We start from the raw sequence: 227554 nt of genomic DNA on the forward strand, positions 1-227554 counted from the left end.
TCCGGTGCAGGCGACGGTCGACCGGATCGGCGTCAAGCCGACCTTCGCCTCCGCCGACGGGCTGCAGCAAGGCAGCGAGGCCGGCTTCGACATCATCGCCGTCGGGCCGGACGGCAAGACCGTCGACAAGGCCGGGATCGAATGGCGCCTGTCGCGGGTCGAGACCAACTACCAGTGGTACCGCGACAACGGCGCCTGGAAGTGGGAAGGCGTGACGACGACGCGCGAGGTCGCCAACGGCACCGTCGACGCGACGGCCGTGGCGCCGGTCGAGGTCTCGGCGGCGGTCGACTGGGGCCAGTACCGGCTCGAGGTGTCGAGCACGGGCGAGGGCGCCACATCGACGACCTATGAGTTCTATGCCGGCTACTATTATCCGGAAGCGGGTTCGGACACGCCGGACACGCTCAAGGTGGCGCTGGACAAGAAGGCCTATCACTCGGGCGAGACGGCGGTGCTGAAGCTCGATCCGCAGTTCGCCGGCACGGCGCTGGTGATGGTGGTCGACGACCGCATCATCGACATGAAGGCGGTCGAGGTGCCGGAAGGCGGTACCTCGGTCGAGCTGCCGGTGACCGACGACTGGGGCCCCGGCGCCTATGTGACGGCGATGCTGTATCGTCCGGCGAGCGCGGAAGCCAAGCGCATGCCGGCGCGCGCGCTCGGCCTTGCCTATGCCGACGTCGACCCGGGTGACCTCGAGTTCGACGTGTCGATCGACGCGCCGAAGGAGGCGCTGCCGCGGCAGCCGCTCAAGAGCACGGTGAAGCTTGCCAATGCCAGGCCGGGCGACAGGGCCTATGTGGCCGTGGCGGCGGTGGACCTGGGCATCCTCAACCTCACCAAGTTCCAGGTGCCGGATCCGGATGGCTGGTTCTTCGGCCAGCGCCAGCTCGGCATGGAGTTCCGCGATCTCTACGGCCAGCTGATCGACCCGACCCAGGGCACGCCGGGCGCACTGCGCTCGGGCGGTGACGGGGGCGCATCGCGCCTCGGCACGCCGCCGGCGACTTCGGTGCTCGTGGCGATGCATTCCGGCATCGTCGAAGTGGCGCCGGACGGAACGGCCGAGGTGAGCTTCGACATGCCCGACTTCAACGGCACGGTGCGGCTGATGGCGATGGCCTGGTCGGCCGGTGCCATCGGGCACGCCTCGGCGGACGTGGTCGTGCATGACCCGGTGGTGGTGAACCTGAGCCCGCCGCGGTTCCTGAGGCTCAACGACACGTCGCGGCTCCTGGTCGAGGTCAACAATATCTCGGGCGAGGCCGGCACCTACAAGGTCGCGCTCGAAACCGAGGACGGGCTCGCGACCGACGCGGCCGAAACCAGCGTCGAGCTCAATGTCGGCGACCGGACCGGGCTCGATCTCAAGCTGACGGGCACCGGCATCGGCGACCACAAGCTCAAGGTCACCGTCACCGCCCCCAACGGCGATGTACAGGTGAAGGAGCTGACGCTGGGCGTGCGCGCGGCGAGTGCGCCGGTGACGACCAGCAAGCTGCTTCCGCTCGGGATCGGCGAGACGGTGACGCTGGACAAGAGCCTGTTCGACGGCATGGTGCCGCATACCGGCGAGGCGACGCTGGCGATCGGTGCGATCGCGCGGCTCGACGTGCCCGGGCTGCTGCTGTCGCTCGATCGTTATCCCTATGGCTGCGCCGAGCAGATCTCGAGCCGGGCCCTGCCGCTGCTCTACCTCAACGAGGTGGCGGCAATGGTCGGGATCGGCACGGATGCCGAGATCGACCAGCGGATCAAGGATGCGATCAAGAACCTGTTGAGCAAGCAGACGTCGTCCGGTGGGTTCGGCCTCTGGGATCCCTACTCGACGACCGACCTGTGGCTCGACAGCTACGTGACCGAGTTCCTGCTGCGCGCCAAGGCGGCCGGATACGAGGTGCCGGAGCTGGCGATGACGCGGGCGCTCGACAACCTGGGCAACCAGGTGTCGTACGCCACCGACTTCACGCTGGGCGGCGAGGACGTGGCGTTCGCGCTCTACGATCTCGCCCGTGCCGGCCGGGCCGCCATCGGCGACCTGCGCTACTATCTCGAGGCACGGCTGTCCAACTTCGGCTCGCCGCTGGCCAAGGCCCAGCTCGGGGCGGCGCTCGCCCTCTATGGCGACAAGACCCGGGCGGCCACGGCCTTCCAGGCGGCGGTCGAGGACCTGAAGGCGCGCGAGGAGAAGAACAAGTACCGCATCGACTATGGCAGCCAGCTCCGCGACACGGCGGGCGTGCTGGCCCTGGCGGCCGAGTTCAAGCCTGCCGGCGTCGATATCGCGGCGCTGACGAGCAGGCTCGGGACGCTCCGCGACCAGGCCCGCTGGACCTCGACGCAGGAAGACGCCTGGACGCTGGTCGCCGCCTCGGCCCTGGGCCAGTCGGCCGCCGACGGCACGGTGTCGATCGACGGCGAGAAGCTGACGGGTTCGCCGTACCGGCGCTACGACCAGGAGCATTTCGACGGGCTCAGCGTCGAGGTGACCAACAACGGCAACCAGCCGACCGAGATGAAGGTGACGAGCACCGCCATCCCGGCCGAGCCCCCGGGACCAAGCGAGAACGGCTTCACCCTGCAGCGCGACTACTACACCGTCACGGGCGAAGTGGCCGACTTCAGCAACGTGAAGCAGAACGACCGCTTCGTCGTGGTGCTGACGGCGCAGCCGACGCAGCTCGGCTCGGGCCAGTACGTGATCGCCGATCCGCTGCCGGCCGGGTTCGAGATCGAGAATCCCGACCTGCTGCAGGGCTCGGGCGTCGCCGACCTCAGCTGGCTGACGCTGGACACGCCGAGCCACGTGGAGTCGCGGACCGACCAGTTCGTCGCCGCCTTCCGCTTCACCTCGGACACGTCGAGCGTGACGACCGCCTACATGGTCCGTGCCGTCTCCCCGGGCTCGTTCGTGATGCCGGGGGCGACGGTGGAAGACATGTATCGGCCGGAGCTGCGCGCCAATACCGACGCAGGCTCGATCGAGGTCGGCGCGACCGGGCCATGAGCGGGGGTGGTCGCAAGGCTGGTGCGGGGGGAGACTTCCCCTCACCCCAACCCTCTCCCCGGAGGGGAGAGGGGGCGCTAGACCGCGGACAGATCCACAACGTCCCCTCTCCCCGCCGGGGAGAGGGTCAGGGTGAGGGGCGCCAAGCACGCAGGCTTATCCCAGGACTTTTCACTGCCGCGGCAGTGCTGGTCGCCTGGGGCGGGATGATGGCCTCGCTCTATGGGCTCGCGGTCCTGCGCGATATTCGCGCGACGGTGCCGCCGGCGCCGGCGGTGGCGACGCTGCCGGTGTCGACGGCGGTGGTCGACAAGGCGGGGCTGCTGCTCAGGCCGTTCACCACCGATGGCGGGCGCTGGCGGCTGCCGGTGACGATTGCCGAGGTCGACCGGCGCTTCATCGACATGCTGCTGGCCTATGAGGACAAGGATTTCGCCAGCCACCACGGCATCGAGTGGAGCTCGATGCTGCGCGCGGCGGCGCAGTATGCGGCGGCGGGGCATATCGTTTCGGGCGGCTCGACGCTGACCATGCAGGTGGCGCGGCTGCTCGAGCGCAAGCCGACGCGCAACCTTGCCGGCAAGATCCTGCAGATGGTGCATGCCGACGCGCTGGAGCGGGAACTGAGCAAGGACGAGATCCTGACGCTCTACCTGACGCTCGCACCCTATGGCGGCAATATCGAAGGCATCCGGGCGGCGAGCCTCGCCTATTTCGGCAAGGAGCCGAGCCGGCTGACGACGGCGGAAAGCGCACTGCTGGTGGCGCTGCCGCAATCGCCCGAGGCGCGGCGGCCCGATCGCGACCCGGCGGCGGCGCTGGCGGCGCGGGATCGCGTGCTGGACCGGATGGTTGCCGAGGGGGTGATCGACGCCGAGGAGGCCGCGACATCGAAGCGCGAGCCGATCCCCAGGGCGCGACGCGATTTCCCGATGCTGGCAGCGCACCTCGCCGAGGCGGCGGTGAAGGCGCGCCCCAATGCGCGGCAGATCGAACTGACCATCGACCGACGGCTGCAGGCGGCGCTCGAAAAGCTCGGCGCCGACCGCGCGGCGCAGATGGGTAACCGGCTGTCGGTGGCGATCGTGGTGGCCGACCAGGCGACGGGCAACGTGCTGGCCTCGGTCGGGTCGGCCGGGCTCTTCAATGCCGAGAGCAACGGCTATGTCGACATGACCGAGGCGGTGCGCTCGCCCGGCTCGACGCTGAAGCCGCTGATCTACGGGCTGGCGTTCGAACTCGGGCTCGCGCATCCCGAGAGCCTGATCGAGGACCGGCCGACCGCGTTCAACGGCTATGTGCCGGTCAATTTCGACGGCTTCAACCGCGGCACGGTGACGATAAGGCAGGCGCTGACGGAGTCGCTGAACATTCCGGCCATCGTGGTGCTCGATGCGGTCGGGCCGGCCCGGCTGGTGGCGCGGATGAAGCGGGCGCATGCCAATCCGCGGCTTCCGGTGGATACGGCGCCAAGCCTGGCGGTGGGGCTGGGCGGCGTCGGCGTGACGCTGCGCGATCTCGTCTCGATCTACGCGGCAATCGGGCGGGGCGGCTCGCCGGTCGTGCTGCAGGACGGGGTGAAGCAGCCGCCCAGGGATGACGCGACCCCGGCGCCGGTGCTCGGTCCGGTGGCGGCCTGGTACGTGGCCAATATCCTCGCCGACGTGCCGCCGCCGCTCAACGGGTCGCCGGGGCGGATCGCGTACAAGACGGGCACGTCGTATGGCTATCGCGACGCCTGGGCGATCGGCTTCGATGGCAAGACGGTGGTGGGGGTGTGGGTGGGGCGTCCGGACAATTCGGCGGTCCCCGGGATCACCGGCATCGGTTCGGCGGCACCGATCCTGTTCGAGAGTTTCGACCGACTGGCCAAGACCACCGTGCCGTTGCGCGATGCGCCGCCGGGGGTGGTGTTCGCTTCGAACGCCGAGCTGCCGGCGCCGCTCAAGCGGTTCCGGCATCCGGACGAGCAGAAGGTGAAGCGCGACGCGGCGCCCGAGATCGCCTATCCGCAGGATGGTGTGGACGTCGACCTGGGTATTGCGTCGGGGGACAGTGCGCCGCTGATCGTCAAGGTCCGCAACGGGGTGCCGCCGTTCACCTTCTTTGCCAATGGCGCGCCGATCGGGCGGAGCGCGTTTGCGCGGCAGGAGAGCTGGCTGCCGGACGGCCCGGGCTTCGTGACGCTGTCGGTGGTCGATGCCGAGGGGCGGTCGGACAGCGTCAAGGTGTTTTTGGACTAGTCGACTCGCGCAACGGTTGAATTGCGTGTGGTCTGCCCCTCACCCTGACCCTCTCCCCGGAGGGGAGAGGGGATGCTGCGGCACTGTCCGTTTTCTCGTCGCCCCCTGCCGGGATGAGGGGCAGGTACGGCGGTTGCGCGTCAAATTAGATGAGACTCGGTGCGATCGGCTTCATCAAGCCGGAAGGCGGGGCGGCGATAGTGATCGGGCCTCACTGGAGCCGTCCGGAAGCCCATGCGCCCGGACGGCTCCATTCTTTTGGCCGCTATTTGGCGATGACCATCGATGCCAGCGCCGCCGGGTCGGCGGGTAGTTCCTTGTCGCCGGCCTTGAGGCTGTTGACCTGCAGGATGTAGGCGACGAGGTCGGCATAGGTCTGGTCGCCGAGCTGGCCGGCGCGGGACGGCGGCATGCGGTCATGGACGTGGTTGTAAAGCGCCGCCGCGCTCTGGCCGACCCACTTGCCCTCGAAGTAGCTGCCGGCCAGCGGCGGGCCGTAGTTGGCGCTGACCAGGTCGGGGCCATGGCAGGAGACGCAGTTCGCATCGTAGGCGGTCTTGCCGCGGGCGGCCTGCTCGGCGGTGAAGGTCACCGGCTCGCCTGCCGCGGCGGCGGTGGCGGGCGCCTTGTCGGCTGCTGGCTTGCCGGTCGTTGCAGCCGCCGCGCCGTTGCCCTCGCCGGTGTAGGTGTAGACGAGGATGGCGCCGGGGTTTTGGAGCGTCGTGCCGGCGCCGCCGTCCATGGTGCCGACGAGGCCGCTGACATCGGTGGCGATGTAAAGGGTCTTCATGTCGGGGCTGAGCGCCATGTCACGCAGGCGGTTCTCGGACTGGAAATAGCGCTCGATCGGGCCGGCGACGGTCTTGCCGTCAGCCGAGAGGGGAACCCGATAGATGGAGCCGCGCTTGAGCGTGGTGACGAGGAGCGAGTGCTCCCAGCCGGGGATGCCTTCGCCGGCCTTGGGGAAATAGGCCTGGATGGAGGAGGCGGCGACGGTGGGCCAGCAGATGAAGTCGATGCCCTTGCAGGCCGGATCCTGGAAGTTCCAGTCGCTCGGGACGGTGAAGAGGGTGGCGATCGGATCCTGCATCGGCTCGGTCCAGCTCGTCTCCTTCTCGGTCGGGACCGACGGCGGGATGGTGATGTCGCTGAAGGTCAACTGGTCGCAGGGCGGGTTGGTCGAGTCGGCCCAGCGGGCATAGACATAGGCCTTGTCGTCGCGGAAGCCGGCGACGTGCGGCCAGCCATAGTTACCGCCGGGCACGAGGATGTTCACCTCGTCGTCGGTCTTGGGGCCCTGCTCTGAGGCGTAGAGCGTGCCGTCCGGGCCGAAATCGATGCCCTGCATGTTGCGGTGGCCGTAGGTGAAGACGTGGCTCTTCACCCCGTCGAGGACCGGGTTGTCGTCCGGGATCGAGCCGTCGAGGTTCAGCCGCAGCGACTTGCCCTGGTAGGCGATCCAGTTCTTGCCGGCCATTTCGTCGGCGGTGGGCAGGCGTTGCGCCTCGATGGGGATGCACCAGTTGCCGAGCTGGTCCTTACCGCCGTCGCCGATGGTGTAGTAGAGCTTGCCTTCCGGGCCGAACTTGAGGCGACCCGAGTTGTGGTCGTTCTTGCCGGGCATGCCGGAAATGAGGTCGACCGGGTCGGAAAGGGTGCCGCTCGCCTTGTCGTAGGTGAGCCGGACGATCTTCACCCACAGGTCGTGATAGGGGCTGGCCGGGTCCTTCACCCAGGGGATGCCGCCGAGCGATTTGTCGACATAGGTGTAGGAGGCATAGACGTAGTCGTGCCCGGTGCCCTGGAGCAGGCCGGGGTCCAGCGCCATGCCGAGCAGGCCATCCTGGCCGCCGGGGGCGGAGACCTCATCGATCTTGATGGCGACCTGCTTGCTGCCGTCGGCCGGGTTGACGCGGGTGATCTTGCCGCCGGTGCGCTCGGTGACCCAGAGCCAGTTGTCCGGCCCCCAGGTGACCTCCCACGGGCTGTCGAGGCCGTCGGCCAGCACCTTCATCTCGAACTGCTTGGTGCCTGCGACCGCGGAGTCGGGGGTGCCCTGGGCGAGAACGGGGGCGGTTGCGAGCACCGCGAGAGCGAAGGCAAACGTTGCAGCAAATCTCATGGCGTCCCTCCAATCATGAACAAGGATCAACCCCGGACGGGCCGTTCGGTTCCCGGCGGGCGAACAGGCAGGGGAGGGCGACGCGAGGCGGGCGCAGCGTCGCCCGCCTCACCCGAGGCTAGAGGTCGTGCTTCCAGCCGAGCATGCGCTCGGCCTTGGAGGAGTTGAAGAAGGCCTTGCGGCCGCTCAGGTCGCCCTTGATCGGAATGCCCGGGAAGTACCTTGCAGCCGCCTCGAGGCTGGGGATGTCGATGGTGGTGTCGGGCGCCACGATGTAGAAGGCCTCGTGGCCCTTGAACCTGCCCTCGAGGCTGAGGAGGCAGGCGCGCGCCGCCGCGTCGAAGCGGGTATAGGCGAAGAGGTGCTTCTTGGGCTCGGGCGCGTCCGGGGTGAAGTTGCGCGCCGCAAGCTCGCGCTCGGGCACGACCCAGTGGAAGCGCATCGAGGCGATGGAGATGTCGTCCCAGCGGCGGGCGAAGGCGTCGGCCTGGGCCTCGCAGATCCACTTTGAGAGACTGTAGGGCTCCTCGGAGTAGTTGGCATGCTCCTCGTCGATCGGCAGGTAGTCGTAGTGCGGGTCGCGGCTGTAGGAATGGCCGATGGCGTTGACGCTCGAGGCCTGGCAGATGCGCATGATGCCGTTGTCGACGGCGGCCTGGAGCGCGTTGTAGCTGCCCACGACGTTGTTGTTGTGGACGACGTGATCCGGATGCCGGCCGGGCGAAGGGATGGCCGCCATGTGAATGACGGCGTCGCAGCCGGCGAAGGCGGCGACGAGCTTGTCGAATTCATCCATGTCGGCCTGGATGAAATGCAGGTCCCTGGTCTCCTCGGTCTCGGGCGCGGCGACGCGGTCGATGCAGACGAGATCGTGGCCCTGCTTGCGGGCTTCCTTGATGATGGCGCGGCCGATGCCGCCGGATGAACCGGTGAGTGCGATCTTCATGACGATGTCTCAGTTCGAATAGACGGCTTCGTGGAGGCCGCGGATGTAGCCGATGGCGTAGAGGCGGCCGAAGGCGGAGTAGCCGGCGTTCTCGTTGCTGTCGCCTTCGACGGTGGGGACGTGGTCGGGGCGCAGCACGCCGTCGAAGCCGATGTCCCTGTACGCCTTCATGGTGGCGAGCATGTCGGTCTTGCCGGCGTCGTGCCAGGTCTCCTGGAAGTTGGTCGGCACGCCCTTGACGTCGCGGAAGTGCACGAAGCTGATCTTCTTGCCGAACTTGCGGATCTCGCGCGGCAGGTCGTCGGTCATCAGGGTGAAGTTGCCCTGGCAGAGCGTGATGGTGTTGTAGTCGGACGGCAGCATGTCGACGAGGCGCTGGTAGTTCGGGATGGTGCGCATGATGCGCGACACGCCCTTGATCGGGGTGATCGGCGGATCATCGGGGTGCATCGAGAGCTTGACGCCGGCCTTCTCGGCAACGGGCAGCACGCGGCGCAGGAAGTATTCCAGCGTCTCCCAGAGCTTTTCCTCGCTGATCGGTGGGTTGGAGGTGATGTCGTCGGGCACGTCGTCGACGTTGAAGCTCGTGACCACCGAGCCGCCACGGCTGGGGGTCGCCATATTGGTGCGCACCCAGTTGAAGTCGGTCATCCACTCATAACACCAGACCGGGATGCCGAGCTTGCCCATGTTGGTGATCAGTTCGCAGACGACGTCGATCTCCTCGTCGCGCCCCTCGAGGCCGCGCTTGGCCTTGTTGAGCGGGGGGCGGGACTCGATGACGCGGATCTCGAAGCCGCCGTCGGCATAGGTGTCCTTCATGCGCTGCAGTGCCGAGAGCGAACTGACGCGCTCGCCGGCCTGCAGGGTATCGAAGGGAAGGCCGGCGACGGCCAGGTCGACGCCCGCCTGCTTGGCCAGCTTCCACAGCGGCTGCGGCTTGGGGGGAATGAACTCGGCGATTTCAAGCATCTTCGTATCCTAATGCGACGAGGCCAAGCCGCGGCGAGGCGGCTGGCGAATGAGGCCCGGGCGCTGGACCGGGCCAGAACGGGGAGAGCGGCGGAGCGCCTAGGGCGTGGGCGCCTCCGCACGGAACTGGTCCTGCGACTCCTGCGACCGGATCGAGTGCTGGCCCCATTTCTGGTCGAGATTGGGCCACGGGATCGAGTCGACGAGCAGGCGCGTATAGGCGTGCTGCGGGTTGCGGATGACGCTCTCGACGTCGCCCTTCTCGACCACGTCGCCCCGGTAGAGGACGGTGATGGAGTCGGCGACGTGGTAGGCGGTGGTCAGGTCATGGGTGATGTAGATGATGGTCACGCCGTGGTCGCGGTGCATGTTCTTGAGCGACTCGAGGATGTTGGCGCGCAGCGAGGCATCCACCATCGACACCGGTTCGTCGGCGATCAGCAGACGGGGCTTGAGCAGCAGCGCGCGTGCGACATTGATGCGCTGGCGCTGGCCGCCCGAGAGCTGGTGCGGGAAGCGCCCGAGCACGTCCTCGGGGCGCAGGCCCACGGCCGTCAGGGCCTCGTGCATCTTGTCGCGGGCGTCCTTGCCGGACTTGGCGAGCTTGAACTGCTTGATCGGCACGGTGAGCAGGTGATCGACCGTGTAGAACGGGTTGAACACCGCGAACGGATCCTGGAACACGGCCTGCACCTCGCGGCGGTAGGCGATGCGATCGGGACCGCGCAGGGTGGTGATGTTCTGGCCTCGGTAGAGGATCTCGCCGGTGGTCGGCGCGATGAAGCCGAGCAGCAGCATGGCGAGCGTGGTCTTGCCCGAGCCGGACTCGCCGGCGACGGTCAGGATGGTCGGCTCGTCTTCCTTCAGCGTCAGCGAGAAGTCCTTGAGCGCGATCTTGGCGTGCGAGGACAGCAGGCCGCGCTGGTAGACCTTGGTAACGTTCCTGATTTCCAGCAGGTTAGCCATTGGTCACAGCCTCCCCTTCGTAGAGGTGGCAGGCGACCAGGCGGCCGCCGGGAAGGGTGTGCACTTTGGGCTTTTCCGTCCTCGATCGCTCTGACGCGAACGGGCAGCGCGGGTGGAAGGCGCAACCGGAGGGGAGGCGGAGCAGCGAGGGCGCGAGGCCCGGGATGCCCTTGAATTCGCCGCGGTTGTCGAGCGTCGGCAGGCTCGAGATCAGCGCCTGCGAGTAGGGGTGCTTGGGATCGGTGAACATGTCGCGGACCGTTGCGACCTCGACGAGCCGGCCGGCATACATCACCGCCACCTGGTCCATGGTCTGGGCCATCAGGCCCATGTCGTGGCCGATCAGGATGACGGCAGCGCCGATGTCGTCCTGGACCTTGTCGATGGTTTCCATCACCTGGCGCTGGGTCACGACGTCGAGCGCGCTGGTCGGCTCGTCGGCGATGATGACTTCGGGCCTGAGCAGGATGCCGATGGCGATGCAGACGCGCTGCTTCATGCCGCCGGAAAGCTCATGCGGATACATGCGGGCAACGCTGGGGTCGAGATCGACCGAGCGGAGCGCATGGGCGCAGCGATCCTCGATCGAGGACCGGCTCTCGCCCCGCACGTGCGACTTGATGGCGTCGACCATCTGCGCCCCGATCCGCATTACCGGGTTCAGCGAGTTCATCGCCCCCTGCGGGATGTAGGCGATCTTGCTCAGCCGGGCCTTGCGCATGCCCTCGTCGTTGAGCGACTGCAGGTCGGTGCCGCCGACCCAGACGTGACCGCCTTCGATCCGCCCGGGTGGCTTGATCATGCGCATCATGGCGAGGGCGAGGGTGGACTTGCCCGAGCCGGACTCGCCGACCATTCCCATCTTCTGGCCGGCCGCGAGCGTGAAGCTCACGTTGTCGAGGGCGCGGGCACGGCCGAGGTCGGTGTAGTAGGTGACGACGAGATCGTCGACGCGGAGGACGGGTTCGGCCTTGGCCGGCCGGACGTCGCGGCCGGCGGCGGATTCCGTGGTTGCGAGAGTCATAGTCATTACTCCGTCCGCCGCACGCGCGGATTGGCCAGTTCGTCGAGGCCCATGTTGATGAGGGCGAGCGAGCCGAGGATCAGGATCATCGCGACCGAAGGCGCGATCGGCCACCACCACCAGCCGTTGAAGAAGGCGCCCTGCAGCTGCGCGGCCCAGATGATGTTGCCGAGCAGGGGCTCGCGCAGCGGGCCGAGGCCGAGCACGGCGAGGTAGAAGGACGCGAACACGGCGGAGAACACCTGGCCCACGAACGCCGCTGCGATGAACGGCAGCAGGTTGGGCAGGATCTCCTTGAAGATGATCGACAGGTCCCCGACGCCGCTGAGCTTGGCGACGGCGACGAACTGGCGCTCCTTCATGGTGAGCACCTGGGCGCGGATGACGAGCGTCGGCCCCATCCAGGCGAGCATCACGACGATCAGCGCCATGGTGATGATGGTGACGTCGCGCTTGTCGAGCGAGCCGGCGACGACGACCTGGATCAGCAGCACGGGGATCGGGGTCAGGATCTGGCAGACGGTGCGGATGGTCGAATCCACCCAGCCGCCGAAATAGGCCGAGATGAAGCCGAGCACGACGCCGATGAAGGTGCCGAGGCCGCCGGCGATGACGCCGATCACCGCCGTCTGCCACATGCCCACCACCATGGCGGCGAGCAGGTTGCGCCCGAAGAAATCGGTGCCGAACGGGTATTGCAGGCTCGGCGGCTTCTTGGTCGCGACGGACAGCGGATAGGCCTGCTTGGGATTGATCACCATCATGCCGATGACGGTGAACAGGATCAGCGCGATCAGGATGGCGAGGCCGATGGCCAGGCCCCGGTTGCGGTTGAAGTAGCGCAGCAGGAGCGTGAGGCGGCCGGGCTGCCGGACGTCTGCTTCAGGGGCCGCAGTTGCAACGATCGTGGTCAATTGTCCGGGCTCCTACTGATTGTTGCGCACGCGCGGGTCGAGCAGCGGGTAGATGAACTCGAGCACGGCCATGAGCACGGCGATGGCGATCGTGATGAACAGCACGATGCCGTAGATGGTTGGGAAGTCATTCGACTTGATGGCGTTCTGCAGCACCGTGCCGAGACCGGGCAGACCAAAGATGCCTTCGACGATGATGGCGGAGGTGACGACCGTGCCGAGCGCGAGCGCGAGGCCCGTCACCTGCGGCAGCAGGGTGTTGCGCAGGTAGTAGTCGCGGAAGATGCGACCGCCGGTCAGGCCCTTGTGCTCGGCAAAGTTGACGTAGTCCTCGCCCTGGATGGTGACGCCCATGCCGCGCATCGACAGCACCCAGCCGCCGACGGAACCGAGGATGAGCGCCAGCGCCGGCAGCATCTGGTGCTTGAGCAGGTCGAGGGCGAATTCCCACGACCAGTTCGGCACGGTGCCGATCGAGTAGGCGCCGCCAAGCGGCAGGAGTTTCAAGCGGAAGCCGATGAAGAACAGCAGCAGCACGCCCATGATGACGGGGGGCACGCCGGTCAGCAGCACGAAGGGCGTGGCGATCGAGCGCAGCCAGCGCGGCGCCTTCGGCCAGGCCGAGACGGCGCCGAGCAGGTTGCCGATGATGAAGCTGAGGATCGTGGTGACGAGCAGCAGGAAGAATGTCCAGGGCAGGGCCTGGGCGATGATGTCGGTGACGGTCGACGGATAGCGGTTCAGCGAGTAGCCGAAATCCATGCGGACGATGTTGCCGAGATAGCTCCAGTACTGCTCCAGCAGCGGCTTATCGAGGCCGAACTGCTGGTTCATGTTGGCGATGATCTTCTCGAGGTCGCCCGGCGAGAAGCCGCCGGAGCGCGCCAGCTCGGCGAAGCGCTCACGGATGGCGTTACGGGGCGAGAGGCGAGGGATGAAGAATACGATCGTCGATGCGGCCCAAATGACCAGAACCAGGAAGGAAAGGCGCTTTGCGATCAGCTTGAAGTTCACTTGGGCAACTCCGGCACCAGAAAGTGGGGGAGTGCGCGCGGACGCGCACTCCGATGTCGTTTCGTTGCTTACTGCGCGCCGGTCGGCTGCAGCGAGGTGATGACCAGGGTACCGGTCTGGGCCCAGAAGGCGCCGTTCGTGCCCATCGCCGGGTTGGCCTGGGTCGGCCAGTTTTTCCAGTAGTGCTGGTTGTAGGCGATGCGGTGCAGCCACTGGATGATCGGAACGTCAATCTGGTCACGCCAGTAGATGCCCAGGGCCTTGGCAGCGCCTTCCTGGAACTTCGGATCGTCGGACGAGAGCGGGGCGATCGAGTCGAGGATCTGGTCGAACTCCGGGTTCTTGTAGCGCGAGAACCGGTTGTTGCCGGCCGAAGTGCCGATGGCGTTGCTGTACTTGCCGTGGAAGAGGTTCAGGGCCTCGAACGGGTCGTAGAGCGAAGCGCCGTGGCCGAACATGTAGAAGCCGGCCTTGCCGTCGGCCATGTTCTGGTAGGCGTCAGGACCGAAGTTGATGGCGGCATCGAAGCCACCCTGGCGGAGCATTTCGACCAGGATCGGGACGATATCGCTATGGATGCCTTCGAAGCCCTGGATGGTGCCGTCGATGGTCTTGCCGTCCTTCTCCCACAGGCCGTCGCCGTTCATGGTGAAGCCGGCTTCCTCCATGAGCTTCTTGCTCTCTTCGGGATCGAACTTGCCGGGCTGGTACTGCTCCTCGAGCGCCTTGACGGCGGGCGAGTCGGCGAAGGCCTGCAGGTTCGGGTAGAGCGGGAACGGGTAGATGGTCGCGATCTTGGCGCCGTCATAGAGGACGTCGTTGATCTGGTCGCGGTTGATCACCAGGCTGATGGCCCGACGGACCCGCGGGTCGTTGTAGGGCTCGAGCTGGGTGTTCATCCACAGCGAGTTCGGCCACCAGTCGAGATAGCCGTAGGGCGACTCGCTGCCGGTATGCGTCGTGATCTCGGGGTTCTGGGCAAGGATGTTGCCGATCACCGAGGAACGCATGTCGAGCGCGGAGTCGAACTCGTTGTTCACGACGCGCTGGGCGACCGTGTCCATCGAGACGCCGGTGATGTTGGCGATGACGATGCGCTTGACGGCAGGCTCGGCGATACGGCCGGCCGCGACCGCCCACCAGTCGGGACGGTAGTCGAAGATCTTCTGGTTGGCGTTCCACGCCTTCAGGTCATACGGACCCGAGTGCGGGATATCGACGCTGCCGGGCGCCATGTTGACGTCGGGCTGCTGGCTCAGCCAGTGCTCCGGAACGATCGGAATACCGGTGTCGAACTTCTCGGTCAGCACTTCGAACTTGAAGCGCGGCGCCGGGACCTTGAACGTCACCTTGACCGTCTGGTCGTCGACGATGTCGGTCGACTGCACGAACTGGTCGAAGTGCGCGTGGTAGGGCAGCTTGTCATTGTTGAGCTGGCCGTCGAACGTGTACTTCACGTCCTTGGCCGTGACCGGCTGGCCGTCGCTCCACTTGGCACCCGGGTTCAGCTTGATCTCGAGCGCGGTGAAGGTGTTGTCGGTGTATTCCATGCTGTCGGCCAGCCACGGAATGTACTCGCCCTTGAAGATGGCGAAGTACATCAGCGGCTCCCACATGAAGACGTTGCCTTCCTGGTGGGTGTAGCCGGGCAGGGCCCAGGGGTTGGTCACGCCGATCGGCGAGGATGCAGCAACGCCCCAGCCGAGCACGACGGTCTGGTTGCGCGGCACATCCGGAAGCGGCGTGGCCGGAACGATTTCCTTGGGCGCAGTCGCGGCGAGGCCGGTGGCCTCCTGCGCGCTGGCCGCCATCGGCGCGGCCAGCGTCATCGCTGCCAGCGCTGCGGCTGTTAGTAGTTTCAGTTTGACCATGTGACAGATTCTCCCTTGACTGTCAGAGGAAAGCATCGGCCACCCACGGCGGGTGGCTTGTATTTGATGAAGCGGCCTGTATGGCCTTTGTGTTCTCCTCACCTCCAAGATAGACTGGCCATCTTGTTTCTGCGGTGCGGGAAAACCGGCCAATGCGAGCCTCAGGGCTCGCGAACACCATGCGCCGTCATCCGCGGCCCCGTTCGGGGCCGTTCTCGGGGCCGTGCGAGCAGCGTGCAGGCGGCGCGGGCCCGATCGGGCGCGGCGCGCATCGCCCTGCCTGACGGGGTCAGGCAGCGGTCAGAGCGGACCTGCTGTTGCTGGCACTGCCCATGGGACAGCTAGATGGTACCCTGCGGCATTGGCTTGGCGTCTCCCCCACCATCGGCCTCCGCTCCCTCCAGAGCGGCCTGGCCATTTCCTCCAATATTCTCAAGCGTTAAACGGCGGATTCAGGTGAGTCAACAGCTGGAATGGTAGATGGTGATGCCGACCTCGGCCGCGTGCGCCGTCCCCCGGCGGAAGCGCTTTGAAACTATGAGGTTTTTTCGATCGGTGGCCGGATTGTATCAGATTCACAAAATAATGTGCGAAATGACCGCAAGGCGTGAATGGGCCGAAATCGATTGCGTTGAGCCCCGAGCAGAGCGCCCGCGCGCCCTTTCCCCACGGCGACCGGACAAAAAGGGCGCCGGAGGCAATCCGGCGCCCGGGGTGCCTGCGGGGGCGGAGTTCAGCCCTTGATGCCGGCCGACAGCATGATGGCCTCGGTCACGCGGCGCTGGAAGATGAGGTAGACGATCGCCACGGGCAGGCCGGCGAGGATGGCGCTGCCGAGGTCGCGGGCATACTTCACCCCGAAGGCGTCGGTGACCTGCGTGATGCCGACCGTCACGTTCATCATCTGCTCGTCGGTGACGGCAAGGAACGGCCACAGGAACTGGTTCCAGGCGCCGATGAAGGTGATGATGGCCAGCGCGGTGGTGATGCCCCAGTTCATCGGCAGGTAGAGCCGGAAGAACATCTGGAACTCGTTGGCGTTGTCGATCGTGGCGGCCTCGCGCAGCTCCTTGGGCACGCTGTCGAAGAACTGCTTGTAGATGATGACGGTCACCGGGCCGTAGACCAGCTGCGGCAGGATCACGCCCAGCCAGGTGTTGAACAGCTTGAACTGGCTGATCAGCACGAAGTGGTTCACGATCAGGGCCGGAATGGGGATCATGAAGCTGGCGAGGATGATCCACCACAGGATGCGGCGGCCGGGGAACCTCAGCTGGCTGATGGCGTAGCCGGCGAGGGCCGAGATCATCACCACGAGCACCGTCACGGACACGGCGGTGACGAGCGAGTTGATGTACCAGGTGCCGATCTTGGTGTTGAACAGCACGTGCGTATAGGCGTCGAGCGTGAAGCGCTGCGGCCAGAGCTGGATGCCCGGCTGGACGATGTCGTTCTCGACCTTGAGGGTGGTCACCACCGCCCAGTAGAGCGGGAAGGCCCAGAAGATGGCGCCCAGCACGGTGATGACCGTGGCGATGAGGCCGCCGATGTTCAGCGCATTGATGAGCTTGCGCCGGCGCGGGCTGAGGCCCGCGATCTCGCCGGCGGCGGGGGTGGAAGCGACCGAGCTCATTTGTTGTCGCCTCCCCGGGCGCGAAGAAGCTGGAATTGCAGGACCGAGAACACGACGATGACGAGGAACAGCACGACCGCGACGGTGGCGCCGTAGCCGCCGTTGTTCTTCTGGAAGGCGCTGCGGTAGATCAGCTGCACCAGGCCCATCGTGGCGTCCGAGCGGCCGCCGTTGCCGAACAGGTAGACCTGGTCGAAGATCTTGAACTGGGCGATGAGCTGGATGGTCAGCACCAGCACTGTCACCGGCCAGATGAGCGGCCAGGTGATGCGGGCGAACTGGCGCCACTTGCTGGTGCCGTCGATCGAGGCGGCCTCGTAGATCTCGGGCGAGATGTTCCTGAGGCCGGCGATGAAGAGCAGGATGTTGAAGCCGATCGTCCACCAGATGGTGATGAAGGCGACGGTCGGCATGAACAGCGGTAGGGTGCGGAAGACCGGCACGTTGCCGCCGGCGACCAGCGCGATGAGCGGCTGCAGGATGCCGAACTGGCTGTCGAACATCCAGCCCCAGACGCGGAACACCACCGACACCGGCAGGATGTAGGGGATGAAGAAGCAGGCGAGGATCAGCGACTGCACCCAGCCCTTGAGCCGGTTGATGCCGATGGCAATGGCCAGCGCCAGAAGGGTGGAGGGGACCGCCGTCAGGGCGACGAAGTAGACGGTGTTCCAGAAGGCCACGCCGAACAGCTTGTCCTTGAACAGCTTGGCGTAGTTGTCGAAACCGACCCAGGTCCCGGCGCCGATCAGCGGAGCCTTCTGGAAGCTCAAGAGGATCATCTGGATGGTCGGGTAGATGAACAGGACGGCGTAGACCAGCACGAAGGGCAGGACGAAGACCAGCGCCGCAAGCACTTCCCTGGTGTTGAAGCGTCGCTTGCGTGCCTTGCTCGGCACGTCGCTGGCGATATCGGCTGCTGACATTGGTACTGGCCCTCCCCTGCCGGTCTCAGATCGGTGCGGCCGGCACCGCGAGGGCGCCGGCCGACCGGGTCTTGCTGAAGCTTACTCGACCTGCCCCTGCAGATCGTCGCGCATCTGCTCCATGGCGGACTGCGCGTCGAGTTCGCCGTTGATGGCGGGCATCAGGTAGTTGCCGGCCGCGTCGTAGACGGGCGAGGCCACGCCGGCGAGGACCGACGACGGGTCGAACACGGCCGTCTGGGCCAGCACCGAGTAGGTGGCGTTCGGCTGCTTGGTCTTGAACTCCTCGCTATCGCGGACCGGCGAGTAGGCCGGGATGTGGCCGGCGTCAGCCCAGGCGAGCGAGTTCTTGTTCATCCAGGCGATGACCTGCATGACCGCGGCGCGCTTTTCGGCCGAGACCGGATTACCGACGCGGTTCGGGATCGCGAAGGAGTGCGAGTCGGCCCAGGTGGCGGGGTGGTCGAAGAAGGTCGGGAGCGCGATGGCACCCCAATCGAACAGCTCGCCCTTGGCCTTGAGGTCGGTCATGGTCGGGACTTCCCACACGCCATTGATGTGCATGGCCGCCTTGCCGCCGGTGAACAGCGCGATCGAGGCCGGGTACTCGGTCGAGGCCGGAGCCAGGCCCGACTTCACCCAATCCTGCACGACGTTGACGGCCTTGACCGCCTTGTCGAGGTTGTCGCCCGCCAGGAACTGGCCCTGGTCGTCGAGGAACTTGCCGTCCTGCTGGCCGAGCAGCGAGTAGAAGATGCGCCACTGGCTGTCGCCGGCGGCCGAGTGGATCGACACGCCGTACTCGGCGCCACCGTCCTTGAGCTTCTGCAGCGCGGCCTTGAAGTTGTCGACGCCGTCGAGGCCCTTGGGCAGGCCATCGTCGCCGAGCAGGCCGGCGGCCTTCAGCATGTCCTTGTTGTAGTAGAGAATGATCGAGTGGATATCGAACGGGATGGCGTACTGCTTGCCATCGACCTGGGCGGCCTTCCAGTTCGAGTCAGCGTAGTCCGACGCGGAGAGGCCGGCAGCGGCGATCTCGTCGGCGGTGATTTCGCTAAGCGCTCCGGACTGCACGCCGAGCGGCAGGCGCGACAGGTGATAGGTCATCACGTCCGGGCCCTCGCCGATGGCGGCCGAGGTCTGGACCTTGGTGTAGAAGGGGGTGCCCCACTCGAGCGTGGTGGCCTGGATCTCGATCTTGCCCTTGTTCTCTTCGTTGAACTTCTCGATCAGCGCCTTCATGCGGACGCCGTCGCCGCCGCCGAGGAAGTCCCACCAGGTCACGACTTCCTGGGCATGCACGAGGCCGGTGGTCGACAGCAGGGCTGCCGACATCATGGCTACTTTCAGGAACGACTTCATCACTTGTTTTCCTCCCAAAGGATGAGCTCCATGCGTCGTTTCACCTCGACCGGCCCCGCCGGTCTGTCCCGCCCGGCCACGCATTGAGCAGTAGCGGCCATTCAGGACGTATCACTGACCTATCTTCCGATATGGATCAGGAACTTTGATAGATAAGGGCGTATCTCTCCCCCTCACCGATGCACTTGCTCAGGCGGCGCTGTAGGCGACGTCCCGGGCGTCGAACAGGTGCGCCGACGCACCGTCGATATCGAGGCGTACCTGGTCGCCCACGTTCAGATTCGACTGGCCCTCATCCTCGGCGATGAGCACCGAATTGTCGGCGAGCCGGACATAGGCCAGCGTGCGCTCGCCAAGGCGCTCAACCACGTCGGCCTTGCCGGAAATCGCACCGGTGGCCGAAACCTTCACCGACTCCGGCCGGATGCCGAAGGTCACTTTGCCGTCGTCGGGAACGCGAGACGAGACGATGTTGGTCTGGATCTCGGAGTTGTCGGGGAGCCTGACCAGGACCTTGCCGTCGCGATCGGAAATCTGCTGCACGGGGAGGAAGTTCATCGACGGGGAACCGACGAAGGCGGCGACGAAGCGCGAGGCCGGGCGGTTGTAGATCTCCATCGGCGTGCCGATCTGCTCGATCTTGCGATTGTTCATGACCACGATGCGGTCGGCGAGCGTCATGGCCTCGATCTGGTCGTGCGTCACGAAGATCATGGTGGTCTTCATGCGCTGGTGCAGCTGGGCGAACTCGATGCGGGTGCGGACGCGCAGGCCGGCATCGAGGTTCGAAAGCGGTTCGTCGAAGAGGAAGGCCTTGGGGTCGCGGACGATGGCGCGCCCGATGGCGACGCGCTGGCGCTGGCCACCCGAGAGCTGGCCCGGCTTGCGGTCGATCAGGTGCTCGAGCTCGAGCGTCTTGGCTGCGGCAGCGACGCGGCGCGCGATCTCGTCCCTGGGCATGCGAATGTTCTGCAGGCCGAACGACATGTTCTCGCGCACGCTCATGTGCGGGTAGAGCGCATAGTTCTGGAACACCATCGCGATTTCACGCTCGGACGGCGGCAAGGCGTCGACGCGCCTGTCGCCGATATGGATTTCGCCGCCGTCGATCTCCTCGAGCCCGGCGATCATGCGGAGCAGGGTAGACTTGCCGCACCCCGACGGCCCGAGGAAAACCATGAACTCGCCGGACCCGATGGTCATCGTGACGTTCTCGATGACGCGAACGCTGCCGAATTGCTTGCTGACGTTTACGAGCCTGATGTCGGCCAAGTCGTGTCCCTCCCCGGTAGTCCCCGGCCCGTGCGTCCATTGAGGATCTGCTGGGCCGGAGCCGATGCTATTGCGGCTGACAATATTGTCAATCCTGTATCAAAAGGAAGAATAAAATTCAGCTGAAATTTCAGGTGCTTAGCCTCAAACCACATCCGCTTTTACGCGAATTGGCACGTTTCTAACCCGAAAAGCTGATTCAGTTCTGCCCTCAGTCGACCTCCAGGTTTGCCGTAGTCGTCACCAGCCCGTCGAACAGGGTGGCGGCTACCGGATCGATGCCCGGCGCGTCGTTGAGGAGGCGGAAAGTGGTCGCCACGAGGCCGCCCTTGCCGACGCGGCGGCGGGCGATGGTGGCGGCGGGCTTGTTGACCCAGCCGATGACCACGCCGGCGTCGACCAGCCCGTCATATTCCCACGAACGGAAGCCGGTCAGCACATGGTGCGGCACGACGCGATCGAACGAAACGTCGAGCAGCGGCCCGCCCGGCAGGCCGGCGAAGGCGCCGGAGCGCCTGATCCAGGAGAAGTTGGCGATCCAGTCGCCGCGCCACAGCGTGCCGTCCCGCAGCACCAGGTTGATGTTGGGCAACTGCGTTTCCGAGCCGAGGTGGCGGGCGCGTTCCTTGCTCTGTGGCATGGTCGGCGGTTCGGCGCGGGGCGGGTCGATGCGCAGGTTGCGGTGCGTCTCGACCGAGCCGTCGGCGAGGACCAGGTAGCGGGCGCCCTGGCGCATGGCGTCGATATCGGCCTCGCCCAGCGCGTGGGTGAGGATGAGGTCGGCCGAGGCCGCATCGGTGACCCTGTAGCCGAGGCCGCTGGCGAAAGCCGCGAGGGTCGCGTCCGCAGCGGCGATCCTGGCGGGGCCGGCGCTGCGCTTCGCGTACACCGAGACCTCGATCTGGTTCCTGCTGAGCAGCTTGCCGCCGGCCTCGAGCCGGAGCGCGATGGAGACGACGCGGGTCGCGCCGTCGAGTCTGACTTGTGCCGTGCCGAGGTCGACCACGGCCAGGCCACCGGTCGCCGGCACGTCGAGCCTGCCGCTCTGGCCCTCGGCCGACCAGGTCAGCGTCGCGCCGGCCGGCACGGACCGGCCGCCGGTGGCGACCTTGAGCCTGAGGGCAACGCTGTCCCCCGACCACACCGCGTGGCGGTCGATCTGGGGCACGATGACCAGGTCGTTGTTGATCTCGGCGAAGCGATCGTGGAAGGCGCGCGGGTTGCGGTTGATGTCGAGCAGGCCGTTGGCCTCCCAGTGCACGTCGGTCATCTCGGTGATGACGTAGCCCTGGATCGGCGCGTGGGCGCGCATCGACTCGATCTCGTACTTGAGATTGGCGAACTGGTACCACTGCACGCTGTCGATGAAGCCATCGAGCGAGCCGAAGACCTTGTCGAGGTGGTAGGTCTTGAAGCGGTTCTGGATGCCGTGCGGGTAGGCGGCGCCGTCGCCCCAGTTGCTGCCGGTCTCGGCCCACCACGGCTCCTCGCCGGCGGCGTTCCTGACCTCAGCGGGGTGGGGCAGGCCCCATACGCCGAACTCGGAGACGACCAGCGGCTCGTCTCCGCGCCGTTCACCGTCGCCGAAGGGCGTCCAGGTCCAGTCGGCGGCGTCGGCAAATTCCTGCGTCAGCTTTTCCCACTCGGCGCGGCGTTCGGGCACCGAGCGGTAGTAGTGGTAGTCGTTGATGTCGGTCTTGACGTGGAAGTTCGGGATGCAGGCCGAGTTGTCGACGACGAGGCGGCGCGGATCCCGGGCTTTCAGCCAGTCATAGGTGTCCTTGAGCCATTGGCGGTGATCGGCATTCTCGATCAGCCGGGTGCCCCAGTCCTCGTTGATGATCGTCCAGGTGACGATGGAGGGGTGGTTGCCGTCGCGGGCGAGGATGCCTTCCATCGTGTCGCGCATGCGCTGGGCCGCGGCGGCGGTGAAGTACTGCACGTTGGGGATCTCGGTCCAGACGAGCAGGCCGAGGCGATCGGCGACCTCGTAGTAGCGCGGGTCCGCCACCTTGATGTGGCAGCGCAGCATGTTGAGGCCGAGGTGCTTGGCCTTCCGGGCCTGGTCCTCGAGGAAGGCAAGCGAAGGCGGGGTGCAAATGCCCTCGGGGTAGTAGTCCTGGTCGAGGGCGCCGCGCAGGTAGAGCGGCTCGCCGTTGAGGTAGAACTTGCCGTCGCGGGTCTCGATCCGGCGGAAGCCGAAGGTGTGGGTGGTGCTGTCCACGACCTCGCCGCCGGCCAGCAGCTCGATCCTCGCCGTGTAGAGGTTGGGGTGCTCGGGCGACCAGAGGCTTGGCGAATCCAGCTTGAGTGTCAGGCTGTTGCCGGTGGTTTCGGCGGTGACGCCGTCGACGGTGGCGCGGATGGTGGCGCCGGCAGCAGCGGCTGAACGCTGGACGGCGAAGGTCACTTCGCCGCTGATGTCGGCGTCGATCGCCACGTGCGCGAGGTGACGCCTGTCGCGGGCGATGAGCCTGACCGACTGCCAGAGGCCGCCGAGCGGGCCGTACCAGCTCTGCTTGCCGTGCGGGATCTCGCCGAACGGGAAGTCCGGGTATTCCACCGCATCTCCGCTGGGCAGAGTGACGTGGACTTCCAGTGCACTTTCGGCAGGAGTGCCCTCGGGAACGATGAACTCGAACGGCAGGTAGCCGCCCTCGTGCGTGCCGAGCACCGTGCCGTTCAGGCGCACCTCGGCGAAGTAGTTGACGGCGCCGAAATGGATGGCGATCTCGCGCCCCTTCCAGCCGGCCGGGAGCGACAGTTGACGGGCGTAGACGGCCTTGCCGGTGGAGTGGCGCAGGTCGGCGAACTCGGCCTGCCAGGGACCCGGAACGGTCGCCGTGCGCCAGTCGCCATGGCCTTCCAGCCTGAACCGCCAGGCGCCGTCGAGCGAGATTTCGTCGCGTGCGCTCGTGTCGGCCCCCGAGGCCGTCGTCTCGCCGATCATGCAGTCCTCCCTTGGAGCTAATATTTATTAGCAATTGGCCAATGGCTAGCGTCTTTTCGTAGGACGCACAAGCCCTGCCGACGCTAATGAGTTTAGCAACCGGGTTGCGTCACCGGCTCTCCGGGGATAGTGCTGACGCTGGAGGAGCTTGGAGGACCCGTTGGCAAAACGGCCGACCATGATCGACATCGGCGAACGGGCCGGTGTCTCGCAGGCGACGGTGTCGCTGGTGCTCAACCGCGTGCCGAACGCGCGGGTGGCCGAGGCGACGCGCCAGCGCGTGCTCGAGGCGGCCGACGCCCTGGGCTACCGCAAGGGTGCGCAGCACCATGTGCCGGAGAACAGGACCCGGGTCATCGGCCTCTTGATCGACGAGGTGACGACGACGCCGTTCGCGACAGCCTTCATCGAGGGCGCGCGCGAGGAGGCGGCGCTGCAGGACGTGGTGGTGGCGACATTCTGCACGCGAGGCGACCCCAAGCTCGAAGCGCTGGCGCTCGACATGCTGCTGCAGCACCAGAGCATCGGCGTGCTGTACACCAGCCTCATCACCCGGCCGGCCGAACCGCCCGAGCGGCTGCGCGACGTGCCGACGGTGATGGTCAACTGCTACGACGGCAAGCGGCTCTATCCCTCGGTCGTGCCGGCGGACGTCACCGGCGGATACGCGGCGACCGAGGCCCTGCTCAAGGCCGGGCACCGGCGCATCGCCCACCTGGCGGGCGAAAACTGGATCGAAGCATCGCAGGCCCGCGAGCGCGGATACCGGCAGGCCCTGGCGTCGTGGGACGTGCCGGTGGACGAAACGCTGATCATGCCGGGCGGCTGGACGATCCCCGGCGGCCGGGAGCTGACGCGCAAGCTGCTTCAGCGGCCCGACCCGCCGACCGCGATCTTCGCCTTCAACGATCGCATGGCGGTCGGCGCCTATGACGCGCTGCGCCAGAAGGGACTGCGGGTGCCCGAGGATATGTCGATCGTCGGCTTCGACGACGAGGACACCAGCGCCTACCTCGATCCGCCCCTGACTACGGTGGTGCTGCCGCATGAGGAGATGGCGCGCTGGGCCGTCGGCGCGCTGCTCGACGAGCAGTTGCCGGCTGCCTCGCCGCGGCGGATCAAGATCGAGTGCCCGCTGATCGAGCGGGCCTCCATCGGGCCAGGGCCGGCCCGGGCCGAGCAGGACTGATCTCCGCGTTCGGCCTGCGACTCGCCCCGACCCGCGCGCCGGGAGGGGGCGCTAGACCGCGGCAACGGCCTCGGTGCGCCGACGTGGCTTGCGCAGCAGCTCCCATGCATACCAGCCGGCGGTCAGGACGATCAGCACGCCGAGCGTCACCACGACATCCATGAGGGTGTTGCGCAGCGGCTGGCGCAGGAAGAAGCGGGTGGTGAAGAAGGCGACATTGCTGAGAACGAGGAAGCTCAGCACGTGCCGGCCGGGGATCAGCAGCATCCCGGGGATGCGGACGCGGGCGGCGATCCAGCGGCTGAGCGCCAGGTAGGCGAGCAGGATGGCGGCCGGCCCGACGATCCAGAGGATCGTGGGCGGGAAGCGCTGCGGGAAGCCGCCGGTCCGCATCGTGAACCAGAAGCAGTAGGCGGTGATGGCGAAGGCGGGCAGGAAGTGCCAGAGCCGCACCGGCTTGCCGCCGTACCAGATGCCGAGCAGGAACCAGGGCAGGTAGGGCAGGAGCGGGAAATTGGCCATGCCGGTGTGGCCGACGAGGGTCGGCAGCAGCGGGACGATCGCATCGGTGGTGACGTAGGTGGTCAAGAGGCAGAGGACGCTGACGCCGACAAGCAGCCACGGGTTTCGGCCGATGGCGAGCAGCGCGGGTCGAGCAACGAGCTGGACCGCGGCGAGCACGAAGAACGTGGCGAGGAATTCGCTCCAGCCGAACAGGCGGCGCATGGTCAACACATCGAGCGCCAGCTCGAGGCTGAACGGCTTGCGGTCGACGAGCAGGGCGAAGGCGAAGGACGAGACGTAGACGGCGAGCAGCAGGAGCAGCACCGGGCGCAGCCGCTGCGGCCAGCTGCGGCTGCGGCCTTGCGGCTTGGGCAGGCCGAGGCCGATGCCGAAGGCGAACATGAAGCCGGAAAAGCTCACGAGGTTCGCATATTCGGCGAACATCGCCGCCTCGGGCTTGGGGCGGAAGGTGATGAGCTGGATCACGTGCGCGCCGATCATGCCGACGACGAGCAGGGTCTTGAGCAGGTCGAGGTCCTCGGCGCGATCAGGGTGGTCCACGATTTGTCCGTTCCTCTTCGGTGTCATTTCTGCGAAGGCAGGGATCCATTTCTCCACCCGTGCCGGCTGCGCGTTGGGTCCCAGCTTTCGCTGGGATGACAGGCGGTGGTGATGGTGACTCCCCCCATGACTCGCTAGGGCAGGGGGTCGAGTTCGGGCCAGCCATCCGGGGTCCATCCGAGGGGCGAGAGCTGCAGCTTGGACACGCCCAGGTCGTCGCCGTCGTAGTAGTGGTAGGCGAGCATGTCGCCCCCGGTGGTGTGGATTGCTTCCTGGCCGCCCGGGCCGATGAAGCGACCGGTGCTGCCCTGCAGCAGCGTGCCGCCGCCCGCGAGCATCGGGGTGCCGTCCCGGTCGAGGTAGGGGCCGGTCACCGCGTCGGCGCGGCCGACGCGCATGTTGTAGGTGCTGTCGACGCCCTTGCAGCACTGATCGAATGAGACGAACAGGTAGAACCTGCCTTCGTGCTCTATGATGCTGGTCGCCTCGATGCCGGCGCCCTGGCGCGAAGCGAGGTCGAAGGTCGGCGTATCCTCGGCGATGAGCTTGCCCGTCGCCGGATCGAGTTCGCGCATCTTGATGCCGTCCCAGAACGAGCCGTAGGCGAGGAAGGCGCGGCCGTCGCCGAGGTCGATGCGCCAGGGATCGATGGCGTTCCAGTTGTCCTTGCCGTTGGACTTCAGCACGAGGCCCCGGTCGACCCAGCCCTCGCCCGGCTTGTCAGGATCGAGCGCGGTGCTGGTCATCAGCCCGATGGCGCTGGTGTTGATGCCGAAGGATGAGACCGAATAGTAGAGGTTCCAGGTGTCGCCGTGCCGGCTGACGCTCGGGGCCCAGATGTTCAGCGACTGGTAGCCGAGTTCCTTGCGCTGCCATTTGGGCACGCCCTTGCCGATCGAGCCGGCATCGGTCCAGGCGATGCCGTCGGGCGAGGTCTTGACGCGGATGGCGCCGCGAAAGACGCCGCCTTCCTGCCCGGTCTGGAACGCCACGAACCGGCCGTCGACCTCGATGACGCTGGGGTCATGGATGCGGGTGTCGCCGGTCAGCGTCGGCTGAACATCGGCGGCAAGGCCAGTCGTGGCGAACACGGCAAGCGTCGCGGCAAGCGCGATCCGGGCCAGCACCATCGCTCTCCTCCAGCGCGATGAACGGGGCGGCAGGGATCACAGAGTTGGGTGGGTGATGTCAACAGCGACCGGCCCACCTCCCGGTCATCCCGGCGCAGCCGGAAGGCCATGGCCTACGCCGCCCGGTTGGGCCTGCCGGTTAAGGCACGCTGTCGCCGATCATTTCCTTGGCCGAGAACGGCCTCCCCGCCGGCAGAATTTCGCCAAGCCAAACAATGAGGTACGTGCACGGCCGTTCTACCATCCCCTGCCCGAAAGTCGTATCTCGCGCCGGTTGACTCCTTCACCCCGAACGCGCTCACTATTGGAACGCCACATTCCACCTGTGGAACAACAGGGGGTGCGGCGGAGGAGTTCGAGGGAGGCCGAATCGTGCGGATCACCGCGCATTTCGGGCATCTGCGGGGCGTGTCGGCCCGCGGGGCCAATGGTGTTGCCTTGTCCGGAAACCGGCGAGGCTGACCCGGCATGTCCAGCATCCGGCGCACCATCCAGGTTCTCGATCTGCTCGCCCGCAAGGGTGCGATGACGGCGCGCGGCGTGTCGCAGCAGCTGACCCTGCCGGTCGGCTCGGTACACCGCATGCTGGTCGATCTCGCCGACGAGCAGGTGGTCGAGCGCAACGCCACCGGTGCCTGGCAGCTTTCCTACCGCCTGCTCGAGATTACCGACCTGCAGCTCGACGGCGTGAAGCTGCCGCGGCTGACGCGCCCGTTCTGCGAAGCCATCGCGGAGCAGACCCGCGAGACCGTCAACGTCAACGTGCTGAGCGCCGATGGCTGTGTGTGCATCGACAAGGTGCGCGGCAACGAAGGCATGCAGCTCGACTGGCGCATCGGCTCGCGCGGGCCGCTTTACTGTGGCGGCAGCGCCAAGGCGATCCTCGCTTTCATGCCCGAGGCCGAGCGCGAGCGCATCATCGCGCAGCCGCGCGAAACCTACACCCTCAACACCATCGTCGATGCGGACGACCTGCGCGCCGAGCTCGCCCGCACCCGCCGGCGCGGCTACTCGATCGACAACCAGGAAGTGGTGATGGGCGTGTTTTGCGTCGGCGTGCCGATCGTCGACCGCACCGGCCGCCCGGTCGGCGCGATCAGCATCTCGGGCACTTCGCCCAAGGCCCCGGGCCCCGACGTCCAGCCCCTCGTCGACCTGCTCGATGAGGCCGCAGTCAGCGTCAGCCGGCGCCTCGGCTATACCGGTTCATGGCCACCGCAACCGCTTGGCGAGCGCGTGGCACTCCAGGCAACTCACTGAAGGACAACAACAATGCGTTCCGCATGGGTCATGAAGCTCAAGCCCGGCCAGGAAGCCGAGTACAAGCGCAAGCACGACGAGATCTGGCCCGAAATGGTCGCGCTGCTGAAAAGCCAGGGCGTCTCCAACTACACCATCTACCGCTACGAACTGCTGCTCTTCGCCTATCTCGAAAAGCCCGACAACGCGCCGAGCCAGACCGAAGGCGTCGATCCGGTCGTGCTCAAGTGGTGGAAGTGGATGGAGCCGCACATGGAGACCCATGAGGATGCCCGGCCCAAGGCCTGGCCGGTCGAAGAAATGTTCCGGCTCGACTGAGGGCAGCACCGATGGCCAGGCTCCAGATCGTCGATCCGCACATCCACCTGTGGGACCTGTGGACCCGCATCTACCCGCATTTCGAGACCCCGTCTGCCGACGGGAGCAACGCCGCGATCTGCCGCAGCTACCTCATCGAGGAATATCTGCGCGAGGGCGGGGACGAGTTCGAGATCGTCGGCGCCGTGCATGTCGAGGCCTTCCCCACCGATCCGATCAAGGAAACCGAGACGCTGCAGAAGGTCGCCGACGCCAACCCGCTGCCGCTGGTCATCGTCGGCAATGGCGACCTTACCGCGCCTGACTTCCCGGCGCTGCTCGACCGGCACCAGCAGTTCTCCATCTTCCGCGGCATCCGGCAGGTGGTGAACATGCATCCCGACCCCCGGCGCAGCTACGTGTCGCGCGACCTGATGGCCGAGCCGGGCTTCCTCGCCGGGCTGCGCGAACTGGGCCGCCGCGGCCTGAGCTTCGACCTGCAGCTCTATCCGCACCAGATGGAGACCGCCGCCGCGCTCGCCGCCAAGGCGCCGGACACCCGCATCATCCTCAACCACGCCGGCATGTGGGCCGACCGCGATCTTGGGGGCTGGAAGCAGTACAAGGCCGGCCTGCGCGCGCTCGCGGCGCAGTCCAACATCGTCGCCAAGATCTCCGGCCTCGGCATGCTCGACAACCACTGGACCACCGAGAGCATCCGCCCGCTGGTGCTGGAGAGCATCGAGGTCTTCGGGACGGAGCGCGCCATGTTCGCCTCCAACTTCCCGGTCGACAAGCTCTACACCGACTTCCGCACCGTCTGGCGCGCCTTCAGCGACATCACCCGGGACCTCCCCGAGGCCGAACGCACGCGCCTGTTCCGCGACAACGCGAGGAAATTCTACCGCATTCCGGCCTGAACGGCCGGCGCTGGCGGAGCAGCCAGCCAAGACGTTTTCGAGGAGAGTATTCGTTGAAGATCAAGTCCATCGAAGCCTTTGCGATCACCAATCCGATTGCCGGGGGCACCTACGAGGAGGCCAAGCAGAAGGGCACGGCGCGCCGTCCGCCCTGGACCAAGGATGCCGAGGTCGCCAACCCGATGTCCCGCTATCCGCGCTACAAGGCGCTGCGCGCCAGCTGGCTCTCCAGTTTCCCCGCCGTCGGGGTGATCGTCACCGCCGATGACGGCTCGTGGGGCTTCGGCACCACCGGCTACGGCCAGCCCACCATCAGCCTCATCAACGACCATATCGGCCCGCTGCTCGAAGGCGAGAACGCACTCGCCACCGAAAAGCTCTACGACATGATGATGCGCATCACCTCGCCCTACTCTCCGTCGGGCCTGGGCTCCTACGCCATCAGCGGCATCGACCTGGCGCTGTGGGACCTGAAGGGCAAGGTGCTGAAGCTGCCCGTCTACGAGCTCGCCGGCGGCGCCGCGCGCGACAGCCAGTTCTGCTACGCCACCGGCAACGATACCGACTGGCACATGGAGCTCGGCTTCAAGGCCACCAAGCTCGCCTGCCCGTACGGCACGGCGGACGGCCTCGAGGCGCTGGACAAGAACGAGGCGTTCGTCGGCAAGGCGCGGGAGCTGATCGGCCCGCATGTCGAGCTGATGCTCGACTGCTGGATGGCCTTCGACGTCGAGTTCGCCGTCCGCCTTGCCCACCGCCTGCGCCCGTTCAACCTCAAGTGGATGGAAGACTGCCTGATCCCCGAGGATCACACCTCGCACAAGGCCCTTCGGGAGCGCCTGCCGTGGCAGACCATCGCCACCGGCGAGCATTGGTACACGCCGTACACTTTCTTCGAGGCCGCCAAGGATCGCGTCGCCGACATATTCCAGCCCGACATCCACTGGGTCGGCGGCTTCACTGCCTGCCAGAAGATCGCGGCCATCGCCGAGTATGCCGGCATCGACATGTACTGCCACGCCGGCATGAACACACCGTACGGCCAGCATTTTACCATCGCTTCGACGGCGTCGAAGTGGGGCGAGTTCTTCGTCGGCGGCGCCCCCGGCCAGCCGCTCAAGGAGACCAACAACTACCCCGGCATGGCCGTCCCGGTGAACGGTCAGGTCGTGGTGAGCGACGAGCCCGGCTTCGGCCATGGCCTGTCGAAGCAGGCCATCGAGGCAATGGCGCTCTAGGATGGGAGGGCGGCCGGGCGGGGGAGGCTCGATGGCCCCACCCGCGAAATCGGCGACCTTCGTTTTCTGGCGGGCCGTACCATCGCAAACGGAAATCCCCGCTATCGCGGGGATGACCCGGAGCAGGACGGCGAACAACCGGGCGGCAGCGGGACCCTCGTTCCGCTCCCCCACAGGATAACGACAGGCCGGAACCGGCCAAAGGAGGAGGACTAATGAAACGTGCAACCATGATTGGCAGTGCCGTCCTGGCGCTGCTGACCCTGCCGCTGATGGCGTCGACCGCCATGGCGCAGGTCGCCGACGTGCCGCGCAACGAGACCCTGGTGCTCACCCCCTGGGGTGACCAGCCGGCCCAGTTCGCCAACGTCGACAACTGGAACCCCTACCTGACTTCGGTCACGCACCAGCGCGACGCGATGCAGTTCACCGTCAACGAGATGCTGTTCTACACCAATCTCAACGACGGCAAGCTGATCCCGTGGCAGGCCGAGAGCTTCGAATACGCTCCCGATTTCACCAGCGCCACGATCAAGCTGCGCGACGGCGTCGAGTGGTCGGACGGCCAGAAGTTCACCGCCGACGACGTGAAATTCACGCTCGAGGCCCTGCGCGATGCCCCGCCGGAAATCAACGGCTCGGCCTCGTTCAAGGAATGGGTGAAGGACGTCGAGGTTACCGATCCGCTCAACCTCAAGATCAACTTCAACAAGGCGGCCCCGCGCTTCGTGCGCGATTTCCTCGCGCTCGGCCACGAGAACCACTATCCGACCCTGCCCAAGCACATCTGGGAAGGCCAGGATATCGCGACCTTCACCAACTACGATCTGGCCAAGGGCTGGCCGGTCGGCACCGGCGCCTACAAGCTGGTCTCCTCGACCAACCAGCAGGAGATCTTCGATCGCCGCGACGACTGGTGGGGCGCCAAGACCGGCTTCGAGGACCTGCCGGCGCCCAAGCGCATCACGCTCGTGCCGGTCTCGTCCGACGACGCCATGGGCCAGCTCCACATCGCCAACCAGATCGACGGCGGCCGCCAGCTGCTGATCGGCACGTTCGAAGCCGCCAGGGCGCAGAACGACAAGCTGAGCTCCTGGAACGCCGAAGGCCCGAACTGGGGCGCTCCCGACGGCTGCGACTACTCGCTGGTGTTCAACCAGATGCGGGAGCCGTGGAACGACGTCAACGTCCGCTACGCGATGAACTATGCCATCGACCGGTCGGCCATCAACGAAATCGGCTACGAAGGCGGCCAGAAGCCGGTGACCTTCGCCTTCTCCAACTACATGGCCGGCACCTGGCTGACCGAGGGCAGCCCGCTCAAGGCGGTTCTCGACAAGTACAACCTCGACAATCCCGATCCGGCCAAGGTCGAGGAGTACATGGCCAAGTCCGGCTACGCCAAGGACGCCAACGGGCTCTGGGCCAAGGACGGCAAGCCGCTCGCCGTGACGGTGCGCACCCCGGCCTTCATCCAGCCTACGCTGGCCCCGCTGACCCAGCAGCTCAAGAACGCCGGCTTCGACGCGGTGCAGGCCCCGGTGGACGACACCTGGCTGCCCGACATCCAGTCCGGCAACTTCGACACGATGATCTTCGTGCACTGCGGCAGCCTCTCCGAGCCGCTCGAGACCTTGCAGCACTATCACAGCAAGTTCGCCCGTCCGCTCGGCGAGAATATCCCGAACGCCGTGGCCGCCTCGCGCTACATGAATCCGGAATACGACAAGCTGATCGACGCCATGGACGCCGTCCCGGCCAGCACTGATCCGAACTCGGACTACATGAAGAACGCCGTGGCCGCCCTCGACATCGCGCTGCGCGACCTGCCGCAGATCGACCTGCTCGAGGAGTACCATGTGGTGACCTTCAACAACACGTACTGGACCGGCTGGCCGTCGGCTGCCGACCCGTATGTGGCCCCCTACACCCCGTGGGAGGCGTTCAACCTGGTCATCCACCACCTCAAGCCCTCGGGCGCACAGTAACGGTCCTCCCGACCGGCGGATGGCGGCACCTGACGGCTGCCATCCGCAACTTCTTTGACGAGTTGCTTGGAGACTGAGGCGTGCCACACCCCAGGGATGACATCGGGTTCGACCCACCCCATGCAGCGACACCGGAACAGCTGAGATGAGCCGCGAACTCGCCCGCTATCTCGCCACGCGCTTCGGTCAGCTGCTGCTGATCGTGTTCGTGGCGGTCAGCATCAACTTCATCATCCCGCGCCTCTTGCCCGGCGACCCGGTGCAGACGGCGCTGGCGCGCCTGCAAGCCACCGGCGGCGCCCAGAACGTCGACATCCAGGCCGTCTCGGCCGCCTATCGCGCCAAATACGGGCTCGATGCGCCGATCCTAGAGCAGTACATCAACTACTGGTTCGACCTGTTCCGGCTCGATCTCGGCGTCTCGTTCGCGAACTTCCCCGAAAAAGTCTCGACCATGATCGGCAACGCGCTGCCCTGGTCGGTGACCCTGCTGGCCGTCGCGACGCTGATCGCCTTCGCCACCGGATCGCTGCTCGGCGCGCGGCTCGCGTGGCCCACCGCCGGTCGCGGCATCAAGGCCTTCGTGCCGCTGATGATGATCCTGACCTCGATCCCGTTCTACCTGCTGGCGATCATCCTGATCTATTTCTTCGCCGTGGTGCTGAAGTGGTTCCCGCCCGCCGGCGGCGTCGACACCACGCGCATCATGCGCCTCGACTGGGCCACTACCGAAGACATCCTGCGCCACGCCTTCCTGCCCTGTCTCGCCATCGTGCTCGGCAATGTCGGCTTCTGGGCGCTCGGCATGCGCAGCCAGATGGTGTCGGTGCTCGGCGAGGACTACATCACCTTCGCCGAGGCCAAGGGGCTGCCCCCGCGCCGCATCTTCGTCTGGTACGGCATGCGCAACGCGCTGCTGGCACAGGTCACCGCCCTTGCCCTCTCGCTCGGCTCGGTCGTCTCGGGCGCGGTGCTCGTCGAGGTGATCTTCAACTATCCCGGCCTCGGCTCGCTGCTCTACGTCGCCATCCGCGGGCAGGACTACTTCGTCATCCAGGGCGTCGTGCTGATGCTGATCGTCTCGCTGGCGGTCCTGCTTTTCCTCGTCGACCTCATCTACCCGCTGCTAGACCCCAGGATCCGGCGATGACCCATTTCTTTGCCTCGCTTCGCCGCAACTACGAGCAGGGCCGCATCAGCGGCGTGCTGCTCCTCGGGCTTGCGATCCTCCTCGCCATCGTCCTGTTCGGCCTCATCGGCCCGCTGTTCGTCGATGCCACCAACGCGCAGGTCGGCGCCGTCCGGCCGCGCAAGCCGCCGGGGGCGGACTATTTCCTCGGCACGGATTCGCAGGGCCGCGACATGTGGACCCTGCTGATCTACGCTACCCCCAACACGCTGAAGATGGGCCTTATCGCCGGCTTCATCGGCGTCGGCGTCGGCACCGTGCTCGGCCTCGTGGCCGGCCAGTTCGGCGGCTGGATCGATGCGATCATCCGTGTCATCTCCGATGCGCTGCTGACCGTGCCCGCCATCGCCATCCTCGTCATCATCGCCGGCAATATCGACCGCATGAGCACCTGGGTCATGGCGCTGGTGGTCGCCTCGCTGGGCTGGATGTTCACCACCCGCACCGTGCGCGCCCAGGTCCTCACCATCCGCGAGAAATCCTACATCGAGGTCGCGCGCGTGAACGGCGAGGGGCCCTGGGAAATCCTCTTCACCGAGGTCATGCCCAACCTGATGCCCTACATCGTGGCGAGCTTCGTCGGCACCGTCTCGGGCTCGATCCTCGCCGTCATCGGCCTCGAGGCCCTCGGGCTCGGCGCGCTTGAAGAAATGACGCTCGGCAATACCATCTACTGGAGCCAGCAGTCGGCCGCCGTGCTGCGTGGCTACTGGTGGTGGTGGGGTCCGCCCATCGTTGTCATCGCACTGATCTTCATCGGCCTCTTCCTCACTTCGGTCGGCTTCGACCGCTTCGCCAACCCCAAGCTGGCGAGGCGCTGATGACCGTGACCGATACCGACAAGCCCATTCTCGTCGTCGAGGGCCTCAACGTCCACTACGACACCGGCAAGGGTCCGGCCAAGGCGGTGAACGACGTGTCGTTCTCCCTGAAGGCCGGCGAACGGCTCGGCCTCATCGGCGAGTCCGGCTCGGGCAAGACCACCATGGCGACGGCGCTGATGCGCCTGACCCGCGCTCCCGGCCGCATCGCCGGCGGCAAGGTGCTGCTCGACGGTCAGGACATCCTCAAGATGAGCCCGCGCGAGCTGCGCGAGACGCGGCTGCGCGACATCGCGCTCATCCCGCAGGGCGCGATGAGCTCGCTCAACCCGGTCATGAAGCTCGACGAGCAGATGATCGACGCCATCGTGGCGCACAAGCCCGGCATGAGCCGCGCCGCCCTCGATGCCCGCGTCGCCGAACTGCTCAGGAGCGTCGGGCTCGACCCATCCGTCGCCAAGCGCTACCCGCACGAGCTTTCCGGCGGCATGAAGCAGCGCGCCGCCATGGCCATCGCGACCTCGCTGTCGCCTAAGGTCATCGTCGCCGACGAGCCGACCAGCGCCCTCGACGTCGTCGTGCAGCGCCAGGTCATGCAGACGCTCGGCCGCCTGCAGGATGGGCTCGGCGCCGCCGTCGTCCTCATCGGCCACGACATGGGCCTCATCGCCCAGTTCGCCGATATCGTCGGCGTCATGTACGCCGGCAAGCTCGTCGACATCGGCCCGGTCCGGCAGATGATAGAGACCCCGCGCCACCCCTACACCAAGCTGCTGGTCGAGAGCCTCCCCGGTATCGAGGTCAAGCAGGCGCTGACTGGCATTCCCGGCCTGCCCCCGCCGCTCGTCGACCTGCCGCCCGGCTGTAGTTTCAACCCGCGCTGCCCCTTCGCCTTCGAACGCTGCCGCACCGAGACGCCGCTGCTGCAGGACGTGGCGCCCGGCCAGCAGGCGGCCTGCCACCTCTATCCCGAACACCAGGTCCTGCCGCCGCTCCCGGCCATGGCCCAATCCCACAACGGGGAGGCCCGCCCGTGAGCGCGCTCATCGAACTGAGGGGCGTCAGCAAGACCTACGGCGCCTTCACCGCCCTCGACGACGTCACCCTGTCGCTGTCCGACAGCAGCCCATCGATGACCGCCATCGCCGGCGAGAGCGGTAGCGGCAAGACCACGCTGGCCCGCATTCTGCTCGGCTTCATCAACCCCTCGGCCGGCCACGTCTTCTACCGCGGCAAGGACATCGCCCTGATGTCCCCGTCCGAGCAGCGCCAGTTCCGCCGCGAGGTGCAGCCGGTGTTCCAGGACCCGTTCGAGGTCTTCAACCCGTTCTACCGCATCGACCACGTGCTCGAGACGCCGGTGAAGCGCTACGGCCTTGCCGATACCGACGCCAAGCGCCGCGCGCTGATCGAGGATGCCCTCAAGCGCGTCGGCCTTCGTCCGCAGGACACGCTCGGCCGCTTCCCGCACGAGCTGTCGGGCGGCCAGCGCCAGCGCATCATGGTCGCCCGCGCCGTCCTGCTCCGGCCGCGCATGATCGTTGCCGACGAGCCGGTGTCGATGGTCGATGCCTCGCTGCGAGCCACCATCCTCGACGAGTTGAAGACGCTGAACCGCGAGCTCGGCATCTCGATCGTCTACATCACGCACGACCTGACCACGGCCTTCCAGATCTGCGACAACATCATGATCCTCTACCGCGGCAACGTCGCGGAGGCCGGATCGGTCGAGCGCGTCATCGGCGCGCCGAAGCACCCATACTCGCAGCTGCTGGTCTCCTCGATCCCGCTGCCCGACCTCGACAAGGCGTGGGGCGCCGACGAAATTCCGGTCTCCGAAGCCTCCGCCGCCCGCTCCAACGCCGGCTGCAGGTTCGCGCCGCGCTGCCCGCATGTCATGGAACAGTGCTGGGACAATGTCCCGCCCAAGTACACCCCGGACAGCCAGCGCCTCGCCACCTGCTTCCTCTACCGCGACGCCCCTGTCGCCCCGGGCGACGACATCGCCGCGGTCTTCCGCGCCCCCGAGCCGCGTACACCCGTTCCTTCAGCCTGAGTTCCAGAAGCACAGACATGACCACCAAGCTCAGCCACCGCCGCCAGGCCGGCGCCACCAGCCTCCGCCTTCCCCCCATGGGCTTTGGCGCCGCCCATCTGGGCGGCATGTACAACCGCGTCTCGGGCGAGACCGCCCATGCCACGCTCAAGGCCGCCTGGGACAACGGCATCCGCTTCTTCGATACCGCCCCGTATTACGGCCGCGGCCTCAGCGAGCACCGCGTCGGCGATTTCCTGATCGACAAGCCCCGCGACGAGTTCGTGATCACCACCAAGGTCGGCCGCTACTTCAAGCGCCCCGCCGACCCGCGCAACTTCGACCGCACCCCCTGGGGGGGCGGGCTCAACATGGAGATCGTCTGGGACTACTCCTATGACGGCATCCTGCGCGCCTATGAGCAGAGCCTGCTGCGCCTCGGCCTCGACACCGTCGATGCCCTTCTCATCCACGATCCGGAAGCCGCAGCCGATCCGAACGGGCCGAAGCTCGAAGACCTGACCGCGAGCGGCTACAAAGCCCTCGAGGAGCTGAAGCGCTCCGGCCAGATCAAGGCCATCGGCATGGGCCTCAACGCTGCGCCCTCGCTCGCCACCATCGCCCCGCTGGTGCCGCTCGATTTCTGCATCGTCGCCATGCCCTACACCCTGCTCGACCAGACGGCCCTGACCACCGGGCTCAAGCGCTGTGTCGACGAGAACATCTCGGTCATCATCGGCGCTCCCTACGCCTCGGGCATCCTCGCCACCGGCCCCGGCCCCAATGCCCGCTACCGCTACGGCATCGCCGAGCCCGACATCCAGGACAAGACCCGCCGCATCCAGGCCGTCTGCGCCCGCCACGGCGTTTCGCTGCAGGCCGCCGCGCTGCAGTTTCCCCTCGCCCATCCCGCTGTGGTGTCCGTCATCCCCGGCGGCGCGAGGCCCGAGGAGGTCACCGCCAATATCGGCTTCATCGAGGAGACCATCCCGGCCGCGCTGTGGTCGGACCTGCGCAACGAAGGCCTCATCGACCCCGAGGCCCCGACGCCGGGCTGAGCCCGCCGCCCGGCGACACCCATCCCCAGGTAAGCCTTGTACTGCGAAACGGTCTAGCTCAGCGCCCGCAGCAGGTTGCCGGAGACGTGGCCGTCGGCCAAGAGCCCGGAGCGGGCCTGCCAGTCGATCACCGCGGCTCGCGTCTTCGGTCCGATCACCCCGTCCGGCGTGCCGATGTCATAGCCCTTGCGCAGCAGCATGGCCTGCACCTGCTCGCGATCGGCCCTGGTCAGCGCCGTATCCGCCGGCCAGCTGGCGACGAATCCCTTGCTGCCCAGAATCCGGTCGGCCAGGTGGCCCACCGCCAGGGCATAGCTGTCGGAGCTGTTGTAGCGCTTGATCACGTCGAAGTTCGGCAGCACCGCGAACACCGGTCCGTTGCCGCCCATCGGCATGTAGAGGCGCGCCGTGTCGCTGGCGCGCGGGAACGGCTTGCCACTCGCCCGCAGGACGCCCACCCCGCTCCAGTCGCCCAGCGTCGCGTTGATCCCGCTCCAGACGTTCTGGTAGTTGAAGTCGCCCGGCAGCCGTACCTCGTAGCCCCATGTTTCGCCTGCACGCCAGCCGAAGGACTTGAGGTAGTTGCCGATCGAGGCGAGCGCGTCGGGGACGGAGCCCCAGATGTCCTTGTGCCCGTCGCCCTTGAAGTCCACGGCGTACTTCATGAAGCTCGACGGCATGAACTGGGGTTGCCCCATGGCGCCGGCCCATGAGCCCACCATGTTCTTGAAGCGCACGTGGCCGCCCTCGAGGATCTCGAGCGCGGTGATCAGTTCGCTGCCGAAATAGTCGGCCCGGTAGCCGCTATAGGCGAGTGTCGCCAGCGCGTGCACGGTGTTGGTGCCGCCCATGTAGCCGCCGTAATTGGTCTCGATGCCCCAGATGGCGAGGAGGATTTCCGGCTGCACACCGTAGCGCGAACTGACCGCAGCAAGGGTCTGCTTCCATTCCCCGCGCATGTCCTGGCCCTTGCCGGCCTGCCCGTCGGTGACGCGCTTGCCGATATAGTCGGCGACGGTGCTGACGAACTCGGGTTGCTTCTTCGAAAGGTCGACGACCTTGCTCTGTGGCGTGAACCCGCCCATCGCCACGTCGAACACGTGCCTTGAGACGCCGCGCGCCCTGGCGCGCTTCCAGACGCCATCGATGAAGGTGTCGACGCCGGCGAACGCCGGGGAGATGACGGACGAAGCCGCGAGCGCGGCAGCGCCAAGCCCGAAGGAACGACGCGAAGGTGAGAACGGTACGCGGGACATCACAGCCTCGATACGCAGAGGACACACATCGGCCGGGCGAGACTCCGCCCGGCATTTGAGAGGGATTCTCCGGATCGGAATTAAGATCGCGTTAAGGGTGCGTTCGCGTTCGCGTGATCGGGGTCCGCGCGCCGCGACCTGCCACGCGAACGCGTGTCACCCCGCGAACACGTGTGCGGCGATCGAGGCGGGCTTCATCTCGATCGAGAACCCCGGCTGCCGGGGCGGCATGTAGGCGGCGTTTCGGATCACGCAGGGGTCGAGGAAGTGCTCGTGCAGGTGATCGACATACTCGATCACGCGGCCGTCCTTGCTGCCCGACACGACGAGATAGTCGATCATCGACAGGTGCTGCACGTATTCGCAGAGGCCCACGCCGCCGGCGTGCGGCCAGACGGGCAGGCCGTACTTGGCGGCCATGAGCAGCACCGACAGGACCTCGTTGAGGCCGCCGATGCGGCAGGCGTCGATCTGGACGATGTCGATGGCGCCGCGGGTGATGAACTGCTTGAACAGGATGCGGTTCTGGCACATCTCGCCGGTCGCGACCTTCACCGGGGCGATGGCCTCGCGGATCTTGCGGTGGCCTTCGACGTCATCGGGGCTGGTCGGTTCTTCGATGAAGTATGGCTTGAAGCGGCTCAGTTCCTTCACCCAGTCGATCGCCTGGCCGACCTCCCAGACCTGATTGGCGTCGATCATCAGGTAGCGGTCCGGTCCTATGATGGAGCGGACGATCTCGAGGCGGCGGATATCGTCGGCAAGGTCGCGACCGACCTTCATCTTGATGTGGTTGAAGCCGGCCGCGATGGCCTCGGTGGCGAGGCGGGTCAGCTTCTCGTTGGAGTAGCCGAGCCAGCCGGCCGAGGTGGTGTAGCAGGGGTAGCCATTGCGCTCGAGTTCCGCGATGCGGGCGGCTTTGCCGGCCTCGGCCTTCCTGAAGATGGCGAGCGCTTCGTCGGGCGTGATGGCGTCGGTCAGGTAGCGGAAGTCGATGATCGAGACGAGCTGCTCGGGGCTCATGTCGGCGACGTAGCGCCAGACCGGCTTGCCGGCGCGCTTGGCGAGCAGGTCCCAGACGGCGTTGACGACGGCGCCGGTGGCGAGGTGCATGGCGCCCTTGTCGGGGCCGATCCAGCGCAGCTGGCTGTCGCCGGTGACGTGGCGCCAGAAGCGACCCGGGTTCTCCTCGATCCAGTCGAGCTCGAGGCCGGAGACGCGGGCGGTCAGCGCCTCGATGGCCTTGCAGACGATGTCGTTGCCGCGGCCGATGGTGAAGGTGAGGCCGTGGCCTTCGAGCGCGCCGTCGGTGCCGAGCACGACATAGGCGGCCGAGTAGTCCGGATCGGGGTTCATCGCGTCCGACCCGTCGAGCGAGGCGGAGGTGGGGAAGCGAAGGTCGTAGGTGCGAAGGGTGGTGATCCGGGTCATGGGCGGGCCTGGTCTTTGTGTGGTCGCGCTTTCGAAGCGGAAGAGTCTGCAACTCTTCCTGGAAGCGCTCCTAGAGCTTGACGGGCAATCCGGTGCGCACGCTCTCGTCTGCCGCAAGGCAGACGCGCAGCGACTGGACCGCATCGGTCATGTGGCGGGTGAGGTCGATGTCCTCAATGATGGCGCGATAGACGAAAGCCTGCTCGCGCTCGCATAGCTCCTGGTGGCCCGGTTCGCCCTGCATGGAGAGGAGGGTGTCCGGCCTCGTGAAGCTGCCGTCGGCGCCGAGTTCGGCGCGGTGCACGCGGATGCGGGCGGTGCGGGTGTGGGTGTCGAGGTCGGCCGACCTGGCATCCTCGTCCATGACGATGGAGACGGCGCCCTTGGGGGACATCACATCCTTCACGAAGAAGGCGGCCTCGGACATCATCGGGCCCCAGCCGGCCTCGTACCAGCCGACCGAACCATCCTCGAACAGCACCTGCATGTGGCCGTAGTTGTACATGTCGGGGGCGACTTCGTTGGAGAGGCGCAGGCCCATGCCGCGCACTTCGACGGGCCTGGCGTCGGTGATCTGGCACCAGACGTCGACATAGTGGACGCCGCAATCGACGATGGGGGAGGTGGTCTGCATCAGCTGCTTGTGGACGCCCCAGGCCGCACCGCTCGATTGCTGGTTGAGGTTCATGCGGAAGACGTAGGGACCGCCCAGCCCGCGCGCTTCCTCGATCAGGCGCATCCACGAGGGGTGGTGGCGCAGGATGTAGCCGACGATGAGCTTGCGATTGCCCGCTTTTGCCGCCGCGACGACGCGCTCGGCGTCGGCGACGGTCATGGCGAGCGGCTTTTCGACGAAGACATGCGCGCCCTGCTCGAGGGCCATGACGGCGTAGTCGACATGCGTGTCGGTGTAGGTGCTGATCGAGACTAGGTCGGGCCTGAGGGCGCGCAGTGCCTCGGGGAACGAGGGGTCGATGCGGTAGCCGGAGAGCTCCGGGGGGAGATTGCGCGGGGTGGAGCGGTTGACGAGGCCGACGAGGTCGAAGCCCGGATGGCGGTGGTAGGCGAGGGCGTGGCTGCGGCCCATGTTGCCGAGGCCGGCGGCAAGTACGCGAATGGTCATCTGGTCGTTCCCCTCATTGACGCGCGGCAGCATATCCGCCGCGACGGCGCGGTGGGAAGCAGGCACGGCAAAGCGAGCTGTCCTTCCCCTCACCCTGACCCTCTCCCCAGTGGGGAGAGGGGACGCATCTTGCGCGGACAGTGCCACTTCGCCCCCTCTCCCCTCTGGGGAGAGGGCCGGGGTGAGGGGAAGTTGCCGTTGGAAGCCGCCGTCATGCGAACCGCTCCAGCACCTCGCGGAACTCTGCGACCACAGCGGGGTCCGTCTGCCGGCGCGTCGGATCGGCGAAGCCGAGGCGGACGGCGTCGGCGCCGCGCGTTGTCATGGCCGTGGCGCAGGAGGAGTGGACTTCGTCGACCGGCACGGCATCGAGCAGCGTGCCGACATTGGCGGGGGTGAGGCCGGAGCCAGCCATGACCTTGATGCGGCCGCGGGCCGTATCGTGGATGGTGCGGATGGCCCGGGTGCCGTCGATGGCAGCGCGCGCGCCGCCGGAGGTGAGGATGCGCTCGAAGCCGAGGTCGGCGGCGATCTCGGTGGCGGCGGCGAAATCGGGGACGAGGTCGATCGCGCGATGCAGCGTCGTCCCGAGCGGGCCGGCGGCATCCTTGAGGCGGCGGAGGAGGGAGGCGTCGAGCGTGCCGTCGGGCCGGGAGGCGCCGATGACGATGCCGTCGAGGCCGGCGGCGCGGATGGCGTCGATGTCGGCAAGGAGGGCGTCGATATCCCGGCCATCATAGACGAAATCGCCGGTGCGGGGGCGCACCAGGGCATGGACCCTGAGCGGCGCGGCGGCGGCGAGCCGCATCAGGCCGGGCGATGCCGTCAGGCCGCCGAGCTCGAGGCCGGAGCAGAGTTCGATGCGCTCGGCACCGCCAATGACGGCAGCGGCAAGGCTTTCGGCGTCGGGGACGCAGACCTCGAGCAGGGGGGCGGTCATGCTGTGATCTCCGAAAAGCCGAGGCTGGCGGCGCCGATCAGGCCGGGCTCGAGGCTGAGTTGGGTGGGGACGACCAGCGGCGTGTCGAGCTTGCGCAGGATGCGCCGGCGCACCGCCTGGTCGAGCAGCGCGATAAATTGAGGCACCTTGCCGAGGCCGCCGCCGACCGGGACGATGTCAGGGCCGACAATGTTGACGACGAGAGCCAGTGGCCCAGCGAGGAGGTCGATCTGGACCTCGATGGTGCGGGCGGCCTTGTCGTCGCCGGCGAGCCAGGCCTCGACGATGGCGGTCGAGGGCAGGTCGAGGCCGTGCAGGTGCTTGTGCAGGCGCTCCATGCCACGGGCGGCGCCGATGGTATCGACGCAGCCGACCTGGCCGCAGCCGCAGGGGAAGCGCGGGATGGCGACGGGCGGATCGCCGGCGCTGGTGGCGGCGACCGGGCCGTGGCCCCATTCGCCGGCAAAGCCGCCGGCGCCGGTGATGATCCGGCCGTCGATGACGATGCCGCCACCGACGCCGGTGCCGAGGATGGCGCCGAAGACGATGCGCCGGCCGCGACCGGCCCCCTGCACGGCTTCGGCGAGGGCAAAGCAATCGGCATCGTTGGCGACCAGCACGCGGCGGCCGAGTTGGGCCCCGAGTTCGTCGGCAAGGCGCCGGCCGTCGATGCAGGGGATGTTGGCGACCGTGATGATGCCTGTGGCGGGATCGACGACGCCGGTGATCGAGATGGCGATCGGGGCCCGGGGGTCGGCAGCATCGGCCATGGCGCGGATGGCGGCGACGAAGGCCGGGAAATCGTCGAGGGGCGTCGGAACGCGCCCGATCGGGGTCAGCGCAGAGGGGCTGTGCGCCGATGCCCCCTTGATCCCGGAGCCGCCAATATCGAAACAGACGATCATAAGACTTCAGTGCTTCCTAACGAGCGCGCATCTACTTTCGGATGCCGGCGACTCAGCCGGCGAAAGGTGCAATGACGAGCCATGGTTGAACAGAGCCGGCCGGCGCTCCCCACGATCGACGACGTCGCAGCCCTGGCGGGCGTGTCGCGGGCGGTGGCCTCGCGCGCGCTGTCGAGCGAGAAACGTCCGGTATCGGCGGAAAAGCGCGAACGCGTGCTGCAGGCGGCGGCGCAACTGGGCTATCGCGTGAACCTGCTGGCCCAGAGCCTCACCACCAAGACGGTGAACCTGATCGCGGTGGTGGTCAACCACATCCACGACCTCTCCGACCTCGACCTGTTCGACCTGCTGCTGGCCGAAGTGCAGGCGATCGGCAAGCAGGTGATCCTGATCCGCGTCGGCTCGGTCGACAAGGTCGACGAGTTCCTGCGCCAGGGCGTCGCCTACCATGTCGACGCGGCGCTGGTGTTCTCCGACTTCGCCGATGCCGGGACGGTACGGCGGATGTTCCGCTCGGATCATGTGGTGATGATGAACGGGCGACACGACCGGCTGTCGCCGGCCATCATCCCCGACGAGGCGGCGGGCATCGAGGCGGCGATCGCGGATGCGGCGCAGAAGGGGGTGCGGACGGCGGCGCTGGTTACCGGGCGCGCCTCCTCGCTGGTCGAGCAGGCGCGGATCGCATCCTATGTCAAAGGCTTCGAGCGCTATCATATCGAGCTCGTGCGGACCGTACAGGGCGATTACTCCTACCAGAGCGGCCACAGGGCGGCTCCGGCCATTGCCGGCGTCGATTGCCCCGATGCTGTGTTCTGCACGTCCGACGCCATGGCGATGGGCATTCTCGATGTGTATCGCGAGGACTTTCCGAACAGCCGGCCCACGCGCTTCCGGCTCTATGGCTTCGACAACCTGTCGCTGACCGATTTCGACGCCTATCCGATCTCCTCGATCGGCTACGACAAGGCGGCCTATGTGCGCCAGATGATCCGGTTCCTGTCCGATCCCACGGCATTCACGCCCGGCCAGGCGCCGGTGATGATCCCGACCCGGTTCGTGCCGAGGAAGACGAGCTAAGGCATTCCTCTTGCTCGAAAGCATCGCGGTGCAGCGCCCATCATTCACGGAGTCATTCCCGCGAAAGCGGGAACCTCTGTTTTCAGTGCGCGCGGCCAAACGGAGATCCCCGCTTTCGCGGGGATGACCCTGTGGCGGCTTCGCCCGAAATGGACGCCTTCAGCGACGGGTGGTCAACAAAGGAAACCGGGCCGCCTTGGGGGACGGCCCGGCAGAAGCTGATGCGGCGGCGAGGGAGGGCCCACCGCATCAGCGAAGCGTCAGCGCTGCGAGGCGCCGGTTACCACAGCGGGTTGAGCTGCGGCGGGTTGGCGGTCTCGCCCCACCACTTCTTGTAGTTGGCCTCGTAGGCGCCGGACTGGATGTAGTCCGACACGAACATGTCGAGCCAGCGCACGAATTCCGGATCGCCCTTGGCGACGGCAATACCGATCGGGTCGTTCGAGTAGAGGCCCGGAATGGTGGTCAGCGACGGGTTCTTGGTGGCGAGGTAGTCGAGGAGCGACGAATCCTCGATGGCCGCGTCGACGCGCTTCTGCTGCAGCTGCAGCACGCCATCGGGCGCGAACTGGTCGACATAGACGAGCTCGGCGGTCGGCACGGCCTTCTTGAGGAAGGCTTCGCCGGTGGTGCCGCGGCCGACGACGACCTTCTTGCCGGCAAGGCCTTCCAGCGTGGTGATGCCGGAGTCGGCCTGGACGATGACGCGGAGGCCGGCGCGGTTGTACGGGATGGTGAAGTTCACCGACTTGGCGCGCTCGAGCGTCGCCGAGGTGTTGGCGACGACGATGTCGAGCTGGCCCGAGACGAGCATCGAGATGCGGGCGTCGCCCGACACGTCGGTGAACTCGACCGGCACACCGAGCTTCTCGGCGATCATCTTGGCGACGTCGACGTCGTAGCCGACCGGGTTGTTCTGGTCGTCGCGGAAGCCGATCGGCTCGCCGCCGAGCGACACGCCGATGCGCACGACATTGCGCGAACGGATGTCGTCGAGCATGCCGGCCAGCGCCGGAACGGCCGTGCCGGCGACGAGCGCCAGGGCCGCGATTGCAGTCAGAATACGCTTCATGGTGAGGTCCTCTCCTTTGGGTCTGCAGAGGTCTGCAGGTCAGATAGTCTTTGCATCCCGGAGCTCAGGCTCCGGCATGGCATCGGTCCAGAGCCAGTAGCGGATGTCGCCGGGGCACCGGAAGTTGACGACCTCGTGGTTTCCCCCGGCGTCGACCGCGTGGATGACCACGCCGCCGAGGAACCCTTCGGCCAGTTCATCGAGTTCCTCGACGGCGAGCTTGACCGCGTCGCCGAGCGAGTAACCGAGCTTCATGGCGAGGACGACGGTGCGGCTGGTGGCGCAGCGCATGGTCATTTCGCCGGTATGGGTGCAGGCGGCAGCGCCGTAGCGGCTGTCGGCGTAGAAGCCGGCGCCGGGAATGGGGCTGTCGCCGAGGCGGCCGGGATACTTCCAGGCCCAGCCGGATGTCGAAGTGGCGGCGTGGATGCCGCGCGCCGGGTCGGCGCTGAGATAGACGGTGGTGTCGCGGACGCGCTCGGGATCGGTGATGGTCTTGAGCAGCGGGGCGAGTGGGGTGTTCGGGAACGCCGCCCTCTGCTCGGGAGTCATTTCCTTTTCGAGCCGCTCCCACCAGACGCGCTTGCTGTCCTCAAGCAGGACGTCGTCAACCGAGAAACCGGTTTCAGTGGCGTAGCGGCGGGCGCCCGCGCCGGTCAACATGACGTGCGGCAGCTTCTTCATCACCTCGTGCGCGAGGCGGGCGACGGGAATGGTGTTGGGAACGGCGCCGACGCTGCCGACCTCGCGGGTCGTGCCGTTCATCACGGCGGCATCGCACTCCATCTCGCCCAGCATGTTGGGCCAGCCGCCGTAGCCGACGCTGCGCACCTTGGGCTCGGCCTCGACCCTGGAGATGCCGGCGACCATCGCCTCGAGGCTGTCGCCGCCGGCGCGCAGCATGTCGACCGTCGTGGGGACGCCTGGCCAGCCTTCGGCGTTGGCGATGAACAGCATGGACTAGTCTTTCCGCATCTTGGAGAGGAACTGGGCGACGCGCGGCTGTGCGAGGCCGCCGGTCTCGGCGAAGAACTCGGCCGTCGGCAGATCGACCAGCAGCTTGCCCTTCTCGAGGAACACGATGCGGCTCGAGATCTGCCGGGCGAACTCGATCTCGTGGGTGACGAACACCATCGTCGTGCCGCCGGCCGCGAGCTTGGCGAGGATGTCGAGCACCTCGGCCGTCATCTCGGGGTCGAGTGCGCTGGTGACCTCGTCGAGCAGCAGGTAGCGGGGCTTCATCGCCAGGGCGCGACAGATGCCGACACGCTGGCGCTGGCCGCCGGAAAGCTGGGACGAATAGGCGTCGGCGCGGTCGCCGAGGCCGACCGAAGCGAGCAGGGCGCGCCCCTCGGCTTCAGCTTCCGCCCTGGGGCGCTTCAGCACTTCAACCGGCGCCAGCGTGATGTTCTGCAGCGCCGTCATGTGCGGGTAGAGGTTGAACAGCTGGAACACGGTACCGGAGCGCTTGCGCGCCTCGGCCAGGTCCTTCGGCTTGCTCACATCGAAATCGTCGACGGTGATCCGGCCGGCATTGAGCTTTTCGAGCCCGTTTATGCAGCGGATGAGCGTCGACTTGCCCGAGCCGGACGAGCCGAGGATGGAAACCACCTCACCCGGGTTGACGACGAGGTTCACTCCGTCGAGGACGGTGACGGGGCCGAAGGCCTTCTTGACGTTTTCGACTTTGATCATTTCAGAGGCCTCGGAAGGCGCTGTGGGCGCGAAGGCGCTTTTCCAGCCGGGCGCCCAGCGTCGCGACGAGCTTGGCGGCGAGGTAGTAGAGAACGCCGACCACGGTCCAGACGATGAAGGGCTGCAGCGTGCGCAGGTTGAGGTTGGCGCCGATCTTGGCGAGGTCCATGACGCCGATGACCGAGATCAGCGAGGTGACCTGCAGCTGGTTCACCAGCAGCGCGGTCAGCGGCCCGATGGAGAAGGCGAGGGCCTGCGGGGCAATGACGTGGCGCAGCACCTGCCAGCGGGTGAGGCCGAAGACGCGGGCCGCTTCGACCTGGTCGCGGCCGATCGACTCGATCGAAGAAACGGCAATCACATAGACGAAGGCGGCAGTGTTGAGCGACAGCGTGATGACGGCAGCGTTCACCGGCGTCATGTTGAGCTTGAAGAAGGCCGGGAAGCCGAAGAAGACGAGGAACAGCTGCACCAGCACCGGCGAGTTCTTCAGGATCTCGGCGACGAAGGTGATGAACTGGGTCAACACCGGCGTGCGATAGAAGCGGATGACGCCCCAGAGCGCGCCGAGGAACAGGCCGATCAGCGTCGTGGCGAGGAACAGGCCGACGGTGACGCCGAGGCCCTGGGCCAGCAGTACCAGGTCGAAGGGAGTGAACTCGGCGTAGCGCATCAGCTGACTTGCTCCACGAGATCACGGTTCAGGCGGCGGTGGAGGAGGCTGATGCCGATCGACACCAGGTAGGTCAGCGCCGCATAGACGACAAGCAGCACGACATAAACCTCGAACGGCCGGAAGGTGTCGGAGGCGACGATCTTGGCCTGGCCGGTCAGCTCGTTGAGCGTGATGGTCGACAGGATCGAGGAGGTGAGGATCATGTTGATCAGCACCGAGCCGAGCGGCCGCACGGAGGTGCGCAACGCGATCGGCAGGACGATCCGGGTGAAGGTCACGCGCTTCGAAAGGCCGCTCACCTCGGCAGCCTCGAGGATGCCGTTGTCGATGGCGAGGATGCCGGCGCGGATCGCGTCCGAGGCATAGGCGCCGCCGGAAATGGAGAGCGCGACGACGCCGGTAGTGAAGGCGTCGATGTAGATGCCGATCTCGGGCAGCCCGTAATAGAAGAAGAACAGCTGCACGATGAACGGGACGTTGCGGAACAGGTCGACATAGGCGAAGGCCAGCCGGCCGATCCACTTGTTCGACGACGTTCGCGCGATGGCCACCAGCATGCCGAGCAGAACGCTGCCGACAAGCGCCAGGGCGCAGACTTCGGCGGTCAGCAGCGCCCCTTCGGCGAGGAAGCCGAGATGCGGGATGAGTATGGTGAGGTCGAGCCGCACGCGTGCCCCATTCAGTGAAACCGGTTTCACCGTAACGGAGCGGACGGGCGAGTCAAGGGGGTCGAAGGGCGGGGGAGAACCACCCGGCCGACCGGCGCCAGGGAGCATCGGACCCGGATCACGCCGATCCGGGAAGGTCGGCTGGTCGCGTGCCGGCGACAGGCGCGACCGGGGAGATGTTCGGCGAGGCCAGTTACTTCGGCAGCAGGTTCACCAGCGTGTCCGCGCCGCCGAAGCCGCCCGATTTGACGATGCAGCGGAGGGCGGGGCGCGCGGGGCGCTCGATCAGGAACCACGGCAGGCCGGGTGCGGCTTCTCCCAGCGGGCGCACCACGCCGATGCCCAGGGCATCGAGAACGGCAAGCGCCGTGTCGCCGCCGCTCAGCACCAGCGTGTCGGGAGCCCGGGCGTCGACGGCGGCGAGGACAGCGCGGGCGAAGCGCTCGGAGATCTCGACATTGGGTCCGGCAAACGGACCGGTGCTGCGCAGCAGCGCGGGCAGGCTGGCAAGGTCGCCGGCATGGGCTCCGAGGGTGGCGTCGTGCCAGGAGACGGCGCCGCGCAGGTGTTCGAGCTGGGCGAGAGTGAGCGGATCATGCGAGCCGATGGCGAACAGGGTCCCGGGCGAGGGCACGAAGGGCTGTGGCCTGCTGTCGCCGTAACGCCGCGCCAGCGCCAGGCCGAGGCCGCGGGCGCCGACGGCCAGGGTGCCCGACCAGTCCTCGGCGGCGACCAGCTCGTCGAGGTCGGCGTCGCTCGTGGCGTCGACGATGACGGCGTGCTCGGGGACATGTGGCGCGATCGGGAGCGGGACCGGCACGCCGCGGCCGGTGACCGCGCCGGCGATGGTCGGGCGATCCTGGTCCGGAATGGCCGGCGCGACGACGATGCGATCGCGGCCGAAGGCGACAGCGGCCGCCTCGACCTCGGCGAGCACGTTGCCCTTGAGGCGCGAGTCGATCTTCTTGAAGGCGATGTCGACGCCCCCGAGCGCGGCGGCGGCGATGCCGGTCAGGTCCGCCGCGACGCCGGGCGGCAGGGCGCGCGAGGCCGTGTTGACGACGACGACATCGGCATTGGCGGCCAGGGCCCGGCCCACGCGCTCCGGCCGCGTCGCGGCCACGACGCTCAGGCCGGCGAGGACGAACGGGGTGGAGCAATCGAGGGCGCCGGTGAAGTCGTCGGCGATAACGGCAATCTTGGGTCTCATCGATGAACGGCGCGCCAGGCTGAAACGGCCGGCCTCACGATCACGCCATTCGGGCACGAGGGAGCGGCACCGCTCCATAGCAACGGGGCAGCGGGCAGGGAAGCGACACCAAAGGGGGAGGACGCGGCAGGCGGGTGCGCGCGGTTCACGAGCGCCTCGCCAGCGGGCGCCCGAGCGGCTACATCAGCGGCAGGTCAACAAGATGGGCGGCGGACGAGCGACGCGATGAGCGCAGCGGGCAACATCATTGGCATCACCATGGGCGATCCTGCCGGGGTCGGGCCGGAGGTCATCTGCAAGGCGGTGGCGGAGATGTCGCCGGCTCAGCGGGCACGGGTGCGCATATTCGGCAATCGCGACGTGCTGCAGCGGGCGGCCGAAGTGGTTGGCGCCGATCTCGATTTCTCCGCTCCCCGCACCCCGGTCGCGGTCGAGCACACCCCGTTCGACGGTGACCTCCCGCCGTTCGGCAGGCTCGATGCCCGGGCCGGCGACGCCAGCTTCCGCTACATCGAGAGCGCGGTGCGGGCGGCGCAATCCGGCGAGATCGGCTGCATCGTGACGGCGCCGATCAACAAGCAGGCTTTGAACGCGGCCGGCCACCACTATGACGGCCATACCGGCATGCTGGCGGCGCTGACGGGCGCCAGATCGAGCTTCATGCTGCTCGCGTCGGAGCGGATGTCGGTGATCCATGTCTCGACCCACGTGGCGCTGCGCGGAGCGATCGAGCGGGCGAGGACGCCGCGCATCCTCGACACCATCCGCGCCGGCCATGAGCATTTCCGGCGCATCGGCGTCGCGGCGCCCCGGATCGCGGTTGCGGGCCTCAACCCGCATTGCGGCGAGAACGGGCTGTTCGGCACCGAGGACAGCGAGCAGATCGTCCCGGCCGTCGCGGCAGCGCGGGCCGAGGGCATCGACGCGGTCGGGCCGGTCCCGGCCGACACGGTGTTCCAGAAGGCCTATCATGGCGCCTATGACCTGGTGGTCGCCATGTATCACGACCAGGGGCACATCCCGATGAAGCTGGTGGCGTTCGACACGACGGTGAACGTGTCGCTCGGGCTGCCGATCGACCGCACCTCGGTCGACCACGGCACCGCGTTCGACATTGCCGGGACCGGCCGGGCCAACCACGTCAACATGTACGCCGCGATCGCCTACGCCGAAAGGCTGGCCGGCGCGCCTTGTGAACCGCGCCAATCCGATGATGATGGGGTGCCGATTCCGCTCGGCCACCCCTGAAGACATCGGACCGGAGAGTCATGACCATGGTGAAGGCAGCATTCCTGGGGCTCGGCGTCATGGGCTATCCGATGGCGCGGCACCTCAAGGCGAAGGGGCACGATGTCACGGTCTACAACCGCACGACGGCCAGGGCGGAAAAGTGGGTGTCCGAGCACGGCGGGCGCCTTGCGGCGACGCCACTCGAGGCCGCCAGGGGACAGGAGATCGTGTTCGCCTGCGTCGGCAACGACGATGACCTGCGGCAGGTGACGCTGGGCGACAACGGCGCCTTTGGCGGCATGGGCACGGGCACGGTGTTCGTCGACCACACCACCGCCTCGGCGACGATCGCGCGTGAACTCAGCGCGGCGGCGATGGAACGGGGCTTCGCCTTCCTCGATGCGCCGGTGTCCGGAGGGCAGGCCGGGGCGGAGAACGGGCAACTGACCGTGATGGTGGGCGGCGAGCAGGGGCCGTTCGAGGCGGCGCAGCCGGTGATCATGGCCTTCGCCAGGGCGTGCCGGCTGCTCGGTCCGGCCGGGTCGGGCCAGCTCGCCAAGATGATGAACCAGATCTGCATCGCCGGCGTGGTGCAGGGGCTGGCCGAGGCGATCCACTTCGGCAAGCGCTCGGGCCTCGACATCGAGGCGGTGATCGAGGTGATCTCGAAGGGCGCGGCGCAGTCCTGGCAGATGGAGAACCGCTCCAGGACGATGAATGCCGGCACGTTCGACTTCGGCTTCGCGGTCGACTGGATGCGCAAGGACCTCGGCATCGTCCTCGACGAGGCTAGGCAGAACGGCGCGCACCTGCCGCTGACCGCGCTGGTCGATCAGTTCTACTCCGACGTGCAGTCGATGGGCGGGCGACGCTGGGACACTTCGAGCCTGATCGCCAGGCTCGAACGCTAGGCCGGCGACGCGGCACCGCGTGTCCAGGTTGGCGGTCGCGCGGCCGGCACTCGCCGCTTGCCAGACGGTATGGCGCGACAAGCCCCTTGGCCGCTCCCCTGATTGCGACTGTTGCCCCGAGGGGGTGGTGTTTCTGGGGGCGGGCGGGGGCGGGGTTTTTGCGTGGGTTGAGGGGTGAGTTGATTTAACGATATATGTGTTGGGGACTTGAGGTGATGCGTTGGGCGTAGAGGACAGGCCGAAGGCGCGGGCGACGATCAAGGATGTGGCGCGCGCCGCCGAGGTGTCGCCGATGACCGTGTCGAACGTGCTCAACGGCCGGCTGCAGTTCGTCAGCCCGGCGACGCGCAAGCGCGTCGAGCGCGAGATCGAGCGGCTGAACTACCGGCGCTCGACCAATGCGCGCAACCTGCGTGTCGCCGAGCAGCGCTCGATCGGCATGGTCATCGTCGACGAGTCGCCGACCTTCCTCGCCGACTTCTTCACCTGCCAGGTGGTGGCGGGGCTCGCCAACGTGCTCAACGGCGCGGACTACACGCTGACCATCCAGGGCATGGCGGCGAGCGCGCTCGAGCAATCGATGATCCTCAAGAACTACGAGGTCGGGGGCTTCTGTGCGATGGTCGCCGGGCCGGCCGAACAGCGCCGGGCGGTGATCCACCGCCTCGCCGAACTCGACCAGCCACTGGTCGTGTTCCAGGCCTCGGTGGACGGCGAGAAGCCAGACGTGTGCAGCGTCCGGCAGGACGACCGCGGTGGCGGGCGGCTGATCGGCGACCACCTGCTGGCGCGCCGGGCGAGCGAATTGCTGATGGTCGTGCCCGGACAGGACTGGCCGGCGATCGAGAACCGCGCCGCCGGGATCTCCGACAGCATCGCGGCGGCGGGCGGAGAGGCGCGCCTGACCATGCTGCGCGCCAAGAGCGAATCGTTTGCCGACGTGCAGGCGGCGGTCGCCTCCTATCTCGACCAGCATCCGTTGCCCGATGCGGTGATCGGGGCCAACGACCCGATCGCGATCGCGGCCATGCTGCTGCTCAACGATCGCGGCGTCAGCGTGCCGGGCCAGGTGCGGGTGGTCGGGTTCAACGGCTTCGATGCGCACCTCTATTCCCGCCCGCACCTGACGACCGTGCTGTCGCCGGCCTATGCGCTGGGCGAGCGGGCAGGGCAGGCCATGCTCGACCGCCTGCGCGACGGGCACTTCGCGCGGCGGGATCACCTGCTGCCGGTGGTCTTCGAGCAGGGCTTCACCACGTAGGGCTTCTCACGGTGGGCCCGTCCATCCCCGGTGTCATCCCGGCGCAGGCCGGGATCCATCTCTCCACCTGCGCCAACTGAGAGTTGGTTCCCAGCTTTCGCTGGGATGACAGCCGGTGGTGAGGCAATGAACCGGCCGTTTCAATCAGGCCGTGAAATGCTCCGGGTGCCGCAGAGACTTCGCGCCCGACCATCGGTCGTCATCCGCGGGCTTGACCCGCGGACCCATGGGATGTCGCGGGCATCGCTGGGTCCCCGGGTCTTCGCCCGGGGATGACGGCGATGAATGGCCAGATCCCGGCTACATCCCGGCACCCAAGAAAGCCCCTTGACGCGCGTCGTACATTTAACGTTACATGTCATTCGTCACTGGGACGCCGCAGGAGGGCCGCGGGATCGCCGCAGTGATGAACGAGGGATGAACGGCACATGGCCGACCGAACCATGCAAGCTGACGGGCAGAGGCCCGTCGGCGCCAGCGAACCGCGCGCCTATCGCAGCGCCGAGTGGTTCGCCCGGGAAGGCAAGTACGGCTTCATTCCGCGCAGCTGGATGAAGAGCCAGGGCTTCTCGCCCGAGCTGCTCGACGGCCGGCCGGTGATCGGCATCTGCAATACCTGGTCGGAGCTGACCAACTGCAACCGGCACCTGCGCGAGCTCGCCGAGCACGTGAAGCGCGGCGTGCTGATGGCCGGCGGCTTCCCGCTGGAGTTTCCGGTCACGAGCCTGGGCGAGCCGCTGATGCGGCCGACCACCATGATGTTCCGCAACCTCGCGGCGATGGATGTCGAGGAGACCATCCGCGCCAATCCGATCGATGGCGTCGTGCTGCTCGCCGGATGCGACAAGACCACGCCGGCGGTGCTGATGGGTGCGGCGAGCTGCGACGTGCCCTCGATCCTCGTCTCCGGCGGTCCGATGCTGAACGGCCGTTTCCGCGGCCGCACGCTCGGCTCGGGCACCGACATGTTCAAGCTGGACGAGGAGTATCGCACCGGCAAGATCAGCAAGGCCGAGCTCGATGCGGCCGAGGCGGCGATGAGCCGGTCCGCCGGTTCGTGCATGACCATGGGTACCGCCTCGACCATGGCCTCGCTTGGCGAGGCGCTGGGCATCGGCCTGCCGATGAATGGCTCCATCCCCGCTGCCGACAGCCGCCGTGCCGTGCTCGCCGAAGAGTCCGGCAAGCGCATCGTCGAGCTGGTGCGGCAGAACATCACCATTTCGCAGATCCTGACCCGCCCGGCATTCGAGAACGCGGTACGCGTCAACGGCGCCATCGGCGGCTCGACGAACGCGGTGGTGCACCTGCTCGCGCTCGCCGGCCGACTCGGCGTCGATTTCAAGCTCGAGGACTGGGACCGGCTCGGCCGCGACGTGCCGACCATCGTCGACCTGAAACCCTCGGGCCGCTTCCTGATGGAAGAGTTCTTCGATGCCGGCGGCCTGCCGGTGGTGATGCAGCGGATCGGGCACCTGCTCAACCTCGACGCCCCGGCGGTCGAGGGCGGCACGATCGGCGCGCGCATCGCCTCGGCGCAGTGCTGGGACGACGAGGTGATCCGGCCGCTGGATCGGCCGCTGACGGGGCAGGGGGGCATCATGGTGCTCAAGGGCAACCTTGCCCCCGACGGGGCGATCATCAAGCCGTCCGCCGCCTCGCCGCGCCTGATGCAGCATCGCGGCCGCGCCATGGTGTTCGAGAATGCCGAGGACATGCGCGCCCGCATCGACGACCCGGCGCTGGATGTCGATGCCGACACCGTGCTGGTGCTGAAGAACGCCGGTCCGCGCGGTTATCCCGGCATGCCGGAAGTCGGGACCATGTCGCTGCCCAAGAAGCTGCTCGAACGGGGCGTCACCGACATGGTGCGCATCTCGGACGCGCGCATGAGCGGCACCGCCTTCGGCACCGTGATCCTTCACGTTGCGCCGGAATCGGCAGTCGGCGGACCGCTGGCGCTGGTCCGCAGCGGCGACTTCATCACCATCGACGCGGCCGGACGCCGGCTCGAAGTCGAGGTGTCGGACGAGGAACTCGCCCGTCGCCGCGCCGAGTTCGTACCGCCGCCGCCGGCCTACGAGCGCGGCTATGGCCGGCTCTACATCGATCACGTGCAGCAGGCCGACAAGGGCGTCGACTTCGATTTCCTGGTCGGCGGCAGCGGCACGCCTCCCTCAAAAGTCTCTTTCTAGATCAAAGGTTTGTGTCAGTGACCGTGTTGACCTCACGCCAGAACCCACCGCTTCCCGAAGGTTGGAAGCAGCTCTACTCGACCGTGCTGAGCGACGCGCTCGATGCCATCGGCATCTGGAACCAGGCGATGTCGGCAAGGATCCGGCCGCTCGACGATGCCCTCAGGTTGTGTGGCCGGGCCCGGACCGCGCAGTACATGGAGGTGCCGTTCGTCGAGGAGGGAACCAACCCCTACGAGCTCGAGATCGCCATCGTCGACGACCTCAAGCCGGGGGACGTCGCGGTGTTCTCCTGCGGCGGCTCCTCGCGCATCGCGCCCTGGGGCAGCCTGCTCTCCACCGCCACCCAGGTTCGTGGCGCCGCGGGGTGCATCACCGACGGCTTCGTGCGCGACATCCTCGGCATCCGGGAGATGAAACTGCCGGTGTTCCACGCCGGCATCGCGCCGCTTGACTCCAAGGGGCGCGGACAGATCCAGGCGGTCGACGTGCCGGTGATCGTCGACGGCGTTCGCGTCGAGCCGGGTGACTTCGTCTTCGGCGATGCCGATGGCGTGGTGGTCGTGCCCAGGGCAGTCGAGGCCGAGGTGCTCAAGCTCGCCTTCGACAAGATCAACGGCGAGAGCCACACGATGACGGAACTGCGCCAGGGCGCGTTCCTGCGCGACGTCTACGCCAAGTACGGAGTGCTGTGATGGCCACGGGAGAAAACGTCACCCCCACACGCCAGTACTCGATCGCCGGGCTTTTCAAGGTAGAAGGCACGGCGATCGCCCTGGTGCTGGCGCTGCTGATCCTGGTGTTCATGATCACCGCGCCGCGGGCCTTTCTCGGCTTCCGCGTCTATATGAGCTTCATGGCGACGGTGCCGCCGCCGATGATCATCGCGCTGGGCCTGACCCTCGTGGTGGTGGCGGGAGAGATGGATCTCTCCTTTCCCTCGGTCATCGCCATGGCCAGCTACGTCTTCTGCATCCTCTACCAGAACTACGATATGACCTGGGTGGCGCTGCTCGCGGCGCTCGCCGCCGGCACGGTGATGGGCTTCATCAACGGCCTTGTCGTCACCAAGCTGGGCATCCCCTCGCTGATCGCAACGCTGGCCATGCTGTTCCTGTGGGGCGGGCTGACCACGGTGGTGTCGAACGGCATGTCGCTGGCCATCCCGCAGATCGAGGGCGACCTGATCCACACCATGCTGGCGGGACGGATCGGGGTGTTCCCGGTGCAGTTCCTGTGGGCGCTCGCCATCGCGGTGCTGATGTGGCTGATCCTCAACCGCCACCGGTTCGGCGAGAACCTGCTGTTCATCGGCGACAGCCTGAGGGTGGCCAAGGTGGTCGGCATCCAGATCGATCGCGAGAAGATCAAGCTGTTCACGCTCATGGGGACGCTCTCGGCACTGGCCGGCGTGTTCCTGACGCTCGAGACGACGACCTACTTCTCCAATGCCGGGATGGGGTACCTGCTCACCGTCGTTGCGGCGGTGTTCATCGGCGGCACTTCGATCTTCGGCGGCTCGGGCAAGATGGCCGGCACCGTGTTCGGTGCGCTGATCGTCGCCATCATCGAGGCGGGGCTGGTCGCCAGCGGCGTCCAGGGCTTCTGGACCCGGTTCTTCATCGGGCTGGTCTTCATCATCTCGGTCACCATGAACGCAGCGCTCGAGGACCCGGACAAGGTCCCGCTGCTCAAAGAGCTTCGCTCGAGGGCGAGGAAGTAGGCGCTTCGCCCTGGGGGGCAAGCCGCTGACAAGGGAAAAGGGACAAACAACATGCGCAAGATAGTTAGGGGCCTTGCCGGCCTGGTCCTGTCGAGCCTGCTCATGGCGCCGGTCGCCATGGCACAGGACGCCGTCGACTCCGGCATGACCATGTATTTCCAGATGGGCGGCAATCCGGGCGACACCGCCTCGCTCGCCCGTGAGCTCGGGGCTCGCGAAGCGGCCCGCGTGCTCAAGGTCAACCTGATCGAGCAGCATTCGGGCTGGGATCCGAACAAGATGCTGGTGCAGGCCAACGAGGCGCTCGCCGCCGCGCCGGACGCCATCGCCATCATGGGTCATCCGGGCGTCGACGGGATGAAGTCGTTCCTCGAGAAGGCCAAGGAAGAGGGCATTGTCGTCGTCGCCACCGACACCAACCTGCCCGGCACCGGCATCAACTATTTCGGCGCCGACAGCTTCGGGGCCGGGCAGAACCTCGCCAACATGGCGATCGCAAACGGCGGGCTGAAGGCCGGCGACAAGGTGCTGGTCTATGGCGCCTTCATCGAGGGCGCGCCGGGCGCCATCACCGCCAAGGGCACGCTGGACGCGCTCAACACGGCGGGCATGAAGGTCGATACGCTGCAGTGGAGCCAGGAGCAGGTGCTCGACCCGGCGCTGTCGGTGCCGGTGCTGGTCGCCTATCTCGAGAGCAACCCCGATGCCAAGGCGATCCTGGTGCCGGGCCATGGCGGCGTGACCGCCGTGCTGGCCAAGGTGCTGAAGGACGCCGGCAAGCAGCCGGGCGAGGTCATCGCCGCCGGCTTCGACATCTCGGCCGCCTCGATCGAGGGCGTGAAGTCCGGCTACATCACCGCCGTGCTCGACCAGCAGCCCTACCTGCAGGGCTTCTACGGCGTGCTCTCGGCCGTGCTGCAGAAGAAGTACGGGCTGGGTGGGGTGACGATGTACACCTCGACCGGCGCCATGACCAAGGACAACGTCGACCTGCTCGAAGGCCTGGTCAAGACCGGCATCCGCTGATCCCCGACGGCGCGATCCTCACCACTCCCGTGGTGGTGAGGTCGGATCGCGCAGCGATCCGGGCGAGGGGGCCTTTGCCCCGGTGCCTTGTGGCAAGGCCCCCTCACCCCGCCCTCTCCCGCAAAGGGAGAGGGGGCGCCGGGGCCCGTGCCGCGCGCCACTGCGAACTCCACAGGAACCAGACAATGAGCTCCACCCCGATCGTCCGGCTCGAGAATGTCGGCAAGCAATATGGCAAGGTCGTCAGCCTGAAGAACGTGACGCTCGAGATCGGCTCAAACGAGATCGTCGGGCTGATCGGCGACAACGGCGCCGGCAAATCGACGCTGATCAAGGTGCTGACCGGCGTCGAGCAGCCGACGAGCGGCGCCATCTATGTACGCGGCCAGAAGATCGATGCGGCGAGCTACTCCGTGAAGGAGGCGCACAAGCTCAAGATCGAGACCGTCTACCAGGATTCCTCGCTGGGCGAGAAGCAGCCGCTGTGGCGCAACTTCTTCGTCGGCCGGCCGATCACCAACCGCTTCGGCTTCATCGACGTGAAGGCCGAGAAAAAGGTGGCCAACCAGATCATGCGCTCGACCATCGGCTTTCGCGGCGTCGGCATCGACGTCGATACGCCGGTGAGCCGGCTGTCGGGCGGCGAGCGGCAGGGCGTCGCCATCGGGCGCGCCATGCATTTCGACAGCGACCTGATCGTGCTCGACGAGCCGACGGTGGCGCTGGCGCTCAAGGAAGTGAGCAAGGTGCTCGACTTCATCCGCTCGATCAAGTCGGGCGGGCGCAGCTGCATCTATATCGAGCACAACATCCACCACGTGCATGACGTCTGCGACCGGCTGGTCGTGCTCGACCGCGGCGAGGTGGCGCTCGACGTGCCGACCTCGTCGATGACCTACACCGAACTCACCGATTTCCTGATGTCGCTGCATCGCCAGCGCGTCGTCGGGGCTGCCTGAACTCCTGGAGGACCGGCCGATGGCCAAGCGTGCCTATTGCGACTGTCACGTCAACATCTACAACCAGGAGCATATCCTGCCGCTCTACTGGACGCTGCACGGGCGCGTGCGCAAGGGCGAGATCACCCACCAGTCCGATGCCGATACGCTCTACACGGCGATGGCCGACGTCGAGAAGGCGATCATCTTCACGCTGCGCTATGCCGACGCCATCGGCGTCGAGGGCGACGACGAGACGACGGCCGCCGCGGTGGCCAAGTACCCGGACAAGTTCGTCGGCTTCGCCTATGTCGATCCGCGCCGTGCGGACTACATGGACATGCTGGTGCACGGCATCGAGGACCTGGGCCTCAAGGGCGTCAAGTTCGGGCCGATCTACAACGGCGTGCACCTCAGCGACCCGCGGCTCGACCCGGTCTACGAATACCTGCAGAAGCGCAACCTGCCGCTGACCATGCACATGGGCACGACCTACGCGCGCAATGCGCCGGTCGAGCTGGGGCGGGCCATCCATGTCGAGCCGGTGGCGATGAAATACCCCGACCTGACCATGATCCTCGCCCATATGGGGCATCCCTGGTTCGACGAGGCGATCGTGGTGGCGCGCAAGCAGCCCAATGTGTGGCTCGAGCAGTCGGCGCTCTCGTATCGGCCCTGGCAGTACTACAACATGCTGGTGCTGGCCGAGGAGTATCGCACGGCCGACAAGATCTTCTTCGGCACGGATTTCCCGTTCGCCGGGGTAGCGGAGTCGGCCGACGGGCTGATCAACATCAACAGGCAGGTCGAGGGCACGCCGCTGCCCAGGGTCAGCGAGGAGACGATCCAGCACATCCTGTGGTCGAACCCGTTCGAGCACTGGTGGAAGGGCGACAATCCGCTCGCCAGGTAGGGCAGGGCGGGGGCGCACGGCGCGGCAGCAGCCGCGGGTCGGAATGGATGCGCCGCCGCTTGACACCACCCCCCGCCAAACCTAATAAGGCGCCGCGCAGTGCGCCCCGCCGGCCGGTCTCTCGACCCGCCCGCGTCAGGGGCGGAGTAGCTCAGTTGGTTAGAGCAGCGGAATCATAATCCGTGTGTCGGGGGTTCAAATCCCTCCTCCGCTACCATTCAATGTACATAACGCTTTGATTTTGCAAGGCAACCTGCAAGCTCTAGCAGCCCTGTCCCATCATTCCTTTCGACGACGGTTTCTGCTGTCACGTACACAGCCGTACCCTGGCAGCGGCAAGCTCGGAGCCCTCGCTTTGGTGTTGCTGTAGCCTGGCGCTATCGTCCTGTGAGAAGCGAGAGGATTGGGCGCGAATGGACACGACGTAGCGGTGATCGGCGTCGGTGGCTCGACCGAGGTCGAGGTCAATGAGAAGAAGGATCGCGTCGACGACGCCATTCACCCGACCCGTACTGCCGTTGAAGAGGGGCATCCTGCGGGGCGTTGGCGTTGCGCTGCTGCGTGCGGCCAACGCGCTCGAGACGCTCAAACCTGACCTGCCCGCTGGCGGCATGGACTACTGAGCACGAAGGGCCGGTTTCGACCGGCCCATTTTCCTGGACTAGTCTAGGATCTCGCCTTCAGGGCCTTGATCCCGTCGTGAGCGACTGCTGTTCGCGGTTCCAGAGGCACCAGCTTGGGTTTGCCGTCACTGACGACGAATACCTCGACGATCCGATCGAGCTCGGTGGCCTGCGCCTCGGTTTGCTCGATGGCCGCGTTGGTCTGCTCAACCAGCGCAGCGTTGTGCTGGGTCATTTCGTCCATCTGCCGCATCGCAGTCGAGACCTGCGAGATGGCGATTGACTGCTCCTGGCTCGCCTGGGCGATGCCGTTGATCAGGTCGGTGTTCTCCCGCAACTCCGCGAGCATGCCTTTCAGCCGGCTCGCCGCCTCCGACACAAGGTCTGAGCCACTCGCGACCTCGTGGGCGGACCGCTCGATCAGTGCCTTGACCTCCTTGGACGCACCGGCGGCCGATTGGGCCAGGCGCCGCACCTCGACCGCGACGACGGCAAAACCTTTTCCGGCATCACCGGCACGAGCCGCTTCGACCGAGGCGTTGAGGGCAAGCAGGTTTGTCTGGAACGCGATGTCGTCGATCAGTGCGATGATACGGGAGATGCTTGCCGAAGAGGCACTGATGCGTTCCATCGCCGCATTGGCGTCGAACATCACCTGGCCAGCCTGTTCGGCGGCCGCTGACTGTGCCTTGCTCTTCGTGCTGGCTGTTTCGGCACGCTTGGCATTGCCTGCAACGGTGCTGGACAGTTGCGCCATGGCCGCCGACGTTTCTTCGATCGCCGCCGCCTGCCTGGTGGTGCGCTCGGCCAGGTCGTTGGCACCAGACAGGATTTCACCGGTCGCGGTCTTGAGCGAGCGGGAGGTCTGGCGCAGCCGACCCACGATCCGGGAGAACCTGCCAACCGTCTCGTTGAAGGCGATACGGACTTCCTCCAGTTCGCCGACGAATCTTGTGTCGATGGCGGCAGTCAGGTCGCCCTCGGCCAACCTGGCCAGGCCGGCGCCGAGCATGTTGACTGCCGACTTACGCCCGGTGATGTCCGTCGCGTACTTGACGACTTTGTAGGGTTTGCCGTCGGGATCGAAGATCGGATTGTAGGACGCCTGGATCCAGACTTCCCTGCCGCCCTTGCCAATGCGCTTGTATTCGGCCGAATGAAATTCGCCGCGTCCCAACCTGTCCCAGAAATCACGATACTCCGAACTGCTGGCGTAGCCTGGCTCGACGAACATCCGGTGGTGCCGGCCCCTGATCTCGTCGATATGGTAGCCAAGCGCGGCGCAGAAGTTTTCGTTGGCGCTCAGGATCTCGCCCGTCACGGTGAACTCGATCACCGCTTGCGACCTCGAGATCGCGGCAAGTTGGCCCTGCGCATCGGCCGAGACGAGCTTCTGACTCGTTACGTCGGAGGCGAGCTTGACGACCTTCACCAGCTTCCCGCCACGATCGAAGACCGGATTGTACGTGGCCTGGATCCAGACTTCCTTGCCGGTCTTGCCAATTCGCTTGTATTCGCCCGCCTCAAACTGGCCGTGCCGCAGCCTGTCCCAGAAGGCGAGATACGCGCTGCTGCTTGCCGTGACCGGGTCCACGAACATCCTGTGGTGCTGGCCGACAACTTCTGCCAGCTCGTAGCCGAGCAGGCTCAAGAAATTGGCGTTGGCGGCAATCACCGTGCCATCGAGACTGAACTCGATGATGGCCTGTGACTTCGATATCGCGTCCAGCGTTGCGCGGTCGAGATCGGCGGCCTTCGTGCCACCGCCGAACATGGTCCAGTCCATCGATGATTCCCTTTGCCTATGTAAGGCGCAGGGACGACTGCGCCTCCGATGGTGAATTTCTTTCTAAGAGGCACCCGCCGGTGTCACAGAACTCGCTGCCGAGCCCGCCCCCCGAACAAGGGTTCGGATCTGCCGCTGAAATATCAGCCGGCACCCGCCAGCGTTGAGCGGCCCCCGTCCACTGCGAACACCTGCCCGGTGATCCAAGAGGCGCGTTCGGACAGCAGGAACGCGGTCATCGCGGCAATGTCGTCGACATCGCCGATGCGCTGCAGCGGGTGGGCTCGGGCCATTGCGGCCTCGGCCTGCTCGGTCGCCACCAGTCCTGCGGTGAGCGATGTCCGGGTCAGCGATGGTGCAATGCAGATGACCCTGATCCTTGGCGCAAGTTCCGCGGCAAGCGATCGCGTCAGGGCTTCCACGGCGCCCTTGGCCATCGCGATGGAGCTGTGGAAGGCGAAGCCGTGCCCGGCCGCAACCGTGGAGAACAGGACGACCGATGCGTTGCCCGCCCGCTTGAGGGCCGGTAGCGCGGCCCGTACAGCCCGCGCGGCGCCGAGTGCGTTCAACTGGAAGTCGTGCAGCATGTCGGCGTCAGTCGTTCGTCCGAGGGGCTTCAGCGTGACCGAGCCAATGGCGTAGACCAGCCCCTCGATCTGCTCGCCAGCGTCCGCGACGACCCGTTCGAGCGCGCCATCGGCGAGCGAATCGGCTGGCGACGTCGCACACGACAGGGCCTCGCCAAGCGAGCGCAGCCGACTCTCGTCCCGCCCGGACAGGTAGGCGCTTGTTCCTTCCGCGACCAGTTGCCTCGCCACCGCCGAGCCGACCCCGCCCGTGGCGCCGAAGATCAATACAACCAAGAACCACGTCCCCCGAATTCATTCGGGTGAAGCTACGGGAGCGGAGCGGTCAAAGTTTCAGGATTGCCTGCCGGATGCGCCCGGCTGAGCAGTTCCTGCAGCAACGGGTTTGGAAAGCGCCGGGCGACCGTCACGGCCAGGAATGTTTCGGAAATCCCGTCGAGCCGCGCGGCCTCCACCAGCAAGCCTTGCGCGAGTTCGTCCCGCACCACGATGGGCGGGAGAATAGCGAGGCCCAGATCCTCACGGGCCAGCAAGCGCAGCATCGCCATGTCGTCGGCCTCTGCCGCTATCCTTGGAACGACGCCAAGCCTGGAGGCGAGGGCATCGAAACTCGCCCTCAGAGCGGTGTCCATTGCCGGCAGCACCAGGGGCTCGGTCGCCAGGAGCGCAGAAAGAGGCCGTGTCACTGGTCCAACGCGGGCTGGCGTCCCGACCAGGCTGACGGGCTGATCGGCGAGGCTGTGCACCATCCAGGGAGTCTCTCCCTCACGTGAGGGGGGCAGGTTGGTCAGCACGACATCGAGGCTCAGGGCTTCCAGCGATTTGAGCAGTTCGGCCTGCGAGCCCGAACGCAGCACGATCTCCACGTCTCCCCGACCGGTCAACGGTCCGAGGAAGGACATCTGGAAGTTGCGCGACAGCGTCGCGAGCGCCCCCACGCGAAGCGCCCGCCTGTTGCGACCGGTTTCGCGCAAGGTGGCGCTCAGGTCTTCTGCCGTGCGGAAAATCGCCTCGGCGTGATCGAGGGCGATGCGTCCTGCCTCGGTCAGGACAAGCCGCCGCCCCTGTCGCTCGAACAGATCATGGCCGAGCGTCGCCTCGAGCATGCGGATCTGGCTGGAGAGAGCCGACTGGGACAAATTCAGCTGCCTTGCGGCCTCCGTCAGCTTTCCCTCGAGCGCCACCGCCCGGAACAGCCTCAGATGGTGGAGGTTGATCGCTGCCATCGTTCTATTTCCTGCGCGAAAACGCTCCAAAATATGTAATTTTCTGGAACTTGGGCAACGACTATTTCCCGACCGGTCAACGCACCTCAAGGGATCAACGATGGCACCGCTCATCGAGGCCGGCTTCCTCGCCCCTCTGCCACCACTCCTCGTCGCCGTCTTGGGCGCGACGCTGCTTCGCGACGCGAGGCGACCGGGCAGCGTCGCGGAGCTCGGCGCGCTCCTCGCGCTGGGCCTCAGCGCCTTCAGCCTTGCCGATCTCCTCCTGACCGGTTCCGCCACCCTCGCGCTGGGGACAACGGCGGTTTCGTTCCACATCGAGCCAATCGGCGCGACGCTGCAACTGCTCATCGCCTTCGTCGGCTGGGTCGTCGTGCGCTACGCCCGGACCTATCTGGCCGGTGCCAGGGGGGAGAGCCGCTTCCATGTGCTGCTGCTCGCCACCCTGTCGGCCGTGCTCGCCCTTTCCGTCGCGGCAAGCCTGCCCGCCCTGATCCTCGCCTTCATGGCGATCGGCACCTTGCTCCGGCGGTTGCTGCTCTTCTTTCCTGCACGGCCCGCCGCCAGGCGCGCCGCCACGAAGTTCACGCTGGTATGGGGCGCCGCCGACGTTGCGCTGGTGCTTGCCGCGGCGCTGCTGTGGATCAGCTTTGGTGACGGCGGTCTCACCGGCATCGACGTGCCCACGCAGTCCGGTCTGCCGGTGCTTGCTCAGTTCGCGGTGGCTCTGGTCGTCCTTGCAGCAGCACTCAAGACAGCCGCCTTTCCGCTGCACGGCTGGGTGACCGAAGTCATGGAAGCGCCAACTCCCGTGTCGGCTTTCCTGCATGCGGGCATCATCAATTCGGGCGGGGTGCTCCTCATCAAGCTCGCGCCGCTGGTCGGCGCCAGTCCCGGCGCGATGGCGGCGCTCGTCATGGTCGGGGGCTTCACAGCGCTGTTTGGTGCAACCGTCATGCTGACGCAGAGCGCGGTCAAGACGGCGCTCGCATGGTCCACGGTGGCGCAGATGGGCTTCATGCTGTTGCAGTGCGGGCTCGGCCTTTGGCCCCTGGCACTGCTCCACATCGTCGCGCACTCGCTCTACAAGGCCCACGCCTTCCTCTCTTCCGGGTCGGCCGTGCTGGCGGTGGCTTCGGTTCGCAGGCCCGGTCCGGTCGCCGTGCCGGGCACCCTGGCGGTAGCACGGGCATTCCTGCTTGCCCTGGGCCTTTATGCCGTCGTCGCCCTGGCCTTCGACCTCCTGCTCGGGGCGAAGTCTGCGCAGGCCCTGGCGCTGGGCGCCATCCTCGTCCTCGGCGTCGCCTACCTCGTGGCGCAAGGCCTGGCCGACGCGGCCCCCCGCGCACTGACCCGGCGTACCGTCCTCGCCTCCCTCGGCGCCACGCTTGCCTATTTCGGCTTCCACCGGCTTGCGGACTGGCTCTGGGGTGGGCTCCTGCCGGGGGCGCCTTTGGCCGGGCCGCTCGAATGGGCGCTCATTGTGCTGGCGCTCGCCTCCTTCGCGCTCGTGGCGATCGTGCAAGCCATGTTTCCGCTCTGGGCGCATCACCCGGCGGCGGCAGGCCTGCGCGTCCACCTCGCCAACGGCCTCTACCTCAATGCCATTCTGGATCGGCTGACCGGCGGCTTCCGGGCCGACGCGAAACCCTGAGCCTCGGAGCAAACCCATGTACAGCGACATTCTCACTCCCGCTCACTCGAGGCTCCAGGGCCTCATGGCTGCCGCCCAACACGCAGTCCTCGCCATTCCACCGGCCTTCCCGCTCTCGGCAACCGTCGCCGTCAACCCGTTCCTCGGGCAGTCCGGGGAGGATCTCGCTGCTGCCGGCGCCCGGCTCGCCCGGGTGGCCGGCATCAGGGTCACGCCGGCACGAGCGCACTATGCAAGGCGTATCGCGCAAGGCGACATCTCCGACGAAGAGCTGGCGGCCGCGCTTGCCGCATCGACATCGCCGCTTCGTCCCACCGATCTTGCCGGCCTCAAGGCAGCGCTCGAGTCCGACCCGCCGGCGCCCACCGCACTGCCAACGGTGGCCACCCTGGCACAGGGCCATTCGGGCACCGACTGGAACGCGGTGATCGAAAAGAGCCTGGGCCTGTGGGCCGCCGGACACTTCGATGGCGGACAGGCGCTCTGGCTTCCGCGGCCCTGGCGCGGCGCCTATGCCGCGTGGCGCGAGTGGGCGATCAACGACCTGACGCCGGGGATTGCCGGCCTCAAGGGGTTCTGCGCTCACGTCGCCTCCGCGCCAGACACGGCAGAACGGGCCATTCTCCGGGCGGCCGACCAGCTCAGCCTGACCGAGGAGGCGGCGCCCATGGCCTTCCATCGGCTGCTGATGGATCTGGGCGGGTGGGCCCAGCATGCCCGCTTCCTGCTCTGGCAGGCCGAACTCGACGGCGAGAGCGACAGCACGCTGCTCGAACTGCTGGCCATTCGCCTGGTCTGGGAAGAGGCCCTGCTGGTGCACGCGCCCGAAGTCGGATGGCTGTGGAACAAGGTCGTCACGGCCCATGCCGAAGCGGTGGCACCCACTGAAGATGCCGTCATCGATGCCATCCTCCAGGACGCCGCCGAGCGGGCCTACCAGCGCAGGCTGGCCGGTTGCCTTTCATCCTCGCACACCACTGCGCCGGTTCGGCCGGCTCTGCAGGCGGCCTTCTGCATCGATGTGCGGTCCGAGGTGTTTCGGCGTGCGCTGGAGGGCCTGGATCCGGCCATCGAGACCATTGGCTTTGCGGGCTTCTTTGGTCTTCCCGTGGCACACCGCGCCCATGGCACCGATGCGTTGGACAGCCACCTTCCGGCATTGCTCAAGCCGGCCTTGACCGTGTCGAGCCATGCGGCCGGCGGCGAAGAATCGGCGTTCCGGATTTCGGCGCGCGCGACTCGGGCCTGGGGCCGGTTTCGGCAGGCTGCCGTCTCGTCGTTCGCCTTTGTCGAAGCCGCGGGGCTCGGCTATGCCGCCAAGCTGCTGTCCTCGGCGCTGGGGCTTGAAGCCGCCAGGCAGACCGCCAGTCCTCGGCCCAGGTTCGAGCTGCCGCTTCCCGCAAGGATCAAGGCCGACATCGGCGCCAGGGTGCTCAGGTCCATGGGCCTGAGCACCAACCTGGCCCGGCTGGTCCTGCTCGTCGGGCACGGCACCCACGTCACCAACAACCCGCATGAGAGCGCCTATCAGTGCGGCGCCTGTGGCGGGCATAGCGGTGAGGTCTCGGCCCGCGTGCTGGCCGATCTTCTGAACGATATCGAGGTTCGCGCGGAGCTTGCCGCGCGGGGCGTCGCTCTTCCAGCCGACACGCTGTTCGTTGCCGCGCTCCATGTCACCACGACCGACGAGGTCCGGCTCTTTGCCGACACACCGGCGCCCGCCCATGCCGACGACCTGGCGAGGGCGCGGGCGTGGCTGGCCGCGGCCGGCAAGCTGACGCGCATGGAGCGCGCCGCCCGCCTGCCCGGCGCAACCCCCGACACCGTGGCCCGGCGGGCCCTCGACTGGGCCGAACTGCGTCCCGAATGGGGGCTCGCGGGCTGCGCCGGCTTCATCGCCGCACCGCGCGCCATCACCCGCGGCCGCGATCTGGGCGGTCGCTGCTTCCTTCACAGCTACGACTGGACAAGCGATGAAGGCTTCCAGACCCTCGAGCTCATCCTGACCGCCCCGGTGGTGGTGGCGAGCTGGATCAGCCTGCAATATTACGGCTCCACCGTCGCCCCCGAGCTGTTCGGCGCCGGCGACAAGCTCCTCCACAATGTGGTTGGCGGCCTCGGCGTCGTCACCGGCAACGGCGGCAAGTTGCGGACGGGTCTGCCGCTCCAGGCTGTTCATGATGGCGAGACCTTCGTGCACGAGCCTTTGCGGTTGTCTGTCCTGGTCGAAGCGCCCATCGATGCGATCACCGACGTTCTCGAGCGCCATGCCGAGGTCAGGGCGCTCTTCGACAACGGCTGGTTGCACCTGCTGGCGCTCGACAAGGGCAATGTCGTGGCCCGCTACGGGCGAGGGCTCACCTGGGAACGGGTGGCGACGCCGGAGCTGGCATGACCCTCCCTCACCGGGTTGCGCTCGGCACCAAGCACGGGAAGTCCGCTGCCATCGCGCCTCCGCTGGGCCGGATCGGCATTGCCGTGTCCGTGCCCGAGGGCCTCGACACGGACAAGTTCGGCACATTTACCGGTGAGGTCGCGCGTCTGGGCTCCATGGTGGATGCCGCTCGAGCCAAGGCTCGGGCGGCCTGCGAGCTGACCGGTCTCGACGTCGGTATCGGTAGCGAGGGCAGTTATGGTCCCCATCCGAGCATACCTATCCTGCCTCTGGGACGGGAGGTCCTCCTGCTGTGGGATCGGACCACCGGTCGCGAGATCGTCGAGCAGGTGGTCGACGATCAGCCACGTCTCGCGAGCCGCTACGTCGCAGACGTTGCTGATCTGGATGACCTGATTGCCCAGACCGACTTTCCCCGGACCAACTTCGTCGTCTCCCCCGCGGGGACCACAGACCACGTCAAGGGATTGAAAACACTGCCCGAACTGGTCGCGGCGGTAGGGCAGGCCATTGCGCAGTCGGAAGGTCGGCGCGCCCTCGTCCAGACGGACATGCGGGCCAATCACAACCCTCGCCGCATGCATACCATCGCCCGGGCCGCAGAGGCACTCGCCGAACGCCTGTCTCGAAACTGCCCCCGCTGCGGCAGCTACGGCTGGGGGCTGGTCGAAGTGGAGCGCGGGCTTCCGTGCTCGGCGTGCGGCATGCCCACCCCGCTCGTGGGCAACGAAGTCCATGGATGCACAGCCTGCCGGCATTCCGAGCGAGCGGCCAGAGGCAACGGCCTTGCCACTGCCGATCCCCGCCATTGCCCGCACTGCAATCCTTAGCAGGATCGTCGCTCGCTCAGGGAATGGGCCTATGCCCGCCCCTGCGCCTCCTCGGCCCAGAGCAACCAAGCCATCGGTCCCCGGATCGAGACCTGCAACACCACCAGACCGACCCAGCCCTTGGCGGAATCTCCCCGATCCGAGGACTGAACAACCGCTTGGAAATGACTGCTAGGTGACCCCTGAGGGCAATGGCGCATGCTAGATGCCCTGAACGCTCGCCTGCGCAAGCGCGTCTACACCGCCTCGGACGCTAAGGCCGCCAGTGACGATGCGCGGCCTTCGGCGACGGCGTGGCATGCGACGCGTGCAGGCCCAGATGCCAGGAGAGCGGGCATCTCCGACCGGCAACGGTCGTCCGCCAATGGGCAGCGAGGATTGAAGGGGCAGCCGCTGGGCGGATTGAGCGGGGAGGGCAACTCGCCCGCCAACCTGACCCGCCTGCCGCGCTGGTCGGGGTCGGCGATGGGTGTCGCCGAAAGCAGGGCCTGCGTATAGGGGTGGCGCGGGCGAGCGAACAGCTCGTCGGCCGGCGCCACTTCGACGGCATGGCCGAGGTACATCACCATCACGTCGTCGGCGATGTGGCGCACCACTGCGAGGTTGTGGGAGATGAACATCATGGTCAGGCCAAGCTGGTCCTTCAGCACCCGCAGCAGGTTGAGGATCTGCGCCTGCACCGATACGTCGAGCGCAGAGGTCGGCTCGTCGCAGATCAATAGCTCGGGCGCGAGAATCAGGGCGCGGGCGATGCCGATACGCTGGCGCTGGCCGCCCGAGAACTCGTGCGGGTAGCGGTCGGCCGCCTGCTTCGGCAACCCGACGCGCTGCAGGATCTCGCCGACGGCCTGGCGCCTGCTCGCCGCATCGCCGATGCCGTGGATGGCGAGGCCCTCGCCGATCGAGGCCCCGACGGGCACACGCGGATCAAGTGAGGAATAGGGGTCCTGGAACACCATCTGGATGCGGCGGCTGGCGGCGAAATCCACGCCGTTGGCGCCACCGCTGATCTTGTTGCCGTCGAACACCACTTCGCCGCTCGTCGGCGGATAGAGGCCGATGACGACCCGGGCCAGCGTGGATTTTCCGCAGCCGCTCTCGCCGACCACACCTAGCGTACGGCCCTTCTCGATGGCGAGGTTGATGTCGCTGACTGCGGTGACGTGCCCGACGACGCGCTGGAAGGCGCCCGCCACGATGGCGAACTCCTTGTGGATGGCGCGCAGTTCCAGCAGGGGGCTCATGCCAGTTCCGCCTTCTTACGTGTTTCGCCGGTCTCTGCGGTGGCGACCCAGCACCGGGCGGTGTGGTCGTCGCTGATCGGGAGCAGGGCCGGCACCGTTGTGGTGCAGCGCGGCTCGCCGGCCTCGCGGCGGACGGCGCAGCGCGGAGCGAAGAGGCAGCCCTGGGGCAGGTTGGTCAGTTGCGGCACGCGGCCCTCGATGACCTCGAGCATGTCGCGGCCAGCGTCCATGCTCGGAACCGAGCGCAGCAGCGCCTGGGTGTAGGGATGCTTGGGCGAGCGGAACAGGGTCCGCACGTCCGCATGCTCGACGATCTGGCCGGCATACATCACCGCCACGTGGTCGGCCATTTCGGCGACGACGCCGAGATCGTGGGTGATGAGGATGATGGCCGTGCCGTAGTCGGCCTGCAACTGCCGCATCAGGTCCAGGATCTGCGCCTGGATGGTGACGTCGAGCGCGGTGGTCGGCTCGTCGGCGATCAGCACCTGCGGTTCACAGGCGAGCGCCATGGCGATCATGACGCGCTGCGCCATGCCGCCAGACATTTCGTGCGGATAGGCCTTCATGCGCCGCGCCGGGTCGGGGATGCCCACGGCCGCGAGCAGGCTTGTGGCAGCGGCCTCGGCTTGCTTGGCGTTCATGCCCTTGTGCAGCCGATAGACCTCGGCGATCTGCCGGCCCACCGTGTGCACGGGATTGAGGGAAGACGAGGGGTCCTGGAAGATCATCGACAGGCGGTTGCCGCGGATGTCGCTGGTCTCGGCGGGGGTCATGCGGCGCAGGTCGACCCCGCCGAGCAGCACTTCGCCGCCGGTCACCTGGCCCGGATAGGGGATGAGGCCGGCGACGCTGAGCGCCGTGACCGACTTGCCGCAGCCGCTCTCGCCGACAATGCACAGCGTCTCGCCGGCACTGAGCTCGAAGCTGACCCTGTCCACGGCGGGGGCGACGCCCGAGCGGGTGGTGAAGACGGTGCTGAGGTCGCGGACCTGGAGAATGGGATCACTCATTTGCGCCGCCTCAACTGTTGAGGCGGGGATCGAGCGCATCGCGGAGTCCGTCGCCCAGGAGGTTGAAGCCGAGCACGGTGATGACGATGGCGATGCCGGGGAAGAAGACGAGGTGGGGCGAGGAGAACATCTGGTCCTTCTCGGTGCCGAGCATGGTGCCCCATTCGGGCGTCGGCGGCTGCGCCCCGAGCCCGAGAAAGCTCAGGCCCGCTGCTTCGAGGATGCCGCTGGCTACGCCCATAGTCGCCAGCACGACGATGGGGGTGAGCGCGTTGGGCAGTACGCGGGTAAAGAGGATGCGCCACTTGCTGCCGCCCAGCACGCGGCTCGCCGCGACGAAATCCTGCGACTTCACCGAGAGCACGCTGGCCCGCGTGACGCGGGCATAGCCGGGCACTGAGACCACGGAGATGGCGAGCAGGGCGTTGACTATACCCGGCCCGAGCACCGCCACGATGGCGATGGCGAGGAGCAGGGATGGGAAGCCGAGAATCACGTCCATGCAGCGCATGATGACGTTGTCGGTCCAGCCGCCGAAATAGCCCGCAATGGATCCGAGCAGCACGCCGGTAATCAGCGCTACCGAGACGGTGACGACGCCGATCATCAGGCTGATGCGCGAGCCGTAGACGAGACGCGAGAACACATCGCGAGAATTGCCGTCGATGCCCATGATGTGCTGGGGCTTGGCGACATCGCAGCCGAACATGTGGACGCAGGGTGGGTCGCGGCGCTTCACCTGCTCGATGCCGATCAGCACCTGGTTGGGATCGTAGGGGGCGATAACCGGTGCGAAGATGGCGACCAGGACCATGAAGCCGATGAGGAACAGGCCGACCTGGCCCGAGCGCTTTCGGGTGAGGCGCTTGAAGGTCTGCTTCCACAGCGGCACGGGGTCGCCGAGAAGTCCGTCTTCGATAACGATGGCGGCCGCATTGGCGCTGGCGGTTTTGAGGCTCGTCATATCAGGTCCTATTGCGGCCGGACGCGGGGGTCGAGGTAGGTGTAGGAGAGGTCCACGATGAGGTTCACCACGACGTAGATCGTCGCAATCATTACGGTGAAGGCCTGCACGATGGGGTAGTCGCGGGCGAAGATGGCCTCGACCAGCATGCGGCCCACTCCGGCGAGGCCGAACACCGTCTCGGTGAGCACGGCGCCGCTGAGCAGAGCGCCCATCTGCAGCCCAAGGATCGTCACCACAGGCAGCATGGCGTTGCCGAGCGCGTGGCGGCGCACCACCTTGTTGTCGGGCACGCCCTTGGCCCGCGCGGTGCGGACGTAGTCCCGCCCCAGCACGTCGAGCAGCGATGAGCGGGTCATGCGGGCGATCACAGCCATTGGGATGGTGGCCACGGCGAGCGCCGGCAGCACCATGTGCCGCAGTGCGTCGATGAAGATGATCCAGTTCCCGGTGATCAGCGCGTTGAAGATGTAGAAGTTGGAGACGAACTCGAGGAACTTGGCTCCGAACGTGTCCTTGGCGAGCTCCCAGTGCCACACCTCGTAGAAGGGTACCGAACTGAGGCCGGCGCTGAGGCGACCCGAGGGCGGAAGCCACAGGGGGGTGCCCTTGAGCATGACGCCGAAGACATAGGCCATCATCAGGCCTAGCCAGAAGATCGGCATGGCGATGCCGACATTCGCCAGCGCCATCGTGCCGACATCGGCCGCAGTGTTGTGGCGCCGCGCCGCGAAGATGCCGATGGCGATGCCGGCGAGGGTGGCGACGATCAGCGCCAGGATGGCGAGCTCCATCGTCATGGGCAAGCGCTCGATGATGATCTGCGTCACCGGCCGGGAAAAGCGGATGGAATTGCCAAAATCACCCTGGGCGATATCGCGCAGGTAGTACAGGAACTGCACCGGAATGGGCTGGTCGAGGCCGAAATGGCGGACGAATTCCGCACAGGTCGCGGCGCTGACCTTGTCGCCCAGCATGGATTTGCACGGATCGCCCGGGATCAGGCGGGCGAGGGAGAAGGTGACGACCAGGATGCCAAACAAGACGGGAATGGCGCTGAGCAGCCGTTTGATCGCGTATCCAAGCATGGGGACATCTAACCGGGCAGGAACGGATGAGGCGGGCGCCGGAACGCCCGCCTCTCGAAGGGAACGACCTTACTGGGCGGCCGGGGCGTTCATGATGCCCCACAGGCTCGCGAAGTAGTCGAACGCACCGGTATTGCCGACATGCGTCGGGCTCGAGGCGTCGAGGCCGGCGGCGTAGGAGGCGACGACGTCATTGGCGTCGAAATCCGAACCGTCGGTGAACTTCACGCCTTCGCGCAGGTGACAGACCCACTCGGTGCCATCGGCATTCGGGTCGCAGCTCGTGGCAAGACCGCCGACGATATCGCCGCTGTCCTGTGCGTAGTCGAGCAGCGTCTCGGTGAGCTGCGTGCAGACGAGCGTCGACTCGCCATCGCTCTCATCGCCGCAATAGAGGCTGATCGGCTCCGCGTTCTGCATGACCACCATGGTGTCCTTGCCCGGATCGACCAGGCTGAACTGCTTTGCGCCGAACGGACGGTAGCCGGCGTTCTTGACGTAGGCCCGGGCGGCCGAACCGGCGGCAGCGTGCGAGATCGGCACCATCGGCACGAGTTCGCGGATGGCGTTGTTGGCGGCCTCGTAGACCGGCTTGGCTGCCTCGACGTCGGCGATCGCCGAGCCCTTGGCCAGCGGCTCGTAGATTTCCGGCAGGGAGGCACCGAACTGCTGGGTGTCCTTGCCGAAGTGGTAGTCGAGGAAGTTGGTGATGTGCGGGTAGTCTGCGCCCCAGCCCAGCAGGTAGAAGCCGTCGAGCTTGCCGGCGCTGGCCTGGCCGATGAACTCGCCCGATTCCATCGGGGCGACTTCCGCGTCGATGCCGAGGTTGGCCTTGAGCTGCGACTGGAACTCGACCGCGATGGTGCTGGGTTCCGGCAGGTAGGTGCGGAACACGTCGCGGTAGTAGATCTTGGTCTTGAAGCCGTCGGGGAAGCCGGCCTCGGCAAGGAGCGCCTTGGCGGCCGCCGGGTCGAACCCGTACCAGTCTTCACCGGCGCAGCCATTCGGGATGGTGCACGGCGTGAAGTGCGACGCCAGTTCCGAACCGTCCGGGAAGTAGTTGTCGACGATGCGCTGGCGGTCGATGCCCATGGCGATGGCCTGGCGCACCTTGACGTTGTCGAATGGCGCAAAGGTGTTCGTCATGCCCAAGTAGAGCGTGTTCGGCCCCATGATAGGCAGGAACTGCAGGTCGCCGTCGTTTTTGACCGCGTCGAAATCGTCGGGGCTGACGGTGCTGATCTGGTCGACGGTGCCCGAGCGCAGTTCGTTGAGCTGGCTGGCGCCGGACGTGCTCCAGCGGAAGACCAGCGTCTCGTAGGCCGGCTTGGTGCCCCAGTAGTTGTCGTTGCGCTTGAGAATGATCGAATCGCCGCGGTTCCAGGCGTCGAGCTTGAAGGGGCCGGTGCCGATCGGGTTGGTCAGCAGTTCCTTGGTGGGGCCGGCGGCCGCGATGTGCTCGGAGGGCTGGATGCCGAAGACGATGAACGCGGCCTTGGCCTCGAAGGCCGGATCGGCCGAGCACATAGTGAAGGTTGCGGTGTGCTCGTCGGTTGCCACGATCGACTTGATCTTGCCGCCGTAATTGCAGTCCGGCGCGACCAGCGACATGCCCTCGAAACTCAATGCCGCACCCGCCGGCATCATCGACATGGCGACCGCAGCGCCAAAAAACACCATTCTTTTCACCAGTTTTCTCCCTCTGGCTTTGTTTTGGTTCGACTAGTCAGCAAAGGCTGCTGGAGCATCGGCATGGCGTCGAATGCTCCGGCACAGCTACCGTGAAGGCGGCTGCTGCCTTGCCGTTTGGTTTCCTGTGACGCCTTCGCCAAAAAACGACCACCGCAGCCCGAATTCGGACGCGATTTTCCCCCGCGAAGGTCAAATGTCAGACAAATAGATGTTGCGCGCCCTGTCAAGGCGACCAATTGGTGGCAGCGCTGCGCGAAGCGACGCACTACTTTTTCGCTATCGATATCCGCCTCGATGCCGGCCGAGCGGCGCGTCCCGCCGGTAAAACCGGGCTCTCAGAACCAAGAAGAAACCTAGCGCATGTCCGACCTCGACCCCGTCCTCGCCCGTGCCGACGCCAACCTCGACACCAGCCTGGAAACCCTGTTCGACCTCGTCCGCATCCCCTCGATATCGACCGATCCGGCCCACGCCGGCGATTGCCGGCGGGCGGCACAGCTGCTCGCCGACTACCTGACGAGCCTCGGCTTCGACGCTTCGGTGCGCGACACGACCGGCCATCCCATGGTGGTGGCGCATCACGAGGGGCCGAACCCCGACAGCCCGCATTTCCTGTTCTATGGCCACTACGACGTGCAGCCGGTCGATCCGCTTAACCTGTGGACCACCCCGCCGTTCGAGCCGTCGATCGGCGTTGGGGCCAAGGGCCAGAAGATCATCCGCGGCCGCGGCACATGCGACGACAAGGCGCAATTGCTGACCTTCGTCGAGGCGGTGCGCGCCTACAAGGAAGTGCAGGGGAGCCTGCCGGCCCGCATCTCGATCATCTTCGAGGGCGAGGAAGAGTGCGGCTCGCCCTCCGCCCGTCCGTTCCTCGAGGCCAACAAGGACGAGTTGAAGGCCGACTACGTGCTCGTCTGCGACACCGGCATGTGGGACGATGACACCCCCTCGATCTGCGCCGGCCTGCGGGGCCTCGTGGGCGAGGAGGTCAGGATTTTTGCAGCGAACCACGACCTCCATTCGGGCGGCTATGGCGGCATCGCCGCCAACCCGCTGCACATCATCGGCAGGATCGTGGCCGGCCTCCACGACGAGGAGGGCAGGGTAACCCTGCCGGGCTTCTACGAGGGCGTCGAGGAGACGCCGGCCGACCTCAAAGCGGTGTGGGACGGGCTCGAGCGTTCGATGCCGCACGTACTCGATCGCGTTGGCCTGTCCATCCCGGTTGGCGAGAAGAACCGCTCGATGCTGGAGCTCAACTGGGCCCGCCCGACCGCCGAGGTGAACGGGATCAGCGGCGGCTATGCCGGCGAAGGCTTCAAGACCGTGATCCCGGCCGAAGCGACCGCCAAGATCTCGTTTCGCCTGGTGCATAGGCAGGATCCGCTGAAGATCCGCGAGAGTTTCCGTGCCTATGTGCGCTCCAAGGTGCCGGCCGACTGTCGCGTCGAGTTCGGCGAGCATGGCGCCGCGCCGGCGGTGCAAATGCCCTTCGATGCGCCCATCCTCGACAAGGCAAAGAAGGCACTGCTCGGCGAGTGGTCGAAGCCGGCCATCGTCACGGGTGGCGGCGGCTCGATCCCCATCGTCGGCGATTTCCGCACCATCCTCGGCATGAACGCGCTGCTCGTCGGCTGGGGCACGGCCGATGACCGCGGCCATTCGCCCAACGAGAAATACAATCTCAGTTCGTTCCAGAAGGGCATCCGCGGCTGGGTGCGTATTCTCGACGCGATCTCGGCCTGAAGGGGGGCTTCACCGTGACTGTGGATACCACTGCAAGGCTCGCTGGATTGCGCGACCGGATGAGGGCACAGGGCGTCGACCTCGTGGTGCTCGCGCCGAGTGCGCACATGGACTGGCTTGTCGGCTTTCACCCGCTGCTCTGCGAGCGGCCATGCCTTCTGCTGGTCGGGCCGGAGCGCGAAGCGTTCCTGATGCCGGCGCTCAATGCCGAAGGCTCGCGTGAATCGACCGCCATCCCGTTCCACGTCTGGGCCGACGATGTCGGGCCGGTCGAGGCATTTGCCGCAGCCCTGGCCGATGTCGGCAGCAACTCGGCGAGCCATGTCGTGCTCGACGAAACGATGCGTATCGATTTCGCCGCGCTGGTGCTCGACGCGCTGCCGGGGGCGAGGCGCAGCTTCACCGACGACACGCTGAGCTACCTGCGCATGCGCAAGGACCATCGCGAGTACGCGGCCCTCAAGATGAACGCGTTGCTCGCTGACCGGGCCATGCAGGCCGGCTTCGCGGCCTTGCGCCCGGGCATGACCGAGAAGCAACTGGCGGCCATCATCTTCGACCATTTCGCCTCCGAAGGGGCGCGGCCGGACTTCGCCGTCGTCGCCGCCGGCTCCAACGGCGCCTTCCCCCATCACCATACCGGCGACCGCGTGCTGGCCGAGGGCGATGCAGTGGTCATCGATATCGGCGGCACCAAGGGTGGCTTTCCGAGCGACATCACCCGCATGGCCGTGGTCGGTCGCCCGCCCGAGGGCTATGGGCAGATCCACACCATTGTCGAGCGCGCCGTGCAGGCCGCCCTCAAGGCGGCGCGGCCGGGCGCGCTGGCTCGCGACGTCGATGCCGCGGCGCGCAAGGTGATCACCGATGCCGGCTATGGCGAGTACTTCGTCCACCGCACTGGCCACGGCATGGGCATTGGCGGGCACGAGCCGCCCTACATCACGGCAACCTCCGACACGGTGCTGGCCGAGGGCATGGTGTTCTCGATCGAGCCCGGGATCTACATCCCCGGTCGCTTCGGCCTCCGACTCGAGGATATCGTGATCCTGCGTGAAGACGGCCCGGAAATCCTCTCGAGTCTGCCGCGAGACGTTCACGTGGTCGCAGAATAGCCGCGCGATCAACGGCAGCCGGACAGGCATCCGCTCCGAGCGACGGCGGCGCGAGGAGGTATCCCCAGCCTCGCCTGTCGAGGGTTCTGTCGGCTCGGCCTCCGAGGCTCGCGAAGGCCGCCACGCCCTGGTCCTCTGCCACGCGCTGCGCGGGGCGGTGTCAGCGGCACGAATATCTGCGGAGACAGCGGGCGGCTTCGGGGCTGGGGGCTACGTGGCCAGTCGGCTGATGATGCCGATGGCGATGAACGCAGCGGTCAGTGCGACGGGGATGGTCAGCAGCTGGGCGACGGCGCCCCAGCCGCTCACGGGGCCGGTATAGGTCTCGACGTCGCCGGCGAGGAAGTTGCCGAGCGAGCCCGGCCCTGGCTGTTGCCGGTCCTTGTTGGCCAGGCGGAGCATGACGAACGGCAGGCCGAAGTACATGGCGAAGTAGCCCGTGCTCACGCCGAGCGCGATTGCGGCGTTGATGTCGGTGCAAAAGAGCAGCCACAGCGCGAGCAGCATGGCCCCGTACACGCCAGCGAACATCGTGAACAGCTGCGGATGCAATGTCGCGGCCAGTTCCCGCTCCGGCCAGTTGGTCAGCGAATGCGTGAGCGAGCCGACGGGCACGGCCCTGGCGATGGCTTCGGCCCCCCGATGAGTCAGCGTTTCCATGATCGACCTCCAAAGATGCATGAACTGTGCTTCTTTGAAGGCGTATTGCCGATCCCTGCTCAAAGCAATATGATTGATGCCTGTTTGGATGCGACAATGCGGCTCACCCACTTCACCGACCTTTCGCTACGGCTCCTGATGTATCTCGCGGTCAAGGCCGACGGGCTTGCGACCATCCAGGAGGTGGCGGAGCGCTACGGCGTTTCGCGCAACCACCTGATGAAGGTGACGCAGGGGCTGGTGAAGCATGGCTTCGTCGCTTCGGCTCGTGGCAACGGGGGCGGGCTCAGGCTGCAGCGCCCGGCAACCGAGATTCGCGTCGGCGAAGTCATCAGGGTGACCGAGGACGACTTCCGCCTGGTCGAGTGCTTCGAGGCGGGGCGCAGCTCGTGCACCCTGCTGCCGGCCTGCCGGCTGAAGGGTGTGCTCGGCGAGGCCCTCGGCGCCTACCTGGCCGTGCTCGACAAGTACACGCTCGACGACCTGACGGTCCCCACCCATCCGATGCGACGCGCCCTCGGCCTGCCCGACGCCCGGGCGGCATAGTTCAGTCGCATGGACACCACCGGCGTGGAACAGGGGGCGGGATGAGTTGGATCGGAGATGCCCTGCTCCTGCTGTTCGCTCCGGAGCGACGGGCGTGGCGCGGCGAGGCGCCGCTGTCCACCGTGTTCTGGGGCTATGGCGTCGGACTGAGCCTCGTCATTGCCGTCCTCTATGCGGTCGCCATGTACCAGGGGCGACTCGACGTCCAGCAGGCGCTGATCCTGTTTTCGGCGGCGTACACGGTCTGGATCGTCGTCGCGATCGGGCGCGCAGCGGTCAAGTCCGATTCCTATTGGGGCGTGCTCGCCAGATGGCTGACCGTCACCTGGGCGCTCAACGCCGGCTTGGTCCTGTTCTCGCTCCAGGTTGAGCTGGTGCTCAGATATGCGCGGGGATAGCCGGGTCCGACGAGTCCTCATGCCGCGCCGTCTCCTCGCGCGCCTGGCGGCCGTGACCCTCGATGGCGCCGTATCGCTGTTTCCGGGCTATTTCGCGCTGGTCATGGCCACCGGCGTGGTGTCGATTGCCTGCCATTTCATGGGGTTGCGCCCGGTCGCGCTGGCGCTCGTCGGCATCAACTGGGTGGCGTGGCCGGTGCTCTCGGTGCTGACCATCGTCCGCGCCCTCAGGTTCCGCGCCGAGCTGATGCGCGACCTCTCGGACCACCAGCGGGCGCCCGGCTTCTTCACCATCGTGGCGGGCACCTGCGTCCTGGGCACGCAGAACGTGGTGGTGATCGGCGCCACGGGCGTCGGCACGGCGCTGTGGTGGGTCGGGCTGATCCTGTGGTTTGCGATCATGTACACGTTCTTCACTGCGGTGACCGTGCGTGCGCGAAAACCCACGCTCAAGCGCGGCATCAACGGCGCATGGCTGATCGCCGCCGTCTCGACGCAGTCGGTGGTGGTGTTGCGCGGCGTGATCGACACGGGCGCGCCGCCCCCGGACGCGATCCAGTTCCAGGTGATCGCGATGTTCCTGATCGGCTGCATGCTGTATCTGGCGATCATCCCGCTGATCTTTTATCGCCTTACCTTCGTGCCGATGAGCCGGGAGGACTTCAGTCCTCCGTACTGGATCAACATGGGCGCGGTAGCGATCACGGCGCTGGCCGGCTCGGTGTTGATCCTGCGTGGCGAAACCTGGCCGTTGCTCGCTCCGCTCCTCCCGTTCCTCAGGGGGTTCACGTTCTTCTTCTGGGCGGTGGCGAGCTGGTGGATCCCGTTCCTGCTGCTGCTGATGCTGTGGCGCTATGTCTGGATGCGCGACTGCTTCACCTACGAGCCGGCGGTCTGGGGCATGGTCTTTCCGCTCGGGATGTACACCACCAGCACCTACCAGTTCGACCGAGCCATGGGCTACGGCTTCCTCAACCTGATCCCCGAGGTCCTGGTCTTCGTCGCGCTCGCAGCGTGGGTGCTGGCCATGGCGGGGCTTGCGCGACGACTGCTGGGCGCGCTGCGCGCGCCGGACGCCGGCTGAGTGTGCCAATGACTGAGCATCCCAAGGAATACCCGTTGCAGCATACGTCGATGGGCGCGATCCCCGTCGAGTTCCATGATGTCCTTCGGCGAGGCGCGGATTCCCCGCCAGGCCGGAACACAGCGGATCGGATTCGCGTTGTGGATTAGGCGCCATAGCGCCCAATCAGGACAGGAGTCCGTGATGTTGAAGCTCCTGACGTTAGGATTGACGGTTTCGGCCATCGCGCTCGGCGCAAGCGGATTGCAGGCGGCGAGCACCGGGCCCAACCATGCCACCGGCCAGCCCAACCAGAGCTGCGGCAGCGCCTCGGCGCCCAACACGCCGGGCAATTCCGCCTCGGCCCCGGGTTCGGCGTTCAACCCGGATGGCAAGGCGGGCACGGTCTATGCCGGCCAGCAGCTGCAGAACTCCCATAATTCGGCAAGCGTCTCGCAATACGACGCGGCCTGCGCTCACCAGCCGGCCTGACGTCGTCGGGTGTCGCGCTGGGCCCTGGCCCAGCGCGATCGCCGTCCAGCAATTGTCCATCGGTGCGTGAGGTCCGCCCCCGATCGGCGTCGGCGCTGCAAATAGTCCCTTGTCATCCATTGAGCCGGGGCCGATCTGTCGGGGCAGGAGATCGACATCCGCGACGACGCCCTGCGATTCCGCATGGACGCCTGACCTACGAAGTCGGGCGCTTCGGCTGGGTCGCCGGCTCACTTTCCCGGAAAGACGAGGGTGAAGGTGGAGCCGCTCGCGGAGACGGTCGACACCTCGCCCCCCAGCTGCTGGGCAAAGCCTGCGACGAGCTTGCGCCCTATGCCGGTTCCGGGCGCCGCGGGATCGAAGCCGACGCCGTTGTCCTCCACCGAGAGCCGCACAAGGCCGTCGCCGGCGCGCGCCAGCGACACCTTCACCGTCCCGGCCCGCCCGACGGGGAAGGCGTGCTTGAAGCAATTGGACAGGACCTCGTTGAGGATCAGCCCCAGGGGCCCGGCCGCATCCTTGTCCACGACCACGTCCTCGATCTCCTCGACGACTTCGATATCCGGGTTTGCCCCGGCCCGCACCTTGGCGATCAGCGTGTGCAGGTAGTCCTTCACGCGCACGTCGGAAAAGTCGCCGCTGCGGTAGATGTGCTCGTGCACGGCCGACATCGCGAAGATACGCCGGCCCAGCTCCGCCCGCACCTCGCGCGGAATGGCATGCATCTGGAGCAGCGCATTCACGGACTGGAGGTTGTTCTTCACCCGGTGGTGGATCTCGCGGAACAGCTGCTCGTTTCGATCCAGCGCCTCGGCGAGCGATCGGCTGCTGGCCTGGGCCCGCCGCAACACCCGCGCGGTCAGCAGCGACCCGATCAACAGGGCCAGGGCGACGGGGGCAAGCAGCAGCGAGACGACCCAGATCGAATACCACAGGCCCGCCAGCGCGGTGGCCCTGCTGATCGAGGCGACGGCAATGTAGCCCAGGCCATCGACATGCCGGAAGCCAACGACCCGCGCCACGCCGTCGGCCGGCGACCCCGGCGAAACATACGACCCTGCCTGCCCGACCGCCAGCGAGTCCATGGCCGCGGTGCCGGCGAGGTTGAGCGGCTTGGCGAGCGGTGGCTCCCGGGCGATGATCCAGCCGTCGGCGCGGATGACGCTGACCGTGGAACCGGGGCCGAGGTCCTGGGACAGGGCGAACTGCGACAGTATGCTGGCGGGGAGCGTCGCGACGACGGCACCTGCGAAGCTGCCATTCCGTTCGACGCGCTGCGCCACCGAGAAGCTGGCGGATTCTCCCGCGCCTTCCTGGTAGCCGATGCTGACGATGCGGCCGCTGCGGATCGCTTCGAAGTAGTCGGCGCCCGAGACCGTCGGTGCGGCAGGCTCCTGAGCTGCGGAACCTGACGGGATCAGGTCGCCGCTGGCGCTGTAGATGTGAAGGCTGGGCTTGACCGGCAGGCTGGCCGCGGCGCGATCGAAGCCGGCTTGCACCGTCTGCGGTGCGACGCCATCGGCCAGCTGCGTCGCCGTGCCCTGGAGCGCGGCCAGCGTTGCGGACACGACCCATCGCGAACCTTCGGCGACAACTCCGGCGGCCCGTTCGGCCCGGCTCCTGGTCTGCTCGATCCTGGTGTCGTAGCCCTGGAAGCAGAGGAAGACGAAGACCGCGACGATCCCGGCCACCAGGACGACGCTGGACGCCACGACGGTGTCGGCGGCCTCCCATCGGCGACGCAGACGCTTGCCCTGTTGGTGCGATAGCACACCTGCTTGTGTAGTGACGCTCATTTGCTCCTCAGGCCGTAAGTTCTGCCAGCGCCTGTCGAAGTTGCAGTTCGGGATAGGGCTTCTCGAAGAAGAGGGAGCCTGCCGGCAACTGCGGCTCGGCGTCGGTCAGTTTCCCCGAGATGACGATCAGTGCGATCGGGGGCCACCGCCTCCTGACGAAGTGGGCCAGCCTGATGCCATCCATCGAACCGGGCATGTCGACGTCGGTGATCACCAGTCGAATGTCCGGGTGCTGCTCGAGCAGGGCAATCGCCCGGTCGGCGTCGGCAGCCTCCAGCACCTCGTAGCCCCATTCGCCAACCTCGAATGCCAGTCCAAGCCGAATGAGTGGTTCATCGTCTACGACCAGAATTTTCATGCCGGGCCCCCCTGGAACGGACCAAAAACTCGCTGAGGGTGGAAAGGTTCCGGGGGTGAACCGGTGCTGGAAAGCCTGCCCGGACGGTCCGGTTCGCCGCGGGCTGCGGCCGAGCCTCCAGCCACTTTCGGAGGGGAGCGGCGAACCAAATGGTCCCGGTGTCCGTTACTCGGGCCGGAAAGGCGTCGCCCATGACCAGCATCTCCCACCACATCCTGCTCAATGCCAGTTCCGGCGCCGCGCTCAAGACGGGGGTGCGACCGGAACAGATCGTGCAGCGCTTCCTCGATAGCGGATACACCGTCAGCATCGATGCCGACACCTCGCGGCCCTTTGCGCAGCGCCTGCAGACCGCGCGAACCAGCCCCGCCGCGGTGCTCGTCGCGGCGGGTGGCGATGGGACGGCGACAGCGCTGGCGCAGGTGGCCGTGGAAACCGGCAGGGCGCTCGCCGTGCTGCCGCTCGGCACGGCCAACCTCCTCGGCCGCGACCTGGGGTTGCCGCTGTCGCTCGACGACTGGTTCTCCCAGCTGCCGCTGATGACGCCGCGCCAGATTGACGTCGGGGAGGTCAACGCCCGGATATTCCTGCACAAGGTGGTGATAGGAGCGGTTCCCGGGATTGCGGCGATGCGCGAGCAGATCCGCGGCGAGACGGCGCTCGGGGCGACGCTGGCCTTCCTCAGTCATGCAATCCGGCGGCTGTCGCGGCTCCGCCGCTTCGCGGTGGAGATCTCCAATGGCGGCGAGCATCCACACATCGAGCGGGTGCAGTCGATCGCCGTCGCCAACAACGACTACGATGAGGGTCCCGGCAAGATCTTCTCGCGCTCGCGCCTCGATGCCGGTACGCTCAGCCTCTACCTCATCCGCCACCTGAGCCTTGGCGACGCGCTGCGGCTGGCGCTCCGCATGCTCGTCGGCACCTGGAAGGCCGATGACGTGGTCGAGGTGGAGAACGTTCGCGCGGTGGTGATGCGGACACGCCAGAGGCGGCTGCGGGCGATGGTCGACGGCGAGGTCGAGTTTCTCACTACGCCCCTGCGGTTCCAGGTGCGGCCGCTGGCGCTCACCGTGCTGGCGCCACCCCCTGCCGTCGCCGAGGTGCCCGAGGCTGCGGCGGCCGCCGAGGGCGTCTAGCATGCGGATCTGTCACCTCTCCGACCTGCATTTCGGCCATCACGATGAACGCCTGGCGGCTGGCCTCGCCGCCGATCTGACAGCGCAGGCGCCTGACCTCGTCGTCGTCAGCGGGGATTTCACCCAACTGGGCACGGAGCGGGAGTTCCAGGTCGCACGCGGCTTTCTGGACACGCTTCCCGCTCCCCTGTTCGCGGTCCCGGGCAACCATGACGTGCCGGCGCGCAACCTGCTCAGGCGCTTTCTCGACCCGTACGGACTGTATCGCCGCTACATCGCCGCCGACCTGGAACCGACGCTGGACCTGGGGGACGTGGTGATCGCCGGGCTGCGAACCTCCCGGCGCGTGCGGGCCGAGCTGAACTGGGCCCATGGGTCGCTGAGCCGGGGACAGCTGGCGCGGCTCGAACGGCGCTTCTCGACCACCTCGCCGGCGGCGCTGCGCATCGTGGTCGCGCACCACCCGCTGATGCAGCCGGAGGGCGACGTGCTCAAGCCCATGCGCCTCGTGCGCAGGGCGGACCGGGCCCTCGAACTGTTCTCCCGGCTTGGCGTGCGGCTGGTCCTGTCCGGCCACTTCCACCTGTCCTACGTGCGCCAGCACGACGGCGGGCGTCATGCCGTGCGGCACGACGCGCCGAAGGGGCTGCGGGAATCGGCGCGCGCTCCCATTCTGGTCGCACAGGCCTCCTCGACCATTTCAACGCGGCTGCGGGGCGACACGAACGCCTACAACCTGATCGACATCGACGACGACCGGATTGCGGTGACGGTGCGCGAGTGGCGCGACGGCGCGTGGTCGACCCGGGAAAAGGCTTCCGCGCAATCTGCCATGGCTGCATCGTCGGCGGCGACCCCGGGCTGATCGTCCCGGTGGAATGAACCGCGGGGCAGGCACGCGCTCAGCCGCTTCGTTCAAGTGCCTGCGCCCGCCCGCTGGTAGGTCCCCGGCCATCGCAACGGAGACCCCACATGCTGATCGGACGCATCATCACCGGTATCGCCAACACCCGCCGGCAGAGGCGGACCAGCCTCGAGCTTGCCCTGCTCAACGAGCGGCAGCTCGAGGATCTGGGAATTTCGCGGATCGACCTGATGGCGGCGCGGCGCCGTTGAAATCGGAGCGCCGCCGCTAGCCACGGCCCGGGCAGCCCATTACGATGCCGCTCATGAAAGTGAGCGGCATCGGACGGGTGGTCTTCTGGGGCGGAGGCAATCTGTGGATCGGCCTTGCCGTCGATGCCATCGACCCGCACGCTCACCATGCCATCCAGGTCGCGGTCGGGTTCAGCGGGCCGGTGGAGTTCCGCTCCGGCGGCAAGACCGAGTGGACGGCCTATCCCGGGGGCGCGCTGGTGCGGCCGGGGACCCCGCACGCGTTCCGCGCGCCCGGGCAACGGGTCGCCAACATCCTGTTCGAACCGGAGACGGCCCTGGGCCGGGCGCTGCTCGAGCGCTTCGCGGGCGATGCCATCGTGCCCCTCCACACCCATGCGCGAGACCTCGCCGCAGCCTTCGACCACGGGGCCGACGACGACGACCTCGGCGACACCGCCATGGCCTTGCTCGCCCGCCTCGCTGGCACCGAGCGGCCGCAGCGGCCGACCGATCCGCGCATTCTCAAGGCCATCGACTGGATCGCCCGCCATGTCGACGAGCCGCTCAGCCTCGGCGATGTCGCCGCCGTGGCGGGCCTCAGCGACGGGCGCTTCCGGCACCTGTTCGTGGCCGAGACCGGCATTGCTTTCCGGCCCTATGTGCTGTGGACGCGGCTCAACCGCGCGCTCGAGATGGGGTTTGGCGGAACCTCCTGGACCGAGGCCGCCTACGCCACCGGCTTTGCCGACTCGGCGCACCTGACCCGGACCTGCCGGCGCATGTACGGGCTGTTCCCGTCGTCCCTCCGCATCGACCGCACCGTGCAGGACAGCCGGCAGATCGCCTGAAGATCAGCCGTTACGTTCAAGTCTCCCCGGCCGGAGCCGACTATTTCGAGCGCCATTCACCCTTGCTCGAAACAGGACGCTCAAATGAACCTCGTCAAATTCTGGCCGCTGCCCGTCGCCGCCATCGTCGTTGCAGCCGGCGGCTATGCCTTCGCCTCGATGCAGGCGCCCGCCGACCTCGACGATTCGCTGTCGCACGCCTCCGACCACGGCCTCTATGCGGTCAGCATCGCGCCGGCGGTCGATCCCGTTCCGGTCGGCCAGCTGCACGCCTGGACCGTGGCGGTCACGACGCCGGATGGCGCGCCGGTCGATGCCACGGTCGCATTCGACGGCGGCATGCCGCAGCACGGCCACGGCCTGCCTACCGTGCCCAAGGTGATGGGCAAGGATGCCGAAGGCCGCGCCATCATCGGCGGCGTGCGCTTCAACATGCCCGGCTGGTGGGAGCTGAAGGTGCATGTCGATGGTGCCGCCGGCGACGACACCGCCACCTTCAACATCGCGCTCTGACCATGCGCAAGATCGTCGGCATGGCCAGCGCCGCGGCGCTGGTCGCAATCTTCGCCCTCGCGCAGGTGGTCAGCGCCGGCGGTCAGGCCGGCGGGTGGAACGCGGAACAGCGCCAGCGCATCGCCTCGCTGTCGCTGGCCGCGCTGCCGCCAATGCCGGCCGATCCCTCCAATGCGGTCGCCGACGATCCGGCGGCCGCGGCGCTCGGCAAGCGGCTGTTCGCCGACACGAGGCTCAGCGCCAACGGCAAGGTGGCCTGCGCCACCTGCCACGATCCGGACAAGCAGTTCCAGGACGGCCTCGCCGTCGGGCACGGCGTCGGCACCGGCAACCGCCGCACCATGCCGATCGCCGGCACCGCCTACAGCCCCTGGATGTTCTGGGACGGCCGCGCCGACAGCCAGTGGGCCCAGGCGCTGGGGCCGCTCGAGAATCCGCTGGAGCACGGCAGCGACCGCGCCTCGGTCGTGCGGGTGGTGGTCGAGCACTACGCAGCGGACTATGCCGCCGTGTTCGGCGCGCCCGTCGAGGCGCAGCCGGTCGATCGCGTCTTCGCCAATGTCGGCAAGGCGATCGCCGCGTTCGAGCGGACCATCCTGCCCGGCGGCACGCGCTTCGATGCCTACGCCGATGCGATCGGCCGGGGCGAGGCTTCGGCGCTGCTGTCGGCCGAAGAGACGGCCGGCCTCGGGCTGTTCATGGGCAAGGGCAAGTGCCTCGACTGCCACAATGGGCCGCTGTTCACCGACAACAGCTTCCACAATATCGGCGTTCCGGCGACACCCGACGACCTCGGCCGGATGGCAGGGGCCGCCAAGGTGCAGGCCGATCCGTTCAACTGCCTCGGCCCGTTCAGCGATGCCAGGCCCGAGCAGTGCATGGAGCTGGCCTTCATCAAGGCCGAGGGCGAGGAACTGCGCGGGGCGTTCAAGACACCGTCGCTGCGCGGCGTCAGCGGCCGCGCGCCGTTCATGCATGCCGGCCAGCTGGCCAGCATCGCCGACGTCCTCGCCCACTACAACGCCGCCCCGGCCGCGACGGTCGGGCATTCGGAACTGACGCGGATCAACCTCACGGCCGAAGAGCTGACTGCCCTGGCCGCCTTCCTCGACACCCTCGGCTCCGACGAGCCAAATGGAGACTGAAATGACCACTGTCGTTGCCGAGGCCGCCCGGCCTCGGACCCTGAGGAGCGCCGCCTGGCTGCTGCTCGCCGGCCAGTTGCTCTACATCGCCATGACGCAGTTCCATGCCGGCGGCGATGCCAATGATCATCACGCGATCTTTGCCACCTACGCGCAGAACGCGATCTGGTCGGCCGTCCATCTCGGCCAGTTCGCCGCCATGGCGCTGCTGGTTGCCGGCCTTGTCGCCCTGTTCACGGCGCCGGGCCAACAGGCGCGGGTCGTGGCGCGGATCGGCCTCGCCATGGCGGGGGTGACGCTGACCCTTTATGCCGCGTTGCAGGCCGTGGATGGTGTCGCCCTCAAGCAGGCGGTCGACGCCTGGAGCGCTGCCTCCGTGCTCGAGGAGCCGGCGCGGTTCGCCAGTGCCGAGGCGGTGCGCTGGCTGGAGTGGGGCATGCGCAGCTACGAGGACTTCGCCTTCGGCCTGACCCTGCTGCTGGTTGCGGCCACCGTGTTCGGTTCGTCGCTGCCGCGGCCGATCGCCTGGCTGGCCGGCCTCTCGGGGCTGGCCTACCTCGGGCAGGGATGGATCGCGGGCACCGAGGGGTTCACCGCGGCACAATCGGCGCTGATCGTCGCGGGCTGGGTGTTCAGCCTTGCCTGGATGGCCTGGCTGGCGGCCGTTGCCGCCCGGCCGGGGGGCGAGAGCCGGGTGGCCGAGCCGGGCATGGCGCGCGGCGCTGTCGCGGTTGACGCCTGATACACCAATCCCGTCGATTTTCGGCGGGTGCGAAACCCGGCGTTGGTGGTGCGCGACTAGCCTCGGCGGCGAAACGGAGATTACCGCCGATGCGTCGCCTGCTGCTGTCGCTTGTTGCCCTCATGTCCTGTGCCGCTGCCGGGGCGGCGCCGCTCGAGCTGCATCGCGGAGTGGGGGTGCACGAGTGGCTGAACTGGGCGCCGCTGGCGGCCGACGGCAGCTATCGCTGGCCGCCCTACGGCACGGAAGCCGAATGGCTGACGCGCTACCGGCCGGCGTCGGACTGGCCTGCCGGCGACCCGGTCGCCGCCATCAGGGCGCTGGGGTTCGATTTCGTGCGGCTCACCGTCGATCCCGGCCCGCTGCTCGCCACCGAGGGCGAGCGGCGCCAGGAGGCGCTTTCAGTGCTGTCGGCCGCGGTGCGGCGCGTGACCGATGCCGGGCTCAAGGTGGTGTTCAACCTCCACTCGGTCGACCAGGTTCCGCAATACGGCACGAACTACATCAACGCCCCGGCCGACACGGACGAGGCAAGGGCCTATGTGGCGATGACCGCCGAGGTGGCGCGCATGCTGGCGCCGTTCGCCGATCGTGCCGCCTTCGAGCCCTTCAACGAGCCGCAGCACTATCCGTGCGACGCGTCGGGACCCGACGACTGGCAGCAGTTCATGGCGGCGAGCGTCGCGGCCATCCGCGCCGTCAGCACCAAGTTGACGCTTGTCGCCACCGGGGCGTGCGGCGGCAGCGTCACCGGCCTCACCGACCTCCGGCCCGCGTTCGACGATCCCAATATCCTCTACAGCTTCCACATGTACGAGCCGCACCTGTTCACGCACCAGCGGCCGTCCGAGGGGCACGACTTCGCGTCCGGCCTGCCGTGGCCGGCGAGCGCCAGCTCGCCCGAGGCAGTGGTCGCGGCGCTGCGGGCGCATATGGATGCGGCGGGGCTCGATGCCGGACAGCAGGCGCGCAACCTCGATGCGGTGCGCGACCCGATCGCGAAGTACTTTGCCGAAGGCTGGGGCCAAAGCCAGCTCGAGGCGCGCATCGGCGCGGCCGTCGACTGGGCCCGGGCCCACGACATTCCGGCCGGACGGCTGTTCATGGGCGAGTTCGGCGCCATGCTGATGCCGCCGGACGGCACGATGGGGGCGTTCCGGGCCGATCGCGACCGCTACATCGCCGCGGTGCGGAGCGAAGCCGAGCGCCATGGCATCGCCTGGTCGATCTGGGAATACGCCAACCCCTGGGGGATGAGCGTCATCGAGCCGCTGGGGCCCGCAGTGCCCGACCGCTCCATGCTCGCCGCCCTCGGCCTTGCTCAGTAGCGCGAAATATCGAGCCGCTGGTCGATGAAGGCGCGCTTGCCCGAGCGGCCGGAGCCGAGGGTCGCGACCCGCTCGACGTCGAACGCGATCCGGCCCTGGGCCCGGATCTCAAGGTCGCGCGCGATGTTGAGCGCGTCCTGGTGCGTGCCGTCGGGTGAGGGGATGTAGCGGATCGTGCTCCTGCCGGGCGTGTCCTGGTAGAACTGGTACTCGTCGACGCCCTTGAAGAAGCGCGGGCTCTCCGGGGTGAAGTCGACCGTCACCAGACGGTTGCCGTCGGCGGTGATCAGGAAGCCGGGCTTCCTGCGCGGCGCCAGGTCGCGAACCTTGAGGCGCTGGCCGTTGGCGTCGCCGGGCAGCTCCACGAGCGTGGCGCGATCCTCGGTGTCGTAGCGGATGAACGGCATGCCGGTCGAGAGGAACCCGGTGCTGACGAGGCGTCCCTCGACACCCGGCGTGGTGATCCGCTGGCCGTCCTCGTCGACCAGTTCGGCGAGGCCATAGAGCGGGTTGAAGGCATAGACATCGGGCTCGCCCGACAGTTCCTCGGCGAACGCCGCCTTCTCGCTCAGGCCATAGAAATGCGCGATCTTCGCATCGCCGAAGGCGGCCTCGATGGTGCGGCGCTGGTGCGGGTAGAGCGGCTCGGAGATCGGCATGACCCCCAGGATCGGCAGCCGCGGCCGGCGGCGCAGCTCGATCATGTGCCGGCCCATCACCTCGATCGCCGAGGGGTAGCCATAGATGTAGCGGACCTGGTGCTTGTCGATCAGGTCGACATAGAGGGCGACGTGCTCGCGCAGCAGCGGGAAGGCGGAGACGCGCAGCTCGCGCATGGCCGGGTCGTATTGGTGCAGGATCTTGCCCTGGTTGTCGATGCCGACGCCGCGCAGCACGACCTTGGCGTCGGTCTCGGTGAAGCCGCAGCGCGTCCAGGTGTCGCTGATGAAGGCGATCTCGCGGACGCTGCGATCCTTGTCGAGGTAGAACGAGAACGGCTTCTCGCCGTTCGAGCCGCTGGTGTCGCCGCGGTCCACCTGCGAGCGGGGCACGGCGAGCACGTTGTCGCCGGCGGCCTGCAGCTGCTCCTTGCGCAGCACCGGCAGCGCCAGCAGATCGTCGAGCTCGAGCCTAGACAGGTCAAAGCCGGTGCCGAGCGCGCGATCGATCAGTTCGCGGTAGAACGGGCTGCCGGCATGCGCCTTGGCAAGGAGCGCGCGCAGCGCGGCCAGGTGCTCGTTGTTGGCAAAGGCGAGGTCGGTCTTGGCCCGCTCGATGCGCTGGCGCCACAGGCGATAGGTCGAACCATACTTGGCGCTGGTCGGCACCAGCGACAGGACCGGCGCCAGCGAGCGGCGTAGCAGGGCGGGGCTGCGGACATAGGCGCCGCGGGCAACATCCATCAGGCTCATGTCGGTCCCCCTAGAAGAAACTCATCCACTCGCCGGCGAGCTCGTACTCGACGGCGTTCATCGTGCGCTTGAACTGGGTGTAGCCGTCGCCTTCCTTCATCCCGCCGACATCGAAGGTCCGGACGCCGCGACGGCGCATCTCGCGCATGATGTTCCACATCAGGAAGTTGCCGGCATTGACCTTGCGGCCATCGGGCCCGAACCAGCCGATGTGGTATTCGGCGTGCGTGCCGAAGCGCGCGACGCTCATTCCGGCAACCGGCTTGCCGCCATGGAGCAGCTGGAACACCAGCATGTCCTCCGGGCTGGCGGCGCGCATGGCGCGGAGCAGGTCGGCATCGACCGCCCGGAAGCTCTTCTCCGCCATGTTCTCGGCATGGCGCTCCAGCATCCATTCGAAGCTGGCGTCATCGCTGGCGATGCGCAGCGTGGCACCGGCGGCCTCGGCCTTGCGGTAGCGGTTGCGGAAGGCGGAACTGAAGCTCGCCCAGATCGATTCCTCGCTGCCGGAGACATCGATCCGTCCCGAGCGCCAGGACAGGCGGCGCTGCATGCGGAATCCGGCGCGGCGCAGCAGGGCGTCGCTAGCCGCGCTCATCGGCAGGGCGGTGGCCACCAGCAGCGGGCCGCGCCAACGGCGCAGGGCGCGATAGACGCCGACGATCGTCGCGTCGGACGGCGCCGGCTCGAGGAAGACCGGCCCGCGATTGACGCGGCTGCCGAGCCGGATGCCGAAGCGGCGCAGTTCGAGGATGGTCGCGAAGGCGACCGCGGTGGTGCCGCGGCTGAACACGACGCGCTTCGGCGTCCACCCCTTGGCCGCCTTGCCCTCGCCATAGGCGAAACCCTGCACCAGGTGCGGGGTCGGGCTGGCCGCGATCAGTGCGTCCCATTCCGCCTTGCCGGTGGTGGCGCGCAGGCGGATTGCCGGTTCCGCGCCGGTGGCTTTCGCGGCGGCGGCCGGATCGATCGTGGTGGTGGCGTCCAAGGTCATCTGCAATATCCCAACGCGGCCAGTCACTTGTTGCGTCAGGGTCGGTAGTAGCCCGGGGCAACGGAACTGGGAAACAAAAGGTTACCGTAATATTAACGAGTGGCGCCGACCCACACGTCCTGCATTGCTTTCGCATAGGGCTCGAGGTCGAGGCGCTGGCGATGGAAGCGCCGGGCCGCCTCGCCGAGGCGGTGGCGTAGCGCGGCGTCGGTCACCGTCCGCGTCAGCGCGTCGGTCAGGGCATCGACATCGCCGGGCGGCACCAGCAGGCCGGTCTCGCCGTCGGTGACGATGTCCTCGACCGCGCCGACCGGCGTTGCGACCACGGCGAGCCCGGCCGCCATGCCCTCGATCACGGAAACCGGCAGGTTCTCCGCAAAGCTCGGCAGCACGAGGATATCGGCGGTCGCGATCAGCTCGGCCACGCCTTCGGGGCCGACCCAGCCGGGCAGGTCGACGCGGTCGGCGAGGCCATATTCCGCAGTCTTCAGGCGGGCTGCCTCGACCTCGCCGTCGCCGGCAATGGTGGCGCGCCAGCCCGGCAGGTGCTCCATGCGCTTCAGCGCCTCGCCCAGTTGCGGCACGCCCTTGCGCTCGCCGATGCGGCCGAGGAACAGGATGTGCACCTTGTCGCCACCGCCGCGATGCGGCAGGGCCGGACGGGCGCTGGCATTGGGCAGCACGACGATCCGGTCGGCCGCCTCCGGCGCCTGGCCGGCGACGAACTCGGCCCACACGCGCCCGAGCACGATGATGCGGGCGGCGCCGGCAAACATGGCGCGCATGCGGCGCGACAGCCCGACAGATGCGCCTTGCCAGAACTCGCGATAGTCGGCGCCATGCAGGTGGATCACATAGGGAATGCCGAGGGCGCGGCAGCACGCGGCGATGACCAGCTTGCGATAGGTGCTGCCGACACTGGCGAGGTTGATATGCACCACGTCAAGCCGGCCGGCGGCCTTCAGCGCCGTCATCCTTGCGAGGAAGGCGCCGAGGTAGAAGGGCGAGGTCGCGATGTGCCCGGGGCCGCGGGTCGCGGCGAAGCGGACATGGAGGCGCTCGTCGGCATCGAGCGCGAGCTGGCTGCGCAGCGAGGCCATGACGCGGTCGATGCCGCCCTGGTCGGTTCCGGGGGTGGCGACGAGAACGTGCATGGTGGTCGGGTCGATCAGGCGCTGCAACATGACGATGGTCATAGATCGCGCGGCCAAAACGCAGAAGCGGACCCTGCAAAGAAGGTTTATATGCGCAAACTTGGATACAATTGCTGCTATTCACCTTACACGGCTGATTAACTATCCCCGGACCCCGTGCGGGCGTAAGCCGTGCCGCGACGTCCATGCGGCATGTGCGGAAACGCTCCGGTGCTCCTCAGATCTACTCTCATCTACGCCCCGGCGATCCTGTTCACCCGGCTCTCGGCGCTGCTGCTGCTGGTCGTCGCCACGCGGCTGATCGACCAGACCGAGTACGGCCTGCTGACCCTCGTGGTGACAGTCGGCGAGCTCACCGATTCCGCCGTCACCAACTGGCTGCGCATCGCGCTGCTCAGGCTGGGCGGCAAGGACGAGGTCAGCCGCGGCAGCCTGATGCTGGCCGGGCGCGTGCTGGTGGTGACGACGCTCGTCGGCATCGCGGTTTCGGTCCTCGCTTCGGGGGTCGTGGCGCCCGAGCGCTGGACCGATTTCTCCATCGCGGTCTCGACCTATCTCGTCGTCGGGGCGGTCAGCCGGCTGGCGCTCACCGTGCTGCAGATGCAGCAGCGGCATCGAACCTACGCCATGCTCGAGTTCGGGCGGGCCGTGCTGCAGCTGATCCTGCCGGTCGCCGCCATCCTTGTGGTCAAGGACAGCTTCCTCGTCGTCTCGCTGGCCGCGTCGGCGGCAACGCTGCTGGCCGGGCTCGCCGCGCTGCGGCTGGTTCTGGCGCGCACAATCGACGGGCCGGCGCGCTTCAGCCATGGCGAGCTGTTCGCGCTCGGCATCCCGCTGATCGCGCTCGCGGTCGTCGGCTTCGGGCTCAACAGCGCCGAGCGCGTGCTGCTCAAGCTCTACTACGACGCCGGCGCCGTGGCCGTGTTCGCCGCCGCCTACGCGCTGGCGCGGCAGCCGATCGATACCATCGCCAATGCCATCAACATGGGTGGCTTCCCCGAGATGGTGAGCCGCTTCGACCGCGACGGACCGGCCGCCGCCGCCGCCTTCCTGTCCCGGCAGATGGCGCTGCTGGCGCGGTTGAGCTTCCCCGTGGCGGCCCTGCTGATCGCGCTCAGCACCGATATTGCCGACCTGCTGCTGCCGGCCGACTATCACGGGCCGGTCGGGCAATTGTTCCCGCTGATCGCGCTCGCGGTGATCGCGGGCAATTTCGCGGCTTTCGTGTTCCAGAACATGATCCACGCGCACAAGCGGCCGTGGCTGCTCATCCTCACGGCCCTGCCGGGCTCGGCGGTCACCATCGTGCTGTCGATCCTCGCCATCCCGCCGCTCGCCGAAGTGGGCGCGGCGCTGGCGCTGGCCGGTGGCGCGCTCGCCAGCCTCGCTGCCGCCGTCGCCATCGCCCAGTGGCTGACGCCGATCCCGATGGCCTGGCGCGACCTCGCGGCGTCGGTCGGTATCGCGGTCGCCACGGGTATTGCCGCCTTTATCGCCAGCGCGCTCCTCGGCGAAGCCTGGCCGCTGTTCCGGCTCGCGGCCGGCGGCATGGCCGGCGGGCTGGTCTTCCTCGGCCTCAACGCGCTGGTCCACCCGCACGAGACGCGGGCCCTCGCCGGCAAGGTCAAGCTCAGGCTCGGGATCGCCTGAGGTCCCAGCAGTCAGGCACTTCCCCTCACCCTGTCCCTCTCCCCGCCGGGGAGAGGGTTGGGGTGAGGGGAAGTGCCGCTCAATCCTCATCCAGGTCAGCCCAGAAGCGCCTCGTAGGCGTCTCCCACCACCGGCAGCTCGAACGCCGCGGCGCGGGCCTTCAGCACGTCGGGCGGCAAGGGAGCGTCCAGCACCTTGCCCATCGCTTCGGCCAGTGCCGCTGCATCGCCGATCGGCACGAGCGGGCCGAAGCGGCCGTCCTCGAGGATCTCGCGCGGGCCATGCGGCGCGTCGGTCGAGACCACCGGCACCCCGGCCGCCATCGCCTCGATCAGCACGTTGCCGAAACCCTCGGTGATCGAGCTCAGCACGAACAGGTCGGCTGCCGCGTAGCATTCGGCCGGGTCGGTGACGTAGCCGGGAAACAGCACGCGGTCGGCCAGGCCGAGCGCTTCCGCCTCGGCCTTCAGCGGCTCGAGCAGCGGCCCCTCGCCGAAGATCACGAGCCGGGCCGGGCGCATGGCGACAAGGCGCGCAAAGGCCTTGAGCAGGGTCGACTGGTCCTTGACCTCGGTCATGCGGCCGGCGGTGACGATCACCGGGCCTGCACCCATCGCATCGAGCGCCGGCTGCCAGGGGTAGGTGCGCGGCGGCTGCGTTGATATCGGGGGCAGGGGATTGTGGATCACCGCCACCTTGCCGGCCGGCATGCCGTGCGCGACGAGGTCGCGACCGACGCCGGCTGAAACCGCGATTGCCTTCGTCGCGCGCGCCGCGACGATCGCGGTCAGCAGGCCGGCAAGGCGCGAGCCGAGGTCGTCGGTGCGGTGATTGGCAGCGGCGTGAAAGCTCGGGAAGAACCTCGCCCGGCTGAACGACAGCGCGAGCGCCAGCGCGGTGACGAGGTTGGCGAATTCGGGCGCGCTGAACACCGCGTCGGGCTTAAGCCGCCGATAGAGGCCGATGCTGCGCAGCAGCCCGCGGATGGTGCGCGGCTTGCCGAAGCGCCCGCCCTCCGAGACCGGCATGCCGAGGTCGACAAGGTGCACGGCGTCGGAGCGAAGCCTGGCGTTGGGGCCTTCGCCGTTCCACACGAACAGCGTCACCGCGTGGCCGCGCGCCGCCAGCTCGTTGGCCATCAGCACCCAGACCCGCTCGGCGCCGCCGCCCCTGAGGCTGGGGACGTGGAAGACGATCCGTTTGCCGCGCATGAGGATCAGGCGGCGAGCGGAGCCGTGGCGGCGCGGCGCTGCGGCTTGTTGCGCAGGTCGCGCCAGATGCCCAGCAGCACGGCGATCACCATGCCGAAGATGAACCCGCCCACGGCGCCGGCGATGAGCAGGATCACCGTCTTGGGCGGCGACGAGCGGTCGGTCGGCGGCACGGCGGGGGAGATGACGCGCACATTGGTGGTGTCGATCTGCTCGCGCTCCGCCACCTGCTTGGCCCGGCTGAGGAAGGCCTCGTAGATCGTTGTCTTGCTGGTCGCGTCGCGTTCGAGTTCACGCAGCGCCACCAGCGCCTCGTTGTCCGAGAACACGTTGCCCTTGAGGTCCTCGACCCTGGCCGTCAGGGCGGCAAGGCCCGACCTGGCTTCATCGAGCGTCACCCGGGCGGCCGAGACGATGCGGCCGATCTCGGCTCCGAGTTCGCCCTGCGCCACGGCCAGTTCGGCATTGAGCTTGGCGATGGTCGGGTGGCGCGGGCCATAGACCATCGACTGGCTGTCGAGCTGCGAGCGCAGGTCGGAGATGCGCGAGCGGACGGCGGCGAGGGCGGCCGACGCCTGGGTGTCACCGGTCGAGGCATTGGCGCCCGCCGCCACCAGTTCGTCGTAGCTGGACTGCGCGGCGATCACCCGGGACTGCGCTTCCACCACCTGGGTATTGAGCTGGGTCAGCGTCTGGCTGCTGGTCAGCTCACCCGAGCTCGAGGTGAGGTTGTGGTCGCGCTTGTAGGCTTCGACCTTCTCCTCGGCGTCCTTGACGGCGGCCTTCAGCTCGTCGAGCCGCTGGTTCAGCGCTTCCGCCGTCCTCGCGGCGCCGGCCGACTCGGCGGTCGCCAGCTCCTCCTGGAACGCGGCGACGATCGCGTCGGCGATGCGCACCGATTTCTGCGGGGTCTCGGTGGAGACGACGAGGGTGGCCACGAAGCTCTTCTCGTCGGCCACGGTCGACACCTTCTTGCTCAATGCCGCGAGGGCGGCAAGGCGCGGGTTGGGCTCGGCCTTCTCGCGGGCGCCGAACGGCAGCAGCGACGACAGCGAGAACCCTGGGGTCGGGTCGTAGAATTCCTCGTCGGCGACGAGGTTCAGGTCGTCGACGACGCGCGTCAGCACATTTCCGGAGGTGAGCACGCGCAGCTTCGAGCCGGCGTTGAGCAGCGCGGAATCGGCCTGGCCGGGCTGCTGGAACAGGTCGTCCGACACCACCTGCAGGTTGGCCGGGTCGATCATGATGTCGGTCGAGACGGTGTATTTCGGGGGCCCGAACACGCCATAGGCAGCCCCGGCAATGGCGCCGGCGACGGCAAGCGCCAGCGCGAGCCTGGTGCCGCGGCCCAGCCAGGTGAACAGCCGGCCGAGGTCGAGTTCGAGGAAGTCGCCGATCCTGTTGAGCGTCACGGTCGCCACCGGCGCCGCCTCGGGGACCTCCTCCACCGGCAGCGGGACGGCGGCCGGGGGTGTGAACCTGCCTTGGGCCGGTCGTGCGACGCTGTGCAGCCGGGCCAGCACCGCGTCACGGGCACGGCCGATATCGCTGTCGAGCTGGGCGAAGGCGCGGGCGCCGGAGCGGCTGGTCCCGGCGATGGGGCCGTCGGTGACCTCGGACATGGCGTTAACTTCCCGTTTTCCAAAAGTGGCCGGTCGGCCCGCTTATACACCGCAGTCCGCTTACGGCTGGTGGAATGGGTTTTTTTGGTTAAGTCGCAGGTCAAATAGATACAAGTTTACGCATTAGGATTAACTGATGGTTCGGGATGCACCGCCCCGCCCCGTTCGGTTAAACCGCAGTTAACGAGTTCTATAGCGTGGCGGTGCTTTCGATGAAAATTGCAGTCTTTGGGCTTGGTTACGTCGGAAGTACAACTGCAGGGTGCCTGGCCAGCCAGGGACACCACATCATCGGCATCGATGTCAGCGAGACCAAGGTCCGCGACTTCGAGGCGGGCATCCCGCCGGTGCTCGAGCCGGGGCTGGACGACCTCCTCGCCGAAGCGCGCGACAACGGTTTGCTGCAGGGCTCGACCATCGTCGATGGCCTGCTCGACGATGCCGACCTGGCTCTGGTCTGCGTCGGCACGCCGAGCGCGCTGGACGGTTCGCACAACCTCAGCCACATCGCCGAAGTCACCCGCCAGATCGCCACCGGGGTGCGGCGCGACCGCCAGAGCCGCCTCACCGTCGCCTACCGCTCGACCATCCGGCCGGGCACCGTGGACGGGCTGATCGCCCCGATCTTCCGCTCCATCCTGGGCGAGAACTTCGGCGACCTGATCGAGCTGGTCTACAACCCGGAATTCCTGCGCGAGTCCTCGGCCATCGCCGATTTCTTCAACCCGCCCAAGATCGTCATCGGCACCGTCGACGGCCGGCCGTCCCCGACCATGGACCGCATGCACGAGGGCCTGCAGGCGCAGACCTTCCATGTCGGCTATCGCGAGTCCGAGCTGACCAAGTTCGTCGACAACTCCTGGCACGCGGTCAAGATCGCCTTCGCCAACGAGATCGGCCGCATCTGCCAGCAGCTCGACATCAGCGCCACCAAGGTGCACGAGATCTTCGTCTCCGACACCAAGCTCAACCTCTCGGCCTACTATACCCGGCCGGGCGGGGCCTTCGGCGGCTCGTGCCTGCCCAAGGACGTGCGGGCGCTGCAGCACATCTCCAACGACATCGGCGCCAACACCCACCTGCTCGACGCCATCCTCAAGACCAACGAAGCGCACAAGCACTACCAGTTCGACCAGATCGTGCGGCAGCTGCGGCCCGGCGCCCGGGTGCTGATGCTCGGGCTGGCCTTCAAGGCCAACACCGACGACCTGCGCGAGAGCCCGAACGTCGACATGGCGCGCCGCCTGATCACCGCCGGGTTCGACGTGTCGATCTACGACTCGGCACTCGATGCCAGAAAGCTGGTCGGCCAGAACCTCGGCTATGCCTATTCGCAGCTGCCCAAGATCGGCGAGCTGCTGATCGATCGGGACGAGGCCGAGACCGGCGCGTTCGACCTCGTAATCGCGGCCAATGGCCTGCAGCGCGGCATTGCGCTGCGCAGCGACAACGTCGTTGACGTGAGCACCATCGCATGAGCCTCGTCGCGGAAGGATCGCTCGAGTCCGAACTGCTGCTCGCGCCCGGGCGGACCAGCGAAGCGCTGGTCGATGCCCCGCTTGCAGGCAGGAAGGTGCTGATCATCGTCGAGAACCTGCCGGTGCCGTTCGACCGGCGCGTCTGGCTCGAGGCGACGACGCTGGCCGGGGCCGGGGCGCAGGTCAGCGTCATCTGCCCGATCGCCAAGGGCTTCACCAGGCGCTACGAGCAGATCGACGGCGTCCACGTCTATCGCCATCCGCTGCCGGCCGAGGGCAACGGGCCGCTCGGCTACCTCAAGGAGTACAGCGCGGCCCTGTTCTGGGAGACGCTGCTGGCCTTCAAGGTGCTGCGCGAGCGCGGCTTCGACGTTATCCACGCCTGCAACCCGCCCGACCTGATCTTCCTCGTCGCGCTGCTGTTCAAGCCGTTCGGCAAGCGCTTCGTGTTCGATCACCACGACATCAATCCCGAGCTCTACGAAGCCAAGTTCGGCCGCCGCGACTTCTTCTGGCACCTGATGGTACTGTTCGAGCGCATCACGTTCGCGCTTGCGGACGTATCGATCGCCACCAACCAGAGCTACCGCCAGATCGCGATGGAGCGCGGCGGCATGCCGTCCGGCGACGTGTTCGTCGTGCGCAGCGGGCCCGACCTCAACAAGATCAAGCCGGTCGCGCCGAACGCTCGCTGGAAGAACGGGCGTCGCCACCTCGTCGGCTATGTCGGGGTGATGGGGGCGCAGGAGGGCGTCGACCTGCTGCTGCAGTCGGTGCACCACATCGTCGTGCGGCAGGGCCGCGACGACATCCAGTTCTGCATCGCGGGCAGCGGTCCGGAACTCGAGCAGCTCCGCGCGCAGGTCCGGGAGCTTGGCATCGCCGACTACGTGACCATGCCCGGCCGGATCAGCGATGCCGACCTGTTCGAGATGCTGTCGACCGCCGACGTGTGCGTGAACCCCGATCGCGTCAACCCGATGAACGACAAGTCCACGATGAACAAGATCCTGGAATACATGGCGTTCGGCAAACCGGTCGTGCAGTTCGACGTCACCGAGGGGCGCTATTCCGCCGGCGACGCCTCGCTCTATGCGCGGCCCAACGATCCGCTCGACATGGCGGTCCAGATCACGGCGCTGCTCGCCGACCCGGCGCGGCGCGCCCGCATGGGCCGCATCGGCCGCGAGCGGGTGGAGGCGCGCTTCGCCTGGACGCACCAGGTGCGGCCGCTGGTCGCCGCCTATAGGCGGGCGCTGAAGGGGAAATAGGCGATGTCGCTGGGTTGGTATCTCAAGCGGCTGCAGGCCATGAGCCCGGCCGAGCTGGCCCACCGCGTGGGCGAAAAGCTCGGCAAGGTCGTCGCGCGCAACCGTCTCGAGGGCTGGGCGCGCTATCCCGGCGCCGAGGTGAAGCCGCTGCCCGGCTTGTGCCAGCGTGTCCTTGCCGCCGCAACGGCCGGTGACCGCGAGCAGGTGCGGCAGGCCGCCGAAGGCGTGCTTGCCGGCCGGTTCGAAGCGCTTGGCGTCGACTGGCCGCCACGGCAGCCCGATGACCTGTTTCCGCCCGAGTTCTGGCGCCTCGACCCGGTGACCGGCGGGCTGTGGCCGGGGGCCGAGCGCTATTGCTTCGACATCCCGTACCGGCACGAGCGGGCGCTCGGCGACGTGAAGTATGTATGGGAGGCCAATCGGCTGCAGTTCCTGCAGCCGCTCGCCGCGCATGCGCTGCTCGCCAACGATGGCCGCAGCCTTGCCGCGATCGAAGCGGCCATCGCCAGCTGGCATGCCGCCAATCCGCCGTTTCGCGGGCTCGGCTGGAACTCCGGCATCGAGCTCGCGCTGCGCGCGATCTCGCTGCTCGTCGTGGTGACGCTGGTCGGCGATCGCCTGTCCGCCGCCTGCCGTACCCAGGTCGGGAGCATCCTGCATGCCAGCGCCTTGTGGCTCCGCCGCTATCCGTCGCGCTTCTCGTCGGCCAACAATCACCGCGTCGCCGAACTGGCCGGCGAATTTCTGATCGGGCTGGCCATGCCCGGCCTGCCGTTCGCCCGGACGATGGCGACGCTCGCACGCCGCCAGCTGGGCGATGAAACGGCCCGGCAGATCCTCGCCGACGGCGTGCCGGCCGAACAGTCCCCGACCTATGGCGCCTTCACCGCCGAGTTCGTCCTGCTCTGCGCCAGCGTGGCGCGCGGCGGCGGCGAACCGTTCCCGGCGCTGGTCGGCGAGCGGCTCGATGCGTTCGCCCGCTTCATCGGCTGGATCCAGCTCGACGACGGCACCGTGCCCGCCATCGGCGACGACGACGACGGCCGGGTGCTGACGCTGGGCGAGGTCGAGCCCGCCTATCCCGGCTCGGTCGCCAATGCGATCTCGGTCTATGCCGGGCAGGGCGCTCCGACGGCCGTCGCGCCGGATTTCCGCGGGCTGCTGCTCGGCCGCAGCGTCACGCCCGCCCGGGCGCCGCAAGGCCAGCGGCTGTTCGCCTCGGGCGGCTATTCGGTGGTCAACCGCCAGGTCGCGGGCCGCCGGATCGGCCTCGTGTTCGACCACGCGCCGCTCGGCTACCTGTCGATCGCCGCCCATGGCCATGCCGATGCCTTGTCGATCACGCTCGCGGTCGACGGCCAGCCCGTGCTCGTGGATCCCGGTACCTACCTGTACCATTCGGGCGGGGCTTGGCGGGACTGGTTCCGCGGCACCGCCGCGCACAATACGCTCGCCGTCGCGGGCGCCGACCAGAGCATCATCGCGGGCGCCTTCAACTGGTCACACAAGGCGAGGGCCCGGCTCGTCCATGAGGAGCGGGGCGAGCCCTGGAGCCTCACCGCCAGCCATGACGGCTATCGCCGGCGCTTCGGCGTGCTGCACCAGCGCAGTCTGGTTGGCACCGATACCGGCTTCAGCATCATCGACCGGCTGCTTGGCGCCGCCGAAGGCCGCGACGCGGAAATCGGCTTCCAGCTGGCGCCCGGCCTCGTTGCGGCGCGCGCGGGGCGCGAGGTGGCCGTTCGCCGGGGCGACGAGACCGTCCTCACGCTCGTCTTCGAGCCTGGGGACGTGCGCATCGAACGGGGCGGCGAGGGCGGCAGGGGCGGCCGGATCTCGCCGCGCTTCGGCGTCCTGCTGCAGGCCGACCGCATCGTGTGGAGCGGCCGGGTCGATGGCGTCGGACGGACCGTAGCGGTGCGTCTCGCGGCGGTCGCGGATCGGACCCCGGTCCGGCGCCGGCTCGAGGCCGCCGGGGGTTAAGGATACCGCCCGGTTCCGCGCGTCGCAGCCGCTCACCCATGGTACTTCCGGGCGATCACTCACGCGCCTGAGGAGACGGCGAGCCTTGAGCCATTCGGCGATGACAGCAGGGTCGACGGGCGACAGCGCGCAGCGGGCGCATGCGGTCTCGTTCGCCCTGTTCCTCGCCACGTTCCTGGCGCTCGCGGTTCGCATTACCGTGTCGCCGGCGCTGCTTGATCGCGTCTACGACTATGTCAGCCAGGGCGGGGCGTTCTACGAGAAGATCCACGTCGGCACCTACCTGCTGGTGCTGCTGGTGCCGGTGGCGCTGCTGAGCCGGCCGGTCTTCCTGCGCGGCGAGGAGATCGTCAAGTTCCGCGACCTGGTGCGCTTCACCGGGCTGCTCGGCCTGCTGATCGTCTTCCTCGTCGGCACCGGACGGGCCGGGGCGATCGGCAACCTCGTCGACACCTATTTCGTCGCCGGTGCGACCGGCTTGATCCTGCTGGCCCAGAACCCGTCCTACCGGCGGCTGCTCGGCGACGCGGTGATCCTCATCAACCTCTTGAGCGCGGCGATGGGCCTGTTCGAGGCGACGACCCATATTCGCTTCTTCCCCTATTCCGAGGGCGAGGCCGCCTTCCGCCCGATCGGGCTCGCCGGCCATCCGCTGACGCTGGGGCTGCTGTGCGCCACCACCATGGCCTTCGTGCCGCTGACCGCCTGGAAGCCCTGGGTCCGGATCGCCGCCATGCTGCTGCTCTTCGTCGCCACCGCCGCGGCCGGCGCGCGCCTCGCCCTGATCGTCGCCACGCTCGAGGTGCTGGCGCTGGTGCTGATCGTGCCGAGGCACTCGCTCAACCGCCCGGCCGAGCGCAAGGCCAAGCTCGCGGTGCTGATCCTCGTCACCTTCGCCGGCGCGGCGCTGTTCGCCGTCCTCGCCGCCGGCGGGCTCCTGTCCCGCTTCTCCGAGGGGCTGGCCGACAAGAACGTGCTCGCCCGCACAAACATCTACCAGGTCTTCGACTACGTGGGCTGGCAGGACGTGGTGTTCGGCCGGGACATCACCGAGATCACCCGAATCGTGAACGACAAGCTGCACCTGCCATTCATCGAGTCGGCGCCGGTCAATCTCACCTTCCAGCTCGGTCTCGTGCTTGCCATTCCGTTTGCGCTGCTCGTCGCCTGGCTCATCCTGCGGCTCCTGCGGCGCCAGCCGCGCACCGCCTGGATCGGTACTGCGGTGTTCCTGCTCGCCGCGCTCTCCAACAACACGCTGAGCGAAAAGACCGGCGTCGTCACGGTGCTGGTGGTGCTGCTCGTCGCCTATCTCGAGGCGGTGCCGGGCCAGGCCGCGCGGACCCCGGCCGGCAGGCCGCGGACATTAACCTCGTCTTAACCAGCGGCTTTGGCGACCCCGGTCGGCGTGCTAGTCCGGTTGCACTTCGCGGGACCCGCAAAGTCCTGCATTGCCAGCAATTCGAGGCAGTCTTCCGTGGCGCATGACGAGGCTATCTACACCGGCACCGAGCGGCGGCAGGCGCGACGGATCATCGCCAACAACAGGGCGCTGTGCTGGGCCTTCGGGATCGGCGAGGGACTGCTGGCGGCGCTTTTGATCCTCGGTCCGGCGCTGGTCTACCACGGCACGTTCCTGCACATGGACCTGGCGGAGATGCCGCTCGGCTTCTATCTCGCCTATGCCGGCATCGTCGGGCTCATCCACGGCGGCTCTTCGGCCGTCTCGGCGGCGCGCTTCCTCGAGCGCGAGCGGCATCCGCACCTGATCCTCACCGAAAGCGTGCTGGGCTGGACAGCGGCCTTCGCCGTCGCGCTGTTCGTCGCCTTCCTCGTCGGGACGGCGGGCGACCTGTCGCGCGTGTCGCTGATCTCGGCCTATGTGATCGGGCTGCCGACCCTGCTGCTGGCGCGCAGCGCCGGCTATGCCGCGCTCACCGTGCGCATCCGCGCCGGCCGGCTGCAGTTCCAGAAGGTCGCCGTCGTCGGCGCCCGCTCGGATACCGTGCGCTTCCTGCTCAACGGCAACCTGTGGAAGGCGGGCTACCGCCTCGCTGGCACGCTCTATACCGACGACGCGCGCGAGGCCGACGGGCGCGTCAATCGCCCGGCCATCGTCGAGTTCGCCCAGCAATGGGTGGCCAGGGGAGCCGAGTTCATCGTCATCGTCGGCGACATCGGCGACATCGACGGGCTCGAGCGCATCGCCAACGAGCTCAAGCGCTACGCCATCAACGTGGTCTGCGTGCCGGCCACCGACAATGTCAGCTTCAAGTTCCTCGACGTCGTGCCGATCGGGCCGAACAACGCCGTGCGTTTCCTCAAGAAGCCGATGGGCGACGGCTCGGTGCTGCTGAAGCGGGCGCTCGACCTCGCCGTGGCCGGGCTCGGCCTGCTGCTGGTCGCGCCGCTGCTGGTCGTCGTCGCCCTGCTGATCAAGCTCGACAGCCCCGGCCCGGTGATCTTCCGCCAGGAGCGGCGCGGCTTCAATGGCGAGACCTTCCACATCTGGAAGTTCCGCTCGATGCGCGTCACCGAGAGCGGCCGCGACATGGTGCAGGTGCGTGGCGCCGGCGACAGCCGTATCACCCGGATCGGCGCCTTCATCCGCCGCACCTCGATCGACGAGCTGCCGCAGCTCATCAACGTGCTGCGCGGCGAGATGAGCCTCGTCGGCCCGCGCCCGCATGCCCTCGTGCACGACGACGAACTCGGCGAGCAGCTGGCCAGCTACGCCCACCGCCAGCGCATCAAGCCGGGCATCACCGGCTGGGCGCAGGTCAACGGTTATCGCGGCGAGACCTCGACCTTCGAGCAGATCGAGGGGCGCACCCGGCATGACTTGTTCTACATCGACAACTGGTCGATCTTCCTCGATTGCTGGATCATCGTATTGACCGTTTTCTCGGCCAAGACCCGGCGCAACGCCGTCTGACCGGGAAACGCCATTGCTCCGCCGCCTGCTGCCGATCCTTGCCTGGCTCCTGCTGGCCGCCATCGCCTTCGTGACGCTGTCCCCGATCGGGTTCAGGCCGGAGAGCGGGCTGTCGCCCAACTACGAGCGCTTCGCGGCCTTCGCCGCCGTCGGGCTGATGTTCGCGCTCGCCTATCCACGGCATATCTGGCTGGTGCTGCTGCTGGTGCTCGGCGCCGCCATCGCCTTCGAGGCCCTGCAACTGGTGACGGCCGGCCGGCACGGCCGGTTGTGGGATCTGGTCGTCAAACTGCTGGGCGGCGGCATCGGCATCGCGGCCGGCGCAGTGCTGCGGTGGGTGTGGACGCGCATGGTGGGACTTGGCGATGCAACCTCGCCTGGTCTCACCATCCGGCCCTGCAGTTCACCACCGGGTCATCCCCGCGAAAGCGGGGACCTCTGTTTTGGGAGGCGCCATCGCAAACGGAGGTTCCCGCTTTCGCGGGAATGACCCCGTGTGTGTGGTGCGCGCTCGGGGGCCTTTGCCCGGCGCCGCCTGTCGATGCCGGCCTACTCCTCCTTCGGCTCGTCCTTCAGCCACTCGTCGAAGCGACGTTCGCGGCGATGCTGGTCGAGGGCCCTGAGGTAGTACTCGTCGTGGCGGCCATGCGGGCGACCGTCCTGCTCCCACAGGAAATACGCCGTCCGGCGCACCGCCTCCCGGAATGCCTCGTCCTCTTGTGCAGGATTCCCCCTGGTCATTTGCCTCACCTCGGGCACGCTTTGGGCAACGTCGACGGCGCCTCGGCGGTTGCATCGCTGCAACAGGATGCAACAGGCTTGTGGCATTTAGACGAAAGGTGGTCTTGCGACAGGCTCAAGTGCCTTGAATGGAACGCAAAACAGCGCGATTGAAGTAGTCTTACTACTCTTTGTTGGGGTCGAGTCCGTCGCCGGAGGAGGCTAGGCGGGCCGACCGAATTTCATGTCTGGGTCCCTAAATTGAGCTCGAATGCTCCGCAGAGCGCCTATTCGCCTGGCGACGCCATGTCACATGTCATCGCGGCGCAGGCCGGCAAAGGGCTGAGCACCCTGTGGCGCATCATGGTGCTCACCTGGCGCCATCCGTGGATGGTGATCATCACCATCCTCTCGTGCTTCATATCCTCGGCCCTGCAGCTGTGGACGCCCGTCCTGCTCGGACAGGCGGTGGACCGTGCCGAGGGTGTGCTGGATGGCGGCGTCGGCGCCGCCGACGCCTTGTGGACGATCGCGATGATCCTGCTGGTCGTCTCGATCCTGCGCGGCCTGTTCACGATGTCGATGAACTATTTCGGCGAGGCCGTGGGTCACCACACTGCGTACGAGCTCCGCCTGGCGGTCTACGAGAAGATCCAGCGGCTCAGCTTCTCGTACCATGACAAGGTGCATACGGGCGACCTGATCACGGTCGGCATGCTCGACCTCGAAGGCGTGCGCATGTTCTTTGCCACCGGCCTGCTGCGCGTCATTCTGCTCGGTACGCTGATCGGCGTCGGCGCCTACATGCTGATCTCGACCGACTGGGTCCTTGGCCTGCTCGCGCTGAGCTTCGCGCCGTTCGTCGCCGTGAATTCCTCGATCACCCAGCTCAGGCTGCGCGCGACCTGGCTGACGCTCCAGGAAATGCTGCAGAACCTCAGCCGGGTGATGGAAGAGAACCTGGGCGGCATCCGCGTCGTCCGCGCCTTCGCGGGCGGCCGGCACGAGATGCACAAGTACAACGAGGCCTCCGACGCGGCGCTCGAACTCGCGCACGAGCGCGTCAACATCCGGGTCAACTCGACTTCGCTGATGAATGTCAGCTTCTTCATCTCGATGGGCCTCGTGCTGTGGTACGGCGGCGAGCGCGTCATGGCCGGGCAGATGACGGTCGGCACGCTGGCGGCCTTCCTCACCTTCATGACGATCCTGCAGATGCCGGTGCGCCAGCTCGGGTTGCTGGTCAACTCGTTCGCCCGTGCCTCCACCTGCGGCAACCGGCTGTTTGCCTTCCTCGACCTCGATGTCGAGATCAAGGACGAGCCCGGCGCCAAGCCGCTGAAGCTGGGCGAGGGCACGCTGCGCTTCGAGAATGTCGACTTCGCCTATCCGTCGGCGCCGTTCCGTCCGGTGCTCTCGGGCATCTCGTTCGAGGCGAGGAAGGGCGAGACCATCGGCATCGTCGGCCGTCCGGGGTCGGGCAAGTCGACCATCGCGCATCTCATCCCGCGCTTCTACGATGTCACCGGCGGCCGCGTCACCATCGACGGGCAGGACGTGCGGGCGCTGACGCTCGCCAGCCTGCGCCAGGCCGTCGCCGTGGTGCAGCAGGACAGCTTCCTGTTCACCACCAACATCGAGAACAACATCGCCTATGGCGATCCGTGGGCCAAGGAAGCCCGCATCGCCCGGGCCTCGGAGTTCGCGCAACTGCACAACTACATCATCGGCCTGCCGACCGGCTATGAGACCATCGTGGGCGAACGCGGCGTGTCGCTCTCGGGCGGGCAGCGCCAGCGCCTCAACATCGCCCGCTCGCTGATGCTCCGCCCCGCCGTGATGGTGTTCGACGACAGTACCGCCGCGGTCGACGCCGGCACCGAGCAGCGCATCCGCACGGCGATGAAGCGCTTCGCCAGGGACCGCGTCACCCTCATCATCTCGCACCGGCTGAGCTCGCTCATGCATGCCGACCAGATCCTGTTCATCGACGAGGGCAGGGTCGTCGAACGCGGCACGCATGAGGAACTGCTCGCACTGGGCGGCCGCTACCGGGCCCTTTACGACCTCCAGGTGAAGCCTGGCGACGACCAGCTGGAGGCGGCCGAATGACCGAGGCGACGCTCAACACCGAAGACGACAGCGAAGACCGCAACCGCCGTCCGCCCCGCGCAGTGGTCGGCTCCAGCCTCGACCGCGAGGAGGAGGTGTTCGGCAAGGCCTACGATCCCAGGATCGTGCGCCGCATCTGGGCTTTCGTGAAGCCGTACCGCAGCCAGATCTACCTGTCGGTGGCCGCCGTCCTCGCCTTCACGCTCACCCAGCTCGCCTTCCCGCTGGTGATCCGCTACGCCATCGACAACGGCATGGCGCAGGGCGGCGGCGGGCGCTCGGTGCTGCTCTGGTGCATCGCCGGCTTCGCCGGCCTCATCGCCATCAACTTCGCCGCCTCCTGGGTGCAGGAGACGGTGGTCGGCAAGGCCGCCGAGAACGTGCTGTTCGACATGCGCCGCGCCATGTTCGCCCACCTGCAGCGCGTGTCGCTGAGCTGGATGGACAAGACCGAGGTCGGCCGCCTCATGTCGCGCCTGATGGGCGACGTGAACTCGATGCAGGAATTCCTCGAGACCTCCGTGCTCTCGGTCGGCGACATCGTGCTGCTGTTCGGCATCGTCGGCGTCCTGCTCTGGCTCGATCCGCTGCTCGGCGCCATCACCATGGCGACCATGCCGATCCTGTTCATCGTGCGCCTGTTCTGGCTGCCGCCGGCCAAGGTCAGCTTCATGGCCGCGCACCACACCAATTCGTCCGCCAATGGCGCGCTCGCCGAAGGCATCAACGGCGTTCGCACCGTGCAGAGCCTCGACCGCCAGCAGGTCAATTTCGACCTCTACGAGGAAAAGGCCCGCGCGAACCTGCGCGCGCACCTGCGCGCCGCCAAGTTCGCCCAGGTAATGGTGCCGATCGTCGACACGCTCACCGGCATCTCCATGGCCACGGTGATCGTCGTCGGAGGTCAGATGGTGCTGGGCCGCCAGCTGGATGTCGGGGTGATGGTGGCGTTCCTGTTCTACATCCAGCGCTTCTTCGACCCGATCCGCTCGCTCACCATGCAGTACTCGGTGTTCCAGCGCGCCATGTCGTCCGGCACCCGCATCGTCGAAGTGCTCGATGTCCCGGTCAGCATCGAGGACAAGCCGGACGCGGTCGCGCTGAGCCGCGACATGGACGGCTCGGTCGAGTTCAGGAACGTCACCTTCGGCTATCGCAAGAACCAGCCGGTGCTCAAGAACGTGAGCTTCCGGGTCAACCCGGGCGAGACCGTCGCCATTGTCGGCCCCACCGGCTCGGGCAAGTCGAGCTGCATGTCGCTGGTCCACCGCTTCTACGACGTGTGGGACGGATCGGTGACGGTGGGCGGCCACGACGTGCGCGACGTCACCCAGGATTCCCTGGGCGCGGAGGTTGCCATGGTGCTGCAGGAGCCGTTCCTGTTCACCGGCTCGGTGATCGAGAACATCCGCTACAACAAGCAATCCGCCACCCGCGAGCAGGTGATCGACGCGGCCAGGGCGGTGGGTGCGCACGATTTCATCATGTCGCTGGCCGATGGCTACGACACCAAGCTCGAGCAGCGCGGCGGCAACCTTTCGCTGGGCCAGCGCCAGCTCATCAGCTTCGCCCGGGCTCTCGTCGCGGACGCCAAGATCCTCGTCCTCGACGAGGCGACGGCGAACATCGACAGCTACACCGAGATGCTGATCCAGAAGGCGCTGAAGCGCCTGCTCGAGGGCCGCACCGGCCTTGTCATCGCCCACCGCCTCGCCACCATCCGCGGCGCCGACCGCATCATCGTGCTGCAGAACGGCGAACTGCTGGAGTCGGGCAACCACGACCAGCTCATGGAAAAGCAGGGCCTCTACTCGCGCCTCTACACCATGAACTACTCGAGCTTCGACGACCTCCCCGAGAACGCCGAGGACATGGTCGCGACCGCGGTGGGCAAGGCGACCTGACCAAGGCGCCAGGGCCCCGCGGCCGCGCACAAAGACCGCTGAAAGGCCCTACGCGGTCGTTTCGTCTATGGCGCCAGCCAGCAGCCGCTCGACTCCGCTTTCCGTATCCCCGCCGCCTCCCGCTGCCTCCACTCGGCCACCGGCCTGCCGTTCAGCATGGCGCAGCAGCAGAGGGGCGCTGCTCCTGCCGTCCAGACCGCGACGAGACCCCGGGCGGCCCCGTCGTCACCCCGCCAACCACGACGCCGCCGCCCACCGACGATGAGGGTGGCGACTGCGCCGGCCACAGCAATCACAATCCGGGCAACTCGCAGAACTGCAGTCACTAGGTCGCGGCCCGTCGGCTCCAGCCCAGCGCCGTGATCACCGTTCCTCCCGATGCCCAGCGGGGCGATTGAGCTGGATCAGGGCAGGCCGCTGCGCCACGGGATAGGGATACCCATCCATCGCGAAGGAGGTGCGGCATGCTTGAATACACGATCGAGGCCAGTCGTCCGAACGGGGAAGGCGGCGCCGCCGTTTCTCATGGTGCCAGCGTCGTGCTGGATACGACCCTGGCCGGGCGCCCGGACGCGTTCAACCCCGTGGAACTGCTGCTCGCGGCGCTTGCTGCCTGCATGCTCAAGGGGGTCGAACGGTCGGCGCCGATGATCAGGTTCGAGTTCCGCTCGGCCTCCGTCAAGCTGCATGCCGTTCGACAGGATGCCCCGCCCAAGCTGGTTTCGATCGACTACGAGCTGGCCGTCGATACCGATGAGCCGGAGCGCCGGCTCGAACTGTTGCATAGCAACGTCATCAAGTACGGCACGATCTCCAACACGCTCGCTGCGGCCGTTCCGCTCACCGGAACGATCCGTCGCGCCACCTGACGGCAGCGCCGGAAGGCGCGTGGGCCCTGCCGGAGCCGGAGCGCCTGCGCAGGCTATTGCGCGTCCGCCGCTGCCTCGGGCGGCTTGTGGACGCGGGCGCCCTTGAGCGCTTCCTTGTAGAGCCCTTCGTCGGGCAATGGCGCATACTGGATGTGGAACAGTGCCGTGTTTGGTCCGGTGATCGGGAACATCTCGTTGGACTCGGTTGAGCTGACCACCAGCATTGCGTCCATCAGGGCGCGGTCATAACCCAGCGTGGCGAGGTACCAGGCCGCCGCGGCGACGCCCTCGTCGGGAATGGCCACGGTGACCATCGAGGTGCGGTAGAACGGCATGTGCAGCGAGACCACGCCGTTGGCGTAGAGCCTCGAGCCGCCCAGCCACAGGAACGCGCAGGCCGAAAAGCAGAGCGTGCCCGACGCGTAGGTGGCGAGGTGATGGTCGCGGACCCACCTGCCGGCCTCGATTGCCGTCATGAAGTCGCCGCCGGGGCTGTGCAGGTAGAGCCCGTCGACCGCGCCCTTGGCCGCATCGAAGGCGTCGCGGATCTTGGCCAGGTCAGCGCGCTCGATGCTGCCATCGAGCAGGATGGCGCGCAGATCGGCATCGTAGCTGATGGTCGCCGCGCCGCCGGGGAGAGCAAGCCCGACCACTGCCATCGCGACCGACGATGCAAGACACGCTCGATAGAACATCGACACCCTGTCCGTCGTTATGGCCAAACCGGCCGAGCCAGCGCAGAACATCGCTTTCTGATCAAAACGAAGGACAATACTGGTGCGAAGGCATGAAAGTCATTATCGCAGCATAGACTACAGATAGATCCGTCTCCACGCAATGAAACGGACCATTTTCGTCATCCGGCCGCCGCCGGGTGTGGAAGATTTGCGGCGGGCGGCCGGATAGTGCGGCGGACGACCGATGCCAGCTGCCATTATCCATCCGGAAGGCCGCGCCATTCGTCGGCGACCGGTTGGCTGGCCGGTGCAGCGGGCGCAATCGGTCGGTGCGCCGAGAGCGGCAAAAAACTTTAGCCAAGCTAAAATTTCCGCGGGGAGCACCACATTTTCCCCACACAAATCAGGCAGCCGTGCCACACTCTTTTGCACGGGGGCAGACATGGCAGAAATCGACGATATCCGCGGCCGCATACGGGCAGCAATCCTTGCCGACGAGGCTGAGACCATCGCGCGCCTCGCGAGCGAGGCTGCGCTTTCCGATGCCGAGCGCGCGGCCATCGGCGCCGATGCCGCCAGGCTGGTCGACAAGGTGCGCACCGCCCAGTCGGCCGGCATGCTTGAATCCTTCCTGGCCGAGTACTCGCTCTCGACCGACGAGGGCATCGCGCTCATGTGCCTCGCCGAGGCGCTGCTGCGCGTCCCCGACACCGCCACCATCGACGACCTGATCGAGGACAAGATCGCGCCGTCACGCTGGCACGAGCATCTCGATCGCGCCAACTCGCCGCTGGTCAACGTGTCCACCCTTGCGCTCACCCTGACCGGTCAGGTGCTGCGCGATCGCGACGGCATCGCCGGCACGATCCAGAGCTTCGTGCAGCGCATCGGCGAGCCGGTGATCCGCTCCGCCGTGATGCAGGCGATGAAGATCCTGGGCAGCCAGTTCGTGCTCGGCCGCGACATCGAGGAAGCGACCAGGATCGCCCGTCGCGCCGAGAAGGACGGCTTCACCTACTCCTACGACATGCTCGGCGAAGCGGCCCGCACCGAGGCCGATGCCCGGCGCTACCGCGCTGCCTACTCGGAGGCAATCGCCGTGCTCGCCGCCCGCTCCACTGCCGGTTCGGTGCGCGAGAATCCGGGCGTGTCGGTCAAGCTCTCGGCCCTGCATCCGCGCTACGAGTTCATGAAGCGCGAGCGCGTCATGGACGAGCTGGTCGAGCGCACGCTGGCGCTCGCCATGATGGCGCGCGGCGCCAACATGGGCTTCAACATCGATGCCGAGGAGGCCGACCGGCTCGACCTCAGCCTCGATGTCATCGCCGCCGTGCTGGCGGATGAACGCCTCGCCGGCTGGGACGGGTTCGGCGTCGTGGTGCAGGCCTACGGCCAGCGCGCCAGCCATGTCATCGACTGGCTCGCGGCGCTCGCCGAACAGCTCGATCGCCGCATCATGGTGCGCCTCGTCAAGGGCGCCTACTGGGACAGCGAGATCAAGCGCGCGCAGGTGCTCGGCCTCAAGGGCTTCCCGGTCTTCACCCGCAAGGCCGCGACGGACATCAGCTACATTGCCAACGCCCGGCGCCTGCTGAGCAAGACCGCCCGCATCTACCCGCAATTCGCCACGCACAATGCGCACACGGTCACCGCCGTCCTGCATCACGCCAGGTCCCTCGGCGTCGGCAACGATGCCTTCGAGTTCCAGCGCCTGCACGGCATGGGCGAACGGCTGCACCAGATCCTGCGCGCCCAGAACGGGACGCGCACCCGCATCTATGCGCCGGTCGGCCGTCACTCTGACCTGCTGGCCTACCTCGTGCGGCGCCTGCTCGAGAACGGCGCCAACGGCAGCTTCGTCAACATGATCGCCGATCGCGACGTGCCGGCCGCCGAGGTGGTGCGCGACCCGTTCGAGGCCATCGCCACCGCGCCCGGCCGCGTCGTCGCCCCGCGCGACCTGTTCCGGCCGGGACGCGCCAACTCGCAGGGGTGCGACCTTACCGACCCGGTCGAGGTCGAGCATATCCTCGCCGATCGCGCCCGTTTCCGCGCCACCGAGAAGCGCTGGCATGCCGTGCCGGGTGCGCTCGTCGCCGGCAGCGAGGCCGAGCAGTTCACCCTCGTCAACCCAGCGACGGGCGAGACGGTGGGCGACGCCATCGGCTCGAGCCCGGAGACGATCGAGCTCGCCATCTCCAGCGCGCGCGACGCCGCCCCGGGCTGGGCCGCCCGGCCGGTCGGGGAACGGGCGCTGCTGCTGCGCCAGGTCGCCGACCTCTACGAGGCCAACAGCGCCGAGTTCTACGCGCTCTGCGCCCGCGAGGCCGGCAAGACGCTCGCCGATGCGGTCAGCGAAGTGCGCGAAGCGGTCGATTTCCTGCACTATTACGCGGGCGAGGCGGAACGCTCCGAGCCGCGCCAGCCGCTCGGCGTGTTCGCCTGCATCTCGCCGTGGAACTTCCCGCTCGCCATCTTCACCGGCCAGGTCGCGGCCGCGCTCGTGTCCGGCAACACCGTGCTGGCCAAGCCCGCCGAGGCCACGCCGCTGATCGCCGCGCTGGCGCTGCGCCTGATGCACCAGGCCGGCATTCCCGAGGATGTCGTGCAACTGGTTCCCGGCAGCGGCGCGGTCGTCGGCACGGCCCTGACCTCCGATCCGCGCATCGACGGGGTCTGCTTCACGGGCTCGCTCGCCACGGCCAAGGCCATCGACCAGAAGATGGCCGACCACCTCGCCCCCGGCGCGCCGCTGATCGCCGAGACGGGCGGCCTCAACGCCATGATCGTCGACTCCACCGCGCTCCCCGAGCAGGCGGTGCGCGACATCCTCGCCTCCGCCTTCCAGTCGGCCGGGCAGCGCTGCTCGGCGCTGCGCATCCTCTATGTGCAGGAGGAGGCGGCCACCCGCACGCTCGAGATGCTGTACGGCGCCATGGACGAGCTCAAGCTCGGCGATCCGTGGGACCTGTCCGTCGATGTCGGTCCGGTCATCGATGCCAGGGCTAAGGCGAAGTTCGAGGCCTATATCGACAGCTTCGCCGAGCGCGACGCGGTGCTGCACCGGCTCCCGACCCCGGCGCAGGGGACCTTCGTCGCCCCGGTCGTGCTCAAGGTTGCCGGCATCGCCGAGATGAAGGAGGAGATCTTCGGCCCCGTCCTGCATGTCGCGACCTTCCGGGCCGAGGAACTCGACGCCGTCGTCGCCGCCATCAACGCCTCGAGCTACGGCCTGACCTTCGGCCTCCACACCCGCATCGACGGGCGCGTCGAGGACGTGTCGGAGCGCATTCGCGCCGGCAACATCTATGTCAACCGCAACCAGATCGGCGCCGTGGTTGGTTCGCAGCCGTTCGGTGGCGAGAGCCTGTCGGGCACCGGGCCAAAGGCGGGCGGGCCTAACTATCTCAAGCGCTTCTGGCGTCCCTTCGAGCGCTTCGAGCCTTCGGTCGGGGTCAATCCGCTCTCGGGCCTGTCGATCGGCTTTGCCATCGCCGCCGTCGATCAGGTGAAGATCGGCGTCGACCGGGTCGGCATCGAGCCGGCCGCCGAGGTGCTGCCCGGCCCGACCGGGGAGCGCAATACGCTCTATACCTGGCCGCGCGGCGTCGTGCTCTGCCTCGGGCCGGACACCGCCAGCGCGCGGCTGCAGGCCGAGCTGGCGCTCGGGCAGGGCAACGGCGTCCTCGTCTGCGCCCCCGGCGCGACACGCATCGCCGAGGAACTGGGCAGCAATGGCGAGCCGATCGGCGGCCTCGACAAGAAGCTCGCCCCGGCCGCCATCGAGGCCGGCCTCAACGTCGATGCCGTCATGCATTTCGGCGCCGAGTCCGACCTCAAGCCCTGGCGCCAGGCGCTGAGCCGTCGCGACGGCCAGATCGTCCCGCTGATCACCCGGCCGAGCGACGCCGAGCACCTGATCCGCGAACGGCACGTCTGCATCGACACAACCGCCAGCGGCGGCAACGCGGAACTGCTGGCGGGGATGTAGCTGCGGGGGAGGTGGCGTCGTGTCCACCTCCGTTCCGACGCCCGGACTGGCGGCGGCGCGCCCGGCATCCGGCAAACCCCTGACGTAGTCCTCCGAACATCGCGGCCCCGGGCTGTGTGCTACCCATCGGGTGAAGGCATCGGGGGCTTTCATCATGGCTGGACGATCGATCGCGCGGCGGGCTGCCGCGACGAAGCTGCTGGGGCGTATCCTGTCGGCGTGGCTGGCGCTCGTTCTGGCGGCCTGCTCGTCGCTGACCCCACGCGTGGTTTCCCCGACCCTGGATGCGAAGGCGGTCTCGGATACGGTTCGCTCGCACGGGGAGCTGATGGCGGCGCTGCAGGCCGATGCCGATCAACTCGGCTATGCCGGGTCCGACTGGTACGAGGTTTCGCTCGCCGGCTTCAACTATGTCGATGACCAGTGCACGGTCTATTTCGACAGCCTGTTTGCCTTCAATCGCAGTGTCTCGGCGGTCAAGTCCGGACTCAGCGCCTTCAACCAGACCGCCGCCGCGATCATGCAGATCACCGGCACCGCCGAGGTGACCATGGCGGTCATCGCCCAGGCCTTCGGACTGGCCGGCAGCATGACCGACGTGGTCGCCGGAACGTTCCTTTATGAGCTGCCGCCGGCCAACACCCGCCGGTTCGTCGAAAAGACCATGGCCGCCTACAAGAACGCGGTTTCCGAGCATCGCTCGACCATCAACAGCAAGGCGTCGGCCTACAGCGCCGTGCGCGGCTATCTCAACCTCTGCCTGCCCGTTACCATCGAAGGGCTCCTCATCGATCGCATCAGCGACACCAAGGCCCGGAGTTCCGTCGACAGTACGGGCACCAATATCGAGATCGACGTTCGCTCCTCGGCGTCCACGGGCCTGCTGGAAAACGCGAACACCCGCTTGCCGCCGGTGCGCGACGACACGCCCAGCCCGGCGGGCCTCAACTTCATCGAGAAGCGCATGCTGCCGTCCGACTGGCGCAAGGTCCAGCGCGCCATCTGTGCGCCCGAGGACGGCGTGCCGGGTTCGGGCACCCATGCCGCCATGATGGAATTCTTCGCAGGACGCGGACAACCGGATGAAGGCATCGCCACAAATGGCATCGGCGCCATGCAGCTGAGCGCGCTGAGCGAAGCGGTCGAGAGCGCCGCCGGCCGCACCTGCGCCGAGCGGCAGGTGGCCAATGCCTTCGAGGTTGGTCGCGCGAGCAATTAGGGAGGGCGCCATGGCAGTACTCAAGAGCACGCGCACCCTGCGCAAGGAGCCCAACGGCGACGGCATCATGACCGTCCCTGCCGGGACCAGGGTCGGACTGGGCGTGCAGAAGGGGATCTGGATCGAGGTCACCCTGGTCGACGATCCCAACCAGCCGAAAGGCTGGGTCAGCGTCGAGGCGGTCGACCAGACGTCCGATACGCTCGGGCCGCTCGACAAGCAGGTGTTTGCGCTCGAGTGCCATTTCCAGGCCTCGGTCTATGGCATCAGCGGCCACTACCTGGCGGCGGTCGCAGCGCTCCGCACCGACATCGCCGACAGGCAGGGCGGCGCTGCCATCGGCCCCTACGCGTTCAGCGAGAAGGAATGGGCGCTCAACAGCCGGCAGCCGCAATTCCAGCTCGACGCGCCTGCTGCCGCGATCACCTCGTGGCGTCTCCAAGTCGCGGTCTTCGCCATCATGACGCGACTGGCGCAGCTTCGCCTCGCCGGCCTGCTCGGCACGCAGCCGCAGGCCAGCGAGCTCTACCTGTCGCAATTGATCGGCAGCAAGGCGGCCGCTGCCGCGCTGCAGGATCCCAAGGCGGTCATGGCCAGCATTCCTATCGATGCGGCAGCGGCCGCGGGCGATGGCATCGATGTGGCCAATACCACCGACCGCGATGCCGGGTTGCTCGGTGCCGGCACCGTGGAGGCGGTGCTGGCCGCCATCGGCACTGCGCTCGGCAAGGCGCTCGACAGTGTGCGGGAGTTCGCCATCAAGGCGGGCGACCAGCCCATCGTGGCGGCAGGCGCCGGGTTGCTGCCGGATGGAACGGTCATCAAGGGCATCAACTTCGAGTCCCCTGAGATCCCGGAAATGCGCCGCGATGTGGCAAGGCTTGTCGCCCTGCGCTTCGCCGAAGCCGGCTACGGCACCATCCAGCAGATCGCCGCCATCGCCAACGCGATCGCGGAATCGGGGCTGAAGGCCGATGCCAAGTCGCCCGAGCCGGAAAAGAGCTACGGTCTGTTCCAGCTCAATCTGAACGGCGTCGGCCACGGGCACGATCCCGCTGAACTGAAGGATCCCAACCGCAACATCGCGATCATGCTCGCGCATATCGCGACGCTCTCGGCCAACGCTGCGTTCAAGGCAACGGCCTCCGTGCATGATGCGGTCGCCATCTTCGTGCGCGATTTCGAGCGCCCGGCCGATGCCGCCGGCGCCATCATCCGTCGCAGCGCCATCGCCCAGACGCTGCTGGTCTAGCTACAGCGCTCGCCCGTCCCCAGCGAACACGTGGTAGCGCGCCGGGTCGACATAGGCGGTCAGCGTCGAGCCCGGCTCAAGCGCCCGTTGCCCGTCGACCGCGATGGTCAGCGGCTGGCCGTCGGCAGTCGTGGCGTAGACCATGGTCTGGCCGCCGAGCTGTTCGACGAGGTCGACGCGGACCTCAGCCAGCGGCACGCCCGAGCCTTCGCTGATGCCGATATGTTCGGGCCTGACCCCGAAGGTCACGGCCTCGCCGGCACCGACCTGTCGGTTCACCACGATCTCGCTGCCCCCGGCCCTGAGCCTGGCCCCCGCGCCATCGGCGCTCTCCACGGTGGCGGCGAGGAAGTTCATCTTGGGCGAGCCGATGAAGCCGGCGACGAACTTGTTGCGCGGGGTGTTGTAGAGCTCGAGCGGCGCGCCGACCTGCTCGATGATCCCCGCCTGCAGCACCACGATCTTGTCGGCCATGGTCATGGCCTCGACCTGGTCGTGGGTCACGTAGATCATGGTGTTGCCGAGGTCCTGGTGGAGTTTGGCGATCTCCACCCGCATCTGCACGCGCAACTCGGCATCGAGGTTGCTCAGCGGCTCGTCGAACAGGAAGATGCGCGGCTCGCGCACGATCGCCCGGCCGATGGCGACGCGCTGGCGCTGGCCGCCCGAGAGCTGCCTGGGCTTGCGCTTCAGCAGCGGCTCGATACGCAGGATTTCCGCCGCCTTCTGCACCCGCTGCTGGATCTCCGCCTTCGGCACCCGCGCTGTTTCCAGCCCGAAGGCGAGGTTCTGGTAGACGTTCATGTGCGGGTAGAGCGCATAGCTCTGGAACACCATGGCGATGCCGCGCCGCGCCGCCGGCACCTCGTTCATGCGCTGCCCGTCGATCAGCAGGTCGCCGCCCGAGATCGGCTCGAGCCCGGCGATCATGCGCAGCAGCGTGGACTTGCCGCAGCCCGAGGGCCCGACGAACACGGTGAATTCGCCGGGCTCGATATCGAGGTCCACCCCGTGGATCACCTCGACATCGCCATAGCGCTTCACCACTTTCTGCAGAACGACGCTCGTCGACATCTCAGTGCAGCTCCCTTGTCGTCCTGCCCCTCACCCCGGCCCTCTCCCCGGCGGGGAGAGGGGGCGATGCCATCTCCGGCCGTGCCACAGCGTCCCCTCTCCCCGCTGGGGAGAGGGTCAGGGTGAGGGGAAGTTCAGATCGCGCCCGCGGGTTCACCGGAACCCCTCCGGCAGCCAGCTTTCGTATTTCGGATGCTCCGGCCCGATCGGGAACGCCACATCCGTATGCGTCTCGCTCGAGTGGTAGAACGCCGTGACGATCTCCAGCGCCCGGCGCGAGTCCGCGCTCGTCACCGGCATCGGCCCCTTGCCCTCGAGCGCATCCCAGAACAGGCGCATCTGCGTCTCGAACCGGCTCGGCACGTCCTGCCAGTTCGCCAGCAGCGCGTCGATCTTCGCCTTGGTCGCCTCATTGCGCGGCAGGATCTTCCACAGCGCCTTGCCGGGATTATAGGCCTCGTGGTCGCTCTCGATGGTGACGTTCTCGAACGCCAGCCGGATGCGGGAAATTTCGTCGGCCGAGCCCAACGTCGCGGTGAAGCTCGCCAGCGCCCCCGACTGCATCTCCACCGAGGCCGAGATGCAGTCCTCGACCTCGATCGGGTTGACCCGCGTCGCCACCCGCCCGAACAGGCTTTTCGGTTCGCCCATCAGGTACGTGAAGATGTCGTGCGGGTGGATGGCATGGGTCATCAGCACGCCGCCGAGCTCGGTCTTCCACCTGCCGCGCCAGGGCACGGCATAGTAGTCCGCCTCGCGCCGCCACAGCGTCTCGACCGTGCCGACATAGGGCTTGCCGGCGAGCCCGGCGTCGATGGTCGCCTTGGCCTGCTGGATGCCGTTGCCGAAGCGGTACTGGAACACCGGCATCAGCCTGCCCTTGGATCGCTTCTCCGCGGCGATCACCTCGTCCACCTGTCTGAGCGAGCCGACCAGCGGCTTCTCGCAGATCACGTGCTTGCCGGCCTTCAGCGCCGCCATCACCATCGGATAGTGCACCATGGGCGGGGTGCACACGTCGATGATGTCGAGATCGTCCATCCCGAGCAACTCGTCGAAATTCTCGACCCGCCGCTCGATGCCGAACTCGTCCGCCAGCCCGTTGCGCCGCCCCGCGTCGAGGTCGCAGATGGCGATCACCCGGAACCTGTCCTTGTTGGGTTCGTAGCCCTCGACGATATGGCTGCGCCCGATGCCGCCGCCGACAACAGCGACTGTGTAAACCTTGCTCATTGCTGCCAGACCGTCCCGATTTCAGCCATCTTCTGCGCCGTCAGCGCCAGTTCCATCGCCTTGAAGGCGCGCACCTGCGGCATGGCCGTCTCGGTGCGGTCGAGCACGTCGGCGATCAGCTGCCGGCCGTAAGGCAACTCGACCGCCGAACAATCGATATGCTGCACGCCCTTGCCGTCGACGAGGAACAGGTGGTCCGTCCCCGGCCGCCCGGCGATGTCGACATACTTGCGCAACTCGATATAGCCCTCGGTGCCGAGGATGGTCAGCCGCCCGTCACCCCAGGTCGGCAGCCCCGCCGGCGTGAACCAGTCGACCCGCACATAGCCGGTCGTCGTCGGCGTCCTCAGGTGGATGTCGCCCACATCCTGCAGTCCGGGCCGGTCGGGGTTGCCGCGGTTGTTCACGGTCGCCGAAATGACCTCGGCATCGGTGTCGGTGCCCGAAAAGAACAGGAACTGCTCGCATTGGTGGCTGCCGATATCGGTGAGGATGCCGCCATAGCGTGGCCGGTCGAAGAACCAGTCGGGCCGCTGGTTGTTGCGGATGGCGTGCGGCCCGAGCCCGACCGTGTGCACCACCTTGCCGATGGCCCCGGCCGCGACCAGCTCGCCGGCCTTCACGGTCGAGCGCGTCTCGAAATGCTCCGAATAGCACACCGAATAGATCCGTCCGGTCTCGGCCTGCACCCGCTTCACCTCGCCGAGCTGTTCCAGCGTGGTCATCCCCGGCTTGTCCGACATCACGTCCTTGCCGTGCCGCATCGCCTCGATGGAAATCGCCGCCCGCTCGTTGAGGATCGCGGCCGTCAGCACGAGTGCAATGGATGGGTCCTCGAGGATGGCCCGCCGATCGGAAACCCGCTTCGCCTGCGGATACTTCTCGGCAAAGGCCTGGGCGAGGTCATCCTCGGGCGAGTGGAACGCCACCAGCTCCGCCCCCTCGCGCAGCAGCAGGTTCACCTGGCCGTAGATGTGGGAATGGTTGAGGCCGATGGCCGCGAAACGTATGGGCATGGACTAGGCTCTATTGGTGGGATCGGGCGGCGGCGAAGCCGCCTCTTCACCTCCCCCCTTGTGGGGGAGGCCGGGAGGGGGGAGGCCACGCGCACGACGCTTCGGGCGATCGCGCAGGAGGTGCCGTTCAGTGGTTGTGGCACCAGCAAGCCAAATTCGCCGGCCCGGCACCTCTCCCTTGATGGGGGAGGCCGGGAGGGGGTGGGATCCCACGCGCGAAGCCGGCGCGTAAACGCCCCTCACCGCTTCATCCCCGTCGTCGCAATGCCCTCGATCAGCAGCCGCTGGAAGAACAGGAAGAACAGAAACACCGGCACCAGCGTCAGGATCGACATCGCGAACAGCCCGCCCCAGTCCGACTCCGCCGATGAATCCACGAACGTCCTGAGCCCCAGCTGCACCGTGTAGGTCCGGATGTCGCTGAGGTAGATCAGCGGCCCGAAGAAATCGTCCCAGGTCCAGATGAAGGTGAAGATTGCGGCCGTCGCCAGCACGGGCAGGGAGAGCGGCAGCAGGATCTTGTAGTAGATGCGCCAGGGCGAGCAGCCGTCCATCGCCGCCGCCTCGTCGAGCTCCCTGGGAATGCCGCGGAAGAACTGCACCATCAGGAAGATGAAGAAGGCGTCCGCCGCGAGGAACTTCGGCACCACCAGCGGCAGGAAGGTGTTGATCCAGTGCAGGTTGTGGAACAGCACGTATTGCGGGATCAGCGTCACCTGGTAGGGCAGCATGAGCGTGCCGAGCATCAGCGCGAACCACAGGCGCCTGCCCTTGAACTCCAGCCGCGCGAAGGCGAAGGCGGCGAGCGAGCAGGTGAGGAGGTTGCCGATGATCGACAGGCTCGAGATGATCAGCGAGTTCAGGAAGAACGTGTCGAAGCCGATGCGCAGCCCATGCCAGCCGCGGAAATAGGCGTCGAGGCTCCATGAGCTGGGCCACAGGCTGTTGGCGGTGAAGATCTCGTTCTCCGGCCGGAAGCTGGCGCTGAGCATCCACAGCAGCGGATAGAGCATCAGGATCGAGGCGCTGATCAGCAGCACATGCGCCAGCACCGAGCCGACGCGCCGCAGCAGCTTCTGCGCGGGGGTCTTTTCACCGGTAACGACGGTCAGGCGGGGAGCGGTGGTGACGGTCATCGGCAGGCTCCGTACCTGCTGGCCGACCCGAATGCCCGGAGCACTTGGCCACCCCCACCCTTGATCCCTCCCCTCAAGGGGGAGGGAGACGATGGAGCCGAAGCATGCAGTCGGGTCTCCCTCCCCCTTGAGGGGAGGGATTGAGGGAGGGGGTGGTGAGGTCGTGCAGGTTGGTGAGGCCAGTGCCGGCCGGCCGACCCCCACCCCCAGCCCCTCCCCGCAAGGGGGAGGGGAGCAGCACCGAGCCCTTCAATCATCATAGTGCACCCGGTATTTGCTGGTCAGGAACGAGAACCCCGTGAACAGCGCCACGATGATCAGCAACACGCGCCGGCCTGCCTCCCTCCCCCTTGAGGGGAGGGATTGAGGGAGGGGGTGGTGAGGTCGTGCAGGTTGGTGAGGCCGGTGCCGGCCGGCCGACCCCCACCCCCTCCCCTCAAGGGGGAGGGGAGCAGCGCCGAGCCCTTCAATCATCATAGTGCACCCAGTACTTGCTCGTCAGGAACGAGAAGCCGGTGAACAGCGCCACGATGATCAAGAGGATCCAGGCCAGCGCCGAGGCGTAGCCCATGCGGAAGAACTCGAACGCCTCCTGGTACAGGTAGAGCGTATAGAACAGCGTCGAGTTGACCGGGTTGCCGGTGCCGCCCGAGATGATGAAGGCGGGGGTGAAGCTCTTGAAGCCCTCGATGGTCTGGATGATGGCGTTGAAGAACAGCACCGGGGTCAGCATCGGCAGGGTGATCTTCCAGAACACCCGCCACTTGCCGGCGCCCTCGAGGCTCGCCGCCTCGTACATGTCCTGCGGAATGGACCTGAGCCCGGCAAGGAAGATGATCATGGGCGAGCCAAACTGCCACACGGCGAGCACGATCAGCGTCCACAGCGAGAAGCGCGGGTTGGAGATCCAGCTCGGCCCCTGGATGCCGAAATTGGCGAGGAAGTCGTTCACCAGCCCGTCGCCGGCGAACAGCGTGCGCCACAGCACCGCGATCGCCACCGAGGCGCCGAGCAGCGAGGGCAGGTAGAACACGGCGCGGTAGAGCGGCAGGCCGCGCATGCCGCGGTTCAACAGCAGCGCGACGCCGAGCGCGAAGGCGAGCTTCAGCGGCACCGAGAAGATGACGAAGAAGAAGGTCACCTGCATCGACTTGGCGAACTTGGGGTCGGCTGTGAAGATGCGGACATAGTTCGCCGCGCCCACCCATTCGGGCGAGGTCAGCAGGTCGAAATTGGTGAAGCTGAGGTAGAGCGAGGACACCATCGGCCCCAGCGTCAGGCCGAAGAAGCCGATGAACCAGGGCAGCAGGAACAGGTAGCCCGGGGCGTTCTGGCTCCACATGCGGGACCAGGCCGACGGCGTGACCGCGCGCCCGGCGTCGCGGTAGTTGGCGGCGTGCACGGTCATCGTCTGACTCCTGCCGTCCGTCGCTCACGACCCGGCCGCGCACTCTTCGATTGCGAACCCCTCATCCGGCGCTTCGCGCCACCTTCTCCCGCAAGGGGAGAAGGGAGGCCCGACCAAGATGCCCGTGGCGAGCGCCATCTCCCCTTGCGGGAGAAGGTGCCCGAAGGGCGGACGGGGGGTAGCGCAGGCGCAGCCTGCGCGATCGCAGCGGAGCGACGATCGGTTGGCGGCGCCTGCATTTCCGTCATCTGCCTTACTTGCGCGACAGGATTTCGGTCACTTCCTTGAAGAAGGCCGGGCCGGCGTCCTGCGGCGACTGGCTGCCGAAGGCGACTTCCTGGCTCTTGGTCTTGAGCGCCTTGTTCACCTCGCCGGCATTGGCGGGCGGGGAGGGCGGCAGCGGCCCGAGCAGGTCGCCCAGGTTCGACACGAAGTTGAGCGCGATCTGGCTCTGGGCGTCGAGGGTCGGGGCGATGTTGTCGCGCGTCGACTTCTTGCACGGGATGCCGCGCTCGACGCCGAGCGCCTTGGTCGCGTCCGGATCGGAGATGAAGAAGTTGATGAACTTGGCGCCGTCCGACAGCTTCTGGCTGGTCGCGCCGAGCGAGAAGAACATCGAAGGCTTGCGATAGTGGCCGCCGCCGGCGCCCGGCTTGTAGCGCGGGTAGGCGATCATGGTCAGCGGGTCCTTGTTGACCGCCTGGAAGGCGATCAGCTGGTTGGAGTTGGCGGCCGTGGTGGTTGCCTTGCCCAGCGTGACCATGGTGTTCTCGATCGCGTCGGTGGCATCGAGCGCCTGGTCGTCGGGTGACACGGTCACGCCGGCCGCGCGCAGGTCAGCCCACAGCTGGAACCACTCGACCAGGTCGTTCTCGTCGAACAGCGGCTTGCCGTCGGCGCCGTACAGGCCCTTGCCCTTGGAGCGCAGCCAGTTGTCGAGCGCCGGCTCGACGCCGGAATTGTCCGACCACAGCTTCATGCCCGGGCGCTTGTTGGCCGAGTTGAACTTCTCGGCCAGCGCCGGCAGGTCGGCATAGGACAGCTCGGGGCCGGGCACGGCGATGCCGGCTTCCTCGAACGCGGCGGTGTTGACGATGGTCGCCACCGAGTTGGCGCCCAGGCTGATGCCGTACAGCTTGCCGTTGACCTTGCCGCCGTCGAGCTGGTCCTGGTCGAAATCGGAAAGGTCGAGCTCCTTGCCGACCATATCGTCGAGCGGGGCGATGGCGTTACGGTTGGCGTATTCGACGATGTAGCGGTAGTCCATCTGCAGGATGTCGGGCGCATTGCCGCCGGCGACCTGCGTGCCGAGCTTGGTCCAGTAGTCCGAAAAGGCCATGAACTCGCCGTCGAAGGCGGTGCCCGGGTTGGCCTTCGTATAAAGGTCGGTCGCCGCATAGGTGCGGTCGGCGCGGGCCTGGCCGCCCCAGAAGAACAGGCGCAGGCGGTTTTCCTGGGCCAGCGCGGCGGCCGGCGCCAGGGCGGTGGCGCCGAGCAGGGCCGTCGAACCCATCAGAAAACGACGGCGGTCGAGTGCAAACGTCATCTAGCTTCCTCCCATTGATCCTTCGGGCGGCGTCGCCGGCCCGAACCCTCCGCGCTCTTTTCGGCGCTAAATAACTAGTTAGTTACAACCATGAGCCGGGGCGTCCGGGCTGTCAAGCGTCGATATTCCGGCAGAAGTCGGTGGACTTCGAGTGGTCTGGTCCTGCACTTCCGATGGCCGGACGAGCTGAGTTCCAGGGCAGTCCAGGGCGTCAGCCTACGCTCATCGAGCGCTCACAATGGGCATAGAAGAGCGTCAGCGGCGCTGACCCAGGCGCGGACTCAGCGGCGCGTGCGCAGGTAGTCGACCACCATCTGCACGGCCTGTGCCTCGCGCTCCTGGATCAGGGCGAACTGGCTGAGATCCTTGCCGAAAACCACGCTCAGCGTCGCCATGTTGGAGACATAGAAGTAGCACAGCGAGATGATCGAGATGTAGAGCTGCATCGGATCGACGTCGGTGCGGAACAGGCCTTCCGCATGCCCCCGCTTCACGATCTCCTGCAACTCGCCGACGATCGGCGAGCGGATCTCCTCGACGTTCCTTATCTTCTTGAGAAATCTCGCATTTTGCAGGTTCTCCACAGACAGAAGGCGCGGAAACCAGGGGTTGGCGAGGAAGTGCCGGAAGGTGAACCGGATGATGCGGTCCACGGCCTCGACCGGATCGTACTGGCTGATGTGCAGCTCGCGCTCGCCGCGGCGGATCTCCTGGTACGCATCGAGCAGGACGGCCTGGTACAGGGCCTCCTTGTTGCCGAAATAGTGGTACAGCAGGCGCTTGTTGGCCTTGGCGCGATCGGCGATGGCATCGACCCGGGCGCCGTTGAAGCCGTCCTCGCAGAACTCGTCGCGGGCGGCTCTCAGGATGGCGGCCTTGGTCTTTTCGGCGTCGCGCGGGCGCACCGGGGCGGTCTCCGCCGCGGCCTTGCCGCCCGCCCGCCTGGCCCTCACAGCCGCCGTCTCGCTCGCCATCAATCCCCCTGCCGCCGCTGGCGGTTACAATTGCGGACGACCAGACGCCGCTGCCCGAACACCCGTGGACTGCCGCGAAAGCGTTCGAAAATCGTACTTTCGTCCATGCCGCGGTGGTCACTCTTGACGCTTCATTCTAGCCTTGTGTATGCAAGTAACCAAGTAGTTACAAACAGGCGGAGCGAGGGAGGGGCAGATGGCGGAGCGGCGGCTGGGGCTGATCATGCACGGCGTGACCGGCCGGATGGGCTACAACCAGCATCTGGTCCGCTCCATCCTCGCCATCCGCGAGCAGGGCGGCGTGGCGCTCTCGAACGGCGACCGGCTGGTCGTCGATCCGATCATCGTCGGCCGGGACCGCGACAAGCTTCAGCGGCTTGCCGCAAAACACGACATCGCGCGCTGGTCCACGGACCTCGAGGCGGCGCTCGCCAACCGCGACGACACCGTGTTCTTCGACGCCGGCACCACCCGGATGCGCGCCAGCCTGCTCGGCCGCGCCATCGATGCGGGCAAGCATGTCTATTGCGAGAAGCCCGTCTCGGACGATCTCCACTCGGCTATCGCATTGGCCAGGAAAGCGAAATCGGCCGGCATCAAGCAGGGCGTGGTGCAGGACAAGCTGTTCCTGCCCGGCTTGTTGAAGCTGAAGCTGCTTCGCGACTCCGGCTTTTTCGGCCGCATCCTGTCGGTGCGCGGCGAGTTCGGCTACTGGGTCTTCGAGGGTGACTGGGGCCAGCCGGCGCAGCGCCCGAGCTGGAACTACCGCAAGGCCGACGGCGGCGGCATCATCCTCGACATGCTGTGCCACTGGCGCTACGTGCTCGACAACCTGTTCGGTGAAGTCCAGGCCGTAAGCTGCCTCGGCGCCACGCATATTCCGACCCGCGTCGACGAGAAGGGCGTGACCTACACCGCCGACGCGGACGACGCGGCCTATGCCACGTTCCAGCTTGCCGGTGGCGTCGTTGCCCACATCAACTCGAGCTGGGACGTGCGCGTTCGCCGCGACGATCTCGTGACTTTTCAAGTGGATGGCACGCATGGCTCGGCCGTCGCCGGCCTGCACAAATGCTTCACCCAGCACCGCGTCAACACGCCCAAGCCGGTGTGGAATCCGGACGAGCCATCGAAGTTCAACTTCTTCGATCAGTGGGAGGAAGTCCCCGACAACTGGCCGGCCCAGAACGGCTTCAAGGCGCAGTGGGAGATGTTCCTCAGGCACGTCGCCGAGGACGCACCCTGGCCCTACGGCCTCGAGGCCGGCGCCAAAGGCGTGCAACTGGCGATGCTCGGTCTGCAATCGTGGAAGGAACGGCGCTGGCTCGACGTCCCGGCGCTGGGGATTTGATCATGCCGGCTGGCGCGCGCTGCTCCACCCCACCCAGCTCCGCTAGGCGGCAGTGCCGCCAAGCTCCGCTACCCTCCCCATCAAGGGGAGGGAGAGGCAAGAACCGAAGCGTGCAGTCGTGTTTCCCTCCCCCTTGTGGGGAGGGTAGCGCAGCTTGCAAGCGCCAGCGCGCTAGCGAAGCTAGGGTGGGGGTGGTCGCATGCGCAGGAGCCGGCCATGCCTGAACTCCTCCTCCCCAATCCCGATCGCTCCATTACCGCCTACCGCCTCACCGGCACCCCAATCCCCTTCCAAAAATATGCAGCCAGCGACTTCCCGCGCATTGCCTATGCCGCCGCGCATGTCGTCGCCGACCCGCTGGCCTCGCACGATCCCTGGCTCACCCCGGCCATCGACTGGGACACCACGCTGAAATTCCGCCATCGCCTCTGGGACCTAGGCCTCGGCGTCGCCGAAGCCATGGACACCGCGCAGCGGGGCATGGGCCTCGCCTGGACCGAGGCGCAGGAACTGATCCGCCGCGCACAGGCCGAGGCGCGGACGCGGACGGACGCCCTCATTGCCTATGGCGCCGGCACGGATCACCTCGCGGCCGGTCCCGATGTCGGCATCGACGACGTCATCCGCGCCTACGAGGAGCAGGTCGGCTTCGTCGAGGGGCAGGGCGGCCGCGTCATCCTGATGGCCTCGCGCGCCCTCGTCCTCGCCGCCGGGTCGCCCGACGACTACGCCCGCGTCTACGGCCGCATCCTCGGCCAGGTGAAGCAGCCGGTGATCCTCCACTGGCTGGGCGAAATGTTCGATCCGGCGCTCGCGGGTTACTGGGGCCGGGCCACGCATGACGAGGCGATGGAGGTCTGCCTCGACGTCATCGCCGCCCATGCCGACAAGGTCGACGGCATCAAGATCTCCCTGCTGAGCAAGGACAAGGAAATCGCCATGCGCCGCCGGCTGCCGGCGAGCGTGCGCATGTATACGGGCGACGACTTCAACTATGCCGAGCTGATCGCCGGCGACGCCGAGGGCCATTCCGACGCGCTGCTCGGCATCTTCGACGCCATCGCGCCCGCCGCCTCCGCCGCGCTCGCGGCCCTAGGGCGTGGCAGCGACAACGAATTCTTCGAGCTGCTCGAGCCCACCGTGCCGCTCAGCCGCCATATCTTTTCGGCGCCCACCCGCTTCTACAAGACCGGCGTGGTTTTCCTCGCCTATCTCAACGGCTTGCAGGACCACTTCGCCATGGTGGGCGGGCAGCAGTCGGCCCGCTCGCTGCAACACCTGGCGGAGCTGTTCCGGCTGGCGGACAAGGCGCGTGTCCTGGCCGATCCGGGACTGGCGGTCGAGCGGATGAAGCGGGTGCTGGCAGTGAACGGGGTGGTTTGATGGGCACCCGGGTGCATTCCCACCCCTCATCCGGCGCTGCGCGCCACCTTCTCCCCGACGGGGAGAAGAACAGGGCGCTGGCGGCGCAGTCGGGGTTCCTCTCCCCGTCGGGGAGAGGGTGGATCGCGCGTAGCGCGAGACGGGTGAGGGGGGGCGGGCACGATGCCTGATCCCCAGCTCTCCATGAACCTCGCCACCCTGCGCAACGGCTCGTCATTCGCGCAGATGATCGACGACTGCCTCCGCCACGGCGTCACCGCCATCTCGCCCTGGCGCGACCAGGTCGCCGCCGTAGGCCTCGTCGAGGCTGTGCGTATCGTCAAAGCCAACGGCCTGCGCGTCACTGGCCTGTGCCGGGGCGGCATGTTCCCGGCCGATACGGCCGCCGGCCGGCAGGCCAGCATCGACGACAACCTGCGTGCCATCGACGAGGCCGCGGCGCTCGGGGCCGATTGCCTCGTCCTCGTGGTCGGCGGATTGCCGGGCTCGTCCAAGGATATCGCCGGCGCGCGGGCAATGGTCGCCGATGGCATCGCCGCCGTGCTGCCCCACGCCCGCGCCGCCCGTGTGCCGCTCGCCATCGAGCCCCTGCATCCGATGTACGCGGCCGACCGGGCCTGCGTGAACACCATCGACCAGGCCCTCGACATGGCCGGCCAGCTGGGCGACGGCGTCGGCGTCGCCATCGACGTCTACCACGTGTGGTGGGACCCGAACCTTGCCGCCGCCATTGCCCGGGCCGGCCGCGACAGGCGCATCTACGCCCACCACGTCTGCGACTGGCTGGTCCCTACCACCGACATGCTGCTCGATCGCGGCATGATGGGCGACGGCGTCATCGACCTCAAAGCCATCCGCGCCATGGTCGAAGCAGCCGGCTATCACGGCCCGCAGGAGGTCGAGATCTTCTCGCGCGACAACTGGTGGAAGCGCCCGGGTGACGAGGTCGTCCGTACCTGCATCGAGCGCTTCAAAAGTGTGTGCTAGCGTTCGCTATTCGAGGCCTTCATGTTCGCTTGATCGAGGTCAATCCCCCGCTGAACTTCGTCCGTCATGTTCTTACATAAGCAAGACCACAATGATGGAGACTGAAGATGACAGGTTTCAAGGGCAAGGTCGCGATCGTCACTGGCGGCGCCTCGGGCATCGGCGAGGCCGTGGCCAAGGCCTTGGCGGCGGGCGGGGCAAAGGTCGTGGTAGCGGATCTCAATGCTGATGCCGCCAAGGCGACGGCCGACGCGCTGACCAAGGCCGGGGGCACCGCCGCGGGCTTTGCCGTCGACGTCGCCGATCCCAAGCAGAACGAGGCCATGGTTGCCTTCGCGCAGAAGACCTACGGCGGCCTGCATCTGGCCGTGAACAATGCCGGCATCGGCGGCCCCCCCGCCCCCGCCGGGGAGTATCCGATCGACGGCTGGGACAAGGTGATCGGCATCAACCTCAACGGCGTGTTCTACGGCATGCGCTACGAGATTCCGGCCATGATTGCCTCCGGCGGCGGCTCGATCGTCAACATCGCTTCGATCCTGGGCAGCGTCGGCTTCGCCAATTCGTCCGCCTATGTCGCGGCCAAGCACGGCGTCGTCGGCCTCACCAAGAATGCCGGTATCGAATATGCCAAGCAGGGCGTCCGGGTGAATGCCATCGGCCCCGGCTTCATCGACACGCCGCTGCTGAGCAAGAACCTGACGCCCGACGCGCTGAAGTTCATCGCCGGACTGCATCCGATCGGCCGGCTCGGCAAGTCCGAGGAAGTCGCGGCGCTCACCACCTTCCTGCTCTCGGATGCCGCCAGCTTCATCACCGGCAGCTACCACCTCGTCGATGGCGGCTACACGGCACAGTAGGGCGACCGCATTTCGGTGAACTGCGGCTTGCGCCTCGCGCGCGGGCCGCTAATCTCCCCGCCAAAACGCGAGGAGACTCCATGCATATCCTGATCATCGGTGCGGCCGGAATGATTGGCCGCAAGCTCACTTCCGCCCTCGTCGCGGCGGGGCAGGTGGGCGGCAAGCCGATCGAGAAACTGACCCTTGCCGACGTCATCGAGCCCGCCAGTGTCGCCTTCGGCGGCGCGGTCGAGACGCTGGCTTCCGACCTGTCGGCGCCCGGTGCCGCGACCAGGCTCGTGTCGGGTCGGCCGGACCTGGTCTTTCATCTCGCGGCCATCGTGTCGGGCGAGGCGGAGGCCGATTTCGACAAGGGTTATCGCATCAATCTGGACGGCACGCGCTACCTGCTGGAGGCGATCCGGCAGGAGGGCCTGAAGCAGCCCTATGTGCCGCGCCTCGTCTTCACCTCGTCCATCGCCGTGTTCGGCGCGCCGTTCCCCGATGCCATCGGCGACGAGTTCTTCAACACACCACTCACCAGCTACGGTACGCAGAAAGCCATCTGCGAGCTGCTGCTCAGCGACTACTCGCGCAAGGGCTTCGTCGACGGCATCGGCATCCGACTGCCGACCATCGCCATCCGGCCGGGCAAGCCGAACGCCGCGGCGTCGGGCTTCTTTTCCAACATCCTGCGCGAGCCGCTGGTGGGGCAGGAGGCGATTCTGCCTGTTTCCAGGGACGTGCGGCACTGGTTCGCCAGCCCGCGTGCTGCCATCGGGTTCCTTATCCACGCCGCGGAACTGGACACCACGAGGCTCGGCTGGCGCCGCAACCTGTCGGCGCCGGGGCTCTCGGCGACGGTCGGCGAGGAGATCGAGGCCCTGCGCCGCGTTGCCGGCGAGAAGGCGGTGCGACTGATCCGCGAAGTCCCGGACCAGCGCATCATCGGCATGGTCGATGGCTGGCCGAAGAACTTCGCCGCCCGGCGCGCCGAGTCGCTGGGGTTCAAGGCAGAGAAGAATTTCGACGAGATCATCCGCATCCACGTCGAGGACGAACTGGGCGGCAAGATCGGCGGCTGAGGCCGCCTCGTCCGGCGGTTCGCCTCAGAACTGCCGGACCACCCGATGCGTCAGGAACGGCAGCAGCCGCCGCCGAGCGTGGACGGTGATCCCCATGTCGTGCCGGCGGATTTCGACCGGTGAATCCACCGCGAGCACGTGGTCTTCCTCGTGCAGCAGGTGGTCGCCGCCATAGCGGACATTGATGCTGCAGGTGTGGTCGCCCTGTCGGACCGTGATGACCTTGACCAGGTCGTCGTCGAGCTCGAAGCTGAAGGTCTGCACCCCGGCGCCGGCGTCGTCATCGTGATGCGGGGTCATCTTGCACTCCGCGCGGGCGGCTCCTGCCCGAACCGGGCAAGCAAAGACCGATCCTCAAGCCCCGTCAAGATATTAGGGCTGGCTTGCCAAGGGCTCAATATGGTCCGGCTTGCCCCCCTACCTTGACACACGGAGTCATTGCCGCGAACGCGGGAACCGCTGTTTTCAGGGCGTGCGGCAAAACGGTGATCCCCGCTTTCGCGGGGATGACCCGGAACAAGGCAGTCCATGAAGACCGTCGTTCACGAGGTGGGACCAGCGAAGCCGGTGGAGGGGGCGGCCACCCGGCACTACGTCTTCGGCAGCCACTTCTTCCCGATCTTGCACACCATCGTATAGGCCGGGTCATACACATTGCCGACTTCGTAGCGCACCACCTGGCCCATCAGGTGGCTCGCGGCAGTCTTGCTCAGCCCGTAGTCGCTGCACAGCCAGTTGAACATGTCGTTGGTGGCGTGCTGCAGCGCCTGGTCGAGCGGGCGGGCATTGCCGACCGAGAAGATCTCGTCGGCGCTCTCGCCGCGCGGCCACACCAGCTTGCGTCCCTTCTCCACCGTCAGCCGCACCTCGACCTCGTAGCTCGTCTCGATGCCGGTGCCGACGATCTCGCCGTCACCCTGGATGGCGTGGCAGTCGCCGAGGAAGAACAGCGCCCCCTCGACTGCCACCGGAAACCACACCGTCGCGCCCGGCCGGAAGCCGCGATAGTCCATGTTGCCGCCATTCTCGGCGCTGGTGGCGGTGGAAAAGGCCTGTCCCATGGCCGGCGCCACCCCGAAGCAGCCGATCATCGGCTCGAGCGGCAGCACGAAGTGCTCGAGGCCTGGCACCGGCTCCTGCAACTGCGCCGTGCCGGCCTGGCGGTCGATGCTCCAGGTGACGGGATCGCGCGACGGCAGCGTGCGCACCGATTCCGGATCGACGACATTGCCGGCGAGCGAGGAGCGGGTCCAGCCGGTGGCGCGGTTCGGCGTCATGCGCACGATCTCGACCTTCAGCGCATCACCCGGCGCCGCCCCCTCGATGAAGATCGGCCCGTTCATCGGATTGGGGCCGTCCCGGCGCTTGGTGCCATCCTTGTCGATGCCCCAGGCGTCGAGCGTCTCGGTGATCACCGTGTCGCCCGAGGCGATGGTCAGCGCCGGCGGCAAGGTGCCCAGGACATTGTGCCATTCGGTGGCGACGAAGCGATGCGTGGTCATGCGGGTTCCTCCTGTTGCCACAAGGGGTAACGGGAGGCGGTCGGCTTGTCACGTCAGCCCTTCGGGGCGTCCAGCCCCGCCAGCCATTCGGCGTACTCGGCTTCGTGCGAGCCCTCGAAGTTCGCCATGCCGCGCTTGGTCAGCACGCCGCGGCGGGGCGGGATGAAGGAATAGATGCGGCCGCGCCGATGCTCGCGCCAGTTGATGTTCACGGCCGCGTATTTCGGGAAGAACTCGAGGTCGTCATAGGGCAGGTGGTCGTGAATCCACCAGGCCAGCGCCTCCCAGCGGCCGGTCGCCTCGTAGTAGGGGATCAGGGCATGGACGATGATGCAGGCAGTGGCGCCCATGCCGCCGCCGGCATCGCGCCGATCCCAGATGTGGCCGGCGAAATTGGCCTCGTTGCGCCCGCAATTGAGGCCATGCTCGTTGCCGAAGCGATTGACCTCGACCGAGCGGAAGGCCGAGCGGATCGAGATGCGGCCAAAACGGTCGCGCAACGGCTCGAGGCACTCCTCGCACAGCCGCCGCCCCGCGGCGATGGCGAGGTCCGGATCATCCGGGATGTTGGGGATGCCATGGAAGCTGGCGATCTCGGAATGGAGGAAGTCGCGCATGAAGAAATTGGCGCTGAGCCGCACCCGGCCCAGTTCTTCCAGCGCCTTCACGCTCTGCGGCTTGCGCATTCGATCCTATCCGGCCCAGGTTCGCGGACTTGCCAGTCTGCCCCATGCCGTGCCGGCTCCGCCACCCGCTTCCGACAGCGATCTGGCGGCGACCCAGTGGAGGGCGGGCGCTCGCTGTTCTAATCTGCCTGCCGAGTTCTCCGGGGGACCTTCATGCTGATTCAGGTGATCTTCTATGTCGCGATCGCGGCGGAGGCGATGACGGCGGCGCTGGCGGCAGGTCGGCGCAGCATGGACTGGTTCGGCGTGTGCGTCCTCGCCTGCGTCACTGCACTGGGCGGCGGCACGGCACGCGACGTGCTCCTCGGGCACTATCCGCTGTCCTGGGTCCAGAACCCGTACCTGCTGGTGCTGTGTTGCGCCGCGGCGTTCGTGCCGATCGCGCTCGCCCGCTACATGGCGGCGCTGCGCTGGCCGTTCCTGCTGCTCGACGCCATCGGCCTCGTCGCCTTCACCATCATCGGCTGCAATGTGGCGCTCGACATGGGCCAGCAGCCGATCATCGTGGTCGTCGCCGGGCTCATCACCGGCATCGTCGGCGGCATCCTGCGCGATGTGCTGTGCAACGACGTGCCGCTGGTCTTCTCGTCCGAGCTCTATGCCACCGTGGCGATCGTCTCGGGCGTGCTCTATTATTTCGGGCACATCTCCGACCTTCCCCTCGACATCGTGATCATCGGGGTGATCGTTGTCGGCGTCACGCTGCGCGTGCTCGCCATCGTGTTCAAGCTGCAGATGCCCAAGTTCGTCTACGACAAGGAGCTCCGCTGATGCCCAGCCCGCAACGCATGCAGCTCTCCCGTCGCGCCGGGTTCAACCTGCAGGAGGCCTCGCTGGCCCTCAACGGGCTGCCGGCGAAGCTGATCACGCGGCCTGGCAGGTGGGGCAATCCCTTCACCATCGACGAGACCGCGAAGCATTACGGCCTCGACCACGACGCGGCGCAGGGCAAGGCCGTGGAGCTGTGCGGACAGTGGCTGCGGGGCAGCATCGATCCGGCCCTGTCGCCGGGGCCGGCGCCGTCGCGGGAGGCGATCCGCGCCGAACTGGCCGGGCACAATCTCGCCTGCTGGTGCAAGGCGGGCACGCCCTGCCACGCCGACGTCCTCATCGAACTGGCGAACGGATAGAGCCATGGCGCGCATCACCTATCTCACCGGCATCGAATTCGGCGCGGGGGCAATCGCCACCCTGCCGGATGCCCTCAGGGAACTGGGCATCGGCGGGCCGCTGCTGGTCGCCGATCGCGGCGTGCAGGCGGCCGGGCTGCTGGCCTCCGCGCTCGCGCATCTGCCGCCCGACGTGCCCACCTTCCTCGACACGCCACCCAACCCGACCGAGGAGGCGGTCGCGGCCGCGCTCGAGCTCTACCGGGCGCAGCGCTGCGACGGCATCATCGCGCTCGGCGGCGGCTCGCCCATCGACCTCGCCAAGGGCGTCGCCCTGCTCGCCACGCACCCGGGGCCGCTCGAGCAATACGCGATGATCTATGGCGGGCTCGAGCGCATCGGCAGCGGCGTCGCGCCGGTCATCGCGGTGCCGACCACGGCGGGCACCGGCGCCGAGGTTGGCCGGGCCGCACTGCTCACCCTGGCGGACGGGCGCAAGCTCGGCTTCATCTCGCCCCACCTCATCCCGAAGCGCGCCATCTGCGATCCCGAGCTGACCCACGGCCTGCCGCCCGGCCTCACCGCCGCCACCGGGCTCGATGCGCTCAGCCATTGCATCGAGACGCTGTGCTCGCCGCGCATCAATCCGCCAGCCGAGGCCATCGCGCTCGACGGGGCCGGGCGGATCTTCCGCAACCTCGAAACCGCGTTTCGCCAGGGCAGCGACCGCAGCGCGCGCTCCGAGATGATGATGGGGGCACTGATGGGCGGGCTCGCCTTCCAGAAGGGCCTCGGCGCCGTGCACGCGCTCAGCCATGCGCTCGGCGGGCTCAAGGACGTGTCGCTGCACCATGGCACGCTCAACGCCATCCTCATGCCGCCGGTGCTGCGCTTCAACGCGCCCGAGATCGGCGAGAAGCTCGGGCGGCTCAAGGCGGCGATGGGCTTTCCGCCGGCCGCCGACCTAGCGCTCGAGCTCGACGCGCTCAACCGCCGCCTCGGCCTCCCGCAGGGGTTGCGCGTCCTCGGCGTGCGTGAGGCTCACTTCGACTGGGTGATCCAACGGGCGCTCGCCGACCACAGCCACGCCACCAACCCCCGCCCCGCCAGCGCCGCCGACTATCGCGCGCTGCTCGAAGCGGCGATGGACTAGCGCTCGGGGGCCTTTGCTGGCCAGGATCACGGGGTCATCCCCGCCGAAAGCGGGGATCTCTGTTTGCCGCACCCGCTTTCGCGGGAATGAGTGTGGGGCGCGCCTCCCTCCCCCCTGAGGGGAGGGATCGAGGGAGGGGGTGGTCCGGCGATCGCCGATGGACCCCCACCCCCCAGCCCCTCCCCTCAAGGGGGAGGGGAGCTGCGCACCATCCGCAAACGGAGGTTCCCGCTTTCGCGGGAATGACACCGAGTGCGCGCCTCCCTCCCCCTGAGGGGAGGGATCGAGGGAGGGGGTGGTCCGGCGATCGCCGATAGACCCCACCCCCAGCCCTCCCCTGGAGGTGGAGGGGGGCTACTCCTCGGCAAACAACTCCGCATGCTCCTCGGCGAGCTTGGGCAGCGAGGGGGCGAGTTCGTTGAGATGCCGGTGCATCATGGCGACGGCGCCCTCGGCGTCGTTGCGTTCCAGCGCGTCGACGATGAGGGTGTGCTGGGCCACCACCTGCGGCCGCGGCGTGGCCGCCGGGAAGCCGAGATAGCGCACCCGGTCGAGCTGCGCCTTGAGGCTGACGATATGGCGCCAGGCGTGCTCCACACCGGCATGCGCGGCGATGGCGCAGTGAAAGTCGTCGTCGAGCCGCATGAAGTCGCCCAGCCGTCCCGACAGCCCGACCTGCTGGGCGGCAAGCAGCTGGCGCAGCTCCGCAACGCCGGAGGCACCGATCTGGCCCGCCGCCTTGCGCACCACGGCGAGCTCGATCGACTCGCGGATGAAGCGGGAGTTCTGCACCTCGCGGATCGAGATCAGCTTGACGAAGGTGCCGCGCTGCGGCCGCACCTCCACCAGCCCGTTCTCGGCCAGCTTGATGAACGCCTCGCGTACCGGCTGGCGCGACACCCCCATCTGGCGCGCCAGTTCCGCTTCCGACAGCAGGTGCCCCGGCAGCAGCTGCAACTGCACGATGGCGTTGCGCACGGCGTCGTAGACGCGCAGGCTGATCGAGGTCTGGCGCGTCCCGGCTATGACGGGCTGGTGTGCCAGCTCCAGTTCAATCGTCATTGTTGACTCCCCCAACGCTACCATACTAGCACCGAGCGGAGCCATTTGAAGAGCTCTGGAGGAGCCACATGAGGCAGACTTGGCGCTGGTTCGGCCCAGCTGATCTTGCGAGCATCGACGACATCGTCCAGGCAGGCGCCGAAGGCGTTGTGAGTGCGCTGCATCATGTGCCCAATGGCGTTGTATGGACCGCCGAGGAGATCGGCAAGCGCCAGCAGCAGGTTCGCACCCGCAAGGACGGTTCGCCCTCCGGCATCGCCTGGGAGGTCATCGAGAGCCTGCCCGTCTCGGAAAGCATCAAGAAGCAGAAGGGCGACTGGCGCCAGCATGTCGAAAACTACAAGCAGAGCCTGAGGCACGTCGCCGCCGCCGGCCTGCGCGTCGTCTGCTACAACTTCATGCCGGTGCTCGACTGGACGCGGACCGACCTGCGCTACACCGTGGCGCATGGCGGCACCTGCATGCGCTTCGACATCAACGATTTCGCCGTGTTCGAAATCCATATCCTGAAGCGCGTCGGCGCCAGCGAGGATTTCGCTCCCGAAGTGGTCGAGGAAGCGGCACGCCGCTTCACGACGATGAGCGAGGCGGCCCAGCAGCAACTGGCGCGCAACGTGACCATGGGCCTGCCGGGCTCGACCGAGAGCATGACGCTCGACGACGTCAGGGCGCACCTGGCCGAGTACGAGGGCATCTCCCCCGACCAGTTGCGCGGCCACTTCGTCGATTTTCTGTCCGAGGTCGTGCCGGTGGCCGAGGAAGTCGGTGTGCGCCTCTGCTGCCATCCCGACGATCCGCCGTTCCCGCTGCTCGGCCTGCCGCGCATTATGTCCACGGCGGCAGACTATCGCCACATCCTCGATGCGGTGGACAGCCCGGCCAACGGCATGACGCTGTGCTCGGGCTCGTTCGGGGCGCGGCCGGACAACGACCTGCCGGCGATCATGGACGAGTTCGGACCGAAGGTGCACTTCCTGCACCTGAGGAACGTGAAGCGCGACACGAACGCGATCTCGGGCTCGTTCTACGAGGCCGAGCACCTCGGCGGGGACACCGACATGGTGGCGCTGATCGCGGCGATCCTGCGCGAAGAGGCCCGCCGCAAGAGGACCGGCCGCGAGGACGCGCAGATTCCGATGCGTCCCGACCACGGCCAGGACATCCTCGACGACCTCGCCCGCCGCGCCCAGCCGGGTTACCCCACCATCGGCCGCCTCAAGGGCCTCGCGGAACTGCGTGGCGTGATGACCGCGCTGTCGCACCGGGAGTTCGGGCTGCACTGATAGCTCCCCTCCCCCTTGAGGGGAGGGGCTGGGGGTGGGGGTCCATCGGTGACCACAGGACCACCCCCTCCCTCGATCCCTCCCCTCAAGGGGGAGGGAGGCGAAGCCCTCAATCCTCCAGCAAATACGCGCCCTTGCGCCCGGCCAGCGGTGTCGTCCCGACGATCTTCATGATGCCGGCGCCGCGCGGGGCGTACTTGGCCATGGCGCGCGACAGCACCAGCCCGTCTGTCCCGGCGAAGACCGGCGTACGCGCCATGAAGGCTTCCGGTCCGTCGAGCGCGATAAGGTCGGCGATCGGCTGGCCCTTGCGCACCCTTGCGCCCAGTCCGACGCGATAGGCGACCAGCCCCGGCCGGTCGGCACGAACGATCTCGGTGGCCTCGAACGGGGTTGCCTCGGAAACCGGGGCAGGGCGCTCACCCGGGTCGGCGTCGATCAGGTTGCGCCCGCACAGGAACCCCCACAGCCGGCGCGCGTCATCGGCGCCGAGTTCGTCGAACACGTCGGCCTGCCCGCGATACTCGAGCGTTGCCGTGGCGCTGGCCATGGGCACGGGCTTGCCGGGATTGGCCTGCGCCACCTTGCGATAGAGCTGCGGCAGCACCTCGTCGAACGAGCCGCCGCCGGAATCGGCGGCCGTCAGCGTCGCCGCCGCGCCCATCCAGTCGGCGAGGTCCTGCAGTTCCGGCATCAGCTCGGGCGAGGTGAAGATGTGGATGAGCGAGTCGTCGTCGCAGTGCAGGTCGAAGACGAACTCGGCGTCATGCGCTTCCCTGAGCACGAGCAGGCGCAACTGCTCGTTGGCGTTGCGCGGCTGTTGCGCGTCGATCCAGTTGGCCACGGCCTTGCGGATCAGGTTGACGTTGAAGCGCTCGTCGTCGCCGAGCCGGCCGTTGATCTGGGTGCGCACGGCCTGGAACAGGTCGGGCCAGCGGCGGTTGAAGTTGATGCCCGAACTTGCGTCGTAGCGGCCGATATGGCGGCGCAGCGAAAAGCTCGCCATGCCGAGCGGGTTGACCAGCGGCATGACGGTGAAGCGCGCCCTGAGCAGGCCCTGGTCGTCCGCCTGCCGAAGCATGGGCAGCAGGTGGTGCAGCAGCATGGTGCCGGGATGCTCGTCGGCGTGGAGCGCCGCTTGCAGGTGCACCTTCTCGGGCGCATCCCTGGGTCCGATGACGTAGTAGGTGAACTCGGTCAGCGAGCCCGGTGTATCGCCGCGCAGCGGCACGACCTTTCGTTCGAACGCCATGTCGCCTCCTAGCGCATCCAGCGCGGTGCAAATCGCATCGCCGGCGGCCTGGGCAGGTGTCGCATGAGATGGCGATAGACGCGCCCGAAACCGAAGAAGATGGCCGCCGAGATGACAAGGAAATACATCGCCGCCACAGGGTAGTGGAGGAAGGCGTTGTAGTCCTTCTCGAACAGGGTGCCGGCCTTGTTCATCAGGTCCAGCTGGTCGTCGATCACCGGCAGCGTGAGGTAGACCAGCGCCGTGGCGTGGAACATGAACACCACCTCGTTGGTATAGGCGGGCCAGGCGAGGCGGATCACGTTCGGCCAGATCACGGTGCGGAACTGCTGGAACCGCGACATGCCGAACGCACGGGCCGCCTCCACTTCGCCCCTGGGCACGGTCATCAGGGCGCCGTGGAGGATGTTCGCGGTGTAGGCCGTGGTGTTCAGCGCCAGCACCGCCGGACCCAGGATCAGCGGATTGAGCACGATCGTATCGAGGCCGAGCGGCTTCCAGACGCTGAGGTTCAACGACAGCAGCAGCGAATAGAACATGAAGAGCTGGATGAAGAAGGGCGAGCCGCGGAAGGCATAGATATAGCCGCGGCAGAGGCGCGAAATGATCGGGTTGGACGAGGCCTTGCCCAGCGCCATGAACACCGCGAGCACGAACCCTGTCGGGATCGAGACCAGCGCGAAATAGATGTTGAACAGCGCCGGCTTGGCCAGCAGCACGATATCGTTGGCAATGGCGGCGAGGGCACCCATCAGACTGCTCCCGCCGTCGCCATGCCGCGGCCGGCCCAGCGCGTGAGGGCCGCGAACACCTTCTCGGAAATGAAGGTGATGATGATGTAGAAGATCAGCAGGATCAGGTAGTAGGCCCAGCGCCAGTCCGGGTGGACGAAGCCCGCCGAGCGCGAGAAGTTCGGCGCGCCGAGCCGGTCGGCCCACAGCACGATGTCGGAAATCTGCAGCAGCGAGAGCAGCGACGTCGACTTGAACAGCAGCATCCAGACGTTCGAGAGCCCGGGCAGGGCGTAGACCCACATCTGGCGGATGTGGATGCGCGTCATCACCTGCAGGGGGCTCATGCCGAAGGCCCGCGCGGCCTCGAGTTGCCCCTTGGGCACGGCGTTCATGGCGCCCGCGATGACGTTGCCCGCAAAGGCGCCGTAGACGATGCCGAGCGAGACGGCGGCAAGGATCAGGTACTCGGGCGTTCCCAGGATGAGGTTGGCGTCCGGGCAGGGCGGCCAGTGGCCCGAGCCGAGGTCGGACGGGCTGCAGATGGCCTGGGCCCGAACCCATTCGACGGCCTGCTCGAAGGCGAGCGGGAAGAACAGGAAGAACAGCACGTCGGGAACGCCCGGCAGCACCGAGGTGTAGATGTTGCCGAGCACGCGGACCGGCGCCGAGCGGGAATTGCGCGCCGTGGCGGCGAGGGTGCCGAGCACCAGCGCGACAAGTGCACCCAGAACACCGGCCGCCAGCGTGTACTGCACGCTCGCATACCAGTTCAGGTGCTTGCCGTTGGTGAGGTAGCCCAGCCAGAACTGGACGTCCTGGCCGAGGACGTCGAGCAGCCATTGCGGTAGGGAGTCGACCATCAGGGTCTCGAGAACGGTCCGGGGCGGTACGCCCGCCCCGGAGAAGTTGAGGTCAGCCGCCGGCGAAGATCGGGCCGGGCGCCTTGTCGGGGAACCACTTGATGATCAGCGCGTCAAGCGAGCCGTCCTTCTTCATCTCGTCGATGGTGGCGTTCAGCTTCTGCTTCAGCTCCTCGTCGGACTTGCGCAGGCCAATGCCGATGCCGTTGCCGAGCTTGACCTCGGGGCCGGTCTTTTCGACCGCGCCACCCGAGCCGGCCACCACATCATTGACGTAGGAGGCGTCGGCGAGGATCACGTCGAGGTTGCCGGCATTAAGGTCGGCCAGGGCCTGGTCGGCAGTGCCGTAGGACTTGACCGTGTTGGAGCCGCCGAAGGTCTCCTGCACGTAGCCGGCCTGGATGGTGCCGCCCTGGACGCCGATGTTCTTGCCGCTGAGCGCGGCGAAATCCAGCGCGGTCCCGCTCCTGACGATGTAGTAGGACGGATCAGGCGGCAGGTAGTTCTGGGTGAAATCGATCGTCTGCTTGCGCTCGTCGGTGATCGACATGCCGGCCATGATGGCATCGTAGTTGCCGGCGACCAGGTTGGGGATGATGGAATCCCAGTCGTTGGTCTGCCAGGTGCACTCGAGGCCGGCGCGCTTGCACAGCTCGTTGCCGAGGTCGATCTCGAAGCCGGCGGGCTTGCCCGAGGCTTCGTCGATGAAGTTGTAGGGCGCATAGGCGCCTTCCGTCGCAAGGCGGACGGGCGCGGCGGCGGCCGTCGATGCGAGCAGGGCGAGCGCTGCGGCCGCCAGTAGGAACTTGGGCATATGGTCTCTCCTATTTCGGCCCCTGGGCCGAGACTGATCCGAGGCCGTCACGTCCGGCCTTCGGTCGCTCCTCCCCCCTGAAGGAGCATTGGGCGCCACGCTAGCTATTTTTTGACCGAATGGTCAATCGCGGCGGGATGGTTGCAGGTCGGTTGCCGACAGCCAGAACACCTCGCCCTCGCTCTCGGCGGTCTCGAGCCAGACGAACGGCAGGTCGGGGAACTCCGCCTCGAGGAAGGCCTGGCCGGTGCCGATCTCGCAGATCAGCCCGCCCCCCGGCGTCAGGTGCCGGCCGGCCGTCGCGAGGATTTCCCGGACCAGGTCGAGGCCATCCGCGCCGCCGACATGGGCCATGCGGGGCTCATTGGCATATTCGGGCGGAAAGGCCTCGACCTCGCTGGCCGCGACATAGGGCGGATTGCTGATGATCAGGTCGTAGCGCTGCCCGCCGGCCGGTTCGAGCAGGTTGCCCTGGAGCAGGCGGATGCGGTCGGCGAGCCCGTGGTCGGCGAGGTTCAGCCTGGCGACCTCGAGCGCTTCGGGGCTGAGGTCGATGGCATCGACCGCAGCCTCCGGAAAGCACATCGCGGCGATGATCGCGAGGCAACCGGACCCGGTGCACAGGTCGAGCACGCTGCCGATCGCCTCCGCATCCGGGATGAGGCCCAGCCCCGCCGGGCCCAGTTCGCCGCCCAGCAGCAGTTCGGCAATGAACGAGCGCGGGATGATGACGCGCTCGTCGACCCGGAACGGGATGCCCTGGATATAGGCCTTGCCGAGGAGATACGGTGCCGGCTTGCGCGTCTCTATCCGGGCCTCGAACAGCCCGATGAGCTTCTCCCGCTCGGCGAGCGTCAGGCGCGCATCGAGCCAGGGATTGATGTCGTCGACCGGCAGGCGCAGCCCCTCGAGGATCAGGAACGCCGCCTCGTCGATGGCGCTGTGGGTGCCGTGCCCATAGGTGAGGTCGGCGCTGTTGAAGCGGCTCACTGCATAGCGCAGCAGGTCGCGTACCGAGACCAGTTCGTCGGCGGGGGCCATGGTCAGGCGTGCCCGGCGGCGCTGAGGAACTGCTTGAGGCGGGGCGAGCGGGTATTGCCGAACACCTCGGCGACGGTGCCTTCCTCCTCGATCCTGCCCTGATGCAGGAAGATCACCTTGGTGGCGATGGTCTTGGCGAACTGCATGTCGTGCGTCACCAGCACCATGGTGCGGCCCTCGTCGGCGAGGAGCTTGATGACGCGCAGCACTTCGACCTCGAGTTCGGGGTCGAGCGCCGAGGTGGGTTCGTCGAACAGCATGACCTTGGGGTTGACGCACAGCGCCCGAGCGATGGCGGCGCGCTGCTGCTGGCCGCCCGAGAGTTGGCTGGGATAGCTCTCGGCCTTGTCGCGGATGCCGACCTTGGCCAGCATCTCGAGCGCTTCCTCGTGGACCTCGGCCTTGGCCCGCTTCTGCACGTACAGCGGCGCCTCCATGACGTTGTCGATCACCGTCATGTGGCTCCACAGGTTGAACGACTGGAACACCATGCCGAGCTCGGAGCGGATGCGACGGATCTGCTGCTCGCTGGCGGGGCGGCGATGCGGCGGTTCGCCGGTCAGCTCGATCTCTTCACCCGCCACCTTGACGATGCCGCTCTCGGGCACCTCCAGCATGTTGATACAGCGCAGCAGGGTCGATTTTCCCGATCCCGACGAGCCGATCAGGGCAACGACGTCGCCCTCGTGGGCGACCAGGTCGATGCCCTTCAGGACTTCCAGGGGACCGTAGGATTTGTGCAGGCCGATGATCTCGACCACGGGTTTGGCGGCGATGGCGTTCATCGGCGCACCAAAGCCAAAAGCGGGGTGTTCTGGCAAGCAAATTGCGGAACCTCTCCTTCCGGCCATGCGTTCGTCCCCTGGAGCCCACCAGATCGGCGGCTCCTTTCGAGACCAACCGAGAAAGGAGAGTTGCGATGAATTGGAACCAGATGGAAGGCAACTGGGAGCAGTTCAAAGGCAAGGTGCAGACCCAGTGGGGCAAGCTCACCGACAGTGACCTTGACGTCATCAAGGGCAATCGCAAGCAGCTCGCTGGCAAGATCCAGGAACGCTACGGCAAGGCGCAGCAAGACGCCGAGCGCGAGGTCGACGATTGGTTCGGCCGCCTGCACTGACCCAGGTGCTGTCAACTCGGAAAGCCCCGTTTCGGCGGGGCTTTTCTTTGCGCGCGCGGCGCGCGAGCAAACGGCCCCACCCGACTGGATGAGGCCGTTGCCATCTCGGAACCGCGGACCCGGCAGGGACGGCCCGAGCGTCCTGGGGCTGGCGCTAGGAGGCGCGCTTGAACAGGCCGATGATCAGCGAGATGACCAGGAAGGCCAGGAACAGGAAGAACAGGACCTGCGCGATGCCGGAGGCGGCGCCGGCAATGCCGCCGAAGCCGAGCACGCCGGCAATGATCGCAACAACGAGGAAGATCAGGGCGTATTGAAGCATTTTGTTATTCTCCGTTGGACGCTTCGATGCCTTCTAAACGCCCGGTCCTGTTGCGGAGTTCCCAAAAAACGAAGGGCCAGGCGCCGCCTGACCCTTTGAAAAATCGTCCGATCAAGCGGCGGCGCGGGAGCCTTCGTCGAAGAACAGCGCCTGGCTGATCAGCGCCCGCACCATGTCGGGGTTGAACGGCTTGGTGACGAGGAAGGTCGGCTCCGGCCGCTCGCCGGTCAGCAGGCGCTCGGGAAAGGCGGTGATGAAGATCACCGGGATGGGGTGGGTGTGCAGGATGTCGTTGACGGCATCTATCCCGGACGAACCGTCCGCGAGCTGGATGTCGGCGAGGATCATGCGCGGCTGCGTCTTGTGGTAGAGCGCCACCGCCTCCTTGTGCGTCCGGGCGATGCCGACGACGCGGTGGCCCAGGCCCTCGACCATCTGCTCGATGTCCATGGCGATGAGCGGCTCGTCCTCGATGATGAGGATATCGGTCGCGACCTGCTTGGAAATCTCGGTCGAGGCTTCGGCGAGAAGTTCGGCGAACGCGCCGGGGCTGACATCGAGCACCTCGGCGGCTTCGTCGTGGCTGAATCCTTCAACCGAAACGAGCAGGAACGCCTGGCGTGGCTTGGGTGCCAGGTTGGCCAGGTTGGCCGCGGCGCGCGCCTCCCAGGGGAACGTCGACGTCGGTTCGGGCACGCGAACCGCGGAGGTGGAGAACAGCCGCGAGTACAGCTTGTAGAGCGAAATGCGATCGTTCGAGGCTTCCGGGAAGATCGACAGGTCGGCGATCAGCGCCTCGAGCGTGGCGGCGACATACGCATCGCCGGATGTCTGCGATCCGGTGACGGCCCGCGAGAAGCGACGCAGGTAGGGCAGGTGCGGGGCAATCCGCGTGGAAAGGGACATTCAGGAACTACTCCCATGACGCTTTTTGAGCTTACCATGCCCCATAACGGAGCATCCCAAAAATCGGTTCCACCCAATCGGGAACTTTTGTGCGCCAGGGGCATTTAGAGCCACGGCGGGACGTTGGGGTCAAATCCTGCTGCGGGGCAAAGGGTTTATGCGAGACAAAGCGACAATGAACGAATTGGGTATGCTGCGGCGGCGGCGCGACGACGGGCTCGGCCCGAACTCCGACATCGGCAACAAGCTGCGAGCTCTCTACGGCGCCGTGCAGCAGGAAGAGATTCCGACGCGGCTGATCGACCTGCTCGAGCAGCTCGATGCCGTTGAAAAGCAGGCCAAAACCGAAAAGAGCGAGTGACGCAATGGACGCCGAGAAGCCGAGCTTCAAGCGTGAGCTGCTGTCCACTCTCCCGAGCCTGCGCGCCTTTGCGGTTTCGCTGTCGGGGCGCCATGACAAGGCCGACGACCTGGTTCAGGACACCGTCATGAAGGCCTGGGCGAAACAGGACAGCTTCGAGATGGGCACCAACATGAAGGCCTGGCTGTTCACCATCCTGCGCAACGAGTTCTACAGCCAGATGCGCAAGCGGGGCCGCGAGGTGCAGGACAGCGACGGTGCATTCACCGAACGGCTGTCGGTGCATCCCTCGCAATACGGGCTGATGGACCTCGCAGACTTCAGGGCGGCGCTCGACAAGCTGCCCGACGACCAGCGCGAGGCGATCATCCTGATCGGTGCATCGGGCTTTTCCTACGAGGAAGCTGCCGACATCTGCAAATGCGCCGTCGGGACGATGAAGAGCCGCGTCAGCCGGGCGCGCACCAAGCTGCAGGAGATCCTGCAGGTGGCGGGCGAGTCCGACTACGGGCCGGACTCGGTCTCGGCGCAGGTAACGACGACTCCGCGTTACACCTGATCCAGCGGGCGGCGCGCCTCGTTGAGCGCCGCCTCGCATGCCGCCACGAGTGCGGAGGCGACAAAGGGCTTCTCCAGGGGGACAGTGCCCGTGAACAGCGACTGTATCTGCCGGTCGGCTGACGTCACCACCACGCCGACGCCTTGCTCGCGCAGCTGCGCGACAAAGGCCACCACCCCGGGGTCGCCGAGCCGGGCCTCGATCACCGCCAGGTCGATCTGGTCGAGTATCGGTTGCGCCGCCTCTTCGACATTGGCCGCGATGACGACCCTTGCCGCGCCTTCGGCAAGCAGGGAATACTCGATATCGGTGGCGATGAGGTATTCCTGCTCAACGACAAGTACGGTGCGACCCCGCATATGGTAACCTTCGCGACGCTCGAAAATGGGGCGCCATACTCGATGGCGGGCGGAGTGCGGTCATTTAACAATGACACCCTTTCTGTTCGCTTCGCGATGACACCACTGTTGTATTCCCGTCGTGCCTGCGTCTCGCTGGAGGGCCAATGGAGGGCGCCCGCATGATCCCCGTGACCACCGCGGTGCGCCGCGTCCCATGCGAGGCGTGCCCGCTACGCGCCAATCGCTATTTCCGGGATTTCACGGCCGAGGAACTGAAGTTCGTCAGCACCTTCAAGCGCGGCGAACTGGTGGCGGACGCCGGCTCGATGATCCTGGCCGAGGGAACGCACAGTGCGCAGCTGTTCACCCTGCTGTCGGGCTGGGCGTTCCGCTATAAGACGCTGGAGGACGGGCGGCGCCAGATCCTGAATTTCCTGCTCCCCGGCGATCTCGTGGGCCTGCAGGGCTCGATCATCGGCGAGATGGAGCATTCGGTGGAGTCGCTCTCGCCGGTGGTGCTTTGCGTGTTCCAGCGCGACAGCCTCGCGACCCTGTTCGAGGGTTACCCGTCACTGGCATTCGACGTGACCTGGATGGCGTCGCGCGAGGAACGCATGCTGGACGAGAACCTGCTCAGCCTCGGGCGCCGCAACGCCATGGAACGGGCGGCCTATCTCATCGCCTTCCTGTACCAGCGGGCCGAAAAGGCGGGCATGACCAGGAAGCCGGTCATTCCGATCACCCAGCAGCACGTCGCCGATACGCTGGGCCTGTCGATCGTTCACACCAACAAGACGCTCCGGAAACTGGCGGCGCGCCAGCTTATCCGCTGGCAGGGACGGTCCTGCGAAGTGCTCGATCCGGCCGGGCTTGCCGAAATCGCCGGGTGGGACGGCCTGGGGGAAAACCGGCGGCCACTGATCTGAGCCGCACTGTCGCCATCCATGCTCACTACACACGCAGGTATCGAACCGATCGTGACGATGAACGGGCAAGGGCGGTGCCTGGATGAGCCATGTTGACAGCCGGACGATGAGCCTCGGCCTGCCACATCGCCGCCGCGTCGGCGTGCGGCGGCTCGCGATCCTGGTCTCGCTGGGGTTGATGCTGCTGGCCGTGGTGGCCTCGCTCTTCCTCGTTCGCACCGTGGACAGCCAGCTTGCCGATATCGCCAATACCTACGAGATCCGCCGCCAGGCGCGCGAACTCATGCTGGCCATCGTCGATGCCGAGACCGGCCAGCGCGGCTACCTGCTGACGCGCGACGAGGCCTATCTCACGCCCTACAACGCTGCCGTCGCCAACATGAGCGGAACCTACGATCAGTTGAGCGTCCTGCTCAGGGACAGCCCGACCCAGGCCGAGCGGCTGGCGGCGATCGCCCCCGATATCGAGGCCAAGCGCGCCGAGATGGCCCATACCATCGAGCTGATGAGCGCGGGCCAGGTTCCCGAGGCGCTGGCGCTGCTGCGGTCGGATGCCGGTCGCGAACTCATGGACCGCATACGTACCCATCTGCGCGCCCTGATCGCGGAAGAGGACGATCGCCTGGTCGAGCGAAACGCCGCGGTGGCGATCTACCGCCAGTCGCTGGTGGCGACGACGCTTGCGGCGCTTATCGCGGCGGCCGCGCTCGCCTATGCGCTGCTCTCGCGCTCGCAGCGCCGGGTCGACGCGCTGGCCGAGCAGCAGTCGGCGCTGCGCACCCAGAACGAGGAGCTCGAGGCGCGGGTGCGGGCGCGCACTGCCGAAGTGGAGGAGGCGCGCGCCCGCTCGGAGCGCGAGCGCGAGCGGGTCGAGGCGCTGCTGCAGGACACCAATCACCGTATCGGCAATTCGCTGGCGACGGTGTCCTCCCTGCTCGGCCTGCAACTGGCGCGCTCCAGTTCCGACGAGGTACGCAACGCGCTCGAGGCGGCCCAGGCCCGCGTCCAGGCCATTGCCTCCGGCCATCGCCGCCTGCGGCTGGGCGCGGACCTCGAGACCACCAACGCCGCCGAGTTTCTCGATGACGTGACCGAGGACCTGGCGCAGGGCGTCCCGCCCGGCTCGAGCGTCAGCTTCGTGCGCGACTTCGAGCCGCTGACCATCCCGGCGCGGGATGCGACCACGATCGGCATCGTGGTCAGCGAACTGGCCACCAATGCCTGCAAGCACGCGTTCGGCGCCGACGGCAAGGGCACCATCTGGGTGCGTTTCGGCAGGGGCGCGAACGGTGTGGTCACGCTGGCGGTGGAGGATGACGGCCAGGGCATGCAGGAGACCGGCAACGGCCGTTCGGGACTGGGCGCGCTGATCGTCCGGCAGGTGGCCAACCAGTTCGGCGGCGCCGAGCCGCGCTACGCGCCGCGTCCGGGCGGCGGGACCTCGGTCACCGTGGAACTGCCGAAACTCGAGGTGCGCAATGGGTCGTAGCGGGCAGGCCATCGGGGGGCGGGCATGCATTTCATCGGCGTGCTGAACAAGGACGGCGGCACCTTCCGCACCATGGACATGGCCGCCTTCGCCACCAGCGCCGAGCGGGTGTTCGCCGAGCACGGCAACTCGCTCGAGTGCCGCGTCGTCGCGGGTGCGGACCTCGCAGCAGAGCTCGAGCGGGCGGCGAGCGACCCGTCGTCCGATGCGCTGCTGGCGGGCGGCGGGGACGGCACGATCTCGGCCGCTGCCGGCATCTGCTTTTCGCACCGGATGGCGCTGGCGGTGCTGCCGGCGGGGACCATGAACCTGTTCGCCCGCTCGCTCGGGGTGCCGCTGCAGCTCGATGCGGCGGTCGCGGCCCTCGCGCAGGGGCAGGTCGGCACCGTCGACATCGCCACGGCCAACGGGCGCCCGTTCGTGCACCAGTTCTCGGTCGGCATGCATTCACGCCTCGTGAGCATCCGCAATGGCCTCGCCTATGCCGGGCGCTGGGGCAAGATGCTGGCCAGCCTCTGGGCGGTCGCGCCTGCGCTGTCCCGGCCGCTGGTGTTCACGGCGGAGATCACGACGCGGAGCGGGACGGAGCGGCGCAAGGCAACGGCGCTTGCCGTCTCGAACAACCTGCTGGACGAGGGGCACGTGCCCTACGCCGAAGTCGTGGACCGCGGCGTGCTCGGCGTCTACGTCGTCGCACCGATGCCGGCACACGAACTGGCGCGCCTCGCCGTCGCGCTGGCCTTCGGCCGGTGGAAGGCGCATCCGCTGGTTTCCGAGAAGGAGGTCGAGCAGGTGGCCCTCAGCTTTCCGCACCGCAAGGCTTCGGCGAAAGCCGTGATCGACGGCGAACTGGTACCGCTCGACCGCCACGTCGAGCTGCGGATCCATGCCGGCGGCCTCAAGGTGATCCTGCCCGCTGCCGCCGCGCCTGCGTCATCGGCCAACCCGGCGACCGAGCTGGCATAACAAAGTCCCGCCGCGGGGGAGGGCCGGGGCGGGACTCGATGCTGCGATGTGCGCTGACTAGAGGCTCGCCGCCCCTGCCTCGACCGGCTGCTGGCCGAGCCGGCGCAGGGCGTTCTCGATGGTCTTGAGGTCTTCGCCGTCGTCGCCATCGACCGGGGTCATGCCCTCGGTGGCGCTGCGCTCCTTGGACAGGGAGTCGGCTTCCAGCTGGCGCAGCATGGTGATCTTCTCGCCTTCCGGGATGTGCTCGTCGGTCAGGATGGTCACGATCTTGCGCTTGATGTGGGTCATGGCTCGCACTCCTGCGTGCTTGGGTCCTTGGCATGCCGCGCCAGGTGGTGCGGTGCGGTGGGTAACGCCGGCCCGGACGGCCGGTTCCCTCACATCATTCCGCATCGGCCTCGTCGCTGCGCTGGCCGGTCGGCTTGGCCAGCAGGTAGGCGGCCGCCAAGGCGCCGCCGACGGGGATGCCGATCTTCCTCATGAGGTCGGATCGGAGCAGCAGGGGCAGGGCGGTCAGCGCCGCGGTGGTGACCAGCGCCGTCTTTTCCGCCGCGTTCCGGCGTTCCGTCGCCCGGCGGCGGGCGATCCCGTCCGCGATCGCAATGGCGGCCCAGATGACGATCGCGATGACGATGGCGCCGGCGGCAATCGCCAGCGGCGCGATGATCGGCCCCCACAGCAAGGCGAACCAGGCGTGCAGGGCGACGAGCAGGAAGGCGATGCCGATCAACGCGAAGAACGCCATGGCCGACCAGGCTATGGCGTTGCGCTTGATGTGCTCGAGCAGTTCGTCGACCTCGATGCCGAGGACCGACGCAGCCAGGGCGAGCAGGTGCATGGATTACCTCGAGATCACCGCCAGCAGGAACCCGAGTGCGATGGCGCCGGCCACGGCGGTCAGCGGCTTCTCGCGAATGGTGTCCTTGATCTGCTTTTCGAGCTGGCCGAACTCGTCCTGCGCATCGCCGACGGCCTGCTGGCCGACCTTGGCGAGATGGCGGGCCTCGCGCTTGGCGACGCTCTGGGCCTCGTTCACCTTGTCCTCGGCGAGCCCGGTCAGCGTGCTGGCGATCGCCTTGAGATCGGCCTGCAATTGCTGGACCTGCGCCGACAGGTCGTCGTCCCGTTGCGGTGCGCGGGCGGTGCTGCGGCGCGCGCCGTTGGCAGCGCGTCGCGTCGGGGTAGCGGATCGGTTGGGAGCCATGTCGGTCGTCGCAGCCATCTGTGTACTCCTTGCATAAGCTTGCGGCTTAACGCTCTGCGGGGGCGGCGGTTCCAGTCTGGCCCCGGCGCGGCCCGCATTTTTGCGGCAGATCAAATGAGTGCACCCCGGCTCGGGCGCGAGCCGGGGTGCCAGGCGAACCGAAAGGGGGCGACCTCGGCTCGCTTGGGCTCGTCAGAATACGCGCATCAACACGAGGATGATGACGATGACGAGCACGACGCCAAGAATACCGGAGGGATAGGCTCCCCAGGAGCGGGAGTAGGGCCAGGCCGGTATGGCGCCGATCAGCAGCAGGATCAGCAGGATGATGATGATCGTGCTCAATGTCATGGTACGTGCTCCTACAGGATGGCGAGCAGGAGCGTAGCGGCGACCGCGAGGATGCCGACGGCCGCACTCATCGCCGCTATCACCGCGCCGTAGTGGGTCCGTCCGTCATAACCCTCCGGTACCCAGGCAAGGGCCGCACGGCTTGCGTGTTCAAGATTTGCGATCTCGATGGTGCTCATCGCCAAGTTCCCGTCGTGTGGTTCTGGCCCCGGGGGACCGGTCGGACACGCCGCAGGCGCGTCTGGCCAGCACAACGGCGGCTGCCACACTTGGTTCCAGAGCGCTGAAGTGTTTCGCCTTATTCGACGCGCACGACGTCGACCGACTGCTTGGCGGAATGCTCGCCGCTGGTGCGCAGCACACCCACGATGGGCGAGATGTCGGAGTAGTCGCGGCCGTGGCCGATGGTGATGTGGTCGGGCCCGGCGAGCATGGCGTTGGTGGGGTCGAACTCGATCCAGCCGGCGTGCTGGCCGCACCAGACGCGCACCCAGGCATGCATGGCGTCGGCCCCCTCGAGGCGCGGCTTGCCCTTGGGCGGGATGGTGCGCAGGAAGCCCGAGACGTAGCCGGCAGGGATGCCGACGCCGCGCAGGCCGGCGATCATGACATGGGCGAAGTCCTGGCATACCCCGCGCTTCAGGGCGAAGGCCTCTGAGGGGCCGGTATCGACCTTCGTCGCCTCGCGATCGTAGCGGAACTCGCGGTGGATGCGCAGGCAGAGATCGAGCGCCGCCGCCTGCACGGAGGGCGAGCTTGCCACCGAGTCACGGGCATAGGCGGCAATCGCCGGATCGAGCGGCACGCGCGGCGAGGCGGCAAGGAAATGCTGCGGCGAACTGGCGGCCACCGACCACAGCCTGCTCAGTTCTTCCCGCAGCCCGGTCAGCGTCGGCGACAGGTCCGCAGGACTGGGCGGATCCTCGACCTGCACGCGGGCGGAGAGCCTGACGTCGAGATGATCGTGATAGCCGGAATAGGCGATGGTGGTGACGAGGTTGCCGAAGAAGTCGGTGAAGCTCGTCTCCTGCTCGGGGCGCGGCTCGAACGAGAGCGATGCGGCGATGACGCGCTGCACCTGCGGAATCGAGATCGGACTGACCCGCACCAGGTGCCGGTCGCCATGTACCGCGGCGTCGTAGTCGTAGTGCAGTTCGAGCCGGACGTCGTAGAGCACGGCTCGCCTCCCTCAGACGAAATAGGCGTCGGCAATGAGACCGGCGAGATTGCCGATGTCGAGGCCGAGCCGGTTGAGGTGGGGGGTCGTCATCGCCGCAGGCTCACTGACGCGCAGTTCGGTGTCGAGCGACAGCGCGGCCTTGGCCGCGATCGACAGGTGACCGCCCTCGATGCCGCCGGGCAGACGCTCGAGCTGCTGATACAACTCCGCGATCTGGAAGCGCACCGAGCGGGGATTGAGCGGGTCGAGGACCAGCAGGTCGATATAGGAGTTGACGCCAGCGCTCACCGCGTAGCGCCGGCGGTGCGTCATCACGCTGTCGCCGATCTCGAGCAGCAGGTCGAGCGCGCCCTCGGGTGCGTTCTTGCGCGTCAGCCAGGCGACGGCGCCGGAAATCTGGATACCGCGTTCGAGCCGGCGCCCGATTTCGAGGAAGCGCCAGCCGGCGAAGCGGTACATGTTCTCGTGCACGAGGCCCGAGAAGCCGGCAAGCTTGCGCAGCAGCACGGTCATGGCGCGGGTGGCGTCGTCGCCGGCCTCCACCTTGTGGGCGAAGGTGCGCGCGGTCTTGCGCAGGTCGGCCAGCGCCAGCCATCCATCGGGCGAGAAGCGGTCGCGGATCTGGCCGGCGCTGTTGACCGCGCTGTCGATGGCCGCGAGCAGCCCGGTCGGCAGCGGCGTCGAGGCGTCGACGCCCAGCCCGTCGAGATAGGTGCGCGTATCCTTGAGGATGGGCAGGTCCGGATTGGAGCTCTCGGCGAGGCGGGCGTTGTACGCGCGCAGGATTCGCACGGTCGCCTCGCAGCGTTCGGCGTAGCGTCCGAGCCAGATCAGGTTGTCGGCGGCACGGCTGGGCAGGCTTCCGGCCGAGACGCGTACCAGCTCCTCGCCCTCGCCGGGCAGCAGCGTGACGTGCTCGACCGGCTGGTCGCTAACCACCCAGACGTCGGCGGCCTGGCCGCCGCGCTGCATGGCGATGGCGGACGAATCGGGCGTCGAGCCGATGCGGGCGAAACCTCCGGGCATGATCGTCCAGCCATCGCGCGTGCGCGCCGCATAGACGCGCAAGGTCATCGGGCGGGGCTCGAGCCGGCCACCGACATGGAGCGGGGTGGTCGACAGGTGCACCTGTTCCTGGCCGACGAACGCTCCGCCCTCGGCCTCGAGGCGGTCGAGCAGGGCCTGGCGCTGGTGCGGGGGCAGGCCGCCGCCGACAACGGTCTCCGTGTCCTCGATGGCAAGGCCGGTGGCGAAGGCCGATCCCACCATCATGGTATCGAAATTGTCGATGACGTGCCGCCGTTCGGCGGCACCGCCGCACCACCAGGTGGCAATGGTTGGCAGCTCCAGCTCGCTGCCGGTCAGGGTGCGGCACAGATTGGGCATGAACGCCGCGAAGGCGCGCGTCTCGAGGATGCCCGAGCCCAGGGCGTTGACCATCGAGATCGAGCCCTGCCGAATTGCGTCGGTGAGTCCCGGCGTCCCGATCCGGCTGTCGTAGCGCAGTTCCAGCGGGTCGGCGAAGCTCGCATCCATGCGGCGCCAGAGCACGCTGACCGGCTTCAACCCGGACACCGTGCGCACCATCACCTGGCCGTCGTCGACGACCAGGTCCTCGCCCTCGAGCAGCGCGAAGCCCAGGTAGCGGGCGATGTAGGCGTGCTCGAAATAGGTCTCGTTGTGCTGGCCGGGCGTGAGGATGCCGACCCCGCCGTCACGGGACTCGGCAATGCCGTTCAAGGCGTCGCGAAAACCCCTGAAGAAGCCGGCGAGGCGATGCACATGCATCCTGCCGTAGATGTCGGACAGCGCGCGCGTCGTCGCCACCCGGTTCTCGAGCGCGAAGCCGGCGCCGGAGGGCGCCTGGGTGCGGTCGCCCAGCACCCACCAGCCGCCATTCGGCCCGCGGCCGAGCTCGAAGGCGCAAAAGTGCAGGTAATGCCCGCTCGCCGGCTCGATACCGACCATCGGGCGCAGGAACTCGGCGTTGCGCGCGATCAGCTCGGGCGGCAGCAGGCCGCGCTGCACAAGCTGGTTGTCGCCATAGATGTCGGCAACGATCGTCTCCAGCAGTTCGGCACGCTGGGTCAGGCCGCGCGTGATCGTGCGCCACTCCGCCTCGTCGAGGATCAGCGGCACGTGCGCCAGCGGCCAGCCGCGCTCCTTGCCGGCGGCGCCGTCGTACTTGCGGTAATAGACCCCGGCATCGCGCAGGTACTGGTCGGCCCGTTCGAAGCGTCCCGCCAGTTCGGTCGGGCCGAGGTCGTCGAGTGCCCCGATCAGTTGCGACCACGCGGGCCGCAGTCGTCCATCGGGGGCGAGCATCTCGTCGGGAACGCCGGGCAGGGGCTTGTAGTCGGCAATGAGCCCATGGGCCCCATGCCTTGCCGCCTGCCGTTCATTCCGAGTGCTCATGGAGCAATAGCGCTAGCGAAAGCGGCCGGAATCGCAAGGGGATTTCGACTGCTGGGTCAAAATGCCGGCGCGAACCGTCATGGCGCGTGGACGGGAACGCGCAGGTCGAGCGTCAGCGGAAATTCCGCCGATCTTGCCTCGGTTGGCGGCACGTAGCCTCCGGGCCTGTGCCCGTTCGGCACGAAGCGGGCCAGCCGCCGTGCCTCTGCTTCGTTGCCGTTGACCGGGAAGGTGTCGTAGTTGCGGCCGCCCGGATGCGCGGTGTGGTAGGTGCAGCCGCCGATCGCGCGGCCCGACCAGGTGTCGTAGATGTCGAAATGCAGGGGCGCATTCACCGGCAGGGCGGGATGCATGCCCGAGGCGGGCTGCCAGGCCTTGAAGCGCACGCCGGCCACGGCGACGCCGGCGGCACCGGTAGCGGTGAGCGGCACCTCGCGACCGTTGCAGGTCACGCGGTAGCGGCCGGGGTTCACGCCTTCAAGCTTCACTTGAAGGCGTTCAACCGATGAATCAACGAAGCGTACCGTGCCGCCGATGGCGCCCTGCTCGCCCATGACGTGCCAGGGTTCGAGCGCCTGGTTGAGCGTCAGCTTCATGCCCTCGACCTCGACTTCCCCGCAGAACGGGAAGCGGAACTCGAGTTGGGCGGCGAACCACTCCGGATCGAGGTCGAAGCCATGGTCGCGAAGATCGGCCAGCACGTCGAGGAAATCGGCCCAGACGAAGTGCGGCAGCATGAACCGGTCGTGCAGCGTGGTGCCCCAGCGGACGAGCCTGCCCTGCTTGGGCGATGTCCAGAACCGCGCGATCAGCGCCCGTACCAGCAGTTGCTGGGCAAGGTTCATGCGCGCGTTAGGGGGCATCTCGAAGCCGCGGAACTCGACCAGTCCGAGCCGCCCGGTCGGGCCGTCGGGAGAATAGAGCTTGTCGATGCAGATTTCCGAGCGGTGCGTGTTGCCGGTGACGTCGACGAGCAGGTTGCGGAACAGCCGGTCGACCAGCCAGGGCAGGGGAGCGGGACCCTCGTCCGGCGCCGGCACCTGCTGCATGGCGATCTCGAGTTCGTACAGGCTGTCGTGGCGCGCCTCGTCGATGCGCGGCGCCTGCGAGGTCGGGCCGATGAACAGGCCCGAGAACAGGTAGCTCAGCGACGGGTGCTGCTGCCAGTGGAGGACCAGGCTCTTGAGCAGGTCCGGCCGGCGCAGGAAGGGCGAGTCCGACGGCGTGGCGCCGCCCACTACGACATGGTTGCCGCCGCCCGTGCCGGTGTGACGGCCGTCGATCATGAACTTGTCGGCCCCGAGTCGCGACAGCCGCGCCTCTTCGTAGACGGCGGTGGTGGTCGCCACGCACTCCTCCCAGCTCGCGGCCGGGTGGATGTTGACCTCGATGACGCCGGGGTCGGGCGCGACGCGGATCACGTTGAGGCGCGGGTCATAGGGCGGCGCATAGCCCTCGACGTGAATGGGCTGGCCGATGCTCCTTGCCGCCTGCTCGGAGGCGGCGATCAGCTCCAGATAGTCCTCGACCGTCGAGACGGGCGGCAGGAACACGCACAGCCGGCCTTCGCGCAGTTCCACCGAAATCGCGGTGCGCACCGCCCCGTCGATCTCGTCGAGCACCTGCTCGTTGATCTGCTGGTTCTCGGTCAGGTCAGGCGTGAAGGTTGAAGGCTGGGCATGGTGGCCGACGCGCACCTCGACCTTGTGGCGCAGCAGTTCCTCGACCTCCGGCAGGTCGGCCAGTGCGATCAGGGGATCGCGCGGCACGACGTGCGGATAGGCGCTCGGCTCAAGATGCTTGAGCGAACCGAGCGGCAGGCGGTAGCCGACCGGTGCGTCGCCGGGTACGAGGAACAGCTTGCCCCGGCGCGTCCGCCATTGCTCCGACACCCATCTCGTGCGCGAGGGCAGGGCGTTCCAGCGCTGCACCGGCAGCACGTAGCCGGTCGGGTTGGTCAGCCCGCGCTCGAACACGGCCGCCATGCGCGCCCGCGCCTCGGGGTCCTTCAACTCGCTGTTGGTCGGGTCGACGTTGGCCGGAAGGTTGCCCTCCTTGAGCAGCCATTCGCCCGGGTCCTCGAAGGCCGGCGCGACGGTGTCGCCCTCGAGACCGAGCCGGGTGGCAATTTCCACCAGAAGTTTGGCTGCGTCGTCTGCACTTGCTGTAGACTTTTGCCCTTCCCGGGCCACGAGCTCCGGGTCGGTCCAGACCGGTTTTCCGTCGCGGCGCCAGTACAGCGAGAAGGTCCAGCGCGGCAGGCTTTCGCCCGGATACCACTTGCCCTGGCCGTAGTGCAGCAGTCCGCCCGGCGCGAAACGCTCGCGCAGGCGCCGGATGAGATCATCGGCAAGCGCGCGCTTGGTCGGGCCAACGGCCTCGGCGTTCCACTCGCCGGCCTCGAAATCATCAATGGAAACAAAGGTCGGCTCGCCGCCCATGGTGAGCCGGACGTCGTGCTTGACCAGTTCCCCGTCGACCTTGCGCCCGAGTGCGTTGAGCCGGTCCCAGCTGTCGTCCGAGAACGGCATGGTGATGCGCGGGTGCTCGGCGACGCGGCTCACCTTCATGTCGAAGGCGAACTCGACATTGGCAAAGCTGGTAAAGCCCGAAATCGGCGCGGCATTACGATAATGCGGCGTCGCCGCGAGCGGGATGTGGCTCTCGCCGGTCAAGAGGCCGGAGGTCGGATCGAGCCCGACCCAGCCGGCGCCGGGAAGATAGACTTCGCACCAGGCGTGCAGGTCGGTGAAGTCATGGTCCGTCCCAGGCGGCCCGTCGAGCGAGACCAGATCGGGCTTCAACTGGATCAGGTAGCCCGATACGAACCGAGCGGCGAAGCCGAGGTGCCGCAGGGCCTGTACCAGCAACCAGCTCGAGTCGCGGCATGAGCCCTGCGCCCGGGCCAGCGTCTCCTCGGGCTCGAACACGCCGGTTTCGAGCCGTACGATGTAGCCGATCCGCTGCTGCACCGCGGCGTTGAGCCCGGTGATGAAGGTCACCGTGTTCTGCGGCGTCCGGTCGATACCGGCGAGGAACTGGCGCAGCATCGGGCCGGCCGGTTCTGGCTTCATGTAGACGAGAAGGTCATCCCGCAGTTCCTCGGGGTAGTCGAAGGGCCAGGTTTCGGCCCGTTCCTCGACGAAGAAATCGAAGGGATTGTAGACCGTCATGTCGGCAACGAGGTCGACCTCGATCTTGAGCTCGGTCACCGGGTCCGGGAAGACGTGGCGGCTCAGGTAGTTGCCGTAGGGATCCTGCTGCAGGTTGACAAAGTGCTTGGCCGGGGTCACTCGCAGCGAGTGGCTGAGCACCTTGGTCCTGGATTGTGGTGCCGGCTGCAACCGGATGATCTGGGGCTGGAGGACGACCGGACGGTCGTACTTGTAGTGCGTCAGGTGATAGATCGCGGCTTTGATCGACATGCGGTCGGTCACTCACTGAGGCACAGGCGCTTCCCGGCAAGGACGATAGCGACAGTTGCGTGAGGCGGCTAGCCTCGTGAGATCACAGGGGATGCACACATGCAACAGAACCGGACGCCGCTGATGCGGGCCATCAAGGCGGTCGGGCGGTTCGTCGTCGCCGTCGCGGCCGTGGCCTATCTGATCCTCGACGAGCTTTTGTTCCCGCTGTTCCGGCCGCTGATCGCCTGGCTCACGGGTTTGCGTCTGTTCCAGCGCCTGGGGGAGTGGCTCGGGCGGCTGCCGCCCTATGTCGCGCTGGTGGCCTTCGCCGTGCCGTTCATCATCATCGAGCCGGTGAAGGTCGCGGCCATCTGGTGGGTCGGGATCGGGCACGTCATCACCGGCACGATCGGCCTGCTGTTTGCGCACGCGCTGTCGCTGCTGGTGGTCGAGCGCATCTTCCATGCCGCCTACGAGCCGTTGATGCGCATCGGCTGGTTCGCGAAACTGCTGGGCTGGCTGTTCGGCATCCGCGACCGGGCCATCGCCATGGTGACCGCGACTTCGGCGTGGCGGACGACGGTTCGCTGGGCGCGCGGCGTACGAGGCTGGCTAAGGGACGTGATCGCTCAGTTGCGTTAGCCTTTCTTCTTCTTGCGATCCGTGTGCATCGCCGTGCGCGATTCCTCGAGGAAGGCCTCCACCTCCTCCAGCGTCGCGGAGAAGTCGTAGCCGGCATTGCCGAACACGATCTCGAAGGTGTCGTCGTCGCGCAGCATGTAGCCGCCATGCGCGTCGATCTTGGGATTACGCTTCTGCGCCACGAGCAGGCTCACGCCGAAAGGGCGGCCCATGCGGCGGACGCGGCGTTCAATGGCGGCGAGGGTGTTGGCGCGGCTCGACATGGCAGGCTCCTTCGCCGCTGTTCATAGCGCGAACTACAGCAGGGGCAAGAGGACAAGGGCCGGTGGGTGTGGCGCCCCACGCTTGATCCCTCCCCAAAAGGGGGGGACCAGCGACTCCAGTTGAGCATCGCCGATCCGGATGCTTTAGTTCGCGCATGGCTTTCACCCTGAGGCAGTTGCAGTACTTCATCGCCGTCGCGGAGGAGGGAACCGTTTCCGGCGCGGCGCAGTCGCTATCGATCAGCCAGTCCGCGGTGACCGACGCGATCAAGGACCTCGAGACGGACCTCGGCGTCGCGCTGTTCGAGCGCCACCGCCGCGGGCTGACCATCACCCACAAGGGTCACCAATTCTACCGGCACGCGACCCGAATCCTCGCCTCCGTCTCGGACGCGCGGCGGAGCTTCGGGGACCAGGAAGAGACTCCGGCCCAGGGCGGCTCGCTGCATCTTGGAGTCACGTCGCTGGTTGCCGGCTACGTCCTGTCCGACCTCCTGGCCCGCTATCGGCGGGCCTATCCGCACGTCAGCGTGACGGCCATCGAGGACAATGGCGACTACCTCGAGCACCTGCTGATCGGCGGCGAACTCGACGTGGCGGTGATGGTGATCTCCAACCTCCGCGATCGGGTTGCCCTGCAGGCGGAAATCTTCGAGACCTCACCCTACCGGCTGTGGCTACCCCTGGGGCATCGGCTGGCCGGCGCCGACATCATCTCCGTTTCCGACATCGTCCCCGAGCCGCTGATCATGCTGACCGTGGACGAGACCGAGGAGAACACGGGCAAGCTGCTGGCGGCTTTCAGCGCGCGGCCGCATGTCGCCTTCCGCACCCGCTCGGTCGAAGCGGTGCGCAGCCTCGTTGCCACGGGGGCGGGGATCGCGCTGCTGCCCGATCTTGTCTATCGGCCCTGGTCGCTGGAAGGCGACAGGATCGAGAGCCGCGATGTGTCCGGGGCGCTGCCGGTGGTGCAGGTGGGGATGGTGTGGCGGCGCGGCAGCCAGTTGACGCGGGCGGCGCGGGACTTCATCGGGCTCGCGCAACAGCAGCATCTGTCGCTGACCCGGACCGGTGGAGAACGCTGAGCCGTGTCGATGTGACATTCTGATATCGGATTTGCCGATATCTCCCCTCGGTCGAATGCATTTGCGAATGTTCATGTGCCCGATAAGGTTCGAGCCAAGGGCCTCATGCGCATTGGGAGCGCGGCCCCGACAGGGAGAAACCGATGAAATCCATCCTCAAGACGACTACAGCCTTGACCATGGTTCTTGCCTTTGCCGGGCAGGTCGCCGCGCAGGAAGCCCTGCAGTCGATTGGCCCGGGCGAAGGCGAAGTCTCGATCGTCGCCTGGCCGGGCTATATCGAACGCGGCGAGTCCGATGCGGGCTACGACTGGGTGACCAAGTTCGAGGCCGATTCCGGCTGCAAGGTGACCGTGAAGACGGCCGCGACCTCGGACGAGATGGTGGCGCTGATGAATCAGGGTGGCTTCGATCTCGTCACCGCCTCGGGCGACGCTTCGCTCCGCCTCGTCGCGGGCAAGAAGGTGGCGCCGGTCAACATTTCGCTGATCAAGAGCTGGGACACCCTGGACGACAGGCTGAAGGAAGGCGTCTGGCACACCGTGGATGGCGTACATTACGGCGTGCCGTACCAGTGGGGCCCGAACGTCCTCATGTACAACACCAAGACGTTCCCCACTGCGCCCGAGAGCTGGAACGTCGTGTTCGAGAAGATGGACCTGCCCGACGGAAAGTCGAACGAGGGCCGCGTCCAGGCCTATGACGGCGCCATCTATATCGCTGACGCTGCGCTCTACCTGATGACCGCCAAGCCCGAGCTTGGGATCAAGGACCCCTATGAGCTCAACGAGGCGCAGTACGCTGCGGCGATCGAGCTACTGAAGGGGCAGCGCGCGCTCGTCGGCCGTTACTGGCACGACGCCGCGGTACAGGTCGACGACTTCACTTCGGAAGGCGTCGTGGCCTCGGGGTCGTGGCCGTACCAGGTAAATACGCTGCAGGCCAACGGCCAGCCGATCGCCTCGACCATTCCGAAGGAAGGCGCGACGGGCTGGGCCGACACGACCATGCTGTCGGCGACGGCCGCGCACCCCAACTGCGCCTACATGTGGATGGAGCACTCGATCCAGCCCAAGGTGCAGGGCGACGTTGCCGCCTGGTTTGGCTCGGTGCCGGTGGTGCCCGCCGCGTGCAAGGGCAACGAACTGCTGACCGACACCGGCTGCGCCACCAACGGCTTCGACAACTTCGACAAGATCCACTTCTGGAAGACGCCGACCGCCCAATGTGCGCAAGGCGAGTGCGTTCCGTACTCGCGCTGGGCGTCGGACTACATCGGCGTGATGGGGCAGTAGCCCTGTCAGGTGGGGGGCGTCCCTCACCCCAGCACAACCACAGCATGTCATCCCGGCGAAGGCCGGGATGACATCTAGTTCGGAATGAGCAAATTGGCCTCCATCCCCGCCGTTTCACTCCAGTCCGTCTCGCGCCACTTCGGCGCCGTGCGAGCCCTGGATGGGATCGACCTCGAAGTGGGCGAGGGCGAGTTCTTCGCCATGCTCGGGCCTTCGGGATCCGGCAAGACCACCTGCCTCCGTCTCATCGCCGGGTTCGAGCAGCCGACGTCGGGGAGCATCCGCGTCTTCGGCGACGCGGTCGAGGGGGTGCCGCCCTATCGGCGCAACGTCAATACGGTGTTCCAGGACTACGCGCTGTTCCCGCACATGAATGTACGCGAGAACGTCGAGTTTTCGCTGATGCTGCGCAAGGTCGACCGCATGACCCGGCAGCGTGAAGCCGAGGCGGCGCTGGAACTGGTAAAGCTCGCTGGCTATGGCGAGCGCAAGCCCGGTCAGCTCTCCGGTGGGCAGCGCCAGCGCGTGGCCCTGGCCCGCGCCACCGTCAACAAGCCCAAGGTGCTGTTGCTAGACGAGCCGCTTGGAGCGCTCGACCTGAAGCTGCGCGAGCAGATGCAGGACGAACTGAAAGTCCTGCAGAAGACGCTTGGCATCACCTTCATCTTCGTCACGCACGACCAGGGCGAGGCGCTGTCGATGGCCGACCGCGTCGCCGTTTTCGACCATGGTCGGCTCATGCAGGTCGGCACCCCGGAGGAGATCTACCGTCGGCCCAACTCGCGCTTCGTCGCCGACTTCGTCGGCTCGTCAAATGTCCTGCCGCCGGCCTTCGTGCAATCGATGTTCGGTGAGAGCCGCTGGGCCTCGCTCAGGCCTGAGGCGATCCATGTCGCCCGTGCCGAAGGCGATGGTGAGCCACACCTCACCGGGATCGTGGTCTCGCGCGCCTACCTGGGTGCCACGACACGGCTGGGAATCGACCTGGGCGGCACGCTCCTGCACGCCGTCGTGGCCTCGACCGAAGATGCGCCTGTCGAAGGCGAGCGTGTGACTCTCGGGTTCAGCAAGGATGCGGTTCACATGATGGAGGCAGAGGGATGAGCGTCGAGGCCCTCACCGCCTCCGCGATACTGCCGAACCGCCGCGGCACCTTGGGCGCGCTGTCGGACTATTTCTGGCGCCGTCCGAAGCTGCTGGTCTTTCTTCTCGTTGCGCCGGCGCTGCTGTGGCTGGGCATCGTCTATGTCGGCTCGCTGATCGCGCTCTTGCTGCAGAGCTTCTACTCGCTCGACGACTTCTCCGGCGTCATCGTCGAGGAGTTCACGCTGAAGACCTACGGCGAGCTGTTCAAGGCCCAGAACCTCGACATCATCGTGCGCACGGTCAGCATGGCGGCGATCGTCACCCTGGCATCCGCCATCGTCGCCTTTCCCATCGCCTATGTCGCGGCGCGTTATGCGCGGGGCAAGTGGAAGGCGCTGTTCTACCTGGGCGTGATGCTGCCGCTCTGGGCCAGCTACCTGGTCAAGATCTATGCCTGGAAACTGATCCTCGCCAAGGAAGGCATCCTCAACTGGGTGTTCGAGCAGTTGCACCTGACCTGGCTGCTCGACGCCTACCTGTCGCTGCCGATCATCGGCGGCAACTCGCTGTCGGTGAGCTTCACCGGCACCTTTCTCGTCTTCCTCTACATCTGGCTGCCCTACATGATCCTGCCGATCCAGGCGTCGGTGGAGCGGGTGCCGACCAACTTGCTCGACGCGGCCTCCGATCTTGGCGCGACCCCGATGCAAACGTTCTGGAAGGTGATCTTCCCGCTGGCGCTGCCCGGCATCGTCGCCGGCTCGATCTTCACCTTCTCGCTGACGCTGGGCGATTACATCATCCCGCAGATCGTCGGCACCTCGCGGCTGTTCATCGGGCAGGCGGTCTATGTGCAGCAGGGCACGGCCGGCAACATCCCGCTCGCGGCGGCCTTCACCGTGGTGCCGATCATCATCATGGGGCTCTACCTGTGGATGGCCAAGCGCATGGGGGCCTTCGATGCGCTCTAGGCCATTGGCATCGTGGCTCCTAGCCTCCCCCACAAGGGGGGAGGTGCCGACCGAGTTGGTGGTCGCTGTGGTGCCCCAATCACCGCTCTCCACGTCCCCCGCGATGGGGGAGGCAAGCGCAGCTTGGTCGCGCAGCGACCCCAGCGAAGCTCGGAGAGGGTGGGGCCAGGTGCTCGTGCTGTTTGGGTGCGGCTATGCGTAACACTCCGCGCGCCTCCTGGCCGCTGAAGCTTGCCGCCGCGGCAGGGCTGGTCTTCATGCTGGCGCCGCTGGCGCTCATCTTCCTCTACGCCTTTTCCACCGAGGAAAAGACCTATCAGTGGCCGCCGCCGGGGCTGACCCTCGAGTGGCTTGCCGTGGCCTGGCAGCGACCGGACGTGTGGAAGGCGCTGACGCTGTCGGTTCAGGTGGCCACGATCTCCACCGCGATCGCGCTGGTGCTGGGCACGCTCTGCGCCGCGGCCGTGTCCGGCTCGCGCTTCTTCGGCCGCGAGACCATCTCGCTGCTGGTGATCCTGCCCATCGCGCTGCCGGGCATCATCACCGGCATTGCGCTGCGCTCGGCCTTTAGCCTGATGGAGATCCCGTTCTCGTTCTGGACGATTGTCCTCGGCCACGCCACCTTCTGCATCGTCGTGGTCTACAACAATGCCGTCGCGCGCCTGCGCCGCACCTCGGGGTCGATGATCGAGGCGGCGATGGACCTGGGCGCCGACAAGCTCCAGACCTTCCGCCACATCATCCTGCCCAATATCGCGACCGCGCTGCTCGCTGGGGGCATGCTCGCCTTCGCGCTCAGTTTCGACGAGGTGATCGTCACCACCTTCACCGCCGGCCAGCAGCAGACGCTGCCGCTGTGGATGCTCGAAGAGCTGATCCGCCCGCGCCAGCGACCGGTGACCAATGTCGTCGCCATGGTTGTGGTGGTCGTCACCCTGCTGCCGATCCTTGCAGCCTTCTATCTCAGCCGCGGCGGCGAGCAGTCCGTCGCCGGCATGGGCAAGTAACTCGTTCGGGAGAGAGACCAATGGACACACAGATGCTGATCGGTTCGCGCTTCGAGGCGGGGACGGAGACCGAGGAGCAGGTGCTCGATCCCCGGACCGGGGCGCTGATCAAGGCCATTCCCGAAGCCTCGCAGGCCCAGATCGACGCCGCCGTGTCGGCGGCGGACACGGCGTTCGCGACCTGGTCGCGAACGACGCCGGCCCAGCGCTCGGGCTATCTGCTCAGGATTGCGCAGGCCATCGAGGATGATGCGGAGGCCTTCGCCGCGCTCGAGGCGCTGAACTGCGGCAAACCGATCAATGCCGTCAGGAACGACGAGATTCCGGCGATCGTCGATTGCTGGCGCTTCTTTGCCGGCGCCGTGCGCAACATGCACTCCACGGTCGCGGGCGAGTACCTGCCGGGCCATACCTCGATGATCCGGCGCGACCCGATCGGCATCGTCGCCTCGATTGCGCCGTGGAATTATCCGCTGATGATGATGGCGTGGAAGCTCGCGCCGGCGATCGCGGGCGGCAATACGGTGGTGTTCAAACCCTCCGAGCAAACGCCGCTGACGGCGCTGAAGCTCGCCAAGGTCATGGCCGACATCCTGCCGGAGGGCGTGGTGAACGTCGTGCTGGGGCGAGGCGACAGCGTCGGCAACGCGCTGATCAACCACCCCCGGGTCAGCATGATCTCGATCACCGGCGACGTGGCGACCGGCAAGAAGGTGCTGCAGGCAGCAGCGAAATCGGTGAAGCGCACCCACCTCGAGCTCGGCGGCAAGGCGCCGGTGATCGTCTACGACGACGCCGACATCGAGGCCGTGGTCGACGGGTTGCGCGCCTTCGGCTACTACAATGCCGGCCAGGACTGCACGGCGGCCTGCCGCATCTACGCCGGTCCGAAAATCCACGACAAGCTGGTGGCCGACCTCAGCGCGGCTGTGTCGACCATCCGCTTCAACCAGCAGGACGATACGCAGAACGAGATCGGGCCGCTCATCTCCAGGCGCCAGCGCGACCGGGTGGCGAGCTTCGTCGAGCGCGCCTCCGAACTGCCGCACATCAAGATCGCGACCGGTGGCCATACGGCCGGCGACAAGGGCTTCTTCTATGAGCCGACCGTCATCGCCGGAGCCCTGCAGACTGACGAGATCGTGCGTCGCGAGGTGTTCGGGCCGGTGGTGTCCATCACCCGCTTCACCGACCCCGAGGATGCCATCGCCTGGGCCAACGACAGTGATTACGGCCTTGCTTCATCGGTCTGGACCCAGGACGTCAACAAGGCCATGCAGACTGCGGCAAGGCTGCAGTACGGCTGCACCTGGATCAACACGCACTTCATGCTGGTCAACGAGATGCCGCACGGTGGGCTGAAGCAGTCGGGTTACGGCAAGGATATGTCCATGTATGCGCTCGAGGACTACACTGCCGTCCGTCACGTCATGATCAACCACGGCTAGGTCGGCGCGTTGCCGCTTGCGACATGCGAGCGGATATCGAGTTCGGTGCTCTTCAAGTGGGCGCGCATCGCATCGACGGCGGCGCGCTGGTCGCCGGCCTTTATGGCGTCGAGGATGGCTTGGTGGGCCGATAGTGTCTCGTCGCGGCCGGCACCGCGCAGGGTCTGACCGCGGCGACTCATCACAAAACTTTCCCGCAGTGGCCGCGCCATCGCCTCGAAGATGAACGCGATGACGCGGTTGCCGCTTGCCATGGCGACCGCCTCGTGGAACTGCAGGTCCGACTCGTGGAAGCGGGCTTCGGCCTCCGCGTCGCCGCGGGCTGCGTCGGTGGCAAAGCGGCGCATTCCCTCCATGGCGCCGTCGACGGCCTGCAAGCCGGCCCGGCTGGCGCGCTTGGCGGCAAGGCCCGCCGACAGGGTCTCCATCGCCATGCGCAATTCGATCAGGTCGAACAGGCCCTTGGGATCGTTGCGGACGATCGAGACAAGCATGCCTGCGAAGACGGAGCTGTCGGGCTCGCGCACAACCGCCCGGCGGCCCCGGCCGAGATGCAGCAGCCCACGGCCGACCAGCATCTTGACCGCCTCGCGCACAGTCAGCCGGCTCACCTGGTAGCGGGCCGCCAGTTCTGCCTCGCTGGGGATACTCAGGCCGGGTGCCAGGTCCCGGAGAATCGTGTCCGCAAGCTGATTGGCGACGGCCTCCGCCGCCGTCGACCCGGTCCGGTCGACACCCTCCTCGGTGATGGCCATTCTCTCCCACTTATCAGATATGTTTTCTTGCGGCGCTCCGGGATATCACCGGAGATCGTGCGCTCCTCACCTGAAAAGGTACTCGTATGGTAGGTTTCGGGGCAAGCGAGAATGTTCACTCAGTGGCGCCGCAGGGCCGGAAATTGGGCGATCTTTACATAGATATCTGATTGCTCTACGTTCCGCGCCGCGCGTTGGAGGACGTGCGGCCTGCCCGTCAAGGGTGGGCAGGGAGGCAGAACCTGCAGTAGCGGGCACCGAGCGCCGCTTCCGCACGCCAGCCTCCCGGCGACAACCTCCCCACGTGCCGGTTCGTCAGGCCGGCCGCGGCAACAGCACAACGGTTTACCCGGGAGGAAACCAGTGAAAGCTTTGAAGCTTCTTATGACCGCCGTCACGGTTGGCGCCATTGCGCTCGCCGGCCAGGCGTTTGCCCAGGACAAGGGCGCCATCGGCATCGCAATGCCAACCAAGTCGTCGCTCCGTTGGATCTCGGACGGTGACTCGCTGAAGGCCGCCCTTGAGGGCAAGGGCTACAGCGTCGACCTGCAGTATGCCGAGGACGACATCCCGAACCAGCTCGCCCAGATCGAGAACATGGTGACCAAGGGCGTGAAGGCCCTGGTGATTGCCTCGATCGACGGCACCACGCTTTCGGCCGTCCTGCAGCAGGCTGCGGATGCCGGTATCAAGGTCATCGCCTATGACCGCCTGATCCGTGACAGCGCCAATGTCGACTACTACACCACCTTCGACAACTTCCAGGTCGGTGTCCTGCAGGCCAATTCGCTCGTGAAGGGCCTCAAGGAACGCTTCCCGAACACGAAGCCGTGGAACGTCGAACTGTTTGGCGGCTCGCCCGACGACAACAACGCCTTCTTCTTCTACGACGGTGCGATGAGCGTCATCCAGCCGCTGATCGACTCGGGCGACATCGTGATCAAGTCCGGCCAGACCGGCATGGACAAGGTTGGTACGCTCCGTTGGGACGGCGCCGTGGCGCAGGCCCGCATGGACAACATCCTGAGCGCCAACTACTCGGACGGCAGCCGCGTCGACGGCGTGCTGGCCCCGTATGACGGCCTCAGCCGCGGCATCATTTCGTCGCTTCGCGGCGTTGGCTACGGCTCGGCCGACCAGCCGTGGCCGATCGTCACTGGCCAGGACGCCGAAGTCCCGTCGGTCAAGGCGATCATCGCCGGCGAGCAGTTCTCGACCGTCTACAAGGACACCCGCGAGCTGGCCAAGACCACGGCCGACCTCGTCGACACGATCCTGACGGGCGCCACGCCGGAAGGGCTCGACACCAAGACCTACAACAACGGCGTCAAGGTCGTTCCCTCGATCCTGCTGACCCCGTACGAGGTCGACGCGACCAACTACAAGCAGCTCGTGGTCGACTCGGGCTACATCAAGGAATCGGATCTGCAGTAAGGTCCAACGCCTTCGGAGGGGCCTCGCTGATGCAGCGAGGCCCTTTCGGCATTCTATCCCCTCGAGTAAATTCCAGGGGTCCCGTGGCGCCGCAGGCGACCAGGACCCAAGCAGAAGGCCGCCCATGACCGACACCATCCTGGAGATGCGCAACATCACCAAGACTTTCCCCGGTGTGAAGGCGCTCCAGAACGTCAATCTGGATGTGAGGGCCGGCGAAATTCACGCTATCGTTGGCGAGAACGGGGCCGGCAAGTCGACGCTGATGAAGGTGCTTTCAGGCGTCTATCCACATGGCTCTTACGAGGGTCAGATCATCTACAACGGCGAGGAGTGCCACTTCCGCTCGATCCGCGACAGCGAGCACAAGGGCATCGTCATCATCCACCAGGAACTGGCGCTAGTGCCGCTCCTGTCGATCGCCGAGAACATCTACCTGGGCAACGAGCAGTCGAACGTCGGCATCATCGACTGGGACCGGACGCGCGAGGGCGCGCGGGCGCTGTTGATGAAGGTCGGGCTCAAGGAAGATCCCGATACGCTCGTCACCAACATCGGCACCGGCAAGCAGCAACTGGTCGAGATCGCCAAGGCGCTTTCGAAGCAGGTGAAGCTCCTCATCCTCGACGAGCCGACCGCGAGCCTGTCGGAGAAGGACAGCGAGGCGCTGCTCAGCCTGCTGCTTGGGTTCAAGGCGCAGGGCATCTCCTGCATCCTGATCTCGCACAAGCTCAACGAGGTCTCGAAGGTCGCCGACCGCATCACCGTCATCCGGGACGGACATACGATCGAGACGCTGACCAAGGACCAAATTACCGAGGATCGGATCATCACCTCGATGGTCGGCCGATCGCTCGACGACCGCTATCCGCCACGCACCCCGGATGTCGGCGGGATCGTGTTCGAAGTGAAGAACTGGTCGGTCTACCATCCGCAGCACCGCGACAGGCAGGTGATCAAGGGCATCGACCTCAACGTCCGCAAGGGCGAAGTGGTCGGCATCGCTGGGCTGATGGGCTCGGGCCGCACCGAGTTCGCTATGAGCCTGTTCGGCAAGTCCTATGGCGTCAGGGTCAGTGGCGAGGCGATGCTGCACGGCAAGAAAGTCGATACCTCGAGCGTCGAGAAGGCCGTGTCGCATGGCATCGCGTACGCTACCGAGGACCGCAAGACCTATGGGCTCAACCTCATCGACCACATCAAGCACAACACGACGCTGGCCAACCTGGTGGGCGTGTCGCGCTGGGGCGTCATCGACGACCTCCACGAGCTGGACGTGGCCAACGACTATCGCAGGAAGACCAACATCCGGTCTTCGAGCGTCTACCAGGCAACGGGCAACCTGTCGGGCGGCAACCAGCAGAAGGTGGTGCTTTCCAAGTGGCTGTTCGCCAATCCGGAAGTGCTGATCCTCGATGAGCCGACGCGCGGCATCGATGTCGGGGCCAAGTACGAAATCTACAGCATCATCAACCAGCTCGCCGGGCAGGGCAAAGCCATAGTCGTCATCTCGTCCGAGATGCCGGAGCTGCTCGGCATTACCGACCGCATCTACGTGATGAACGAGGGCCGCATCGTTGGGGAAATGCCGACGGCGGAGGCGAGCCAGGAAAAGATCATGCGCGCCATCGTGCGCGCCGAAGGGAAAGCAGCATCATGACGACCGAAACCGCTCCCCAGTCTGCGACGATCCCGGCAGAAACCGGCGCGCGCCAGCAGCTGACCATCTGGGGCGCCCTGCAGGCCAATCTCCGCGACTATGGCCTGCTGCTCGTCCTCATCCTCATCATGCTGTTCTTCCAGTGGACCACTGGCGGGGTGCTGTTCAAGCCGCTGAACCTGACCAACATTGTGCTGCAGAACAGCTATATCATCGTGATGGCGCTGGGCATGCTGCTGGTGATCGTTGCGGGCCACATCGACCTCAGCGTCGGCGCCGTGTCAGGCTTCATCGGCGCCCTTGCGGCCATGCTGATGGTCGGCTGGAAGTTCCCGCCCGAGCTGGCGTTCCTCGCCAATCCGATCGTTGCAGGCCTCATCTGCCTGCTTGTCGGTGCGATCATCGGAGCGGTGCAGGGGTGGCTCATCGCCTACTACCGCATCCCGGCCTTCATCGTGACCCTGGCCGGCATGCTGATCTTCAAGGGCCTCTCGCTCTCCATTCTCGCCGGCCAGTCGGTCGGTCCGTTCCCGGCCGAGTTCCAGCTGTTGTCCGCCGGTTTCATCCCGGATTTCGTCGGCCCGATCACGCTGATCCCGGCCAGCCAGGGAGTACAGCCGCTGGTGCTGCATGGCGCGACGGTGCTGATTGGCGTCGTCGCGGTCGCCGCGATGGTCCTCGCAGCGGTGTGGGGTCGCGCGCGTCGCAAGGGCCGCGGCTATGAGAGCGAGCCCTTCGCGCTGTTCGTGGCCAAGAACGTGGTCATCGCCGCGCTCGTGCTGTTCTTCACCTACATGCTGGCCTCGTACAAGGGCCTGCCGAACGTCCTGGTGGTGATGGGCGTGCTCATCGCCGGCTTCGTCTTCCTCACCAAGCGACTGACTTTCGGCCGCCGCATCTATGCGATGGGCGGGAATCTCAAGGCGGCGGCGCTCTCGGGCATCAAGACGGAGCGACTGACCTTCTACATCTTTGCCATCATGGGTGCGCTGGCAGCGCTTGCCGGCATGATCTACGCGGCCCGCCTGAACTCGGCGACGCCGAAGGCTGGGCAGGGCCTCGAACTTGACGTGATCGCGGCCGTGTTCATCGGCGGCGCCTCGGCGTTGGGTGGTGTCGGCCAGGTCGCCGGTGCGGTGATCGGTGCGTTCATCATGGGCGTGATGAACAACGGCATGTCGATCATGGGCATCAACATCGACCTGCAGCAGATGATCAAGGGCGTGGTGCTGCTCGCGGCCGTGTTCTTCGATCTCTACAACAAGAACAAGGGCTGAGGCGCCTCGCGCCTCTCCCGTTGCCCGCGAGCCCGGATTCCATCTCGGTGGAATCCGGGCTCTTTCGTTCGCCGGTGCCCCTAGCGGCCCCGCCCCACTTGTGATTTCGTCCGCACCGGTTTTCGGGCGTGACCAGGGGTGGAACAGGCATGGCATTGTCGATCGCGCAGCGGCTGGATCGGGTCAAGGTACGGCTGGACGAGCTTGGGTACTGGCGCGAGCGCGAGACGCTGGCAGTCGGCGGCTGGCTGTTGAACGGGGCGCCGGTCGAACTGGGGGCCGCGTGGCCGAACCGGGAAGGCGTGCAGAAGTTCGAGGCATCGGTGAGTGTGCCGTCGCACTGGCCGATTGCCGAGACCCGACTGTTCCTCGACCTGGGCGGTGAGGCCCTGGCGACGCTGGTCTATGCGGACCAGAGCGTGCCGTTCGGCAATGACCCCTATCACAAGGATTTCCCCGTGCGGGCGCACGAGTTCCGCGTCGAGGCCGAGGCGGTTGCCAGGCTGCCGTTCGGCGAGCCGGTGCGCGATCCGCATCTCAAGGGGGCGAGGCTCTACTGGCTCGATACTGCGGTGCAGGCGTTGCGCCTGCGCCTGCAACTGGTGTTCGAGTTGTGCGACCAGCTCGAGACGCACGAGGTGGTGCCGCATCTGATTACGGCGGCAGAGGAAGCCTTCTACGCACTCGATTGGCCCTCGGGTACCCAGGACTATGTCGCGCGGTTCGCCCCGGAACCGGGCCAGCAGCGGATCTGGCAGCTGCCGGCGCTCAAGGACAATCCGGCGGGTCTGAGCGAGGAGCAGCGCGTCAGCGTCGTGGCGGCCGACCAGCAACTGGTCAGGCGGCTGCAGGAGCTGCAGCAGCGCTTCCCGCAGCAGGGCGAGATCGCGCTCACCGGCCATGCCCATATCGACCTCGCCTGGCTCTGGCCGTACTCGGAGACGCGCCGCAAGATGCGCCGCACCTTCTCCACCGCCGTGGCGCTGATGGAGGGGAGCAACGCATATCTGTCGGCCTCCGGCTTCCGCTTCAACCAGTCGACGGCGCAGTACTACGCGCAGATCGAGGAAGACGATCCGGAGCTGTTCGCCCGCATCAAGGCCAAGATCGCTGCCGGCGGCTGGGAGACCTTGGGCGGCATGTGGGTCGAGCCGGACACCAACATGCCGACCGGCGAGAGCCTGGCCCGCCAGATCCTCTACGGGCAGCGCTATTTCGAGCAGAAGTTCGGCGTGCGCCATCGTGTGTGCTGGCTGCCCGACTGCTTCGGTTTCTCGGGCGGCTTGCCGCAGCTGTTGAAACAAGGCGGTATCGACTCGTTCTTCACCATCAAGGTGAACTGGAACGACACCAACACCATCCCGGCGGACCTGTTCTGGTGGGAGGGCATCGATGGCTCTCGCGTCCTCGCGCATACGTTCAACAACCCCTGGCACGGCTACAACGGGGCGGTAAACCCGCTGTCGATCGTCAAGACGTGGACGAACTTCAAGCAGAAGACTGTGCATCCAACATCGTTGCTGGCGGTCGGCTATGGCGACGGCGGCGGCGGCGTGACGCCGGAATACATCGAGCGCGAAATCGCGCTGCGCGACTTCCCGGCCCTGCCGAGGGCGAGGTGGGCCCGGGTCGAGGACTTCTTCGCCGGCGCGCACGAGACCGGCAAGTCGACGAAGCTGCCGGTCTGGCAGGGCGACATCTATCTTGAGCTTCATCGGGCAACGCTGACCACGCAGAGCGCGACCAAGAAGGCGCACCGGCAGGCGGAGCGGGCTCTGATCACCGCCGAGACGCTGGCCTCGCTGGCGGCCCTGCTGGGGGGCGGGCAACCGGAAAGTCTTGAGCATATCTGGCGCGTGGTCCTGAAGAACGAGTTCCACGACATCCTTCCCGGCTCCTCCATCGCAGAGGTCTACGAGGACGCCGAGCGCGAGCTCAACGACGCCATTGGCCGTGCCGTGGCCCGCCAGCAGATGGCGATGGGCGCCATCGTCAACCTCATTCCGGATGGTGACGTGGCGGACGCCGTCATCGTGGTTAACCCGTCGCTGAGCCGCCGGCCGGTGCGCGCGCTGTTGTCGGACGGGACCTGCTTTTCGACGCACGACGTCATGGCGCCGCTCGGCATCAAGGTGTTCCTGCGCTCCGAACTCGACCCGGTTCCGGGGCTATCGGTGAGCGAGTCCCACCTCGAGAACGCGCACATCCGCGCAACGATCGGCGCTGACGGCACGGTCACGAGCCTCGTTCACAAGGCGACCGGGCGCGAGGCGCTGGACGGGCGTGGCAACCAGCTTTGGGTCTATCCGGCCGACAAGCCGCGCGACTGGGACGCCTGGGACATCGAGGAGGACTACGCCCGCAAGGGAATCGAACTGAACCAGCCCGAGAGCATCAAGGTGGTGGAAAGCTCGGCGGTGCGTGCCGCCGTGCGCGTCGTCCGACGCTTCCGCGCCTCGACCGTGACGCAGACCTACGTGCTGGAGGCCAACGGCGTTCGGCTCGACGTCGTGACCGAGATCGACTGGCACGACCGGCACTGCTTGCTCCGCACGATCACGCCGGTGTCGGTGCGCACCACGCACGCGACATTCGAGCACGCCAACGGGGTGGTCCGTCGCACCACGCACGAGAACACCTCGTGGGACCAGGCGCAGTTCGAAGTGCCGGGCCACCGCTTCCTCGACATGAGCGAGCCGGGCTTCGGCGTGGCGCTGCTCAATGACGCCAAGTACGGGCATTCGGCCAAGGGCAATGTGCTCGGCCTCAGCCTCGTGCGCTCGCCGGTCTATCCTGATCCGCTGGCCGACGAGGGCGGGCAGCGCTTCACCTATGCGCTCTATCCGCATGCCGGCGACTGGCACGAGGGGCGGGTGCGCGAAGAGGCCGAGGACCTCAACCAGCCGATGTTCGCTTCAACGGCGAGCGGAGTGGCCAAAGTGAGCTACGAGCCAATCGGCGTCGAAGGCATCCCGGCGGCGCTGTCGGGACTGAAGCCGGCCGAGGACGGCAACGGCTTGATTCTGCGCGTCTATGAGCCGTCGGGCCGGCGCGGCGACTTCGCTGTGAAGGCGCCGGACGGCTGGAGTGTTTCAGGCCCGCTCAGCATCCTCGAGGAGCCGATGGAGCGCGGCGAAGGCGCCGAGCTCAGGCCGTTCGAGGTGCGGAGCTGGCGGCTGATAAAGGGCTGATCAGCCCTTCACCACCTCGACATCGTCCCGGCCGCCCCATTCGGCCCAGGCGCCGTCGTAGAGGATCACGTCCTTGGCGCCGGCCTGTTCGAGGGCCAGCTTCAGCGTTGCGGCGGTGACGCCGGAGCCGCAGGTGGTGGCGATGGGCCGGGTCAGGTCGATGCCGGCGGCGGCGAATTGGGCGCGCAAGGTCTCGGCCGGCTTCAGCTGGCCATTCTCGACCAACGTGTCAGCGGGTGCGCTCAAGGCATTGGGCATGTGGCCGGATTTAAGCCCGGGACGGGGCTCCGGGACCTCGCCGCGGAAGCGGCCGGCAGGGCGCGCGTCGGCGACCTGGCGGGTGCCACTGCGGGAGAAGTCCTGCATTTGCTTGAGGTTGGCGACCGCGGTGGAGTCGTAGTCGACGGTGAAGGTGGTGGCGGGGCGGGTGGCTTCGCCGGCTTCCACCGGGCGGCCTTCCGCGCGCCACTTGGGCAGCCCGCCCGCAAGGATGCGGACGTCGCGGGCCCCCATGGTGGTGAAGGTCCAGCGGACACGGGGGGCGGAGAACAGGCCCATGCCGTCATAGACCACGATGGTCATCTTCTCGCTGATCCCCAGGCGACCGGCCAGGGCGCCGAAGTCCTTGGGATTCATGAGCATATGGGGCAGGGTGGTGGTGAGGTCGGCGTATTTGTCCACGTCGAACCAGACGGCGCCGGGGATGTGTCCCGCAAGATATTCGGCGCGCGGATCGCGCTGGGCGGCGGGCAGATACCAGCTGCCGTCGACGATGGCCACGGTGGGGTCGGCGAGGTGGTCGGCGAGCCAGGCGGTGGAGACGAAGGGGTCGGTCATTTGGTCCTCTTTGCGGACGCAAGTTAGGGACTTATCCCCGCCCCGTCACCACCCCTTTGTCGGTCAACATCTTGAGCGCGAGGGTCTGGTCGAGGTGTAGACTGCGCCAGGCGAGCAGCCTTTCGGCCATCTGAAGTCTGACCTTGGCATGGGCCGGGTCCGACGAAAGGTCATGAACTTCAGATGGATCTTTTTCGAGATCGAAGAGCAGCGGCGGCAGGGTGGGGAAATGGACGTATTTCCACTTTGCGGTGCGGATGACGGCGAGGTTCAACTGGGTCGAGCGGGCACCGAACCAGGCCTCGGCCGTGCCGTCGACGACGTCGCGGAAATCGAACTCCCAGTGGACGGCATCGCGCCAGTCGGCAGGGACGTCGCCACCGAGCAGCGGCAGGAGGGAGCGGCCGTCCGGATGGTGACTCGGTTCGACCTCGAGCAGGTCGAGCAGGGTCGGGAAAAGGTCGACGGATTCGGTGAAGGCCTCGACGCGGCCGGGCCGGGCGCCGGGCAGGCGCACGATCAGGGGGATGTGCTGGCTCTGGTCGAAATAGCCGCCCTTGCCGAGGGTAAAGTGGTCGCCCATCATCTCGGCGTGGTCGGAGGTGAAGACGACGAGCGTGTCGTCCCACTCGCCGCGGGCGCGCAGGGTGGAAAAGATGCGGCCGAGCTGGGCGTCGACCTCGCTGATCATGCCGAAATAGGTGGCCTTGATCTGGCGAAACTCGGCTTCGGACCAATCGGCGACGAGGCCGGTGGCGGCGGGGATGAAGTGGTGGCGCTCGGTGGTACGCAGGGCGAAATCGACCAGCGGATGGCTGGCGGCTTCGGCCTTGACCGAGGCGGCGCGGGCGAAGGGGCCGACGTCATCGGGGTCATACATGCTGTTGTACGGCGCGGGCACGATGAACGGCGGGTGCGGCCGGATGAACGACAGATGCGCGAACCATGAACGGCCGGAATCCTGTTCGGAAAGCCAGCGGGTGAACTCCGAAGCGATAAATGCTGTCTGGGTCTGCTCGGAATTGTAGGCCGGTGGCGCGTTGCTCACGCTGCCCGGCTCGGCGCCTACGGAGAAATCGGCTTCGGGCTTGCCGCCGAGCTCGAGGCCCTGCTGGCGCAGCCAGCTCAGCCAGGCCTTTTCGTGCTCGGGCAGCTTGACACGGGTGGTGAAGCCGGGGAGATCGCCCTCGTAGGTGGTGAGGGCGGGATCGCGCGGATCGCGGCCGGTCGGGTCAGGCGAGACGTCGGTATAGCCGAACAGCGTCGGATCGTAGCCGGCGCGGCGCGCTGCCCTGGCGATGTTGTCGAAGCGGTCGGCAAGCGGGCTGCCGTTGCGGCAGACCCGGTTGTTCATCTGGTAGAGCCCGGTATAGAGCGCCGCCCGAGCGGGGGAGCAGGGCGCGGCCTGGGCGTAGTGGCGCAGGAAGGCGGTGCCCTCGGCGGCGAGCGCGTCGAGGTTGGGAGTGCGCACGACGGGGTGGCCGGCATAGCCGGTGCTATCGCCGCGCCACTGGTCGGCGGTGATGAAGAGGATGTTCATTGGGGCGGCCTCTGGCTGCAGCGCGTGGTACTTACCCCACCCTAGCTTTGCCAGGTCGCTTTCGCGACTAGCGACGCTAGCCTCCCCACAAGGGGGAGGGAGGGGAGGACCTGAGAAGCTCTCCAGTCTGCCGCACAACCCACGGAGTCATTCCCGCGAAAGCGGGAACCTCTGTTCTGGTGCAGCCCTTACCGCCGCAAACTGAGTTCCCCGCCTTCGCGGGGATGACCCGGTGGGGTGGCGGCCAGGGAGCCGACCTCGGGCCTTAGTTCCCGAGCACCAGCACGTCGCTCGAGGCGATGCCGATGCGGACCGGGGCGCCGTGCGGGGGAGGCGGGGTGCGCTGGTCGTTGAAGGTGTCGAGGCTGATGGCGTTGTCGCCCAGGTCGACCTTGAGGCGGATCACGGAGCCGAGGAAGTGGACTTCGGCCACCTTACCGTCGAGCACGATGTCGCGCGTGGCGCCGTCGGCGAGCGAGACGGCCTCGGGACGCATGGTCAGCGCCACGGCCTCGCCGTCCCGCAGCGTGGCCGGCAGGCTGGGGATGGTGACGGTCGCGCCACCCACCGTGACGGTCTTCTGGCCGGCGTTGGCGACGGTGGCGTTGAGCGTGTTGAGCTGGCCGACGAAGGTGGCGACGAACTTCGTCTGCGGGCGGTTGTAGATCTCGAAGGGCTGGCCGAACTGCTCGACGCTGCCGGCATTGAGCACGACGATGCGGTCGGAGATCGACAGCGCCTCTTCCTGGTCGTGGGTGACGAACACGGTGGTGATACCGAGCTCGCGCTGGATCTCGCGGATCTGCTCGCGGAGCGAGACGCGGATCTTGGCGTCGAGGGCCGACAGGGGTTCGTCGAGCAGCAGCATGCGCGGGCTGGGCGCCAGGGCACGGGCGAGGGCGACGCGCTGCTGCTGGCCTCCCGAGAGTTCGAACGGGAAGCGCTTGTCGTAGCCGGAAAGGCCGATCAGCTTCAGCATCTCCTCGACGCGGGCCTCGCGCTGCGGCCTAGGCATGCCGGCGATCTTCAACCCGAAGCCGACGTTCTCGGCGACATTCATGTTGGGGAACAGCGCATAGGCCTGGAACACCATGCCGATCTTGCGCTGGTTGGGCTGCAGGTGGGCGATGTCGTTGCCCTCGACGACGATGCGGCCCGAGTCCGGGCGCTCGAAGCCGGCGATCATCCGGAGGATGGTGGTCTTGCCGCAGCCGGAGGGGCCGAGCAGGGAGACGAACTCGCCCTTGTTGAAGCCGAGGTCGACGCCCTTCACCACGGGGATGCCGCCGAAGCTCTTCACCAGCTTGTCGATACGGAGGAATTCCTCGGCCATTTCGAGTCCTTGAGTTCAGTCCAGGCGGGCGGTCTTGGGAGCGAAGCGGGCGAGCAGCTGGATCATCCCCATGGCGCCCCAGGTGATGACAAACGAGATGACGGCGAGCGCCGAGGGTTCATAGGCGCGGTTGGCGCCGACATTCTGCATGTAGACGCCGAACACCTGCCGGTTGAGCAGGCTGGCGATGGTGAACTCGCCGATGACGATGGCCAACGTGAGGAAGGCGCCCGACAGCACGGCCACAATGATGTTGGGGAAGATCACGCGCGCGATGATCGTCGCCTGGTTGGCGCCGAGGATGTTGGCCGCCTCGGTGAGCGTCTGGACGTCGATGGTGCGCAGGCCCGTGTCGACGGCGCGATACATGTAGGGCAGCGCGAGGGCGACATAGGCCAGGGTCAGCAGCACGTCGCTGCCGAAATTGGTGCCGAGCAGCGGGATGAGCGAAGACGTGTTGTACATCCGGATGTAGCCGAACACGAGAATGATCGCCGGGATGATCAACGGCAGCAGCGTGATGAACTCGATGATCGGCCTGAGGTGCGGGGCGCGCAGCCGCACGTAGTAGGCGGCCGGTACGACGAGCAGCAGGCCGACGACGATGGCCGCCGCGCCGATGATCAGCGAGTAGCTGAACGCCGCCTGGAAGCGCGGGTCGTTGAGCACGTTGGCGTAGGCATCGAACGAGAGATGGTCGCGCCGGATGTGCAGCGAGAAATCGAAGGTGGCGTAGAGCGGCACGAGGAAATAGAGCGCGCCGAGGATGAAGATCACCCAGCTCCAGAGCTTGCCCTGCTTCATTTGAGCCACCTTTCGGCCCGCGTACGGACCACGAGGTAGATGACATTGGCGAGCGCGGTGATGACGATCATGCCGAGCGCCAGGGCGGCGCCGAGGCCGGGGTTGTGCAGCACGTCGCCGCGAATCTGGGCGTAGAGCAGGATCGGCACGATGTTCAGCGACGAGCCGGTAAGGGCGTAGGCGGTGGCGATGGCGCCGAAGGCGTTGGCGAACAGCAGCGACAGCGTGCCGAGCAGGTTGGGCCACAGCACCGGGAAGCCGACATGGCGCCAGAACTGGAACCGCGTCGCGCCGAGCGTGGCCGCGGCCTCGCTCCATTCCTTCTTCAGCCCGTCGATGGCGGGCGCGATGATCAGGATCATCAGCGGGATCTGGAAGTAGAGGTAGGTGACCGTCAGGCCCCAGAAGCTGAGGATGTTGAAAGAGCGGGTCAGGTCGAAGCCGAACAGCGTCTTGAACAGGACGGTGACGAGACCGAGCCGGCCGAGCGTCGCGAGGAAGGCGAAGGCGAGCGGGATGCCGGCGAAATTGGAGGCGACGCCTGAAAAGGTCATCACCGAGGAGCGGATGAACTCGGGAAGGCGCCCGCGGATGATGGCCATGGCGATGGCCAGGCCGATCAGGGCGCCAAGGACGGCCGAGGCGGCCGAGACGCGGATCGAAATCCAGAACGAGGCCACGATCTGCGGGCCGCCGAGCTGCAGGATATTGTCGAAGGTGAAGTTGCCGTTGGCATCCTGGAAGGCGCCGACCACGAGGCCCAGCGTGGGCATGACCAGGAACAACAGCGCGAACAGGATGAACGGCGCGATGGCGAGGATGTCGCCCGGCCGGAGAGTCGTCAGGAAGCGAAACGGATTCCCGCCGACGCGCGCCACCGGCCCGGTCGAAACCGGGCCGGCCGCGGTGTCAGCCACGGAGCTGACACTGTTCATTTACTGGACGTTGGCCCCGACCACGCTGTCCCACTGGGTGGTGATGGCTTCCTTGGCGGCAGCCTGTTCGTCGAGCGTCGGGAACACGGCCTTGGCGTACGCCTCGGCCGGCGGCAGCTTGTCCAGCAGATCCTGCGGGATCGCGCCGCGCGCGGCGAGATCGTTGAAGCGGATCGGGTGGCAGTAGCCCGCGAGCCAGCCGAGCTGGCCTTCGTCCGAGTAGAGGTACTCCATCCACAGCTTGGCCGCATTCGGATGCGGGGCGTAGGCCGAGATGGCCTGGATGTAGACACCGGCGACGACCGCGTCGGACGGCACGATCACTTCGGCCTTGGGATTGCCGGCAAAGCCGTCCTTCCAGGCGAGGGCATTGTAGTCCCAGGCGGCGACGATGGGCGTCGTGCCCTGGGCGACCGAGGCCGCCTTGCCGATCACCGGCACAAAGTTGCCGGCCTTGTTGAGCTCGGCAAAGAAGTCGAGGCCGGCCTTGCCAGCGTCAGCACCAGCGGCGGCGCCGGTGGCGAGACCGGCGGCATGCACGCCCGAGATCGCCTGGTTAGCGGCACGCGGATCACCGGCGAGCGCGAAGGCGTTGGCGTATTCCGGCTTCTTGAGGTCGGCCCAGCTCGTCGGCGGGGTGGCGACGAGGTCGGTGTTCACGAGGAACGACAGCACGCCGTAGTAGTCGCCGTACCAGTAGCCGTCGGCGTCCTTGGCCGAGTCCGGGATCGTGTCCCAGGTCGAGACCTTGTAGGGCTGGATCAGGCCGTCGGCCTTGGACGACGGGCCGAACGACAGGCCGACGTCGATGACGTCGGGGGCCTGCGGGCCGGTGTTGCCCTTGTTGGCCTTGATCGCCTCGATCTCGTCGGCCGAGCCGGCGTCGGGGTTCAGTTCATTGACTGTGATGCCCGGATACTTCGCCTTGAAGGCGTCGATCACGGCGCCGTAGCCGCACCAGTCATGCGGCAGCGCGATGGTGGTGAGCTGGCCTTCGGCCTTGGCGGCTTCGTACAGCGCGTTGAGGTCGGTCTGCGCCATGGCGGTGAAGGTCGAAGCGACAAGGGCTGCGACCGAAACCGAAGCGGCGAGCACGTTCTTGATGTGCATCTATGTGTCTCCCTGGAATTCTGGCTTCTTGTCCTGACTCGGGAGGAGCCCCAAAAGCCGCGCACTGCCTATTTTGGCCGTGTGACAGGCGCATGACATCCGCCCCAAGGCGGATGATGCACTGGTCTGCCAGCAGCGACGCGAAACCCCCGCGATTGCTGCCCTTGCGACTGTCAGACCCCCTCCGGAACCATTTGTGACATTTATGACAGTGCCCGTTTTGCGCAAGGGAGTCGAGATGTCGGACGCGAGGGACGCGTCGCCTCGCGGAGGCGCTGCAAACCGGGGGCTGTTGCCGTCTCGGGTCGGCGAAACTCGCCGGATACTAGGATGGGCTGGTGCTCGATGCGCAGAATCGGGCGGTGGAAAGCTGCTGCCGCGATGAGACCCGAGCCGGTCCGCCAGCCGCATCGATCCGCAGGCCGCGTTCCAGTTGCTCTGGTTTTCCAAAGGTTTGTCGGCGGGGTGGGTGGACAGAATCCTCTCAGCCGACTTTCATCCAGCGCCATGGCCGGGAAGCCCAGGGTGCGAGACATGCACAAGCGCCTGACCGTTTCCCGGTCATATCCCTAATCGCGGGTCTCGCTGTCGCCAGCGACGGCGGGACCCGTACCGGCCCTCCGGCGGCTGGGTTCATAGGGCGTGTCGCACCAGGCCGGAGCCGTCCCCGCTGCCTATTTCGGCGCCGGCCCCGTGCTCTCGCGCAATACCAGTTCCACCGGCCACAGTTCGTGGATCGAGCCCGGCGGCTTGCCTTCCTGCATCTGCAGGAGGAGCTCGGCGATGCGGGCGCCGGCAGCGCGGATAGAGGAGCGGGTCGTCGACATGGACGGAACCATGTTGTCGGCGTTGAGATAGGGAAAGACGTCGTCGTGCGCGATCATCGAGACGTCCTTGCCCAGTTCGAGGCCGGCGGCGCGGATGGCGCGGAAGACGCCGAGCGCCGTCATCATCGAGCCGGCCAGGAAGGCGGTGGGGCGCGGCCGGCGCTCGAGGAAGGCTTGGGCCAGGCGGAAGCCGTTCTCGTCGGTGAAGCGGCCGCCGCCGATCAACTGCGGATCGGGGGTGAGGCCGCGCGCCTGCATGGCGGCGCGGAAGCCGCGGTCGCGATGGATGGCGAAAGTCTGGTCGAGCGGGCCGTTGATCATGGCGATGTGCCGATGGCCGAGGTCGAGCAGGTGGCTGGTGGCGCGGTGGAAGGCGCCTTCGTTGTCGATGTCGAGCCAGGCGTGCGGGATCGTCACGTTGTCGGCGCGGCCATGCAGCAGGAAGGGCATGCCCAGTTCGGTGAGCGCGGCGATGCGCTCGTCATCCGGCGTCGGCGCGGAGAGCACGAGCGCGTCGACGCGCCTGGAGGCGGCGAGGCGCCGGAACACCGGAATCTCGTCGTCGGCGTCGATCGGGGTGACGACGATGTCGATCTCGTACTGCGCCAGGCGCTCGGAAATGCCGGAGAGGAACTCGGAAGTGTGCGGGCCGAAATGCAGCGAGCGCTGCAGGGGCAGGGTGACGCCGATCGCGCCCGACCGACCGGTGGCCAGGCGCCGGGCGCTCACGTTCGCCCGGTAGCCGTGCCGACGGGCCGCCTCGCTGACGCGCTGGCGGGTCGCCTCGTTGACCTCTGGATAGCCGTTCAGCGCGCGACTCACAGTCGTCTGCGACAGCCCGAGTTCCTCGGCCAAGTCCTTGAGTTTCATAACCAAAATCGTGCTCGTCCAACAGCGTTCGAGGCGGTCTGCCGCCTGCGTATCAAGCCCCGGCCAGAGCCATGACGGCGGACGTCCCCCGCCTCCGACAGTCGCATTCAAAGCGATTTGAATCGCAAACGCAAGTGCGACGTTCCGGGGAGATTTCGTGAGGGTCGTACCTCAGCAGGGCAGTCGGCGGGGAAGCGGCGTTAATCCGACAATCCTTGCAACATGCTGATAAGACTTAGCGATTTGTCTCGTGTCGATCGGTGTTAACGATTGGCACCCGAATCCAGCTTGACAGAAATTGAGGGCTCTGGCTACTTTCGCTTCAAAGCGCTTTGAAAGCCTTTAGCGAGGGGGCTACCCCTCACATCCGGGCGCTTTGATGGGAGGAGACCGTTTTCGATCAGCGCCTTGGGGCGACCGATCGTCTTTGGCTGCCTCCCAGTCACACCTGTCCCTTGGGAGGAAGATAATGACAATGAAGTCCTTGATGCTGGGCCTGCTGATGAGCGTGTCGGCCGTCGCGACGGTCCAGGCCGCCGACCTGCAGATCGTGCTCGGCGACACCGGTACGGGCCTGAAGTTCCTGCAGTCGCAGGTCGACCGCTACATGGCGCAGTATCCGGAAGACAAGGTGACGATCGTCCCGATGCCGTCGTCGACCACCGACCAGTTCGGCCAGTACAAGCTGTGGCTGGCGGCCGGCAATGCCGACATCGACGTCTACACCACCGACGTGATCTGGGCGCCGCAGCTCGCCGATCACCTCACCGACCTCACCGAGGCGACCAAGGACATCATCGGCGGCTACTTCCCGGCGATCGTCGAGTCCCAGACTGCCAACGGCAAGCTGGTGGCGCTGCCCTCGTTCACCGACGCCCCGGCGCTCTACTACCGCAAGGACCTGCTCGAGAAGTACAACAAGCCCGTGCCCAAGACCTGGGACGAGCTGGCTGCCACGGCCAAGGAGATCATGGACGGCGAGCGCGCCGCCGGCAACAAGGACATGTGGGGCTTCGTGTGGCAGGGCAACGCCTATGAAGGCCTGACCTGCGATGCGCTCGAGTGGGTGAAGTCCTCGGGCGGCGGCCAGATCGTCGAGCCCGATGGCACGATCTCGATCAACAACCCGAAGGCCGCTGCGGCCCTCGACCGGGCCAAGGGCTGGGTCGGCACGATCTCGCCGGAAGGCGTGCTGTCGTACGGCGAAGAAGAAAGCCGCGGCGTGTGGCAGCTCGGCAATTCCGTGTTCATGCGCAACTGGCCCTACGCCTATGGCCTCGGCAATGGCGCGGACTCGGCCGTCAAGGGCAAGTTCGACGTGACTACCCTGCCGGTGGGCGCCGAGGGCGACAGCCCGGCCGCTACGCTCGGCGGCTGGAACCTCGCGGTGTCGAAGTACTCGCCGGACCAGGACGCGGCCATCCGCCTCGTCAAGTTCCTGTCCTCGCCCGACGAGCAGAAGCGCCGCGCCATCGAGCAGACCAACCTGCCGACGCTGATGGCTACCTACGACGATCCGGATGTCGCCGCGGCGGCGCCGATCATCCCGCTGTGGAAGGACGTGTTCCTGAACGCCGTGCCGCGTCCGTCGGGCCCGACCAAGCTCAAGTACAACGAAGTGTCTTCGCTGTTCTGGTCGGCCGTGCATGATACGCTGTCGGGCAAGGGCAGCGGTGCCGACAACCTCGAGCTGCTGGAAGCCAAGCTGACCGAGCTCAAGGGCTCCGGCTGGTAAGCTCGACCGAGACGATGCGGCGTGGGCGGCGTATGCTGCCCGCGCCCGACTTTCCTGCAGCAGGGGACGCGTCCATGACCGTTGAAGCCACCGCCGGACCGGCCGTCCGCAGCACGCCCCGGATCCAGTCCGAACTGATGAAGTCGCGCGTCGCAGCGGCGATGTGGTTCCTGGTGCCGATGCTGGTGGCGCTGGCGATCGTGGCGGGCTGGCCGCTGCTCAGGACGATCTATTTCTCGTTCACCAACACCTCGCTCAACAACCTCTATGGCGGCGACTTCGTCGGCTTCAAGAACTACCTCAGCTGGACGACGCTGAAGAGCGGGCGCACCGTGTTCTCGGGCCTGCTGGTCGATCCGGCGTGGTGGAACGCAGTCGGCAACACGCTGCGCTTCGCGGTGATCTCGGTGACGCTCGAGACCGTCATCGGCATGATCGTGGCGCTGGTGCTCAACGCCGAATTCAAGGGCCGCGGCATCGTTCGCGCTGCCATCCTGATCCCCTGGGCCATCCCGACGATCGTCTCGGCCAAGATGTGGAGCTGGATGCTCAACGACCAGTTCGGCATCATCAACGACCTGTTCCTCAACCTCGGCATCATCAGCCAGAAGGTGGCGTGGACGGCTTCCGCCGACACGGCGATGACTGCGGTGCTGATCGTCGACATCTGGAAGACGACGCCGTTCATGGCGCTGCTGATCCTCGCCGGCCTGCAGATGGTGCCCAAGGATGTCTATGAGGCGGCCAGGATCGACGGCGTGCATCCGGTCAAGGTCTTCTTCAGGGTGACGCTGCCGCTGGTGCGTCCGGCGGTGATGGTGGCGGTGATCTTCCGCCTGCTCGACGCCATGCGCATCTTCGACCTGATCTACGTGCTGACGCCCAACAGCTCGGCCACCAAGACCATGTCGGTGATCAGCCGCGAGAACCTCTTCGACTTCGACAAGTTCGCTTATGGCTCGGCCCAGTCGACGCTGCTGTTCCTGCTGATCGCGGTGATGACTGGGCTCTATATCTGGCTGGGCAAGGTCAGGTTCGACGGGGGAGATCGCTGATGACCATGGACCTGTGGGCCATAACCAAGCGTGTGGCCTTCTATGCGCTGGTGATCTTCATCGTGGTGGTGGCGGTATTCCCGTTCTACTACGCCATCCTCACCAGCTTCAAATCAGGCACGGACCTGTTCCGCGTCACCTACCTGCCGACGTCGTTCTCTCTCGACAACTACAGTGCCGTGCTGAACGTGGGTGACTTCCCGCGCAACGTGCTGAACTCGGTATTCGTGGCGGCGGTGACGGTGCTGCTGGCCCTGTTCCTCGCCATCACCGCCTCGTTTGCGCTTTCCCGCGTGCGGTTCCGGGGCAGGGGGATCATCCTGATGACGATCCTCGCGGTGTCGATGTTCCCGCAGATCGCGGTGCTCGCCGGCCTGTTCGAGGTGATCCGGTTCCTCGGCATCTACAACACGCCCTGGGCGCTGATCTTTTCCTACACGATCTTCACCCTGCCGTTCACGGTGTGGGTGCTGACCACCTTCATGCGCGACTTGCCGATCGAGATCGAGGAAGCGGCGATCGTCGATGGCGCGACCCCGTGGGTCATCATCACCAAGGTGTTCATGCCGCTGATGTGGCCGGCGCTGGTGACGACAGGCCTGCTCGCCTTCATCGGGGCGTGGAACGAGTTCCTGTTCGCGCTGACCTTCACCTCGTCGAATGCGACGCGCACGGTGCCGGTGGCGATCGCGCTGCTCTCGGGCGGCACGCAGCATGAAATTCCATGGGGCGCGATCATGGCGGCGTCGGTGATCGTCACCGTGCCGCTGGTGATCCTCGTCCTCATCTTCCAGCGCAAGATCATATCCGGCCTGACCGCCGGCGGCGTAAAGGGCTAAGAACCATGGCGCGTATCGAACTCAAGAACATCCGGAAGTCCTTTGGCCTGGTCGATGTGATCAAGGGCGTCGACCTCGAGATCCACTCGGGCGAGTTCATGGTCTTCGTCGGCCCGTCCGGCTGCGGCAAGTCCACGTTGCTGCGCCTGATGGCCGGGCTCGAGGACATCACCTCGGGCGAGATGTATTTCGACGGACAGCTCGTCAACGCGCTGGCGCCGTCTCGGCGCGGCATCGCCATGGTGTTCCAGAGCTACGCGCTCTACCCGCACATGACGGTGTACGAGAACATGGCCTTCGGCATGCAGCTGGCCAAGTCCGACAAGGATGCGATCAAGGAGCGCGTCGAGAAGGCGGCCGAGATGCTGCAGATCGGCCAGTACCTGGCGCGCCTGCCCAAGCAGCTGTCGGGCGGCCAACGCCAGCGCGTCGCCATCGGCCGCGCCATCGTGCGCGATCCCAAGGTGTTCCTGTTCGACGAGCCGCTGAGCAACCTGGACGCCGCACTGCGCGTCGCCACCCGGCTCGAGATCGCCAAGCTCCACCACCAGATGAACAACACCACGATGGTCTACGTGACGCACGACCAGGTCGAGGCGATGACGCTGGCCGACCGGATCTGCGTCCTGCGCGACGGCATGATCGAGCAGGTGGGCACGCCGCTCGAACTGTACCAGAACCCGCAGTCGCTGTTCGTCGCCGGCTTCATTGGCTCGCCCAAGATGAACTTCCTCAACGGCGAGATCGCGAGCAAGTTCGGGGCCACCACGATCGGCGTCCGCTCCGAGGACATCGACATCACCGATCGCGAGGGCGCCTGGAAAGGCAAGGTGATCCACTCGGAGAACCTCGGCTCGGACAGCTATACCTATGTCGACATCGGCACGGACGAGCCGGTAATCGTGCGCGAGGACGGCACCAGCAAGCATGCGCCGGACGACGCGATCTCGATCGCGCCGCAGCCCGGCCGCGTCTACCGCTTCGACCAGGCCGGCAAGCCACTGAAGAACTGACGTTCCGCCGGGCGGCAAAATTGCCGCACGGCCCTGATTTTCGCCGCGCCTGGATTGCCAAGGCCGGCCTGTCGAGGCACTGAATCGCTTCAACCAAACCGCTTTGGAAGACCTCGGGCCGGCGCCATGTCCGGCCCTTTCCACGAGTTCAAGGAGACCACCATGCCGATCCGCGTCACCGTCTGGGGCGAAAACGTCCACGAGCAGAAGAACAAGTTCGTGGCCGAGAACTACCCCATTGGCATGCACGGCCAGATCGCCAAGCTGATCGGCGAGGACAAGAACCTCGCTCCGACCACGGTAACCCTTCAGGATCCCGAGCACGGGCTGACGGTCGATAAGCTCGCCAACACCGATGTGCTGGTGTGGTGGGGTCACGCCGCCCATGGCGAGGTGAAGGACGAGATCGTCGAGCGCGTGGTACAGCGCGTTTGGGAGGGCATGGGCCTGATCGTCCTGCACTCGGGCCACCACTCCAAGGTGTTCAAGCGCCTGATGGGAACGCCCGCGAACCTGCACTGGCGCGAGGCCGGCGAGCGCGAGCGCATCTGGGTGGTGAACCCGGGCCACCCGATCGCCAGGGGACTGCCGGCCTATTTCGAGCTCGAGACCGAAGAAATGTATGGCGAGCCCTTCTCGGTGCCCGAGCCGCTCGAGACGGTGTTCGTGTCGTGGTTCCAGGGCGGCGAAGTGTTCCGCTCGGGCCTCACGTATCGTCGCGGCGCGGGCAACATCTTCTACTTCCGCCCCGGCCACGAGACCTATCCGACCTACCACGACAAGACGGTCGGCCAGGTGCTACGCAACGCGGTCAACTGGGCCTATAACCCGGAAAACCACGCGCACCTGCTCAAGGCGCCGAACACGCCGGTGGAGAAGGCGATCGAGAAGATCGTCGAGCGCGGCGCCAAGCTGACGCACCACCCGAAGTGATGTTTGAGGTGCGCGCATCGTGATCGATCCGCACCACCGCATGGGTCCCCGGGTCAGGCCCGGGGATGACGGTGGATGGAAGGGCGATTTCGGTCGCCGGATTGCACGCTGTGCACAGAGCTAGAAGTTCTACGCCGTCATCCCCGGGCTTGACCCGGGGACCCACTGCCCCACGGATCAAGCACCATGCGTCTTCTCATCCTCGGCACCGGCCGGATGGCCAACAGCCATGCCAAGGCCTTCCAGACCATCGAAGGCGTGGAGATGGTCGGTGCCGTCGACACCATCCCGGAGAATCTCGCAGGCTTCTGCGATACGTACGGGATCAAGAACCGGTTTTCCTCGCTGGACGAGGCGCTGGCGTGGGGCGATTTCGACGCGGTGGACAACATCACGCCGGACTCGATCCATCATCCGACGACGCTGAAGGCGCTGGCGGCGGGTAAGCACGTGTTCTGCGAGAAGCCGCTGGCGCCGAACTACCGCCTCGCCATGGAGATGGTGGAGGCGGCCGAGAAGGCCAGCCTGATCAACATGGTCAACCTGACCTACCGGAACGTCGCCGAACTGCACAAGGCGCGGGAGATCATCGCGGCGGGCACCATCGGCGAGGTCAAGCATATCGAGGCGAGCTACCTGCAGCACTGGCTGGCGCTGCGCGATTTCAGCGATCCGGCGGGCCTGTCCGGCACGTGGCTGTGGCGGCTGAGCAAGGGGCACGGGTCGAACGGGACGCTGGGCGACATCGGCATCCACATCCTCGACTTCACCACCTTCGCCATCGGCCAGCCGATCGTCGCCATGAACAGCCGGCTGCAGACGTTCCAGAAAGTGCCGGGCGACCGGATCGGCGAGTACGTGCTCGACGCCAACGACAGCTTCATCATCTCGGCCGAGTTCGCCAATGGCGCCATCGGTACGATCCACTCGTCGCGCTGGGCCTCGGGGCATTCGAACGACCAGCGGCTGCGCGTCTACGGCAACAAGGGCGGGCTGGAGCTCAGCCACGGCCACTGGGGCTCGCTGCTCAGGGTCTGCGCCGGCGAGGATGTCGCGACCTCGACCTGGCGCGAGGTGAAGGCCGAGCCGGTGAAGACCAACTACCAGCGCTTCGTCGATGCGGTGCGGACCGGCAAGCAGCAGGACCCGGACTTCCGGCATGCGGCGGGGCTGCAGAGAATTCTCGATCTGGCGCTCGTTGCCGATCTCGATCGCAAGGAACACCGGGTCTAGCGCCCGGCTTTTGAAGGAACACTGCAATGCGTATGCTCATCCTCGGCACCGGCGGCATGGCCGCCCAGCATGCCAAGCACTTTGCCGCCATCGATGGCGTTTCGGTCGTGGCCGGCGTCGACACCGATCCCGCCCGGCTCGAGAAGTTCAATGCCGCCCACAACATCCCGAACGGCTTCGCCTCGCTCGATGCGGCGCTGGCCTGGGGCGAATTCGATGCCGTTGCCAACGTGACGCCGGACTCGGTGCACCACGCGACCTCGATCGCGGCGCTCAAGGCGGGCAAGCACGTGTTCTGCGAGAAACCGCTGGCGACCGACGCGACCAAGGCCTTCGAGATGGTCGACGTGGCCGAGAAGTCCGGCCTCATCAACATGGTCAACCTGACCTACCGCAACGTCGCGCAGCTGCAGAAGGCGCGCGAGATCGTGCTGTCGGGCCAGATCGGCACGGTGCGGCATGTCGAGGCGAGCTACCTGCAGAGCTGGCTGGTGTCGAAGGCCTGGGGCGACTGGCGCACGGAAAGCCAGTGGCTGTGGCGGCTGAGCAAGAAGCACGGCTCGAACGGCGTGCTCGGCGACATCGGCGTGCACATCCTCGATTTCGCCTCCTACGGCTCGGGCCTCGACATCGACCACGTGTTCGCGCGGCTCAAGACCTTCGACAAGGCGCCGGGCAACAAGATCGGCGAGTACGACCTCGACGCCAACGACAGCTTCACCATGGCGGTGGACTTCGACAACGGCGCCCTGGGCGTGATCCATGCCAGCCGCTGGGCCACCGGCCACATGAACGAGCTGCGCCTGCGCGTCTATGGCGACAAGGGCAGCGTCGAGGTGCAGCACCGGCATGACTGGAGCAAGCTGCGCGTGGTCATGGGCGAGGACATCGAGAACGGCACCTGGAAGGAAATCGAGGTGCCGCCGGTGCCGACCAACTACCAGCGCTTCGCCGAGGCGGTGCGGACCGGCGTCATGCAGGAGCCGAGCTTCCGCCACGCCGCCGAACTGCAGCGGGTGCTCGACCTCGCCACGGTTTCCGAGCTCGAGCGCAAGGAACTGACGGTCGGCTGAGCGACCAGAGCGTGCAACCCGATGGGGGCGCCTTTCCCGACGGAGAGGCGCCCTCGCCGTTTCCGGGTGGGGTGGCGGGGCGCGGGTTGAGGGGGCGACATTGCAATTCAGTGCGGTTATGGTCTCACATACTCGTGCGTGATCGGCTGTTATGGAACATACATTCTTCGAGTTAGTGGGCTTTGGCGGCACTGCCCTGACTATTGCCAGCTATTCGATGCGGACGATCGTGCCGCTGCGCATCGTTGGTATTCTGTCCTCCATATTCTTCCTGATCTACGGTGCGGCTATTCAGTCGTTTCCGATACTGGTCACCGAGGCAATCCTGCTGCCCCTCAACGTGGTACGCCTGCTGCAGGTCCTGCAATTGCTCAGGCGGGTCGACGAGGCGGCTTCTACCAGCGAACTATCGGCCGACTGGCTGCGGCCGTTCGGTCGGGTGCGCAGCTATTCGGCGGGCGACGTGCTGTTCAAGGCCGGAGACTCGGCCGACTATCTGCTGTTGCTCGAGAGTGGCCGCTTCGAGCTGCGCGAGGCAGCCATATCGCTCGGCGCCGGGGACGTGGTTGGCGAGCTCGGTTTCCTGTCGCCCGGCAACCGCCGAACGATGACGCTGGTCTGCGTGGAGAGCGGCAAGGTCAGCAGCGTGTCCTACAGCAGCGTCAAGCAACTCTATTTCTCGAACCCCAAGTTCGCCTTCTATTTCCTGCGGCTCGTCAGCGACAGGTTGTTCCAAAACCTCGATCGTGCCGAAAAAGCCAGGGTGGCCGCCTAGCGGGCATTGCATCCCGGCCGCGCCCGGGCATCATCTATCAGCGCGGAGCAGGAGAGGTCGGATGGGGATTCTGGGCGCCATCATCATCGGGTTCATCGTCGGCATCATCGCCAAGCTGATCACACCGGGCGACCCGAAGCCCCGCGGGTTCATCCTCACCACCGTGCTCGGCATCGTCGGGGCGCTGGTCGCGACCTGGCTGGGGCAGGCGATCGGCTGGTACCAGCCGGGCGAAGCGGCAGGCTTCATCGGTGCGGTGATCGGCTCGGTGATCGTGCTGCTGATCTGGCGCCAGCTGGCGCGGCCGCGCTGACGCCATGAACATTCCAACCATCGAGACCGAGCGGCTGACCCTGCGCGGCTACACACTCGAGGATTTCGACGCCTTCGCGGCGATGTGGGCCGATCCGGACGTCGTGCATTTCATCGGCGGGCGCAGTTTTACGCGCGAGCAATCCTGGCAGCGGTTCCTGACCCGCGCCGGCGGCTGGCAGCACATGGGCTTCGGCTTCTTCGCGGTGATCGAGAAGGAGTCCGGGCAGCTGGCGGGCGAGGCCGGCTTCCACGAGGCGCGGCGGATCATCGCGCCTTCGCTCGAGGGCACGCTCGAGGCCGGCTGGGCGCTGATGCCTTCGGCGCAGGGCTGGGGCTATGCCACCGAGGCCATGCAGGGAGCGATCGGCTGGGCCGAGGGCGCCTTCCCGGGGCGGCGCATGACCTGCCTGATCAATATCGACAACCTCGCCTCGATGCGGGTGGCGGGACGGCTGGGGTTCAAGGAATTCGCCCGGACGATCTATGGCGACGACAAGGTCGTGCTGTTCGAGCGGTGAAGCCGCTGCGTTCTGCGGTTCGTGCCCCTTTCCACCACTCTATCAGTCGTCATCCGCGGGCTTGCCCCGCGGACCCATGGGATGCCGCAGCATCGCTGGGTCCCCGGGTCTTCGCCCGGGGATGACGGTGCGTGGGGGAGCGAATTGCCTCAAACAGAAGGGCGCCAGGAGGCGCCCTTCGCATTTTCATAGGGCCGCTGGCTTACTGCTTCGGCGCTTCGGTGGCCGGGGCCATTGGGGCCATCGCATCGGGAGCCGGAGCCATCGGCGCCATGGCGTCCGGTGTCGGAGCCATGGCTGGGGCATCAGTGGCCGGGGCCATCGCCGGAGCCTCGGTGGCGGGGGCTATTGCCGGGGTTTCCGTAGTCGGTGCTGCGGCGGGCGCCTCGGTCGTTGCCGGAGCCGCCGGAGCTGCTGCCGGAGCTTCGGCGGCCGGCGCCTCGATCGGGGAGGCGTCGGTGATGCGGCCGTCGGTATAAGGCGTGTAGCTGCCGCCCTGCTTGGCGATGAAGTCGGCCACGACCTTCTCGAGCGGCGGCCCGAAGTCGTAAGCGTTCACGGCGTTCTTGGCGAAGAGCTCGTAGCCGTCGCCGCCGCCGCGCACGTAGTTGTTGGTGACGACGCCGTAGGTCTTGGCGGGATCGATCGGCACCCAGCTGTCGCCGTCCTTGACCAGCACGTCGGAAATGCGCGAGCCGACCGGCTTGGACTTGTCGAAGGTGTACTTGAGCCCGGCGACCTGCGGGAAGCGGCCGGCCACGTCCTCGATCTGGCTGACCCCGTTCTCGAGCGAGGCGACGAGGTCGGCGCCGCCGATCTGGAAGGTGGCGAGCGTGTTCGAGAAGGGCAGGACGGTCAGCACCTCGCCCATGGTGATCTGGCCCTCGTCGATCGAGGCGCGCAGGCCGCCGGAGTTGGCGATGGAGATGGTGATGCCCTGGTCCTTGACGCGATCGAGCTGGGCGTCGGCGACGAGGTTGCCCATCGAGCATTCCATGACGCGGCAGACGTTGCGATCGCCCTGGATGGCGGCGGTGGCGGTGCCGATGACCTCGGCCTTGAGCGTCTCGAGCGGCTTGCCGAGCTCGGCGACCTTGTCGATGAAGCCCTGGTCGGGCTTGACCGACTTGTCGAGCAGGATCGGAGCGCCGGTGGCCGAGACGAGCTTGCCCGCGTCGTCCCAGGTGACCTTAAGTTCGCCCAGCACCTTGCCGTACTGGCCGGCGGTGACGATCGGCACGTCGACGCCATCGGGGTTCTTGACCAGGGTCGGGTAGGGGCCGGCCGAGCCTGGCACGTCGCCCAGGAAGGTGTGCGAGTGCCCGCCGACGATCAGGTCGATGCCGGAGACGGCCTTGGCCAAGTCCTGATCGACGGTGTAGCCGATGTGGCTCAGCACGATGATCTTGTCGATGCCGGCCGCCTCGAGCCCGCCGACGGCGCCCTTGACGTATTCGGTGACGCTCTCGAAGGCGACGTTGGGGCCGGGCGAGGCGATTTCCGGGGTGTCCTCGGTGGTGGCACCGATGACGCCGACCTTGTCGCCGCCGATGTTGAGCACGACGACGCCGGGCGGCAGGCCCTTGAGGTCGGCGTCCTTCGTGGTGTCGAAGTTGCCGCCGATGATCGGGAACTTGGCGGCAGCGATGAACTTCGCGAACTCGGATGGGCCGTCGTCGAACTCATGGTTGCCGGTGGCGACGGCGTCGAAGCCGATCTGGTTCATGAAGTCGGCGACGATCTCGGACTTGTACTGGGTGTAGAACAGGGAGCCCTGGAACTCGTCGCCGGCCGAGAACAGCACGACGTTCTCGCCCGCCGCCTTGGCCTTTTGGCGCTCGGCATCGATGGCGGTCTTGAGCCGGGCGATGCCGCCGAAGCACTCGCCCTTCTGCTCGCCCTCGGCGTTGCAGGTCGAATCGGAACCGGTGATCGATTCGAAGCGCGAGTGGAAATCGTTGATGTGGAGGATGGTGAGCGAGAATTCCGCCTGCGCCGCGCCGGAGAATCCGGCGGACAGCGCGAGCGCCGAGGCGCCGAGCAACAGCTTGTTCATTATCCCTGTCCTTTGCTTCAAATCCGGTTGGCCCGGACCCTTCTCGCACTGCAATGCAACGCCGGTGTAACAGGTCTTGCCGCTGCCTCTGGCCGTCGTCCGCAACTCCAGTGGAGGGTCGAGTTAACTATGGATCGCGGCGCAGCGGAAGGGTCCCTACGGATGCTTTTGGGGGTTCCACGGCCGGCCGGTTCTTGTACTCTCCGCCCCGTTTTTGGGTGCGGAGAGTTCGAATATGCGCAGCGCTTTGATCGTCTGGGGTGGCTGGAACGGGCACGATCCCGAGGAGTGCGCGTCCATCTACCGGCGCTGGCTGCACGAGGACGGCTACTCGGTGCGCGTCGAGACGGACCTCGGCGTGCTCGCCGATCCGGCGATCCACGAGCTCAGCCTGATCATTCCGATCTACACCATGAGCAAGATCGAGAAGGAGCCGTTGCAGAACCTCGTCAAGGCGATCGAGGGCGGTGTCGGCCTCGCCGGCCACCACGGCGGCATGAGCGATGCGTTCCGCGAGGCGGTGGAGTACCAGTTCGTGGTCGGCGGCCAGTGGGTGGCGCACCCGGGCAACATCATCGACTACACGGTGGACGTGGTGAAGCCCGAAGACCCGATCATGGCTGGCATCCCGGTCTCTTTCCCCTATACGTCCGAGCAGTACTACATGCACATGGACCCGTCGGTCGAAGTGCTGGCCACCACCACCTTCTCGGGGGAGCACGCACCCTGGACCAAGGGCGTGGTGATGCCGGTGGTGTGGAAGCGGCTCTACGGGGCCGGCAAGGTGTTCCACTCGACGCTGGGCCACCGCGCCACCGAGTTCGAGAACCCCCACATGGCGACGATCCTGCGGCGTGGCATCAACTGGGCGGCACGGGCCGAGTAAGTCGCGCCGTTAGCTTGCACGGGCCGTGACCTCAGTTGCCACGATCACGGGGTCATTCCCGCGAAAGCGGGAACCTCTGTTTGCGAAGCGCGCGGCAAAACAGAGATCCCCGCTTGCGCGGGGATGACCCGGTGGACAGGCGAGTCCGATAGTGGAGGTTACCGCCAGCGCAGCGCCCAGCGGCCGACGATGGCCCCCAGCACCGCCGCGGCGAGGATGCCGGTCGTGTACCAGAGGGTGATGAAGGGCATGCCGCTCTCGGTGCAGTGGAAGGCATAGACCCAGGTGGCGGCGCCGCCGGCAAATAGGCCGGCAGCGAAGCCGGCGAGGGGCAGGTTGGTGGGCGCGGCGCGGCGCATGGCCCACACGGTGGCGGCGTAGATCGGCACCGACAGGGCGACGATGTAGAACGGGCAGAGCAGGGCCGTGCCGCCGAAGACGAGCGTGCGCATCTCGCCCGGCCCCATCACCAGCATCTGGACGATGCCGGCCGCACCGGTCAGCGCAACGAGGGTCACCACGCCGACCGCCTGGCGCATCATGCTGCCGCCGGGGCGGGCGAGGTTGAGCGCGGCGAGGGCGCCGAGCGCGGCAAAGATCGCGGTGAAGGCGAACTTCACCCAGAACATCATGGTCCCGATCGCGATCATCAGGTCGGGGCGCAGGCCCAGCCAGGCGATCATGAGGACCGCCGAGACCGCAACGCCCAGCACCGCCCAGCCGAACAGCCGCCGCTGGAGGGTGCGGGGCGGGGTTGGGGCGAGATCCGCTGCCAGGTGGTCGATCAGGTCGTCAGCCATCGGCCTTGCCTCCGAAGCGGGCGGCGAGCGACTTGAGGCCGCGATGGATGGAAACCTTGGCGGCCGTCTCGGTCATGCCGAGCCGGGCGGCAGCCTCGGCGACCGATGCGCCTTCCAGTCTCGTCTGGCGGATAAGCTCGGCCGGCTTGCCGGGGATCGTGGCAAGGACTGTCTCGACATCCATGCGCGCGGTGGTGGCTTCGCTGTCGTCGGTGGCGAAGATCGCGGCATCCTCCTCGAGCGGCAGGGTCATGCGCAGCTTGTTCCGGCGGAAATGGTCGATCAGCTTGTAGCGCGCGATGGCGTGAAGCCAGGCGGTGAACGGCTGGGCGCGATCGTAGGTCAGCCGTCGCGTGTGGATGGCCATCAGCGTTTCCTGCACCAAGTCGTCGCCATTGGCGGCGAGCGCGGGCGCCAGCCGGAGGGCGAAATAGGCCCTCAGATGGCGGCGCAGTTCCTCAAGCAATGCGCGATAGGCCGCGGCATCGCCGTCGAGCGCCTTCAGCATCAGGGGGCGCAGGTGCGCTTCCATATCCGAGGGGACGCTCATCGATACTCTGTTCGCGTGGAGACCTCGCAAGGTTACACCGGGACGACGAGCATGTCGCCATTCACGTCGTCGTGACGAGGGTAACCGACCGCCGGTGGCACGCGAACTCAGCCCCGTAACCGCCGCAACCGAGCGGCCAACGGGAGACCACAGATGAAATCGATCCTTTCCGCCCTTGCCCTGGTGGCCGCCATGGGTGTTGCCGGTGGCGCCAGTGCCGAAGACGCCATGGCGCCGATGCAGGACAACGCCATGTCCGGCGGCGCCATGTCGTCCGACGCGATGATGATGACGCCGGACCAGATGATGGCCATGTGCCTCGAGAAGGCGGCGACGGCCACCGACGCCACGACCAAGACCGAGGACGAGAAGGCCTGCCACACCGTGCACAACCTGCTGATGGGCGATGATATGATGAGCGGCGACGCCATGTCGGGCGGGGCCATGGCGCCGGCGGCGCAATAAACTATACGTGATAGGGTGCAATCGCTCCCCGAACTGCCGTTGCTTCGGCAGGGCAGGCGGGGAGCGGTGCCGGAGGGAACGATGACCGACCAGGCACTGGGTAAGCCGGAGGCCGACAGGCCAGCCAAGGGACCGCTGATCTATCGGCAGGCGGTGCTGACGCGCATCACCCATTGGGTGTGGGCCATCGCGCTGTTCTTCATGCTGCTCAGCGGGCTGCAGATCTGGAACGCGCACCCCGCGCTCTATGTCGGCCAGCAGTCGGGCTTCGAATTCGACAACGCGATCCTCAGGATCGGGGCGGAGAACACGCCGGAAGGCCCGCGCGGCTTCACCACCGTGTTCGGGCAGAAATTCGATACCACCGGCGTGCTCGGGATGAGCGAGCTGCGCGGCACTACCAATTTCGTCGGCTTCCCCGGCTGGGCCACGATACCCTCGTTCCGCGACCTCGCGACGGGGCGGGTGGTGCACTTCTTCTTCGCCTGGATCCTCGTCGGCGCGCTTGGCATCTGGGCGATATCGAGCCTGCTCAACGGACATCTATGGCGCGACGTGATCCTCAAGCCGCGCGATTTCCGCGAGCTGCCCCGGGACATCTGGGACCATGCCCGGCTGAAGTTCCACCACGGGCGCAGCTACTCCCCGCTGCAGAAGTTCGCCTATTTCGGCGTGTTCTTCGTGCTCTTCCCGCTGATCATCCTCACCGGGCTCGCCATGTCGCCGACGATGGACGCGGGCTGGCCCTGGCTGATCGATCTGTTCGGCGGGAGGCAGACGGCGCGGACCATCCATTTCCTGGTGATGGTCCTGCTGGTGTTGTTCTTCGTCATCCACATCGCGATGGTGCTGCTGGCGGGGCCGATCAACGAACTACGCTCTATGATAACGGGTTATTACAGGACGAGCCCCGGCACTGACGCCTCCCTCCCCCTTGAGGGGAGGGAGCGAGGGAGGGGGAGGTCCGGTGGTCGCCGCGAGATCCCCACCCCTGACTCCTCCCCGCAAGGGGGAGGGGAGCAAGCCGGCGCGAACAGGCAGGAGAAGTCGAAATGAGCGGGCTGATCCTCAATCGGCGCCGGCTGATCGGGCTCGGCGCAGCCTCGGCGGGGTCGCTGGTGCTGGCGGGCTGCGACCAGTTCGACTTTCTTGGGCAGCGCAACGATCCGGTGCGCGATTTCCTTGAGCGGGCCAATTCCCTGACCTACGCGGCGCAACGGGCGCTGGTGGGGCAGCAGGCGCTGGCGCGGGAGTTTTCGGAGAGCGAGATCCGGCAGGGGCAGCGGCCCAACGGCTCGACCGATCCGCGTCAGAATGTTGCCGAGTACCGGACGCTCGAGGCGAACGGCTTTGCCGGCTATAAGCTCCGGATCACCGGGCTGGTCGAGACGCCGAAGGAGTATTCGCTCGCCGAGCTCCAGAACATGCCGTCGCGCACGCAGATCACGCGGCACGACTGCGTCGAGGGCTGGAGCTGCATCGCCAAGTGGACCGGGGTGCCGCTGGGGCGGCTGCTCGACGAGGCGAAAGTCAAGCCGGGCGCGAAGTTCATCGTCTACCACTGCTACGACGTGATGGGCGGAGGGCTGTCGAAGCCCGAGCCGTACTACGAGAGTTCCGACCTGATCGATGCCTACCACCCGCAGACGATCGCGGCCTACGGGCTCAACGGCGGCGCGCTGCCGGTGGAGAATGGAGCGCCCATCCGCATCCGCATCGAGCGGGCGCTCGGCTACAAGCAGCCCAAGTATGTCCACACCATCGAGGTGGCGGACGGGTTCAGCCAATACGGCCTGGGGCAGGGCGGGTATTGGGAGGACCATGGGTATGACTGGTATGGGGGAATTTGAGGGGACGCGACGCGTCGTCCTCGCGCTAGGCGCCCGCCAGCTGTCATGCAGCGAAACGTGGGACGCACGACTCGGAGCGTGGGGCTCCACTACCCTCCCCGTCGAGGGGAGGGAGACGCAGGAACCGAAGCCTCTCAGTCGGGTCTCCCTCCCCCTTGTGGGGCTTCGAGCCGTGCCGAAGGCAAAATCGCTCCGGTGGAGCGATTTTAGGGGAGAAGGCCATGAGAGCTGTGCTCGAATGGCTGGTAGCGACGCTTGACCGCGTCAGCGGGCTAGCAGAGCTAGGGTGGGGGTAGCCACGCTCGCTGGACGATCCAGAAAAATCTTGTCCCCCCACCGCCCAGCCCCCTTATCCTCTCCCAGTCCTTCACACGGGCGGCGGTCGCGACGAACGAACGGTGGGGGATATCGAGGGTCATGGGAGTCGTCCCATGGCGGGTCGGTGTCGTGGGCAACCGGCCGACTGGTCAGGTCCCGTCCTGGTAACAGGGGTGTGGAGAGAACCAGCCGCGCACGCTCCGCGTTGGCTGTCGCCGCGCCGGTCCCCGCCCGACTAACGCGAAACCCGAGGCGAGATCGCCGTCGGGCACGTCGCTTCGGCCACGCAAACTCAGAACCGCATGGCTCCCTTGCTCACTAAAATCCCGAATTGCCTTGCTATTCCAGCGCCTTTCCCCCATATGCAGGCCATTCGCCCTTCAGCGGGCGATGGACTTCTCTTCTTACTGGCCAAGACGGTGAGCGGCGAAGTGCCCCGGAAATGCTCCGCAAAACGGCGGACCACCGGGAGACAGCGCAACCGTGCGGCAATCCAGCTGCCATTGCATCGATTGATCACGCCGAGCCCGAGATGGGCCCTCCGGCGGCACACGCGCACCGATTGGCCCGGAGCGCGCCACAGAAAGCATATCTTTTGACAAACTCATTCTCCGAACTCGGCCTTTCCGCGCAGCTCGTCAGCGCGCTCACCGCCGCCGGGTTCGACACGCCGACCCCGATCCAGGCCAAGGCCATCCCGCCGCAGCTGCAGGGCCGCGACATCATGGGCATCGCCCAGACCGGGTCGGGCAAGACCGCGGCGTTCGGGCTGCCGATCCTGGCCGGCCTCGCCGAGCTCAAGGGCCGTCCGAACCCGATGACCACCCGGGCGCTGATCCTCGCGCCGACCCGCGAACTCGCGGTGCAGATCGACGAAGTGCTGCACAAGCTCAGCGGCGCCAAGATCTCGACCGTGCTGGTGCTCGGCGGCGCATCGCGCGGCGGGCAGATCCAGAAGATCGCCCGCGGCGTCGACGTCGTGATCGCGACCCCGGGCCGGCTCAAGGACCTGGTCGACGACAGGAAGCTGCGCCTCACCGAGACGCGCTGGCTCATCCTCGACGAGGCCGACCGGATGCTCGACATGGGCTTCATCAACGCGGTCAAGCAGATCGCCGCCGCCATCGGGCCGCGCCGGCAGACGGCGATGTTCTCGGCCACCATGGCGCCCGAGATCGCCGATCTCGCCAAGGGCCTGTTGAACGATCCGGTGCGGGTCGAGGCCAATCCGCCGGCCCAGACCGTCGGCACCATCGAGCAGAGCGTCATCCTCTCCGGTTCCAAGGAGAAGCGCGGGGTGCTCAACACCCTGCTGCAGGACCCGGCGCTGAGCCGCGTCATCATCTTCTCGCGCACCAAGCATGGCGCCGACCGCGTGGCCAAGAACCTCGAGGCCGACGGCCACAACGCCGCGGCGATCCACGGCAACAAGTCGAACAATGCCCGGCAGGCGGCGCTCAAGGGCTTCGCCTCGGGCGAGGTGCGGCTGCTGGTCGCCACCGATATCGCGGCGCGCGGCATCGACGTGCAGAACATCTCGCATGTCATCAACTACGAGCTGCCGGACGATCCGGAGAACTACGTCCACCGCATCGGCCGCACCGGCCGTAACGGCGCTTCGGGCGCGGCGATCACGCTGTGCGATGGCACCGAGCGCGGCAAGCTGCGCGACGTCGAGCGGCTGATCCGCCGCACGCTGCCGATTTCCGGCGAGCTCAAGGGCGCCGGCGGCGAAGTCATTCCGGCCTCCGAAGTGGTAAAGCAGCCGATCCCCAGGGCGGCGCCGAAGCAGGGGCAGAACCGCGGCGGGCAGCCGGCCACCGGGCAGCGCAAGCAGGCCAATGCCGGCCGGCACTTCTCGGGCGCCAAGAAGGCGGCGATCGTGGAAGGCCGCCGTGGCCATGACGGCGGCAACGCGCAGCAGGTGCGCGGCGGTTCGGGTACGGGCGGGAACATCTCCCGCAACGGCGGTGCCGGCGCCACGGCGCCGGGCTGGTGGGAGAAGCCGACCGGCTCCGGTCCGGCCACGCCGCCCAAGGCCAGCAAGGCGCGCTGGAACAAGAAGCAGAAGGACGCGGCCAAGGATCGCCGCACCGAGACGGCCCGCGCCGCCGGCTAGGTCCCACTGCTGCAACCTGTCACCGGCCGGATGACGGCCGGTGATTTGACTTCGCGCAAGCGCACAGGAACGAAGCTCGCGATACTCCGTTGGTCATCGACCAGACCACTGGAGGCAAGAGATGTCCGATCCCAAAGCGCCGCGCCCCTCAGCCGGACAGCCCGGCGAAGTGCCATCCGACGTTCCCGAGCCCGAGCTCACCCGGGAAGTCCCGTCCGAGGGCCAGCTCCCGGGCCTGCCGGTCTCCAACGATCCACTGCTGCAGCCGATGCCGCATCCGAGGACTCGCGAGCTGCCCCCGATCGACTAGCGGGACGAGCACCCGCAAGGCTGAACGGCAGATAAACGCGCAGTTCCGGGAACGTTCAAGCCGCGTGCCGCATTATCGCCGGCAAGATGAACCGGCTGGCTTGGCCGAACGCAACGCCTTGGGGGCGCTCGAAAAATGTTGAAATTCACACTTGTCGCGCTGTTCGTCATGTCGATGGCCACGCTGACCATCGCCGCCTCGGCCATCCCGGTCGAGAGTGCTGCCGTGACCATGGCGGACAACGGCTGATCCCGATGGGCCTGGAGCCGGGCCGCCGGCGCAGATCGATCGGGACGAGAACGCAGATCCTCTTGATCGTGATGTTCGCCACCGCCCTTGCCATACTGGCATTGGCGGCCGCGAGCGTGGCCCAGCTCTAGCCGTCCCCGGCTAGCTCAGCGGAATGCCCTTGCTGCCCTTGTCCTGCTGATAGGTCGCCGACAGGTCGTTGTAGGCTGCGTTCAGGTCATCGACGCGGGCGACCAGGCGTTCCTTGGACGAGCGATCCATGCCGGCGATCATGCGCTGGAGGTCGTGCGCCTCGAAGAAGGCATTCTTGCGGTTGTAGAGCGGCCGATCCTCGGGAACGTAGCCGCGATCCGGGTCGGCCACGGCGTAGACCTCCTTCAGGATCCTGATGTCGTGCGGGATGCCGAAGCTGTCGCGCGTGTCCTCGTAGCTGAACAGATAGTAGAAATTGTCGAACCCCGACCAGGTGATCCCCGAAAGGCAGAGCGAGCAGGGTTCGTGCGTGGCGAGGAACAGGCAGTCGCGCGCGGCAGGGCGGCCCTCGGCGGGCAGTTCGTAGAAGCGCTTGATGGCGTGCATTTCGCCGTGCCAGAGCGGATTCTCGGTCTCGTTGTTGGTTTCGGCGACGACAAGCGACAGGTCGGACTTGTTCAGGATCGCCGCGCCAAACAGCTTGTTGCCTCCACTCACGCCGCGCCGGGTGAGCGGCAGCAGGTCGTGCTCGATGGTGTCGAGCAGTCGGGAAACGAGCTCAGGCGTATCCATTGGAGTCTCCGGTAGAGTCCGGTCGACCCTGTCGGTAGCCGGGCGCGGCGTCAACTAGAACGCCGATTTCTCCAGTGTCGCCACCTCCGCGCCGCCGGCGTCAAGCAGCGCCAGGCGGTTGGCGTCGAGCCGCCAGAAGCGGGTGGCGGCGAGGGCGCCGAAGAAGCTGTCCTCCTGCGCCGTGGCGTCTTGCGACAGGCAGGCCATGCGGGTCGCGGCGACGGCGCTGAACAGCAGCCGCTCGGCACTGACCTCGGCCTGCGCGAACCAGGAATTGCAGCCGCCGCGGCCACCGGCGCGCATGTCGGAAGCGATGTTCAGCGAGGAGACGATGCCGCGCCCGACCGGCTTGCCGGCAATGGTGACGGCCTGCCAGGTGATGTCGAGGAGGGGCGACGTGGTTGGTTGCGGCTGGACCGTGGCCGGCTCGGCGGGTGTCGTGTCCTCGTGCGGCGCGAGGCTGACGATGATGAGGATCGGCGACGCCGGCGCCAGCGGCGCGACCGCGTAGGGTTCGGCGGTGCGGAACCACAAGGTGCCATCCGGGCCGGCGATTTCGGCATCGAGGGCATAGCTGTGGCCGGGCAGGATGACGCTCTCGTCGAAGTTGAGCGTGAAGGTCAGCGGCGCCTGGCCCGGGCTGGCGATGGCGGCCCTGGCGGAGACGCGCGGCCGGAGCGGCGCCGCGAGATCGACCAGCGCCACGGTGAGGATGCCGCCGGGCGGCAGCGCGATGCGCTCGCGATAGGTCACGTCGCCCTTGAGCGTCACCTTGGCAGCCAATGCCGGCCCGACCAGCGCCGCAAGAACAGCAAGGATCGCCAAAATTGTTCGCATTGCCATGTCCCTCCAAGCCGATCTGGCCAGTTGCGCACCAGATTATGGAGGAAATGCAACGATGCCACGACCATCGGAGGATAGCGCGGCAAATAACTCAGTTGCGCTCGACTATCAGGTAGGGCTCGGGGAAGAAGTATTCCTCGAGGTTGTTGCCTTCGCCGCCCCGGTCGATGATGAGGAAATCCGAGACCTCGCCAAGGGGGGTCAGCACGCCGTGCCAGGTGTTCATCGCCATGTTGATGCCCTGGCCGGGAGCGCACAGGAAGGCGCGGGGCGTGCCGGGAACGCCGCCTGCATCGGGCGCGACGATCGAAAGGAAGGGGCGCTGCGCCAGCGGATAGAAGGCCTGGCTGCCGAGCGGATGGCGCTCGACCATGGTCAGCGTCAGCGGCAGCGCGTAGGGCTGGCCGCGGGCGATCGAGACGAGCGGGCGCGGATGGACGCCTCCGAGCTCGACCCTGGCGAGGTCGTGGTAGCGCTCGGTCATGCCGCCGTTGATCGGGTAGTGGTGGGCGCCCTCGACCTCGATAACCTGGCCAAAGGGGGCGTAGGCCTCGCGGGTCAGCGGCTCGATGACGATCTGTTTCACGGTGCCGGAACCTTGATGGTGTTCGCTGCCCCGTCGCTGCCCATGTAGACAGCGACGAGCTTCATGGGGACGGTGCCGGTATTGGTGCCGTTGTGGGCCCAGCCGACCGCCTCGAGCACGGAATCGCCGGCCTTGTAGGTCCTCGTACCCTTGGTCCCATAGTCGACGGTCAGCTCGCCTTCGAGGACATGGGCAAACAGCGGCACCTCGTGCTCATGCCAGCCCGTTTCGCCGCCGGGCGGGATGGTGACGATGGCGGCCGTGACATTGGCTGCGCCTGCGGGGTAGGCGAGCGGGGTGCCGAGCACGTCGGCGCTCCCCTGCAGCAGCGGCGTCAGCAGGTTCTGGTAGGCCGGCGAGGCCTGATCCTCGGCGAGCGCCGGCGCTGCCAGCGGGATCAGGGCGGCCAGCAGTCTCAAGCGTGTCATCTGAATCGCGTTCTCCCTGTCGCGCTGCCGACGATGGCGTTCGCCGGGTGAAGCTGCAAGCGAAAATCCTGGCGGGGACTGAACCATGTCGCGGCGAAAACGTTGTGGCGCTCGTGACTTAGGATTGAGAATGCACGACCAGATTCAGCTTGTCCCGGCCGGCGTGGCCGACGCCCTCGTCCGTAACGAACTCACCGACATCATCCCGCCGCTGCTGCGCTACATCGAAGGCTGGCAGTTGCGATCGAGCTACCTCAAGGGGCAACTGGCCGTGCATCCGCCAGGCTCCGAGGAGTATGGCCTGGCACAGAGGCGAACCGAAGAGCTGCGCCGCGAGATCGAGGCGCATCGCCGGCATCTCATCCGCGAGACAGCCCAACTACCGCCGGATGACCGGATCGACGGGCTGCTGCAAGAGATGGACGGATTGCTGCTGGCGATCAGCGGTGCGGAGCGCCGGGCGTCATAGCGCCAGTCTCGGATGCCGGTTGACGTCCTTGTAGAGCAGGTAGCGGAAGCGCGCCGGGCCGGCATAGCAGGCCTGTGGGCAGAAGGCGCGCAGCCACATGAAGTCGCCGGCCTCGACTTCGACCCAGTCGCGGTTGAGCCGGTAGACGGCCTTGCCCTCCAGCACGTACAGGCCGTGCTCCATGACGTGCGTCTCCTCGAACGGGATCACGGCGCCCGGCTCGAGGGTCACGATGTTGACATGCATGTCGTGGCGGACGTCGGCGGGGTCGACGAAACGCGTCGTGCCCCAGGTGCTGTTGGTGCCGGGCATCCAGTTGATCGGCTCATCCTGCTCGTTGGCGACGAACGGGCGGGGGATATCGATGCCGTCGACGACCTCGTAGCGCTTGCGGATCCAGTGGAAGCGGACCGGGGAGGCGCCCTTGTTGAAGAGGGTCCACTGCGTGCCGGGCGGCAGGAAGGCGTAGCCGCCGGGCTTGAGGGTGTGGGCCTTGTCGGCGATGGTCACCGAGGCCTCGCCCTCGACCACGAACAGTACGCCCTCGGCCCCGGCATCGGGCTCGGGCCGATCGCTGCCGCCGCCGGGTGAAACCTCCATCACATACTGCGAGAAGGTCTCGGAGAAGCCGGTCATGGGCCGTGCGATGATCCAGCCGCGGGTGTCCTGCCAGTGCGGGAAGTAGCTGGTGACGATATCGCGCATGACCCCGTGCGGAATGACGGCATAGGCCTCGGTGAACACCGCGCGCCCGGTGTGAAGCGCTATCTGGGCGGGGAGGCCCGCGATCGGGCTGGCATAGGTAGTGTCGGCCATGGGACGCAGTTCGTTCAGGAAGGGGTGTGACCTCTTAGCGCGAAAGCCGCTGGCCGGACAGTGGGGCCGCGAATCCTGCCCCGTGGGGCGGGCAGGGGCAGGAGCGAGTCCGGCGGAGCGCTGCCGGTTTTCCACCCATGCGCGGCCGGAACGTCAGGGAAAAGTTTAGAATTGCGGCGCAGATTCGCGGCATGGCTACCCATCTGCACCCCGCGCCGCACCGTCCGATGCTCGATCCGCACCGCTTCGAGGAAGCAGGCCGTGTGTTTCGCCAGTGGCTGGACAGGTTGCTCAGCCACCCCGAACCGACGGTTGACACCTCGATCGCGTGGGAAGACGGCGAGTCGCATGCGCATGGCCCGGACCAGGCGCCACCGGACCGCTGAGCATGAACTGGCTTCTCGACTTCCAGAGGTCGTTGCGGGAGCCGGTCTATGCATTCCTCGGCAGCTACTGGCCGCTCATCGCCATCGTCGCGCTGGTGGCGCTCGGCTGGTATGTCGGGGCGATCACGCGGCAGAGAGACGCCGCCGGCGGCAACGCCGCGCCGGACGACGATGCCGACGCGGGTGATGGCGGCGGCGACTAGCCCCCGCCTCCCGGTTGCGATGCTACTTGCCGGCGTAGGCGGCCTGCAGGTCGGCGATGACGAGCTTGCGCATCTTGAACATGGCCTGCTGGGCGCGGGCGGCGCCCTCGGGGTTGCTCGAGTCCCAGACGAGGCCCATCACGTTGTTGGGGACGATCTGCCAGCTGAGGCCGAACTTGTCCTTGAGCCAGCCGCACATCGATTCCTCGCCGCCATCGGCGGTGAGCGTGTTCCAGTAGTGGTCGATCTCGGCCTGGTCTTCGCAGTCGACGCTGAACGAGATCGATTCGTTGAACTTGAACTGCGGGCCCGGACCGCCATTGAGGGCCATGAACTCCTGGTCCTTCAAGCGGAAGTGCATGGTCAGCACGCTGCCGTCCGGGCCGGGCGTCTTGCTGCGGATTTCGGCGTCCTTGAAGGTGGCGACGTAGAAGTTGACCATTTCTTCGATGCGGTCGTCGATCCACAGGCACGGCATGATCTTGGGCATTTCAGGTCTCCTCGCTCTGGATAGAGTTGCATCCTTCCCCGGAGCGGAACGCGCCGGCGGCAGGTCAGGTCGCAGTCGGAAGGCGTCAGGCGGTCAGCCGGCCGGCAGGCTGGCCAGCAGGTCCTCGAGGCGCCTGAAGCCATGTTCCATGCCTTCCGCCATCGGCGTGGCACGGGCGCCGTCGCGGGCTTCCTTGGTCGGATAGAGCACCGTGACGACCGAGGTGGTGATGCCGCTGTGTTCGGTGATGCGGTTGGTGACGATGGTCTGCCCGCCGGTCCAGTCCTGGTCGTAGAGCTCTGTGGTCTTGATCCATCCGGGCCGGGTGATCTCCAGCACTTCGCCTCCGGAGCCCATTTCGAAGCCATCGGGGCTGCGGGTGACGAAGCGCCACTTGCCGCCGACGCGGGCGTCGAACTCGCAGGTGACGTAGGTCCAGTCGTCGAAGCCGAGCCAGCGGCGGATCAGGGCCGGGATGGTCCAGCAGTCGAAGACGAGTTCGGCAGGCGCCCTGAACTGGCGGGTAACCGCGATCTCGCGGTCGGAGGGGAGGGCGATGGTCAGCGGGGGCATCATCGGAGGGCTCCTCAGTTCTTCGTCTTCGGGGCGATGCCCTGCAACTCGGCGAGCAGGCCATCGAGCCGCGCGTAGCTTTTCTCCCAGAATTGCCGGTAGCGCTCGAGCCAGCCGACCGCCTCGGCCATCGGCGCCGCCTCGATCCGCACCGGCCGGCGCTGGGCCTCCCTGCCGCGCGACACGAGGCCGGCCTGCTCGAGCACCTTGATGTGCTTGGAGATGGCCGGCTGGCTCATGTCGAAGGGCTCGACCAGCTCGTTCACCGTCGCCTCGCCCTCGGCCAGTCGGGCAAGGATGGCGCGGCGCGTGGGGTCGGCGAGCGCTGCGAAGGTGCGGTCGAGCTGGGAGGGGGCAGGCATTTCAATAACTCAGTGTTTCTATAACTGAATGGTTATTGAAAGAATACGGGGATGTCAAGCGGGTCTGGCGCACTTGGCTCCTCCCCTCCCGTCCTCCCCCATCAAGGGGGAGGTGTCGCATCGAGTAGTCGGCTTGAACTTGCCGCCTACCACCGGTTTGGGGACAAGAAGCTGGGGGCAGGAGGCGCATGTGCCTCCGACCCTTGATCTCACTCCATGATCGACCGGATACGCAGTTCCGCGATCCGCTCCACCTGCCTGCACGCCGTGGCGAATTCCTGTTCACGGGTGTTGCCGAGGCGCTTCTCGAAGGCGGCCATGATCTGGGCTTTTGTGTTGTCGCGGACCGCGATAATGAAGGGGAAGCCGAACTTCTCCACATACTGGCGGTTGAGCAGGCCGAAGCGCTCGCGCTCGGCGTCGGTCAGCGCATCGAGGCCGGCCGAGGCCTGCTCGGATTCCGATTCGGCGGTCAGGCGCTTTGCCGCGGCGAGCTTGCCGGCGAGGTCGGGATGGGCGTTGAGGACGCCGAGGCGTTCCTGCTCGGAGGCAGCCCGGAAGACCTGGCACATCAGGGCGTGCAGGCCGACCGGCGTGTCGTGGACCGGCCCCATCTCGCGCTTGTGGGCGCGCTCGGCGACCCACTCGGAGTGCTCGAACACGTTGCCGAACAGCTGCGTGAAGTCGTCGAGGGCGAGCCCGGACGGCACGATCGCCGGCTTCCGATAGGGGTGGGTCCTGAGCCAGTGCTCGGCGATGTCGATGCGCTTGGCGATCCACACCTTGTCCTTGCTCATGACATAGTCGACGAAGCGCTGCAGGCCGGCGAAGCGCCCGGGCATACCGACGAGGCGGCAGTGGAGGCCCAGCGACATCATCTTGGGCGAGCCGGCCTCGCCTTCGGCATAGAGCACGTCGAAGCTGTCCTTGAGCATCTGGAAGTATTCCTCGCCATTGGCGAAGCCCGAGGCAGTGGTGAAGCGCATGTCATTGGTGGCGAGCGAGTAGGGGATGATCAGCTGCGGGCTGCCCATGTGCTCGCGATAGTAGGGCAAGTCGTCGTCGTAGGTGTCCGAGACGTAGGTGAAGCCGCCTTCCTCGCTGGCAAGGTCGACGGTATTCACCGAGGTGCGGCCGCAGTACCAGCCGGTGGGGCGGGTGCCGATCATCTCGGTATGGAGCTTGACCGCGGCGTGCAGATCCTCGCGCTCGTGCTCGATGTCGTGGTCGCGGTAGTCGATCCACTTGAGGCCGTGGCTGGCGATTTCCCAGTCGGCATCGAGCATGGCCTTCACCTGCTCGGGGCTGCGCTGCAGGGCGGTGGCGACGCCATAGACCGTGACGGGCAGGTTGTGCCCGGTGAACAGGCGATGGAGCCGCCAGAAACCGGCCCGGGCGCCGTACTCGTACATCGACTCGACGTTCCAGTGGCGCTTGCCCTGCCATGGCGCGGCGCCGATCACGTCGACGAGGAAAGCCTCGGAAGCGGCGTCGCCGTGGAGGACGCAGTTCTCGCCGCCTTCCTCGTAGTTGAGGACGAACTGCACGGCGATGTTTGCACCGCCCGGCCACTGTGCGTGCGGCGGATTGGGGCCGTAGCCCTGCAGGTTACGGGGGTAACGCATCGGGAACCTCGTCTTTCGTCCGCGCATAACAGCGTTGGAAACGCGTGTGCGCAAGTCCGCGAAAAGTGGACCAGTTGGTAAAAATCGGCTGCAACCCCCTTGGAACGGAGTCGGAATTGCTCAATAGTCGAGCAATCAGAACGGAGTGCCTCCACGGCAAGCGGCGGCCGACGGGGGGCTGCCTGCCAGCGGGCAAAGGGATGGGTAATGGCGGGTCCAGCACGCCTAACGACGCACGTACTCGACACCACACACGGAAAGCCGGCAGCGGGAATGCGGCTCGACCTGCTCATGGTGCACGGCGACCATACGCACCATATATGGTCCGGACATACGAATGCCGACGGTCGGGTCGACCAGCCGCTGCTCGAAGGCGACCGTTTCCATCTGGGCGGCTATGAGCTGATCTTCCACGTCGGTCAGTACTTCGAGCGGCTCGGCCTGGACCTCGAGACCCCGTTCCTCGACACCGTGCCGGTGCGGTTCGTGATGAGCGAGATGGCGCACTATCACGTGCCGCTGCTGGTCTCGCCGTACGGATACTCGACCTACCGGGGAAGCTGATGACCGAAATCCGGACCCAGCTGCGATTCATCCTCAACGACCGGGACGTCGTGCTGGACGAGATTTCGGCGACCCGTACGCTGCTCGACTATCTCCGCCTCGACCGCCGCATGACCGGCTCCAAGGAGGGCTGCGCCGAGGGCGACTGCGGCGCCTGCACGGTACTGGTGGGTCGGCTGCGCGGGGGCGAGCTGCGCTACGAATCGATCAATGCCTGCATCTGCTTCGTGGGCAGCCTCGATGCGACGCATGTCGTCACGGTGGAGCACCTCAGTGCCGCCAGCGGACCGCTGCATCCGGTGCAGCAGGCGATGGTGGATCACCATGGCAGCCAGTGCGGCTTCTGCACGCCGGGCATCGTGATGTCGCTCTATGGCATGTGGATGCAGACACCCGACCCGTCGGTGAACGACATCGAGGTGGCGCTGCAGGGCAATCTGTGTCGGTGCACCGGCTATGCGCCGATCGTCAAGGCCGGGCGGTCGATCTCGGCCTATGGCAAGGTGGTTGCGGACCCGCTGGTGGCCGAGCGGCAGTCGATCACGGCGCGGCTCGCGGCGCTGAGGGACGGCAGGCGCATCGAGCTGGGGACGGGCAAGGACCGGATCATAGTGCCGGCCAGTGCGGACGACTTGGCCGACATCTATGCGGCCAATCCGACCGGCACGCTGGTGGCGGGCGCGACCGACGTGGGCCTGTGGGTGACCAAGTTCATGCGCGACATCGGGCCGATGATCTACATCGCCGACGTGGCGGACCTGCACGGGATCGCCGAACTCGACGGCGCGCTGCGCATCGGCGCGGCCGTGACCTACAGCGAGGCGCAGGCGGCGATCGTGGCGCGCTATCCGCAGCTCAAGGAATTCTGGAGCCGGATCGGCGGGCAACAGGTGCGCAATGCCGGCACGATCGGCGCCAACATCGCCAATGGCTCGCCGATCGGCGACACGCCACCGCCGCTGATCGCGCTCGGCGCCTCGATCGTGCTGCGCAAGGGCGATGCCCGCCGCGAGGTCAGGCTCGAGGACTTCTTCATCGCCTACGGCAAGCAGGACCGCCAGCCGGGCGAGTTCGTCGAGGGCGTGATCGTTCCGGCGCTGCCCGAGGGCGAGCAGTTCGCCGCCTACAAGATATCCAAGCGCCGGGACGAGGATATCTCGTCCGTGTGCGCTGCGTTCAGGGTGAAGGTCGAGGACGGCAAGGTCGCTTCCGCGGTCATCGCCTACGGCGGCATGGCGGCGACGCCGAAGCGGGCCAGGGCGGTGGAGGCGGCGCTGATCGGCAAGCCGTGGACCTCGGCGACGGTCGAGGCGGCGCTGCCGGTCTACGAGGTGGACTACCAGCCGCTGACCGACATGCGCGCCAGTGCCGAATATCGGCTGCTCGTGGCGCAGAACCTGTTGCGGCGCTTCTTCCTCGAGACGACAGGTGCGGCCGAGCGGCTGACGCGGGAGGTCGCATGATGTTGCTTTCCCTCCATTTCCACCGGGTCACCCCGGCGCAGGCCGGGGTCCATCTTGAGGGGGTTCCGATTGCGCAGTTCGGGGTGGATCATCCCAGGATGGATTCCGGCCTGCGCCGGAACGACATCGCGTTTGTGGAGGTATCGACCCCATGAACAAGCAATCCCCGATCACAACATCCCCGCTGCACGTCTCGACCCCGCACGATTCCGCCGCCAAGCAGGTGGCCGGACGGGCCGACTATATCGACGACCTGGTCGAGCCGGAGGGCACGCTGCATGCCTATCTGGGCCTCTCGACCAAGCCGCATGCCGATATCGCCGCGATGAACCTCGACGCGGTGCGCGCGGCCCCGGGCGTCGTCGGCGTGCTGACGGCCGAGGACGTGCCGGCGGAGAACGATATCAGCTCGGTGCACAAGCACGACGAGCCGGTGTTCGCGACGACGCGCGTCGTCACCTGGGGCCAGCCGCTGTTCGCGGTGATCGGCACTACGCGCGAGGCGGCGCGCCGGGCGGCGAAGCTGGCGCGGATCGAATATCGCGACCTGCCGTTCTTCACCGATGTGGATGGGGCGATGGCTGCCGGCGGCAAGCTGGTCACCGAGCCGCTGAAGCTCGAGCGCGGCGATGTCGAGGCCGGGCTCGCGGCCTCGCCGCGTCGCGTGACAGGGCGGGTCCGCATCGGCGGGCAGGAGCATTTCTACCTCGAAAGCCAGGCGGCGCTGGCCGTGCCGGGCGAGGATGACGAGGTCACCCTGCATTGTTCTACCCAGCACCCGACCGAGATCCAGGTGATGGTGGCGCAGGTGCTTGGCATTCCGCATGCCGCCGTTACGGTGAACATGCGCCGCATGGGCGGCGGGTTCGGCGGCAAGGAGACGCAAGGCAATCTTTTCGCTGTCGTGGCAGCGCTTGCGGCCAAGAAGTTCAACCGGGCCGTGAAGATCAGGCCGGACCGCGACGACGACTTCCAGATCACCGGCAAGCGCCACGATTTCGTCGTCGACTACGACGTCGGCTACACCGACGACGGCAGGATCCAGGCGGTGACGGCGACCTTCGCTGCGCGCTCGGGCTATTCGGCCGACCTGTCGGGCCCGGTGACGGACCGCGCCCTGTTCCACGCGGACAACGCTTACTGGTATCCGGCGGTGCGGGTGAATTCGCTGCCGCTGTTCACCAACACCGTGTCGAACACGGCTTTTCGCGGCTTCGGCGGCCCGCAGGGGATCATCGCGGCCGAGCGCTGGATCGAGGACATCGCCTACGCGCTGGGCAAGGATCCGCTCGAGATTCGGAAGGCGAACTTCTACGGCACCGAAACGAACAACATCACGCCCTACCACCAGGTGGTGGAGGACAACGTCATCCAGCGGGTGATCGAGGACCTCGAGCAGAGCTCCGACTATCAGGCGCGGCGCCAGGCGATCCTTGCGTTCAACCGCACCAGCAGCGTGCTCAAGAAGGGCATCGCAATGGTGCCGGTGAAGTTCGGCATCTCGTTCACGGCGACCTGGCACAACCAGGCCGGGGCGCTGGTGCACGTCTATCGCGACGGCTCGATCCATCTGAGCCATGGCGGCACCGAGATGGGGCAGGGGCTCCACATCAAGGTGATGCAGGTGGTCGCCGATGCCTTCGGGGTACCGGTCGAGCGGGTGCAGATCACCGCCAGCAATACCGGCAAGGTGCCGAACACCTCGGCCACGGCGGCATCCTCGGGCACCGATCTCAACGGCATGGCGGCGCTGGACGCGGCCAACCAGATCAAGGCGCGCATGGCGGCGCATGCGGCCTTCATCTACGAGGTCGAGCCGAGCGAGGTGCAGTGGGAGTTCGGCGGCATCCGGGCCGGGCAGCAGTTCGTGCCGTTCGACGAACTGGCGACCTCGTGCTGGATGAACCGCGTGTCGCTGAGCGCAGCCGGCTTCTACAAGACGCCGAAGATTCACTGGGATCGCGCCACGGGACGCGGGCACCCATTCTACTACTTCGCCTATGGTGCGGCGGCGTCGGAAGTGACGGTCGACACGCTGACCGGGGAGTATGTCGTCGACCGTGCCGACGTGCTCGAGGATGTAGGCCGCTCGCTCAATCCGGCGATCGACATCGGCCAGGTCGAGGGCGGCTTCATCCAGGGCATGGGGTGGCTCACCACCGAAGAGCTGTGGTGGGACAGCAAGGGGCAACTGCGCACCCACGCGCCCTCCACCTACAAGATCCCGCTCGCCTCCGACGTACCGCGCGTCTTCAACGTGCGGCTGGCCGAGTGGAGCATCAACAAGGAGCCGGCGATCGGGCGGAGCAAGGCCGTGGGCGAGCCGCCGCTGGTGCTCGGCTATTCGGTGGTCGAGGCGCTGTCGATGGCGGTCGCTTCTGTGGCCGACTACAGGGTCGCGCCAAGGCTCGACATGCCGGCAACGCCCGAACGGGTCCTGCTGGCGGTGGAGCGGATGCGGAAGGGGCTCCAATGACCGCTGTGCGTGGCTACCCCTCATCCGGCGCTGCGCGCCACCTTCTCCCCGACGGGGAGAAGAATACGGAGAGCACGGTGGCCACCACTTTTCCTCTCCCCGTCGGGGAGAGGGTGGATCGCGCGCAGCGCGAGACGGGTGAGGGGTGACTGTCCGATGACACTCTCCGTCTCCGACCTGCAGAGCTTCCTCTCCACTCAACCGGACGCGATCGTCGCTGAACTTGCCTCCGTCCGGGGCTCTTCGCCGCGTGAGGCCGGCGCGTTCATGCTGATTTCTGCGGGCGCCATTGCCGGCACCATCGGTGGCGGGGCGCTCGAGTACATGGTGATTGACCGGGCGCGGCAGGTGCTGCGGAACGGCGAGCACCGGGACGACCTCGACATCCCGCTCGGACCCGAGATCGGGCAGTGCTGCGGCGGCCGCGTGGACGTGGCGCTGCGGCGCGTGACGCCGGACCTCGTCCGGGCGCTGGTCGCTCGGCTGGCTGCGGAGGACGCAGCGCGGCCGCATGTCTTCCTGTTCGGAGCGGGGCACGTCGGGCACGCCCTGGCGCGCGCGCTGGCGCCGCTGCCGGCGCATGTGCATGTGGTCGATACGCGCCCGGGCGAACTCACCGACCTGCCGGACAATGTCGAGACCCTCGCCGTGCCGATGCCGGAGGCGGTGGTCCGGTCTGCGCCGGAGGGCAGCTCCTACGTCATCCTCACCCACGACCACGCGCTCGATTTCCTGATCGGGGCCGAGGCGCTGCAGCGGCTCGATGCGCCCTACGTGGGCATGGTGGGCTCGAAGACGAAGCGCGCACGCTTCAGGAGCTGGTACCTCGACGCGGGCTATCCCGCCGACCGGCTGGAGCGGCTGGTGCTGCCCATCGGCGGCAGGGCCTTTCCGGGCGGGCTTGGCGACAAGCGGCCGGAGGTGATCGCGGCGCTGGCGGCCGCCGAGATTCTGGTACACATTGGCGGTCGGGAAGCATCTGTCGCACGGCCGGTCACGACCCAGTCGGGAGCCGTTGTTGGACATTAGCCTCACCCCCCGCCTCCAGCTTCACGGCATCACCAAGCGCTTTCCCGGCGTGCTCGCGAACGACAATGTCGGCTTCTCGGTGCTGCCGGGCGAAATCCACGCACTGCTCGGCGAGAACGGGGCCGGCAAGTCGACGCTGGTCAAGATGATCTACGGGATCATGCAGCCCGATGCCGGCGAGATCCGCTGGAACGGGCAGCCGGTGGTGATCCACAACCCCAAGGCGGCGCGCAAGCTCGGCATCGGCATGGTGTTCCAGCACTTCTCCCTGTTCGAGGCGATGACGGTGCTGGAGAACATCGCGCTCGGCATGGACGCGAAGATTCCGGCTCGCGAACTCGAGGCGCGGATCCGCCAGGTGATGGACCAGTACGGGCTGCACCTGGATCCGCATCGCACCGTGTCGACGCTGTCGGTCGGCGAGCGCCAGCGCATCGAGATCGTGCGCGCGCTGCTGCTCAAGCCGACGCTGCTGATCATGGACGAGCCGACCTCGGTGCTGACGCCGCAGGAGGTGGAGCAACTGTTCGTCGTGCTGCGCCAGCTCGCCAGGGAAGGCTGCTCGATCCTCTACATCTCGCACAAGCTGCACGAGATCAAAGCGCTGTGCGAAACCGCGACGATCCTGCGCGGCGGCAGGCTGGTCGACACCTGCGACCCGAGGGTCGAGACGAGCCGCTCCATGGCCGAAAAGATGATCGGCGGGGGCTTGAAGGACATCAAGAAGCCGGCCGGACGTACGCTGGGCGCCGAGCGGCTGGTGGTCAACCGGCTGTCGTTGCCGGGGGCAGGGCCGTTCGGCATCCCGCTGCACGATGTCACCTTCACCGTGCGGGCGGGAGAAATCTTCGGCATTGCCGGCGTTGCCGGCAATGGGCAGAACGCGCTGCTGCTGGCGCTCTCCGGCGAGGAGCTGTCGCGCCATCCCGAGGCGATCAGCATCGACGGGGCGCCGGTGGGCGGTCTGCCGGCGAAGCAGCGACGGCTCAAGGGGCTGGCCAGCGTGCCCGAGGAGCGCAACGGGCATGCCGCCGTGCCCGAGTTCACCTTGGCCGACAACACGGTCCTCACCGCCCGCGACCGACTGGGCATGGTGTCGGCCGGGATGATCAAGTCATCCTCGGCCCGGACCTATGCGGGCGAGGTGATCACCGCCTTTGCGGTCAAGGCCCTGGGCCCGGGGTCGACGGCGGGGTCGCTCTCGGGCGGGAACCTGCAGAAGTACATCATGGGGCGCGAAATCCTGCAGAAGCCGAGCGTGCTGGTGGTGAGCCAGCCGACCTGGGGCGTCGATGCTGGCGCCGCGGCAGCGATCCACCAGGCGATCATCGACCTCGCGGCGGCCGGCTCGGCGGTGGTGGTGATCAGCCAGGACCTCGATGAACTGCTGTCGCTGTGCGACACTCTGGCGGTGATCAACGGGGGGCGGCTGAGCAAACCGATGCAGGTCGAGGGAGCGGATATCGAAGAGATCGGCCTGTTGATGGGCGGCATCCACGGCGAGGGGGCAGTGCATGCAGTTTAGACTGGAGAAGCGGCAGGAACCGAGCAAGCTGCTGCAGGTCCTGACGCCGATCGGCGCCGTGCTGGTGACCATGGTGCTGGGCGGCATCATCTTCACCCTGCTCGGCTACGACGGCCTCGGCGCCGTGCGCGAGATTTTCCTGTCGCCCCTGCTCAACGCCTACAAATGGCAGGACCTGGCGGTGAAGGCAGCGCCGCTGATCATCATCGCCGTGGGGCTGTCGATCGCCTACCGGGCCAATGTCTGGAACATCGGCGCCGAGGGCCAATACATCGTCGGGGCGATCGCCGGCACCGGCGTCGGCATCCTCACCAACGACATGACCGGCTGGTGGATCATGCCGCTGATGATGCTGGCGGGCGTGGCGGGCGGCGCGGCCTATGCCGCGGTCCCGGCTCTGCTCAGGGTGAGGTTCAGGGTCAACGAGATCCTGACCACCCTGATGCTCACCTACGCTTCGGTCTACCTGCTGAACTACCTGCTGGCGGGGCCGTTCAAGAGCCCGACCTCCATGGGGCAGCCGCAGACGGTGATGTTCAGTGCCGACCAGTCCTTGCCGTACATCATCCCCGGCACCATCGTGCAACTCAATGCGCTCCTCGCCGTGATCGTGGCGCTGGTCGCCTGGCTGGTATTCTCGCGCTTCGTGTTCGGCTTCCAGGTCCGGGTCGTCGGCGCGGCGCCGCATGCCGCGCGCTATGGCGGCTTTTCAGCCGATCGGACGGTCTGGCTCGCCATGCTCATCTCGGGCGGGCTGGCGGGGTTTGCCGGCATCCTCGAGGCGATGGGGCCGGTGGGCCGGCTGATCCTGCAGTTCCCGGCGGGCTATGGCTTTACCGCGATCATCGTGGCGTTCCTGGGCCGGTTGCATCCGCTGGGGGCGGTGCTCGCAGGCCTCATGGTTGCCATCACGTTCGTGGGCGGCGAGATGGCGCAGATCACCATCCAGCTGCCGTTTGCGGCGGTCGGCATCTTCCAGGCGATGATGCTGTTCCTGCTGCTCGCCAGCGACATCCTGGTGCGCTATCGGGTCCGGTCCGTGCGCCGCGCGGAGATCGCGACATGAGCAGCGACATCGTCATTGCCATCCTGATGACCATGGCGGGAGCGGCGACCCCCATCCTGCTCGCCGCGCTCGGCGAACTGGTGGTCGAAAAGAGCGGCGTGCTCAATCTCGGCGTCGAGGGCATGATGCTGGTCGGCGCCGTCATCACGGTGGCGGTCACCCTGACCACCGGCAACCACCTGCTTGCGGTCGCCTGCGCCGCCGCAGCGGCGGCCCTGGCGGCGCTGATCTTCGGCGTGCTGACGCTGACGCTCTCGGCCAACCAGGTGGCGACCGGGCTTGCGCTCACCATCCTGGGCACCGGCTTTTCGGCGCTGTTCGGGCGCCCCTATACCGGCAAGAGCGTTCCGACCGTCGGTTCGCCCTTTCCGGCGGAACTGGCGACCGACCCGGTCTGGCGCCTGCTGTTCGGGCACTCCGTGTTCGTCTACCTGGCACTGATCATGGTGGTGGCCGTCTGGTGGTTCCTGCAGCGTACCCGCAGCGGCCTGATCCTGCGCGCAGTCGGCGAGAACGACCTGTCGGCCCATTCCATGGGCTACTCGGTGATCGGGGTTCGCTATGCGGCCGTCGCCTTTGGCGGTGCCATGGCAGGCATTGCCGGGGCCTGCTTCCCCCTGGCCCTCACCCCGCAATGGGTGGAGCGGCTGACCACGGGCAAGGGCTGGATCGCGCTGGCGCTGGTGGTGTTCGCGGCCTGGCGACCGTTCCGGCTGGCGGCCGGCGCCTATTTCTTCGGGCTGATGATGATCTTCGAGGTCTATGCGAAGTCCTCCAGCAGCTTCCGTGTACTGCCGTCCGAGTTCTGGGCCGCGCTGCCCTATCTCGCGACGGTCGTCGTTCTCGTGCTGATCTCGCTCCGTCGCGAGGGCAGCTCGTCTGCACCCGCCTGCCTCGGCAAGCCGTTCATCGCGGCCGGTTGAGGGCAGGAGGAACAAGAACCGTCAAACAGGAGAGAGACACATGACGCAGTTCAACAGACGCACGATGCTGAAAATCGGCGGTGCCGCCGCAGCCCTGCCGCTGCTCGGCTCGCGCGCCTTCGCCCAGGAAAAGCTCAAGGTCGGCTTCGTGCTCATCGGCATGCCGGACGACAATGGCTGGAACTACGGCCACGATCGCGGCCGCCAGGAGATGCTGGCAGCGATCGGCGAGGACAAGGTGGAAACCACCGTCGTCACCAACGTGCCCGAGGGCCCCGACGCCGAACGCGTGTTCCGCGAACTGGCGCAGCAGGGCCACAAGCTGATCTACGGCACCTCCTTCGGCTACGGCGACTACATCCACAAGGTGGCCAAGCAGTTCCCGGACGTGAAGTTCGAGTGGGCGACCGGCAATGCCACGGCGCCGAACGTGTCGATCTACAACGCCAAGTTCCATGAAGGCCGCGCCGTCATCGGCACCGTCGCCGGGCTGATGACCAAGACCAACAAGCTCGCCTATGTCGGCTCCATCCCGATCCCGGAAGTGCGCATGGGCGCCAATGCCTTCGCCATCGCCGCGCGCAAGGTCAACCCGAACGTCACGGTGAAGGTGGTCTACATCGACAGCTGGTTCGATCCGGCCAAGGAAGCCGAACAGGCCCGCGCGCTGATCGACCAGGGCGTCGACATCATCGCCCAGCATACGGACGGCCCGGTCATTCCGCAGATCGCCGAAGAGCGCGGCATCGTCGGCGTGTTCGGCCAGGGCGCGGACATGAGCGCCTTCGCGCCCAATACCCAACTCACCGCCATCATCGACCGCTGGGGCCCGCACTACACCAAGTCGGTGCAGTCGGTGCTCGACGGCACCTGGGTCGAGAGCAGCGTCTGGGACGGCCTTGCCTCGGGCGAGGTTGAGATCGGGCCCTACAACGCCAAGGTTCCGGCCGACGTGGTCGCCAAGGCGGAGGAGGTCAAGGCCGCCATTATCGCCGGTACGCTCCATCCGTTTGCCGGACCGATCAAGGACAACACCGGCACCGAACGCGTTGCCGCCGGTGACGTGATCGATGACGGCGAGTTCTGGGGCGTCGACTGGTACGCCGAAGGCATCGAGGCGTAACGCATCGAACTGGCGGGGCGGGCCCAGGCTCGCCTCGCATATCCCGAACCGCCCATGCGCCGGCGTCACTTCCGCAACGGCGGAACCTGGTGGGATTGCCCCGCGGCCGCACGGCCTGTAGGGCGTTCCGCACCGGTCGCTGCCGCCGCGGGACTGACGCCGGTGCCTGTTGCTAGGTGGAGCCAATGACCGACTTCGCAATCTTCTGGGAATGGCTGAGCTTTGCGGTGCGCTGGACGCACGTGATCACGGCCATCGCCTGGATCGGCTCGAGCTTCTATTTCATCGCGCTCGACCTGGGGTTGCGCAAGACGCCGAGCCTGCCGCCGCTGGCGCATGGCGAGGAGTGGCAGGTGCATGGCGGTGGCTTCTACCACATCCAGAAATACCTCGTGGCCCCGGACTTCCTTCCCGAGCACCTGACCTGGTTCAAGTGGGAGAGCTACTTCACCTGGCTGAGCGGCTTCGTGCTGCTCGTCGTCGTCTACTACTTCGGCGCCGACCTGTTCCTTGTCGATCGGCATGTGCTCGATATTCCGAGCTGGCAGGCGATCCTCCTCTCGCTCGGCTCCATCGTGCTGGGCTGGGTGCTGTACGACGCGCTGTGCAAGTCCCCCATCGGCAATTCGACGACCGGGCTGATGCTGGTGCTTTTCGCCATCCTCACGGCCATGGCCTGGGCCTATACGCAGGTGTTCACCGGGCGTGCCGCGATGCTGCACATGGGTGCGTTCACCGCCACGATAATGGCGGCGAACGTGGCCGGCATCATCATTCCCAACCAGAAGATCGTGGTCGCCGATCTCAAGGCCGGCCGCACCCCTGACGCCAAGTACGGCAAGATCGCCAAGCAGCGCAGCCTGCACAACAACTACCTGACGCTGCCGGTCATCTTCTTCATGCTGTCGAGCCACTACCCCTTGGCCTTTGCGACGCAGTGGAACTGGGTGATCGCCTCGCTGATCTTCCTGTGCGGCGTGCTGATACGGCACTATTTCAACACGCGCCACGCGAGGAAGGGCAACCCGCACTGGACCTGGGCGCTGACCATCGCAATCTTCATCCTGATCGCGTGGCTGTCGAGCGGACCCAAGCTGCCGACCGGGGCGGAGAGCATGCCCTCGCCGCAGGCCAGTGTCCTGATGCAAAGCCCGCATTTCCGGGCTGCCTCCGATGTGGTGCAGACCCGCTGCACCATGTGCCACACGGCCGAGCCGGTGTGGGAAGGCGTCAGCGAGGCGCCCAAGAACGTGATCCTCGACACCGATGTTGCGGTCGCCAACCACGCCGAGCAGATCGCCATCCAGGCCGGCTATTCGCACGCCATGCCGCCCGGCAATGTCACCGACATGACCGACGACGAGCGGGCGCTGCTGGTGGCGTGGTTCCGCGAGGGTTCGAAGTGAGCATCGTCCCCCAGGAGGCCGGGCGAGAGCCTGAGCTTCGCGTGCTGCGAGGTCGCGTGCTGAGCTTCCTCAGCGAGCCGCAGGGACGGGACGATCATGCCTCGTATCGCTTCATCGAGGATGGTGCAGTCGTCATAGACACCAGCACCGGCAGGATCCTCTGGGTCCGGGAGTGGGGCGAGGGGCCGGGCGGGGGCGCGAGCGCTTACGAAGTGATCGACCACCGGCCACACCTGATCATGGCCGGGTTCATCGACCCGCATATCCATTTTCCGCAGATGCAGGTGATCGGCGCCTATGCCGGGGCGCTGCTCGAATGGTTGAACACCTACACGTTCGTCGAGGAGCAGAAGTTCGGCGACGAGGCGCACGCGACGCGCATCGCCTCGCGCTTCTTCGACGAACTGATCCGGCACGGCACGACCACGGCGGCCGCCTATTGCTCGGTGCATCCACAGTCGGTCGATGCGTTCTTTACCGAAGCGGCCAGGCGCGACATGCTGATGGTCGGCGGCAAGGTGATGATGGATCGCAACGCGCCGCCCGGGCTCTGCGACACGCCGCAATCAGGCTACGACGACACCAAGGCCGGCATCGCGAAGTGGCATGGCAGGGGCCGGGCGCACTACGCCATCACCCCGCGCTTCGCCATCACCTCGACGCACGAGCAGATGGCGATGGCCGAGGCCTTGGCGCAAGAGTTCCCGGACCTGCACATACAGACGCACGTCAGCGAGAACCTCGCCGAGATCGCCTACGCCAACGAGTTGTTCCCGAACTACGGCGACTATGTCGGCATCTACGAAAGATTCCACCTGCTGGGGCCCAAGACCCTGCTCGGCCACTGCATCCACCTGAGCCATCGCGAGACCGAGGTGATCGCCGAGACCCGCTCGGTAGCGGTGTTCTGCCCGACCTCGAATCTGTTCATCGGCTCGGGCCTGTTCGACTACGAGCGGCAGCACCAGCACGGCGTGCGCATCGCCACCGCCACCGACGTGGGCGGCGGCAGTTCGTATTCGATGCTGCGCACGATGGACGAGGGCTACAAGGTGCTGCAACTGCGCGGGCAGCGGCTGACCCCGTTCCGCTCATTCTACCACCTGACCCTGGGCAATGCCCGGGCGATGAGCCTCGACGATCGGATCGGTTCGCTGGCGCCCGGCAAGGAAGCCGACATCGTCGTGCTCGATTCCGGGGCGACACCGCAGATGAAGCTGCGCATGGAAACGGTACACTCGCTCGAGCAGGAGCTATTCCTGCTGCAGACGTGCGGCGACGACCGGGCGATCGTCGAGACCTATGTGATGGGCAAGCCGATGAAGTCGGCACTGGCCGCTTAGCGCATCGCTCCCCCTTGAGGGGAGGGATCGAGGGAGGGGGCAGTTCGGCGATCACCGACGGACCCCACCCCCCGCCCCTCCCCTCAAGGGGGAGGGGAGCAATGCGGTGGGCATGAAGGAATGAGGACAGAAATGATCAACTATCTCGACAAATCCGGCCTCAAGGTCGACCAACTGCTGGTCGATTTCGTCGAGAAGGAAGCCATTCCCGGCACCGGTGTCACGCCCGGGCAGTTCTGGAACGGTTTCGCCGGTCTCGTCCGCGATTTCGTGCCCAGGAACCGCGAACTGCTCGCCATCCGCGACCGGATCCAGACGCAGATCGACGATTGGCACAAGGCGAACGGACCGGTGGCGGCCAATCCGGCGCAGTACGAAGCCTTCCTGCGCGAAATCGGCTACATCGTCCCGGAGCCCGGGGATTTCATCATCGAAACCAGCGGGCTCGACCCCGAGATTTCGTCGCTCTGCGGGCCGCAGCTGGTGGTGCCGGTGTCGAACGCGCGCTACGCGCTCAACGCCGCCAATGCCCGCTGGGGCAGCCTCTATGACGCGCTCTACGGCACCGACGCGATCGCACGCGACGGCGCGCTGGCGCCGGGCAAGGGCTTCAACGCCGCCCGCGGCGCCGCAGTCGTGGCGCGGGCCGCCGAGTTCCTCGACAGCGCCGTGCCGCTGGCTTCCGGCAGCCATGCCGACGTCAGCGGCTACCACGTGGTCAAGGAAGGCGACCGGCGGGTGTTCGTCGCCGACACCGCGGCCGGGCGCGTTGGCCTCAAGGACCCTTCGGCCTTCGTGGGCTATGGCGGGACGCAGGAGCGCGGCGAGCTGGTGCTGCGGCACAACGGGCTCCACGTCATCCTGATCATCGACCCGGCGAGCACGATCGGCGCGACGCACAAGGCCGGCCTCAGCGACGTGATCATCGAAGCCGCGCTGACCACCATCCAGGACTGCGAGGACTCTGTCGCGGCAGTCGATGCCGAGGACAAGGTCGGCGTCTATCGCAACTGGCTCGGGCTGATGAACGGCACGCTCGAGGACACGTTCCAGAAGGGCGGCAGGACCGTTACCCGGCGTCTCAATCCGGACCGGACCTACAAGGGTGTCGACGGCCAGCCCGTGGTGCTGAAGGGCAGGGCGCTGCTGCTGGTGCGCAATGTCGGGCACCTGATGACGAGCAGGGCCGTGCTCGACCCCGCGGGCCAGCCCATCGGCGAAGGGCTGATGGACGCGGCCGTCACGGCGCTCTGCGCCATGAGCGACAAGGTCAACTCGAGCACCGGCGCCATCTACGTGGTCAAGCCCAAGATGCACGGGCCGGAGGAGGTCCAGTTCGCCTGCGATATCTTCGGGGCGGTCGAGAGGATGCTCGGCCTCAAGCCCGAGACGATCAAGATCGGCATCATGGACGAGGAGCGCCGTACGTCCGCCAACCTCAAGGCCGCCATCTTCGCCGCCCGCCGCCGGGTGTTCTTCATCAATACCGGCTTCCTCGATCGCACCGGCGACGAGATCCATACCTCGATGCTGGCCGGTCCGGTGCTGCGCAAGGACGACGTGAAGTCCGAACGCTGGATCCAGTCCTATGAGGACCGGAACGTCTTGATCGGCCTCGCGGCAGGGTTCTCGGGCCGGGCGCAGATCGGCAAGGGCATGTGGGCGCGGCCAGACGACATGGCTGCGATGCTGGCGAGCAAGGCCGCGCACCCCAATGCCGGCGCCAACACCGCCTGGGTGCCGTCCCCGACGGCGGCGACGTTGCATGCGCTGCACTATCACCAGGTCGACGTGTTCGAGGCGCAGAAGCGCCGGCACAACCAGCCGACGCCGGGCCTCTCGGACCTGTTCTCGATGCCGGTGCTCGATCCTGCGACCCTCGACAAGGCCCAGGTCCTGCGCGAGCTCGACAACAACGCCCAGGGCATCCTCGGCTATGTGGTGCGCTGGGTCGACCAGGGCGTCGGCTGCTCCAAGGTGCCGGACATCAACAATGTCGGGCTCATGGAGGATCGCGCCACCTGCCGCATCTCCTCGCAGGCAGTCGCCAACTGGCTGAAGCACGGGCTGGTCAGCGCGGCCGAGGTGCGCGCCTCGTTCGAGAAGATGGCGGCGGTCGTCGACGGGCAGAATGCGGGTGATCCGCTGTATCGGCCGATGGCGGGGCATTTCGAGACCTCGATCGCCTACCAGGCTGCGCTCGATCTGGCGCTGGAAGGGGCGACGCAACCGTCCGGCTATACCGAGCCGATCCTCCATGCGGCGCGCGAGCGGGTCAAAGCGGCGGTGTGAGGTCTGCGCGCGAGGTGGAGTTCCATCGGCGCTTCGTCATGCCCGGTCGAGTTCGACCACCGGCAGGTGGATCGCGCTCGGGCGGGCGGGATCGTGGAAGACCTCGATGTCGGCGCTGACGAGGGTCGTGGCCTCGCCCAGCGGTTCGTCCGTGCCGGTATTGCGGGCGTAGCGCGGATGCGCCCCGCTTGCCACCACGACCCGCAGCCGGTGGTTGCGCTTGAAAGTGTGGGCGGCCGCGTGCATGCGGAAGTTGAGCTTCCAGATATCGTCGGGAACCGCCGGATCGGCCGACGTCTTGCGCAGGAAGCCGTCGCAGACGTTGATCGACACGCCCTTTTCGTCGACGTCGGAAAGGCGCACGAAGAAATCCGTGTTGGGCAGGCTGGAGCGGGCATGGAGCGCCACGCGCACCTGGCCGAGAATGGTGATCGGGTTGAACAGCGGCTCCGAGGTATAGACCAGCAGGTCGCGGCGCTTCTCGAGCACCGCCTGGTCGACCTGGCCGGCGCCGCTGAAGGCGAACATGGCGCCGCCGATGGCCGGGGTCGGCTGCCGGGGATCGTACGAATAGGTGTCGGGCGGTGAGGAGCGGACCGGGCGCTGCGACAGCACGGCGTCGGGATGCAGGTGCCAGAGCTGGTTTTCCGGTTCCACCGGCGGATAGGCGTCGAACTCGCGCCAGGCGTCGTCGCCGGAGATCCACAGCCGAACCGGCTTGTTCCGCAGCGTGCTGGCGTCGCCGAGGAGCTTTGCATCCATCCACTCGAGCGTATGGCGGACGCTTTCCATCTGCAGGTCCGGGTTGACATGCGTCCATGGCCCGATGGTCAGGTGCGGCACCTGGCCGGCGTCGACGAGGGTGCGATAATCGCGCAGCAACTGGTCGAGCATGAAGTCGTACCAGCCGGAGGTGAAACTGACCGGCGGGGTGCGGGCGCCGAGGCGGTGGGTGTGGTCGAGCGGCTGCCAGAATTCGTCGCTGCCGATCGCCTCGTCCATCCAGCGCCGCCAGAACGGCACGATGCGGCCGGTGACGCGCTTGTCGGCGTCCTTGAGCGGCAGCTTCATGGTGGCGCGCAGGGTGGCGCGTTCGATGCCGCCGGTGAACATCCTCCGCGCGGTGCGCATCTGGTTGCCCTTGAGGCCTTCCACCGTCTGGATCCAGCTCAGCCAGAGGCCCACCGCCAGCCCGCCGCCGGGGAAGACGATGGAGCGGAACTCGGCGCTGGTTACCTTGACGGCCATGGCCGACTGGCGGGGCAGGGCGTCGCAGATGGCCCATTGCGCGTAGCCGAGATAGCTCGGGCCCGATGTGCCGAGCCGGCCGTCGAACCAGGGCTGGGCCTTGATCCAGTCGATGGTGGCGAGGCCGTCGTCGCGCTCGTGGCCGAACGGATCGAACTCGCCGCCCGACTTGTCGGTGCCGCGGCAGGCCTGCAACACGACGTGGTAGCCGCGCTCGGCATAGACCTCGCCGATCGTCGCGAAGCCGGACAGTCCGTAGGGCTCGCGCATCAGGATGGTCGGGTGGGGGCCCGGCAGCTTCGGTGCGAAGTGTTCGGTGGCGAGCAGCACGCCGTCGCGCGCCGGCACGCGCAGGTTGCGGGTGCGGGCCACGCCGCACTTGCGCTTGGGCAGCTTGTAGAAATCGGCGAGGAACCGGCTCGCGATGCTCATTTGACGAAGTCGAACTTGTCCACGTCGAACAGTCCGCGATCGGTCATCTTGAGGTGCGGGATGACCGGCAGGGCGAGGAAGGCAACCTGCAGGAACGGCTCGGGCAGGGTGCAGCCCAGGGCGTAGGCCGCTTCGCGCAGATGGTGGAGCTTGTCGGCCACGGCCTCGAAGCTCAGCAGGCTCATCAGCCCGGCGATGGGCAGCGCCAGGTCGGCAGTGACGCGCCCGCCGTCGGCCACGGCAAAGCCGCCGCCGAGCTCGATCAGCCGATTCACCGCCAGGGCCATGTCCGCATCATCGGCGCCGACCACGGTGATGTTGTGGCTGTCGTGGCCGACCGAGGAGGCAATGGCGCCGCGCT

The 227554-nt window shown here is 67.0% G+C and carries 205 protein-coding genes, 1 tRNA gene and 1 pseudogene (2 of these 207 only partly in view); 112 read left to right on the plus strand and 95 right to left on the minus strand.

Annotated features, from left to right (window positions below):
• Together J0I99_RS06655 and pbpC are read left to right on the plus strand one after the other, a co-directional pair.
• Nucleotides 1–3010, plus strand: partial view of an alpha-2-macroglobulin family protein gene (locus J0I99_RS06655; protein ID WP_291396718.1) — the 3' portion only. 2444 nt of this gene lie to the left of the window's left edge; 3010 of the gene's 5454 nt are visible here — the last part of the coding sequence; its start codon lies beyond the left edge, outside the window; it ends in the stop codon at nt 3008–3010.
• 209 nt (nt 3011–3219) lie between these two features.
• Complete coding sequence (gene pbpC / locus J0I99_RS06660) at nt 3220–5253, plus strand: penicillin-binding protein 1C (protein ID WP_291396720.1); 2034 nt, start codon at nt 3220–3222, stop codon at nt 5251–5253.
• A 265-nt stretch (nt 5254–5518) separates the two neighbouring features.
• Here pbpC and J0I99_RS06665 read toward each other — a convergent pair whose 3' ends face one another.
• From J0I99_RS06665 to J0I99_RS06725, 13 genes are all read right to left on the minus strand, one after another.
• Nucleotides 5519–7375, minus strand: coding sequence for a glucose/sorbosone family PQQ-dependent dehydrogenase (locus J0I99_RS06665; protein ID WP_291396722.1), 1857 nt, complete (start codon nt 7373–7375; stop codon nt 5519–5521).
• Between the two features lie 118 nt (nt 7376–7493).
• Nucleotides 7494–8321: an NAD(P)-dependent oxidoreductase gene (locus tag J0I99_RS06670; RefSeq protein WP_291396724.1), complete on the minus strand. Its 828-nt coding sequence runs from the start codon at nt 8319–8321 to the stop codon at nt 7494–7496.
• 9 nt (nt 8322–8330) lie between these two features.
• Entirely contained in the window at nt 8331–9293 is a 963-nt protein-coding gene (locus J0I99_RS06675) for a mannonate dehydratase (protein WP_291390167.1), read from the minus strand.
• Between the two features lie 99 nt (nt 9294–9392).
• Nucleotides 9393–10259, minus strand: a complete 867-nt coding sequence (locus tag J0I99_RS06680; protein ID WP_291396726.1) for an ABC transporter ATP-binding protein — start codon at nt 10257–10259, stop codon at nt 9393–9395.
• Nucleotides 10252–11283 carry an ABC transporter ATP-binding protein gene (locus J0I99_RS06685; protein ID WP_291396728.1) on the minus strand — a complete coding sequence of 344 codons (1032 nt, stop codon included), beginning with the start codon at nt 11281–11283 and terminating at the stop codon, nt 10252–10254. The genes J0I99_RS06680 and J0I99_RS06685 overlap by 8 nt, the downstream gene beginning before the upstream one ends.
• Nucleotides 11284–11288: 5 nt before the next feature.
• Entirely contained in the window at nt 11289–12197 is a 909-nt protein-coding gene (locus tag J0I99_RS06690) for an ABC transporter permease (protein ID WP_291390171.1), read from the minus strand.
• Nucleotides 12198–12209: 12 nt separating this feature from the next.
• Complete coding sequence (locus tag J0I99_RS06695) at nt 12210–13211, minus strand: ABC transporter permease (RefSeq protein ID WP_291396730.1); 1002 nt, start codon at nt 13209–13211, stop codon at nt 12210–12212.
• 68 nt (nt 13212–13279) lie between these two features.
• Nucleotides 13280–15082 (minus strand): ABC transporter substrate-binding protein, encoded by a 1803-nt coding sequence (locus J0I99_RS06700; RefSeq protein ID WP_291394066.1) that lies wholly within the window; start codon nt 15080–15082, stop codon nt 13280–13282.
• A gap of 733 nt (nt 15083–15815) precedes the next feature.
• A complete protein-coding gene (locus J0I99_RS06705; RefSeq protein WP_291396995.1) occupies nt 15816–16646 on the minus strand; it encodes a carbohydrate ABC transporter permease in 831 nt (276 codons plus the stop codon).
• 65 nt (nt 16647–16711) lie between these two features.
• Complete coding sequence (locus tag J0I99_RS06710; protein ID WP_291394065.1) at nt 16712–17641, minus strand: carbohydrate ABC transporter permease; 930 nt, start codon at nt 17639–17641, stop codon at nt 16712–16714.
• Nucleotides 17642–17722: 81 nt separating this feature from the next.
• The gene (locus J0I99_RS06715; protein WP_291394064.1) at nt 17723–19003 is read right to left on the minus strand and encodes an ABC transporter substrate-binding protein; all 1281 of its coding nucleotides are present in this window, start codon (nt 19001–19003) and stop codon (nt 17723–17725) included.
• A 189-nt stretch (nt 19004–19192) separates the two neighbouring features.
• Nucleotides 19193–20275 (minus strand): ABC transporter ATP-binding protein, encoded by a 1083-nt coding sequence (locus tag J0I99_RS06720; protein ID WP_291396732.1) that lies wholly within the window; start codon nt 20273–20275, stop codon nt 19193–19195.
• Between the two features lie 211 nt (nt 20276–20486).
• Nucleotides 20487–23225 carry a glycoside hydrolase family 2 protein gene (locus J0I99_RS06725; RefSeq protein WP_291396734.1) on the minus strand — a complete coding sequence of 913 codons (2739 nt, stop codon included), beginning with the start codon at nt 23223–23225 and terminating at the stop codon, nt 20487–20489.
• Nucleotides 23226–23385: 160 nt separating this feature from the next.
• Between J0I99_RS06725 and J0I99_RS06730 the strand changes: the two genes are divergently transcribed.
• On the plus strand, nt 23386–24414 hold the full coding sequence (locus tag J0I99_RS06730; RefSeq protein WP_291393123.1) for a LacI family DNA-binding transcriptional regulator: 1029 nt from the start codon (nt 23386–23388) through the stop codon (nt 24412–24414).
• Between the two features lie 51 nt (nt 24415–24465).
• On the opposite strand, the gene J0I99_RS06735 is transcribed toward J0I99_RS06730, so the two are convergent.
• Both J0I99_RS06735 and J0I99_RS06740 read right to left on the minus strand, forming a co-directional pair.
• Nucleotides 24466–25479 carry a hypothetical protein gene (locus tag J0I99_RS06735; protein ID WP_291396736.1) on the minus strand — a complete coding sequence of 338 codons (1014 nt, stop codon included), beginning with the start codon at nt 25477–25479 and terminating at the stop codon, nt 24466–24468.
• Between the two features lie 134 nt (nt 25480–25613).
• Nucleotides 25614–26609, minus strand: a complete 996-nt coding sequence (locus J0I99_RS06740; RefSeq protein ID WP_291396738.1) for an arabinan endo-1,5-alpha-L-arabinosidase — start codon at nt 26607–26609, stop codon at nt 25614–25616.
• A 468-nt stretch (nt 26610–27077) separates the two neighbouring features.
• Between J0I99_RS06740 and J0I99_RS06745 the strand changes: the two genes are divergently transcribed.
• The 10 genes from J0I99_RS06745 to J0I99_RS06790 all read left to right on the plus strand — a co-directional run bounded on the left by J0I99_RS06745 (nt 27078) and on the right by J0I99_RS06790 (nt 37415).
• A complete protein-coding gene (locus J0I99_RS06745) occupies nt 27078–27869 on the plus strand; it encodes an IclR family transcriptional regulator (protein WP_291396740.1) in 792 nt (263 codons plus the stop codon).
• A gap of 12 nt (nt 27870–27881) precedes the next feature.
• Entirely contained in the window at nt 27882–28187 is a 306-nt protein-coding gene (locus J0I99_RS06750) for an L-rhamnose mutarotase (protein ID WP_291393115.1), read from the plus strand.
• Between the two features lie 11 nt (nt 28188–28198).
• A complete protein-coding gene (locus J0I99_RS06755) occupies nt 28199–29086 on the plus strand; it encodes an amidohydrolase (protein WP_291396742.1) in 888 nt (295 codons plus the stop codon).
• A 53-nt stretch (nt 29087–29139) separates the two neighbouring features.
• A complete protein-coding gene (locus J0I99_RS06760) occupies nt 29140–30324 on the plus strand; it encodes an enolase C-terminal domain-like protein (protein ID WP_291396744.1) in 1185 nt (394 codons plus the stop codon).
• A gap of 215 nt (nt 30325–30539) precedes the next feature.
• Nucleotides 30540–32312: an ABC transporter substrate-binding protein gene (locus J0I99_RS06765; RefSeq protein WP_291393109.1), complete on the plus strand. Its 1773-nt coding sequence runs from the start codon at nt 30540–30542 to the stop codon at nt 32310–32312.
• Nucleotides 32313–32457: 145 nt separating this feature from the next.
• Nucleotides 32458–33462 carry an ABC transporter permease gene (locus tag J0I99_RS06770; RefSeq protein WP_291396746.1) on the plus strand — a complete coding sequence of 335 codons (1005 nt, stop codon included), beginning with the start codon at nt 32458–32460 and terminating at the stop codon, nt 33460–33462.
• Nucleotides 33459–34322, plus strand: coding sequence for an ABC transporter permease (locus J0I99_RS06775; RefSeq protein WP_291396748.1), 864 nt, complete (start codon nt 33459–33461; stop codon nt 34320–34322). The genes J0I99_RS06770 and J0I99_RS06775 overlap by 4 nt, the downstream gene beginning before the upstream one ends.
• Nucleotides 34322–35359 (plus strand): ABC transporter ATP-binding protein, encoded by a 1038-nt coding sequence (locus J0I99_RS06780; protein ID WP_291396749.1) that lies wholly within the window; start codon nt 34322–34324, stop codon nt 35357–35359. The genes J0I99_RS06775 and J0I99_RS06780 overlap by 1 nt, the downstream gene beginning before the upstream one ends.
• Complete coding sequence (locus J0I99_RS06785; RefSeq protein ID WP_291396751.1) at nt 35356–36378, plus strand: ABC transporter ATP-binding protein; 1023 nt, start codon at nt 35356–35358, stop codon at nt 36376–36378. Before J0I99_RS06780 ends, J0I99_RS06785 begins: the two co-directional genes overlap by 4 nt.
• A 17-nt stretch (nt 36379–36395) precedes the next feature.
• Nucleotides 36396–37415 (plus strand): aldo/keto reductase, encoded by a 1020-nt coding sequence (locus tag J0I99_RS06790; RefSeq protein ID WP_291396753.1) that lies wholly within the window; start codon nt 36396–36398, stop codon nt 37413–37415.
• 53 nt (nt 37416–37468) lie between these two features.
• Here the strand turns inward: J0I99_RS06790 and J0I99_RS06795 are convergent, their stop codons facing one another.
• The 5 genes from J0I99_RS06795 to J0I99_RS06815 form a co-directional block, all read right to left on the minus strand.
• Entirely contained in the window at nt 37469–38671 is a 1203-nt protein-coding gene (locus tag J0I99_RS06795; RefSeq protein WP_291396755.1) for a lytic murein transglycosylase, read from the minus strand.
• 156 nt (nt 38672–38827) lie between these two features.
• A complete protein-coding gene (locus tag J0I99_RS06800) occupies nt 38828–40102 on the minus strand; it encodes an L-fuconate dehydratase (protein WP_291396757.1) in 1275 nt (424 codons plus the stop codon).
• Nucleotides 40103–40172: 70 nt separating this feature from the next.
• Nucleotides 40173–41225 carry a Gfo/Idh/MocA family oxidoreductase gene (locus tag J0I99_RS06805; RefSeq protein ID WP_291396759.1) on the minus strand — a complete coding sequence of 351 codons (1053 nt, stop codon included), beginning with the start codon at nt 41223–41225 and terminating at the stop codon, nt 40173–40175.
• Between the two features lie 211 nt (nt 41226–41436).
• Nucleotides 41437–42165, minus strand: a complete 729-nt coding sequence (locus J0I99_RS06810) for a copper homeostasis protein CutC (protein WP_291396761.1) — start codon at nt 42163–42165, stop codon at nt 41437–41439.
• Nucleotides 42162–43070 (minus strand): ROK family protein, encoded by a 909-nt coding sequence (locus J0I99_RS06815; RefSeq protein WP_291396763.1) that lies wholly within the window; start codon nt 43068–43070, stop codon nt 42162–42164. Before J0I99_RS06815 ends, J0I99_RS06810 begins: the two co-directional genes overlap by 4 nt.
• Before the next feature lie 81 nt (nt 43071–43151).
• On the opposite strand from J0I99_RS06815, the gene J0I99_RS06820 reads away from it, so the two are divergent.
• Nucleotides 43152–44150 (plus strand): LacI family DNA-binding transcriptional regulator, encoded by a 999-nt coding sequence (locus tag J0I99_RS06820; RefSeq protein WP_291396765.1) that lies wholly within the window; start codon nt 43152–43154, stop codon nt 44148–44150.
• Nucleotides 44151–44430: 280 nt separating this feature from the next.
• On the opposite strand, the gene J0I99_RS06825 is transcribed toward J0I99_RS06820, so the two are convergent.
• The 6 genes from J0I99_RS06825 to J0I99_RS06850 all read right to left on the minus strand — a co-directional run bounded on the left by J0I99_RS06825 (nt 44431) and on the right by J0I99_RS06850 (nt 49471).
• Nucleotides 44431–45222 (minus strand): transporter substrate-binding domain-containing protein, encoded by a 792-nt coding sequence (locus J0I99_RS06825; RefSeq protein WP_291396767.1) that lies wholly within the window; start codon nt 45220–45222, stop codon nt 44431–44433.
• A gap of 39 nt (nt 45223–45261) precedes the next feature.
• On the minus strand, nt 45262–46179 hold the full coding sequence (locus tag J0I99_RS06830) for a N(4)-(beta-N-acetylglucosaminyl)-L-asparaginase (RefSeq protein ID WP_291396769.1): 918 nt from the start codon (nt 46177–46179) through the stop codon (nt 45262–45264).
• Nucleotides 46180–46182: 3 nt separating this feature from the next.
• Nucleotides 46183–46917, minus strand: coding sequence for an amino acid ABC transporter ATP-binding protein (locus J0I99_RS06835; protein WP_291396771.1), 735 nt, complete (start codon nt 46915–46917; stop codon nt 46183–46185).
• Nucleotide 46918: 1 nt separating this feature from the next.
• Nucleotides 46919–47590: an amino acid ABC transporter permease gene (locus J0I99_RS06840; protein WP_291392198.1), complete on the minus strand. Its 672-nt coding sequence runs from the start codon at nt 47588–47590 to the stop codon at nt 46919–46921.
• Nucleotides 47590–48261 carry an amino acid ABC transporter permease gene (locus J0I99_RS06845; RefSeq protein ID WP_291392199.1) on the minus strand — a complete coding sequence of 224 codons (672 nt, stop codon included), beginning with the start codon at nt 48259–48261 and terminating at the stop codon, nt 47590–47592. Before J0I99_RS06845 ends, J0I99_RS06840 begins: the two co-directional genes overlap by 1 nt.
• A 193-nt stretch (nt 48262–48454) precedes the next feature.
• Nucleotides 48455–49471, minus strand: coding sequence for a four-carbon acid sugar kinase family protein (locus tag J0I99_RS06850; protein WP_291396772.1), 1017 nt, complete (start codon nt 49469–49471; stop codon nt 48455–48457).
• Between the two features lie 225 nt (nt 49472–49696).
• Between J0I99_RS06850 and pdxA the strand changes: the two genes are divergently transcribed.
• The 11 genes and pseudogenes from pdxA to groEL form a co-directional block, all read left to right on the plus strand.
• Nucleotides 49697–50719 carry a 4-hydroxythreonine-4-phosphate dehydrogenase PdxA gene (pdxA, locus tag J0I99_RS06855; protein WP_291396773.1) on the plus strand — a complete coding sequence of 341 codons (1023 nt, stop codon included), beginning with the start codon at nt 49697–49699 and terminating at the stop codon, nt 50717–50719.
• A gap of 26 nt (nt 50720–50745) precedes the next feature.
• Entirely contained in the window at nt 50746–51612 is an 867-nt protein-coding gene (locus J0I99_RS06860; protein WP_291396774.1) for an NAD(P)-dependent oxidoreductase, read from the plus strand.
• Between the two features lie 220 nt (nt 51613–51832).
• Nucleotides 51833–52873 carry a LacI family DNA-binding transcriptional regulator gene (locus J0I99_RS06865; RefSeq protein WP_291396775.1) on the plus strand — a complete coding sequence of 347 codons (1041 nt, stop codon included), beginning with the start codon at nt 51833–51835 and terminating at the stop codon, nt 52871–52873.
• Between the two features lie 443 nt (nt 52874–53316).
• Nucleotides 53317–55068 (plus strand): IlvD/Edd family dehydratase, encoded by a 1752-nt coding sequence (locus J0I99_RS06870; RefSeq protein ID WP_291396996.1) that lies wholly within the window; start codon nt 53317–53319, stop codon nt 55066–55068.
• Nucleotides 55069–55085: 17 nt separating this feature from the next.
• Nucleotides 55086–55763, plus strand: coding sequence for an RraA family protein (locus J0I99_RS06875; protein ID WP_291393936.1), 678 nt, complete (start codon nt 55086–55088; stop codon nt 55761–55763).
• Nucleotides 55763–56791 carry an ABC transporter permease gene (locus J0I99_RS06880; RefSeq protein ID WP_291393937.1) on the plus strand — a complete coding sequence of 343 codons (1029 nt, stop codon included), beginning with the start codon at nt 55763–55765 and terminating at the stop codon, nt 56789–56791. Before J0I99_RS06875 ends, J0I99_RS06880 begins: the two co-directional genes overlap by 1 nt.
• A gap of 51 nt (nt 56792–56842) precedes the next feature.
• Nucleotides 56843–57817 carry a substrate-binding domain-containing protein gene (locus tag J0I99_RS06885; protein ID WP_291393938.1) on the plus strand — a complete coding sequence of 325 codons (975 nt, stop codon included), beginning with the start codon at nt 56843–56845 and terminating at the stop codon, nt 57815–57817.
• Between the two features lie 185 nt (nt 57818–58002).
• The gene (locus tag J0I99_RS06890; RefSeq protein WP_291393940.1) at nt 58003–58776 is read left to right on the plus strand and encodes an ATP-binding cassette domain-containing protein; all 774 of its coding nucleotides are present in this window, start codon (nt 58003–58005) and stop codon (nt 58774–58776) included.
• Nucleotides 58777–58795: 19 nt separating this feature from the next.
• Nucleotides 58796–59668 carry an amidohydrolase family protein gene (locus J0I99_RS06895; RefSeq protein WP_291396777.1) on the plus strand — a complete coding sequence of 291 codons (873 nt, stop codon included), beginning with the start codon at nt 58796–58798 and terminating at the stop codon, nt 59666–59668.
• A 140-nt stretch (nt 59669–59808) separates the two neighbouring features.
• Nucleotides 59809–59885: transfer RNA gene (locus tag J0I99_RS06900), tRNA-Met, on the plus strand.
• A gap of 207 nt (nt 59886–60092) precedes the next feature.
• Nucleotides 60093–60258 (plus strand): annotated as a pseudogene (gene groEL, locus J0I99_RS06905) (chaperonin GroEL); the annotation flags it as partial.
• 76 nt (nt 60259–60334) lie between these two features.
• On the opposite strand, the gene J0I99_RS06910 reads toward groEL, so the two are convergent.
• The 3 genes from J0I99_RS06910 to J0I99_RS06920 form a co-directional block, all read right to left on the minus strand.
• Nucleotides 60335–62077, minus strand: coding sequence for a methyl-accepting chemotaxis protein (locus tag J0I99_RS06910; RefSeq protein ID WP_291396779.1), 1743 nt, complete (start codon nt 62075–62077; stop codon nt 60335–60337).
• A gap of 143 nt (nt 62078–62220) precedes the next feature.
• Nucleotides 62221–62940 (minus strand): SDR family oxidoreductase, encoded by a 720-nt coding sequence (locus J0I99_RS06915; RefSeq protein ID WP_291396781.1) that lies wholly within the window; start codon nt 62938–62940, stop codon nt 62221–62223.
• A gap of 32 nt (nt 62941–62972) precedes the next feature.
• Entirely contained in the window at nt 62973–63890 is a 918-nt protein-coding gene (locus tag J0I99_RS06920) for a LysR family transcriptional regulator (RefSeq protein WP_291396783.1), read from the minus strand.
• On the opposite strand from J0I99_RS06920, the gene J0I99_RS06925 reads away from it, so the two are divergent.
• From J0I99_RS06925 to J0I99_RS06935, 3 genes are read left to right on the plus strand one after another with little or no spacing between them, the layout of a single operon-like run.
• Nucleotides 63877–65544: a proton-conducting transporter membrane subunit gene (locus J0I99_RS06925; protein WP_291396785.1), complete on the plus strand. Its 1668-nt coding sequence runs from the start codon at nt 63877–63879 to the stop codon at nt 65542–65544. The genes J0I99_RS06920 and J0I99_RS06925 overlap by 14 nt on opposite strands.
• A 16-nt stretch (nt 65545–65560) precedes the next feature.
• A complete protein-coding gene (locus J0I99_RS06930) occupies nt 65561–67939 on the plus strand; it encodes a YbcC family protein (protein WP_291396786.1) in 2379 nt (792 codons plus the stop codon).
• Nucleotides 67936–68769 (plus strand): DUF6671 family protein, encoded by an 834-nt coding sequence (locus tag J0I99_RS06935; protein ID WP_291396787.1) that lies wholly within the window; start codon nt 67936–67938, stop codon nt 68767–68769. The genes J0I99_RS06930 and J0I99_RS06935 overlap by 4 nt, the downstream gene beginning before the upstream one ends.
• A 236-nt stretch (nt 68770–69005) precedes the next feature.
• Here J0I99_RS06935 and J0I99_RS06940 read toward each other — a convergent pair whose 3' ends face one another.
• From J0I99_RS06940 to J0I99_RS06960, 5 genes are all read right to left on the minus strand, one after another.
• A complete protein-coding gene (locus J0I99_RS06940) occupies nt 69006–70013 on the minus strand; it encodes an ABC transporter ATP-binding protein (RefSeq protein ID WP_291396789.1) in 1008 nt (335 codons plus the stop codon).
• Complete coding sequence (locus J0I99_RS06945) at nt 70010–71026, minus strand: ABC transporter ATP-binding protein (protein WP_291392654.1); 1017 nt, start codon at nt 71024–71026, stop codon at nt 70010–70012. Before J0I99_RS06945 ends, J0I99_RS06940 begins: the two co-directional genes overlap by 4 nt.
• A gap of 10 nt (nt 71027–71036) precedes the next feature.
• Entirely contained in the window at nt 71037–71990 is a 954-nt protein-coding gene (locus tag J0I99_RS06950) for an ABC transporter permease (RefSeq protein ID WP_291396790.1), read from the minus strand.
• Nucleotides 71991–71998: 8 nt separating this feature from the next.
• The gene (locus tag J0I99_RS06955; protein ID WP_291396792.1) at nt 71999–73078 is read right to left on the minus strand and encodes an ABC transporter permease; all 1080 of its coding nucleotides are present in this window, start codon (nt 73076–73078) and stop codon (nt 71999–72001) included.
• A 69-nt stretch (nt 73079–73147) separates the two neighbouring features.
• Nucleotides 73148–74758: an ABC transporter substrate-binding protein gene (locus tag J0I99_RS06960; RefSeq protein WP_291396794.1), complete on the minus strand. Its 1611-nt coding sequence runs from the start codon at nt 74756–74758 to the stop codon at nt 73148–73150.
• A 372-nt stretch (nt 74759–75130) separates the two neighbouring features.
• On the opposite strand from J0I99_RS06960, the gene J0I99_RS06965 reads away from it, so the two are divergent.
• Together J0I99_RS06965 and J0I99_RS06970 are read left to right on the plus strand one after the other, a co-directional pair.
• Nucleotides 75131–76519, plus strand: coding sequence for a M20/M25/M40 family metallo-hydrolase (locus tag J0I99_RS06965; RefSeq protein ID WP_291396796.1), 1389 nt, complete (start codon nt 75131–75133; stop codon nt 76517–76519).
• A 20-nt stretch (nt 76520–76539) separates the two neighbouring features.
• The gene (locus J0I99_RS06970) at nt 76540–77634 is read left to right on the plus strand and encodes a M24 family metallopeptidase (protein ID WP_367115360.1); all 1095 of its coding nucleotides are present in this window, start codon (nt 76540–76542) and stop codon (nt 77632–77634) included.
• A gap of 210 nt (nt 77635–77844) precedes the next feature.
• Here J0I99_RS06970 and J0I99_RS06975 read toward each other — a convergent pair whose 3' ends face one another.
• Complete coding sequence (locus tag J0I99_RS06975) at nt 77845–78294, minus strand: hypothetical protein (protein WP_291396800.1); 450 nt, start codon at nt 78292–78294, stop codon at nt 77845–77847.
• Between the two features lie 96 nt (nt 78295–78390).
• Here J0I99_RS06975 and J0I99_RS06980 point away from each other — a divergent pair, with 96 nt between their 5' ends.
• The 4 genes from J0I99_RS06980 (at nt 78391) to J0I99_RS06995 (ending at nt 80793) form a co-directional block, all read left to right on the plus strand.
• Entirely contained in the window at nt 78391–78840 is a 450-nt protein-coding gene (locus tag J0I99_RS06980) for an Rrf2 family transcriptional regulator (protein ID WP_291392643.1), read from the plus strand.
• Nucleotides 78841–78881: 41 nt separating this feature from the next.
• A complete protein-coding gene (locus tag J0I99_RS06985; RefSeq protein ID WP_291396801.1) occupies nt 78882–79238 on the plus strand; it encodes a hypothetical protein in 357 nt (118 codons plus the stop codon).
• A 19-nt stretch (nt 79239–79257) separates the two neighbouring features.
• A complete protein-coding gene (locus J0I99_RS06990; protein ID WP_291396803.1) occupies nt 79258–80322 on the plus strand; it encodes a tellurite resistance/C4-dicarboxylate transporter family protein in 1065 nt (354 codons plus the stop codon).
• 183 nt (nt 80323–80505) lie between these two features.
• Nucleotides 80506–80793 (plus strand): adenylate cyclase, encoded by a 288-nt coding sequence (locus tag J0I99_RS06995; RefSeq protein WP_291396805.1) that lies wholly within the window; start codon nt 80506–80508, stop codon nt 80791–80793.
• A 230-nt stretch (nt 80794–81023) separates the two neighbouring features.
• Here the strand turns inward: J0I99_RS06995 and J0I99_RS07000 are convergent, their stop codons facing one another.
• Both J0I99_RS07000 and J0I99_RS07005 read right to left on the minus strand, forming a co-directional pair.
• Nucleotides 81024–82589: a histidine kinase dimerization/phosphoacceptor domain -containing protein gene (locus J0I99_RS07000; protein ID WP_291396807.1), complete on the minus strand. Its 1566-nt coding sequence runs from the start codon at nt 82587–82589 to the stop codon at nt 81024–81026.
• Nucleotides 82590–82596: 7 nt separating this feature from the next.
• Nucleotides 82597–82947 (minus strand): response regulator, encoded by a 351-nt coding sequence (locus J0I99_RS07005; RefSeq protein WP_291396809.1) that lies wholly within the window; start codon nt 82945–82947, stop codon nt 82597–82599.
• A 191-nt stretch (nt 82948–83138) separates the two neighbouring features.
• Here J0I99_RS07005 and J0I99_RS07010 point away from each other — a divergent pair, with 191 nt between their 5' ends.
• The 8 genes from J0I99_RS07010 (at nt 83139) to J0I99_RS07045 (ending at nt 89760) form a co-directional block, all read left to right on the plus strand.
• Nucleotides 83139–84086: a diacylglycerol kinase family protein gene (locus J0I99_RS07010; protein WP_291396810.1), complete on the plus strand. Its 948-nt coding sequence runs from the start codon at nt 83139–83141 to the stop codon at nt 84084–84086.
• Between the two features lies 1 nt (nt 84087).
• Nucleotides 84088–84951 carry a metallophosphoesterase gene (locus J0I99_RS07015; protein WP_291396812.1) on the plus strand — a complete coding sequence of 288 codons (864 nt, stop codon included), beginning with the start codon at nt 84088–84090 and terminating at the stop codon, nt 84949–84951.
• Between the two features lie 107 nt (nt 84952–85058).
• Nucleotides 85059–85202, plus strand: a complete 144-nt coding sequence (locus J0I99_RS07020; RefSeq protein ID WP_291391931.1) for a DUF1127 domain-containing protein — start codon at nt 85059–85061, stop codon at nt 85200–85202.
• A 44-nt stretch (nt 85203–85246) separates the two neighbouring features.
• Complete coding sequence (locus J0I99_RS07025) at nt 85247–86032, plus strand: AraC family transcriptional regulator (RefSeq protein ID WP_291396813.1); 786 nt, start codon at nt 85247–85249, stop codon at nt 86030–86032.
• 84 nt (nt 86033–86116) lie between these two features.
• Entirely contained in the window at nt 86117–86545 is a 429-nt protein-coding gene (locus J0I99_RS07030) for a FixH family protein (RefSeq protein WP_291396815.1), read from the plus strand.
• 2 nt (nt 86546–86547) lie between these two features.
• On the plus strand, nt 86548–87690 hold the full coding sequence (locus J0I99_RS07035) for a cytochrome c peroxidase (protein WP_291396817.1): 1143 nt from the start codon (nt 86548–86550) through the stop codon (nt 87688–87690).
• 1 nt (nt 87691) lies between these two features.
• Nucleotides 87692–88432, plus strand: a complete 741-nt coding sequence (locus tag J0I99_RS07040) for a hypothetical protein (protein ID WP_291396818.1) — start codon at nt 87692–87694, stop codon at nt 88430–88432.
• Nucleotides 88433–88521: 89 nt separating this feature from the next.
• Nucleotides 88522–89760: a cellulase family glycosylhydrolase gene (locus tag J0I99_RS07045; RefSeq protein WP_291396820.1), complete on the plus strand. Its 1239-nt coding sequence runs from the start codon at nt 88522–88524 to the stop codon at nt 89758–89760.
• On the opposite strand, the gene J0I99_RS07050 is transcribed toward J0I99_RS07045, so the two are convergent.
• The 3 genes from J0I99_RS07050 to J0I99_RS07060 form a co-directional block, all read right to left on the minus strand.
• A complete protein-coding gene (locus tag J0I99_RS07050) occupies nt 89754–91172 on the minus strand; it encodes a hypothetical protein (protein WP_291396822.1) in 1419 nt (472 codons plus the stop codon). The two genes, J0I99_RS07045 and J0I99_RS07050, sit on opposite strands and share 7 nt — an antisense overlap.
• A gap of 10 nt (nt 91173–91182) precedes the next feature.
• On the minus strand, nt 91183–92166 hold the full coding sequence (locus J0I99_RS07055; protein ID WP_291396824.1) for a GNAT family N-acetyltransferase: 984 nt from the start codon (nt 92164–92166) through the stop codon (nt 91183–91185).
• A 92-nt stretch (nt 92167–92258) separates the two neighbouring features.
• Nucleotides 92259–93362: a glycosyltransferase family 4 protein gene (locus tag J0I99_RS07060; protein ID WP_291396826.1), complete on the minus strand. Its 1104-nt coding sequence runs from the start codon at nt 93360–93362 to the stop codon at nt 92259–92261.
• A 168-nt stretch (nt 93363–93530) separates the two neighbouring features.
• Here J0I99_RS07060 and J0I99_RS07065 point away from each other — a divergent pair, with 168 nt between their 5' ends.
• Nucleotides 93531–94970, plus strand: a complete 1440-nt coding sequence (locus J0I99_RS07065) for a lipopolysaccharide biosynthesis protein (protein ID WP_291396828.1) — start codon at nt 93531–93533, stop codon at nt 94968–94970.
• Nucleotides 94971–95065: 95 nt separating this feature from the next.
• On the opposite strand, the gene J0I99_RS07070 is transcribed toward J0I99_RS07065, so the two are convergent.
• Complete coding sequence (locus J0I99_RS07070; protein WP_291396830.1) at nt 95066–96181, minus strand: glycosyltransferase; 1116 nt, start codon at nt 96179–96181, stop codon at nt 95066–95068.
• Between the two features lie 5 nt (nt 96182–96186).
• Nucleotides 96187–97803, minus strand: coding sequence for a GumC family protein (locus tag J0I99_RS07075; RefSeq protein ID WP_291396831.1), 1617 nt, complete (start codon nt 97801–97803; stop codon nt 96187–96189).
• A 212-nt stretch (nt 97804–98015) separates the two neighbouring features.
• Here J0I99_RS07075 and J0I99_RS07080 point away from each other — a divergent pair, with 212 nt between their 5' ends.
• The 6 genes from J0I99_RS07080 to J0I99_RS07105 all read left to right on the plus strand — a co-directional run bounded on the left by J0I99_RS07080 (nt 98016) and on the right by J0I99_RS07105 (nt 105960).
• Nucleotides 98016–99281 carry a nucleotide sugar dehydrogenase gene (locus J0I99_RS07080; protein ID WP_291396833.1) on the plus strand — a complete coding sequence of 422 codons (1266 nt, stop codon included), beginning with the start codon at nt 98016–98018 and terminating at the stop codon, nt 99279–99281.
• Nucleotides 99278–100552, plus strand: a complete 1275-nt coding sequence (locus J0I99_RS07085) for a glycosyltransferase family 4 protein (protein ID WP_291396835.1) — start codon at nt 99278–99280, stop codon at nt 100550–100552. The genes J0I99_RS07080 and J0I99_RS07085 overlap by 4 nt, the downstream gene beginning before the upstream one ends.
• Nucleotides 100553–100555: 3 nt before the next feature.
• Nucleotides 100556–102535, plus strand: coding sequence for a heparinase II/III-family protein (locus J0I99_RS07090; RefSeq protein WP_291396837.1), 1980 nt, complete (start codon nt 100556–100558; stop codon nt 102533–102535).
• 85 nt (nt 102536–102620) lie between these two features.
• The gene (locus J0I99_RS07095; RefSeq protein ID WP_291396839.1) at nt 102621–103916 is read left to right on the plus strand and encodes a VpsF family polysaccharide biosynthesis protein; all 1296 of its coding nucleotides are present in this window, start codon (nt 102621–102623) and stop codon (nt 103914–103916) included.
• Nucleotides 103917–104012: 96 nt separating this feature from the next.
• Nucleotides 104013–105470, plus strand: a complete 1458-nt coding sequence (locus tag J0I99_RS07100; RefSeq protein WP_291396841.1) for an exopolysaccharide biosynthesis polyprenyl glycosylphosphotransferase — start codon at nt 104013–104015, stop codon at nt 105468–105470.
• 13 nt (nt 105471–105483) lie between these two features.
• Nucleotides 105484–105960, plus strand: a complete 477-nt coding sequence (locus J0I99_RS07105) for a VanZ family protein (RefSeq protein WP_367115359.1) — start codon at nt 105484–105486, stop codon at nt 105958–105960.
• A 59-nt stretch (nt 105961–106019) separates the two neighbouring features.
• Here the strand turns inward: J0I99_RS07105 and J0I99_RS07110 are convergent, their stop codons facing one another.
• Nucleotides 106020–106211: a DUF2934 domain-containing protein gene (locus J0I99_RS07110; RefSeq protein WP_291396843.1), complete on the minus strand. Its 192-nt coding sequence runs from the start codon at nt 106209–106211 to the stop codon at nt 106020–106022.
• Between the two features lie 285 nt (nt 106212–106496).
• On the opposite strand from J0I99_RS07110, the gene J0I99_RS07115 reads away from it, so the two are divergent.
• From J0I99_RS07115 to J0I99_RS07125, 3 genes are all read left to right on the plus strand, one after another.
• A complete protein-coding gene (locus J0I99_RS07115; RefSeq protein ID WP_291396997.1) occupies nt 106497–108302 on the plus strand; it encodes an ABC transporter ATP-binding protein in 1806 nt (601 codons plus the stop codon).
• The gene (locus J0I99_RS07120; protein WP_291396845.1) at nt 108299–110206 is read left to right on the plus strand and encodes an ABC transporter ATP-binding protein; all 1908 of its coding nucleotides are present in this window, start codon (nt 108299–108301) and stop codon (nt 110204–110206) included. The genes J0I99_RS07115 and J0I99_RS07120 overlap by 4 nt, the downstream gene beginning before the upstream one ends.
• A 464-nt stretch (nt 110207–110670) precedes the next feature.
• Nucleotides 110671–111075 (plus strand): OsmC family protein, encoded by a 405-nt coding sequence (locus J0I99_RS07125; protein WP_291396847.1) that lies wholly within the window; start codon nt 110671–110673, stop codon nt 111073–111075.
• A 53-nt stretch (nt 111076–111128) separates the two neighbouring features.
• Here J0I99_RS07125 and J0I99_RS07130 read toward each other — a convergent pair whose 3' ends face one another.
• The gene (locus J0I99_RS07130) at nt 111129–111770 is read right to left on the minus strand and encodes a hypothetical protein (protein WP_291396849.1); all 642 of its coding nucleotides are present in this window, start codon (nt 111768–111770) and stop codon (nt 111129–111131) included.
• Nucleotides 111771–112194: 424 nt separating this feature from the next.
• Here J0I99_RS07130 and putA point away from each other — a divergent pair, with 424 nt between their 5' ends.
• The 3 genes from putA to J0I99_RS07145 all read left to right on the plus strand — a co-directional run bounded on the left by putA (nt 112195) and on the right by J0I99_RS07145 (nt 118214).
• A complete protein-coding gene (gene putA, locus J0I99_RS07135) occupies nt 112195–115743 on the plus strand; it encodes a bifunctional proline dehydrogenase/L-glutamate gamma-semialdehyde dehydrogenase PutA (protein ID WP_291396851.1) in 3549 nt (1182 codons plus the stop codon).
• Nucleotides 115744–115897: 154 nt separating this feature from the next.
• Nucleotides 115898–116962 carry a hypothetical protein gene (locus J0I99_RS07140; RefSeq protein WP_291396853.1) on the plus strand — a complete coding sequence of 355 codons (1065 nt, stop codon included), beginning with the start codon at nt 115898–115900 and terminating at the stop codon, nt 116960–116962.
• 10 nt (nt 116963–116972) lie between these two features.
• A complete protein-coding gene (locus J0I99_RS07145; protein ID WP_291396855.1) occupies nt 116973–118214 on the plus strand; it encodes a phage tail tip lysozyme in 1242 nt (413 codons plus the stop codon).
• Here the strand turns inward: J0I99_RS07145 and J0I99_RS07150 are convergent, their stop codons facing one another.
• The 7 genes from J0I99_RS07150 to J0I99_RS07180 all read right to left on the minus strand — a co-directional run bounded on the left by J0I99_RS07150 (nt 118215) and on the right by J0I99_RS07180 (nt 126601).
• Nucleotides 118215–119288 (minus strand): ABC transporter ATP-binding protein, encoded by a 1074-nt coding sequence (locus J0I99_RS07150; RefSeq protein ID WP_291396857.1) that lies wholly within the window; start codon nt 119286–119288, stop codon nt 118215–118217.
• Nucleotides 119289–119441: 153 nt separating this feature from the next.
• Nucleotides 119442–120521: a Gfo/Idh/MocA family oxidoreductase gene (locus J0I99_RS07155; RefSeq protein WP_291396859.1), complete on the minus strand. Its 1080-nt coding sequence runs from the start codon at nt 120519–120521 to the stop codon at nt 119442–119444.
• Complete coding sequence (locus tag J0I99_RS07160; protein WP_291396861.1) at nt 120518–121537, minus strand: Gfo/Idh/MocA family oxidoreductase; 1020 nt, start codon at nt 121535–121537, stop codon at nt 120518–120520. The genes J0I99_RS07155 and J0I99_RS07160 overlap by 4 nt, the downstream gene beginning before the upstream one ends.
• 239 nt (nt 121538–121776) lie before the next feature.
• Nucleotides 121777–122550 (minus strand): carbohydrate ABC transporter permease, encoded by a 774-nt coding sequence (locus J0I99_RS07165; protein ID WP_291396998.1) that lies wholly within the window; start codon nt 122548–122550, stop codon nt 121777–121779.
• A gap of 589 nt (nt 122551–123139) precedes the next feature.
• Nucleotides 123140–124015: a carbohydrate ABC transporter permease gene (locus tag J0I99_RS07170; RefSeq protein WP_291396999.1), complete on the minus strand. Its 876-nt coding sequence runs from the start codon at nt 124013–124015 to the stop codon at nt 123140–123142.
• 319 nt (nt 124016–124334) lie between these two features.
• Nucleotides 124335–125627 (minus strand): ABC transporter substrate-binding protein, encoded by a 1293-nt coding sequence (locus J0I99_RS07175; RefSeq protein ID WP_291396863.1) that lies wholly within the window; start codon nt 125625–125627, stop codon nt 124335–124337.
• A gap of 281 nt (nt 125628–125908) precedes the next feature.
• Entirely contained in the window at nt 125909–126601 is a 693-nt protein-coding gene (locus tag J0I99_RS07180) for a TetR/AcrR family transcriptional regulator (protein WP_291396865.1), read from the minus strand.
• A gap of 196 nt (nt 126602–126797) precedes the next feature.
• Here J0I99_RS07180 and J0I99_RS07185 point away from each other — a divergent pair, with 196 nt between their 5' ends.
• The 5 genes from J0I99_RS07185 to denD all read left to right on the plus strand — a co-directional run bounded on the left by J0I99_RS07185 (nt 126798) and on the right by denD (nt 132249).
• Nucleotides 126798–127952: a Gfo/Idh/MocA family oxidoreductase gene (locus tag J0I99_RS07185; RefSeq protein WP_291396866.1), complete on the plus strand. Its 1155-nt coding sequence runs from the start codon at nt 126798–126800 to the stop codon at nt 127950–127952.
• Nucleotides 127953–128168: 216 nt separating this feature from the next.
• Nucleotides 128169–129335, plus strand: a complete 1167-nt coding sequence (locus J0I99_RS07190) for a dihydrodipicolinate synthase family protein (protein ID WP_291396867.1) — start codon at nt 128169–128171, stop codon at nt 129333–129335.
• 162 nt (nt 129336–129497) lie between these two features.
• Entirely contained in the window at nt 129498–130322 is an 825-nt protein-coding gene (locus J0I99_RS07195) for a sugar phosphate isomerase/epimerase (RefSeq protein WP_291396869.1), read from the plus strand.
• Between the two features lie 101 nt (nt 130323–130423).
• Nucleotides 130424–131182, plus strand: coding sequence for an SDR family oxidoreductase (locus J0I99_RS07200; RefSeq protein WP_291397000.1), 759 nt, complete (start codon nt 130424–130426; stop codon nt 131180–131182).
• An 80-nt stretch (nt 131183–131262) separates the two neighbouring features.
• Nucleotides 131263–132249, plus strand: a complete 987-nt coding sequence (denD, locus tag J0I99_RS07205) for a D-erythronate dehydrogenase (protein ID WP_291390399.1) — start codon at nt 131263–131265, stop codon at nt 132247–132249.
• Nucleotides 132250–132273: 24 nt separating this feature from the next.
• Here the strand turns inward: denD and J0I99_RS07210 are convergent, their stop codons facing one another.
• The 3 genes from J0I99_RS07210 to J0I99_RS07220 all read right to left on the minus strand — a co-directional run bounded on the left by J0I99_RS07210 (nt 132274) and on the right by J0I99_RS07220 (nt 134437).
• On the minus strand, nt 132274–132549 hold the full coding sequence (locus J0I99_RS07210; RefSeq protein ID WP_291396870.1) for a hypothetical protein: 276 nt from the start codon (nt 132547–132549) through the stop codon (nt 132274–132276).
• Nucleotides 132550–132839: 290 nt separating this feature from the next.
• Complete coding sequence (locus tag J0I99_RS07215) at nt 132840–133751, minus strand: acetamidase/formamidase family protein (protein ID WP_291390401.1); 912 nt, start codon at nt 133749–133751, stop codon at nt 132840–132842.
• A 53-nt stretch (nt 133752–133804) separates the two neighbouring features.
• On the minus strand, nt 133805–134437 hold the full coding sequence (locus tag J0I99_RS07220) for a hypothetical protein (protein WP_291396871.1): 633 nt from the start codon (nt 134435–134437) through the stop codon (nt 133805–133807).
• A gap of 153 nt (nt 134438–134590) precedes the next feature.
• Here J0I99_RS07220 and J0I99_RS07225 point away from each other — a divergent pair, with 153 nt between their 5' ends.
• Genes J0I99_RS07225 through J0I99_RS07235 form a run of 3 tightly spaced genes read left to right on the plus strand, consistent with a single transcriptional unit; the run spans nt 134591 to nt 136699 of the window.
• Entirely contained in the window at nt 134591–135208 is a 618-nt protein-coding gene (locus J0I99_RS07225) for a trimeric intracellular cation channel family protein (protein WP_291393459.1), read from the plus strand.
• Nucleotides 135208–135567: a DUF4326 domain-containing protein gene (locus J0I99_RS07230; protein WP_291396873.1), complete on the plus strand. Its 360-nt coding sequence runs from the start codon at nt 135208–135210 to the stop codon at nt 135565–135567. Before J0I99_RS07225 ends, J0I99_RS07230 begins: the two co-directional genes overlap by 1 nt.
• A gap of 4 nt (nt 135568–135571) precedes the next feature.
• Nucleotides 135572–136699 carry an iron-containing alcohol dehydrogenase gene (locus J0I99_RS07235; RefSeq protein WP_291396876.1) on the plus strand — a complete coding sequence of 376 codons (1128 nt, stop codon included), beginning with the start codon at nt 135572–135574 and terminating at the stop codon, nt 136697–136699.
• 354 nt (nt 136700–137053) lie between these two features.
• Here J0I99_RS07235 and J0I99_RS07240 read toward each other — a convergent pair whose 3' ends face one another.
• The gene (locus tag J0I99_RS07240) at nt 137054–137761 is read right to left on the minus strand and encodes a GntR family transcriptional regulator (protein ID WP_291393464.1); all 708 of its coding nucleotides are present in this window, start codon (nt 137759–137761) and stop codon (nt 137054–137056) included.
• A 68-nt stretch (nt 137762–137829) separates the two neighbouring features.
• On the opposite strand from J0I99_RS07240, the gene uxuA reads away from it, so the two are divergent.
• On the plus strand, nt 137830–139044 hold the full coding sequence (gene uxuA / locus J0I99_RS07245; protein ID WP_291396878.1) for a mannonate dehydratase: 1215 nt from the start codon (nt 137830–137832) through the stop codon (nt 139042–139044).
• 109 nt (nt 139045–139153) lie between these two features.
• Here the strand turns inward: uxuA and J0I99_RS07250 are convergent, their stop codons facing one another.
• From J0I99_RS07250 to J0I99_RS07275, 6 genes are all read right to left on the minus strand, one after another.
• On the minus strand, nt 139154–140296 hold the full coding sequence (locus J0I99_RS07250) for a succinylglutamate desuccinylase/aspartoacylase family protein (RefSeq protein ID WP_291396880.1): 1143 nt from the start codon (nt 140294–140296) through the stop codon (nt 139154–139156).
• Nucleotides 140297–140304: 8 nt separating this feature from the next.
• Complete coding sequence (locus tag J0I99_RS07255) at nt 140305–141048, minus strand: ABC transporter permease subunit (RefSeq protein ID WP_291396882.1); 744 nt, start codon at nt 141046–141048, stop codon at nt 140305–140307.
• Nucleotides 141048–141890: an ABC transporter permease subunit gene (locus J0I99_RS07260; protein WP_291396884.1), complete on the minus strand. Its 843-nt coding sequence runs from the start codon at nt 141888–141890 to the stop codon at nt 141048–141050. The genes J0I99_RS07255 and J0I99_RS07260 overlap by 1 nt, the downstream gene beginning before the upstream one ends.
• A 52-nt stretch (nt 141891–141942) precedes the next feature.
• Nucleotides 141943–142704 (minus strand): transporter substrate-binding domain-containing protein, encoded by a 762-nt coding sequence (locus tag J0I99_RS07265; protein ID WP_291393473.1) that lies wholly within the window; start codon nt 142702–142704, stop codon nt 141943–141945.
• A gap of 123 nt (nt 142705–142827) precedes the next feature.
• Nucleotides 142828–143745, minus strand: coding sequence for a 50S ribosomal protein L3 N(5)-glutamine methyltransferase (gene prmB / locus J0I99_RS07270; RefSeq protein ID WP_291393475.1), 918 nt, complete (start codon nt 143743–143745; stop codon nt 142828–142830).
• A gap of 2 nt (nt 143746–143747) precedes the next feature.
• Entirely contained in the window at nt 143748–144530 is a 783-nt protein-coding gene (locus J0I99_RS07275; RefSeq protein ID WP_291396886.1) for an amino acid ABC transporter ATP-binding protein, read from the minus strand.
• Between the two features lie 134 nt (nt 144531–144664).
• On the opposite strand from J0I99_RS07275, the gene J0I99_RS07280 reads away from it, so the two are divergent.
• Entirely contained in the window at nt 144665–144865 is a 201-nt protein-coding gene (locus tag J0I99_RS07280; protein WP_291393478.1) for a CsbD family protein, read from the plus strand.
• A gap of 154 nt (nt 144866–145019) precedes the next feature.
• On the opposite strand, the gene J0I99_RS07285 is transcribed toward J0I99_RS07280, so the two are convergent.
• Together J0I99_RS07285 and J0I99_RS07290 are read right to left on the minus strand one after the other, a co-directional pair.
• The gene (locus J0I99_RS07285) at nt 145020–145187 is read right to left on the minus strand and encodes a DUF1328 domain-containing protein (protein ID WP_291393480.1); all 168 of its coding nucleotides are present in this window, start codon (nt 145185–145187) and stop codon (nt 145020–145022) included.
• Between the two features lie 111 nt (nt 145188–145298).
• Nucleotides 145299–146093 (minus strand): response regulator, encoded by a 795-nt coding sequence (locus tag J0I99_RS07290; RefSeq protein ID WP_291396888.1) that lies wholly within the window; start codon nt 146091–146093, stop codon nt 145299–145301.
• A gap of 175 nt (nt 146094–146268) precedes the next feature.
• On the opposite strand from J0I99_RS07290, the gene J0I99_RS07295 reads away from it, so the two are divergent.
• Entirely contained in the window at nt 146269–146454 is a 186-nt protein-coding gene (locus J0I99_RS07295) for a NepR family anti-sigma factor (protein ID WP_291389488.1), read from the plus strand.
• Nucleotides 146455–146458: 4 nt separating this feature from the next.
• Nucleotides 146459–147013: an RNA polymerase sigma factor gene (locus J0I99_RS07300; protein WP_291389489.1), complete on the plus strand. Its 555-nt coding sequence runs from the start codon at nt 146459–146461 to the stop codon at nt 147011–147013.
• Here J0I99_RS07300 and J0I99_RS07305 read toward each other — a convergent pair.
• On the minus strand, nt 147004–147372 hold the full coding sequence (locus J0I99_RS07305) for a hypothetical protein (RefSeq protein WP_291396889.1): 369 nt from the start codon (nt 147370–147372) through the stop codon (nt 147004–147006). The two genes, J0I99_RS07300 and J0I99_RS07305, sit on opposite strands and share 10 nt — an antisense overlap.
• Nucleotides 147373–147533: 161 nt before the next feature.
• Between J0I99_RS07305 and J0I99_RS07310 the strand changes: the two genes are divergently transcribed.
• The 3 genes from J0I99_RS07310 to J0I99_RS07320 all read left to right on the plus strand — a co-directional run bounded on the left by J0I99_RS07310 (nt 147534) and on the right by J0I99_RS07320 (nt 150735).
• Nucleotides 147534–148280 (plus strand): Crp/Fnr family transcriptional regulator, encoded by a 747-nt coding sequence (locus J0I99_RS07310; protein WP_291396890.1) that lies wholly within the window; start codon nt 147534–147536, stop codon nt 148278–148280.
• Between the two features lie 82 nt (nt 148281–148362).
• The gene (locus tag J0I99_RS07315; protein WP_291396891.1) at nt 148363–149769 is read left to right on the plus strand and encodes a CHASE3 domain-containing protein; all 1407 of its coding nucleotides are present in this window, start codon (nt 148363–148365) and stop codon (nt 149767–149769) included.
• 24 nt (nt 149770–149793) lie between these two features.
• On the plus strand, nt 149794–150735 hold the full coding sequence (locus J0I99_RS07320) for a diacylglycerol kinase family protein (RefSeq protein WP_291396893.1): 942 nt from the start codon (nt 149794–149796) through the stop codon (nt 150733–150735).
• Between the two features lie 57 nt (nt 150736–150792).
• Here J0I99_RS07320 and J0I99_RS07325 read toward each other — a convergent pair whose 3' ends face one another.
• The 8 genes from J0I99_RS07325 to J0I99_RS07360 all read right to left on the minus strand — a co-directional run bounded on the left by J0I99_RS07325 (nt 150793) and on the right by J0I99_RS07360 (nt 159313).
• The gene (locus J0I99_RS07325) at nt 150793–151026 is read right to left on the minus strand and encodes a hypothetical protein (protein ID WP_291396895.1); all 234 of its coding nucleotides are present in this window, start codon (nt 151024–151026) and stop codon (nt 150793–150795) included.
• Between the two features lie 94 nt (nt 151027–151120).
• Nucleotides 151121–151576, minus strand: coding sequence for a hypothetical protein (locus J0I99_RS07330; RefSeq protein WP_291396897.1), 456 nt, complete (start codon nt 151574–151576; stop codon nt 151121–151123).
• Between the two features lie 3 nt (nt 151577–151579).
• On the minus strand, nt 151580–151960 hold the full coding sequence (locus J0I99_RS07335; protein ID WP_291396899.1) for a hypothetical protein: 381 nt from the start codon (nt 151958–151960) through the stop codon (nt 151580–151582).
• A 174-nt stretch (nt 151961–152134) separates the two neighbouring features.
• The gene (locus tag J0I99_RS07340) at nt 152135–152293 is read right to left on the minus strand and encodes a DUF3309 family protein (RefSeq protein WP_082434138.1); all 159 of its coding nucleotides are present in this window, start codon (nt 152291–152293) and stop codon (nt 152135–152137) included.
• 11 nt (nt 152294–152304) lie between these two features.
• A complete protein-coding gene (locus J0I99_RS07345; RefSeq protein ID WP_291391805.1) occupies nt 152305–152472 on the minus strand; it encodes a hypothetical protein in 168 nt (55 codons plus the stop codon).
• Nucleotides 152473–152591: 119 nt separating this feature from the next.
• The gene (locus J0I99_RS07350) at nt 152592–153470 is read right to left on the minus strand and encodes a transglutaminase family protein (RefSeq protein WP_291391804.1); all 879 of its coding nucleotides are present in this window, start codon (nt 153468–153470) and stop codon (nt 152592–152594) included.
• Between the two features lie 12 nt (nt 153471–153482).
• Nucleotides 153483–155888, minus strand: coding sequence for a circularly permuted type 2 ATP-grasp protein (locus tag J0I99_RS07355; RefSeq protein ID WP_291396902.1), 2406 nt, complete (start codon nt 155886–155888; stop codon nt 153483–153485).
• A 77-nt stretch (nt 155889–155965) separates the two neighbouring features.
• Entirely contained in the window at nt 155966–159313 is a 3348-nt protein-coding gene (locus tag J0I99_RS07360; RefSeq protein ID WP_291396904.1) for a DUF2126 domain-containing protein, read from the minus strand.
• Nucleotides 159314–159412: 99 nt separating this feature from the next.
• Here J0I99_RS07360 and J0I99_RS07365 point away from each other — a divergent pair, with 99 nt between their 5' ends.
• Complete coding sequence (locus J0I99_RS07365) at nt 159413–159937, plus strand: hypothetical protein (RefSeq protein ID WP_291391801.1); 525 nt, start codon at nt 159413–159415, stop codon at nt 159935–159937.
• On the opposite strand, the gene J0I99_RS07370 is transcribed toward J0I99_RS07365, so the two are convergent.
• The gene (locus tag J0I99_RS07370; RefSeq protein WP_291391800.1) at nt 159934–160200 is read right to left on the minus strand and encodes a hypothetical protein; all 267 of its coding nucleotides are present in this window, start codon (nt 160198–160200) and stop codon (nt 159934–159936) included. The two genes, J0I99_RS07365 and J0I99_RS07370, sit on opposite strands and share 4 nt — an antisense overlap.
• Before the next feature lie 155 nt (nt 160201–160355).
• Between J0I99_RS07370 and J0I99_RS07375 the strand changes: the two genes are divergently transcribed.
• From J0I99_RS07375 to J0I99_RS07400, 6 genes are all read left to right on the plus strand, one after another.
• Nucleotides 160356–161285, plus strand: coding sequence for a LysR substrate-binding domain-containing protein (locus J0I99_RS07375; RefSeq protein WP_291391799.1), 930 nt, complete (start codon nt 160356–160358; stop codon nt 161283–161285).
• A 143-nt stretch (nt 161286–161428) separates the two neighbouring features.
• Complete coding sequence (locus J0I99_RS07380; RefSeq protein ID WP_291391798.1) at nt 161429–162580, plus strand: ABC transporter substrate-binding protein; 1152 nt, start codon at nt 161429–161431, stop codon at nt 162578–162580.
• A gap of 84 nt (nt 162581–162664) precedes the next feature.
• On the plus strand, nt 162665–163684 hold the full coding sequence (locus tag J0I99_RS07385; RefSeq protein ID WP_291396906.1) for an ABC transporter ATP-binding protein: 1020 nt from the start codon (nt 162665–162667) through the stop codon (nt 163682–163684).
• Entirely contained in the window at nt 163681–164637 is a 957-nt protein-coding gene (locus J0I99_RS07390; RefSeq protein WP_291396907.1) for an ABC transporter permease, read from the plus strand. Before J0I99_RS07385 ends, J0I99_RS07390 begins: the two co-directional genes overlap by 4 nt.
• Before the next feature lie 194 nt (nt 164638–164831).
• Entirely contained in the window at nt 164832–165644 is an 813-nt protein-coding gene (locus J0I99_RS07395; RefSeq protein WP_291396908.1) for an ABC transporter permease, read from the plus strand.
• Nucleotides 165645–165664: 20 nt separating this feature from the next.
• A complete protein-coding gene (locus J0I99_RS07400; protein ID WP_291396909.1) occupies nt 165665–167092 on the plus strand; it encodes a gamma-aminobutyraldehyde dehydrogenase in 1428 nt (475 codons plus the stop codon).
• Here the strand turns inward: J0I99_RS07400 and J0I99_RS07405 are convergent.
• Nucleotides 167089–167847: a FadR/GntR family transcriptional regulator gene (locus tag J0I99_RS07405; RefSeq protein ID WP_291396911.1), complete on the minus strand. Its 759-nt coding sequence runs from the start codon at nt 167845–167847 to the stop codon at nt 167089–167091. The two genes, J0I99_RS07400 and J0I99_RS07405, sit on opposite strands and share 4 nt — an antisense overlap.
• 384 nt (nt 167848–168231) lie before the next feature.
• Between J0I99_RS07405 and chvE the strand changes: the two genes are divergently transcribed.
• The 4 genes from chvE (at nt 168232) to J0I99_RS07425 (ending at nt 175409) form a co-directional block, all read left to right on the plus strand.
• Nucleotides 168232–169281 (plus strand): multiple monosaccharide ABC transporter substrate-binding protein, encoded by a 1050-nt coding sequence (gene chvE, locus J0I99_RS07410; protein ID WP_291396912.1) that lies wholly within the window; start codon nt 168232–168234, stop codon nt 169279–169281.
• 124 nt (nt 169282–169405) lie between these two features.
• On the plus strand, nt 169406–170941 hold the full coding sequence (mmsA, locus tag J0I99_RS07415) for a multiple monosaccharide ABC transporter ATP-binding protein (protein ID WP_291396914.1): 1536 nt from the start codon (nt 169406–169408) through the stop codon (nt 170939–170941).
• Nucleotides 170938–172218, plus strand: a complete 1281-nt coding sequence (gene mmsB, locus J0I99_RS07420) for a multiple monosaccharide ABC transporter permease (protein WP_291396915.1) — start codon at nt 170938–170940, stop codon at nt 172216–172218. The genes mmsA and mmsB overlap by 4 nt, the downstream gene beginning before the upstream one ends.
• A 149-nt stretch (nt 172219–172367) precedes the next feature.
• Nucleotides 172368–175409: a glycoside hydrolase family 38 C-terminal domain-containing protein gene (locus J0I99_RS07425; protein WP_291396916.1), complete on the plus strand. Its 3042-nt coding sequence runs from the start codon at nt 172368–172370 to the stop codon at nt 175407–175409.
• On the opposite strand, the gene sseA is transcribed toward J0I99_RS07425, so the two are convergent.
• The 7 genes from sseA to J0I99_RS07460 form a co-directional block, all read right to left on the minus strand.
• The gene (gene sseA / locus J0I99_RS07430) at nt 175410–176246 is read right to left on the minus strand and encodes a 3-mercaptopyruvate sulfurtransferase (protein ID WP_291396917.1); all 837 of its coding nucleotides are present in this window, start codon (nt 176244–176246) and stop codon (nt 175410–175412) included.
• 31 nt (nt 176247–176277) lie between these two features.
• On the minus strand, nt 176278–177786 hold the full coding sequence (locus J0I99_RS07435) for an alkaline phosphatase family protein (RefSeq protein WP_291396918.1): 1509 nt from the start codon (nt 177784–177786) through the stop codon (nt 176278–176280).
• Between the two features lie 265 nt (nt 177787–178051).
• A complete protein-coding gene (locus J0I99_RS07440; protein WP_291396919.1) occupies nt 178052–179119 on the minus strand; it encodes an ABC transporter ATP-binding protein in 1068 nt (355 codons plus the stop codon).
• Nucleotides 179120–179134: 15 nt separating this feature from the next.
• Nucleotides 179135–179923: an ABC transporter permease gene (locus tag J0I99_RS07445; RefSeq protein WP_291393728.1), complete on the minus strand. Its 789-nt coding sequence runs from the start codon at nt 179921–179923 to the stop codon at nt 179135–179137.
• Entirely contained in the window at nt 179920–180801 is an 882-nt protein-coding gene (locus J0I99_RS07450; protein WP_291393736.1) for an ABC transporter permease subunit, read from the minus strand. Before J0I99_RS07450 ends, J0I99_RS07445 begins: the two co-directional genes overlap by 4 nt.
• Before the next feature lie 57 nt (nt 180802–180858).
• Nucleotides 180859–181968, minus strand: coding sequence for an ABC transporter substrate-binding protein (locus tag J0I99_RS07455; RefSeq protein ID WP_291393730.1), 1110 nt, complete (start codon nt 181966–181968; stop codon nt 180859–180861).
• Between the two features lie 674 nt (nt 181969–182642).
• Nucleotides 182643–183665: a substrate-binding domain-containing protein gene (locus tag J0I99_RS07460; protein ID WP_291396921.1), complete on the minus strand. Its 1023-nt coding sequence runs from the start codon at nt 183663–183665 to the stop codon at nt 182643–182645.
• A 502-nt stretch (nt 183666–184167) separates the two neighbouring features.
• Between J0I99_RS07460 and J0I99_RS07465 the strand changes: the two genes are divergently transcribed.
• From J0I99_RS07465 to J0I99_RS07510, 10 genes are all read left to right on the plus strand, one after another.
• On the plus strand, nt 184168–185400 hold the full coding sequence (locus tag J0I99_RS07465) for an ABC transporter substrate-binding protein (RefSeq protein WP_291393738.1): 1233 nt from the start codon (nt 184168–184170) through the stop codon (nt 185398–185400).
• A 74-nt stretch (nt 185401–185474) separates the two neighbouring features.
• Nucleotides 185475–186455: a carbohydrate ABC transporter permease gene (locus J0I99_RS07470; protein WP_291396923.1), complete on the plus strand. Its 981-nt coding sequence runs from the start codon at nt 185475–185477 to the stop codon at nt 186453–186455.
• Nucleotides 186456–186460: 5 nt separating this feature from the next.
• Complete coding sequence (locus tag J0I99_RS07475; protein WP_291393740.1) at nt 186461–187294, plus strand: carbohydrate ABC transporter permease; 834 nt, start codon at nt 186461–186463, stop codon at nt 187292–187294.
• Between the two features lie 5 nt (nt 187295–187299).
• On the plus strand, nt 187300–188307 hold the full coding sequence (locus J0I99_RS07480) for an ABC transporter ATP-binding protein (RefSeq protein ID WP_291396926.1): 1008 nt from the start codon (nt 187300–187302) through the stop codon (nt 188305–188307).
• A gap of 162 nt (nt 188308–188469) precedes the next feature.
• A complete protein-coding gene (locus J0I99_RS07485; protein ID WP_291392628.1) occupies nt 188470–189240 on the plus strand; it encodes a ThuA domain-containing protein in 771 nt (256 codons plus the stop codon).
• A 186-nt stretch (nt 189241–189426) separates the two neighbouring features.
• Nucleotides 189427–190473 carry a Gfo/Idh/MocA family oxidoreductase gene (locus tag J0I99_RS07490; RefSeq protein WP_291396927.1) on the plus strand — a complete coding sequence of 349 codons (1047 nt, stop codon included), beginning with the start codon at nt 189427–189429 and terminating at the stop codon, nt 190471–190473.
• Nucleotides 190474–190499: 26 nt separating this feature from the next.
• Nucleotides 190500–191546, plus strand: a complete 1047-nt coding sequence (locus J0I99_RS07495; RefSeq protein ID WP_291396928.1) for a Gfo/Idh/MocA family oxidoreductase — start codon at nt 190500–190502, stop codon at nt 191544–191546.
• Nucleotides 191547–191697: 151 nt separating this feature from the next.
• Nucleotides 191698–192321 (plus strand): Crp/Fnr family transcriptional regulator, encoded by a 624-nt coding sequence (locus tag J0I99_RS07500; protein ID WP_291392603.1) that lies wholly within the window; start codon nt 191698–191700, stop codon nt 192319–192321.
• Between the two features lie 61 nt (nt 192322–192382).
• A complete protein-coding gene (locus tag J0I99_RS07505; protein ID WP_291392605.1) occupies nt 192383–192634 on the plus strand; it encodes a GlsB/YeaQ/YmgE family stress response membrane protein in 252 nt (83 codons plus the stop codon).
• Between the two features lie 4 nt (nt 192635–192638).
• Nucleotides 192639–193154, plus strand: coding sequence for a GNAT family N-acetyltransferase (locus J0I99_RS07510; RefSeq protein WP_291392607.1), 516 nt, complete (start codon nt 192639–192641; stop codon nt 193152–193154).
• A 202-nt stretch (nt 193155–193356) separates the two neighbouring features.
• Here the strand turns inward: J0I99_RS07510 and J0I99_RS07515 are convergent, their stop codons facing one another.
• A complete protein-coding gene (locus J0I99_RS07515; protein ID WP_291396929.1) occupies nt 193357–195210 on the minus strand; it encodes a 5'-nucleotidase C-terminal domain-containing protein in 1854 nt (617 codons plus the stop codon).
• A gap of 235 nt (nt 195211–195445) precedes the next feature.
• Between J0I99_RS07515 and J0I99_RS07520 the strand changes: the two genes are divergently transcribed.
• Nucleotides 195446–196096, plus strand: a complete 651-nt coding sequence (locus J0I99_RS07520; protein WP_291396930.1) for a ThuA domain-containing protein — start codon at nt 195446–195448, stop codon at nt 196094–196096.
• A 158-nt stretch (nt 196097–196254) separates the two neighbouring features.
• Here the strand turns inward: J0I99_RS07520 and J0I99_RS07525 are convergent, their stop codons facing one another.
• Complete coding sequence (locus J0I99_RS07525) at nt 196255–196896, minus strand: DUF1109 domain-containing protein (RefSeq protein ID WP_291396931.1); 642 nt, start codon at nt 196894–196896, stop codon at nt 196255–196257.
• Nucleotides 196889–197446 carry a sigma-70 family RNA polymerase sigma factor gene (locus J0I99_RS07530; protein ID WP_291396932.1) on the minus strand — a complete coding sequence of 186 codons (558 nt, stop codon included), beginning with the start codon at nt 197444–197446 and terminating at the stop codon, nt 196889–196891. Before J0I99_RS07530 ends, J0I99_RS07525 begins: the two co-directional genes overlap by 8 nt.
• A gap of 153 nt (nt 197447–197599) precedes the next feature.
• On the opposite strand from J0I99_RS07530, the gene J0I99_RS07535 reads away from it, so the two are divergent.
• The 5 genes from J0I99_RS07535 (at nt 197600) to J0I99_RS07555 (ending at nt 202508) form a co-directional block, all read left to right on the plus strand.
• The gene (locus J0I99_RS07535; protein ID WP_291396933.1) at nt 197600–197911 is read left to right on the plus strand and encodes a hypothetical protein; all 312 of its coding nucleotides are present in this window, start codon (nt 197600–197602) and stop codon (nt 197909–197911) included.
• An 81-nt stretch (nt 197912–197992) separates the two neighbouring features.
• Nucleotides 197993–198967 carry a cytochrome b/b6 domain-containing protein gene (locus tag J0I99_RS07540; protein ID WP_291396934.1) on the plus strand — a complete coding sequence of 325 codons (975 nt, stop codon included), beginning with the start codon at nt 197993–197995 and terminating at the stop codon, nt 198965–198967.
• Entirely contained in the window at nt 198964–199761 is a 798-nt protein-coding gene (locus J0I99_RS07545; RefSeq protein WP_291392620.1) for a molybdopterin-dependent oxidoreductase, read from the plus strand. Before J0I99_RS07540 ends, J0I99_RS07545 begins: the two co-directional genes overlap by 4 nt.
• Before the next feature lie 913 nt (nt 199762–200674).
• Nucleotides 200675–202198, plus strand: a complete 1524-nt coding sequence (locus J0I99_RS07550) for a DEAD/DEAH box helicase (protein WP_291396935.1) — start codon at nt 200675–200677, stop codon at nt 202196–202198.
• Nucleotides 202199–202319: 121 nt separating this feature from the next.
• Nucleotides 202320–202508 carry a hypothetical protein gene (locus J0I99_RS07555; RefSeq protein ID WP_291392624.1) on the plus strand — a complete coding sequence of 63 codons (189 nt, stop codon included), beginning with the start codon at nt 202320–202322 and terminating at the stop codon, nt 202506–202508.
• Nucleotides 202509–202898: 390 nt separating this feature from the next.
• Here J0I99_RS07555 and J0I99_RS07560 read toward each other — a convergent pair whose 3' ends face one another.
• The 4 genes from J0I99_RS07560 to J0I99_RS07575 form a co-directional block, all read right to left on the minus strand.
• A complete protein-coding gene (locus tag J0I99_RS07560) occupies nt 202899–203522 on the minus strand; it encodes a nucleoside deaminase (protein WP_291396936.1) in 624 nt (207 codons plus the stop codon).
• A gap of 54 nt (nt 203523–203576) precedes the next feature.
• Entirely contained in the window at nt 203577–204359 is a 783-nt protein-coding gene (locus J0I99_RS07565; RefSeq protein WP_291394262.1) for an META domain-containing protein, read from the minus strand.
• Nucleotides 204360–204456: 97 nt separating this feature from the next.
• Nucleotides 204457–204951 (minus strand): ureidoglycolate lyase, encoded by a 495-nt coding sequence (locus J0I99_RS07570; protein WP_291394263.1) that lies wholly within the window; start codon nt 204949–204951, stop codon nt 204457–204459.
• A complete protein-coding gene (locus J0I99_RS07575) occupies nt 204948–205379 on the minus strand; it encodes a cupin domain-containing protein (RefSeq protein ID WP_291396937.1) in 432 nt (143 codons plus the stop codon). Before J0I99_RS07575 ends, J0I99_RS07570 begins: the two co-directional genes overlap by 4 nt.
• Nucleotides 205380–205509: 130 nt before the next feature.
• Here J0I99_RS07575 and J0I99_RS07580 point away from each other — a divergent pair, with 130 nt between their 5' ends.
• Nucleotides 205510–205848 carry a hypothetical protein gene (locus J0I99_RS07580; protein ID WP_291396938.1) on the plus strand — a complete coding sequence of 113 codons (339 nt, stop codon included), beginning with the start codon at nt 205510–205512 and terminating at the stop codon, nt 205846–205848.
• Here J0I99_RS07580 and J0I99_RS07585 read toward each other — a convergent pair.
• On the minus strand, nt 205843–206664 hold the full coding sequence (locus tag J0I99_RS07585; protein WP_291396939.1) for a bifunctional allantoicase/(S)-ureidoglycine aminohydrolase: 822 nt from the start codon (nt 206662–206664) through the stop codon (nt 205843–205845). The two genes, J0I99_RS07580 and J0I99_RS07585, sit on opposite strands and share 6 nt — an antisense overlap.
• A 191-nt stretch (nt 206665–206855) precedes the next feature.
• Here J0I99_RS07585 and J0I99_RS07590 point away from each other — a divergent pair, with 191 nt between their 5' ends.
• Both J0I99_RS07590 and J0I99_RS07595 read left to right on the plus strand, forming a co-directional pair.
• Complete coding sequence (locus J0I99_RS07590) at nt 206856–207050, plus strand: hypothetical protein (protein ID WP_291396940.1); 195 nt, start codon at nt 206856–206858, stop codon at nt 207048–207050.
• Nucleotides 207051–207052: 2 nt separating this feature from the next.
• Nucleotides 207053–207253, plus strand: coding sequence for a hypothetical protein (locus J0I99_RS07595; RefSeq protein WP_291396941.1), 201 nt, complete (start codon nt 207053–207055; stop codon nt 207251–207253).
• Nucleotides 207254–207275: 22 nt separating this feature from the next.
• Here J0I99_RS07595 and J0I99_RS07600 read toward each other — a convergent pair whose 3' ends face one another.
• The 4 genes from J0I99_RS07600 to puuE all read right to left on the minus strand — a co-directional run bounded on the left by J0I99_RS07600 (nt 207276) and on the right by puuE (nt 210303).
• Nucleotides 207276–207743 carry a VOC family protein gene (locus J0I99_RS07600; RefSeq protein WP_291396942.1) on the minus strand — a complete coding sequence of 156 codons (468 nt, stop codon included), beginning with the start codon at nt 207741–207743 and terminating at the stop codon, nt 207276–207278.
• Between the two features lie 93 nt (nt 207744–207836).
• The gene (locus J0I99_RS07605) at nt 207837–208319 is read right to left on the minus strand and encodes an SRPBCC family protein (protein WP_291396943.1); all 483 of its coding nucleotides are present in this window, start codon (nt 208317–208319) and stop codon (nt 207837–207839) included.
• 11 nt (nt 208320–208330) lie between these two features.
• A complete protein-coding gene (locus J0I99_RS07610) occupies nt 208331–208678 on the minus strand; it encodes a helix-turn-helix transcriptional regulator (protein WP_291394270.1) in 348 nt (115 codons plus the stop codon).
• A gap of 209 nt (nt 208679–208887) precedes the next feature.
• Complete coding sequence (puuE, locus tag J0I99_RS07615) at nt 208888–210303, minus strand: allantoinase PuuE (RefSeq protein ID WP_291396944.1); 1416 nt, start codon at nt 210301–210303, stop codon at nt 208888–208890.
• A gap of 207 nt (nt 210304–210510) precedes the next feature.
• Here puuE and uraH point away from each other — a divergent pair, with 207 nt between their 5' ends.
• From uraH to J0I99_RS07675, 12 genes are all read left to right on the plus strand, one after another.
• Nucleotides 210511–210867 carry a hydroxyisourate hydrolase gene (gene uraH, locus J0I99_RS07620; RefSeq protein ID WP_291396945.1) on the plus strand — a complete coding sequence of 119 codons (357 nt, stop codon included), beginning with the start codon at nt 210511–210513 and terminating at the stop codon, nt 210865–210867.
• Entirely contained in the window at nt 210867–212330 is a 1464-nt protein-coding gene (gene xdhA, locus J0I99_RS07625; protein WP_291396946.1) for a xanthine dehydrogenase small subunit, read from the plus strand. Before uraH ends, xdhA begins: the two co-directional genes overlap by 1 nt.
• Nucleotides 212327–212485, plus strand: a complete 159-nt coding sequence (locus J0I99_RS07630; protein ID WP_291396947.1) for a hypothetical protein — start codon at nt 212327–212329, stop codon at nt 212483–212485. The genes xdhA and J0I99_RS07630 overlap by 4 nt, the downstream gene beginning before the upstream one ends.
• Nucleotides 212482–214806, plus strand: a complete 2325-nt coding sequence (gene xdhB / locus J0I99_RS07635; protein ID WP_291396948.1) for a xanthine dehydrogenase molybdopterin binding subunit — start codon at nt 212482–212484, stop codon at nt 214804–214806. Before J0I99_RS07630 ends, xdhB begins: the two co-directional genes overlap by 4 nt.
• A 156-nt stretch (nt 214807–214962) precedes the next feature.
• Nucleotides 214963–215835 carry a xanthine dehydrogenase accessory protein XdhC gene (xdhC, locus tag J0I99_RS07640; protein WP_291396949.1) on the plus strand — a complete coding sequence of 291 codons (873 nt, stop codon included), beginning with the start codon at nt 214963–214965 and terminating at the stop codon, nt 215833–215835.
• On the plus strand, nt 215822–217360 hold the full coding sequence (locus tag J0I99_RS07645; RefSeq protein WP_291396950.1) for an ABC transporter ATP-binding protein: 1539 nt from the start codon (nt 215822–215824) through the stop codon (nt 217358–217360). Before xdhC ends, J0I99_RS07645 begins: the two co-directional genes overlap by 14 nt.
• Complete coding sequence (locus J0I99_RS07650) at nt 217350–218426, plus strand: ABC transporter permease (protein WP_291394216.1); 1077 nt, start codon at nt 217350–217352, stop codon at nt 218424–218426. Before J0I99_RS07645 ends, J0I99_RS07650 begins: the two co-directional genes overlap by 11 nt.
• Entirely contained in the window at nt 218423–219349 is a 927-nt protein-coding gene (locus J0I99_RS07655; RefSeq protein WP_291394215.1) for an ABC transporter permease, read from the plus strand. The genes J0I99_RS07650 and J0I99_RS07655 overlap by 4 nt, the downstream gene beginning before the upstream one ends.
• Before the next feature lie 40 nt (nt 219350–219389).
• Entirely contained in the window at nt 219390–220472 is a 1083-nt protein-coding gene (locus J0I99_RS07660; protein WP_291394214.1) for a BMP family ABC transporter substrate-binding protein, read from the plus strand.
• A gap of 185 nt (nt 220473–220657) precedes the next feature.
• Nucleotides 220658–221878, plus strand: a complete 1221-nt coding sequence (locus J0I99_RS07665; protein WP_291396951.1) for a urate hydroxylase PuuD — start codon at nt 220658–220660, stop codon at nt 221876–221878.
• Between the two features lie 2 nt (nt 221879–221880).
• The gene (gene guaD / locus J0I99_RS07670; protein WP_291397001.1) at nt 221881–223221 is read left to right on the plus strand and encodes a guanine deaminase; all 1341 of its coding nucleotides are present in this window, start codon (nt 221881–221883) and stop codon (nt 223219–223221) included.
• Nucleotides 223222–223353: 132 nt separating this feature from the next.
• Nucleotides 223354–225513, plus strand: a complete 2160-nt coding sequence (locus J0I99_RS07675) for a malate synthase G (protein WP_291396952.1) — start codon at nt 223354–223356, stop codon at nt 225511–225513.
• Nucleotides 225514–225549: 36 nt separating this feature from the next.
• Here the strand turns inward: J0I99_RS07675 and J0I99_RS07680 are convergent, their stop codons facing one another.
• Both J0I99_RS07680 and ade read right to left on the minus strand, forming a co-directional pair.
• A complete protein-coding gene (locus J0I99_RS07680) occupies nt 225550–227193 on the minus strand; it encodes a CocE/NonD family hydrolase (RefSeq protein WP_291396953.1) in 1644 nt (547 codons plus the stop codon).
• A protein-coding gene (ade, locus tag J0I99_RS07685; protein WP_291390831.1) for an adenine deaminase crosses the window boundary here: on the minus strand, nt 227190–227554 show its 3' portion. The gene runs 1348 nt beyond the window's last position; 365 of the gene's 1713 nt are visible here — the last part of the coding sequence; its start codon lies off the right edge, out of view; the stop codon is at nt 227190–227192. The genes J0I99_RS07680 and ade overlap by 4 nt, the downstream gene beginning before the upstream one ends.

The organism is Devosia sp. (assembly GCF_017307495.1).
In the GTDB taxonomy this organism is placed as follows: Bacteria; Pseudomonadota; Alphaproteobacteria; order Rhizobiales; family Devosiaceae; genus Devosia_A.

What these genes read in the sequence shown, in the direction of transcription:
- J0I99_RS07385 (WP_291396906.1), top strand. Translation starts at nt 162,665, where the DNA reads ATGAGCAAATTGGCCTCCATCCCCGCCGTTTCACTCCAGTCCGTCTCG.
- J0I99_RS07195 (WP_291396869.1), top strand. Translation starts at nt 129,498, where the DNA reads ATGCCTGATCCCCAGCTCTCCATGAACCTCGCCACCCTGCGCAACGGC.
- J0I99_RS06870 (WP_291396996.1), top strand. Translation starts at nt 53,317, where the DNA reads ATGCAAGCTGACGGGCAGAGGCCCGTCGGCGCCAGCGAACCGCGCGCC.
- J0I99_RS06710 (WP_291394065.1), bottom strand. Translation starts at nt 17,641, where the DNA reads ATGTCAGCAGCCGATATCGCCAGCGACGTGCCGAGCAAGGCACGCAAG.
- J0I99_RS07130 (WP_291396849.1), bottom strand. Translation starts at nt 111,770, where the DNA reads ATGTTCTATCGAGCGTGTCTTGCATCGTCGGTCGCGATGGCAGTGGTC.
- J0I99_RS07180 (WP_291396865.1), bottom strand. Translation starts at nt 126,601, where the DNA reads ATGGCGAGCGAGACGGCGGCTGTGAGGGCCAGGCGGGCGGGCGGCAAG.
- J0I99_RS07165 (WP_291396998.1), bottom strand. Translation starts at nt 122,550, where the DNA reads ATGCTCTATCCGCTGCTGTGGATGCTCAGCGCCAGCTTCCGGCCGGAG.
- J0I99_RS06665 (WP_291396722.1), bottom strand. Translation starts at nt 7,375, where the DNA reads ATGAGATTTGCTGCAACGTTTGCCTTCGCTCTCGCGGTGCTCGCAACC.
- J0I99_RS06965 (WP_291396796.1), top strand. Translation starts at nt 75,131, where the DNA reads ATGTCCGACCTCGACCCCGTCCTCGCCCGTGCCGACGCCAACCTCGAC.
- J0I99_RS06945 (WP_291392654.1), bottom strand. Translation starts at nt 71,026, where the DNA reads ATGAGTGATCCCATTCTCCAGGTCCGCGACCTCAGCACCGTCTTCACC.
- J0I99_RS06685 (WP_291396728.1), bottom strand. Translation starts at nt 11,283, where the DNA reads ATGACTCTCGCAACCACGGAATCCGCCGCCGGCCGCGACGTCCGGCCG.
- J0I99_RS06995 (WP_291396805.1), top strand. Translation starts at nt 80,506, where the DNA reads ATGTTGAAGCTCCTGACGTTAGGATTGACGGTTTCGGCCATCGCGCTC.
- J0I99_RS06805 (WP_291396759.1), bottom strand. Translation starts at nt 41,225, where the DNA reads ATGACCATTCGCGTACTTGCCGCCGGCCTCGGCAACATGGGCCGCAGC.
- J0I99_RS07155 (WP_291396859.1), bottom strand. Translation starts at nt 120,521, where the DNA reads ATGAGCAAGGTTTACACAGTCGCTGTTGTCGGCGGCGGCATCGGGCGC.
- J0I99_RS06885 (WP_291393938.1), top strand. Translation starts at nt 56,843, where the DNA reads ATGCGCAAGATAGTTAGGGGCCTTGCCGGCCTGGTCCTGTCGAGCCTG.
- J0I99_RS06830 (WP_291396769.1), bottom strand. Translation starts at nt 46,179, where the DNA reads ATGCTGTTCATCGCCAACGCCGAAGGCTGGCCAGGCGTCCCCACGACG.
- chvE (WP_291396912.1), top strand. Translation starts at nt 168,232, where the DNA reads ATGACCGCCGTCACGGTTGGCGCCATTGCGCTCGCCGGCCAGGCGTTT.
- J0I99_RS06840 (WP_291392198.1), bottom strand. Translation starts at nt 47,590, where the DNA reads ATGCGCTACGCCGAGTTCACTCCCTTCGACCTGGTACTGCTGGCCCAG.
- J0I99_RS07355 (WP_291396902.1), bottom strand. Translation starts at nt 155,888, where the DNA reads ATGAGCACTCGGAATGAACGGCAGGCGGCAAGGCATGGGGCCCATGGG.
- J0I99_RS07405 (WP_291396911.1), bottom strand. Translation starts at nt 167,847, where the DNA reads ATGGCCATCACCGAGGAGGGTGTCGACCGGACCGGGTCGACGGCGGCG.
- J0I99_RS07565 (WP_291394262.1), bottom strand. Translation starts at nt 204,359, where the DNA reads ATGCGAACAATTTTGGCGATCCTTGCTGTTCTTGCGGCGCTGGTCGGG.
- J0I99_RS06670 (WP_291396724.1), bottom strand. Translation starts at nt 8,321, where the DNA reads ATGAAGATCGCACTCACCGGTTCATCCGGCGGCATCGGCCGCGCCATC.
- J0I99_RS07010 (WP_291396810.1), top strand. Translation starts at nt 83,139, where the DNA reads ATGACCAGCATCTCCCACCACATCCTGCTCAATGCCAGTTCCGGCGCC.
- J0I99_RS06675 (WP_291390167.1), bottom strand. Translation starts at nt 9,293, where the DNA reads ATGCTTGAAATCGCCGAGTTCATTCCCCCCAAGCCGCAGCCGCTGTGG.
- pbpC (WP_291396720.1), top strand. Translation starts at nt 3,220, where the DNA reads ATGGCCTCGCTCTATGGGCTCGCGGTCCTGCGCGATATTCGCGCGACG.
- J0I99_RS07440 (WP_291396919.1), bottom strand. Translation starts at nt 179,119, where the DNA reads ATGGCCGAGGAATTCCTCCGTATCGACAAGCTGGTGAAGAGCTTCGGC.
- denD (WP_291390399.1), top strand. Translation starts at nt 131,263, where the DNA reads ATGCATATCCTGATCATCGGTGCGGCCGGAATGATTGGCCGCAAGCTC.
- J0I99_RS07240 (WP_291393464.1), bottom strand. Translation starts at nt 137,761, where the DNA reads ATGACGATTGAACTGGAGCTGGCACACCAGCCCGTCATAGCCGGGACG.
- J0I99_RS07030 (WP_291396815.1), top strand. Translation starts at nt 86,117, where the DNA reads ATGAACCTCGTCAAATTCTGGCCGCTGCCCGTCGCCGCCATCGTCGTT.
- J0I99_RS07665 (WP_291396951.1), top strand. Translation starts at nt 220,658, where the DNA reads ATGACCGACTTCGCAATCTTCTGGGAATGGCTGAGCTTTGCGGTGCGC.
- mmsB (WP_291396915.1), top strand. Translation starts at nt 170,938, where the DNA reads ATGACGACCGAAACCGCTCCCCAGTCTGCGACGATCCCGGCAGAAACC.
- J0I99_RS07675 (WP_291396952.1), top strand. Translation starts at nt 223,354, where the DNA reads ATGATCAACTATCTCGACAAATCCGGCCTCAAGGTCGACCAACTGCTG.
- J0I99_RS06920 (WP_291396783.1), bottom strand. Translation starts at nt 63,890, where the DNA reads ATGGCAGCGATCAACCTCCACCATCTGAGGCTGTTCCGGGCGGTGGCG.
- J0I99_RS07080 (WP_291396833.1), top strand. Translation starts at nt 98,016, where the DNA reads ATGAAAATTGCAGTCTTTGGGCTTGGTTACGTCGGAAGTACAACTGCA.
- J0I99_RS06725 (WP_291396734.1), bottom strand. Translation starts at nt 23,225, where the DNA reads ATGATCGGCGAGACGACGGCCTCGGGGGCCGACACGAGCGCACGCGAC.
- J0I99_RS07090 (WP_291396837.1), top strand. Translation starts at nt 100,556, where the DNA reads ATGTCGCTGGGTTGGTATCTCAAGCGGCTGCAGGCCATGAGCCCGGCC.
- mmsA (WP_291396914.1), top strand. Translation starts at nt 169,406, where the DNA reads ATGACCGACACCATCCTGGAGATGCGCAACATCACCAAGACTTTCCCC.
- J0I99_RS07520 (WP_291396930.1), top strand. Translation starts at nt 195,446, where the DNA reads ATGCGCAGCGCTTTGATCGTCTGGGGTGGCTGGAACGGGCACGATCCC.
- J0I99_RS07295 (WP_291389488.1), top strand. Translation starts at nt 146,269, where the DNA reads ATGAACGAATTGGGTATGCTGCGGCGGCGGCGCGACGACGGGCTCGGC.
- J0I99_RS07515 (WP_291396929.1), bottom strand. Translation starts at nt 195,210, where the DNA reads ATGAACAAGCTGTTGCTCGGCGCCTCGGCGCTCGCGCTGTCCGCCGGA.
- putA (WP_291396851.1), top strand. Translation starts at nt 112,195, where the DNA reads ATGGCAGAAATCGACGATATCCGCGGCCGCATACGGGCAGCAATCCTT.
- J0I99_RS07220 (WP_291396871.1), bottom strand. Translation starts at nt 134,437, where the DNA reads ATGCGCAAGCCGCAGAGCGTGAAGGCGCTGGAAGAACTGGGCCGGGTG.
- J0I99_RS07425 (WP_291396916.1), top strand. Translation starts at nt 172,368, where the DNA reads ATGGCATTGTCGATCGCGCAGCGGCTGGATCGGGTCAAGGTACGGCTG.
- J0I99_RS07250 (WP_291396880.1), bottom strand. Translation starts at nt 140,296, where the DNA reads ATGGCGTTCGAACGAAAGGTCGTGCCGCTGCGCGGCGATACACCGGGC.
- J0I99_RS07055 (WP_291396824.1), bottom strand. Translation starts at nt 92,166, where the DNA reads ATGACCTTGGACGCCACCACCACGATCGATCCGGCCGCCGCCGCGAAA.
- J0I99_RS07500 (WP_291392603.1), top strand. Translation starts at nt 191,698, where the DNA reads ATGGAACATACATTCTTCGAGTTAGTGGGCTTTGGCGGCACTGCCCTG.
- J0I99_RS07435 (WP_291396918.1), bottom strand. Translation starts at nt 177,786, where the DNA reads ATGAACATCCTCTTCATCACCGCCGACCAGTGGCGCGGCGATAGCACC.
- J0I99_RS07185 (WP_291396866.1), top strand. Translation starts at nt 126,798, where the DNA reads ATGGCGGAGCGGCGGCTGGGGCTGATCATGCACGGCGTGACCGGCCGG.
- J0I99_RS07145 (WP_291396855.1), top strand. Translation starts at nt 116,973, where the DNA reads ATGGCAGTACTCAAGAGCACGCGCACCCTGCGCAAGGAGCCCAACGGC.
- J0I99_RS07310 (WP_291396890.1), top strand. Translation starts at nt 147,534, where the DNA reads ATGATCCCCGTGACCACCGCGGTGCGCCGCGTCCCATGCGAGGCGTGC.
- J0I99_RS07000 (WP_291396807.1), bottom strand. Translation starts at nt 82,589, where the DNA reads ATGAGCGTCACTACACAAGCAGGTGTGCTATCGCACCAACAGGGCAAG.
- J0I99_RS07490 (WP_291396927.1), top strand. Translation starts at nt 189,427, where the DNA reads ATGCGTCTTCTCATCCTCGGCACCGGCCGGATGGCCAACAGCCATGCC.
- J0I99_RS07480 (WP_291396926.1), top strand. Translation starts at nt 187,300, where the DNA reads ATGGCGCGTATCGAACTCAAGAACATCCGGAAGTCCTTTGGCCTGGTC.
- J0I99_RS07495 (WP_291396928.1), top strand. Translation starts at nt 190,500, where the DNA reads ATGCGTATGCTCATCCTCGGCACCGGCGGCATGGCCGCCCAGCATGCC.
- J0I99_RS06820 (WP_291396765.1), top strand. Translation starts at nt 43,152, where the DNA reads ATGGTTGAACAGAGCCGGCCGGCGCTCCCCACGATCGACGACGTCGCA.
- uxuA (WP_291396878.1), top strand. Translation starts at nt 137,830, where the DNA reads ATGAGGCAGACTTGGCGCTGGTTCGGCCCAGCTGATCTTGCGAGCATC.
- J0I99_RS06975 (WP_291396800.1), bottom strand. Translation starts at nt 78,294, where the DNA reads ATGGAAACGCTGACTCATCGGGGGGCCGAAGCCATCGCCAGGGCCGTG.
- J0I99_RS07175 (WP_291396863.1), bottom strand. Translation starts at nt 125,627, where the DNA reads ATGACGTTTGCACTCGACCGCCGTCGTTTTCTGATGGGTTCGACGGCC.
- J0I99_RS06985 (WP_291396801.1), top strand. Translation starts at nt 78,882, where the DNA reads ATGAGTTGGATCGGAGATGCCCTGCTCCTGCTGTTCGCTCCGGAGCGA.
- J0I99_RS06850 (WP_291396772.1), bottom strand. Translation starts at nt 49,471, where the DNA reads ATGAGACCCAAGATTGCCGTTATCGCCGACGACTTCACCGGCGCCCTC.
- J0I99_RS07085 (WP_291396835.1), top strand. Translation starts at nt 99,278, where the DNA reads ATGAGCCTCGTCGCGGAAGGATCGCTCGAGTCCGAACTGCTGCTCGCG.
- J0I99_RS07370 (WP_291391800.1), bottom strand. Translation starts at nt 160,200, where the DNA reads ATGTCGAGCCGCGCCAACACCCTCGCCGCCATTGAACGCCGCGTCCGC.
- J0I99_RS06890 (WP_291393940.1), top strand. Translation starts at nt 58,003, where the DNA reads ATGAGCTCCACCCCGATCGTCCGGCTCGAGAATGTCGGCAAGCAATAT.
- J0I99_RS06940 (WP_291396789.1), bottom strand. Translation starts at nt 70,013, where the DNA reads ATGAGCCCCCTGCTGGAACTGCGCGCCATCCACAAGGAGTTCGCCATC.
- J0I99_RS07545 (WP_291392620.1), top strand. Translation starts at nt 198,964, where the DNA reads ATGAGCGGGCTGATCCTCAATCGGCGCCGGCTGATCGGGCTCGGCGCA.
- J0I99_RS06700 (WP_291394066.1), bottom strand. Translation starts at nt 15,082, where the DNA reads ATGGTCAAACTGAAACTACTAACAGCCGCAGCGCTGGCAGCGATGACG.
- J0I99_RS07380 (WP_291391798.1), top strand. Translation starts at nt 161,429, where the DNA reads ATGAAATCCATCCTCAAGACGACTACAGCCTTGACCATGGTTCTTGCC.
- xdhC (WP_291396949.1), top strand. Translation starts at nt 214,963, where the DNA reads ATGACACTCTCCGTCTCCGACCTGCAGAGCTTCCTCTCCACTCAACCG.
- J0I99_RS07115 (WP_291396997.1), top strand. Translation starts at nt 106,497, where the DNA reads ATGTCACATGTCATCGCGGCGCAGGCCGGCAAAGGGCTGAGCACCCTG.
- J0I99_RS07230 (WP_291396873.1), top strand. Translation starts at nt 135,208, where the DNA reads ATGCCCAGCCCGCAACGCATGCAGCTCTCCCGTCGCGCCGGGTTCAAC.
- J0I99_RS07445 (WP_291393728.1), bottom strand. Translation starts at nt 179,923, where the DNA reads ATGAAGCAGGGCAAGCTCTGGAGCTGGGTGATCTTCATCCTCGGCGCG.
- J0I99_RS06765 (WP_291393109.1), top strand. Translation starts at nt 30,540, where the DNA reads ATGAAACGTGCAACCATGATTGGCAGTGCCGTCCTGGCGCTGCTGACC.
- J0I99_RS07215 (WP_291390401.1), bottom strand. Translation starts at nt 133,751, where the DNA reads ATGACCACGCATCGCTTCGTCGCCACCGAATGGCACAATGTCCTGGGC.
- J0I99_RS06810 (WP_291396761.1), bottom strand. Translation starts at nt 42,165, where the DNA reads ATGACCGCCCCCCTGCTCGAGGTCTGCGTCCCCGACGCCGAAAGCCTT.
- J0I99_RS06825 (WP_291396767.1), bottom strand. Translation starts at nt 45,222, where the DNA reads ATGAAGCGTATTCTGACTGCAATCGCGGCCCTGGCGCTCGTCGCCGGC.
- J0I99_RS06990 (WP_291396803.1), top strand. Translation starts at nt 79,258, where the DNA reads ATGCCGCGCCGTCTCCTCGCGCGCCTGGCGGCCGTGACCCTCGATGGC.
- J0I99_RS07460 (WP_291396921.1), bottom strand. Translation starts at nt 183,665, where the DNA reads ATGAAACTCAAGGACTTGGCCGAGGAACTCGGGCTGTCGCAGACGACT.
- J0I99_RS07395 (WP_291396908.1), top strand. Translation starts at nt 164,832, where the DNA reads ATGCGTAACACTCCGCGCGCCTCCTGGCCGCTGAAGCTTGCCGCCGCG.
- J0I99_RS07045 (WP_291396820.1), top strand. Translation starts at nt 88,522, where the DNA reads ATGCGTCGCCTGCTGCTGTCGCTTGTTGCCCTCATGTCCTGTGCCGCT.
- J0I99_RS07020 (WP_291391931.1), top strand. Translation starts at nt 85,059, where the DNA reads ATGCTGATCGGACGCATCATCACCGGTATCGCCAACACCCGCCGGCAG.
- J0I99_RS07025 (WP_291396813.1), top strand. Translation starts at nt 85,247, where the DNA reads ATGCCGCTCATGAAAGTGAGCGGCATCGGACGGGTGGTCTTCTGGGGC.
- J0I99_RS06980 (WP_291392643.1), top strand. Translation starts at nt 78,391, where the DNA reads ATGCGGCTCACCCACTTCACCGACCTTTCGCTACGGCTCCTGATGTAT.
- xdhB (WP_291396948.1), top strand. Translation starts at nt 212,482, where the DNA reads ATGAACAAGCAATCCCCGATCACAACATCCCCGCTGCACGTCTCGACC.
- J0I99_RS07120 (WP_291396845.1), top strand. Translation starts at nt 108,299, where the DNA reads ATGACCGAGGCGACGCTCAACACCGAAGACGACAGCGAAGACCGCAAC.
- J0I99_RS07365 (WP_291391801.1), top strand. Translation starts at nt 159,413, where the DNA reads ATGCAACAGAACCGGACGCCGCTGATGCGGGCCATCAAGGCGGTCGGG.
- J0I99_RS07535 (WP_291396933.1), top strand. Translation starts at nt 197,600, where the DNA reads ATGAAATCGATCCTTTCCGCCCTTGCCCTGGTGGCCGCCATGGGTGTT.
- J0I99_RS07140 (WP_291396853.1), top strand. Translation starts at nt 115,898, where the DNA reads ATGGCTGGACGATCGATCGCGCGGCGGGCTGCCGCGACGAAGCTGCTG.
- J0I99_RS07110 (WP_291396843.1), bottom strand. Translation starts at nt 106,211, where the DNA reads ATGACCAGGGGGAATCCTGCACAAGAGGACGAGGCATTCCGGGAGGCG.
- J0I99_RS07560 (WP_291396936.1), bottom strand. Translation starts at nt 203,522, where the DNA reads ATGGATACGCCTGAGCTCGTTTCCCGACTGCTCGACACCATCGAGCAC.
- J0I99_RS07280 (WP_291393478.1), top strand. Translation starts at nt 144,665, where the DNA reads ATGAATTGGAACCAGATGGAAGGCAACTGGGAGCAGTTCAAAGGCAAG.
- J0I99_RS07330 (WP_291396897.1), bottom strand. Translation starts at nt 151,576, where the DNA reads ATGCACCTGCTCGCCCTGGCTGCGTCGGTCCTCGGCATCGAGGTCGAC.
- J0I99_RS07465 (WP_291393738.1), top strand. Translation starts at nt 184,168, where the DNA reads ATGAGCGTGTCGGCCGTCGCGACGGTCCAGGCCGCCGACCTGCAGATC.
- J0I99_RS07040 (WP_291396818.1), top strand. Translation starts at nt 87,692, where the DNA reads ATGACCACTGTCGTTGCCGAGGCCGCCCGGCCTCGGACCCTGAGGAGC.
- J0I99_RS07530 (WP_291396932.1), bottom strand. Translation starts at nt 197,446, where the DNA reads ATGAGCGTCCCCTCGGATATGGAAGCGCACCTGCGCCCCCTGATGCTG.
- J0I99_RS07015 (WP_291396812.1), top strand. Translation starts at nt 84,088, where the DNA reads ATGCGGATCTGTCACCTCTCCGACCTGCATTTCGGCCATCACGATGAA.
- J0I99_RS07305 (WP_291396889.1), bottom strand. Translation starts at nt 147,372, where the DNA reads ATGCGGGGTCGCACCGTACTTGTCGTTGAGCAGGAATACCTCATCGCC.
- J0I99_RS07035 (WP_291396817.1), top strand. Translation starts at nt 86,548, where the DNA reads ATGCGCAAGATCGTCGGCATGGCCAGCGCCGCGGCGCTGGTCGCAATC.
- J0I99_RS06680 (WP_291396726.1), bottom strand. Translation starts at nt 10,259, where the DNA reads ATGGCTAACCTGCTGGAAATCAGGAACGTTACCAAGGTCTACCAGCGC.
- J0I99_RS07160 (WP_291396861.1), bottom strand. Translation starts at nt 121,537, where the DNA reads ATGCCCATACGTTTCGCGGCCATCGGCCTCAACCATTCCCACATCTAC.
- J0I99_RS07595 (WP_291396941.1), top strand. Translation starts at nt 207,053, where the DNA reads ATGAACTGGCTTCTCGACTTCCAGAGGTCGTTGCGGGAGCCGGTCTAT.
- J0I99_RS07340 (WP_082434138.1), bottom strand. Translation starts at nt 152,293, where the DNA reads ATGACATTGAGCACGATCATCATCATCCTGCTGATCCTGCTGCTGATC.
- J0I99_RS06930 (WP_291396786.1), top strand. Translation starts at nt 65,561, where the DNA reads ATGTACAGCGACATTCTCACTCCCGCTCACTCGAGGCTCCAGGGCCTC.
- J0I99_RS06715 (WP_291394064.1), bottom strand. Translation starts at nt 19,003, where the DNA reads ATGAAGTCGTTCCTGAAAGTAGCCATGATGTCGGCAGCCCTGCTGTCG.
- xdhA (WP_291396946.1), top strand. Translation starts at nt 210,867, where the DNA reads ATGACCGAAATCCGGACCCAGCTGCGATTCATCCTCAACGACCGGGAC.
- sseA (WP_291396917.1), bottom strand. Translation starts at nt 176,246, where the DNA reads ATGACCGACCCCTTCGTCTCCACCGCCTGGCTCGCCGACCACCTCGCC.
- J0I99_RS07260 (WP_291396884.1), bottom strand. Translation starts at nt 141,890, where the DNA reads ATGGTCGACTCCCTACCGCAATGGCTGCTCGACGTCCTCGGCCAGGAC.
- J0I99_RS06815 (WP_291396763.1), bottom strand. Translation starts at nt 43,070, where the DNA reads ATGATCGTCTGTTTCGATATTGGCGGCTCCGGGATCAAGGGGGCATCG.
- J0I99_RS07655 (WP_291394215.1), top strand. Translation starts at nt 218,423, where the DNA reads ATGAGCAGCGACATCGTCATTGCCATCCTGATGACCATGGCGGGAGCG.
- J0I99_RS07540 (WP_291396934.1), top strand. Translation starts at nt 197,993, where the DNA reads ATGACCGACCAGGCACTGGGTAAGCCGGAGGCCGACAGGCCAGCCAAG.
- J0I99_RS06770 (WP_291396746.1), top strand. Translation starts at nt 32,458, where the DNA reads ATGAGCCGCGAACTCGCCCGCTATCTCGCCACGCGCTTCGGTCAGCTG.
- J0I99_RS07235 (WP_291396876.1), top strand. Translation starts at nt 135,572, where the DNA reads ATGGCGCGCATCACCTATCTCACCGGCATCGAATTCGGCGCGGGGGCA.
- J0I99_RS07390 (WP_291396907.1), top strand. Translation starts at nt 163,681, where the DNA reads ATGAGCGTCGAGGCCCTCACCGCCTCCGCGATACTGCCGAACCGCCGC.
- J0I99_RS06800 (WP_291396757.1), bottom strand. Translation starts at nt 40,102, where the DNA reads ATGACCCGGATCACCACCCTTCGCACCTACGACCTTCGCTTCCCCACC.
- J0I99_RS06935 (WP_291396787.1), top strand. Translation starts at nt 67,936, where the DNA reads ATGACCCTCCCTCACCGGGTTGCGCTCGGCACCAAGCACGGGAAGTCC.
- J0I99_RS07525 (WP_291396931.1), bottom strand. Translation starts at nt 196,896, where the DNA reads ATGGCTGACGACCTGATCGACCACCTGGCAGCGGATCTCGCCCCAACC.
- J0I99_RS07610 (WP_291394270.1), bottom strand. Translation starts at nt 208,678, where the DNA reads ATGCCTGCCCCCTCCCAGCTCGACCGCACCTTCGCAGCGCTCGCCGAC.
- J0I99_RS06950 (WP_291396790.1), bottom strand. Translation starts at nt 71,990, where the DNA reads ATGACGAGCCTCAAAACCGCCAGCGCCAATGCGGCCGCCATCGTTATC.
- prmB (WP_291393475.1), bottom strand. Translation starts at nt 143,745, where the DNA reads ATGGCCCCCGCCGACGAACTGGTCTCGGTACGCGACCTGCTGCGCTAT.
- J0I99_RS07285 (WP_291393480.1), bottom strand. Translation starts at nt 145,187, where the DNA reads ATGCTTCAATACGCCCTGATCTTCCTCGTTGTTGCGATCATTGCCGGC.
- J0I99_RS07005 (WP_291396809.1), bottom strand. Translation starts at nt 82,947, where the DNA reads ATGAAAATTCTGGTCGTAGACGATGAACCACTCATTCGGCTTGGACTG.
- J0I99_RS07125 (WP_291396847.1), top strand. Translation starts at nt 110,671, where the DNA reads ATGCTTGAATACACGATCGAGGCCAGTCGTCCGAACGGGGAAGGCGGC.
- J0I99_RS06880 (WP_291393937.1), top strand. Translation starts at nt 55,763, where the DNA reads ATGGCCACGGGAGAAAACGTCACCCCCACACGCCAGTACTCGATCGCC.
- J0I99_RS07290 (WP_291396888.1), bottom strand. Translation starts at nt 146,093, where the DNA reads ATGTCCCTTTCCACGCGGATTGCCCCGCACCTGCCCTACCTGCGTCGC.
- J0I99_RS07510 (WP_291392607.1), top strand. Translation starts at nt 192,639, where the DNA reads ATGAACATTCCAACCATCGAGACCGAGCGGCTGACCCTGCGCGGCTAC.
- J0I99_RS07190 (WP_291396867.1), top strand. Translation starts at nt 128,169, where the DNA reads ATGCCTGAACTCCTCCTCCCCAATCCCGATCGCTCCATTACCGCCTAC.
- J0I99_RS06795 (WP_291396755.1), bottom strand. Translation starts at nt 38,671, where the DNA reads ATGTCCCGCGTACCGTTCTCACCTTCGCGTCGTTCCTTCGGGCTTGGC.
- J0I99_RS06910 (WP_291396779.1), bottom strand. Translation starts at nt 62,077, where the DNA reads ATGGACTGGACCATGTTCGGCGGTGGCACGAAGGCCGCCGATCTCGAC.
- J0I99_RS07050 (WP_291396822.1), bottom strand. Translation starts at nt 91,172, where the DNA reads ATGAGCCTGATGGATGTTGCCCGCGGCGCCTATGTCCGCAGCCCCGCC.
- J0I99_RS06860 (WP_291396774.1), top strand. Translation starts at nt 50,746, where the DNA reads ATGGTGAAGGCAGCATTCCTGGGGCTCGGCGTCATGGGCTATCCGATG.
- J0I99_RS07255 (WP_291396882.1), bottom strand. Translation starts at nt 141,048, where the DNA reads ATGGGTGCCCTCGCCGCCATTGCCAACGATATCGTGCTGCTGGCCAAG.
- J0I99_RS07375 (WP_291391799.1), top strand. Translation starts at nt 160,356, where the DNA reads ATGGCTTTCACCCTGAGGCAGTTGCAGTACTTCATCGCCGTCGCGGAG.
- J0I99_RS07400 (WP_291396909.1), top strand. Translation starts at nt 165,665, where the DNA reads ATGGACACACAGATGCTGATCGGTTCGCGCTTCGAGGCGGGGACGGAG.
- J0I99_RS07150 (WP_291396857.1), bottom strand. Translation starts at nt 119,288, where the DNA reads ATGTCGACGAGCGTCGTTCTGCAGAAAGTGGTGAAGCGCTATGGCGAT.
- J0I99_RS07320 (WP_291396893.1), top strand. Translation starts at nt 149,794, where the DNA reads ATGCATTTCATCGGCGTGCTGAACAAGGACGGCGGCACCTTCCGCACC.
- J0I99_RS07505 (WP_291392605.1), top strand. Translation starts at nt 192,383, where the DNA reads ATGGGGATTCTGGGCGCCATCATCATCGGGTTCATCGTCGGCATCATC.
- J0I99_RS07075 (WP_291396831.1), bottom strand. Translation starts at nt 97,803, where the DNA reads ATGTCCGAGGTCACCGACGGCCCCATCGCCGGGACCAGCCGCTCCGGC.
- J0I99_RS06955 (WP_291396792.1), bottom strand. Translation starts at nt 73,078, where the DNA reads ATGCTTGGATACGCGATCAAACGGCTGCTCAGCGCCATTCCCGTCTTG.
- J0I99_RS07585 (WP_291396939.1), bottom strand. Translation starts at nt 206,664, where the DNA reads ATGGCCGACACTACCTATGCCAGCCCGATCGCGGGCCTCCCCGCCCAG.
- J0I99_RS07210 (WP_291396870.1), bottom strand. Translation starts at nt 132,549, where the DNA reads ATGACCCCGCATCACGATGACGACGCCGGCGCCGGGGTGCAGACCTTC.
- J0I99_RS07630 (WP_291396947.1), top strand. Translation starts at nt 212,327, where the DNA reads ATGATGTTGCTTTCCCTCCATTTCCACCGGGTCACCCCGGCGCAGGCC.
- J0I99_RS06755 (WP_291396742.1), top strand. Translation starts at nt 28,199, where the DNA reads ATGGCCAGGCTCCAGATCGTCGATCCGCACATCCACCTGTGGGACCTG.
- J0I99_RS07335 (WP_291396899.1), bottom strand. Translation starts at nt 151,960, where the DNA reads ATGGCTGCGACGACCGACATGGCTCCCAACCGATCCGCTACCCCGACG.
- J0I99_RS07575 (WP_291396937.1), bottom strand. Translation starts at nt 205,379, where the DNA reads ATGACACGCTTGAGACTGCTGGCCGCCCTGATCCCGCTGGCAGCGCCG.
- J0I99_RS07315 (WP_291396891.1), top strand. Translation starts at nt 148,363, where the DNA reads ATGAGCCATGTTGACAGCCGGACGATGAGCCTCGGCCTGCCACATCGC.
- J0I99_RS07225 (WP_291393459.1), top strand. Translation starts at nt 134,591, where the DNA reads ATGCTGATTCAGGTGATCTTCTATGTCGCGATCGCGGCGGAGGCGATG.
- J0I99_RS07300 (WP_291389489.1), top strand. Translation starts at nt 146,459, where the DNA reads ATGGACGCCGAGAAGCCGAGCTTCAAGCGTGAGCTGCTGTCCACTCTC.
- J0I99_RS06775 (WP_291396748.1), top strand. Translation starts at nt 33,459, where the DNA reads ATGACCCATTTCTTTGCCTCGCTTCGCCGCAACTACGAGCAGGGCCGC.
- J0I99_RS07660 (WP_291394214.1), top strand. Translation starts at nt 219,390, where the DNA reads ATGACGCAGTTCAACAGACGCACGATGCTGAAAATCGGCGGTGCCGCC.
- J0I99_RS07070 (WP_291396830.1), bottom strand. Translation starts at nt 96,181, where the DNA reads ATGCGCGGCAAACGGATCGTCTTCCACGTCCCCAGCCTCAGGGGCGGC.
- J0I99_RS07590 (WP_291396940.1), top strand. Translation starts at nt 206,856, where the DNA reads ATGGCTACCCATCTGCACCCCGCGCCGCACCGTCCGATGCTCGATCCG.
- J0I99_RS07060 (WP_291396826.1), bottom strand. Translation starts at nt 93,362, where the DNA reads ATGACCATCGTCATGTTGCAGCGCCTGATCGACCCGACCACCATGCAC.
- J0I99_RS07275 (WP_291396886.1), bottom strand. Translation starts at nt 144,530, where the DNA reads ATGAACGCCATCGCCGCCAAACCCGTGGTCGAGATCATCGGCCTGCAC.
- J0I99_RS06740 (WP_291396738.1), bottom strand. Translation starts at nt 26,609, where the DNA reads ATGGTGCTGGCCCGGATCGCGCTTGCCGCGACGCTTGCCGTGTTCGCC.
- J0I99_RS07650 (WP_291394216.1), top strand. Translation starts at nt 217,350, where the DNA reads ATGCAGTTTAGACTGGAGAAGCGGCAGGAACCGAGCAAGCTGCTGCAG.
- J0I99_RS07580 (WP_291396938.1), top strand. Translation starts at nt 205,510, where the DNA reads ATGCACGACCAGATTCAGCTTGTCCCGGCCGGCGTGGCCGACGCCCTC.
- J0I99_RS06895 (WP_291396777.1), top strand. Translation starts at nt 58,796, where the DNA reads ATGGCCAAGCGTGCCTATTGCGACTGTCACGTCAACATCTACAACCAG.
- uraH (WP_291396945.1), top strand. Translation starts at nt 210,511, where the DNA reads ATGGCGGGTCCAGCACGCCTAACGACGCACGTACTCGACACCACACAC.
- J0I99_RS07470 (WP_291396923.1), top strand. Translation starts at nt 185,475, where the DNA reads ATGACCGTTGAAGCCACCGCCGGACCGGCCGTCCGCAGCACGCCCCGG.
- pdxA (WP_291396773.1), top strand. Translation starts at nt 49,697, where the DNA reads ATGAGCGCAGCGGGCAACATCATTGGCATCACCATGGGCGATCCTGCC.
- J0I99_RS07455 (WP_291393730.1), bottom strand. Translation starts at nt 181,968, where the DNA reads ATGCACATCAAGAACGTGCTCGCCGCTTCGGTTTCGGTCGCAGCCCTT.
- J0I99_RS07265 (WP_291393473.1), bottom strand. Translation starts at nt 142,704, where the DNA reads ATGCCCAAGTTCCTACTGGCGGCCGCAGCGCTCGCCCTGCTCGCATCG.
- J0I99_RS07360 (WP_291396904.1), bottom strand. Translation starts at nt 159,313, where the DNA reads ATGTCGATCAAAGCCGCGATCTATCACCTGACGCACTACAAGTACGAC.
- J0I99_RS07600 (WP_291396942.1), bottom strand. Translation starts at nt 207,743, where the DNA reads ATGCCCAAGATCATGCCGTGCCTGTGGATCGACGACCGCATCGAAGAA.
- J0I99_RS07170 (WP_291396999.1), bottom strand. Translation starts at nt 124,015, where the DNA reads ATGTGGAGCCAGAACGCCCCGGGCTACCTGTTCCTGCTGCCCTGGTTC.
- J0I99_RS07345 (WP_291391805.1), bottom strand. Translation starts at nt 152,472, where the DNA reads ATGAGCACCATCGAGATCGCAAATCTTGAACACGCAAGCCGTGCGGCC.
- J0I99_RS06745 (WP_291396740.1), top strand. Translation starts at nt 27,078, where the DNA reads ATGTCCAGCATCCGGCGCACCATCCAGGTTCTCGATCTGCTCGCCCGC.
- J0I99_RS06780 (WP_291396749.1), top strand. Translation starts at nt 34,322, where the DNA reads ATGACCGTGACCGATACCGACAAGCCCATTCTCGTCGTCGAGGGCCTC.
- J0I99_RS06750 (WP_291393115.1), top strand. Translation starts at nt 27,882, where the DNA reads ATGCGTTCCGCATGGGTCATGAAGCTCAAGCCCGGCCAGGAAGCCGAG.
- J0I99_RS07325 (WP_291396895.1), bottom strand. Translation starts at nt 151,026, where the DNA reads ATGACCCACATCAAGCGCAAGATCGTGACCATCCTGACCGACGAGCAC.
- J0I99_RS06790 (WP_291396753.1), top strand. Translation starts at nt 36,396, where the DNA reads ATGACCACCAAGCTCAGCCACCGCCGCCAGGCCGGCGCCACCAGCCTC.
- J0I99_RS07475 (WP_291393740.1), top strand. Translation starts at nt 186,461, where the DNA reads ATGGACCTGTGGGCCATAACCAAGCGTGTGGCCTTCTATGCGCTGGTG.
- J0I99_RS07605 (WP_291396943.1), bottom strand. Translation starts at nt 208,319, where the DNA reads ATGATGCCCCCGCTGACCATCGCCCTCCCCTCCGACCGCGAGATCGCG.
- J0I99_RS06835 (WP_291396771.1), bottom strand. Translation starts at nt 46,917, where the DNA reads ATGATCAAAGTCGAAAACGTCAAGAAGGCCTTCGGCCCCGTCACCGTC.
- J0I99_RS07680 (WP_291396953.1), bottom strand. Translation starts at nt 227,193, where the DNA reads ATGAGCATCGCGAGCCGGTTCCTCGCCGATTTCTACAAGCTGCCCAAG.
- puuE (WP_291396944.1), bottom strand. Translation starts at nt 210,303, where the DNA reads ATGCGTTACCCCCGTAACCTGCAGGGCTACGGCCCCAATCCGCCGCAC.
- J0I99_RS07555 (WP_291392624.1), top strand. Translation starts at nt 202,320, where the DNA reads ATGTCCGATCCCAAAGCGCCGCGCCCCTCAGCCGGACAGCCCGGCGAA.
- J0I99_RS07485 (WP_291392628.1), top strand. Translation starts at nt 188,470, where the DNA reads ATGCCGATCCGCGTCACCGTCTGGGGCGAAAACGTCCACGAGCAGAAG.
- J0I99_RS06960 (WP_291396794.1), bottom strand. Translation starts at nt 74,758, where the DNA reads ATGGTGTTTTTTGGCGCTGCGGTCGCCATGTCGATGATGCCGGCGGGT.